Genomic DNA, 230,686 nt, shown 5'->3' with positions numbered 1-230,686 from the left:
TCCTCAGTGCCGCTCCCACAGGCCGCGAGGCCGAGGACAAGCGCTGTACCGGCAGCGACGACGCCACCGAGGCGAGCGATCGTGGATCGCAAGGTTGCCTTCCTTTCGCTTGATCCCCCCATGGGGATCGGATACGCGTCCGCCCCAAGACAGCGGTCAGCCCAGGGGTCGTGAGCGGTAGTACAACCTCGCGAAGTCACAGGTCGGTACAGAGCCCATCACAGTTATGGCTTTGTTATGTAGATCGCTCCAGCCCAAAATCAATCTGGTAACAAACCTGGCAAAATACGTTAATTACGCTTTTTATCGGGGACGGGCGGTCGCCAAGATGGTGCTTTTGTCCATGTACGGCCCCGTCTGTAGTGCGGCGTACGACCCGGCGCCACACGAAGCACCGGGCGGAGCCGTCCCCGTCCTCAGCTACCGGCCGCGTCGTCGACGACGACCTGGGCCACCTGCCGCATGCTCATGCGGCGGTCCATCGACGCCTTCTGGATCCAGCGGAACGCCTGCGGCTCGGTCCAGCCGTGCTGCGCCATGAGCAGGCCCTTGGCCCGCTCGACCAGCTTGCGGGTCTCCAGCCGCTCGGAGAGTCCGGAGACCTCCTTCTCCAGCGCGGCGATCTCCTCGTGGCGGCTGACCGCCATCTCGATCGCGGGGATGAGGTCCCCCTTGGTGAACGGCTTGACCAGGTAGGCCATGGCTCCCGCGTCCCTGGCCCGCTCCACCAGGTCGCGCTGTGAGAACGCGGTCAGGATGAGGCAGGGCGCGATGCGCTCGGAGACGATCCGCTCGGCGGCCGAGATCCCGTCGAGCACGGGCATCTTCACGTCGAGGATCACCAGATCGGGGCGCAGCTCGATGGCTTTCTTGACGGCCGTCTCACCGTCTCCGGCCTCCCCCACGACGGCGTAGCCGTCCTCTTCGAGCATCTCCTTGAGATCGAGGCGGATCAGGGCCTCGTCTTCCGCGATCACCACTCGCCGCTGCGTAGTCACGCACAAGAGGTTACCGATGTCCACTACAGTAGGACCACGCACGGGGCTTGTGGTTGATCGTTCATCCGCTAGGCTCCGAGCGACGGGTTCGGACATGTCACACAGTGTCCGGATTGAAGCCCCGGTACCCCAATTGGCATGAGGGAGCGGATTCAAAACCCGTACAGTGTGGGTTCGAGTCCCACCCGGGGCACTTTTTCACCAGTCACCGAGCCGGGATCATCGGCTCCGTCCGCCTCCGGTTCTCCCGTACGGCCGCCCAGGCGCGGCGCGTACGGTCAGGCGAGGCTCTCGACCCAGGCGCGGTGCAGGCGGGCGAATCGGCCCGCTCCGGCGATCAGCCGCTGCGGCGGGCCGTCCTCGACCACGCGGCCGCCCTCCATGACGAGCACGCGGTCAGCGATCTCCACGGTGGACAGCCGATGCGCGATGATCACGGCGGTCCGGTCCGCGAGGATGGTGCGCAGCGCCCGCTGGACCAGCCGCTCGCTCGGCACATCGAGGCTGGAGGTCGCCTCGTCGAGGATGAGGACCGCCGGGTCGGCGAGGAACGCCCGCGCGAAGGCCACAAGCTGGCGCTGCCCGGCCGACATCCGGCCACCGCGCTTGCCGACCTGGGTGTCGTAGCCGTCCGGCAGCGCCGCGACGAACGCGTGCGCCCCGATCGCGCGGGCGGCGGCGACCACCTCCTCGTCGGTGGCGTCCGGACGTCCGAACCTGATGTTCTCGGCGATCGTGCCGGAGAACAGGAAGTTCTCCTGGGTGACCATGACCACCGAGCGGCGCAGCGCGGCCTCGTCGAGGTCGCGCAGGTCCACCCCGTCGAGCAGGACGCGGCCGTCCACCGGGTCGTAGAACCGGGAGATCAGCTTGGCCAGGGTGGTCTTGCCCGCGCCCGTGGTGCCGACCACCGCCATGGTCTGCCCGGCCGGGAGCTCCAGATCGAGCGCCGGGATGATCGGAGGCCCGTCCGGGTAGGCGAACTCGACCGCCTCGAACCGCACCGCCCCCTTCGCGTACGGCAGGGCCGCGGGGTGGCGGGGCTCGGCGACGGCGGGCTCCTCCTCCAGCACCCCGGACAGCTTCTCCAGCGCCGCGCTCGCCGACTGGAGCGTGTTGTAGAACTGGCTGATCTCCTGCATGGGCTCGTAGAACTGGCGCAGGTAGAGCAGGAACGCGGCCAGCACGCCGACGGTGACGGCGTCGTGCAGCGCGAGCCATCCGCCGTACAGCAGGACCGCGGCCACGGTCACGTTGCCGATCAGCTTGACGCCGGGCATGAAGACCGCGACGAGGCGCATGCCGCGCATGTTGGCGTCGCGGTAGTCCTGGTTGAGCCGCTCGAAGATCTCCTGGTTGCGCGGCTCCCTGCGGAACGCCTGGACCGCGCGGATGCCGGTCATCGACTCGACGAAGTGGACGATGACCAGGGCGACGGTCTCCCTGGTCCTGCGGTAGGTGACGCTGGACCCGCGCCGGAACCAGCGGGTGAACAGCAGCAGCAGGGGCAGCGGCAGCAGCGCGACCACGGCGAGGTGCGCGTCGAGCAGGAGCAGCATGGCCGCGGTGCCGACCAGCGTGAGCACCGCCGTGACCAGCCCGTCCAGGCCGGACGCCAGCAGCTCGGCGATCGCCTCGACGTCCGAGGTGAGCCGCGAGATCACCCGCCCGGAGGTGTACTTCTCGTGGAACGACAGGGACAGCCGCTGGAAGTGGTCGAAGACGCGGCGGCGGAGTTCGAGCAGGATGTCCTGGCCGATGCGGCCGGACAGCCGCAGGAACGCCTGCCGGGTGAGCGCCTGGGTCAGCGCGGCCGCGACGACCGCGGCGACGATGACGAACAGCGTCCCGGGCCCGCCGCCGCGCAGCATCGGCGGGATGCCGTCGTCGATGCCGACCGCGACGAGGTACGGGATGGCCAGCCCGGCGGCGCTGGACAGCACGATGATCGCGACCAGCAGCGCCATGCCGCGCCGGTGCGGGCGGAGCAGGTCGCCGAGCAGCCGGCGTGAGCGGGTACGCAGCAGGAGCGACACCCGGTCGGAGAGATGGTCCTGCTCCTCCGCGGCGACGCCGCGCCAGCCGTCCCCGGTCGCTTCCACGCTCACCGCAGTGCCTCCTCCTGGTCGAGATCGGCGTCCTGCGCGAGGAGCGCCCGGTATTCGGGGACCTCGGCCAGCAGGTCCGCGTGGCGGCCGACGTGGGTGATGGTGCCGTCCTGCAGGAGCGCGACCCGGTCGGCGAGCAGCACGGTCGAGGCCCGGTGCGCGACGACGAGGCCGGTGGCGTCGGCGAGGACGGCGCGCAACGCCTCCTCGACCAGGGCCTCGGTCTCCACGTCGAGCGCCGAGAGGGTGTCGTCCAGGACGAGGATCCGGGGCCGGCCGAGCACCGCGCGGGCCAGGGCGAGCCGCTGCCGCTGGCCGCCGGACAGGGACATGCCCTGCTCGCCGATGCGGGTGTCCAGCCCCCAGGGCAGGTCGTACGCGAAGGTGGCCTGGGCGATCTCCAGCGCGGCGCGGATCTCCTCGTCGGTGGCGTCCCCGCGGCCGAGGGTGAGGTTCTCCCGGACGCTCATCGAGAACAGCGTGGCCTCCTCGAAGGCGGTGGCGACCACCGAACGCAGCGAGGGCAGGGACAGGTCGCGCACGTCGTGCCCGTCGACGGTGACGCGCCCGGCCGTGACGTCGACCAGCCGCGGCACCAGCGCGGTGAGCGTGGTCTTGCCCGAGCCGGTCGCGCCGACGATGGCTATGGTCTCTCCCGGCTCCACCTCAAGCCAGACGTCGCGCAGCACGGGCCGCTCGGCGCCGGGGAACCGGAAGCCGACGCCCTCGAAACGCAGGTGGCCGCGCGGCTCGGCGACGACCTGCGCCCCGCCGTCGATCTCGGGCACGGTGTCGAGCACCTCGACGACCCGGTCCGCCGACGTCATGGCCTCCTGGCCCATCGCCAGGATGTACCCGAGCGAGGTGACCGGCCAGACGAGCTGGAGCACCAGCGTGGTGAAGGCCACCAGCGTGCCCAGGGTCAGCCAGCCGCCGCCGACGGCGAGCGCGCCGAGGAGCAGCACCATGGCGAGGGTGACGTTCGGCACCACTTCCAGGAAGGTGAAGAACCGGGAGGACAGCCGCACCTTCTCCAGGGAGGTGCGGTACACCTTGCCCGCCAGGCCGTCGTACGTCGCGGCCACGTGGCGCCGCCGTCCGAACGCCTTGATCGTGCGGACGCCGAGGGCGCTCTCCTCGACGAAGGTGGCGAGGTCGCCCTGCTCGTCCTGCACCTGGCGGGAGATGCGGATGTACCGTTTCTCGAAGCGATTCGACAGGATGATGACGGGGATCGCCGAACCGGCGACGAGCAGGCCGAGCGGCCAGTACATCCGCAGCAGCACCACGGTCACGGTGGTGAGCTGGAGGACGTTCATGACGAGGAACAGCACGCCGAACCCGAGGAACCGCCGGATCGTGGACAGGTCCGTGGTCGCGCGGGAGAGGAGCTGCCCGGACTGCCATTCGTCGTGGAAGCGCATCGGCAGGCGCTGCAGGTGGCGGTACAGGTCGTCGCGGATCGCCGTCTCCAGGCCGAGCACGGGGGCGGCCTGGGACCAGCGGCGCAGGAAGGTGAGCAGGGCCTCGGCCACGCCGAGCGCGAGCGCGAGCAGCCCCAGCGGCAGCAGCGCGTCCTGGTCGCCGTGCGCCACCGGACCATCGATGATCTCCTTGCCGACGAGCGGGGTCAGGATGGCGGCCGCGATGCCGAGCACGGCCGCCGCCCACATGAGGACCACCGGCCGGGTGTAGGGGCGCAGATACGACTTGAGCCGCCACAGCGAGGACCAGGAGGGTTTTCGAGCGTCTGAGGTGGGTCCTGATCGTGACGGCATGACCGGGCGTGACACTCCTCACCTAAGGGGGACGGCTCGCTCCCGCCATGGTTCCTTACGGCTCACGTCCGATCAACCGGTTTTTCGCCACTTACCGCTATGACATCATAACGGGACGTAATGGAAATGTGGCGCGATCAGCCGCTTTCCACCGGAAAGCCGACTAGCTAGAGCGTCAAGACCTTGGCCAATGCGCCCGCATCCACCCACGGCATCGATTCTGGCAAGAAGATTGTCGGCCGCAAGCGCAGCATCGTCACCGACACCCTTGGGCTGCTGCTCGCGGTGCTGGTCACAGCCGCCAGCATGTCCGACGGCACCGCTGGCCGGCAACTGCTGACAATTGTCGCCGCCGCTACCCGACGATCACCAAGGCCTGGGCCGACAGCGCCCACAGAACCACCCTCATCGAACACGCTGCCGTGCTCGGCATCGATGTGGAAGTCGTTCGCCGCGACCCCGCGACCAGGGGATTTACTCCTTTCCACGCCGCTGGGCCGTGGAGCGCATCTTCGGTTGGCTGATGTTCCATCGCCGCCTGGCACGCAACTACGAAGTCCTGCCCGCCCGTTCCGAAGCCGTAATCCACCTGGCCATAATCGACCTCGACCTCATGGCCCGACACCTCACCGACGAATCCACCCCTACCTGGCGAGGCGTATAACTTCAATCAAACGGAACCTATGGAATCAAACACCCTCTGACCACGTATCAGTTGACCTCGCCATTCCTGCTGTGCTCATGGTAGCGGCGGAGGATCGTCACGAACGAGACAAAGATCTACCGGATTTGCCCAAGCTATATTGAAAGGGTACATAAACTACTCAGATTGGGTGCTCTTCATGGGTTATCTCGCCGCCGCCGTCGTCCTGGTCGGCCTGCTCTGCCTGCTCAACCTGCTGCTGACGTTCGCCGTGATCCGCCGGCTGCGGGTCCACACCGAGCGCCTCAACCACCTGCTGGAGCGGGGCGGCGGGTCAGGCATGGGCGACACCCACGTGCAAGCGGGGGAGCAGGCCGGGGAGTTCACGGTCGTGGATCACGAGGGCGCCGAACTGACCCGTGACGGGCTGGGCGACGGCACACTGCTCGGCTTCTTCTCCCCGGGTTGCAAGCCGTGCGAGGAGCTCCTACCAGTGTTCACCACGTACGCCTCGACCCTTGACCGCGAAAAGGTGGTCGCGGTCGTGGACGGCGCCGACGGGAAGGGCGCACTGGCGTACGCGGAGCGTCTCGCCCCAGTGGCAAGGGTAGTTGTGGAGACAATGCAGGGCCGCCCGCTGCAGGAGGCGTTCGCCGTGGACGGGTTCCCGCTGGTGTTCCTGGTGGACGCTGGCGGGGTCGTCCGCACGTCTGACCGTTCGATGCGCGGGATCGAGCGGGCTAGCGCCCATGGAGCCTGAGGCCGCAGAGAAGCTCTTCGGCTCGCCGCGGGCAGCAGCGCGTGATGAGGGTGCCGCAGCGCTGTACGAGGCGGGGCTGGGCGCCTCGCTGGCCGAAATCGTACGGATTTCGGCGCAATCTGCGCCGGGAGTGATGACCGCGTACGCGTTAGTGGTCGTGGTGCAGGGTCTGGCCCCGGTGGCGTCTGCGTGGGCGATGAAGCTATTGGTAGACGGGATCCCTGACCCGGCGGTCACCCCGGCCGCGCTGGCCTGGCGGGTGGGCCTGTTGGGGGTGCTCGCGGTGGCGACCGCCGGACTGCCGCATCTGTCGCAGTATCTGGGAGGCTGCCTCGGGCGGGCGTTCACGGTGCGGGCCGCAGCCGATCTGTTCTCGGCGACTGTGCGGTTCGCCGGGCTGGCACGGTTCGAAGATCCGGGCGTGCTGGACCGGCTCAGGCTGGGGCAGCAGGCGGCGGCGGCAGGTGAGGCGCTTATCACGGGTGGGTTTATGGCTGTGGAGTCGGTGATCAGCCTGATCGGGTTCGCAACTGCGTTATGGGTGGTGTCGCCGGTAATGACGCTGGTGGCCATGGTGGCCGCGGTGCCGGGCCTGATCGTGCAGGTGAAGCTGTCCAAGCAGCGCAACCTCATGATGATGGACATGTCGCCCCATGAACGGCGGCACTTCTTCTACGGGGGGCTACTCACCGATTACCGGGCGGCCAAGGAGATCCGGTTGTTCGGCACCGGCGGTTGGCTGCGCGACCGGCTGCTGGGCGAACTCACACTGATCAACAGTGAGCGGCGGCGGATGGACGGTCGGGAGCTGCGCGCCAAGGGGCTGCTCGGCACGCTGGGTGCGGTCATCTCCGCAGGCGGTCTGGTGTGGGCAACGTTCGCCGCCCGCGCCGGATCCCTGTCGGTGGGGGATGTGTCGATGTTCGCCATAGCCATAGGTTCTATGCTCGGCGGGGCCGCTGCGTTGATCTCCGAGGCGGGCAGGATGTACAGCGGGTTGCTCATGTTCAGCCACCACGTGGCGATCGTCCGTGCTGCCCCCGACCTGCCAGTGCCGGCCGTACCGACGCCGCTGCGGCCCCTCACCAGTGAGTTGGAGCTGCGCGATGTTTGGTTTCGGTACTCGCCGGACCACCCGTGGATCCTACGCGGAGTCTCGCTACGGATCCCTCATGGGGCCACGGTGGGCATCGTCGGAGTGAACGGGGCGGGCAAGTCCACGCTGGTCAAGCTGGTGCTGCGGTTCTACGATCCGCAGCAGGGTTCGATCACGTGGGACGGGGTGGATCTGCGGGACATGGATCCGGCCGCACTACGGGACCGGATCAGCGGCGTCTTCCAGGACCACATGACGTACGACCTGACCGCCCGAGAGAACGTCGGCCTCGGCTCCCTCGACGCCCTCCACGATCTCGATCGGATCCGCGTGGCCGCTCGGCGAGCCGGGATCGACGACGTCCTCGACGCCCTGCCTCGCGGCTATGAGACGCAGCTGTCGCGGATCTTTACCTCCGAGACCGACAAGGACGATCCGGAGACCGGCGTGGTGCTCTCCGGCGGCCAGTGGCAGCGCACCGCGCTCGCGCGGGCGTTCTTGCGCGCCGACCGCGACCTGATGATCCTTGACGAGCCGTCATCTGGGCTGGACCCAGAATCCGAGGCCGATGTCCACGCCCGCATGCGCGCTCACCGCGCCGGACGTACAAGCCTGCTCATCTCCCACCGGCTCAACACAGTCCGCGATGCCGATCTCATAGTCGTCCTGCGTGACGGGGTCGTCGCTGAGCAGGGCACCCACGACCAACTCATGGCGACCGGCGGCACGTACGCCCGCATGTTCCGCCTCCAGTCCGCTGGCTACACCGACGCCGCGGAGGTTGGCGCTAATGCTGTTGGTGTGCCTCCCACCGGGCACGGTGGGATCCCGGCGGGAGAGGGGAGCCGATGAAGCGCCTGCTCGGTTACTGGCTCACCGTGCTCACCGTCGAAGGCCTTAGCATGGAACCGACCCTGCGCGACGGCGACCGGTTGCTCGCCCGGCGAGTACGTCACCGGCGAGGCACGGCGCGCGTCGCCGGACGCGACCTCCGGGCGGGGGACATCGTCGCCGTGGTTAACCGGGGCAAGGAATTGCCGCCCGGCGCTGTCGCGCCACGGCACCGTGGGATCACGCGCTACTTGGTGAAGCGTGTGGCCGCCCTGCCCGGCCACACCTGGGAGGGCGAAACGGTACGCGCCGGTCAGGTGATCCTTCTCGGGGACAACACCACGCATAGCTTCGACTCGCGGATCCATGGTCCCTTCGCCCTAGCCGATGTGTACGCCTGCGCAGTCCGCCGCATGTTTTCGCGCCGCCCGCTCGACCCGCGTTCCCGGCCGGTTGGTTCTGGACCGTTCGGGAGATCGGACATCGGACCTCTTGGCGCTCGAGCGGATGACCGCGATCGGAGAGAACCACCTGGCTCTTAACTGAAGTTTCGCCATTTTCATGATCGGAAGCGGCGGGCGTTGATGACGCTCCGTAAAATTCCCTGAATGGGGAACGCGCCGCCCGAAGAGACGGAAGCGCCGGTGGTCCTGGTTCCTACACCTTGGGCAGTTCGGGTGCGCGTACGGTCACTGGGATGTGGAGCACTGCGGGGCTGGCGGGCCGCTGTTACTGGTCGCGGGCGCACCAGTTCTTCTCCCGCGCCATCTGGGAGATGGAGACGGTCGCACTCGGCTCTGCCCCGTGCCGTGGAATAGCTGCCCCATTTCCCAGCTCGATCAACTCGTCGAACAGCGTCGTGGCCCACAGCCGCGGATCCCCGACCTCGGCATCCAGCCGCAGCCGACAGCACTCGGCGAACGGCTCGAACGGATCGGCTGTGCTCCGCCGCCTTTGCCCCGGCACCCGCTCGCCGTTCAGATAGGCCCGGATCGTCGGTCAGATGCCACACGATCGGCGAAATCTGCTCTGACGCTTTCTCTGTGGAACAGCTACAGAGCGTGGCTTGGGCTTCGAGCGGGCAGCGTCCGCTGTGATTGCACTTTAGCGGCCTTCTGCATGTAAATGCGACTGCCCCGTGGTATTCCGGTTCTGCGACCTGCTCCAGATCCGATTCCTGAACACGATCTGATCACACACCGTAACGCCTCCACACAGAAAGCGTCGGAGTCGAAATCACAGGGCGTCATCAGATCGCGGCGACGAAGTACTCTTCGCGACATTTGACCTGCGAACTTCTCAAGCAGTTGGCATACCTGCGCCATCTCGTCGGGTGTCGCGAGATCATGATTCCGAAGCGACTTTTCAGAATGATCACGCTAAGTGATCGTTAAGTTAATGAAGTACTACTAACGCTCGTCGCTCAGCTTGAGACGGAAGTTCGCGAGGCGTTGGTCGAACTTCATTCCTACCTACGGAGTAGGCTCGACGCGAAGGAGTCCCGCGAGGTCGTCTGCCATTACTGCGAGGAGGCCGAGGACGAGACCTACGGCTATTGCGATGGTGAACGCCGCTGGTGGTGGCACGTCACCACCAGCGTGTGTTGCCGTGAGGCCGAGGACAGCGATGGATAGCAACCCGATGTTCCGCACAATGTGAATCCGCCCGAGGGGAGTTTGGGAGCGCCCGAAGCACGCACACGGCTCGCGATTGCCACGCCTGAGCGAGACGCCGATAGCAGCGGTGAAGGCGGTGAAGAGCGTCACCGCAAGTGTGAAACCAGCGGTGCCTGCGGCATCGACGGGAATCACTAAAAGTGTGGCAGTCACCACTTCGGCAGCGGCCGAAATCATGGCGGCTGAGTGGACAAGTCGACGGGGCAGAACCCCCATCTCGCCAAGTGATGTAGCGAAAGCGGCATAGCGCTCCCGGTCGGTTAGCTTAGCCCACGACGCGATGGCGAAGACGAGGACCAGTGCGGATCGGGCGGCGATCTCGATGATCGGCGTGATAATGAGCATAACATCGTGCATTGGACCCTCCGGGCGAGGTCGGTTGTGGAAACATCATCTTTCCGCAACCCGGGCTGGCCCCCGATTCGGCCCTTCATACCAGTACCGACGCGGGCGCTGAGACTCCCTCCATCCGCGCCCGGAACCGACCCTTAGCTTACGATTTAACGTCACTCTCGGTGTTCGTTGTTGGTCGTTACGGTCTTTCGGTAAGGCGGGCGGACGCTTGTCCTTCGGCCGTTCCTTGACCCCTTGGGACATCCGGGGCCGGGTCGGGTGAGTATCGGCGAGCTGGCAGGTGTCCCGAGCTTTGCGCGGAGACGGCGAAAGCCGAGGCGGACCCGGTAGGGGCTGAGCGGTCTTCCCGGTTGGGGACGTGGATGCCAGGGACGGCGCAGGTCGTCGACGTGCGGGCTGGCCAGCCGGAGGTGGGCGTAGCGGCCATGATCAGATGCATCCAGCGATCGGCGGCTCGCGCCGAGGCCAGATGGGCGCGGGCCATGCCCAGATAGACCCTGCCGAACCGGTGAAATGCTCTTGGTCGAAAGGCCGACGGGGTTCGGGGTCGGCGTAGAAGACGCGGGTGGCGCGCAGCCGGACCAGGACCTGAACGTACCGGTCGGCCAGCGCGTGGGAGATGTCGGTGGCGTAGTTCCCGGCGTCCAGCATGATCAGCGGCGGCGGATCGCCGCGGTGAGCCGACCGGCCACCTCCGGGTCGGCCAGCAAGCCGGTGATCTGCTCGATGGTGACATCGGTGCTCGTCACCCGGCCAGAGCCGGCGCGCCTCGATCGGGTCCACCCAGGAGGAGTCTCCCCACTGCACGCCTACCAGCAGGCTATAGGGCCAGCCGGGCAGGAACTTGTCGCCGCCCTTTGCACCATCACCCGCTCATCGGCGTATTCGGCGTCAGGCCGCGCGTCTGGCGGGAACCCGGGCACGGCCAGCGCCGTGGAGGCGTGGCCGCGCAGGCCGGATTTCTCGGCGAACAGCCGGAGCAGGGGGACACCGGCGGCGGGGACCAGTCCGGTGGCGCCGTCGGTCAGCTCCAGTCCTGTCGACCACGCTGACGTACGCTTTTCCAGTTCCCGGCGACGCCGCCGTTCTTTAGCACGCTTGATCTATCGCCGCAATCCGGCGGGTGTCGTAGGCTTCACTTTCGAGGTGCCGTTCTCCCGCAGGATCGAGATCTAGACAATCCAGATCATGCCAGGCCAGAGCGGCACCTCTCACCATATATGACACTAAATGACGATCACCCGATGGCCGATGAATTCACGAGGTCCGCGAAGACGCCTCAGCTGTCACTACCGGGTCTCGGCCCCGCCTTATTGCTGCGCTCCGTAACACCACCATCGGGCTCGTCCGTCAGCCCCGCCCGGAGAATCGCCGCGGCTATCCGCGAGATCAAACACCATCCTCACCGGCTTCTGGCCGTCACGGGCTTGAAACTACACCCTGAATGGATGCCTGACCAGCGGATGAAGACTTTGCGGGTCACCCCATTGGGATACATGGCTCGCATGTGTAACCCAGGCCACGGCCGCTAGTGCAGTCCTCCCAATCGGTACATTTCTTGACACCTGTACCCGGGCACCCGACGGTCGTCGACCAGGTCGACCTCACGCATTTTCCTGCGGCAGACGCACGCAACTCCGGCACGAACGACGCGAGGATACGGTCGGCAATGCGACCGATGGCAAACTTCATATCGTTCACTTTCCTTTCTGGACAATTATTGTCCGTGCGTTTACGACTTTCGAGAGTTTGACTAGTGGATTGCCCCGATTGCGATGATCGTACTTTATGCGAGAGAGTAAGAGGACGTCAAGACTGACTAGCAAGACTGGCTAGGGTGGGCGAAACGTTACTATTGGTGATCGGTGCCAGGGCGTCCCAAGGGTGACCCGCAAAGTCTTCATCGCAGGTCAGGTATCCATTCAAGGTGTAGTTTCAAGCCGGTGACGGCCCCAATGCCGTTTAGATAGGGGTTTGGGCTGATAGCTTCCGCTGGTGGCGGAGTGGATCAAGACCGGTGGGCCGTCCCGGTTGACGGATCTGGTGGCGCTGGGTGCGTTGACGTCGTTGCTGCCGCGGGAGGTCCTGGACGGGGCGATCGAGAAGTACGGGTGCCGTGAGCGGCGGGTGCGGAAGCTCCCTGCGCACGTGGTCGTCTATCTCCTGATCGCGCTGTGCCTGTTTCCTGACGATGACTACGAGGAGGTCGCCGAGAAGCTGACCGGGATGCTCGCCTGGATGCCGGGCTCGCGGTGGGAGCCGCCGACGCGAGGGGCGGTGACGCAGGCCCGGCAGCGGTTGGGTGCCGAGCCGGTCAAGGAGGTGTTCGAGCGGGTGGCCCGCCCAGCCGCCTCCCCGGCGACGGCGGGTGCCTGGCTGGGGAGGTGGCGGCTGATGGCGATCGACGGGTTCGTGCTCGACCTGCCCGACACTGAGGCGAACTTAGAGGAGTTCCCCAAGGACAGCGCGGGCGGCTACGAGACGGCATTTGCGCAGGCCCGGGTCGTGGCCATCAGCGAGTGCGCCAGTCACGCGATCGTCGCGGCAGACGTGTCGGGCTGCTGGGACGGTGAACAGACCCTGGCCTACTCCCTGTATGAGCGGCTGGAGCAGGACATGCTGCTGCTCGCCGATCGCGGCTTCTACAGCTTCTACGCCTGGGGTCAGGCCAGCCGTAGCGGCGCCCAGCTGCTGTGGCGGGTGCAGGCCGGGCTGCGCCCGTACTGGCTGCGGGACCTAGAGGATGGATCCTGGCTCGCGGTCATCACCAACCCCGTGATCGGCCTGCACAGGTCACAGAAGGACCGGCTGCGTGAAGACGCCCGCCAGGGCCAGCCCCTCGACCCCGACCGGGCGATGGTCGTCCGGGTGGTCGACTACACCGTGCCCGATCGCAAAGGCGACCACATCAGGCTGATCACCAGCATCCTCGACCCGGCCGAGGCCACCGCCGAGCACCTGGCCTCCTGCTACCACCAGCGGTGGGAAGCCGAAACCGGGTTCGACCAGCTGAAGACCCATCTGCGTGGGCCGGGCCGGATCCTGCGCTCCCGCACTCCCGACCTGGTGCGCCAGGAGATCTGGGCCTATCTCCTCACCCACTGGGCCCTGGCCACCCTGATCTGCGTCGCGGCCACCACCGCCGGGATCGACCCCGACCGGATCAAGTTCCTGGCCACCCTGCGCATCGTGCGCCGCTCGGTCACCGACCGGGCGGCCTTTTCCCCCTGAGCCCCACGACGACCTTTGGACCCGCACCGTCTACCAGGTCGGCCGGCCCCGCAACCGCAACCCCGCCCGCCGCCACCGCAGCTACCCCCGAGCCGTCAAACGCATCCGACGCAGCAGCTACAGAGAACGTCGCCCCTCTGACAAGGGCATCCGGCACGCAGGACCGCCCACCGTCGCGCTGCTGCCCCGACAACCCCGAGCCAGACAATGATCGTTAACTAAACGGCATTGGCGTGACGGCCAGACGGTGATGATGGTGTTTGATCTCGCGGATGGCCGCGGCGATTCTCCGGGTCCCGGAGCCATCGCCCATGCCGCGCGTACACGCCGACGACCCGGCGGCCGTGGGCCACCGGGTCGGGCCGGTACGGAGCCGCCGGTCAGCGGGGGTGCGCGACCGCCGAGCCGATCGTGTGCACACGCAGGAAGTTGGTCGAGCCCGGGATGCCGGTCGGGGACCCCGCCACGATGACGATCTTGTCGCCCTTCTCGAAGTTGCCGAGAGTGAGCAGCGAGGCCTCGACCTGGCGCACCATGTCGTCGGTGTGGTGGACGAACGGCACCTCGAAGGTCTCGACGCCCCAGGTCACCGCGAGCTGCCCGCGGACCTGCGGGTTGGAGGTGAAGGCGAGCAGCGGGATCGGCGAGCGGTAGCGCGCGAGCCGCCGCGCGGTCTCGCCCGACATAGTGAACGCCACCAGGGCCTTGGCGCCGACGATCGCGCCGACCTCGGCCGCGGCTCTGGCGATGGCGCCGCCGGTGGTCTCGGGCAGCCGCTCCAGGGTGTGCGTGGCGTGCAGCGTGGCGCTCTCGGCGGCCGTCGCGATGCGGGCCATGGTGGAGACCGACTCAACGGGATAGTTGCCGACGGAGGTCTCGCCGGACAGCATCACCGCGTCGGCGCCGTCCATGACCGCGTACGCGACGTCGGAGGCCTCGGCCCGGGTCGGCCGGGGGGCGCTCATCATGGAGTCGAGCATCTGGGTGGCGACGATGACCGGGTGCGCCTTGTCACGGCACAGCTCGATGATGCGGCGCTGGACGATCGGCACCTGCTCGAGCGGCAACTCGACGCCGAGGTCGCCGCGGGCGACCATGATGCCGTCGAAGGCGTCGACGATCTCCTCCAGGCAGGCGACGGCCTGCGGCTTCTCGATCTTGGCGAGCAGCGGGAGGTGGACGCCCTCCTCTTCCATGATCCCGTGCACGATCTCGGCGTCGCCGGGCGCGCGCACGAAGGACAGCGCGATCATGTCGAAGCCGGTGCGCAGCGCCCAGCGCAGGTCGATCTCGTCCTTCTCGGTGAGCGCGGGCGCGCTGACCGCGACGCCGGGCAGGTTGAGGCCCTTGTTGTCGGAGATCATGCCGCCGATGACGACGCGGGTGACCACGCGGGGGCCGTCCACGGCGGTCACCTCCAGGTGGAGGCGGCCGTCGTCCACGAGCACGGTGTCGCCCGGCCGCACGTCGCCGGGCAGCCCGGCGTACGTGGTGGAGACGATGTCACGGTCGCCGGGGACGTCCTCGGTGGTGATGGTGAAGACGTCTCCGAAGCCGAGCCGTACCGGACCGGACGCGAACCGGCCCACGCGGATCTTGGGCCCCTGGAGGTCGGCGAGCACGCCTACGGCACGCCCCACCTCGTCGGCGGCGGCCCTGACCCGGTCCAACACCTCCTTGTGCAGCTCGTGGCTGCCGTGCGAGAGGTTGAATCTGGCCACGTCCATGCCGGCGGCGATGAGCTCGCGCAGCCGCTCCGGCGAGGAGGTTGCGGGGCCAAGGGTACAGACGATCTTTGCTCGACGACTCACGGTCCTAGCCTAATTGGTACAGACCACTTGATTGTGACGGCGCATGGAGCTGTGGCCAAATTGTCGATGACGTATCGGGCTCATCCGGGTGTCCTTCGCACCCCGCCCTGCGGGGTGGCGCGGACCCGGCGCCCGCCGTCGCGGCTTCGCGCGCCCAATTCAGGCTACCGAATCCGCCGGACCGCCAGCAGGGCTTTCCCCCAGCGGAGACTCAGCGGGTGAACGTCGCGGCCCGGGCGGCGCTGACGATGCCGTGGCCGAAGAAGCCGTTGTGATCCCGGCCGCCCTCGCAGGTCTGCACGTCGTTCTGTGCGTACTTGTACGCCCGGGGCTCCGGGCAGGGCCGGGGCACCGCGGTCTCGTACAAAATGCGTTCGACCTCGGCGGGGTCCATCTTCAGGCCGTTCTTCCCGGGGGTGCCGAAGCGGCCGACGATGATCGCGGCGACGCCGGCGGCGTGCGGCGAGGCCATGGAGGTGCCCTCCAGGTACTGGTAGTAGGCGCAGGTCCCGCCGTGCGGGCACTCCCGGACCACGGACGGGTCCTGGGGCACCCCGCGGGCGTCGACGAGGCCCTTCTGGCGCAGCGCCCGGGCCGGGGCCGCGGCCAGGATCTCCCTGCCCACGCCGGTGAGCCGCCCGTCCTTGGCGAACAGGTCGCCGCCCGGGGCGGCGATGTCGGTCTGCTCGACGCCGTAGTCGGAGTAGGACGCCTTGCGCTCGGTGGGGCCGACGGCGGAGACCGAGATGACGTGCTCCAGCTCCGCCGGCACGTTGATGCAGGTGTTGTCGACCTTGCGCTCGTGTTCGGCGCCCAGCGGGTAGTCGGGGCTCGCGGTGTCCTTCGCCGGGTGGCCGAGGTCGGTGCCGCTGTTCCCGATGGCCGTGATCAGCGTGACGCCGTGGGCGTGCGCGTACGCCACGGCCCGGCGCATGCCCTCGATGATGCCGCGCTGTTCGAGCCGTTCGGCGGGCGTGTCCTTCGGGTTGTTCGGGCAGTTGAACGTCCAGGGGTCCACGTAGAAGCTCATGTTGACCACCGCGACGCCGATGTCGGCGGCGTACGTGAGGGCGTCCAGGGTGGGCTTGAGGAAGAAGTAGCCGGAGTCGGTGCCGGCGCGGATGTTCACCAGCGACACCTCGGGGGCGACCCCGGCGACCCCGATCCCGTTGAGCGGGGAGCCGATCGTGCTGGCGACGTGCGTGCCGTGTCCGTCGTCGTCCACGTCCACGGGGTCCTTGCAGTCCTTGGCCTCGCAGGGACCGTCGAACGTCTTGCCGTTGGCGTCCTTGGGCCGGTCGGTGACGAAGTTGCGGCTCAGCTCGCGGTTGAAGTTGGGCGCGATGTCGGGGTGCTTGCCGTCGATGCCGGTGTCGATGACGCCTACGAGCACCCGCCTGCCCCGCGCCGAGGGGTGGGCGTAGGAACCGGTGGCGGTGGCGCCGATCATCTTCATGTCCCACTGGCGGCCGGACAGCGGGTCGGCCAGCGCCGCGGGCCCCGACGTGGCCGCGGAGGGTGCGGGGGTGGGCGACGCCGGCGGCGAGGCGGGGGGCGGCGTTGGCACGCTCGCCGTCTCGCCGATCCTGCGGTCGGGGGTGACGCCGGCGATCGCCGGGGTCGTGCCGAGCTTCTCCGGCGCGGACAACTCGGCCACGAGGTAGCCGAGCCGCGGCTCGTCCCCGGTGACCACGCCGCCGCTGGCGGCGACCGCGCGGGCCGCCGCGTCCCGGCCACCTTGGGTGTAGAAGACGAGGAACTCCCCGCTCGCCCCTGTCGGCCGCGCCGTCCCGGGCGTCGCCGTCCGCGCCCCGTGGGCGTCCCGGCCCGCGCCGGGATCGCTCGGGCCGGCCGCGCAGGCCGTGCCCGACATCGCCACCGCGAGGACCGCGGCGGTGAGACGTCCCCGTACGTTCAACGACCCCTCCTCGTTCTGGCCCGCCCGTCCCGGGAGGAGCCTGACAGCGTGAGCTCGCCACCGACCATACGAGAGGTATTCCCGTTTTGTCGGATTTTCGCCTGGGGGACGTGCGCAGGCGGCTCCGGCCACAACAATAGACGTGACCACGCGGCCGGCGGCCGCGTGGTCACGTCTGTTCACGCAGGTGTCAGACCAGCGGGCGCGCCGTCGGCGGGACCGCGACCGGCAGGGCGGTACGGCCCGAGAGGTACTCGTCCACCGCCGCGGCGGCCGACCGGCCCTCCGCGATCGCCCACACGATCAGCGACTGGCCGCGCCCCATGTCACCGGCCGCGAAGACGCCCTCCACGGCGGTCTCGTACGACACGCTGCGGGCCACGTTGCCCCGGGCGTCGAAGAAGTCGCGCGAGGCGAGCGACGCGAGGCCGGTGAGCAGCGGGCCACGCTCCGGGCCGACGAAGCCCATCGCGAGGGTGACCAGCTCGGCGGGGATCTCCCGCTCGCTGCCCGGGATCGGCCGGAACCCGGCCGCCGGCCCCTCGACGTCGACCAGGCGCAGCGCCCGGACGTTGCCGTGCTCGTCCGCGAGGAACTCGGTGGTGGAGGCGGCGTAGACGCGGGCGCCGCCGCCCGCCTCCAGCTCCTCGTGCGCGCTCTCCATCTTGAACAGCATCGGGTACGTCGGCCACGGCTGGGATCCGGGCCGGTCCGCCGGCGGCCGCGGCATGATCTCCAGCTGGGTGACCGAGGCGGCCCCTTGGCGGATCGCCGTGCCGACGCAGTCGGCGCCGGTGTCACCGCCGCCGATCACGACCACGTGCTTGCCCTCCGCCGAGATCGGCGACGCGGCGAGGTCCCGGTTGGCGGGCGGGAGGTACTCCATCGCCTGGTAGACGCCCTTGAGCTCGCGCCCGGGCACCGGCAGGTCGCGCCAGGCGGTCGCCCCACCGGCGAGCACGATCGCGTCGAACTCCTCGCGCAGGCGGGCGGCCGGGACGTCCACGCCGACGTTGACGCCGGTGCGGAACTCGGTGCCCTCGGCCTCCATCTGCGCCAGGCGGCGGTCGAGGTGGCGCTTCTCCATCTTGAACTCGGGGATGCCGTACCGGAGCAGGCCGCCGATCCGGTCCGCGCGTTCGAACACGACGACGTCGTGCCCGGCGCGGGTGAGCTGCTGGGCGGCGGCCAGCCCCGCCGGGCCGGAGCCGACCACGGCGACGCGCTTGCCGGTCTTCCTCTCCGGCGGCCGCGGCGCGACCCAGCCCTCGGCGAAGGCGCGGTCGATGATCTCGACCTCGACCCGCTTGATCGAGACCGGGTCGGCGTTGATGCCGAGGACGCAGGCCGCCTCACAGGGAGCCGGGCACAGGCGTCCGGTGAACTCCGGGAAGTTGTTGGTCGCGTGCAGCCGCTCGGCCGCCTCGCGCCAGTCGTCCCGGTACACCAGGTCGTTCCACTCGGGGATGAGGTTCCCGAGCGGGCAGCCGTTGTGGCAGAACGGGATGCCGCAGTCCATGCAGCGGGCGGCCTGCTTGGTCAGCGCGGGCTTCGGGAAGTCCTCGTAGACCTCCCGCCAGTCGCGGATGCGCACGTCGACCGGGCGGCGCGCCGGCAGCTCGCGGTCGTGCGTGAGGAAACCCTTCGGGTCAGCCATCGGTGTACCCCCCTTATCGGTGTGCGTCGGTCGAACGGTGGACGGCGAAGCGGACGTCGGTCATCGGCCTCACCCCTGCGCCGCGGCCATGACGGCCTCGTCGATGTCGCGGCCTTCGAGCCGGGCGGCCTCCGCCGCCTGGAGCACCCGCTTGTAGTCGGTCGGCATGACCTTGCCGATCCGCGTGAGCGCGGCGTCCCAGTCGGCCAGCAGCCCCTTGGCCACGGCCGAGCCGGTCTCGGCCAGGTGCCGCTCCACGATCGCCCGCAGGAACGCGGCGTCCTCGTCCGTCAGCGACTCGATCTCCACCATCTCCCGGTTGACCCGGTCGGCGTTCAGATCCAGCACGTACGCGACGCCGCCGGACATGCCGGCCGCGAAGTTGCGCCCGGTCGGGCCGAGGACGACGGCCCGGCCACCGGTCATGTACTCGCAGCCGTGGTCGCCGACGCCTTCGACGACGGCGGTCGCGCCGGAGTTGCGCACGCAGAACCGCTCGCCCACGACGCCCCGGACGAACACCTCGCCGGAGGTGGCCCCGTACAGGCCGACGTTGCCGGCGACGACCTGGGTCTCGGCCGCGAACGGCACGTCCGCGGGCGGGCGGACGACCAGGCGGCCGCCGGACAGGCCCTTGCCGACGTAGTCGTTGGCGTCGCCGACGAGCCGCAGCGTGACGCCGCGCGGCACAAACGCGCCGAACGAGTTGCCCGCCGACCCGGTGAAGGTCACGTCGATGGTGTCGTCCGGCAGTCCGGCCCCGCCGTACCTGCGGGTCACCTCGTGGCCGAGCATCGTGCCGACCGTACGGTTGACGTTGCGGATGGGCAGTTCGAGCGTGACCCGGTCGCCGTACTTGAGCGCGCCCTCGGCGAGCTGGATGAGCGTGTTGTCCAGGGCACGGTCGAGGCCGTGGTCCTGCTCGACGAACCTGTGCAGCGGAGTGCCCGCGGGCAGCGCCGGCTGGTGCAGGATCGGCGACAGGTCCAGCCCCGCGGCCTTCCAGTGGTCGACGGCCGCGGTGAAGTCCAGCATCTCGGCGTGGCCGACGGCCTCGTCGAGCGAGCGGAAGCCGAGTTCGGCGAGGTACTCGCGGACCTCCTGCGCGATGAACTCGAAGAAGTTCACCACGAACTCGGGCTTGCCGCTGAACCGCTTGCGCAGCTCCGGGTTCTGCGTGGCCACGCCGACCGGGCAGGTGTCCAGGTGGCAGACCCGCATCATGACGCAGCCGGAGACGACCAGCGGCGCGGTGGCGAAGCCGAACTCCTCGGCCCCGAGCAGCGCCGCCACGATCACGTCGCGGCCGGTCTTGAGCTGGCCGTCCGCCTGGACGACGATCCGGTCGCGCAGGCCGTTGAGCAGCAGCGTCTGCTGGGTCTCGGCCAGGCCGAGCTCCCACGGCGTTCCGGCGTGCTTGAGCGAGGTCAGCGGCGAGGCGCCGGTGCCGCCGTCGTGGCCGGAGATCAGCACGACGTCGGCGTGCGCCTTGGACACGCCCGCGGCCACGGTGCCGACGCCGACCTCGGACACCAGCTTCACGTGCACGCGGGCCCGCGGGTTGGCGTTCTTGAGGTCGTGGATGAGCTGGGCCAGGTCCTCGATCGAGTAGATGTCGTGGTGCGGCGGCGGCGAGATGAGGCCGACGCCGGGCGTGGAGTGCCGGGTCTTGGCGATCCACGGGTACACCTTGTGCCCCGGGAGCTGGCCGCCCTCGCCGGGCTTGGCGCCCTGGGCCATCTTGATCTGCAGGTCGTCGGCGTTCACCAGGTACTCGCTGGTCACGCCGAAGCGGCCGGAGGCCACCTGCTTGATCGCGCTGCGCCGGTCCAGGTCGTACAGCCGCTCGGGGTCCTCGCCGCCCTCGCCGGTGTTGGACTTGCCGCCCAGCCGGTTCATGGCGATGGCGAGGGTCTCGTGCGCCTCCATCGAGATCGAGCCGTACGACATGGCGCCGGTGGAGAACCGCCGGACGATCGACTCGACCGGCTCCACCTCCTCGATCGGCACGGGCGTGCTCTTACGCAGCCGGAACAGGCCGCGCAGGGTCATCAGCCGCTCGGCCTGGCCGTCGACCAGGGAGGTGTACTCCTTGAAGATCTCGTACCGCCGGCCGCGGGTGGCGTGCTGCAGCTTGAAGACCGTCGTCGGGTTGAACAGGTGCGGCTCGCCCTCGCGGCGCCACTGGTACTCGCCGCCGACCTCCAGCCGCCGGTGCGCGTTCTCGGCCCGCGGGTAGGCCCGCTGGTGCCGCTCGGACGCCTCGCGGGCCAGGACGTCGAAGCCGACGCCGCCGAGCCGCGAGGTGGTCCCGGTGAAGCACTCGTCGATGACCTCGGCGCCCAGGCCGAGCGCCTCGAAGATCTGCGCGCCGGTGTACGAGGCGACCGTGGACACGCCCATCTTGGACATGATCTTCAGGACGCCCTTGCCGTACGCCTTGATCAGGTTGTGCACTGCCGCGCGCGGCTCGACGCCGGGCAGCCGCCCGGCCTCGACCATGTCCTCGACGGTCTCGATCGCGAGGTAGGGGTTGACCGCGCTCGCGCCGTACCCGATGAGCAGGGCCATGTGGTGGCACTCGCGGGCTTCACCGGTCTCGATGACCAGACCGACGCGGGTGCGCGTCTTCTCCCGGATGAGGTGGTGGTGCACCGCGCCGGTGAGCAGCAGCGCCGGGATCGGCGACTTCTCGCGGGAGGAGCCGCGGTCGGACAGGACGATGATCCGCGCGCCGTCCTCGATCGCTCGCGAGACCTCCTCGCGGATCTCCCGCAGCCGCCGCAGCAGCGCGTCACCGCCGCCGCCCACGTGGAACAGCCCGGAGACGACGTACGGCTGGAAGCCCGGCAGCGCGCCCTCGTCGTTGATGTGGACGATCTTGGCGAGCTCGTCGTTGTCGATCACGGGGTAGGGCAGCACAAGCCGGCGGCAGGAGGCCGGGCCCGGGTCGAGCAGGTTGCCCTCGGGGCCGATGGTCGACTGCAGCGAGGTGACGAGCTCCTCGCGGATCGCGTCCAGCGGCGGGTTGGTGACCTGGGCGAAGAGCTGGCTGAAGTAGTCGAAGAGCAGCCGCGGCTTCTCGCTCAGTACGGCGACGGGCGTGTCGCTGCCCATCGACCCGATCGGCTCGTAGCCGTGGCGCGCCATCGGCGTGAGGATGACCCGCAGCTCCTCCTCGGTGTAGCCGAAGGTCTGCTGCCGCTTGACGAGCGCCTCGTGCGTCGGGTGCTCGTGCTCGCGCGCGGGCAGCTCCTCGAAGCGGACCAGGCCCGCGTGCAGCCAGGCGCCGTACGGCTCGGCCGCCGCGAGCTCGGCCTTGATCTCGTCATCCTCGATGATCTTGCCGCGCGAGGTGTCGACCAGGAACATCCGGCCGGGCTGGAGGCGGCCCTTGCGGACGACCTTCTCCTGCGGGATGTCGGCCAGGACGCCGGCCTCGGAGGCCAGCACCACCAGCCCGTCGTCGGTGACCCAGAAGCGGCCGGGGCGCAGGCCGTTGCGGTCGAGCACCGCGCCGACGAGCGTGCCGTCGGAGAAGGTGATCGACGCCGGTCCGTCCCACGCCTCCATCAGGGTGGAGTGGAACTCGTAGAACGCCCGCCGGGCGGGGTCCATCTCCGTGTGGTTCTCCCACGCCTCCGGGATCATCATGAGCACGGCGTGCGGGAGCGACCGGCCGCCCAGGTGGAGCAGTTCGAGCGTCTCGTCGAAGGACGCGGTGTCGGAGCCGTCCGGGTCGCAGATCGGGAACAGCCGCTCCATGCCGCCCGGGATCACACCGCTGGCCAGCATCGCCTCGCGGGCGCGCATCCAGTTCCGGTTGCCCCGGACGGTGTTGATCTCGCCGTTGTGCGCGACGTACCGGTAGGGGTGGGCGAGCGGCCACGAGGGGAACGTGTTCGTGGAGAACCGCGAGTGGACCAGCGCGATCGCGGTCGCGTACCGCTGGTCGGACAGGTCGGGGAAGAACGGCTCGACCTGCAACGAGGTCAGCATCCCCTTGTAGACGACCGTGCGGCTGGACAGCGAGGCGAAGTAGACGTCGGCCTCGTGCTCGGCCCGCTTGCGGAAGGCGAAGGCCAGCCGGTCGAGGGCGATGCCGGTCGCGCCGTTCGGCGCGGTGATGAAGAGCTGCGAGAAGTGCGGCATGACCGCGCGGGCGCTGGCGCCGGGGAGCGCTGCGTCGACGGGGACGTCACGCCAGCCGAGGACGGTCACGCCCTCCTCCGCGGCGATCTCCTCGATCAGGCCGACGGCGACGCCGCGCGCCTGCTCGTCACGCGGAAGGAACGCGAGACCGGCGGCGTACGCGCCCTCGGGCGGCAGGGGGCTGCGCCATTCCAGGTCGGCCACGACCGCGCGGAAGAACGCGTCCGGGATCTGCGTGAGAATGCCGGCTCCGTCGCCGGTGTCCGGCTCGCTGCCACTGGCCCCTCGATGGTCCAGGTTGCGCAGCGCGGTCAGGGCCTTCGCGACGATGTCATAGCTGCGGCGGCCGGCGACGTCCGCCACCATGGCGACACCGCAGGCGTCGTGCTCGTTCGCGGGGTCGTACAGGCCCTGAGGCTCGGGGAAACCTCCGGCACGGCTGAGGCGGGCAGCAGGCATGAATCCCTCCCGTCGTCATCTTCTGCTCGAAAACAGAGGGACGACGTTGGCCCTGCTGCGGTGATAGGTACGTCAAACGTTACCGCATCCTGCCCGATTAGTCCCAACCCGGTGCGCTTCGCGAACCTTCGCTGGGCGAACCGTGGCGGAGAGAAGGGCAGGAGGCGGGACGTATCACCCACCGGGAAACCGCTTCGTCGCGGTGCGGCGAGCGCCCTTTCGCTGCGCTCTTCCTTGAGCGTCGCTCGCCCTGTATCCCGGCTGATCCCGGCATTTAACCTACAACATCATCATTCAAGCCGATATTTCGGTATCTGGTGGGAACGGCAAACCTTGCCCTGGTAGCGGGCGAGCGGGTTCCGGCCTACTGCCCCACGGGGGTCGGAGAGGGCGAGGCCGGGGATCCGGCCCCCTCCCCTGTCCCGGACTCGGTGGGGCCCGGCTCGGCCGGCTGGGCCGTCTCCTCCCCCGGCGACGGCTTGACGGTGATCGAGGGAACGCCCGCGACCGCGACGACGCGCTTGTAGAGCGCCCGTTCCACATCGCGTACGGCGAGGCCGAGCGTGACGAAGTCGTCCTGCGGGGTCGGGTCGGCGCCGTCGGCCCTGCCGATCCAGACCAGGCCGACGTAGTGGCCCATCGCGTGGCCGCTCGCCTCGGTGTACCCGGTGAACCCGGCCTTGGCCGGGTCGAGCGGCAGCATCCAGCCGCCCAGGTAGAGCGACTTCAGCCGCTCGACCAGGCCGTCGGCGGCCGTGACGTCGGCGAGGTTGAGCATGGCGTACTGGGCGATGTACGTGCCGTCGGCGCTGGTGTAGAAACCACGCGCGATCTGCGTGCACCCCGCCTCGGACAGCTCCTGGACCAGGTCGGCGCCCCAGACGGACTGGCGGCACCCGCTGTCGAGGTGGACGCCGACCCGCTTCAGGGTGATTTTTCCCGCCTGCACGGCGCGGCCCCCGAAGAGCTCCTTCAGGGTGAGAGGAGCGGCGTCGGCCTTGCGGTTCGCGATGGGGGCGAACTGCTTGAGCGAGGACCAGGCGCGGTAGTCGCCGGGCCGGGCCCCGCCGAGGGAGCTCGATCCCTGCGCCGGCGGGACGTCACCGCTCCCGATCATGTTGGCCACGAAGATCAGGGCCACCACGAAGGCGATGCCCGCCACCACCGATCCGATGCCGATGACGAGCCGCTGCTGCAGGACGCTCAGCCCGAACTCGGCCAGGGTGTCGCTGGTCCAGCGCTCCGAGGGCGGCTGCGACCTGCGCTTGCGCTTCGTCACAGACCGCTTGCTCCGACCGCCGTACCGAGCCCCCACGTGAGCGCCGCCGCCACCGCGCCCACCAGGAGTTGGCGCAGCCCGCTGAACCACCAGCTCCGCGCCGTCACCTGGGACACCACCGCGCCGGCGGCGAACAGCGCCACCGAGGACGCGATCACCGACACCCACAGCCCCTGCACACCCAGCAGGTACGGCAGGAGCGGGATCAGGGCCCCGATGGTGAACGACAGGAACGAGGAGACCGCGGCGAGCATCGGCGAGGGCAGGTCATGCGGATCGACGCCGAGCTCGGCCCGGGCGTGCACCTCCAGCGCCTTCTCCGGGTTCCTGGAGATCTGGCGGGCGACCTCCCTGGCCGTCTCCGGCTCAACCCCGCGCTGCACGTAGAGCTGGGCGAGCTCGGCCTCCTCGGCCTCCGGATTGCGTTCGAGCTCGCGACGCTCGACGTCGATCTCCGCCTGGGCCAGCTCGCGCTGGCTGGCCACCGAAACGTACTCGCCGCCGGCCATGGAGAAAGCCCCGGCGGCGAGGCCGGCCACGCCGGCGAGCGCGATGATCTTGGTGTCGGCTGTGCCGCCCGCCACGCCCGCGATGAGGGCGAAGTTGGAGACGAGGCCGTCCATCGCGCCGAACACCGCCGGGCGCAGCCAGCCGCCGTTCACGTCCCGGTGCTGGTGATGGATCTCGGCGCGAACCCCCGAAACTGCGCCGGTCATCGCCGGCTTCCTCCCTGTTCTGGTGAGGCGGCCGCCTCACCGGTGGTGTCGTCGGAGCCGGCCGAGCCGCCCTCGGGTGAATCGGCTGCGTCAGAGCCGCCGTCCGCCGCGCCGGACTCGCCCGGGTCGCCTGCCGGGCTCTCGGCGCCGAGCGGCTCCTCGCCGGTCTTGTTCCGCGCGAACCAGAAGTACGCGATCGCCAGCAGGAAGATCACCACTGCGGTCCACTGGTTCAGCCGGAGCCCGAGGATGTGGTGGGCGGGGTCGACCCGCAGGCCCTCGACCCAGAACCGGCCGAGGGTGTATCCCGCGCCGTACAGCGCGAACAGCCGGCCGTGCCGGAGGGCGAAGCGCCTGCCGACGAGCACCAGGATGCCCGCGAGGGCGAGGTTCCACAGCGACTCGTACAGGAAGGTCGGGTGGTAGGTGTCGGCGCCGGGCACCGTGCCGGGACGGCCCGGCTCGATCTCCAGGCCCCACGGCAGCGTGGTGGGCCCGCCGAACAGCTCCTGGTTGAAGTAGTTGCCCCAGCGGCCGATCGCCTGTGCCACGGCGATGGCCGGGGCGAGGGTGTCGGCGACCGCCGAGAACGAGATGCCCCGGCGACGACAGGCGATCCACACCCCGAGGGCGCCCAGCGCGATGGCCCCCCAGATGCCGAGGCCGCCCTTCCAGATGAACAGAGTGTCGATCGGCCGGTTGGGCGCTTCGGGGCCGAAGTAGAGCTGCCAATCGGTGATGACGTGGTACAGCCGCCCGCCAACGAGGCCGAACGGCACGGCCCAGACGGCGAGATCAGTGATCGCTCCCGGCGCGCCACCGCGGGCGCGCCAGCGCCGCTCCCCTATCCAGACGGCGACGATGACGCCGAGCACGATGCACAGCGCGTACGCCCGGATGGGGAGCGGACCGAGGTTCCAGACCCCTTGTGACGGGCTGGGAATCGAGGCGAGGGGCATGTCAATGGACGTTACCGTAGACGGACGCGACCTCGCGCACAGCTGGGGAGAACGGGCCGCGACGATCCGCGGCCCGTCCCGTCCTACTTGCCGGCATTGATGATTTCCTGGCGCAGCGCGCTCGGCACGAAGATCGTGTTGTTGTCGATGACGGTGCCGTTCAGCTTCAGCGTCGGCGTCCCCTGGAGCTTCTGGTCCTGCAGCGTCTTGGTGGAGGACTGCTCGTGCGCCGCCTGCTGAGTCTGGTCCTTGACACAGCTCTCGAAGCCGGGCGCGGTGACGCCGACGTCATTGCCCCACTTCACCAGGTCGTCGGTCTTGAAGCCCTCGACGGTCTCGCTCGGCTGCTCCTTGAAGAGCCGGTCGTGGAAGGCGATCCACTGACTGCCGTCGGACACGCAGCGCAGCGCGGACGCGGCGCGCAGCGAGTTCGACCGGGTCGGCTCCTGCGAGAAGATCGTGAGCGGGTGGTAGACGACCTTGACCTTGCCTTCGGCGGCGAGGTTCTTGATCGTGGGGCCGCTGATCTCCTCAAGCTGCTTGCAGACCGGGCACTGCGGGTCCTCGAAGATGTCCAGGACCGGCGTGGTGACCCCGGGCTTGGCCATCACGGCGGTGCCGTCGCTCTGCACGGTCACGGGGGCGAGCCCGCCGGCGACCGTCTCGGACTTGCTCTGCTGCGCGGCGTACCACCAGCCGCCGCCGATCACGGCCAGCGCGACGACCACCACGGTGATGATCGTGGTCAGGCGCTTGCGCTGCTCCTGCTTGCGCTCGGTTTCCCGTTGCGCCGCGATGCGTGCCCGGACCGAGGCGTCCCTCGCCGCCTTGCTCATGCATCTCTCCCTATGCGTCGGGCTCTTCGCCCTGGAAAATGTCGCCTTCAGGCTGGTGCGGCTCGCGCGGCCCGGTCAGGCCGAGTGCGGAGTCCATCGCGAAGCGGCCCGGCGGACGGATGAAGATCCACGCGGCCACGACCACCAGGCCGAAGTCACGGAGGATCTCCCAGAGATAGTTGGGGCTCTCACCCGCGCCCAGCTCGCCACCGCCGCCGAAGCAGCCGCAGTCGATGCGCAGACCCCGCGCCCAGGCGGAGGCGATGCCAATGACGAACGCCAGCATGAGCAACCCGGAGACCACGGCCGCGACCCTGGTCAGCAGACCGACCACCAGCAGGACGCCGATGACGATTTCGACGATAGGCAGACCGTACCCGATGGCCGTGGCCAGCGAGTCCGGCAGGAGTTGGTACGCCTGTACCGCCTGCACCGAGAGCGCCGGGGCGCCGATCTTGAGGCCGCCCGCCACGATGAGCACCGCCGCGAGGACCAGCCGGGCCGCGGTCGTCACCCAGGGTAACGCGGGGTGTTCCGTTCGCGGTCGACCAGGTGCGGCCTGCTGGTGAGTCAACACCATTCGTCTCCTCGCGGGGTTGGCCTCGTGCCGTCACGATGTCCGGCCGTCACCAGCGCGACGGCCGTGCTATCTGCACATTACTTGGAGCCCACCACATCATGGACGGCATAAGCGCCGGTTAAGCGATCGGCCCCCCTGTTTCTGGGTAGGGCCGGCCCCGGTCGGCTACCGGCGGACGCCCGCGGCGAGCTCGGCCGCGAGCTCGCGCACGGAGGCGAGCCCGGACGCCTCGTCGGGCGCGTCGAGGAGACGCCGGATGAACGCGGAGCCGACGATCACGCCGTCGGCGTAGGCGGCCACCTCGGCGGCCTGCGCCCCGGTGCCCACGCCGAGCCCGACGCACACGGGCAGGGAGGTGTGCTGCCGGGTGCGGGCGACCAAGCCCTCGGCGGCGGATCCGACCGACTCGCGCGCGCCCGTCACGCCCATCAGGGAGGCGGCGTAGACGAAGCCGGTGCAGATCTTGGCCACCTTGCCGATGCGGTCCTCGGTGGAGCTCGGCGCGACCAGGAACACGGTGTCGATGCCCGCGTCCTTGCTCTCCTGGAGCCAGACCCCGGACTCCTCGGGCGTGAGGTCGGGGGTGATCGTCCCGACGCCGCCGGCGTTCGCCAGGTCGCGCGCGAAGCGGGTCGCGCCGTACCGGTCGATCGGGTTCCAGTACGTCATGACGAGAGTCGCGGCGCCGGTCTTGGCGACGCCCTCGACCGTGCGCATCACGTCGGCGATGCGGGTGCCGTTCTCCAGTGAGCGGTGGACGGCGTCCTGGATGGTGGGGCCGTCCATGAGCGGGTCAGAGTACGGCAGGCCGATCTCGATCACGTCGCACCCGGCCTCCACCATGGCGGTGGCGGCGGCGACGGCCCCGTCCTTGGTGGGGAAACCGGCCGGCAGGTAGCCCACGAGGGCGGCCCGGTTCTCGGCGCGCGCCTTCGAGAAGACCGTCTGAAGTGTCGTCATCGGTGTTCCGTTCGTCTGGGTCGGATCCGCCTCACCTGGGTGGGGCCGCCGTTTCGCCGCTCCGCCGTCGCCGGCCCGGCTCCCCCGCTCAGTCGGAGGATCAGCGTAGAGGTGCTCAGAGGTTGAAGTACTTCATCGCGGTGCCCATGTCCTTGTCGCCGCGGCCGGAGAGGTTCACCAGGATGGTGGCCTCCGGGCCGAGCTCGCGCCCGAGCTTCAGCGCGCCGGCGAGGGCGTGCGAGGACTCGATCGCCGGGATGATGCCCTCGGTGCGGGCGAGCAGGGCGAACGCCTCCATCGCCTCGGCGTCGGTGATGCCTTCGTAGACGGCCCGGCCGGAGTCCTTCAGCCAGGCGTGCTCGGGGCCCACCCCGGGGTAGTCGAGGCCGGCCGAGATCGAGTGCGACTCGATCGTCTGGCCCTCCTCGTCCTGCAGGACGTACGTGCGGGCGCCGTGCAGCACGCCGACGCTGCCCGCGGTGAGGGTGAGGGCGTGCTCGCCGCTCTCCAGCCCGTGCCCGGCAGCCTCGTAGCCATACAGCCGGACTCCCTCGTCACCGATGAAGGCGTGGAAGATCCCGATGGCGTTGGAACCGCCGCCGACCGCGGCGCAGACCGCGTCGGGCAGCCGGCCGGTCAGCTCCAGGATCTGGCGGCGGGCCTCGACGCCGATGATCCGGGCGAAGTCGCGGACGATCTCGGGGAACGGGTGCGGCCCGGCGACCGTGCCGAAGAGGTAGTGGGTGCGGTCGACGTTGGTGACCCAGTCGCGGAACGCCTCGTTGATCGCGTCCTTGAGCGTCTGGCTGCCGTTGGTGACCGGCACGACGGTCGCGCCGAGCAGCTTCATCCGGGCGACGTTGAGCGCCTGGCGCTCGCAGTCCACGGCGCCCATGTAGATGACGCACTCCAGGCCGAGCAGGGCGGCGGCGGTGGCCGTGGCCACGCCGTGCTGGCCCGCGCCGGTCTCGGCGATCACCCGGGTCTTGCCCAGCCGCCGGGTCAGCAGCGCCTGCCCCAGCACGTTGTTGATCTTGTGCGCGCCGGTGTGGGTGAGGTCCTCGCGCTTGAGCACGATCCGGGCGCCGCCCGCGTGCTCGGCGAAGCGCGGCACCTCCGTGAGCGTGGTCGGCCGCCCCGCGTACGTGCGCAGCAGGTGGTCGAACTCGCGGAGGAACTCCTCGTCGGTCTTGGCCTTCTCGTACTCGGCGGCCACCTCGTCGAGCGCCGGGATCAGGGCCTCGGGCACGAACCGCCCGCCGAAGATGCCGAACTTGCCGTCGCCGTCAGGGTCGTCGCCGTAGACGCCGTTGCCGGCGAGGTCCGCCGCGGTGACGATGGGTCCTTCTGTCAGGCTCACGACTGCCTCTCCTGCCGAGACGATGGGTGGGCGCCGGCGGTGACCAGATCGTTCACGGCGGCCCTGGGATCCTTTCCGGTGACCAGGCTCTCGCCGACCAGCACCGCGTCGGCCCCGGCCCGCGCGTACGCGAGCAGGTCGTGCGGGCCGCGCACGCCCGACTCGGCGATCTTGATGACGCCGTCGGGGATCTTGGGCGCGATCTTGGCGAAGACGTCCCGGTCGACTTCCAGGGTCTTGAGGTTGCGCGCGTTGACGCCGATGATCCTGGCTCCGGCGGCGAGGGCGCGGTCGAGCTCTTCCTCGGTGTGCACCTCGACCAGCGGGGCCAGGCCGATCGACTCGGCCCGCTCGATGAGCGAGACCAGCGCGTTCTGCTCCAGGGCGGCCACGATGAGCAACGCGAGGTCCGCGCCGTACGCCCGGGCCTCCCAGAGCTGGTAGGAGGTGACGATGAAGTCCTTGCGCAGGATGGGGATGTCCACCGCGGCCCGGACCGAGGCCAGGTCCTCCAGGGTGCCGCCGAACCTGCGCCGCTCGGTCAGCACGCTGATCACGTGTGCCCCGCCGGCCTCGTAGTCCGCGGCGAGGGCCGCGGGGTCGGCGATCGCGGCGAGCGCGCCCTTGGACGGGCTCGACCGCTTCACCTCGGCGATCACCGAGACCTTGTCGCCGCCGAGTGCGGCGTAGGCGTCCTTGGCCGCCGGAGCGCGCCCGGCGCGCTCCTTCAGAAGCTCGATCGGCACGGCCTCCTGCCGGGCCTCCAGGTCCTCGCGGACGCCGGTGATGATGTCGTCGAGAACGCTCATGAGCCCTCCTCGCCATCGGCTCGGAGCCCGCATGAGTGAACACTGCCGCGCAAACCTGTTCGCTCGCTACGCTCGCTCACGAGAAGCGGTCCCTCCGGTCGCTGCCGTCGCTACCTTGCCCTGCCGATGCTATCGGCCTCGCCGAGGCTGCTCGGCCATCGGGTCTCGTCAGGGGGCTAGAAAGCGGCCGAATGGGAGGTTTCGCACCACCCAATAAACGATCACGAGGGCGAGGAAGGCCCACAGATATATGGGCCGCGCCAGGGTGGTGCGGGCGGGCCTCCCCTGCCACGAGCGCAGCGTCCAGCGCCCCCACCAGAACAGCAGGAACGGGATGGTGGCCATCGCGAGCGGGTTGAACCCGAGGGCCGTGAGCGGGTCGGCGTGGGCGAGCGCGTGCATCGCGCGCAGCGTGCCGCAGCCGGGGCAGTAGAGCCCGGTCAGGAAGAGGAAGGGGCACGTCGGGTAGTGCCCGGGCTGGTTGGGGTCCACGGAGCCCACGAACGCGAAGGCCGCGCCGGTGACCGCCGCGACGCCGAGCGGCGCGAGCACCGACCGAATCCGGTCCGCGCCGCGCCGCTCATGCGCTGTCTCCGTCATGGCCCTCAGTATGACGAGCTGCTCACGCTGGCGCTGAACACACCCAGCACGACGACGAGAACGATGTACAGCACGAAGAGGACAGCAGCCGTGATCAAGGATGCGATCCACCACTTCTTGGCCGACTCCGAAGCGGCCATCGCGCCCTGGAAGTCACCCATCGCCCACTTCGAGTTGACCTGGGTGGCGTAGACGATCGAGACGATGCCCAACGGGAGGCAGCACAGGACCGTGGTGACGATGGCCATCACAAGATGGTTGTTCGGCGGGGCCGGCGGCATGCCGTACCCGCCGGGCGGCGGATAGCCACCGGGCGGCGGGTAGCCACCATCACCGGGAGGCGGGCCGTAGCCGCCGCCGGGCGGCGGGTAGCCACCGTCACCCGGAGGCGGGCCGTAACCGCCGCCGGGCGGCTGCGCCCCGTAGCCCCCCGTGTCGCCCGGCTGGTTTCCGTAGCTCATTTAACGGCTCCTATATGGTCATGAGTTGCGGACCGGAAGCTTAGCGACACATCGGACTGGCGTTGCGAGAGTATCCACTTCGTCGGCAATTCGTGACGATGCCGCAAAGCGGGAAATGACCTCGTCGCGTGCGGTTTCCTTACTATTTTCTGTCATTTCCAGAATGATCATCTGAATCGACAGTGGGGTCCGTTCCTTCGTCGATCGCGTCCCACAACGCGCGGTCGCCGGTGACCCGTCGCACCGTCTTCCCCCCACCGCCGGAACGACGCTCATACTTGCCGGACATGCCCGGCCAGGCTCCGGCGAGCAACACCGCCGCCACGCCGCAGAAGGCGAGCAGCGCCCCTCCGGCGACCGCCGCCCACGGCCACGCCGTCACCGTCACGCGCGCCGCCTGGCCGGAGAGCGAGCGCGTGGTCTCGGCGACCTCCACGGCCCTTTCGGGCAGCCGGGACGGCCACGCCAGCGCCGCGACGGCGGCGCCACAGCACGTGAGCACCACGCCGACCAGCCGCCGCCACACGCCCCTGGTCGCGAAGACGGCGAGAACAGCGGCCAGGGCGGCCAGGACGAGAGGCGTGAGGCCGGTGACGGCGTCGCCGCCGTTCACGGGGACCGGCGCCCCGCCGTAGCCGACGGCGGCCCATTCTTTGCCGGCCGCGAACAGCGCCAGGCCCGCCCCGGCCGCGCAGCACACCAGCCAGGCCATCAGCGAGCGCCGCGCGCCACGGGGCCGGGCGTCGGCGCGGGACCCGCCGGTCCCGGCGGCCGGGCCTCCCGCGCCCGGAGACGACGTCATGACCGCTCGCCGCCCCGCGTCGCGACGTCGTCCCCCGCGTGGCCCTGGACGGCGTCGAGCACCCCGGCGTCGAAGCAGGTGCGGTCGCCGGTGTGGCAGGCGGCGCCCACCTGGTCGACCTTCAGCAGAATCGTGTCGCCGTCGCAGTCGAGGCTCACCGACCGCACCCACTGCACGCTGCCGGAGGTGTCACCCTTGATCCAGTACTCCCCCCGGCTGCGGGACCAGTACGTGGCCCGGCCCGTGGTGAGCGTGCGGTGCAGCGCCTCGTCGTCCATCCAGGCGAGCATCAGCACCTCGCCGGTGTCGTGCTGCTGGACGACGGCGGGCACCAGCCCGTCCTGGGTGCGCTTCAGCCGCGCGGCGATCTTCGGGTCGAGGGACATGCGCCAATTCTGCCGCAGGCCGGAGCCGGTCTACCGGCCGGTGCCCCGATCCCACCGGGTCCAACCGTGCGGTCGTCGTCTTACTCCCGCAGCCGCGGCCGAAGCGGCCGTCCGGACGGCGGAGCTGGGCGCTCGTCGCTTTACCGGAATCCTTTGAACCCATATGTTTCCGGCCATGCCACAGCAAGAAGTGACGTCCGTCACAACCACGGTCTCCGACCGCGACGGCCGCGCGGTCAGCCTGCGCGGACTCCGCAAGAGCTTCGGGAGCGTCGTCGCGGTCGCCGGCGTGGACCTCGACGTGGCCGACGGCGAGTTCTTCGCGATGCTCGGGCCGTCCGGCTCCGGGAAGACCACCGTCCTGCGCATGATCGCCGGGTTCGAGTCCCCCACCGCCGGAACCGTCGAGCTGGGCGGCCGGGACGTCACCCGGCTCGCGCCGTTCGAGCGGGACGTGAACACCGTCTTCCAGGACTACGCGCTGTTCCCGCACATGAGCGTGCTGGAGAACGTCGAGTACGGCCTGCGGGTGAAGCGGGTCCCCAAGGCGGAGCGGCGCGCCCGCGCGACGGAGGCACTGACGTCGGTCCGGCTCGACGGCTTCGAGAGGCGCCGCCCGGCGCAGCTCTCCGGAGGCCAGCGCCAGCGGGTCGCCCTCGCCCGCGCCCTGGTCAACCGGCCGCGCGTGCTGCTGCTCGACGAGCCGCTCGGCGCGCTCGACCTCAAGCTGCGCGAGGAGATGCAGGTCGAGCTGAAGGCCATCCAGCGCGAGGTCGGCATCACCTTCCTGTTCGTCACCCACGACCAGGAGGAGGCGCTCACCATGAGCGACCGGATCGCGGTGTTCAACGCGGGCGCCATCGAGCAGGTCGGCACCCCGGCGGAGATCTACGAGCGCCCCGCGACCGCGTTCGTCGCCGGCTTCGTCGGCACCTCCAACCTCATCTCGGGAGCGACGGCGCGCGCGGTGCTCGGCAAGGACGGCACGTTCAGCGTCCGCCCGGAGAAGCTGCGGGTCGTCCTCGGCGACGCCGACCCGCCGGGCCCCGACGAGCACAGCGCCGAGGGCACCGTGTCCGAGGTCGTCTACGCGGGCCCGGCCACCCGGTTCGTGGTGGACCTCGACACGGGCACCCGGCTCATCGCGCTGCAGCAGAACCAGGAGGTCTCGTCGATGGACGTGACGGGCCTGCGCGGCCGCCGGGTGCGGCTCGTCTGGCAACGCCGCCACGAGTTCGCCGTCACCTCCTGAATCCGCCGCACTGAATCCGCCGCACCCGGGGCCTCTGCGAATGCGTCGAGCCCACCGGCGACCCGTCCGTCACACATCGCTACGACCCGTCCACGAAACGCAAGGAGAGACACCATGCGGTCCACCTCCCCCCGGCCGGTGCTCCTGACCCACGGCCTCGCCGTCACGGCCGCGCTGGCCCTCGCCACCCTGACCGCCTGCGGCGGCGACGCGACCGGCAGCGGCGGCGGCACCGCGCCGGGGCAGAGCGGCTTCAACCCGCCCGCGATGAAGGCCGCCACGTCCGTGGACGCCGGAGAGGGCCAGGTCAACCTGGTCGCCTGGGCGGGGTACGCCGAGGACGGCTCCAACGATCCCAAGGTCGACTGGGTCCACCCGTTCGAGAAGGCGACCGGCTGCAAGGTCAACACGAAGGTCGCCGGGACCTCCGACGAGATGGTCAACCTCATGAAGACCGGCGAGTACGACGCGGTGTCCGCCTCGGGCGACGCCTCGCTGCGGCTGATCGCCTCCGGAACGGCCGCTCCGGTCAACACCGACCTCATCCCCAACTACACGGACGTCTTCGACGGCCTCAAGCTCAAGCCGTGGAATTCGGTCAAGGGGGTCGCCTACGGCGTCCCGCACGGCCGCGGGGCCAACCTCCTCATGTGGCGGACCGACGCGGTCACGCCCGCGCCCGACTCGTGGGGCGCGGTGTTCGACCCGGCCTCGCCGTACAAGGGGAAGGTGACGGCGTACGACTCGCCGATCTACATCGCGGACGCCGCCCTCTACCTGATGTCGGCCAAGCCGGAACTCGGCATCAAGGACCCGTACGCGCTGGACGACACGCAGTTCCAGGCCGCCGTGGACCTGCTCAAGCAGCAACGCCAGATCGTCGGCGAGTACTGGTCCGACTACACGAAGGAGATCCAGGCGTTCAAGGGCGGCGACACCGTCATCGGCACCACCTGGCAGGTGATCGCCAACCTCGCCAAGGCTGAGAAGGCCCCGGTCGAGGTGGCTCTGCCCAAGGAGGGCTCGACCGGCTGGTCGGACACCTGGATGATCGCGGCCCGGGCCAAGCACCCGGACTGCGCCTACAAGTGGCTCGACTGGATCATCTCCCCCACGGCGAACGCGCAGGTCGCGGAGTGGTTCGGCGAGGCCCCGGCCAACGCGAAGGCGTGCGCGAAGACCGCGGACGCCTCGTTCTGTGACACGTTCCACGCCACGGACGAGGAGTACTTCGCCAAGGTCCGCTTCTGGACCACGCCGATCGCCCAGTGCCTGGACGGGCGCACGGGCGTGAAGTGCAAGGACTACTCGGAGTGGACCCGCGCCTGGACCGAGATCAAGGGCTGACCGTTCCCGGCTTCCCGTCCCCGGCGCGGCAGTGTGCGCGGGGGACGGGGCGGAGGGTTTTGGGAGAAGATCACATGACTGATTCGGCCGTCGTCGGCCGTACCGGCCCACGCGCGCGGGCCGCCGCCTTCCTGCACCGCCACGCGCGGACGCGGCTGGCGCTGCTACTCTCGGCGCCGCTGGCGTGGCTGGGGCTCGCCTACCTGGGGGCGCTCGCCGCGCTCTTCGTGACCGCGTTCTGGTCGGCCGACACGTTCACCGGCGACCTGGTCAAGACGTTCACCTGGGCGAACTTCCACGACCTGGTGACCGGGGAGGTGTACCGGACGATCGCGCTGCGCTCCCTGGGTGTCGCGGTCGCGGTCACGCTCGTCGACCTGGTCGTCGCCTTCCCGATGGCGTTCGCCATGGCCAAGCTCGCCTCGCCGCGGGCCCAGCGCTGGCTGGTGATCCTGGTGCTCACCCCGCTGTGGGCGTCCTACCTCGTCAAGGCGTACGCGTGGCGGGTGATGCTCTCCTCCGGGGGCCTGCTCGGCTGGGGCTACGGGCTGGGCGCCACCGTCGCGACGCTCTCGTACCTGTGGCTGCCGTACATGATCCTGCCGATCTACGCCGGGCTGGAGCGCCTGCCGAACTCGCTGCTCGACGCCGCCGGCGACCTGGGTGCGCGCGGCTGGCGCACGTTCCGGACCGTGGTGTGGCCGCTCAGCTTCCCCGCCGTGGTCGCGGGGTCGATCTTCACCTTCTCGCTGTCGCTGGGCGACTACATCACCGTGAAGATCGTGGGCGGAAAGTCGCAGCTCATCGGCAACGTCGTCTACGACAACATCGGCGCGGCGAACAACCTGCCCTTCGCGGCGGCCGTCGCGACCGTGCCCGTCGTGATCATGCTGGTGTACCTGGCGGCGGTCCGCCGTACCGGAGCCCTGGAGAACCTGTGAGAGACCGAAGCGAACCCGTCGGGAGTCACGCGCTCCGCGCGCCGGCGAAGGAGGAGGCACGGTGAACCTGTCGCGTACGGCACGGGCGGCGCTGTGGACGGCGCTGGTCCTGGGGCTCGGCGTCGTCTACGTCCCGCTGGGCGTGGTGGTGCTGAACTCCTTCAACTCCGACCGGACGTTCGGGTGGCCGCCGCCGGGGTTCACGCTCCAGTGGTGGGGCGCGGCCTGGCGCTCCACCGGTGTGCGCGACGCGCTGTGGACGTCGGTCCAGGCGGGCCTGGGCGCCACGGCGATCGCGCTGGTGCTGGGGACCATGGCGGCGTTCGCGGTGCAGCGGTACCGGTTCTTCGGCCGCGACACCGTGTCGCTGCTGATCGTGCTGCCGATCGCGTTGCCCGGCATCGTGACGGGCATCGCGCTGAGCAACACGTTCCACTCGGTGCTCGGCGTCCCGCTCGGGCTCTTCACCGTGATCGTCGGCCACGCCACGTTCTGCGTCGTGACCGTCTACAACAACGTGCTGGCGCGGCTGCGGCGGACGGGCCTGAACATGGAGGAGGCGTCGGCCGACCTGGGCGCGGACACGTTCACCACGTTCCGCCTGGTCACGTTCCCGATGATGCGCTCGGCGCTGCTGGCGGGCGGCCTGCTGGCGTTCGCGCTGTCGTTCGACGAGATCATCGTGACCACGTTCACCGCGGGCGCCGGGGTCAGGACGCTGCCGATCTGGATCTTCGAGAACCTGTTCCGGCCCAACCAGGCCCCGGTGGTGAACGTGGTCGCCGCGGCGCTGGTGATCGTCTCGGTGGTGCCGATCTATCTCGCCCAGCGGCTGTCCGGCGGCGATCCCCAGACCCGTTGAGCCCGGCCGCCCCTCCTCAGGAGCGGGTGGCCGAGGTCCACGAGGCGTACAGGTCGGCGTAGACGCCGGGCTGGTCCACCAGCTCGGCGTGCGGGCCGCGCTGGATGATCCGGCCGTGCTGGAAGACGATCACCTCGTCGGCGACCTCGGCCGTCGAGAGGCGGTGCGCGATCGACACGGCCGTGCGACCCCGGGTGATCCCGTCCAGGGCCCGCGCCAGCCGTACCTCGGTGGCCGGGTCCACGGCGGAGGTGGCCTCGTCGAGGAGCAGCAGGTCGGGATCGGCGACGTAGGCGCGGGCGAGGGCGACGAGCTGCCGCTCCCCCGCCGACAGGGACTCGCCGCGCTGGCCGACCGGGGTGTCCAGTCCGGCGGGCAGCCCCTCCAGCCAGTCGGTGAGCCCGAGCTCGGTCAGCGCCAGCCGGATCTCCTCGGTGGTCGCGGCCGGCCGGCCGAAGCGGATGTTCTCCTCAAGGGTGGCGTCGAAGAGGAAGCCGTCCTGGGGCACCATGACGATCCGCTCGCGCAGCGAGGAGAACCGCACCTCCCGCAGGTCGACGCCGTCCACCAGGACCTGGCCGGACACCGGGTCCATGAGGCGGGTGAGCAGCTTGGCGAAGGTCGTCTTGCCCGAGCCGGTCTCGCCGACCACGGCGACGCGGGTGCGCGGCGGGATGTCCACCGTCACGTCGTGCAGGACGGGCGCGCCGCCCGGGTAGGAGAAGCCGACGTCCTCGAACGAGACAGAGATCGGCCCGCGCGGCAGCGTGACGCCGTTCTCCGGGTCGGCCACGTCGGCCGGGGAGTCGAGCACGCCGAGAACGCGCCGCCATCCGGCGATGGCGTTCTGCGCCTCGTTCAGGACCTCGGTGGCGGTCTGCAGCGGGCTGATGAACAGCGTGATCAGGAAGAGGAAGGCGACCAGCCGTCCGGCGCTGATCGTGCCGTCCAGGCCGAGCCGCACGCCGAGCAGGACCACCCCGGCCAGGGCGATCGAGGCCACCAGCTCGGTGATCGGGAAGGTGAGGCCGACCACCTTCTGCGCCCGGGTCTGCGCCTCGCGCTGGCCGTTCACCGCGGCGTCGATGCGCGCCGACGTGCGGTCCTCCGAGCCGTACGCCCTGATGACGGCGCTGCCGACGACCGACTCGCTGACGGCGGCCAGCACGTCGCCGGTGCGTTCACGGACGGCGGTGTAGCGCCGGGCCACCAGCCGCTGGAAGCGCGGCAGCAGGAAAACCAGCGGGAGGAAGCAGGCCCACACCAGGAGCGTGAGCTGCCAGGAGTAGACGGCCATGACGACCGTCGCGATCACGAGCTGCCCGCCCGCGACGACGATCATCAGCCCGCCCCACTGCATGAACGTGCTGATCTGGTCCACGTCGCCGGTCACCCGGGAGACCATCGAGCCACGCCGTTCGCTGTTCTGGGTGAGCACGGACAGGTCGTGCACGTGCCGGAACGCCTTGGTCCGCAGCGTGGCCAGGCCCGACTCGGTGGCCCGGTAGAGCCGGATGTTCATGAGGTAGCCGGCCAGGGCGGTCAGCACCACGGCGACCGCGCACAGCACGACGGCGTTCCTGATGAACGGCACGTCGGGCGCGCTGCCGCGCAGGCCGCGGTCGATGACCTGCTGCACCGCGATCGGCACGATGACCTTGCCGAGTGTGGCGAGCACGGCGAGGACCATGGTGCCGGCCAGGCCGCGGCGGAACTCCGGCGACAGCCGAATGCCGTGCCGCAGGGTCTCCAGGGCCGACCGCTCGGCCGCCCGTATGCCGCCGCCGGGCTCGTCGCCCTCCCGCTCGCCGGCCTCTCGCTCGCTTGTCACGGCGGTCACGCCACGACCTCCTCGTCGCTGTCGATCGCGGCCCGCTCGGCCTCTTCCCTCTCGTACGCGGTGACGAGGACGCGGTAGCCCTCGCAGCGGCCGAGCAGCTCATCGTGGGTGCCCTGGTCGATCACGGTCCCGTGTTCCAGGTAGACGACCTCGTCGGCCAGGGCGATGGTCGCCATCCGGTACGCCACGACGATCACCGTGGAGCGGGCCGAGCCCTCGCGCAGACCGTGCAGGATGCGCTTCTCGACCTGCGGGTCCACGCTGGAAGTGGCGTCGTCGAGGATGAGCAGGCGGGGCTCGCGGACCAGCGCGCGGGCGAGGGCGACCCGTTGCCGCTGCCCGCCGGACAGCGTGGCCCCGCGCTCGCCGACGTGCGTGTCGAGTCCCCCGGGAAGCGCGGCGATGAAGCCGTCCGCCTGGGCGAGCCGCAGCGCCGCCCAGACCCGCTCGTCGGGGACGTCGCGGCCGAGCGTGATGTTGCCGCGCACGCTGTCGTCGAAGAGGAACGTCTGCTGCGGGACGAACGCGACGGACGCGCTCACCTCTCCGCGCGCCACGTCACGCAGGTCGGTCCCGTCCACCCGTACCGCGCCCCGGTCGGGGTCGATCAGGCGGGCGAGGAGCTGGGTGAGCGTGGACTTGCCCGCCCCCGTCGGGCCGACGATCGCGACGGTCCTTCCGCGCGCGACGTCGAAGCCGACCTCGCGCAGCACCGGGGCCTGCGGGTCGTAGCCGTAGGTGACCCCGCTCACCTCGATCTCGGCCGGGTCGCCGTCGTCCAGCCTGGCGGCGCCGTACTCCATGGAGCCGGTGGCGTCGAGCACGTCCTGGACGCGCTGCCAGCCGACGACGCTGCGCGGCAGCTCGGCGAGCACCCAGCCGAGCGCCCGGATCGGGAAGGCGAGCAGCGTGAACAGGTAGGCGACCTGGATCAGCTCGCCCGCGACCATGCCGCCGCTGTCCAGCCGGATCGCGCCGACGAGGAGCACGGCGAGCACGCCGAGGGTGGGCAGGGCCTCCAGCATCGGGTCGAACAGGCCGCGCACCTTGCCGACGGCGATGTTCGCGTCGCGCAGTTCGTCGGCCTTGGCGCGGAACCTGGCGGTCTCGGCGCCCTCCCGGCCGAGGGTCTTGACGACGAGGGCGCCGTCGAAACTCTCGTGCGCGATCTCGCTGACCTCGGCGCGGAGCTGCTGCGCCTGGGTCGCCAGCGGGGACAGCTTGCGCTGGTAGACCAGGTTGAGCAACGCGATGGCTGGAAAAATCAGGAAACCGACGATGGCGAGGACCGGGTCCGTCATGAGGATCGCCACAGCGGCCGTCACCAGCATCACGACGACGCCGACGGCCATGGGCAGCGGCGCGAGCGGCGCCCAGGCGGCCTCGGCGTCGGAGCTGGCGTTGGAGAGGAGCTGGCCGGTCGGGTGCCGGTGGTGCCAGGCGAGCGGGAGCCGTAGGTACTGCCGGGTGACCGCGCGCCGCGACATCGCCTGCATGCGGTACTGCATGACGCCGGCCAGGATGCGCCGCCCCATGACGCCGAGCGCCTTGAGCATCGCGACCCCGACGATCAGCAGGGCGGCGATCGCCAGGGCGCCCGCGCTCGTCCGGCCCTCGCGGAAGGCGGGCAGCACGACCTGGTCGGTGGCCCGGCCGAGCGCCCAGGAGGAGGCGACGGTCATCACGCCGTACAGGCCGCTGGAGAGCACGGCGGCGATGAAGACGCGCGGCTCCGATTTGATGGCGACACCGATGACCTTGAGACCCTGACGCATGACGGCGGTTGACACCTGAGACGGCACGCGGTGGGTCCTCTCGATCGTGGCGGCGCGGTACGACCTGCGCGCCCTGTGGCTGATTCCATTCGGAATCTGGTCTTCCCGGACGGGCATCCGAGACGTTACCCGCCCGCGCGGCGCCCCGTATCCGTCCCCGGACCGACACCTTCCCCGGCATTTGGTCCTAGATACTCCTTATCATCCTGATCAACCGGAATATTCCGGGCGGCCCGATGATCCGTGTCATCCGACGGCATCAGGGGCGGGATGATCCGTGTCGCCCGGCGGCATTAGGCTCGGGGCCGTGACCCACTCCCGCTCCGAACGCGCCGCGCTCTGCGACCTGCTGGACGACCTCGGCCCCGACGCGCCGACGCTCTGCGCGGGCTGGACGACCGCCGACCTCGCCGCCCACCTCGTGGTGCGCGAGCGCCGCCCGGACGCGCTCCCCGGCATCGGGATCGGCGCGCTCGCGCCGTACACCGCGTCCGTGCAGGAGCGACTCAAGGCCCGCCACTCCTACCCCGAGCTGGTCGACCTCGTACGGCAGGGCCCCCCGAAGTGGACGCCGTACGGGCTGATCCCGGGGATCGACGAGCTGATCAACACGGTGGAGATGTTCGTCCACCACGAGGACGTCCGCAGGGCGCAACCGGACTGGGAGCCCAGGGAGCTGCCCGCCGGCCTGGACGACGTGCTGTGGCAGCGTCTGCGCGCGATGGCCCGGCTGTTCTTCCGCGGGTCGCCGGTGGGCGTGGTGCTGCGCCGTACGAACGGGGAGAAGGCCGCGGGCCGCATGGCCGAACCGGCCGTCGTGGCGATCGGCGACGCCCAGGAGCTGATGATGCTGGCCTTCGGCCGCCAGGCGCACGCCCGGGTGTCCTACGAGGGCGACCCCGCCGCCGTGACCCAGCTCCGCGAGGCGCGGCTCGGCATGTGACCTGAGACCCGGGCTTTCCGCTCCGCTCCTCCGATATCCGGCGACTCCTCGGGAAACACGCACATGTCACGACGTGATGCGGCAGCATGAGGGCCAGCGATCGGAGAAGAAAGGAGGGCGGCGCCTCCTCCCCCGCCCCGTCCGGGGTCGCGCCGTAACTCTGATGAACGTGAAGAAGCTCCTGACCTACGCCGCGATCGCTTTCGTGGCCTTCTACCTGTTCACCCAGCCCGCGGGGGCCGCCGCCGCGGTCCGGGGGGTGTTCGACAGCATCGGCACCGGAGCCGAGCGGCTGTCGGCGTTCTTCACGTCTCTGTTTTCTGGCTGAAGAGTTAGCCCCCCGGAAGAGCCTCCTGGCCTCCCAGCTAGTTATGATCATTCCCGTCGCTGGGTATGTTCCGCCGGGAAACTGACTGCAGGAGGCCCCCCTATGCAGGTCAAGAAGGTTCTTACGTACGCGGCCATCGCGTTCGTGGTCTTCTACCTCTACAGCCAGCCAGCCGCCGCCGCCGGCGCCGTGAAGGGCGTGTTCGACACGGTGAATACGGGAGCGAGTCGATTGGCGACGTTCTTCACGACAGTTCTGCGGTGAGGCAGGACCTCACGGTGACACCCGGCCCCTGACGACGCGGCCGGGACGGCGCGGCCGGACTTCTCCGGCGGCGCCTCCACCGGCGGTGATTCCGCGGCGACTGCTCGCGGGACCGCCCGTGCGCGACGGTGTTTCGTCGCGCCCTCTCTCGTCTTCGTCGTGCCCTCTCAGCGGTCGGCGGCGCCACGTCCGCCGACGCTCTCATCGGCATCGACGCTGTTTCCTTCGGCGACGGCGCCTCCGCCTCGGGCCGCCCAGCCCGCCGGCGGGCGCCGCGGTTCCCCCAGCAGATCAGGTTCCCGCCGGAGGCCGCGATCCGCGAGTCCGCCCGCCGGCCGTCCGGCGGGCGGTGTGACACTGGACGAATGACCTCTGATCTCATCGCTGTGACCGGGGCGACCGGTCAGCTCGGACGGCGCGTGGCGCACCGCCTCGCCGCCGCCGGCGTGGACCAACGCCTCGTCGTCCGCGACACGTCCCGAGCGCCGGACCTGCCCGGCGCCCACGCGGTCGCCGCGGCGTACGAGGACGCGGACGCGCTGCGGGCCGCGCTCGACGAGGTGCAGACGCTTTTGCTGGTCTCCGCGACCGAGACGGCCGGCCGGGTGGCGCTGCACACCTCGGCCGTCGACGCCGCGCTCGACGCGGGCGTGTCCAGGATCGTGTACGTGTCGTTCCTCGGCGCCGCCCCGGACGCGACCTTCACGTTCGCCCGCGACCACTGGCACACCGAGCAGCACATCCGGGAGAGCGGCGTCAGGTTCACGTTCCTGCGCAACAGCCTGTACATGGATCTGGTGCCGTACTTCGTGGGAGAGGACGGCGTCATCCGGGGTCCGGCCGGGCAGGGCCGGGCCGGCATGGTGGCACGCGACGACATCGCCGACGTGGCCGCCGTCGTCCTGCGCGAGCACGGCCACGACGGCGTGACGTACGACGTGACCGGGCCGCGGGCGCTGACGATGGCCGAGGCGGCGGAGACGATCACCAGGGTCACCGGGAAACCGACCCGCTACCACGCCGAGACGATCGAGGAGGCGTACGCCTCCCGGGCCCGCTACGGCGCGCCCGAGTGGGAGGTGGCGGGCTGGGTGACGTCGTACGCCGCGATCGCGGCCGGAGAGCTGGACGTGGTCACCGACACGGTGGAGAAGGTCGCCGGCCATCCGCCGATGAACTTCGCCGAATACCTGAGCACGACCTCGGCCGTCTGACCGGCCGAGGTCGCGGGAACAGGGGCGGGTCCCAGGTCAGCGCACGGGGTGGCCGGCCGCGCGGAGGGCGTCCTTCACTTCGGCGATCTTCAGCTCGCCGAAGTGGAAGACGCTCGCCGCGAGCACGGCGTCGGCGCCCGCGTCGATGGCGGGCGCGAAGTGCTCCAGCTTCCCCGCGCCGCCCGAGGCGATCACCGGGACGGTGACCGCGGCGCGTACGGCCCGGAGCATCTCCAGGTCGTAGCCGTCCTTGGTGCCGTCGCCGTCCATGGAGTTGAGCAGGATCTCCCCCACGCCGAGCTCCTGCCCACGGCGTGCCCACTCGACCGCGTCGATGCCGGTGCCGCGGCGGCCGCCGTGCGTGGTCACCTCGAAGCCGGAGGGGGTGGGCGGCCCGTCCACGACGCGGCGGGCGTCCACCGACAGCACGATGCACTGGGCGCCGAACCGCCGGGACGCCTCGGTCAGCAGCTCGGGCCGGGCGATGGCGGCGGTGTTGATCCCCACCTTGTCGGCGCCCGCACGCAGCAGCCGGTCCACGTCCTCGACCGTGCGGACGCCGCCGCCGACGGTCAGCGGGATGAAGACCTGCTCGGCGGTGCGGCGCACCACGTCGAGCATGGTCTCGCGACCGCCCGAGGAGGCGGTGATGTCGAGGAAGGTCAGCTCGTCAGCGCCCTCGGCGTCGTAGCGGCGGGCCAGCTCGACCGGGTCACCGGCGTCGCGCAGGTTCTCGAAGTTGACGCCCTTGACCACCCGCCCGGCGTCCACGTCCAGGCAGGGGATGACACGTACCGCCACCGTCACGGAGCCTCACCTCCCGGATCCTCGCGCGTCCCGTCGCACAGGTACGCCTCGACCTCGATCTCGACCAGCATCCGGGGGTCCACGAGCCCGGCCACCTGGATGCTCGTACAGGCGGGCCGGACCGCGCCGAAGACCTCACCGTGCGCCCGGCCGACGGCGTCGAAGTCGTCCGCCTTCACCAGGTATATCCGAGTACGGACGACGTCCTGCACGCTGCCGCCCGCCTTGCCGACGGCGTCGAGCGCGATGCCGATCGCGGTGAGCGTCTGCTGGTAGGCGTCGCCGACGTGCCGGACCTCGCCGTCCACGGTGGCGGTGCATCCGGACACCCACACGCGCGAGCCGGCGACGACCGCGCGGGCGTACCCGTACCGGTCCTCCCACGGGCCGCCGGAGAAGATCCTGGTGCTCATCGGGCACTCACCGCCGCCAACGCCTCTTCCAGGGTGAACGCCTGGGCGTACAACGCCTTGCCCACGATGGCGCCCTCGACGCCGTCCGGCACGAGGCCGGCCAGGACGCGCAGGTCGTCCAGCGACGACACGCCGCCGCTGGCGATCACCGGCCGCTCGGTGCGGCGGCAGACCTCGCGAAGCAGGTCGACGTTGGGGCCGCGCAGCGTGCCGTCCTTGGTCACGTCGGTGACGACGTAGCGCGGGCAGCCCTCCGACTCCAGCCGGTCGAGCACCTCCCACAGGTCGCCGCCCTCCTGCGTCCAGCCGCGCGCCGCCAGGGTGGTGCCGCGCACATCGAGCCCGACCGCGATCCGGTCGCCGTGCTCGGCGATGATCTTGGCGCACCAGGCGGGGTCCTCCAGAGCGGCGGTGCCGATGTTGACCCGGCGGCAGCCGGTGGCCAGGGCGGCCGCGAGGGAGGCGTCATCGCGGATTCCGCCGGACAGCTCGACGTTCACGTCCAGGGCGCCCACCACCGAGGCCAGCAGCTCGCGGTTGCTGCCGCGGCCGAAGGCGGCGTCCAGGTCCACCAGATGGATCCACTCCGCGCCGGCCTCCTGCCAGGCGAGCGCCGCGGCGAGCGGGTCGCCGTACGAGGTCTCCGTCCCCGCCTCTCCCTGCACCAGGCGAACCGCCTGGCCGTCGGCGACGTCAACGGCGGGAAGCAAAACGAGCGACATCAGTCAGGACCTCCGGTCAAATAGGACGGTGACGAGCACCGGGATCAGCAGAATCGACAGGACGAACACGCCGATCCGGGCCGCCCAGCCGTCGAGCAACAGCCAGGCGATGACCTGCGTGAGGAACCACAACACGACGAGCACGGCGTTCTGGTCGCGGCGCCTGCGGGCGAGGAGTCCACCCTGCCTGGCCACGCGTACGCGGCGCGGGAGCACGGCGACCACCCGGCCGCGCAGCTCCCGCCGCCTGGCCGCCCGTGCCTCGCGAGCCGCGTGTTCGGCCGCGCGGCGCTCCCGCTCGGCCTCGCGCTCCGCCCGGCGCCTGGCGCGTTCCTTGCTCACGCGGCCTCCCGACGCGGCGGTCCGGGGCGCGCGCCGGGGAGACCCCGCGGGTTCACAGCGTGCTCAGCCAGTTGGAGAGAAGGACGGCTCCGGCGTCGCCGGACTTCTCGGGGTGGAACTGGGTGGCCATGAGCGGCCCGTTCTCGACGGCGGCGACGAACGGCACACCGTGCTCGGCCCAGGTGACCAGCGGGGCGGGGAAGCCCGGCCCGGGGGTGAGCTGCCACTCGCGCACCCCGTAGGAGTGGACGAAGTAGAACCGGGTCTCGGGGTCGAGCCCGCGGAACAGGACGCTGCCCTCCGGGGCGGACACCGTGTTCCAGCCCATGTGCGGCAGCACCGGGGCGTCCAGGCGCTGGACGACGCCGGGCCACTCGCCGCAGCCCTGGGTGTGGACGCCGTGCTCGACGCCCTTCTCGAAGAGGATCTGCATGCCGACGCAGATGCCGAGGACGGGGCGGGCCGCGGCCAGCCGGCGGCCGACCACGCGGTCGCCCTGGACGCTCTTCAGCCCCGCCATGCAGGCGGCGAACGCGCCGACCCCCGGGACGACCAGGCCGTCCGCCTCGAGGGCCGCGTCGTGGTCGGAGGTCACCGTGACGTCGGCGCCCGCGCGGGCGAACGCCCGCTCGGCCGAACGCAGGTTGCCCGAGCCGTAGTCGAGGATGACGACCCGCTTCGCTACTGCCACCACAGAACTCCCGCGGTCAGCGCCAGCGCGGCGGCCGCGCCGGTGATTATGGCGAGGCCTTTCAGGCCCTGGCGTACGGCGGAGATGACCCCGCCGATCAGGAAGAGCCCCACGAAGATCATGCCGACGGACGCGAAGGTCATAGCACGCCCTTGGTGCTCGGCACGCCGGTCGCGCGCGGGTCCCGCTCCGACGCCTCGCGCAGCGCGCGGGCGAGAGCCTTGAACTGCGCCTCCACGATGTGGTGCGCGTTGCGCCCGTACGGCACGTGCACGTGCAGGCAGACCGCGGCCTGGGCGACGAACGACTCCAGGATGTGCCGGGTCATGGTCGTGTCGTAGTCGGGGCCGATCATCGGGGCCATGCCCTCGGGCTCGGTGTGCACGAGGTACGGCCGGCCGGACAGGTCCACCGTGACCTGGGCGAGCGACTCGTCGAGGGGGCAGGCCGCGGTGCCGAACCGCCGGATGCCCGACTTGTCGCCCAACGCCTCGCGGAACGCGGCGCCCAGCGCGAGCGAGGTGTCCTCGATCGTGTGGTGGGAGTCGATGTGCAGGTCGCCCTGTGTCTTGATGGTCAGGTCGAACAACCCGTGCTTGCCGAGCTGCGCCAGCATGTGGTCGAAGAACCCGACCCCGGTCGCCACGTCGATGACGCCGGTGCCGTCGAGGTTGACCTCGACCAGCACGGACGTCTCCTTGGTGGCGCGCTCGACCCGCCCGACACGGTTCGCGACGGCAACGCGCGCCTCACTCATCCGAGGACCCCTTCCAGCGCGGCCCGGAAGGCCGCCATCTCTTCACCGGTCCCGATCGACACCCGCAGCCAGCCGTCCGGACCGGTCTCCCTGATCAGCACGCCGCGTTCGAGCACGCCCTCCCAGATGGCGTGCCGATCCGGAAACTTACCGAATAGCACGAAATTGGCGTCGGAGTCTGCGACGGAGAGGCCACGTTGCCGTAGCCAGTCCACCGTCGCGTCCCGCTCGGCCCGCAGCGCGTCCACCGTGCCGAGCAGCTCCGTCCGGTGCGCGAGCGCGACCCGGGCCGCGGTCTGCGTCAGCGTGGACAGGTGGTACGGCAGGCGGACCAGCAGCAGCGCGTCGATCACGGCGGGGTCGGAGGCGAGGTAGCCGAGGCGGGTGCCCGCCATGGCGAACGCCTTGGACATGGTGCGCGTGACGATCAGCCGGGGGTTGCCCGGGAGCAGCGACAGCGCCGACGGCGTGCCGGTGCGGGCGAACTCGGCGTACGCCTCGTCCACCACGACCATGCCGGGCGCGGCGGCGAGGATGCGCTCGATCACCCGCAGCGGCAGCGCCGTGCCGGTGGGGTTGTTCGGCGAAGTGAGAAACACCACATCGGGGCGGTGCTCCTCGATCACGCGGACGGCCTGCTCCTCGTCGATCGCGAAGTCCTCTTCGCGCGCACCGTCGATCCACCGGGTGGCGGTGACGCCCGCGATGATCGGGTGCATGGAGTAGGACGGTTCGAAGCCCATCGCGACGCGGCCGGGGCCGCCGAACGCCTGCAGGATCTGCTGGATGACCTCGTTGGAGCCGTTGGCCGCCCACACCTGCCGGGCGGTCAGGCCGTGGCCGAGGTGGTCGGCGAGGTCCTTGCGCAGGTCGAGCGCGTCCCGGTCGGGGTAGCGGTTGAGCGTCGCCGCGCCCTGCCGTACGGCCCGGGCCAGGTCCTCGACCAGGGCCGGCGAGGGCGGGTAGGGGTTCTCGTTGGTGTTGAGCCGGACCGGCACGTCGAGCTGGGGGGCGCCGTAGGCGGTCTTGCCCCGCAGATCGTCCCGGATGGGCAGGTCGTCGAGTGTCGTCACCGCTGCCGTCATGTTCTCTCGCTGGTCGTCCCGGGCCGTCACGAGGGGATCCCCCAGTCGAACCGGGCGCGTACGGCGGCGCCGTGCGCGGGCAGGTCTTCGGCGTCGGCGAGCACGCACACGTGCGGCGCCGCGCCGGCCAGCGCCTCCCGGGTGTAATCGACGACGTGGATGCCGCGTAGGAACGTCTGCACGGACAGTCCGGAGGAGTGGCAGGCGCAGCCGCCGGTGGGCAGCACGTGGTTGGAGCCCGCCATGTAGTCACCGAGGGACACCGGGGAGTAGGGCCCGACGAAGATCGCTCCGGCGTTGCGCACCCGGGCGGCCACCGCCGCCGCGTCCGCTGTCTGGATCTCCAGGTGCTCGGCGGCGTACGCGTCGACGACGCGCAGCCCGTCGTCGAGTGAGGAGACGAGGACGATGCCGGACTGGCGGCCGGAGAGCGCCTCGGTGATGCGCTCGGAGTGGCGGGTGGCGGCGACCTGGCCGGGCAGCTCCTTCTCGACCGCGTCGGCGAGCTCGAGGCTGGTGGTGACGAGCACCGACGCGGCGATCACGTCGTGCTCGGCCTGGCTGATCAGGTCGGCGGCGACGTGGACCGGGTCGGCGGTCTCGTCGGCGAGGACGGCGATCTCGGTGGGGCCGGCCTCGGAGTCGATGCCGATGCGGCCCTTGAGCAGCCGCTTGGCCGCGGCGACCCAGATGTTGCCGGGGCCGGTGACCATGGTGGCCGGCGGGCACTCCTCGGTGCCGTAGGCGAACATCGCCACGGCCTGGGCGCCGCCGACGGCGTAGACCTCGTCGACGCCGAGCAGCGCGCAGGCGGCGAGGATCGTGGGGTGCGGGAGCCCGCCGAAGTCCTTCTGGGCGGGCGAGGTGACGGCGAGGGAGCCGACCCCGGCCTCCTGGGCGGGCACCACGTTCATGACGACGCTGGAGGGGTAGACGGCCCGGCCGCCCGGCACGTACAGGCCGACGCGGTCCACCGGGACCCACCGCTCGGTGACCGTGCCGCCCGGCACGACCTGGGTGGTGGTGTCGGTGCGGCGCTGGTCGCGGTGGACCGCGCGGGCCCGCCTGATCGACTCTTCCAGGGCGGCGCGCACCGCCGGGTCGAGGGTGGCCAGGGCGCGGCCGAGCTCCTCCACCGGGACGCGGGTGGACTCCAGCTCGACGCCGTCGAATCTCGCGGTCAGCTCCCGTACGGCTGCCGCGCCACGATGGCGCACGTCCTCACATATGGGCCGCACCTTCGCCAGGGCGGCCTCGACGTCGAGCTCGGCGCGGGGCAGCACATCGCGCAGGTCACCGGGCAGGGAACCGCGCAGATCGATACGGGAAATCACCCTCACAGTCTACGGACGGCGGCGGAGCGATCGCTTTCGGTCCAGCATGCGGACGGCGCGTCGTGTTGGTGACCGACTATTGACATCTTTCGGTCACTAATCCACACTTTCGGGCAATAGCAGTCAATTTCGGTCATGTGGATGGTGTTCATGCTTCCGGCCCAGCGCCACCAGCGCATCGTCGAGGCACTGTCGCAGGCCGGCACGCTGCGCACCGAGGACCTGGCCGAGCAGCTCGGCGTCTCGCACGAGACCGCCCGCCGCGACCTGGCGACCCTCGAGCGGCGCGGCCTGCTGGCCCGCGTGCACGGCGGCGCCACGGCGGTCACCTCCGGCACCGGCGAGGAGTCCTCCTACCTGGAACGCTCCACCGCGCAGGCCGAGGCCAAGGCGGTCATCGGCGCGCAGGCGGCCCAGGTGCTCCGGCCGGGCCAGACGGTGATCATCGACGTGGGCACCACGGCCGTGCAGGCGGCGCGGGCCATCCCGCCCGGCTTCCGCGGGGTGGTGGCGACGTGCTCGCTGCTGGTCGCCGCCGAGCTGGCCGGGCGGCCGGGCGTCGAGGTGCTCGTCGCCGGCGGCCGGGTCAGGCAGGGCGACCTCGCGGTCTCGAACGCGCAGACCGTGGCGTTCTTCCAGGACCTGCGGGCCGACGTGGCGCTCCTCGGCTCCGGTGGCCTGACCGCGCGCGCCGGGCTGACCGACTACTACCTCGACGAGGTCGCGACGAAGCGGGTCATCCTCGCCAACACGGCGCGCACCTACGTGCTGGCCGACAGCACGAAACACAGCAGGGTCGCCGCCTACCGGGTGTGCGGCCTGGACGGATTCTCCGGTCTCATCACGGACCGGGAACCACCCCCCGAACTCGCGTCCGCCCTGGTCAGGGCGGGTGTGGAGGTAATCAGGCCGTAAGCTCGGCCCGGCGGCGCGGCCACGCCGCCGGGCCCGGACCGCTCACTTTCTTCGCAGCAGGAGACGATCCATGTCCCATCGTTCCACGCCCGCACCCGGGGTCATGACCGGGAGTGACAGCGCCGCCGACGAGGCGATCTCGCACGCGGGGTACTCCCAGCAGTTCAAGCGCACCCTGAAGTCGTTCGAGTCCTTCGCGGTCGCCTTCTCGTTCATCTCGATCACCACCGGCCTGTTCTCGACGTACGGCACCGTGCTCGGCAAGGGCGGCCCGGCCGGCATCTGGACCTGGCCCATCGTGGGCGCGGGCACCGTGATGGTGGCCCTGGTCTACGGAATGCTCGCCAGCCGGATCCCGCTGTCCGGCTACAGCTACCAGTGGGCGAGCCGGCTGGCCTCGCCGGTGCTCGGCTGGTGGTTCGGCTGGGTGTCGTTCGCGTTCCTCGCGATCGTCGCCGTCGCGGTCGACTACGGACTCGCCCAGACGGCGCTGTTCCCGCTGTTCGGCTGGACCTACACCCCGCTCAGCGGCGCGCTGGTCACCGCTGTCGTGCTGCTCGTGCAGATGGTGCTCATCATCTGGTCCACGCCCATCACCACCAAGATCAACAACCTCGCGGTGAGCGCCGAGATCGTCGCGATGATCGGGCTCACCCTGCTCATCGCTGGATTCGCGATCTTCGGCGGGCACGCCGAGTGGTCCAACCTGACCTCGACCGGCGTCGCGTCGCAGGACGGCTACTTCGGCTGGCTCGGGCCGTTCATGCTCTCGGCCCTGCTCGGCGCGTTCACCCTGGTCGGCTGGGAGTCGGCGGCCAACCTCGCCGAGGAGACCATCAACCCCAAGAAGGTGGTCCCCCGGGCCATGGTCCGCGCGATCCTGCTCAGCGTCGCCATCGGCATGGTGTTCCTGATCGTGGTCACCGCCGCTCTCGGCACGGACGTCGCGGGCATCACCGCCTCCTCCGCCCCCGTCGCCCAGGTCATCGCGAACGTGGTCGGCGCCGGCGTGGCGCGGGCCTTCCTCGTCGTCGTGAGCGTGGCCATCTTCGCCTGCGGCCTGGTCATCATGGTCAGCTGCAGCCGACTCGTGCACGCCATGGCCCGCGACGGCCGGCTGCCGTTCTCCGGCGCGCTGAGCCGGGTGCCGCGCGCCACCGGCGGCCCCACCTGGGCCACCGTCGTCGCCGCCGGCGCCTCGATGCTGATCGTCCTCACCTTCTCCGGCAACGCCGACGCCCTGGGCGAGCTGCTCGGCGCGGGCACGCTGATGCCCGCCATCCTGTACGCCGGCACCGTCGCGCTGTACCTCGGCACCCGGCGCAAGTACCGCCCGCAGCCGGACGACTTCCGCCTCGGGAAGTGGGAGAAGCCCGTCGTCGCGGGCGCCGTCGTCTGGCTGGTCATCGAGCTGAGCATCTTCATGATCCCCTCCGACTTCCGCATGGCGCAGCTCTACGCCCTCGGCTCCCTGGTGCTCGGCGCCGCCGTGTTCGCCGTCGTCTGGGTCACCCGCAGGGACCGGCTGACCGCCGAGCCCGGCGTGGGGGTGGAGTCGCTGTGACCACCGTCTTGGCCATCGACCAGGGGACGTCCGGCACCAAGGCCGTCGTCGTCGGGCCGGACGGCGCCGTCCTGGCGCTCGCCGAAGTGCCCGTACGGCCGGCGTACCTGCCCGGGGGCCGGGTCGAGCAGAACCCGCAGGAGCTGCTCGACTCGGTGCTCGCTGCGGGCCGCCAGGCGGTCGCGCAGGCGGGCCGGCCGATCGACGCGGTGACCCTGGCCAACCAGGGCGAGACCGTGCTCGCCTGGGACCCGCTGACCGGGCGGCCGCTGACGACCGCGCTGGTCTGGCAGGACCGCCGCGCCGAGGACGTCTGCGCCGAGCTGGCCGGCCAGGCGGCCCGGATCGCGGAGCTGACCGGGCTCGTGCTCGACCCGTACTTCTCCGCGCCCAAGATGGCGTGGATCCGGCGCAACCTCACCTCCGAAGGAGTGGTGACGACCAGCGACACCTGGCTGGTGCACCACCTCACCGGCGAGTTCGTGACGGACGCCGCCACCGCCAGCCGGTCGCTCGTGCTCGACCTGGACGCCGTCGACTGGAGTCCCGAGCTGCTGCGCCTGTTCAAGCTGGACGGCGAGCGGTTGCCGCGGATCGTCGCCTGTGACGAGATCGTCGGCACCACCCGGGCCTTCGGCGGGGAGATCCCCGTCGGCGGCCTGATCGTGGACCAGCAGGCCGCCCTCCTCGCCGAGGGCTGCCTGCGGCCCGGCGAGGCCAAGTGCACCTTCGGCACCGGCGCGTTCCTGCTCGCCAACACCGGCGAGCGCGCCGTACGGTCCACCTCCGGCCTGACCACCTCCGTCGCGTGGCGGGCCAGAGGCGGCACGCCGTACTGCGTGGACGGGCAGGTCTACACGGCGGCGTCGGCGGTGCGCTGGCTCGGCGACCTCGGCTTCATCGGGGGCGCCACCGACCTGGACGCGACCGCCGCGCCCGACAGCCAGGGCGCGCTGTTCGTCCCGGCACTGGCCGGGCTCGCCGCACCCTGGTGGCGGCCGGACGCGACCGCCTCGTTCCTCGGGATGACGCTGTCCACCCGGCCCGGACACCTGGTGCGCGCCGTGCTGGAGGGCGTGGCCGCGCAGGTGGCCGACCTCGCCCAGGTGGTCGCCCGCGACCTCGGCGCGCCGCTGACCCGGCTGCGGGTGGACGGCGGCCTCACCCGGTCGGCCACGCTGATGCAGGCGCAGGCCGACCTCGCCCAGATGCCGGTGGACGTCTACCCGTCGCCGCACGCGACCGCGCTCGGCGCCGCCGCCATGGCCCGGCTCGCGGTCGACCCCGCGCTGAGCCTGGAGGACGCGGTGCCCGCGTGGACGCCGTCCACGACGTACGAGCCGCGCTGGACGGGCGAGCGGGCCGCCGAGTTCCTGGCCCGATGGCGCCGGGGCGTGGACGCGGCCATGGACAGGGCGGATCTGACGGGGAGCGAAGCATGAACACGCGGCAGATGAGGTACGGCCCGCTGCCGGTCGAGAGGGTCGACGTGGCGGTGATCGGCGGCGGGGTCGTCGGCGCCGCCGTGGCCCGGGCGCTGTCGGCGTACGAGCTGTCGGTCGCCCTGGTGGAGGCGCGCGCCGACGTCGGCGACGGCACGAGCAAGGCGAACACGGCGATTTTGCACACCGGGTTCGACGCCAAGCCCGGCACGCTGGAGTCCCGGCTGGTGCGGCGCGGCTACGAGCTGCTCGGCGACTACGCGACCACGACCGGCATCCCGGTCGAGCGCACCGGCGCGGTGCTGGTCGCCTGGACCGAGGAGGAGCTGGCCGCGCTGCCGGGGCTGGCCGCCAAGGCGGCCGAGAACGGCTACGAGCGGTGCGAGATCGTCGACGCCGAGGAGGTCTACCGGCAGGTCCCGGCGCTGGCGCCGGGCGCGCTCGGCGGGCTGACAGTGCCCGACGAGTCGATCATCTGCCCGTGGACCACCACGCTGGCGTTCGCCACGGAGGCGCTGTCCCGCGGGACGTACCTGCTGTTCAACACCCGGGTCGAGGGTGTCGAGCCGCCCTCCGGCACGGCAGGGGACGCGGCGGACACCGTGTTGCGGACCAGCCGGGGCACGCTGCGCGCGGGCTGGGTCGTCAACGCCGCCGGGCTCGGCTCGGACGTGATCGACGGCCTCTTCGGGCACACGCGGTTCACGGTCACCCCGCGCCGGGGCGAGCTGTTCGTGTTCGACAAGCTCGCCCGGCCGCTGGTGAACCGGATCGTGCTGCCGGTCCCCAGCTCGCGCGGCAAGGGCGTGCTGGTCAGCCCGACGATCTACGGCAACGTCATGCTCGGCCCGACCGCCGAGGACCGCGACGACCGGACCGACACCTCCACCTCCGAGCACGGCTTCGGGTTCCTGCTGGAGAAGGGCCGGAAGCTGATGCCCGCCCTGCTGGAGGAGGAGGTCACCGCCTCGTACGCGGGCCTGCGCGCGGCCACGGAGCACGGCGACTACCAGGTGTTCCTGGACGCCGGGCAGCGCTACCTCGTGCTCGGCGGCATCCGCTCGACCGGCCTCACGTCGGCCATGGCGGTGGCGGAGCACGCGCTCGGCCTGCTGGGCGAGGCCGGGCTGCGGCTCGACGCCAAGGCGACGCTGCCGGACCCGCCGCGGATGCCCAACATCGGCGAGGCGTTCCCGCGCCCCTACCAGCGCGCGGACCTCATCGCCGAGGACCCGGCGTACGGCACGGCCGTGTGCTTCTGCGAGCGGGTCACCGAGGGGGAGATCAGGGACGCGCTCGCCTCGCCCATCCCGCCCGCCGACATCGACGGGCTGCGCCGCCGTACGCGGGCGCTGATGGGCCGCTGCCAGGGCTTCTTCTGCGGAGCCGAGGTCGAGGGGCGCCTGCGCGCCGGGGTCGCGCGGGAGAACAGGGAGTACAGGGAGCACGGGGAGCACGGGGAAACCGAGCAGACGGGGGAAGCGCAGTGAGCGGCACGAACGGCGTCGCGCCGGACGTCACGACCGAGAGCCCGGACGTCGCCGTCGTCGGGGCCGGGCCGTCCGGACTGACCGCGGCACGGGAGCTCGCGGCCTCGGGTCTGGACGTGCTGGTGCTCGACCGGGAGTGGGAGGCCGGGGGCATCCCCCGGCACAGCGACCACACGGGGTACGGCCTGCGCGACCTGCACCGGGTGATGAACGGCCCGGCGTACGCGCGGCTGCTCGCCGAGCGGGCGGTCGAGGCGGGCGCCCGCGTGCGGACGTCGGCGATGGTCACCGGCTGGGCCGGGGAGCGCTCCCTCGACGTCACCACCCCCGAGGGCCGGATCCGGGTGGACGCCCGGGCGGTCGTGCTGGCCACCGGCGCCAGAGAGCGCCCCCGTACGGCGCGGCTGGTGCCGGGCGACCGGCCGCCCGGCGTGATGAACACGGGCCAGCTCCAGAACCTCGTCCACCTGCACCACCGCGAGGTCGGCACGCGGGCCGTGATCGTCGGCGCGGAGCTGGTGAGCTGGTCGGCGGCGCTGACGCTGCGCGAGGCCGGGTGCCGCACCGTGCTGATGACGACGGAGCACCCGCACGCGGAGTCCTACGCCGCGTTCAGCGTGCCCGGCCGGGCGGTGCTGCGGGTGCCGGTGGCGACGCGGACCCGGGTGACCCGGATCATCGGGCACTACGCGGTGGAGGCGGTCGAGGTCGAGGACCTCGCCACCGGGGCGCGGCGCACGGTGCCGTGCGACACGGTGATCTTCACCGGAGACTGGATCCCGGACCACGAGCTGGCCCGCGCCGCCGGCCTCGACATCGACCCCGGCAGCAAGGGGCCGCTGGTGGACAACGCCCTGCGCACCAGCCGTCCGGGCGTCTTCGCGGTGGGCAACCTGGTCCACCCCGTGGACACCGCCGACATCGCGGCGCTGGACGGCCACCACGTGGCCCGGCACGTACGCGACTACCTGGCGGGCGTCCTGCCGCAGGGGCCGGGCATCCCATTGCGGGTGGAGGCGCCGTTCACCTGGGTGTCCCCCGGCCTGGTACGTCCCGGGGCGGGGAAGCCCCCGCGCGAGCGGATCCTGCTGTGGTCGGCCGAGCAGCGGCTCGTCGCCCGGGTCGAGGTGACCCAGGACGGACGGCGCATCGCCCGCCGGACCCTCCCCTGGCCGGTCTCGCCGGGCCGGGTCTTCCGCGTGCCGTCGTCGCTGCTGTCCGGCGCCGACCCGCACGGCGGCCCCATCACCATCGCGCTGGCCTGAGCGGCCGGGCCGGGCTCGCCCCACCACCGGAGCGGGCCCGGCACGCGCGGCGCGGGCTCAGGCCAGGCTGTGCCGTACCCAGACGTTGGGCTCGACGTAGGTGGCGTAGTCGTGGTCCGGAACACAGCGGACCGGCGTGAGCGCCCTCGGCACCTCCACCCAGCCCTCGGCAAGGGAGACGATCTCGATATGCATCACGGCAGGCTATCCACGGCCCTTGGGAGGCCCAACGGGTTTTCCGGTCACGCCCGGGACCGGGCGGCGCGGGCCGTCAGGCAGCCGAGCACGGCGATCAGGGCGAAGCCGAACAGCAGGTAGTGCGCCGAACGGAGGGTGGACGGCTCGCCGAGGTTGACCAGCACCCCGGCGAGGGCGGAGCCGAAGGCGCTGGCGATGAGCTGCACGGTGCTGATCGCCGTGGTCGCCCGGCCCGCCTCCTCCTGGTCGTCCGTGCTGCCCATCACCGCGGTCGCCAGGTGCGGGAACGCCATACCGATCCCGGCCCCGGCGATCATGTACGTCGCGACCCAGAGGATCATGGTCAGCCCGCCGGCGTTCTCCGCCTGCAGGAGCCCGGTGAGCGCCAGGCCGGTGGCGAGCACGGCGGGGCCGGCGACGCGGATCCGCCGGATCGCCGCCGGGCGGACGGCGTTGGCGCTGAGGAACTGGGCCGCGGACCAGCCGAGCGACAGCGCGGCGCCGAGGAACCCGGCCGCCACCGGCGCCAGGCCGCCGAGCCGCTGCCCGAACAGGGGGACGAAGGTCTCGGCGGTGGAGCCGATCGCGAGGACGACGATCGTCAGGTAGATCCACTTCAGCGGCGAGCCGCCCGAGAACGTCAGGGCGGGCAGCACCCGGACCTCGGCGCGGCGCTCGTGGAGGACGAACAGCGCGACCAAGGCGAGCGCGCCCGCGACGGCGAGCGCGGTGAGCGCTCCGCGCGGCAGGACGCCGGCCAGGCTGATCAGCGCCGCCGCCCCGGTGAGCAGGGCGAGCGAGATTCCGGGAACCGGACCGGCGGCGACGCCGTGTTCGCCGCGTGGCAGCGCCCTGGGCACGATGAAGGCGATCGCCACGGCCAGTGCCGCGAGCGTCCCGAACGCCAGCCGCCACGCGCCGATCTGGGCGAAGAGCCCGCCGAGCGCGGGCCCGACGAAGGCCCCGATCCCCCACATCGCCGACACGAGGGCCGCGCCCCTGGTCCAAAGGTGCGGGGGCAGGGCGGAGCGCATGACGGCGAAGCCCAGCCCGGCGAGGAGCCCGCCACCGAGGCCCTGGATCGCGCGCCCCGCGAGCAGGAGCTCCATCACCGGGCTCGCGGCACAGATCACGGTGCCGAGCGTGAAAGCGCCGAAACCGGTCAAATACGCCCCGACAGCCCCGCGCGACGCCAGAATCCTGCTGACGAGCATCGAGGAGATGACCGAAGCGATCAGGAAGACCGTCGCGTTCCAGGCGTAGAAGCGTTCCCCGCCGATGTCGCGCACCGCGGTCGGCAGCAGGCTGGTGGTCACATAAACGTTGATCGCATAGAGGGCGACCCCGCCGGCGAGGACGACGGACGTCCCGATATGTCCGGGGCCGAGCAGCTCGCGCCAGGTCCCGACCCTGGTGCCGTCATCAAGCAAAGTCATGGCACGGACCTTAGAATCTCAAGCGCACTTGAGGTCAACTGGAGGTCCGGTGAACTGGAGATCCGATGACTTGCTCTCTGTCGGCGACGTCTCGCGCCGCACCGGTGTGGCGGTCTCCGCGCTCCACTACTACGAGCGGCTCGGGCTGATCTCCGCGCAGCGGACCGAGGGAAACCAGCGCCGTTATCCGCGGCATATGATCCGGCGCGTCTCCCTGATCGTGGTGTCGAGGCGGCTCGGCCTCTCGCTGGCCGACGTGTGCGACGCGTTCGCCGGCCTGCCACACGACCGGGCGCCGAGCCGGCACGACTGGGCGCGGATCTCCCGCCGCTGGGACGCCCGGCTGGCGGCCAAGAAGATGGAGATCGAGCAGCTCCGCCGCGAGCTTCTCGGGTGCATCGGGTGCGGCTGTCTGTCGATGACGTCGTGCACCCTCCTGAACGCGCAGGACGTCCTCGGCACGCGGGGCCGCGGGCCGCTCCGGCTGGGGGCCGAGCGCCTGGAGCTCGCCGCCGGGGCGCCCGACGGCCGTCCCGAGGCCGATCGGGCGGACGGCGACCTGACCGACGACGAGTGGGCGCGGCTGCGGCCGCTGCTGGCGGAGCCGGAGCCCGGCGGCCGGGGGCGCAGGCGGCGTGACCAGCGGCAGATCGTCGACGGGATCCTGTGGCGCACCCGCACCCTGGCGCCCTGGCGCGACCTGCCCGAGCGGTACGGCCCCTGGCAGACCTGCTACGAGCGGTACCGGCGGTGGGTCGAGGACGGCACCTGGCCCCGCCTGCTGGATCACCTTCACCGGCCCGTGACGCCCGGGGAGGTCGAGGCTGTTTCCAGACAGGACGTTTATTAATTGGAGCCGCCGGAACGGGATGCCCTACCCTTCGAGAGGTGAGCAAGACCAAGAGCAAGGGTGGGCAGGGAACGCCGGCGACCGTGGCGCTGGCGAAGGCCGCGGTGGAGTTCACCCTCCACCCGTACGAGCACGACGCCGGCGCGCAGGCGTACGGCGAGGAGGCGGCGGACGCGCTCGGCCTGCCGTACGAACGGATCTTCAAGACGCTGGTGGCCGAGACCGAGGCCGGGCTCGCCGTGGCGGTCGTCCCGGTCGCGGGCAAGCTCGACCTCAAGGCGTTCGCCGCCGCGCTCAAGGGCAAGCGGGCGGCGATGGCGGACGCGACCAAGGTCGAACGGGTCACCGGATACGTCGTCGGCGGCATCAGCCCGCTGGGGCAGCGCAAGCGGCTGCCCACGGTGGTGGACGAGTCGGCGCTCGGCTTCGAGACGATCTACTTCTCGGCCGGACGGCGCGGCCTGCAGATCGAGACCGCCCCGGCGAACCTGATCGCGCTGACCGGGGCCGTCACCGCCCCGATCGGCAAAATCGGCTGATCCGCCTCGGCGAACCTTGCCATCGCGGAGCGGGGAACGGTTCCGCGAGACTCGGAGGTCCGGCCGCACGACCGTCGATGGGGGCAGCACGATGACCGACCCGCACTACCTGACCGCCACCGAGATGTCGCGGCTCCTGCTGTCGAAGCAGGTCAGCGCGGTCGAGCTGGCCGAGGCGCACCTGCGCCGCGTCGAGGAGGTCAACGGCCGGGTCAACGCGATCGTCACCCTGACCCCTGAGCGGGCGCTCGACCAGGCGCGGCGGGCCGACGAGGCGCTGGCCCGGGGCGAGGTGCTCGGCCCGCTGCACGGGCTGCCGGTCGCGCACAAGGACCTGGTCGACACCGCCGGGGTGCGGACCACGTACGGCTCCCGCGTGTTCGCCGACCACGTTCCCACCGAGGACGACCTGCTGGTCCGGAGAGTCCGCGCCGCCGGCGGCGTCATGATCGGCAAGACGAACACGCCGGAGTTCGGCACCGGCTCACACACGGTCAACGACGTGTTCGGCGTCACCCGCAACCCCTACGCCCTGTCCAGGAGCGCGGGCGGCAGCAGCGGGGGCGCCACCGCGGCGCTGGCGTCCGGCATGGTGCCGCTCGCCGACGGCTCGGACATGGGCGGATCACTGCGCAACCCCGCCTCGTTCTGCAACGTCGCCGGGCTGCGCCCGACGCCGGGACGGGTGCCGTCCCTGTCACGGCAGGCGGCCTGGTTCACGCTGAGCGTTCCCGGGCCGATGGCCAGGACGGTCGCCGACCTGGCGCTGTTCATGCGGGCGATCTCCGGCTTCGACCCCTGCTCGCCGTACGCGGTGCGTGAGGACGGCGAGGTGTTCGGCGCGAGCCTGGAGATGGACGTCACCCGCGCCAGGATCGCCTACAGCCCCGACCTCGGCGGCCTGCCGGTGGACCCCGAGACCGCGCGGCTCACCGCCGAGGCGGCCGGGACGCTGTCGGAGATGGGGGCCCGGGTGAAACTGGTCGACCTCGACCTGTCCGACGCCGAGGACGCCTTCCGCGTCCAGCGAGCATGGTTCTACGCGCTCAATTACGGCGACCTGTCCGGCGTCGGCCCCAACGTGGCGTGGAACGTCGAGCGGGGCCGCGAGGTCACCGGTGCCGAGCTCGCCCACGCGGAGCGGCTCCGCACCTCTCTCTACCACCGGATGAACGCGCTCTTCGACGAGCATGACTTCCTGATCGCCCCGGTCAGCCAGGTGCCGCCGTTCCCCGCGGACGACCCGTACGTCACGGAGGTCGCCGGGCAGCCGATGCCGGACTACCTCGCGTGGATGCGGTCCTGCTACTGGATCAGCGTGCTGTCGGCCCCGGCGATGTCGGTGCCGTGCGGGTTCACCTCCGAGGGGCTGCCGGTCGGCCTGCAGATCGTCGGCCGGCCATGGGCCGACCTGGACGTGCTGCGCCTCGGCCTCGCGTTCGAGCGGGCCACCCGCTGTGGCGAACGGCGCCCGCCGCTCTAGCCGGCGTCGGCCGGGCCCGCGTCGGCCTGGGCCGGGTCCTCGGCGGCGCCCTCGCGATAGCTCAGCACGAATTCGAGCACCCAGAACACCCCGGCGGCGAGGAGCGCCCAGATCAGCAGCACCCCGTGCGCGGTGAGGCCGAGGGAGTCGCTGGTCCGCAGCCCGGCCGGCCCGGCGGCCTGGATCGTGGTGCCCACCGCCGTCGATCCGACCTGGGAGGCGACGCACGCGCCGAGCAGCCCGCCTCCGGCCAGGCCGAGCACGGCCCCGACCGGGGCCCGGCGGCGCGCCAGGAAGTACGCCACCGCCCCGGAGGCCAGGCCGAGCGCCCCGGTGACGACGGCGAACCAGCCGTCGGCGGCGATGAGCGTCTGCGACTCGGCGTCGGCGACGAGCGGGCCCGATTCGGTCAGGACGAACCTCGACGTGGGGGCGATCGCCGACCACGCGAACCCGGCCGCCACGCCGAACGCCGTCAGCGCCAGCAGCGTCACCACGAACGTGGTCAGTTCCACTCTCAGATGCCGCACCGTCCCGATGGTACCTACGCGGGACATGGGTGAAACGCGGTTAGTCTTGCCACGTGAGTGAAGAGGTGTGGCACATCGAACCGTCCGGACCGCTGCGCGGCGACGTCGAGGTACGGGGTTCCAAGAACGCGGTCTCCAAACACATGGTCGCGGCCATGCTCGGGACCGGTCCAAGCACGTTGCACAACGCGCCCGAGGTCGGCGAGGTCGGCCTGACCGCGGCCATGCTGGAGGCCCTGGGCATCCACGTGGAGATCTCGCCGGGCGAGATCAAGATCGAGCGGGGCGGCGAGATCCGGCCCCGGGTCCCGGAGGAGTACACCGGGCTCAACCGGATCCCGATCCTGATGCTCGGTCCGCTGCTGCACCTCGCGGGCGAGGCCTTCGTTCCGCTGGTCGGCGGCGACCCGATCGGGCGGCGGCCGGTCAACTTCCACGTGGAGGCGCTGCGCCTCATGGGGGCCGAGGTCGAGGTCGGCGAGACCGGCATCACGGCCAAGGCGACCCGGCTGCGCGGCAACCGGATCACGCTGCCGTACCCCAGCGTCGGCGCCACCGAGACGATCCTGATGAGCGCGGTGCTCGCCGAGGGCAAGACCGTCATCAAGGGCGCGGCGATGGAGCCCGAGGTGGTCGAGCTGGCCCTGTTCCTCCAGCGCATGGGCGCGATGATCGAGATGAGCCCCGACCGGCGCATCGTGATCGAGGGCGTCGAGCGGCTGCGCGGTGCCTCCACCTGGCTCGCCGGCGACCGCATCGAGGCGTTCTCCTACCTGGTGGCCGGGCTGGTCACCGGCGGCGAGGTCCGGGTGCACGGCTGCCCGCAGGACCGGCTGGTCACCGCCATCACCACGCTGGCGCGCATGGGCGCGCGGTTCGACATCACCGACGAGTGGCTGACCGCCTCGGCCCCCGCCGGCCTGCGCGCGGCGGCGGTGCAGACCGACACGCACCCGGGCTTCATGACCGACTGGCAGACCCCGCTCATGGTGCTGTTCACCCGTGCCGACGGCATGTCCGTGCTGCACGAGACCGTCTTCGAGAACCGGCTCGTGTACGTCCCGGCGCTGCAGAGGATGGGCTGCGAGATCGAGGTGTTCGCGCAGTGCCTGGGTGGCCCGGCCTGCCGCTACCACGACAGCAACGCCAAGCACTCGGCCGTCGTGCGGGGCGGCTCCAAGCTGCGCGGGGCCGACGTCACGCTGCCCGACATCCGCGCCGGGTTCTCGGCGGTGCTGGCGGCGGCGGTCGCCGAGGACACCTCGACACTGCGCGGCGTGAACCACATCGAGCGGGGGTACCACCGGCCGTTCGAGCAGTTCAACTCCCTCGGTCTGAAGATCCGCAGGGGGAACTGACCTTCTCCCCGAGCCGAGCCCACCCCGAGTTTTCGCCCGGAATTCGGTAAAAGCCCCGCGCGCCCTCGTTCGGCGCGCGGCGCGCGGTCGTAGTCATTACCGTGTGACGAATCGACTCGCGTACGCCGGCGCGCTCGGAACGGCCGGCGCGCTCGGCGGCGTCCTGATCGCCACCATAGCCCTCCCGCTGGTGGGCGGCGTCGGGCTTGGGGCCAAGGAGGCGGCGAGCAGCTTCACCGCGGAGCTGCCCATCCCACCGGAGGACCCGCTGCCGGAGATGACCCGGGTGCTGGACCGGCACGGCAAGCAGATCGCCCAGTTCTACACGCAGAACCGGGAGTCGGTGCCGATCAACCAGATCGCCCCGGTGATGCGGCACGCGATCATCGCGATCGAGGACGCCCGCTTCTACGAGCACGGCGCCCTCGACGTCCGGGGCACCTTCCGGGCGCTGGTGACGAACGCCCAGGCGGGCGGCGTCCGGCAGGGAGGCTCCTCCCTCACCCAGCAGTTGGTGAAGAACCTCCTGGTCAACCACGCCGAGACCGACCATGAGCGGCAGCTCGCCCGGGTGCAGAACATCGACCGCAAGATCACCGAGTTGCGGTACGCCCTGGCCCTGGAGCGCAAGTACACCAAGGACCAGATCCTCGAGCGCTATCTCAACATCGCGTACTTCGGGGCCGGCGCGTTCGGCGTCCAGGCGGCGGCGCAGCGGTTCTTCGGAGTGGACGCGTCCCGGTTGACGCTGCTCCAGGCGGCGACGCTGGCCGGGGCGGTGCGCGCGCCGTACACCACCGACCCCTCGCTGGGGGCTCCGCAACGGCAGGCGCTGCGCGAGCGGCGCGACCTGGTGCTGGAGCGGATGGAGCAGCTCGGCGTGATCCGCCCGGCCGCGGCGCGGGCGGCCAGGGCCAAGCCACTGCGCCTGAACATGCAGTCGGCCGGCGGCGGCTGCGGCCAGAGCCGTTACCCGTACTTCTGCCTGTACGTGCAGCACGAGATCCTGACGAACCCGGCGTTCGGCTCCACCGCGGCCGACCGGGAGCGGACGCTGCGGCGCGGGGGCCTCGTGCTGCGCACCACCCTCGACCCGGTGGCGCAGCGCTCCGCCGAGCGGGCCATCGCGGCGCGGGTCGCGCCCACCGACCACGAGGTGGCGGCCGAGGCGATGGTCGAGCCCGGCACCGGCCGGATCCGCGCCCTCGCCGCGAGCAAGCACTACGGCAACAACCCCGGCAACCGCAAGAACGGGCCCAGCACCACCTACAACCTGCCGGCCGACCAGGCCCACGGCGGCGGGCAGGGCTTCCAGGCGGGCTCCACGTTCAAGGCGTTCACCTTGGCGACCGCGCTGTCCCAGGGGTGGCGGTTCGGGGAGGGGTTCCGGACGCCGGGCCGGTTCGTCCCCCGCGAGGGGTACACCAACTGTTCCGGCAAGCCGGTGAACGACCCGCGCGCGCGGATCTTCAACGCGGGCGGCGAGGGCACCGGCGGGCCGTACAGCCTGGAGCTGGGCACGTGGAAGTCGGTGAACATCTTCTTCATGAAGCTGGAGCGCCGGGTCGGGTTGTGCAACGTCGTCAAGACCGCGCGCAGGCTCGGGATCGAGCGGGCCGACGGCGCTCCCCTGCGCGAGGTGCCCACCTTCACCCTCGGCGTGAACGAGATGGACCCGACGACCGTGGCCGGTGCCTTCGCCGCCTTCGGGGCCCGCGGGCGGTACTGCCGGCCGGTCGCCATCACGGAGATCGTGGAACGCGACGGCACCCGCGTCCCGGTCCCACCGAGCTGCTCACGGGCGCTGGAACCGCAGGTGGCCGACGCCGTCAACCACGTGCTGCAAGGCGTCTTCACCCGGGGCACGATGCAAGGTCAGTCGATCGGACGGCCGGCCGCGGGCAAGACCGGGACCAACAACGGCTACACCTCGGCGTGGTTCGCCGGGTACACGCCGGACCTGGCCGCCGCCGTCAGCGTCGGCGACATGCGCGGCTCCTATCGGTACCCCCTGACCGGGGTGACGATCGGTGGGGAGTACTACGGATCCGTCCAGGGAGCCTCGCTGCCCGGCCCCATCTGGGTGAAATCCATGATCGGGGCGCTCCGGAAGACCCCGCCGAGCGGGTTCGCCAGGCCGGACTTGGCGAGGTTCGGCGGCGGCTTCACGCCCGGCCTCAAGGAGATGCTGGAGGCCGCGCGCAAGAAGGCGCGGGAGGCCCGCCGCAGGGCGGAGCTCAAGGCGCACGGGCGCCGCGACCGGAACCGGGACCTGCCGGACCTCTTCCAGCTCCTCCGAGGAGCTCAGCAGGCGCTGAACGGCGAGCAGGCGCCGCCGGCCGACCAGCCGGTCCCGGCGCCGCCCGATCCCGCGATCGGAGCGCCCGGCCTGGCCGAGCCGCCACGCCTCATCCCGCGCGGTTAGGTCGTCGAGGGGGAGCTTGAGCACGGCGATCGGGTAGCTCGGCATCAGGTTCTTAAAGCCGGACATCCCGGACGGGTCGACCTTCTCGGCCACCAGCGGTGCGGGGTCCACTCAGGCCCGGGAGCGCTCCTCTTCGGCGAGGTGGAGACCGGCCTCGATCACGGCGTTCATGACCGGGGCGAGCCGCGATTCTCCCAGGCGGGGGGCGCGGTGCGCCATGGCCGCGACCAGGCGGCGCTCCCGCTCCATGTCCCGTCCGGCGAACCCGCCGACCGGCTTGAGCCGCTGCACCGTGCCGGCCAGTGTGGCGCGCCGCTCCAGGACGGTGGCGAGCGCCGCGTCCACCCGGTCGATGGCGGCCCGCGCCCCGGCGACGGTCCGCGGGACCTCCTGCCGTACGAGCGCGGCCAGTACGGTCGCGGCCTCCGTCGCGGCGGCGACGGCGCCCGGCGGCGCGTCCGGCGCGAGCAGCAGGCCGTCGGCCCCGGCCGCGACGACCGCCCCCGCGAGCGCGGCGTCGTGCCCGAGTGCGGCGAGGACCGGGCGGCCCGACCGCTCCCCCGCCGCGCGCATGAGCGCGAGGTCGAGCACCGCGGCCGAGCCGTGCGTACGGCTCCCGCTCTCGCACAGGACCACCTGGTCGTTGCCCTCGGCCACGCAGTAGTCGATGATCGCCAGCCACTCGTCCAGGGTGGCGGCGGGGCCGCGCTGCACGACCATGGGGAGGCCGAGCCCGGCCGCCGCGCGGACCAGCTGGAAGTCCTGCATCCAGGCCGCCCCCACCAGCACGCCGTCCGCACCGGCCGCGACCGCGTCGAGGTCGGCGGCCGAGAACGGCTCGACGAGCAGCGGTCCGCGCCAGCCCGCGCGCGCCTCGGCGATCGCCTCGCCCGCGGACCGGCGGCCGTGGCCCGCGCGCAGGCTGAGCCACCGGGCGTCGTCGCCGCCGATCACCGCGACCGGCAGCCCCTCCCCCACCGCCAGGGCGCCGATCCGTACGGCGGCGCGGTTCTCGGCGCGGGCGGGGGGCCGCGCGGGATGGGACGCGGCGGACTCGGGCGTTGCGGCGGCGGCCTGGGACATGTCGGCTCCTCGGATAGGCCGGCCCCTCGACCGGCTCGTTGACAACGAAAAAGGCAGAGACGCACGTCTCTGCCTTCAGCCGGCTCCGGATGGTCGCTAGATCACGCGCCTGCGACCGGCCCTCCCGGAACCGGCTGCGTAAACGTGAAATAGTGAGCCATGTATCGACCTTACCAGGCACACTCCGCAAGCCGGACCGATCCGTCTCAGATATCGGACGGCCCCTTATCCGGCCGGGTTGATCCCTTTGTCATCCATGGGACGATCTATGCGTCCAGGAGGGGATTTGATGGCGCATGCGGAAGGCCGGCTGGTCGGCGGCCGGTACCACCTGATCGAGCCCATTGGCCGAGGTGGCATGGGAATCGTCTGGCGGGCCCACGACGAGCTACTTGACCGGGTGGTCGCGGTCAAGGAGGTCCGTTACGACAGCGCGATGGGTGACCAGCTCGACGAGCTCAACCGCCGGACCATGCGCGAGGCGCGCGCGGCCGGGCGGCTCACCCATCCGAATGTCGTCGTCGTCCACGACGTCATCGAGGAGGACGACCGGCCCTGGATCATCATGCAGCTCGTCATTTCACGATCTCTCGGACAGGTCATCAGGGAGGATGGGCGGCTCTCCCCCGAGCGGACCACCGAGATCGGGCTGCAGGTCCTGGACGCCCTCAAGGCCGCCCACGCCCAGGGCGTACTCCACCGTGACGTCAAGCCGGAGAACGTGCTGATCACGGACGACGGGCGGGTGGTGCTGACCGACTTCGGCATCGCGCGCCTGGAGGCCGACAACACCATGACCAGGACCGGGCTCATCGGCACGCCCGCGTTCATCGCCCCGGAGCGGCTGCGCGGCGACCCGGCCCAGCGCGAGTCCGACCTGTGGTCGCTCGGCGCCACCCTGTACGCCGCCGTGGAGGGCAAGCCCCCGCACGATCGCGGCATGCCGATGGCGACCATGCACGCGGTGCTCAACGACGCCCCCGCCCCCGCCGTACACGCCGGGGAGTTGCGGGTCGTGCTGGAGCGGCTGCTGGAGAAGGAGCCGGTCGACCGGCCCAGCTACGACGAGACGGCCGAGCTCCTGCGGCGCGGCGCCGCCGGTGCGGCACGGCCGAAGGGCGGGTCCGCCGCGCCGTCGAAGGGGGCCGTCGCGGGCGAGCCCGGGGGCCGCGCCATCCCGGAGACGGGCCAGAGCGGCTGGGACGGCGCGGGGGCGGCCCAGGCCCGGCCGCGGCCGTACGAGCGGGCGGGTTCCGGGGCGGACGACGCGTTGTCGGACGGCGACACCGAGCCGGATCTCCCGCTGCCCCTGCTCGCGGAGGCGGAGCCGGAGAAGCCGGGCGGCAACGCGGCCCGGGGCTCCGGGGCCACGCCCGGCGTGAAGGGGTCTGGGAGCGCGCCGGAATCCACGGGCGCGTCCTCCGCCGGGTCCGGCGCGGCGAAGCCCGCGCAGGAGACCCGGAAGTTCGCCGGCCCCACGCCCGGAACCGCCAAGCCCGGGATCACCACCTCCGGAACGGGCACGCCGGGGACCGGCGCCTCCCGGACGGCGGCCTCGGCCGGAACGGCCGGGAGCGGTCTCAGCGCCGGCGGGGCGGGCTCGTCCGCGCCGGCCGCCGATCGCGGCTCGTTCGAGGCCGCCAAGCCGGCCCGCACGGCACGGTCGTTCCCCGAGACCTCGCCCACGTACTCCGCGCCCGGCGCTACGGAGGCCTCCGGCGCGGGCGGCTCGCTGTTCTCCGCGAGCCCGGGCGCGGCGGCAGGCGGCCAGGAGGCGACCCAGCTCAGCTCGTGGAGCGGCGGGCCGGCCGCCCCGGCCCGGCGTCCGCTGCCAATGCTCCGCGCGGCGCTGGTGATCGTCCCCGCCCTGCTGATCGTCGCGGGCGTGGCCGGCTACATCGGCCTGCGGCAGGCGGAGCAGCAGACCCCTCCGGTGGGCGGCGCGGACCGGAACACCGCCGCTCCCGGGAAGACCTCCACGGACCCCTCACGCCCGGCGACCTCCCCCTCGCCGTCGCAGACTCCCTCGCCCGTGCAGTCCACCGAGATCCCGAAGGGCTGGAAGCGGTACACGGACAAGACGGGCTTCTCGATCGCGCTGCCCAAGGGCTGGAAGGAGTACAACCGGGACAGCGGCAACGTCTACTTCCGGGGCTCCGACCGGAGCCAGTACCTGCAGATCGGCTACACCAGCACCCCCGGAAACGACGCGCTGAAGGACTGGAAGAACCAGGAGAAGACCGCTCGATACAAATTCGGCGGCTACAAGCTCCTCGGCATCAGGAAGGTGGACTACTTCCTGGACGCCGCCGACTGGGAGTTCACCTGGCGGCCCTGGAGCGGCGATGCGCGCGTGATCAACCGCGGTTTCGTCACCGACAAGCACCACGGCTATGCCATTTACTGGAAAACGAAGGTCAAGCGCTGGAAGAAGGACTACCACTACTTCGAGACGTTCACGCGCACGTTCACGCCCGCCAAGTGACGTACCGCACGCCTGCGCCGGCTGGCCCGGCCGGTGGCGCCTGAGGGAGGAGGGGGCGCCGCCGGCCGGGCCAGGTATCTCACCAGGAGGCGGGCTTGCCCTTCTGGAAGGCCCAGACGTCGAAGAAGGCGGTCAGGTCCATGCCCGACGCCTTCTCCGCGCTGCGGATGAACGCGGCCGTGTCCGTGTTGCCGTGCCGGTTCTCGGCGGCCCAGTCCTTGATCAGCTTGAAGAACGCCGTGTCACCGATCTTGCCACGCAGCGCGTGCAGCGTCATCGCACCTCGGTTGTACGGCACGCTGCCGAACATGTCCACCGAGCCGGGGTCGGCCAGCACCGTCTGCCAGAACGACGACGTCGCCGCCCGGCCGTAGTTGCTGGAGTTGTTGAACGTCTGCTGCGCCGTGGCGCCCCCGGTGTGCTCGGTCCAGAGCCAGGTGGCGTACGTCGCGAAGCCCTCGTTGAGCCAGATGTCGGACCACTTGGTCGGCGTCACGCTGTCGCCGTACCACTGGTGCGCCAGCTCGTGCGCCATCGTGCCGACGCTCGGGGCGCTGGAGAAGATCGGCTTCGTTTGGGTCTCCAGGGCGTACCCGACGTTCGGCGCCCGGTCGATGATCGCCCCGGTGGACGAGAACGGGTACGGCCCGAAGACCGAGGAGAAGTACTCGATGATGTCCGGGATCTTGGAGACGGCGCTCGCCGACTGGGTCACCAGGCGCGGGTCCACCGCGGTGTAGATCGGGACCCCGCTCGGGGTGGCCGACTCGGTGACGGTGAAGTTCCCGATCGTCACCGTGGCGAGGTACGTCGCCATCGGCTCCGCCGAGTCCCACACGAAGGTGGTTCTGCCGTTCTCCGTCGTCTGCGAGACCAGGCTGCCGTTGCCGACGGCGGTGATCCCCTCGGGGACGGTCGCGTGGAAGGTGAAGGTCGCCTTGTCCGTCGGGTGGTCGCTGCCGGGGAACCAGGCGGGGGCGCCCTGCGGCTCGCCGGCCACGAACGCGCCGTCGTCGGTGGGCACCCAGCCCTCGAGGGAGCCGTCCGGGTCGGTGATGACCGGCGGCGTCCCGGCGTACTTGACGGTGACCGAGAAGACCTGGCCGGACTTGAGCTTCGGGCGCGGCGTGACGATCAGCTCCTGACCGTCCCGGGTGAACGCGGCCGGGTGCTTGTCCACCTTGAGCTCGCTGATCTCCGGGCCCCGGAAGTCGAGGTTGAACCGGTCCAGGTCCTGGGTCGCGACCGCGGTGATCGTCGTGACGGCGTCCATGTGCCGGGTCGCCGGGTCGTACGCGAAGGCGATGTCGTAGTGCTGTACGTCGAAGCCGCCGTTGCCCTGGTCGGGGAAGTACGGGTCGCCGACGCCCGCCGCACCGGCCGAGTACCGGGGCGCTCCGGGGGCTCCGGGGGCGGCGAGCGCGGGCTGGGCCGCCGGGACGCCGATCAGGGCGCCGGCCGCGACGGCGAGGGCCGCGCCGCTGAGACGGGAGATTCGCATTGAGGGTCCTTCCAGGCGGTTCCGGCCGTTGGGGGGACCGGCCGGAACCGCGCGTACTCGGGGATGCGGGATCAGGACGGTCCTGATCCGGGAGAGGGTGATCGGTCCTCGGGCCGGGATCCCGGCCCGAGGACGGGGGTCAGCCGACGACCGAGCGCAGCGGGATGCCCGCCCCGTTCAGGTCGTGGACCATGTCGCGCAGGAAGGGGTGCTCGTCGGCCGCGAGCCCCTCCGGGTTCGGGATCGTGATGTACGACGACCCGTCCGCGGAGGCCGTCCGCGCGGTGTCGGTGTACGTCCGGACCACGGCCTCGGCCCGGCCCGCGTCGGCGTCGGCGACCTGGATGACGATGGGCCGCCATTCCCCGGCGAGGTCGTCCGCCGGGGCCGCCTTGGCCGCGTCCGCGCGCAGCGCCTCCACCTTGCCGGCCGGCGTCGCCGCGAGCGTCCGCGCGGCCTCGGTGTCAGAGGAGGTCTTCGAGGAGGGAAGGAGCAGCGCGTTGGCGACCAGGTGGATGCCGTTCTCGTTGTACGCGCGGAACAGCGGGTTGTAGGCGAACAGCACGGCGTGCCCGGCGCCGGTGGGCTCGTCCACCAGCGCGACCGAGCCCTTCAGCGCGTCGGCGTTGGTCGTGTAGCCGTTGGACCAGAACGCGCCGTCGGACGGGTAGGTGAGGACGTTCGCGCCGGTGACGCTCGGGTTCAGGATCGGATCACCGTTGTTGAACTGGAAGTCCTCCGCCGGGCGGCCGAGGGCGACCTGGCTCGCGGTGTCCACGTTCACCCGGAAGTGCGAGCCGATGACCTGATATCCCGTCGGCTTGGTCTTCTCGGTGGTGGAGGTCAGCCCCGCCGTCCTGGCGACCCGGGTGCCCTCGTTGCGCAGCCCGACGTACGTGCCGCCCGCGGCCACCCACGCCTTGAGGTTCGCCAGGCCCTGGGCGGTCAGGCCGCCGTTCGCGCTGCTGCCGTCCGGCACCAGCAGGACGCTGCGCTCGGTGAACGCCGGGGTGTTGCCGTTGACGTCCGCGGTCGTGACCGCCTTGACGTCGAGGCCCCAGCGCTCGCCGAGGACGTAGCGCGCCTCGCCGTACGAGCCGGAGGTGGTGGAGACGCCCGTGCCGGCGAACAGGCCGGTGTCGGGCACGCGCAGCGGCGTCCCGGACGCGTCCCCCGCCCGGCCCTCGACCGCCACGCCGTACGAGCGGGCGAGCTTGTCGAGGTCGCCCCGGTTCACCGCGCGGGCGGGCAGGCTGACCACGCCGGTGGCGAGGTCGCGCGAGAGCGCCACGCCCTGGCCGAGGAGGCGGAACGTGAGCTCGGAGGCGGCGGCCGAGTCCATCGGGTAGGAGTAGGAGCCGTTCGCCGGGGCGGCCGAGACGACGCCGCCGTCCATGCCCTTCACCGCGTCGGCCTTCGGCGACAGCGCGTCGCCGGTGGAGACGGTCGCGACGCCCATCAGCAGCGGGTTGCTCCAGGACGACACGTCATAGAAGTAGGGGAACGGCACGTAGGGGTCCTGCGCGATCAGCGCCTGGATCCAGTGCTTCTGCGGCTGGTCCATCGGGATCCAGTACGCCCCGGCCGGTACGGACAGGTTCTTGACCGTGCGGCCGCCGAAGACGTCGGCGTTCGGCACGGTGACCGACTGCTTGAGGCGGTAGACCTCGACGTCCATCGCGCGCAGCCGCTCGACCAGCCGCCGCACGTCGCCGATCTGGCGGTCCGGCAGCAGGAAGTACGACCGTACCTTGACGTCCGGGACCGGGAACTGGACGGTGTTGGTCGGCTGGACGACCTCGTTGGGCTCCAGCGTGCCCGCCTTGCCCTGCTCGATCGCGGTCTGCCAGATCTTGTAGTAGCCGTCCAGGATCTCGCGCCGGTTGGCGGCGGCCCAGCCGGTCGTGGCCCACTGCGTGTTGAACTGCTGCTGCACGCGGTCCTCGACGGCCGAGGCGCTGCCCTTCTCGAACGTCATGCCCGCCGCGCCGAAGCCGGTGGCCGGCACGGTGTCGCCGTACCCCATGTAGAACATGTCGTACGTGGCGTAGTTGAAGTAGCACTCGGTCGTGACCGCGCCGCCACAGGCGCCGTTGTAGCCGAAACCGGCCGCGTTGGCGGCGCCGATGCGGTTGATCCAGTCCACCGGCTGCGCGGCGATCTCGTGGTGGATCGGGTCGGCGTTCGGCGGGAAGAAGTACTGCCGCCCGCCCATCTCGTGCGCGTCCACGAAGACCTGCGCCGGGTACTCCCGGAGCATTTCGATCTTGCCGCCGGTCTCCGGCTGGGTGCGGGCGAACCAGTCCCGGTTGAGGTCGAAGCCGTACTCGTTCTGGCGGCGGTCGGCGTTCCGGCCGTCGGGGTTCTGGGTCGGCATGATGACGGTGACGAGGTTCTCGTTGCGCGTGGCGACGTCGCAGGAGAGGCCGCCGGCCAGCTCGTACAGCGTGCGCAGCGCGGCGTCGGCCCCGCTCTTCTCGCCGCCGTGGACGTTGCCCGCGATCCACACGATGGCCGGGCCGTCCTCGGCGATCCTGGCCGCCTTGTCCGGCCGCAGCGACCTGGGGTCGCGCAGCGAGCGGATCTGCGCGGCGATCTTCTTGAGCTGTCCCGGCACCATGTGGTGGCGGCTGGACACGATGGCGTAGGGCAGTTCCTGGCCGGTGACGCTGTGCGCGACCGTGCCGGTGACCACCCGGTCGGAGGCCCGTCCCACGGCCTCGACGTACGTCTTGATCTCGTCGGTGGTGACCGTGCGGGGCTGGCCCTTGCCGAGCGGGAAGCCGAAGAACTTCTCGGGACTCGGCACCGAGGTGACATGGGCGTTCGGGTCGGAGACGCACTGGTCGCCGCCCGGGTCCGCGTACGCGGCCGGGCTCACCGGAGCGACGAGGGCGGTCAGCGCGAGGGCCGCCACTCCGGCGATCTTTGCATAGGTGGATCTTCCGCACATCGTTGTGCGTAACCGCATGATCTTTTCCTCCGGGGGGTAGAGGGGCTGCTTCTGCGGGTGATGACGCGAAGGAGGGGGTAGTTGCGACGAAAGTGAAAGAGTGAACGAATCGTATAAGTTTGGAATAAAGCGGGCAAGAGATAACAAAGTTGCGATTCGGGACGCCCGAATGGGTGTAAGGGCCGCCTCCCGCCACCGCGCCCCAGCCCTCGTCCGTGACGCCATCCGTCCTGATCATGATCCAGGCGGCGGCCACATCGACCGGCGTTCACTTCGACTGCTGACACGCTCCCGAGCTATGGGACGATTCAGAGGTTTCGAGGAGGGAGCCTGGTGGAGGCGGGGCGTCGTGTGGCGGGCAGGTACCAACTGCTCGAACCCATCGGCCGAGGAGGCATGGGCGTCGTCTGGCACGCTCACGACGAGCTGCTCGCTCGCGCGGTCGCCGTCAAGGAGGTCCTCTACCAGCCGATGAGCGAGGAGGACCGGGCCGCCTTCAACCGCCGGACCGTCCGCGAGGCCCGCGCCGCCGGCCGCATCTCCCACCCCAACGTGATCGTCGTCCACGACGTGATCGAGGAGGACGGCCGTCCCTGGATCATCATGCAGCTGGTCCGCTCCCGCTCCCTCGGCCAGGTGATCCGCGAGCACGGCCCGCTCGGCCCCGAGCGCGTCGCCCACATCGCCCTCCAGGTGCTCGACGCGCTGTGCACCGCGCACGCCGCCGGAGTGCTGCACCGCGACGTCAAGCCGGAAAACGTGCTGATCACGGATGACGGCCGGGTGGTCCTCACCGACTTCGGCATCGCGACCATGCCGGAGGAGGCCGGGCTCACCATGACCGGCGTCGTCACCGGCACCCCCGCGTACCTTCCTCCGGAGCGGCTCAACGGCGATCCCGCCACCCCCGAGTCCGACCTGTGGTCGCTCGGCGCGACGATCTACGCCGCGGTCGAGGGCCGGGCGCCGTTCGACCGGACCTCGTCGATCGCCACCATGGCGGCCGTCCTGCACAACGAGCCCGACCCGGCCCTGCGGGCCGGGCCGCTCGCCCCCGTCATCGAGGGCCTCCTCATCAAGGACCCGGCGCGGCGCATCGACGCCGTCGAGACCGCCGAGCTGCTGCGGGCGGCGGCGTCCGGCACACCGTTACCGGGCGGCGACCGCCACCCGCACCGGGCCGAGCCCTACCCTCCGGCCGGAGGGTCCTCCGCGTCCGGGCCGGCCGCCGTGACCGGGGCGCACGCCCCCTCCCCCGCGGGCGGGGTCCGCCCGTACGCTCCGGGCAACACGCCCGCGCCCTTCGGCGCCGCGACCGGCGTACCGGCCGCCCCGCCAGTCGGCGGGCCCCCGGTGACGGGCGACCATGTCTCCGGCCCCGGCGCCGCGCACGACCCGAACGGCCCCGGCGGCGCGCACACCGCGGCCGCCGTCCAGGAAGGCGCTTCCAGGGCGGGGACGCTTCCGCCGTGGGGCGAGGCGACGACCGGCCATCCGCCGGCTCAGCCGGCCCCGGCACCGGCGTCTCCCCCCGCCCCGCGGCGCTCGACCAGACGGGTGGCCCTGCTCGCCCTCCTGCCCGTGCTGCTGGCCGGCGTCGGCGTCGGCGGCTGGTACGGCTACCGCGCCCTCACCGGCTCCCCCGTCGTGCCGTCACCGTCCCCGACCACACCGACCGAAGCGCCGACCGAAGCGCCGACCGAAACGCCCACCCCGACGTCGTCACCGGCGGCCAGGCTGCCGCGCGGCTGGGCGACGCGCCATGACCCGCTGGGCTTCTCGATCGCGGTCCCCCAGAGCTGGACCGAGGAGCGCACGGCGGCCTCGGTGACCTTCCGTCCCTCCGGGTCCAAGGGCAGCTACCTCAAGGTCGACTTCACGAAGTGGATCGACACCGACGAGGATCCGATGCTCCACCTGCAGCAGCTGGCGGACAATCCGAAGACCACGGCCTCCTTCCCCGGCTACGAGCGCCTCGGCCTGCGTTCCGTGGTCTTCCAGCGGCTCCCCGCCGCCGACTGGGAGTTCACCTGGCAGTCGCAGCAGGGGGCGCTGCACGTGCTCGACCGTTCCTTCGTCACCGCCGACGGGCGCGACGTGGCGATCTACTGGCAGACCTCCGACAGCCGCTGGGAGCAGGAGGGCCAGTCCTACTTCGCCTGGTTCACCAAGACGTTCCGCCCGACGGGCTGACTTTCTCCCCCGTCCTCCCCCGGCGTGCGGCCGCAACGCCCGCCTGACGCAGGTGCCGGGCCGGCGCGGCTCCGTAGGAACCGGTGCACTCCGCATCCGCGTCGACAGCGTGACGCCACCAGCGGAAGACGCAGGACGTCCGAGCGGCGGTCCATCGTTAGATGTACGGTCAAGCTCCTCATTGGGAGCGATCTTCTGGTGGAAGTTGCTCCCTAGCATCGGTCCAGTGAAACGACATGCCATAGCAGGGTTGATCGCGCTCGGCGCGCTCCTCGTGGTGGCCCTTGCCGATGTGACGCCTCCCGCGCCGCGTGCTGACGGGGGCTTCAGTGCCGAGCGCGCGGTGCACCACGTCGAGGACCTGCTGAAGGCGCCGCGTCCCTCCGGAACGGCCGAGCACAACCGGGTGGGGAAGGAATTGGAGCGCCGGTTCCGCGGGCTAGGGCTGAAGACCCGGATGCAGGACGGCATCGGGGTTTTCCCTGCGGACATCGAGGTGCCCACGGTGCCGCTCGGCGCGATGCGGAACATCGTGGCGGTCCTGCCGGGCACCGCGCCCACCGGGCGGGTGGTGCTGGCCGCGCACTACGACTCGGTGCCCGCCGGGCCCGGCGCGTCCGACGACGGGGCGGGCGTGGCCACGCTGCTGGAAATCGCACGACTACTGCCCAGGACGCTGAAGAACGACGTGGTGTTCTTGCTCACCGACGGGGAGGAGCAGGGGCTGCTCGGCGCCGAGGCGTTCGTCCGGTCCGATCCGATGGCCAAGGGCGACGTGGTGGTGCTCAACCACGAGGCGCGCGGGGTGCGCGGTCCCGCGGTGGCGTTCCGCACGTCGGCGGGCAGCGCCCCGCTCATGCGCCTGTACGGCGAGGCCGTACCGCACCCCACGGCCGACTCAGGAACGGCCTCGATCATGAGCGTGCTGCCGAACGACACCGACTTCACCGTGTTCTCCGAGGCCGGATGGCTGGGTCTGGACACCGCGTTCACAGCCGGTGGCGCCTACTACCACTCGCCGCTCGACGACGCCGCGCACCTCTCCCGCGCGAGCCTCCAGCAGATGGGCGACAACTCCTTCGCTCTGACGACGGCACTGGCCCAGACCGACCTCGCGGCGCTTCGGTCGGAAGAGAGCCGGGTCTACTTCAACGTCATGTCGCTGTTCGTCCACTACCCGGGGTTGCTAGAGCCGCTGATCGCCCTGGTCGCGCTCGGCGCGGCGGGACTGCTGGTGGTCGCGCTGCGGCGGCGTGGGCTGGTCACGCTCCCGCAGACGTTCGCAAGGTTCGGGCTCGCGACGGTGCCGGTCGCCGCGGCGGGGGCGGCCGGGCTCGCGTTCTGGCCGTTGCTGGGGGCGCTGCGGCCCGAGTACACGGCCATGTTCACGGGCGATCCCTACTGGCCATGGCTCTACCAGGCGGCGTTGCTGGTCTTCACCAGCGCGATCGTCCTGCTCTGGCACGGCGTGCTCCGTCGTGCCCGCACCCAGCCCCCAACGGCCGACGCCCCTGGCCCATCCGTCCGAGGCGGCGAGCCGGCGGCGGCGGGCGCGCTGCTCTTCGTTGCGCTGCTCGGGGTGGTCTTCGCTCTGCTCGCCCCGGGCAGCTCTCACATCCTGTCGTTCCCGGCGCTCGGGGCCGCTGCGGGCTGGATGGTCTCCCTGCGGACGCGGTGGCGGGTCCTCGCGCTGACTGCCGGCCTGGTCCCCGCTGTGGTCCTTCTCGGCGTGTCCGCGATCGGCATGTTCGACCTCGGACTGAAGATCGGCGGCATCGCGGCGGCGCCCTGTCTCGCACTCTTCCTGCTGCTCGTGCTGCCGTTGGCGGACGTGGTGCTCGCGCGGCGATTCCTGATCCCGTCGGTCGCGGTCGCGGTGTCGGTGGCGTTGGTCGCTGCGGGCCTGGTCGCCGATCCCTTCGACCGGAGCCATCCGCGGCAGGCCAGGCTGGCCTACGCGCTCGACGCTGACCACCGCGCCGCGGCGTGGGGCATGGCCGGGACTGCGGGTACGGCCGTGCCGTGGCTGCGGCGCTACGCCGACGGACAAAGGGCCGACCCACGGACCTTCTTCACCGACGAGGTCGCATACGCCACCGTGGCCCCGGTCGCGTCACTGCGCCCACCGGAGCTGGCCGTGCTCGACGACCGGACCGCGGGGGGACGGCGGACGCTCACCCTGCGCCTCACCCCGACCGGCGCAGCGCCCATCACCGGGCTGCGCACGAGCGGGGAGGTGCTCTCCCTCGCCGTGCAGGGCCGTGATCTGGGCCGCCGTACCGCCTTCGCCTTCCACAACCCGCCGACGTCCGGCCTCGCCGTCACGCTCGTGCTCCGGCCGGGCCCGGTCGAGCTCCGCGCGTTCGAGCAGGACCATGACCTCTCGGTGGTGCCCGGCTACGTGCCGCCGCCCAGCGACACGGTGAACATGCTCCCGGAGACCACCGTCTTCACAACCCGTTCGCTCCTGACGAGCTGACGTGCCCGCGCGGTGCCTCGGGCATCGCCGCGCCCCGGGGCGCACCCGCTCGATCGGCTCCGCCTGCCGCACCCGGCACAAGGCGGCCAACCGAGGAGATCGGGGCGCCAGGCCGAGAGGAACCGGGCCGGACGGCGCGGGTGGGTCAGCTCTCGAAGCCGACGATGTCCAGGCCGCGGGCCAGGTCCTCGGGGTACGGGCTGGTGAACGAGACCCACTCCCCCGTGGACGGGTGCTCGAAGGCCAGCGAGACCGCGTGCAGCCACTGCCGGGTCACGCCGAGCCGCGCGGCCAGCTTGGGGTCGGCGCCGTACATGAGATCGCCCACACAGGGGTGCCGCAGCGCCGACATGTGGACCCTGATCTGGTGCGTACGGCCGGTCTCCAGCTTGATGTCGAGCAGCGACGCAGCGCGGAACGCCTCGACGGTGTCGTAGTGGGTGACCGACTCCTTGCCGCCCGCGACGACGGCGAACCGGCCGTCACCGGAGGGGTGGCGGTCGATGGGCGCGTCCACGGTGCCGCGCAGCGGGTCCATGTGGCCCTGCACGAGGGCGTGGTAGCGCTTCTCGACGGTGCGCTCCTTGAACGCCCGCTTGAGATGGGAGTACGCGAACTCGCTCTTGGCGACCACCATCGCGCCCGTGGTGTTCGCGTCGAGGCGGTGGACGATGCCCTGCCGCTCCGCGGCCCCGCTGGTCGCGACGGTGTGGCCCGCTCCCAGCAGCCCGCCGATCACCGTGGGACCGGTCCAGCCGACCGTCGGGTGCGCGGCCACCCCGATGGGCTTGTCCACGACCACGATGTCGTCGTCCTCGTACAGGATGCCCATGCCGGGCACCGGCTCCGCGACGGGCATCGGCGCGGACGGCGGCGGGGGGATCGTCACGTCGAGCCACGCCCCGGCGTGTACGCGGTCCGACTTGGCGGCGATCGAACCGTCCACGAGCACGTCGCCGGTGGCGATCAGCTCGGCGGCGCGGGTGCGCGAGAAACCGAACAACCGGGCCAGGGCGGCGTCGAGGCGCTCGCCCTCAAGGCCCTCCGGAACCGGAAGGCTGCGCTGTTCACCCATTGGACTTCTCCTCACCGGTCTGCTCGTCGCCCGTCTGCCGCGTGCCGTCCACCTGGTAGCCGCGCCAGGCGAGGAGGACGGCGAGGATGCCGCCGCACACGATCGCCGAGTCAGCGAGGTTGAACACGGGGAAGCGGGTGGCGGGGAAGACCTGGAGGAAGTCGACCACGTGTCCCTGCAGCGGGGCGGGCGCCCGGAAGATCCGGTCGGTCAGGTTGCCGAGCGCGCCGCCGAGCAGCAGGCCCAGCGTGATCGCCCAAGGCAGGCTGCGGAGTTGCCGGGCCGTACGGAGGATGGCGCCGACCACCCCGAGCGCGATCACGGTGAAGACGATCGTCATCCCGGTGCCGATGCTGAACGCGGCACCCGAGTTGCGGATGACGTTCAACAGCAGCACGTCGGGAATGACCTCCACCGGCTCCTCGCCCTCGAGGAAGGCCACGACCAGGGTCTTGGTCACCAGGTCGAGGGCGTACACGAGGACCGCGACCACGCCGAGAAGAGCGATCCTCCGCGCGCGGACGGCGCCGCCGGCGGTCCTCGCGTCGGTCTGGTCGCTCAGCGGCGCTCCTCCCGCTGCTTGCACGCTACGCACAGCGTCGCCCTCGGGAACGCTCGAAGGCGTTCCTTGCCGATCGGCTTGTGGCACGATTCGCACACTCCGTAAGTCCCTGCGGCGATGCGGGCGATCGCCCGCTCGTTCTGCGCGAGCAGGTCGCGCGCATTCAGGGTAAGGGCGATCTCGCGCTCCCGCTCATACGTCTTCGCGCCCGCGTCCGCCGGATCGTCCCCGGCGCCCTCGCTGGCGTCCCCCGACGCGAGCTGCTCCTCGGCGCGGGAGATGTCCGCGATGAGTTCCTCGGTCTCGTGCCTGAGCCGCTCCCGGACCTCGGCGAGCTCTTCTTCGGACCAGGTCGATTCGCTGGTGGCGGGTCTCGCACGCGTCGTCATGAGGGCCTCCCGTTGTAAGGCGCAGTGATCAAACACATGAGCAGTCCGGGCAGCTTAGGTCGCGCAAAACCGCTCGGCAATCGACGCGCCGGGCGTTTTACCTGCCCCATAAGCGAACGTTGCACCCGTTCCTCCGGTGAACGACGTACCCGTCCGGCGAGCGGGCTCCTCCCGCGCGCGGTCCGCGCGCCCGGCCCGCAGGCGTGCGCCGCGCTCCGCGAACCCGTCATCGTTCCCCTCGATCTCCTCAGCCCTGCCCCGGTCTTTCCCCGCGTACGTTTCACTTGCGTCCCATGCGTACGCGAGGCCGGCCGGATGCCCCGCGGCGACAGCCCCGGGAAGCGAAGGCGACGGCCGCGAGGGCCGTCTCCGTCGTCCTTTTCACCCTGTCGTCCTGAGGGCACACCGTGACAACATCGCGGTGTCTCGGTATGTTCCGCCCGAACGGCACGGCCGTACGAAGATCCCCGGGGAAATTGGGGAAGCTGTCATCGGGTCTCTGCGTTATCGTTTTAGTTCGCAAGGCGTTGATGGGGACGAGTACCTCCGTAACCACTCGCAGGAGCGACCCGGGGACGGTGCGAGCCCGGGGCGAGTCACGGAGCGAAAATCACCCCGGAGCCGCCGGAAGAAAGGCGCGAAGCCGAGTAGACCTGGCAGCGACACGAATGAGAGGGCCCGCCCGAGGGGTGGGCCAAGAAGGGTGGTACCGCGGAGCCGGGTCCGGCTTCGTCCCTTCACGCCATGTCAGCCACTGCGTGGAGGTCCCGCCCGACGATGTCTTCCCACTATTTCCGCTCTCTTCCCGCGCAGGTCGACCTGCCGGCCCTCGAACGCGAGGTCCTTGAACGCTGGCGGGACGGGAAGGTCTTCGAACGCTCCCTGGAGCAGAACGCCGGCGGCCCGTCCTGGGTCTTCTTCGAGGGCCCGCCGACGGCGAACGGCATGCCCGGCGTCCACCACATCGAGGCGCGCGTCTTCAAGGACGTCTTCCCTCGCTACAAGTCGATGCGCGGCTACCACGTCCCGCGCAAGGCCGGCTGGGACTGCCACGGCCTGCCCGTCGAGGTCGCCGTCGAGAAGGAGCTCGGCCTCTCCGGCAAGCCCCAGATCGAGGCGTACGGCATCGCCGAGTTCAACGCGAAGTGCCGCGAGTCCGTACTGCGGCACGTGGACGCGTTCGAGGAGATGACCGAGCGGATGGGCTACTGGGTCGACATGTCCCAGGCCTACCGCACCATGGACTCCCAGTACGTCCAGGCCGTCTGGTGGTCGCTCAAGACCATCTGGGACAAGGGCCTGCTGTTCCGCGACTTCCGGATCACGCCGTACTGCCCGCGCTGCGGCACCGGGCTGTCGGACCACGAGCTCGGCCAGCCGGGCGGGTACGAGACCGTCTCCAGCCCCTCGGTGTACGTCCGGATGCCCGCCACCTCCGGCCCGCTGGCCGAGATGGGCGCGTCGCTGCTGATCTGGACCACGACGCCGTGGACGCTCGTGTCCAACACGGCCGTGGCCGTGCACCCCGACGTGACCTACGTCGCGGCGCGCACCGGCGGTGAGATCCTCGTCGTCGCCGAGCCGCTGCTCACGCGGGTCCTCGGCGAGGACGCCGAGGTGGTCGCGACTTTCAGCGGCAAGGACCTGGAGCGCACCGCCTACCGCCGCCCGTTCGACCTGGTCACCTTCCCCGAGGACGGCGCCGACGGGCAGGGTCCCGTCGCCCACTACGTCGTGCTCGGCGACTACGTCACCGTCGAGGACGGCACCGGCCTGGTCCACCAGGCGCCCGCCTTCGGCGCCGACGACATGGCGGTCTGCAAGCGGTACGGCATGCCGGTCGTCAACCCGATCGGCCCGGACGGGCGTTTCCTCCCGGACGTGCCGCTGGTCCGCGGGATGTTCTTCAAGGACGCCGACGAGCCGCTGACCGACAGCCTGCGCGAGCGCGGCCTGCTGTTCCGGGGCGGCCACTTCGAGCACAGCTACCCGCACTGCTGGCGCTGCCACACGCCGCTGCTGTACTACGCGCTCCCCTCCTGGTACATCAGGACCACCTCGATCAAGGACGAGCTGCTCGCCGAGAACGAGCGGACCAACTGGTTCCCCGGCACGATCAAGAACGGCCGGTACGGCGAGTGGCTGCGGGGCAACGTGGACTGGGCGCTGTCGCGGTCCCGTTACTGGGGCACCCCGCTGCCGCTTTGGGTCTGCTCCGAGGACGACTCGCACGTCACCTGCGTCGGCTCCCTGGAGGAGCTCGGCGAGCTGGCCGGGCAGGACCTGTCCGCGCTCGACCCGCACCGCCCCTACGTGGACGACGTCGCCTTCCCCTGTGGGCAGTGCGGCGCCGAGGCCAAGCGGGTCCCCGACGTCATCGACGTCTGGTACGACTCGGGCGCCATGCCGTTCGCCCAGTGGGGCGCGCCGCACGTCGACAAGGAGATCTTCGAGCGCTCCTACCCGGGGCAGTTCATCTGCGAGGCCATCGACCAGACCCGTGGCTGGTTCTACTCGATGATGGCCGTGGGCACGCTCGTCTTCGGCCGCTCCTCCTACGAGAACGTGCTCTGCCTCGGCCTGATCCTCGCCGAGGACGGCCGCAAGATGAGCAAGCACCTCGGCAACGTGTTGCAGCCCATGCCGCTCATGGAGCGGCACGGCGCCGACTCCCTGCGCTGGTACATGGCGACCTCCGGCTCACCGTGGGCGCCCCGCCGGATCGGCCACGCCTCGCTCGAGGAGATCATCCGGAAGGTCCTGCTCACCTACTGGAACACGACGTCGTTCTTCGCCCTGTACGCCAACGCCGAGTCGTGGTCGCCGTCCATGATGGGCGAGGCCCCGCCGCACGCGGAGCGTCCGCTGATCGACCGGTGGGCGCTGGCCGAGCTGCACCGGACCGTCGCCGAGGTGACGGCGTCCCTCGACGAGTTCGACACCGCCCGGGCCGGCCGCCGGCTGACGGAGTTCCTGGACGACCTGTCCAACTGGTACGTCCGGCGCTCCCGCCGCCGGTTCTGGTCCGGCGAGGCCGCCGCGTTCGCCACGCTGTACGAGTGCCTGGAGACCGTGACGCGGCTGATGGCCCCGATGGTCCCGTTCCTCACCGACTACGTGTGGGACGTGCTGCGCGGGGTGGACGCGCCGCAGTCGGTCCACCTGGCCACGTGGCCGGAAGTGGACGAGGCGGCGGTCAACCCGGCCCTCTCGGAGCAGATGGCGCTGGTCCGCCGCCTGGTGGAGCTCGGCCGCTCGGCCCGCGCCTCCTCTTCGGTCAAGACCCGCCAGCCGCTGGGCCGCGCGCTCATCGGCGCGCCGGGCTGGGCCGCCCTGCCCGGTGAGCTGCGGGAGCTGATCGCCGACGAGCTGAACGTGCAGACGCTTCAGGACATGTCCGGATTCTCGGCCGATCTGGTGACGTTCACCGTCAAGCCGAACTTCCGCTCGCTCGGCAAGCGGTTCGGCTCGCAGACCAAGCTGGTCGCGGCCGCGGTCGGAGCCGCCGACCCCGCCGCGCTCGCCCAGGCCCTCAGGTCCGGCACGGCCGCCACGGTCGAGGCCGGCGAGCTGGGCACGGTCGAGCTCGGGCCGGACGACGTGATCGTCACCGAGCAGCCGCGCTCGGGCTGGGCCGTGGAGACCGGGGCGGTGGACACCGGCACCGGCGAGACCGTCGCGCTCGACCTGGAGATCACCGACGAGCTGCGCCGGGCGGGCCTGGTCCGCGAGGTCATCCGCCTCGTCCAGGACGCCAGGAAGTCGACCGGGCTGGCGATCACCGACCGGATCGAGCTGTGGTGGTCCGCGCGCGGCGACGACCTGGCCGAGGCCCTCCGTGAGGGAGGCCGGGCCATCGCCGACGAGGTCCTCGCCACCGCGTTCACCGAGGGTTCCCAGGACGGCCTGCCCCGGCACGAGGACGCCGACCTCGGGCTGGTCTTCCAGCTCCGCCGCGCCTGACGGCGCCCCTGTGGGTCCCCGCTCCGGCGGGGACCCACAGCCCGGGCATCTCACCCGCCCATCCTGACAACGGGAAAAACCCGGCGGCGGGGACCCCTGTTCGGGTCCCCGCCGCCGGGTTTCAGATCAGGAACGCCTACGTGGCGCAGATGGAGCAGGGGGTGAGCCCCGCGTCCTCCGCCTCCCTCGTGGCCATCGTCTCCAGTCCCCCCTCGGGGGCGGCCTTGATCAACGGGCAGCTCGCGCGGTGATACCTACGGGTGCCCGTCATGACCATCACGACGTCCGACGAAGCCGCGCCGGCCGCCTCGCCCGGCCGTACGGCCGGGTCGAAGAAGGAGCGTGGCATCGTCGCCGTGGTGGAGCCGGCCGGCTCGGCGGACCCGGCGCGCCCGGGATCCGTCGTCTCGGCCGGGTTCACCGGCTCGTCGTCTTTGGTCGTGCTCTCGGCCGCCGGGACGATGTCCTCGGCGCCGTCCGTGGCCGCGGGGTTGCCCGCCGTGCCTCCGCCGGACGTGCTCCGTCCGGCGGCGTCGCCGGGCCGCGTGAGGCCGGGCAACGTGTCGTCCGCCACGGCCGTTTCGGGCGCGTCGCCTCCGCCCGCGTTCTCCTCGGTGTCGGTGGCGACCCGTGCCGCCGCCTCCGGGACGCAGGCGGTGCAGGGCGTGAAGCCCTCCTCGCGCGCCTCCTCGTGCGTGAGCTCCTCGGCCTCGCGGCCCTGGAGCTGACGGCAGTCCGCCAGGTGGAACCGCTTCCGCCCCGGGATGACCAGCACGATCACGTCCGGGCCGAGCTCTCGTCCCGCCATCGCGGGCCGCGCGGGCGGCCGCTGCTGCTGCGGGAAGGCATGCGGCACCGGCGCCCCCGAGGGGGGAACGACCGGGACACCCATCATGGGGTGCGCCACCGGATGAGCCGGGGCCCCGCCGAAAGCGGGGTGCCCGACGGGCCCGGGAAGGCCGACCTGCCCCGGCATACCCGGATGCCCGGGGACGCCGGCGTGCGCCATCTGGGGTACGGCCGCGGCTGTGCCCTGGGGAGCCGGAACCGGTTCCTCGGCGGCACGCCCGCCGGCCGGGAACAGTTCATGGCGCCTCAGCAGCGCCCCGATCAGCAAACAGACCGCGGACAGCACGCTGACCACGATCGACCACATCACGAGGAACGGCTTCGCCAGGACCACGCCTGCGATGAGCAGGCCGATCGCGACGAGCACCAGAGCGGCACTGATAAGGATCACGGGGGGAACTCCGAGAAGCGGGTCGCGCGGATGACGCGGCCCTTCGCCTTACCGGCGGTCGTTGTGGGGGCCGTCGGGGGTCGGGAAAGCGCCCGAGTGAGGCGAAGGCTCCTGGCCGAAGGGGTTCGGGGAGACCGGCATCGGCTGGGCGCCCGGGGTCACGGCGTGCGCCATGGCCGGGGGTGCACCCACGATCGGGAAGCCGCCGCTGTTCTCGCCCGACACGGTCAGGTCCGCGAGCTGCTGCTCCAGGTAGAGCTTGAGGCGGCTGCGGTACTCCCGCTCGAAGCTGCGCAGCTCCTCCACCTTGCGGTCGAGCTCGTCGCGGTTCTGCACCAGGGTGCCCATGGCCTGGCGGTGGCGCTCCTGCGCGTCACGCTCGAGCGTCTCGGCGCGGGCGCGGGCGTCACCGATGATCTGCTCGGCCTGGCGACGGGCCTTGCCGAGGATGTCGTCGGCCTCGCGCCGGGCGCGGGTCACGGTCTCGTCCGCCTCCCGGCGGGCGTCGGCGATCGCCTGGTCGGCGGTCTGCTGGGCGAGGGCGAGCACCCGGGCCGCGGTGTCCATGTTGTCCTCGGCGGGCGGCATGCCCATGCCGACGGGGACGGGCTCGGGGCGGACGGGCTCCGGAGGCTTGATGGGCTCGGGCTGCGGCACCATCATCTCGGGCTTCGGCTCGATGACCGGGGCGGGGGCCATCTGCATGCCTCCGGCCATGTTCATGCCGCCCGGCACCTTGCCGCGCATGCACTCGGCCAGCTTCGCGCGAAGCTCCTCGTTCTCCTGGATGAGGCGGTCGAGTTCCGCCTCGACCTCGTCCAGGAAGGCGTCGACCTCCTCCTCGTCGTACCCAGGCCTCAGCCTGGTGGTACTGAATTGCTTGTTCCGCACATCGGCGGGCGTCAGCGGCATGTGAGTCTCCTTGGCGCGCTTGGAGTCTGTCCGGAGGGACGGTTCCCGATCAACGAAGCGCGGACACGACTTGGATCAAGACCAAGACCACAATGAACAGCACTGTGAAGCTTAGGTCAAAGGCCACCGTACCCAACCTGAGGGGCGGAATGAAACGGCGGAGAAATTTGAGAGGCGGGTCGGTCAGTGTGTAAGTGACCTCCGCCACTACCAGGACGACCCCGGAAGGCCGCCAGGAGCGGGCAAAGAGCTGCACCGTATCAAAGATCATTCTGCCGATCAGCAGAACGAGGTAAAGAGAGAGTACAGCGACCAAGATCTCACTGACGATCCCCACGGTCGAGCCTCACCTCCATCCTGTTCCGCAGTCTCCGGTCCCCATGGGTACCGCTGAGCCGGTCACTGTCCATACATGGAACTCTAGCTCTGGTTGAAGAAGCCGCGTTCCGCGATTCGGGCCTTGTCCTCGGCGGTCACCTCGACATTGGCAGGGGACAACAGGAACACCTTGTTCGTAACACGTTCGATGCTTCCGTGTAGGCCAAAGACGAGACCTGCCGCGAAATCGACAAGACGCTTGGCGTCGCTGTCGACCATCTCAGTAAGGTTCATGATGACCGGAGTGCCCTCCCGGTAATGCTCCCCGATCGTGCGCGCCTCGTTGTACGTGCGGGGATGGAGGGTCGTGATCCGCGCCAGATCGGTCGTACGCCGTTCGAGCACCGCGGTCGAGGGGCGGGGCGCCGGGATCGACGTGTCACCGTCCTCGTCGTGCTCCTGAGACACCGCTTGCCCGCTCTGCCCCCCGGCGGAGAATCCGCGGCGCGCCGACTCGTAATCGTCGTCGGCGTAGTCCTCGTCATTCGCGTACTCGGTCACATACCTGTCGTCGTAGCGGTCGTCCTCCACGAGACCGAGGTAGACCGCCATCTTGCGCATCGCGCCGGCCATCTCTCGTCGTCCTCCGTGTCACCGGGGCGGGAGCCGTACCACGCCGGTCGGTCCTGCCTGGCAGTCCCGGCCGGTCCGGCCCGGCTTCCTCCCCCTCATGCCTTCTAGGTCCCTTTTGGAAGGCCAGGGCGGTAGCCGTACCCCCGTGGAGCTGACCGCTTATCGACCTCTACCTGGATGCGGACACCAAGGTCCACTTGGGGGACATTACCTGACGAAGGGCTTTCTGCGGCCGAGCAACGCCGTACCGACACGCACGTGTGTCGCACCATTCGCGATCGCCTCGTCAAGGTCACCACTCATCCCCGCCGATACAACGTCCGCCCCCGGGTGATCGTTCCGGAGCGCCCGGGCGATTTCCGCGAGGCGGGCGAAGGCGGGCCCCGGGTCCTGCCCGAGCGGGGCGACCGCCATGACGCCGCGCAGCCGCAGGTTCTCGGCCCGGGCGACGGCCTCGGCCAGCTCGGGGACGGCGGTGGGGGCCACCCCTCCGCGCTCCGCAACGCCTCCCGAGGTGGGCGCGGCGGGGTCGAGCGACACCTGGATGAGGCAGCCGATCTCCCGGTCCGCCCGCACCGCCTCGCGGCTCAACGCGTCCACCAGCCGGACCCGGTCCACCGAGTGGACCAGGTCGGCGTAGGCGACCACCGAGCGGACCTTGTTGGTCTGCAACTGGCCGATGAAATGCCAGGTGAGGCCCAGGTCCGCGCATTCGGACGCCTTGGAGGCGGCCTCCTGGTCACGGTTCTCGCCGACGTCCTGCACACCGAGCCCGGCGAGCAGGCGTACGTCGGAGGCGGGGTAGGTCTTGGTCACCGCGATGAGCGTGATCTCGGACGGGTCCCGGCCGGCCGCACGGCAGGCGTCGCGGATGCGCGCCTCCGTCGCGGCCAGGCCCGCCGAGAGCTCCTCGCGTCGTGCGTCGTTCACTTTTACTCGCGTGTGGGGAAGGTCACTTAAGGAAGTCGGGCACGTCGAGCTCCTCTTCCTGCTCCTCGAACACCACCGGCCGGCGGCTGGCCGGCTGGCTGACGCGCGAGGTGATCGGAGTCGGCGGCTCGGGCGTGGGACGCGGGATGGAGAACGGGCCGGTGCCCGACACGCTCTGCTCCGCGCGCGTGCCTTCGGACACGCTCTCCCGGGGGAAGGACACCGGGGGCTCGGGGTCCTCCGGCACGGGCACCGGCGTCACCGCCGGCTTGGGCGCCTGCATGCCCTCGGGCTCCGGGGCCTGGGGCGCGACCGGGGTGACCGGCACAGAAGGCGCGGAGGCCGGCCGGACCGGGGCGGGCTGCTCCGGCTTGGCCGGGGCCGGCGCGGAAGCGGGCCGGGCGGGCGCCGAGGCCGCCGGACGGGCGGGCTCCGGCCGGGCGGGCTGCGCGCGGGTCGCGGCCTGGGGCGGCGCGGCGGGCTTGGCCGGGGTCGGCTCGTCGAAGCCCGCCGCGATGACCGTCACCCGCACCTCGTCGCCGAGGGCGTCGTCGATCACCGTGCCGAAGATGATGTTGGCGTCAATGGCCGCCGCGTTGGACACGAGCTGGGCCGCCTCGTTGATCTCGAACAGGCCCAGGTCGGAGCCGCCCGCGATCGACAGCAGCACGCCGTGCGCTCCGTCGATGCTGGCCTCCAGCAGGGGGCTGGACACCGCCATCTCGGCGGCGGCGACCGAGCGGTCGTCGCCGCGGGCGTGCCCGATGCCCATCAGGGCGGAGCCCGCACCCGACATGACGGACTTCACGTCGGCGAAGTCCAGGTTGATCAGACCGGGCGTGGTGATCAGGTCGGTGATGCCCTGCACACCGGACAGGAGCACCTGGTCGGCGGCCTTGAACGCGTCCAGCACGCTGACCTGCCGGTCGGAGATGGACAGCAGCCGGTCGTTCGGGATGACGATCAGCGTGTCCACCTCCTCGCGAAGAGTCTCTATTCCGGCCTCGGCCTGCATCGCCCGGCGCTTGCCCTCGAAGCTGAAGGGCCGGGTCACCACGCCGATGGTCAGGGCGCCGAGCGAGCGCGCGATGTTCGCCACGACCGGCGCGCCACCTGTGCCGGTGCCGCCGCCCTCGCCCGCGGTCACGAAGACCATGTCCGCGCCCTTGATGACCTCCTCGATCTCCTCGCGGTGGTCTTCCGCGGCCTTGCGGCCGACCTCCGGGTTGGCTCCGGCGCCGAGGCCGCGGGTGAGTTCGCGGCCGACGTCAAGCTTCACGTCGGCGTCACTCATCAGCAGCGCCTGGGCGTCGGTGTTGATGGCGATGAACTCGACGCCCTTGAGTCCCTCCTCGATCATCCGGTTGACGGCGTTGACTCCGCCGCCGCCGATGCCGACGACCTTGATGACCGCGAGGTAGTTCTGCGGTGCTGCCACGACGAGGGGCCTTTCCGATCGTTTGCGTTGGATGCGGGGGGTACCCGCGCTGGCTAAAAACTCTCACCCTCAAGTTGAGATTTAGAGTTATGTCAACCTGAAGATTGATACGGACAGTAGGGTTGCCCATCCCCCAGGGTCAACTAACCGCGCCGCAAGCACCGTCCGGCGTGTCGCGGCGTGTCCGATTCGCACGCGATTTTGATCACGACTGTCCCGCATGATCGCGTGGGTGGTGAGAAATCTCACTTCACCGTCACCACGTCGGGGGAGCTGACGTCGTAGGAACGTGCAGGCCTCCGGAGCAGGGACTCCAGGATCCGCGCCTTCTCCGCGGAGCGCTCCTCGTCGCCCCATGTGGCCGTACGGCCGTCCGTCAGGCGCAGCGTGACCGACGCGGGCGAGGGCGCGACGACCTCGTCCATCCGCCCCCTCAGCCCGTCGGGAAGAGCCGCGAGGACGGCCAGCGCCGACCTGGTGGCGGGGTCGTCGGCGGCGGGCCGCTGGACGCGCAGCAGGGGAAGCCGGACGGCCGGGCCCGCGTCCCCCAGGACGACGCCGTAGCGGTCCATCGTCACGGTCCTGCCGTCCACCCGCGCCAGGGCCAGGGGCGTGCGCTCGACGACGGAGACCTGGAGGGTCCCCGGCCAGGCCCGGTCCACCCGCGCCGACTCCACCCGGGTCAGCGCGGCGACCCGCACGCGCACCTTCTCAAGGTCGACCCGGGCCAGCGGGGTGCCCGGCGCGACCCCGGCGGCGCGCCGCACCTCGTCGGCGGGCACGCCCACGGCGCCGCTGATCTGTACGTCGCGCACCCCGAGCACCGGGGAGAAGAGGACCAGCCACGTCGCCGCGCCGACCACGCCACCCGTCAGCAGGGTCGCCAGGCCCACTCGCCAGATGGTCGTCCTCACGTCTCACTCCGATCGGCGGGAGGCCGCGCCGAGACGGCGCGCTCGCGTGTCCGGCTCCCCACCATGGCAGCCCGGAGGCCGTCGCGCCCGGCGACTCGCCGGGACTCGCCGGCCGTCGGGCCCGCGACCCCCGGCACCGCTCACCCCGCGGACAGCTCCTCGACGATCAGCGGGCCGAGTTCGGTCACGTCGCCCGCGCCCATCGTGAGGACGATGTCCCCCTGCCGGGCCCGTCCGGCCACCAGCGACGGCACCGCGGACCGATCCGGCGCGTACGCGACGCGATCGGCGGGCAACGGCACCTTCCCGGCCACCAGCGCGCCGGAGACGCCCGGCTCGGGGTCCTCGCGGGCGCCGTACACGTCCAGGACGATCGCCTCGTCCGCCAGGCCCAGAGCCGCGCCGAAGTCGTCGGCGAAAAAGCGGGTGCGGGAGTAGAGGTGCGGCTGGAAGACCGCGATCACCCGGCCGCCCTCCTCCACGACGTCGCGCGCCGCGCGCAGGTCGGCGGCCAGCTCCGTCGGATGGTGGGCGTAGCTGTCGAACACGGAGACGCCGCGGGCCTCGCCCTTGGCCTCGAACCGCCGCTTGGCCCCGGTGAACGCCGCCAGGCCGTCCCTGATCTCGTCGAACGGCAGGCCGAGCTCCAGGGCCACCGCGAGGACGGCCGCCGCGTTCAGCGCGTTGTGCCGGCCGGGGACGGTGAGCCGGACGATTCCGTGGCCCTCCACTGTGAACTCCAGGCCGAGCCCCCTCGGGGCGATCCCGGAGACGCGCAGGTCGGCGTCGGCGGCCTCGCCGTACGTGACGACCTTGAGGCCGCGCTCTCTGGCGGCCGGTGCGAGGGCGGCCGCGCCGGGGTCGTCGGCGCAGAGCACGAGCACCGACTCCACCCGCTCGGCGAAGCGCGCGAAGGTGTCGTAGACGGCCTGCGGCTCGCCGTAGTTGTCCAGGTGGTCGGGCTCGACGTTGGTCACCACGGCGATGCGCGGCGCGAGCATGAGGAAGGATCCGTCGCTCTCGTCGGCCTCGGCCACGAAGACCTCGCCGTTGCCCTCGTCGGCGCCGAGGCCGGTGGTGACGAGCTGTCCCCCCACGCAGTACGACGGGTCGGCGCCGCACTTCTGCAGGGCCACGGTCAGCATGGAGGTCGTCGTCGTCTTGCCGTGGGTGCCGGCGATCGCGATGCCGGTCCGGCCGACCATCACCGCGGCCAGCGCCGCGGCCCTCGGGATGACGCGCAGGTTCTGCCGCAGCGCCTCACCCAGCTCCGGGTTGGAGTCGCGGATCGCGGTGGAGACGACGACGGTGTCCACGTTCTTGATGTGCGAGGCGGCGTGGCCCACGTGGACGACGGCGCCGAGCTCGCGCAGCTCGCCCAGCATCACGGAGGTGCGGGCGTCGCTGCCGGACACCGGCACGCCGCGCTTGAGCAGGATGCGCGCGATGCCCGACATGCCGGCGCCGCCGATGCCGATGAAATGCACCCGCCCCAGCTCCTTCGCCGGGACGGGCCGTACGAGCTTGACAAGACTCACTGGTGGTTCCCCACTCCTCGCACCGTCTTCTTTCTCATCGGTAGGCGATCTCCAGGACCTTGCGGGCCAGGATGTCGTCGGCGTCCTTGCGGCCCATCCGGAACGCGGCCTCGGACATCATCGCGACACGCTCCGGGTCCTGCAGGATCGGCAGCAGCATCCGGACGATCCACTCCGCCGACAGGTCCGCGTCGTCGACCATGATGCCGCCGCCCGCCTGGACGATGGGCTGCGCGTTGAGCCGCTGCTCGCCGTTGCCGTGCGGCAGCGGGACGTACGCCGCGGGCAGCCCGACCGCGGTCAGCTCGGCGCAGGTCATCGCGCCGCTGCGGCACAGCACGAGGTCGGCCGCGGCGTAGGCGAGGTCCATCCGGTCCACGTACGGGAGGATCACGTACTGCGGGTCGCCGGGCGGCGGCTCCATCTCGACCGTGTTCTTGGGGCCGATCACGTGGAGCACCTGGATGCCCGCCGCCCGCAGCACGGGGGACGCCTCCAACGCCGCCTGGTTGACCGAGCGGGCTCCCTGGGAGCCGCCGAAGACCAGCAGGGTGGTGCGGTCGGACTCCAGGCCGAAGTAGGACCTGGCCTTGTCCCCGAGGGAGAAGCGGTCCACCGTCACGACCTCGCGCCGCAGCGGGATGCCGACGCACTGGGCGCCCGGCAGCGCGGTCTCGGGGTGGCCGGTGAACACGTGGTCGGTCATCCGGGCGCCGAGGCGGTTGGCGAGCCCCGGCCGCGGGTTGGCCTCGTGGATGACGATCGGGACACTGCGCCGGCGCGCCGCGAGGTAGCCCGGCGTGGCCACGTACCCGCCGAAGCCCACCAGGACGTCCGCCTGGACGCGGTCCAGGACGCCGGCCGCCGCGTTGATCGCCCCGGCGAGCCGGCCGGGCACGGTCAGCAGCTGCGGCGTGAGCGCGCGCGGCAGCGGGACTGCGGGGATCAGCGCGAGCTCGTACCCTCGGGCGGGCACCAGGCGGGTCTCCAGGCCCTTCTCCGTGCCGAGGCAGGTGATTCCGATCGCCGGGTCCAGTCGGCGAAGCGCGTCGGCCAGCGCGAGCGCCGGCTCGATATGGCCGGCCGTGCCTCCGCCGGCGAGGACCACCCTCATGTCACTCCCTGCCCTCGGGTCGGATCGAGCGCCGGGTCATCGGCCCGCGCGGCGAGATCTCGCTCTCGCCGCCGGACGACCCAGGCCAAGCCAGCTTAAAGCCCGAGCGGCCGGTCCCGGTCCACGGGCGGCGAGGGCTTCGGCGGCTCCCGGCTCCTGCTTGGCGAACGACAACAACATGCCGAGCGCGGCGAGGGTCGGCAACAGGGCCGATCCGCCGTAGGACACGAGCGGCAGCGGGATGCCGGTGACGGGCAGCACGCCGATCACCGCGCCGATGTTGACGATCGCCTGGCCGGCGATCCACGCGACCGCCGCGGCGGCGGCCAGCCGGATGAACGGGTCGCTGACCCGGGAGGCGATCCGCAGCCCGGCGTAGCCGAGCAGGCCGAACAGCGCGACCACCACGAGGGTGCCCATCAGGCCGAGCTCCTCGCCCAGGATGGAGAAGATGAAGTCGCTCTCCGCGTGCGGCACCCAGTCCCACTTCGCCCGGCTGCTGCCCAGGCCGAGGCCGAACCAGCCGCCGGTGCCCATCGCGATCTGTCCTTGGACCGCCTGGAAGCCCGAGGTCTGCGGGTTGTCCCACGCATGCAGGAACCCGGTGAGCCGGGCCATCCGGTACGGCTCCACCATGATCATGAAAGCCGTGGCGAGCGCGAGCAGCGCGAGGACCCCGCCGAACAGCTTCACCGGAGCTCCGACCACCCACAGCAGGGTCAGGAAGATCAGCATGAGCACGATCGTCGTGCCGAGGTCGCGGCCCAGCAGGACCAGGACGGCCAGGATGGCGACGCCCGGCATGAGCGGGACCAGCAGGTGCCGCCACTCGATCAGGCCGCCCCGCGCCTTGCGCGCCAGCATGTCGGCGCCCCAGAGGACGAGCGCGAGCTTGGCCGGCTCCGAGGGCTGGAGGGTGAAGCCGCCGATGTAGATCCACCGCTGCGCGCCCAGCTCGCTGGCGCCGATGAAGATCACCATGACCAGGCCGATGATCGAGATCGCCAGCAGCGGATAGCCCGCGAGCTGGAAGAAGCGGCGGGGCAGCCGCGAGCAGGCGTACATGATCGGCAGGCCGATGGCGGCCGCGCCGATCTGCCGCAGGAACAGGGAGAACGGCGAACGCCCCCCACTGATCTGCATCGACTCGATGCTGGACGCCGACAGGACCATCATCAGCCCGAGCGCGAGCAGCAGCGCGCTGCAGCCGAGGACCAGGTAGTACGAGACGAGCGGCCGCCCGAGGAGCTCCCGAAGCCTGGCCCGCCATCGGAGCATGTCGTGCGCGTTCGCGGGCTTCTCCGCCGCCGCCTCACTCGTCATATGTGCTTTCGTCCTCGAATCCCCCGGCGTGACTGCCTAGCCGGAAAGCCGGTGGACCGCCCGCGCGAAGGCGTCCCCGCGCGCGCCGTACCCCGGCCACATGTCCAGCGACGCCCCGGCGGGCGCGAGCAGCACGGTGTCCCCGGGTGAGGCGAGCCGCCGGGCCTCCCCGACGACGCGGTCCATGACTCCAGTGTCTTGCCCCGGAACGTCAACGACCGGAACATTCGCGGCGTGTCGCGCCAGAGCCTCCCGGATCCGCGCGCGGTCCTGGCCGAGCAGGACCGCTCCCCTGAGCCGGGGCGCCGCCCCGCGGACCAGGTCGTCGACGTCCGCGCCTTTCAACTGGCCGCCGGCGATCCATACCACCGACCGGTAGGCGGCGAGCGACGCCGCCGCGGCGTGCGGGTTCGTGGCCTTGGAATCGTCCACGTAGTCGACGCCGTCCACTGTGGCGACGTGCTGGATCCGGTGCGGGTCCGGGGCGAAGGCGCGCAGGCCCCGCCGTACGGCGTCGGCGGGCACGCCGTACGCGCGGGCGAGCGCGGCGGCGGCGAGCGCGTTGGCGACGTTGTGCGGGGCGAACGGCGTGATGTCGCCGAGGTCGGCGAGCTCCTCCGCCTCGCGCACGGGGTCGGTCACGAAAGCCCGGTCGACCAGCAGCTCCTCGACGAGGCCGAGCTGCCCGGGGCGCGGCGTGCCGAGCGTGAACCCGACGGTCCGGACGTCCCCGGCGCCCGCCTCACCGGGAAGGTACGGCCCGGCCAGCCGCGCGCACCAGTCGTCGTCGGCGTTGTAGACGACCACGTCCGCCTTCTCGAAGATCCGCGCCTTGGCGGCGGCGTACTCCTCCAGGGAGCCGTGCCAGTCGATGTGGTCGGGGGCGACGTTGAGCAGCGCGGCGGCCCGCGGCGCCAGGCTCGACGACCAGTGGAGCTGGAAGCTGGACAGCTCGACCGCCAGCACGTCGTACGGCTCGCGCACGGCCGCCGCGATCGGGACGCCGACGTTGCCGACGGCGACGGCGCGGTGCCCGGCCTCAACCAGGATCGAGGTCAGCATCCGCACGGCCGTGGTCTTGCCGTTGGTGCCGGTCAGGGCGAGCCACGGGGCGGCGGAGCCGTCCGCGGCCCGCAGCCGCCACGCCAGCTCGACCTCGCCGATCACCTCGACGCCGGACCGTACGGCGGCGGCCAGCAGCGGGTGGCTGGGGCGCCACCCCGGCGAGGTGACCAGGAGCGAGGCCTCGTCGGGGAGGATCGGCTCGCCGAACCGCACCTCGACGCCGAGGGGGGCCAGCTCGGCCGCCGCGGCCCGCTGGCGCTCACCCGGGTTCGCCTCCAGGACGACGACCCGCTCCCCCGCGGCGGCCAGGCCGCGGGCGGCGGCGGCGCCGGAGACACCCAGCCCGGCGACCACGACCACGCTCACTGCTTGGGCATCCATTCGAGGTAGAAGAGGCCGAGCGCGGAGGCGGCGCAGAGCGCGGCGATCAGCCAGAACCGCACCACGATGGTGGTCTCAGCCCAGCCCTTCAGCTCGAAGTGGTGCTGGAGCGGGGCCATCCGGAACACCCGTTTCCCGGTCATCTTGAAGAAGCCGACCTGGATCATGACCGACGCGGTGATGACCACCGGCAGGCCGGCGAGGATGACCAGCAGGAGCTGGGTGCGGGTGGTGAACGCCAGGCCGGCGATGACGCCGCCCAGCGCGAGCGACCCCGTGTCACCCATGAAGATCTTGGCGGGCGGCGCGTTCCACCACAGGAAGCCGACCAGCGCGCCGAGCACGGCGGCGGCGACCACCGCGAGGTCGAGCGGGTCGCGGACGACGTAGCAGTTGGGCCCCAGCGCCGCGGTGCAGCTGTTGCGGAGCTGCCAGTTGCCGATCAGCACGTACGACGCGAGCACGACGCCGGTCGCGCCGCTGGCCAGCCCGTCCAGGCCGTCGGTCAGGTTCACCGCGTTCGAGAAGCCCACGATGATGAACAGCACCCAGATCGTGAACCCCACCAGCCCGATGGAGGGCCCGAAGTCCCGCAGGAACGACAGCCGCGTCTCCGCCGGGGTGATGTCGTACGCGTTGGGGAACTGCACGCAGAGCACTGCGAAGACCGCGCCGACGACGAGCTGGCCGAGCGCCTTGGCGCCGCTGCGCAGGCCCAGGCTGCGCTGCTTGTAGATCTTGATGAAGTCGTCCAGGAACCCGACGAGGCCGAGGCCGGTCATCAGGAACAGCACCAGCAGGGCCGACACCGTCGGCGGTTCCGTCGTCGCGGAGAAGAACGTCATCAGGTGCGCGCTGAAGTACCCGATCAGCGCGGCGATCACGATCACGGTGCCACCCATGGTGGGGGTGCCCCGCTTGTCGTAGTGCCCCGACGGGCCTTCCTCGCGGATGTTCTGGCCGATGCCGCGCCGGGAGAAGAGCCGGATGGCCAGCGGGGTGCCGGCCATGGACAGCAGCAGCGACACCACGGCGGCGATGAGGATGTTCCTCATCGGTCGTCACCTCCGAGCAGGGCCTCGGCGACCCGTTCCAGCGCCTCCGCCCGTGGCCCCTTCACCAGCACCACGTCTCCGGGGGCGAGCCGCGCCGACAGCTCGGCGGCGGCCGTCTCCACGTCGGGCACGTACAGCGCGCCCGGCGCTCCCGCCAGGACCGGCCCGGCGTCCTCCCCGACGACGATCAACCCCTCCAGCCCGGCGCCCGCGGCGAGCCGCCCGAGCTGCTCGTTCAGCGCCACGCTTTCCTCGCCCAGCTCGCGCAGCGCGGCGATCACCGCGAACTTGCGCCGCCCCTCGCCGATCACGGCGAGGCTGCCGAACGCCGCCCGCATCGAGTCGGGGTTGGCGTTGTAGGCGTCGTTGACGACGGTGACGCCGTCGGCCCGCTCGGTGACCTCCATGCGCCAGCGACTGCGCGGCTCGGCCTCCGACAGCTCCTCGGCGATCGTGCCGACAGGGAGCCCCAGCTCGTACGCCGCCGCTGCCGCGGCCAGCGCGTTCTCCACCGCGTGCGCGCCGTACAGGCGCAGCGATACGGGGGCGGCGCCGGAGGGCGTGCGCAGCGTGAAGGACGCGCGGCCCCGGGCGTCGAGCGTCACGTCCTCGGCCCGCACCTGGGCGTCGACGGAACGCCCGAAGAAGGTCACCCGAGCGCGGGTGCGGGAGGCCATGGCGGCGACCAGGGGGTCGTCGGCGTTGAGCACGGCCACGCCGTCCTCCGGCAGCGCCTCCGGCAGCTCGCCCTTGGCCCGCGCGATCGCCTCCTTGCCGCCGAACACGCCGAGGTGGGCGGTGCCGACGTTCAGCACGACGCCGATCCGCGGCGGCGCGATCCGGGCCAGGTCGGCGATGTGGCCGATGTTGCGCGCGCTCAGCTCCAGGATCAGGAAGCGCGTCGCCTCGTCCGCCCGCAGCACGGTCAGCGGGTGGCCGATCTCATTGTTGTACGAGCCGACGGGAGCCACGGTGGGGCCCATCCGGGCGGCGAGCCTGGCCAGCAGGTCCTTGGTCGTGGTCTTGCCGGACGAACCGGTCACCCCGACGACGGTCGTGTCGGGAAGCTCGGACGCCACGGCGTTCGCCAGCGCGGCCAGGGCGGCCTGAACGTCCTCCACGATCACGGCCGGCGCCTCGACGGGCCGGGACGCGAGGACGGCGACCGCCCCGTCCGCGCACGCGCGGGCGGCGAAATCGTGGCCGTCCGCGCGCTCTCCCTTGATCGCGACGAACAGCGATCCCGGCTCGACGGCCCGCGAGTCGATCACGACGGGGCCGCGGATCACGGCGCGAGCGTCGGCCATGCCGGTGAGCGCACCCGAGGTGACCTCGGCGACCCGGGCCAACGGCAACGGGATCATGCGTCTTTCCTGCTCTCTATCACGTTGATCGGTCGGTTCGGCCGCGCCTCACGCACGGTGCGGCGGAGCGTCCCGCCCCGCCTCGTGCCCGGCTCGGCCTCCTCTTCTGGAGATGGCCTGGGCGACCACCTCGCGATCGTCGAAGGGGATGACCCGTCCCTCGACGTACTGCCCCTGCTCGTGGCCCTTGCCGGCCACGACCACGACGTCTCCCGGCGCAGCGCCCGCGATCGCGAGTTCGATCGCGGCGGCCCGGTCGGGCTCCACGATCACGTGCGCTCGTTCGCCCTTGGGCACCCTGAGCGCTCCCTCCATCATCGCGGCCAGGATCGCGAGCGGATCCTCGCTCCTGGGGTTGTCGCTGGTGAGAATCGCGACGTCGGCCAGCCGCGCGGCCGCCTCTCCCATGATCGGGCGCTTGCCGCGGTCGCGGTCGCCGCCGCAGCCCAGCACGACGACGAGGCGACCCTGGGTCACCTCGCGCAGCGAGCCGAAGACCGACTCTACGGCACCGGGCTTGTGAGCGTAGTCCACGATCGCCTGGAAGCCGACCGCACCCGGCACCCGCTCCATCCGACCGGGAACCCCGGCGAACGCGGAGATCCCGTCGACCGCCGCCTGGAGGCCGACGCCGGCCTCGACGAGCGCGACGATCACGCCGAGGGAGTTGTCCACGTTGAACGGGCCGGGCAGGGCCACCGAGACGTCGGCCTCGACTCCCCCGGGACCGACCACGCGGAAGGCGCTGCCGTCGGCGCCCAGGCGCACGTCCTCGGCCCGCCAGTCGGCCTCCGGGGCGCCCTTGGCGGAGAACGTCGTCGTCGGCACTTTGGCCCGGCCCAGGAGCTCGCGGCCGTACGGGTCGTCGATGTTGACCACGCCGACGCGGGACAGCTCGGGGGTGAACAGCTTCACCTTGGCGGAGAAGTAGTCCTCCAGGTCGCTGTGGAAGTCCAGGTGGTCCTGGGACAGGTTCGTGAAGATCGCGACGTCGTAGAAGACCCCGTCGACACGGCCGAGGGCGAGGGCGTGGCTGGAGACCTCCATCGCGGCGGCGGTCACGCCCTGCTCGCGCATCAGCCCGAACAGCCCGTGCAGGTCGCTGGCCTCGGGGGTGGTGAGCTCCGGGGTGAACCGCAGGTCGCCCGCGCGGATCTCCACGCCGCCGACCAGGCCGGTGCGGTGCCCGGCGGCCCGCAGGCCCGCCTCCAACAGGAAGGTCGAGGTCGACTTGCCGCTGGTGCCCGTCACGCCGATGACCGTGAGATCGCGGACGGGCCGGCCGTACACCCAGGAGGAGACCTGGCCGAGCACCGCGCGCGGGTTGGGCACGACGAGCACCGGCAGTCCGGTCTCCGCGGCCGCGGCACGCCCCTCCTCGTCGGTGAGGATCGCCACCGCGCCCGCCGCCATGGCCTGGCGGGAGAAGGTGGCGCCGTGGGCGTTGTTGCCCGGCAGGGCCACGTACAGATCGCCACGGCGGATGCGGCGGGAGTCGATGCCGATGCCGGTGACGGCGCCGCGCGGCGCCTTGGCGCCCGGCGCGGGCACCACTGAGGGCGTGCCGAGGAGGGCCGTCAGACCGGACAACGGACGGGCCGGGACGGCCTCAGGACGCATGGAGAACGGGGGACGCACGGCGAGAGCGTACCTCCCTCCGTCACTCTCCGGCGCGAAGGACGGCCTTGGGCGCCTTCGTTCCGGTCGGTGGGATCTTCCTGGTCTTCAAGGCGAAACTCATGACCTCCCTGAACACCGGCGCGGCCACCGCCCCGCCGTAATGACCCTTCTTCGGATCCTGGATGACGGCCAGCGCCATGAGGCGCGGCGCGTCCGCCGGGGTGAAGCCGACGAACGTGGCCGTATAACCGCAGTACCCGCCGCACTTCTGGTCGTACCGCATGGCGGTTCCGGTCTTTCCCGCCACACGATATCCGGGGATCGCCGCCTCCGTTCCCGTGCCGTCGTTGCCGACGGCGGCTTCGAGCATTCCGGAGATCTGCTTGGCGGTCGTCTCGCTGATCACGCGCGTCTGCTTCGGGGTGGGAGCCGGGGCCAGCCGTCCGTGGCCGTCGGTGGTGCCCGCCACCAGCGACGGCGTCACGCGTACGCCGCCGTTGGCGATCGTCTGGTAGACGCTCGCCATCTGCAGCGCGGTGACCGAGACGCCCTGGCCGTACGCGACCGTGCAGCGCTGGCTGCCGGACCAGGTGCGCCAGTCGGGCAGCAGGCCGGCTTCCTCGCCGGGAAGGCCCGAGCCGCTGACGGAGCCGAACCCGAACGCCCGGATGGTGTCGTAGAGCCGCTGGTTGCTGAGCTTGCGCGCGGCCATGATCGTGCCGACGTTGCTGGACTCGGCGATGACCCCGGTGAAGGTGAGCTTCTCCGGCGGATGCGTGTGGGCGTCCTTGAGCACGCGGTCCGCGCACTGGATCTGATCGGGCACCCGGAAGACCGTGTTCGGCGTCACCCCGGCGTGCTCGATCGCCGCGGCGGCGGTGATCACCTTGTTGGTGCTGCCGGGTTCGAAGACCTCGGAGGCGGCGCGGTTGCCCCGGTCCTCGGCGGCGACGGTGCTCCAGTGGTTCAGGTCCACGCCCGGCGAGTTCGCCATGGCGAGGATCTGGCCGGTCTTGATGTCCATCACGATCACGCTGCCGCTGGCCGCCTTGCTGGCCTGGACCTGGCGGTCGATCGCCTGCTCGGCCGCCCACTGGATGTCCCGCTCGATGGTCAGCCGCACGTCCTGGCCCGCCACCGGCTCCTTGCGCGTGCTGCGCGTCATCGGGATGCGCTCGCCACCGCGGCCGATCTCGATGCTCTGCTGGCCGTCCTGCCCCGCGAGGAGCTTGTCGTACGTGCGCTCCAGGCCCTCGAGTCCGTGCCCGTCGTAGCCGACGAAGCCGAGCAGCCCTCCGGCGAGCCTGCCGCCGGGGTACATGCGGCGGTAGGTCGGCTTGGAGCCGACGCCCTTGAACCTCATCTCCATGATCTTCTTGGCGCGCAGCGGGTCGACGTCCCGGTTGAGGGGGATGTACCGCTGCTGCGTCTTCGCGAGCGCGGCGTCCACCTTCTCCTTGGGCAGGTTCAGCTCGCTCGCGAGCGTGCTGCTCACCTGTTCCCGCTTCTTGGGGTCCACCTCGTAGGGGTCGACGTAGATCTCTGCCGCGTCCTTCGTGAGGGCCAGCTCGTGGCCGTTCACGTCCGTGATGGAGCCGCGTCTGGCGGGGAGGGTCTCCGGCTGGACCCGCTGCCGTTCCGCCTTGGCCTGGAGCACCTTCGAGTCGAGCCCCTGGAGCTGGACGAGGCGCCCCGCGAACAGCGACAGCACGAACGCCATCGCGATCAGCCCGGCGTGCAGCCGCCGCCCGGGGTTGCCCAGGCGCAGCACGGCGGGCGGCCGCGGCGGCGGGTTCCCGGGCGGCTGGCCGGAGCCGCGCAGGCCGCGCGATCGTACGGTCTCGTCCCGGTCGTCCCCCCTCGGGGCACGCGGCCCTCCGGGGCGCGACTCACCGGGCCGCCGCGCCCTGGCCGGGTCCTCGCCCGTGCGGCGCGGCCCGCCCGGACGGGGGGCCTTCGGGGAGCCGCCGGTGCGGCCGTCGCCGGAACCGGAACGGACTCCGGCGCCGGACGCGGGCCGCCCGGAGCCCGACGGCGGACGGCCGGAGCCGGTCGCCGGTTTCCCCGGGACGGCGGCGGGCCGTCCTGAGCCGGACGCGGGCTTGCCGCCCGAACCGGGGGCCGGCCGTCCGGAGCCTGACGACGATCTGCCGGAAGAACCGGAGGAGCCGGACGCGGGCTTCCCCGCGCCGGGAACCGGCCTCCCCGAGCCGGAGGCGGGCCGTCCCGAGCCCGATGATGATCTTCCCGAGCCGGAGGCGGGCCTGCCGCCCCCGGGGTTCTGCGGACCGCGCCGGCCCGAGCCGCCGCCCGGTCCCTGGGCGCGTCCGCCCGAACTGCTCCCGGGGCCCTGGCCTCCACGCCCGCCGGAACCGCCGCCCGGTCCCTGACCGCCGCGTCCGCCCGGGCCGCCGCGGCCGGGCCCCGGGTTCCGGCCGCCGCCCTCCCTCACCGGCCCGCGCCCTCCGTCTCACCGCCGGTACGCGCGCCGGACTCGTGCTCGGCGGAGATGAAGCGCGGAGGGGCCGTCTGGTCGGTGTCCAGCTTGGAGCCGCCGCGGGCCTGCTCGTCGAGCGCGCCCGGCTGGGTCAGCGTGCGGACCTGGTTGTCGAGCTCGTCCGCCTGCTGGCGCAGCCGCTCGGTGCCCGAACGCAGGTCGCTCAGCTCGAACGAGTCCTGCGCGAGCACGGTGTTCAGCAGCAGCAGGCTGACCAGGCCGCCGCAGAGCAACCCGACGACGAGCAGCACGAACGGCGCGCGCGGCGGCCGCCTGCCGCTCCTCGCGGCCGCGGCGCCGGTCGCCGACGCGGCGGACCGCGCCACACGCCGGGGCCGCCTGAGGGCGACGGGCTCGGCCGTGGTGGTCGCGCCCGCCTCGGGCGCCTCGCGCACGGGGGCCGGACGGGCCGGAGTGGGGCGGGCCGGGGCCGGTCGGGCGGGGGCCTGGCGGGCGGTGGTCGCGCCCGACCGCACCGCCGTCGCCTTCGCCGCCGTGCCTTTCACCGCCGTGCCCTTGACCGCCGTGCCCTTGACCGCCGTGCTCTTCGCCGCGGTTCCCTTCGCCGCCGTGCCCTTCGCGGCGGCGCCCGTCGTCGGCGCGTTCTTCGCCACCGGGCGGCCGCTCGCGCCGCTCCTGCCCTTCGGCGTGCTCACGCTCCGCGAGGCGGCGGCCGACGTCGTTGAGGCAACGGAGGTCGCGGTCCGGCTCTTCGGCACCGTCGCGCTCCTGGACCCGCCGGGGTTCTTCGCGGGATCGGCGGTCGCGCCCCGGACGCCGCGCCGCACCGGCGGCTCGGCCGGGGGGACGCGCCGCTCGGAGGGGACGCGAGCGCCGCGCGCGGGCGGGTCCGCGTCCTCACCCCCGCGGACCTGCCGTCCGTCGCGTCCGTTCTGGGCGCGGCCGGCGGTGGGCACCGCCGCGCGCCCCCTCGCGGGAACGCGTCGCGCCGCCTGCCGGCTCTCCTGCTCAGTCCTCATCCCTCGCGGATCCTCTCTGCCGCCCGCAACCGGGCCGACGCCGCCCGCGGATTGCGGGCCACCTCGTCTTCGTCCGGGAGCTCCGCTCCCCTCGTCAGAAGGCGGAACCGGGGCTGGTGAGCCTCGAGCGGGACCGGGAGCCCGGGGGGGCTGGTATCCCTGGTTCGCGCCACGAGGACCTGCTTGGTGAGCCGGTCCTCCAAGGAGTGATAGGCGAGCACGACCACGCGCCCGCCGAGCGCGAGCGCGTCGAGGGCGGCGGGCAGCGCCCGCTCCAGAGCGGTGAGCTCCTCGTTCACCTCGATGCGCAAGGCCTGGAAAGTCCTCTTCGCGGGGTTGCCCCCCGTCCGCCGGGTCGCGGCGGGGATCGCCGACCTGACCAGGTCGGCGAGCTGCTTGGTGGAGGCGATGGGCTGCTTGGACCGTTCCTTGACGATCAGGCTGGCCACGCGCGCGGCGAAGCGTTCCTCGCCGTAGTCGCGCAGGATGCGGGTCAGCTCCGCGGCGGAGTACGTGTTGACGACCAGTTCCGCGGTGAGCTCCTGGTCCGGGTCCATCCTCATGTCGAGGGGCGCGTCGTAGGAGTACGCGAAGCCGCGCTCCGCCTCATCGAGCTGGGGCGAGGAGACGCCGAGGTCGAACAGCACGCCGTTGACCCTTGGCCGCCCGATGTGGTCCAGGACGTCGGTCAGCTCGTCGGAGACCGCGCGCACGATCGTGGTGCGCCCGGCGTACGGCGCCAGGCGCGCGGTGGACCGCTCGATGGCGGTCGGGTCGCGGTCGATGCCGACGAGATGGAGGGAGGGGTGGGCGGCGAGCAGCGCCTGAGCGTGCCCGCCCAGGCCGAGGTTGGCGTCGACGACCACCGGATCCGGCCCGGACAACGCCGGGGCGAGAAGATCCAGTACGCGATCGAGCATGACCGGAACGTGACCGGACGACGGCTCGGAGAACTCCGACAACGCTGTAAACCCCCAAAATGCTGCCGCTGCAAAGCTCGCGGATATGCGGCTGCCGCCGGTGATCTTCTTATGGATCCCCCACCCAAAGGACCGCTCCCGTGCGGGGAGGCGACCCGCCCGGCCAGGTCCCCATCCGCGTCGCCGGCCGCGGAACCTGACACCGGGGAAGGTGCATCAGGTGCCGCTGGGAGCGGGTGGAGACCTCGCCGAACGTCACCGACGGGTCTTTCCTGATCTCGCCGACGCGAGATCCGATGTCACGAATTACAGAACTCCGGGCAACACCTCCTCGGAAAGGTCGGAGAACGCCTGTTCCTGATCCGCCAGATAGGCCTCCCAGGCCGCGGCGCCCCAGATTTCCAGGCGGGTGTTGGCTCCAATGACGGCGCAGTCACGTTCCAGACCCGCGTATTGCCGCAGGCTCGGGGGAATCGTGATCCGTCCTTGCTTGTCCGGCGTCTCATCGGACGCGCTCGCGAAGAAGACCCGGCTGTAGTCCCGGACCGCCTTGGCGGTCACCGGCGCGGTGCGCAGAGCCTCGGTGATGCGCTGGAACTCCTCTACGGGGAAGACGTAGAGGCAGCGCTCCTGGCCCTTGGTGATCACAAGACCCTCCGCCAGCTCCTCGCGATACTTCGCCGGCAGGAACAGCCGTCCTTTGTCGTCCAGACGCGGCTGGTGGGTGCCGAGGAACATCGGCTCCACCTCCCGTGCCTTGCGGAGCGCTCAGCGCTTTCGCCCCTGCCCTCCACTGCGCACCACCATACTCCACTTCTCCCCACCGTCAACCGATTCCGGCCCTCGTCGCGGGCTATTTCGTTCGCATTTCCGCAGGTCAATTGAGGTGGTGCGGAGTGGGGCGCCCCGGAGCCCCGCAACCCCGGTGCGGGCGTGTCGGAACCCGCCTCCACGGGGTGGCAGCCCCGGCCCCGCCGGGGTTTCCGGCGCCCCTCGGAGCCGGGATGGAGGAAAGTGGAGCGAGTTATGTCACGGGATTCGGACGACCGCGCGACGTCAACGAGAAACGAGCTCATAACACTATGGGCAGTTCACCCGGATTTCCGGACAAAGTCGCCCAGGAACCTGAGGCGTCATAAGGTCGGTGCACAGAATGGATAAGGAACGTCAAACGCCCCATTCATGCGGGCGCATCCTCATGGAGGCCAGGTGGCACTAACGAGCGACGTCGCCCCCGACGCCGGAAACCGGCTGGAAGACCTGGTCGACACCGCGCATCGGATCCGCCGGTCGATCGAATCGGTGATCGAGGGCAAGGCGGACGCGGTCCGCCTCACCCTCACCGTTCTTCTGGCGGAGGGCCACCTCCTCATCGAGGACGTGCCGGGTGTCGGGAAGACGATGTTGGCCAAGGCATTGGCCCGGTCCATCGACTGCCCCGTCCGGCGTGTCCAGTTCACCCCGGACCTGCTGCCGAGCGACATCACCGGTGTCAGCGCCTACAACCAGCAGACCCGGGAGTTCGAGTTCAAGCCGGGCCCCGTCTTCGCCAACATCGTCGTCGGCGACGAGATCAACCGCGCCTCCCCCAAGACGCAGTCCGCGCTCCTGGAGTGCATGGAGGAGCACCAGGTCACCGTCGACGGTGTCACGTACGAGCTCGAGTCGCCCTTCATGGTGATCGCGACCCAGAACCCGATCGAGATGGAGGGCACCTATCCGCTTCCGGAGGCGCAGCGGGACCGCTTCACCGCGAAGATCGCGATGGGCTACCCCGAGCCGACGGCCGAGCTGGAGATGCTCGACGTGCACGGGGCGTCCCAGCCCCTCGGCAAGCTGGAGCCCGTGGCGACGACCGCCGAGGTGCGCGCGCTCATCCAGGCGGTCCGCGCGGTCTACGTCTCCCAGGCGGTGAAGAGGTACGCCGTGGACATGGTGACCGCGACCAGGCGGTCGCCGGACCTGCGCCTGGGCGCCTCGCCGCGCGCGACGCTCCAGCTGCTGCGTGGGGCCAGGGCGCACGCCGCGCTGGCCGGCCGCGACTACGTGATCCCGGACGACCTGCAGGAGCTGGCGGTGCCGGTGCTCGCGCACCGGCTGCTGCCCAGCCTGGAGGCGCAGGGGCAGCGCCGCCAGCCGGAGCAGGTGGTGGCCGATCTGGTGCGCCGCGTCCCCGTTCCGGACACGAACTGACGTCCTCCCCGCGCCGCGGCCAGGGCCGCGGCGCCCCAGGAGAGTGCAAGGAGATTCGATGACGGGGCTCAAGGCGCTGACCTCGCGCGGCAGGTCGTTTCTCGCGTCGGGCGCGGCGGCGCTGCTGTGCGCCCTCATCCTCGGCGAGCAGGACCTGCTGCGGATCGCGGTGCTGGTCGTCGCGATGCCGTTGATTTCCGCGATGGTGGTGGCGCGGACCCGCTACCGGCTGACCTGTGCCCGGCGCCTGGACCCCGCCCGCGTCGAGGCGGGCGCCGGCAGCACGGTCACCCTGAGGCTGGAGAACGTGACCCGCCTCCCCACCGGCCTGCTGCTCGTCGAGGACAACCTGCAGTACGCCCTGGGAACGCGGCCCCGGTTCGTCCTGGACCGGGTGGAGGCGCGCGGCATCCGCGAGGTGGACTACAAGGTCCACTCCGACCTGCGCGGCCGCTATCCCATCGGCCCGCTGTCGGTCCGGATCGCCGACCCGTTCGGGATGGTCGAGCTCAACCGGTCGTTCACCATCACGGACACCCTGGTGGTGGTGCCCCAGGTGGTGGCCCTCCCCCACGTGCGCCTTTCCGGCGAGTGGAGCGGCGGGGGCGACAGCCGTTCACGGTCGGTGGCGGCGGCGGGCGACGACGACGTGGCCCCGCGCGAGTACCGCCTGGGGGACGACCTGCGGCGGGTGCACTGGAGGTCCACCGCCCGCCGGGGCGAGCTGATGGTGCGGCGCGAGGAGCAGCAGTGGCAGAGCAGGGGCGCGCTCCTGCTGGACACCCGCAGGCACGCCCACCGGGGCGACGGCCCGCGCTCGTCGTTCGAGGTGGCGGTCTCGGCCGCGGCGTCGATCGGCGTACACCTGGCGCACGAGGGTCTCGGCCTGCGCCTGGTCACCGACCAGGGCCCGGAGCGCCTCGCCGACGGCGGCCTGGCGTGGTCACTGCTCGACACCCTCTCCGTCGTACGGCAGAGCTCGGCCCGCTCGCTGGAGCACGGGGTCGGGGCGCTGCGCCAGGGCAGCGGGGAGGGGCTGATCGTGGCGGTCCTCGGGGCGCTCGACGCCGGGGAGGCCCAGGCGCTGGCCCGGCTGCGGCACAGCGGCGTGACGGGGGTCGCGGTCATGCTCGACGTCACGACCTGGGATTCGGCGCCGGACGAGTCGTTCGAGGTGGCGCAGTCCGTGCTCTTGCGGGCCGGATGGCGGGTGCTGCGGCTTCCCTCCGGGACGTCCCTCGCCGACATCTGGCCGGAGGCGGCGTACAAGAGGAGCGCGGCGTGACGACGGGACGGGTTCACGGTGATCGGAGAGGGCCGGTGAGCGGGCGATGAGGCTGTCGGTCGTCGCGGGGCTGGCCGTCGGCGCGGTAACGCTGACGCTCTACTCGCTGTTCGAGGGCGGGGCCTGGTTCTGGGCCTGTGTGGGCACCCTCCTGGTCACGACCGGCGGAGCGACCCTCGCGTCGCGGTTCGACGCGCCGAAGTGGGCGGTGCCGCCCCTGCTGCTGCTCGCGACGGCGGTGTTCCTGTCGGCCACGTTCGCCAAAGAGCACACGTGGGCGTGGGTGGTCCCGACGAAGGCGTCGGCACTGCGGCTGGGCGAGCTGCTCGCCGAGGGGTTCACCGACATCCAGCGATACGCCGTGCCAGTGCCGGCCGAGCCCGGCGTGAGCATGCTGACCGCGAGCGGCGTCGGCCTGATCGCCATCCTGGTGGACCTGTTCGCGGTACGGCTGCGCCGGGCCGCGCTGGCGGGGCTGCCCCTGCTCGGCCTGTTCACGGTGCCCGCCGCGGTGCTGACCGAGCCGGTCGCCTGGCCGGCCTTCGTGATCGCGGCGATCGGCTACGTCGGACTGCTGGTGGCGGACGGCCGGGAGCGGCTCACCCAGTGGGGCCGTGCCGTACTGGTGCGGCGGGCTCGTTCGGTCGGGACTGACAAGGCGGACTCAGGGCGGCTCGCGCTCTCCGGCAAGCGGATCGGCGCGACCGCGATCGCCCTCGCGGTCGTCCTGCCCGCGTTGCTCCCGGCACTGAGCCCCGACCCGCTGTTCGGCTTCGGCGTGGGCAACGGGTCGGGGAAGGGCGGCAACAGCATCGGCATCCCCGACGCGATCGCCAAGCTCAGTGGCCAGTTGTCGCAGCAACGGAACCTGACGGTGCTGACCTACACCAGCGCCGACGACCGGCCGCGCTACCTGCGCATCTACGCGCTCGACGTCTTCGACGGGAAGAAGTGGACGGTGAGCCCGCTGCGCGGCCGCCCGGAGGACCGGGTGTCGGAGGGACCGCTGCCGCCGCCGCCCGGCCTCGGGCCCGGCATCGCGACGAACCGGGTGGAGAGCCGCATCAGCGTGAGCGAGGACATCGGCCCGCTGCTCTTCCTGCCCCTGCCCTATCCGGCGGTCGAGGTCGACGTCGACGGCGACTGGCGGGCCGACCAGGCGTCGCGGATGGTGTTCTCCACCCGTGACGAGGCCGCCGGGCTGAACTACCGGGTGGTGGTGAACGAGCCGCGGCCCACCCGTGACCAGCTGGACACCATGGACACGCCGACGCCGGACTCGCGCTTCCTCGCGCTGCCGGACCTGGACCCCAAGATCGTCGCCATGGCCGGGCGGGTGACGGCGAAGGGCGCCACGCCGTACCAGAAGGCCGTCCTGCTGCAGGAGTGGTTCACCCGTACCGGCGGCTTCAGCTACAGCCTGGAGACGAAGGGGTCGGGTGGCAGCGCGCTGTCGCGGTTCATCCTCACCGCGCGCACGGGGTACTGCGAGCAGTTCGCCAGCGCGATGGCGGTGATGGCCCGGGTGATCGGCATCCCGGCGCGGGTGTCGATCGGCTACACGGGCGGCACGAAGATCGAGAAGTCGTGGGCGGTGCGCACCCAGGACGCGCACGCCTGGCCGGAGCTGTACTTCGAGGGCGTGGGCTGGCTGCCCTTCGAGCCGACACCGGCCGGTGGCGCGGGCCAGGGCACGGCCCGCGTGCCCGACTACTCGCTGCCGCGCCCGTCCGAGGTCACGCCGTCGGCCGACCCGTCCGCCGGGCCTGCCTCCGACGAGGAGGACACCTCCTCCCAGGGCCCGACCCGCCGCAATCCGAGGGACTTCGAACGCGATCTCGGGGCCGTCCCGGTCGCGGTGGACCCGGGTATGCCGGTGGCCGCGAAGATCGCGTTGGGCGCGGCGGGCGTCCTGCTGCTCGCGCTGGTCCCGGCGGCGGCCCGGACGCTGGTCCGCCGGCGCCGGCACGCGCAGATCCGGCGCGGCGGGGCCGCGCCCGCGATCAGGGCCGCGTGGGCCGAGCTGTGCGACACCCTGACCGATCTCGGCGAGGCGCGGGAGCCGAGCGAGAGCCCGCGCGCGCTCGCCCGGAGACTGACGGAGATGTACGAGTTCGACGCGGAGGCCGCGGCGGCGGTCACGGCCGTCGCGACGGCTGAAGAGCGGATGCGTTACGCCGCGTCCCCGCCGTCGGCGGGACCCGCGGCGGCCGAGCTGTCATGCGTACGGCGGGCCCTGATGGGAGCGGTGCCGGGGAAGCGGCGGATGGGGGCGCTGCTCGCGCCTCGGTCGATCCTGCTGCGGGTGCGGGCGGCGGGGACGAGGGTGCTGGACGGGTTCGACCGGCTGGAGGGCATCCGGTGGCTGCCCCTGTCCAAGGGCGAGGCGGGCACCAGGTAGGGGGCCTGGGAACGTCGGTGGCGGCTCACTCGCGGCGAGCCGCCACGACCGCTCTCCCCGTGTCGGTCGCCGAAGGCGGAGGTTCAGCGCTCGTCGGTGCGACGGCGCCAGCGCTCCTCCATGCGGTCCATGAAGCCCAGACGCTGCGGGCGGCGGCCGCGTGCCCGGGGGGCCGGGCTCTCGACGCCGAAGCCGTTCATGCGCTTCCAGCTGGACAGGCCCCAGAGGCAGGTCGCCAGCATCACCACGAACCCGGCGACGCCGAGCCAGATCTCGTTTGCCACGACGCCGACCATCAGCAGGACGACGCCGAGCGCGAAGCCGAGGGACGCCTTCAGCAGGCGCCGCTTGTAGTGGCTGCGCGGATCGCTGATCCGAACGGCGTTGGCCCACTTCGGGTCCTCGGCGTAGAGACCCTGCTCGATCTGGTCGAGCAAGCGCTGCTCGTGCTCAGAGAGCGGCACGGCGCCTCCCAAGGACGGCCCCATTTCGGGGAAAACGGCAACGGACGACACGGGGTGTCCGGACCTCGCGGTCGGTTATCCCCAGAATACGAGGCTGTAGACGTAGACGAAAGAAAACGTCCAACGTGGTCCAAACCGGTGGGGACGTCATAGATCCATTGGACCAGACGGAGGGCGGACGAGCGAAGCCGGGCGGACCGCATCGGGACCGAAGCGCCGGATCGCCTTGTCCATCGCCTGTTCCGCCTCTCGCCAGCCGGTCTCTCTCTCGCCGAGGCTGAGCTGGCGGGTGACCGTGCCGGCCGGGCGGAGGTTTTCCATGCGCACCCCGACCAGCCGCAGCCGGACCCGATCCAGCCCGGCGGCGGCGAAAAGTTCACAGGATGTGGCGAATATCTCCTTGGCGACGTCGGTGGCCTCGCGCAGCGTACGCGATCTGGTGATCGTGGTGAAGTCGGCGCGGCGCAGCTTGACGCTGACGGTCCGGCCGACCTGGCCGCTCGCTCTGAGCCGGGCCGCGACCCGCTCGGACAGCCGCAGCAGCTCGCGCCTGATCGTCTCCGGGTCGTCGACGTCGAACGGGAACGTCTCCTCGTTGCCGATGCTCTTGTCCGGGGTGTGCGCCACCACCGGGCGCTCGTCCCGGCCCCAGGCCAGGGCGGCGAGGTGGGCGCCGACGGCCCCGAGCTCGCGCTGGAGCGTGGACACGGGCACCTGGGCCAGATCGCCGACGGTGCGGATGCCCAGCCGGACCAGGACCTGCTCGGTGCGCTCGCCGACGCCCCACAGGGCGGCGACGGGCAGCGGATGGAGGAACTCGACCACGCCGTCCGCCGGGACGACGAGCAGCCCGTCGGGCTTGCACTGGCGGGAGGCGAGCTTGGCCACGAACTTGTTGCTCGCGACGCCGACCGAGCAGGTGATGCCGTACTGCTCGGCGACCTGCTCGCGGATCATGGCGGCGATGGCGGAGGGACTGCCGAGCCGGCGCCGGGCGCCACCGACGTCGAGGAACGCCTCGTCGGAGGAGATCGGCTCCACCTCGGGGGTGATCGACCGGAAGATCTCCATGACGCCCCGGGAGACCGCGGTGTACTTGCGGTGATCCGGCGGGATGATCGTGGCGCGCGGGCAGACGCGCATCGCCCGGGTCATCGGCATCGCCGAGTGCACGCCGAACCGGCGGGCCTCATAGGTGGCGCTGAGGACCACCCCGCGGGCCCCGGCGGCGCCGACGATGACGGGCAGGCCGCGCAGCTCGGGCCGGTCGAGCAGCTCGACGCTGGCGAAGAAGGCGTCCATGTCCACGTGCAGGATCGGGCAGCCGCTGTCATCGGCCAGCCCGCCGCCGCCTTGGGGGAGCATCTGCTTCCGGGACACGCCTTCGATCCTATCCGAACAGGAGTTCTATCGGTAGGCGATGACGTGCACCTGGGTGGCGATGTCGCGCAGCACGGGATGGGCGGCGGCGGCCCGCTCCAGCTCGACCAGGGCCGCCGGGTCCGCCTCCGCCAGCCGGCTCGGCACGAGGTCGGCGAAGACCCGGACGCCGTGCACGTCCGCGACGGTGAACCCGGCCTTGGCCAGGAGGCCGGTCACGTCCTCCTTGGTGAACCTGCGCGGGGTGGGGTCGCGGTCGCCCCAGCGCCCGGCGGAGTCGGCGAGCACCTGCCGCGCCTCACCGAAATTGCCGGACAGGGCGCGGTGGATGGCGGTGGCCACCGGGTTCGCGGCCAGCACGCTGACCACGCCGCCCCGGCGCAGGATGCCCGCGGCGGCGGCCAGCGCCGCGGCGGGGTCCTCGACGTATTCGAGGACGCTGTGGCAGAGCACCAGATCGGCGCCGCCGGACTCCAGGAGGTCGCCGAGGTCCCCGGCGTCGCCCTGCACTGCGCGCACGGGAACACCGGTCTCGGCGGCCCGGCGCTCCAGCGCGGCCAGCGAGTCCGGTGACGGATCGACCACGGTGACGGCGTGACCCAGCCCGGCCAGCGGCACCGCGAACCCGCCGGTGCCCCCTCCCGCGTCCACGATGTCCAGCCTGTCGCGTCCTGTCGCGGCGGTCAGGTCCGCCAGGACCGCGCGGAGCGCCTCCCAGACGACGGTCTGCCGCGTGGCGTCACGCACTTTCGCCCCTCCCTCGTACGGCTCCCGCCAGCCTAACGGCACGGCCGGACACCCCCGCGCGAGGCGGGAGCGGACCGGTCGATCAGAGGGACAGCGACGGCTTGAGCTGCTTGAACCGAGCGAGCAGGCCGTTGACGAAGTGCGGCGACTCGTCGGTGGACAGCTCGGCGGCGAGATGCACCCACTCGCTGATGACGACGCCCTCGGGCACCTCGTCCGACCAGAGCATCTCGTACGTGCCGCCGCGCAGGATGTTGCGGTCGACAGCGGGCATGCGCTCCAGCGTCCAGCCTTCGGCGTACGTGGCGAGAAGATCGTCGATGCGGCCGAGGTTCTTGGCCACGCCCTCCACCAGAGCGGAGGTGTACTCGTTGACGGGCGGCTCGGCGCGCTGGACGCGCTCGGCCAGGACAGTCAGCGGGCTCTCGTCGCGCGCCTCGGCCTCGAACAGGATGTCGAGCGCGCGTCGTCGGGCCTTGCCCCGAGCTGACACGTCAGGCCCGACCGAGGTATTCGCCGCTGCGGGTGTCGACCTTGACCTTCTCGCCGGTCGTGATGAACAGCGGAACCTTGATCTCGGCGCCGGTCTCCAGCTTGGCCGGCTTGGTGCCGCCGGTGGAGCGGTCGCCCTGCAGGCCGGGCTCGGTCTCGGCGATGGTCAGCTCGACGGCGGCGGGAAGCTCGACGTAGAGCACGTTGCCCTCGTTGATCGCCACCGTGGCGAGCATGTTCTCGAGCAGGTAGTTGGCGGTGTCGCCGGCGGCGGCGCGCGAGACGTGCAGCATGTCGTACGTCTCGGTGTCCATGAAGACGAAGTCCTCGCCGTCCAAGTACGAGTACTGCATCTCGCGCTTGTCGACGTTGGCCACTTCAACCTTGACGCCCGCGTTGAAGGTCTTGTCCAGGACCTTGCCGGACATGACGTTCTTCAGCTTGGTGCGGACGAACGCGCCGCCCTTGCCGGGCTTGACGTGCTGAAACTCCACGACGGTCCAGAGTTCCCCGCCGTCGAGCTTGAGCACCAGTCCGTTCTTGAGGTCGTTCGTCGTCGCCACGTGGTTCTCCTGAGTGCGGCTGCCCTAGATGACGAGCAGCTCCTTGGTGGTCAGTGTGAGGAGCTCCGGACCGTCGGCTCGAGCCACCAGCGTGTCCTCGATGCGCACCCCGCCCCTGCCGGGCAGGTAAACCCCCGGCTCAACGGTGAGCGGAACCCGATCGTCTATTCTACCGGTCTTGCCGGGGCCGAGGAACGGCTGCTCGTGGATCTCCAGGCCGACCCCGTGGCCCAGCCCGTGGCCGAAGTGTTCGGCGTGCCCGGCCTCCTCGATCACCGTCCGCGCGGCCGCGTCCACGTCGTGCGCCGACGCCCCCGGCCGTACGGCGTGGCGGCCGGCACGCTGGGCCCGCCGTACGAGCTCGTAGAGGTCGCGGAGCCAGTCGGCGGGGCGGCCGACGGCGACGGTGCGGGTCATGTCGGCGTGGTAGCCGTCGACGCGGGCGCCGAAGTCCATGGTCACCAGGTCTCCGGACTCGATCGCGCGCCCGGACGGCGAGTGGTGCGGCACCGCGCCGTTCGGGCCGCTCGCCACGATGGAGTCGAAGGCCGGCTTCTCCGCGCCGAGCTCCACCATGGCCGACTCCAGCCACCGGGCGACCTCGATCTCGGTGACGCCGGGCGCGATCCGTTCGGCCACCCGCGAGAACGCCGCGTCGGTGATCGCGCAGGCGCGGCGGAGCGCCTCGATCTCGGTCTCGTCCTTGACGGTCCTGACCTCCTCGACCACCCCGGAGACCGCGCCGAGGTCCGGGTGGTCCGCCAGCAGCTTGTGGTAGCCGGCGACCGACATGTCGTGCGCCTCGACGGCGAGCCGTCCCGCGCCCTCCGGGCGTCCGGCCAGCGCGCCGGTGACGTCGCGCGTCTCCACCGTCTCGACGTCGGCGCACTCGCGCCGGGCCGTCCCGATGTAGCGGGAGTCGGTGGCGAGCACGGCCTCCCCGGCCGCGGTGACGAGCACCGCGGCGTTGGAGCTGGACAGGCCGGTGAGATAGCGCACGTTGACCGGCCGCGTGACGAGCAGCGCGGTGAGGTCGTGCCCGGACAGTGCCGCGGCGACCTTGGCGCGGCGTGCGGCGAATGGCATGGGGGGTCCTCCGATCCGATGGGGGGACTCTACGCCGCGCCGCGGCGCCTCCCGGCCTCAGGCGCTCTCGGCGGGGGCGGGCCTGCGGGCCTGGGCGGCGCGGGAAGAGCGCAGCGGCGCCTCGCGCAGGAGCAGCACCGCGACGAACCCGAGGAACGCGGCGGGCACGCCGACGAGGAACACCGTCTGCATGCCCCGCGCGTACGCCTCCAGCACCATCGTGTGGATCGGGGCGGGCAGCTTCGCGATGGCCTCGGGGGTGCCGAGGCTGAGGGTGGACCCGCCACCCGACGGGGTGATGTGCGCGGCCGCCATCATCGACGTCAGCTCGCTCTTGACCTTGTTCGTGAGGATCGCGCCGTACGCGGCCACGCCGATGGCGCCGCCGAGGCTGCGGAAGAACGCGACGCCGGAGGTGGTGGCGGCCATGTCGCGCACCTCGGCGGCGTTCTGGGCGGCGAGGATCAGCATCTGCATGGTGAGGCCGAGGCCGAGGCCGAAGACCGCCATGTCGAGGCCGATCACGAGGTCGCTGGAGTCGACGTGCAGCCGGGAGAGCAGGCCGAGGCCGCCGGCGACGAGCAGCATCCCGGCCACGGGATAGGCCTTCCAGCGGCCGGTCCTGGTGACGATGCGGCCGGAGACGATGGAGCCGAGGAAGAGGCTCACGACCATGGGCAGCGTCATCAGGCCGGAGGCCGTCGGGCTCATGCCCTTGACGATCTGCAGGTACTGCGGCAGGTAGATCATCGCGCCGTACATGGCGATGCCGACGAGGAGGGAGGCCAGGCTGGCCAGCAGGAAGGTCCGGTCGCGGAACAGCCGGGGCGGGAGGATCGGGCCGGCCGCCCGCCGCTCGGCGACCACCGCGAGCAGGATGAGCGCCACGCCGAGCGCGCACAGGCCGTACGTCCAGCCGGAGTTCCACTCGAACTCGTGGCCGCCCAGGGAGAGCACGAGCATGAAGGAGGTGGCGGCGCCGGTGATCGTGAAGGCGCCCCACCAGTCGAGGCGGGCGTCGCGGTGCTCGTGGTCGCGGGGCAGCACCTTCTGGATCACGGCGAACGCGACGACGGCGAGCGGGACGCAGACGTAGAAGCACCACCGCCAGCCGAGCCAGGACGCGTCGACGATGAACCCGCCGAGCAGCGGGCCGGCGACGGTGGAGACGCCGAAGACCGCGCCGACGTAGCCGGAGTAGCGTCCCCGCTCCCTCGGCTCGACCACGTCGCCGAGGATGACCTGGGTCAGCGCGGAGAGCCCGCCCGTGCCGAGACCCTGCACCGCCCTGGCCGCGATCAGCATCCCGATGTTCTGCGACAGCCCCGCGACCACCGAGGCGGCCACGAACAGCATGAGGGACGTCTGGAACATGAGCTTGCGCCCGAAGATGTCGGACAGCTTGCCCCACAGGGGGGTCGAGACGGTCATCGTGAGCAGCGTCGCGCTGGCGACCCAGGAGAGCTGATCCTGCCCGCCGAGGTCGCCGACGATGGTGGGAAGCGCGGTGCCGACCACGGACGTCGAGATCATCGAGGTCAGGAGCGCGAGGAGCAGCCCCGAGAGGATTTCCATGACCTCCCGGTGTGTATGCGTCCGGCGGGTTCCCGCCTGATTCACGACGTCAGTCACGGATCCCCCAGATTAGTTAGTTTCTCTAAGGATTAGTAGACGCTTGTTTACATGTCAAACGCGTTAAGGTTGCGCCCCATGAGAGATCGTGCGGCGACCAGCCGGCGGATCCTGGAGGCGGCCAGGGAACTGTTCGCCGAGCACGGCTACGAGCAGGTCACGATGCGCATGATCGCCGCCGCCGCCGAAGCCAACGTCTCCCTGATCAACCGCTACTTCGGCACGAAGGCGGGACTCTTCGCCCAGGTCGTCGCGACGGGCTCGACTCTGGAGGCGGTCATCGAGGGGGACCCCGAGGGACTGCCCGCGCGGCTCGCCGCGCGCATGGCGCTGCGGCTGCACACCGGGACGGTGGAGCAGCTCACCCGCACGATCGACCGTGCGGGGACCAGCCCGGAGATCAGGGCGGTGCTCCGGGCCCGGGTCGAGGACGCCATGATCGGCGCGATCGCCGCACGGCTGAGCGGCCCGCGTCCGAGGGAGCGGGCCGCGCTCGCGGTGACGTTCATCCTCGGCGTCAGCTCGCTGCGCCGCCTGCTCGGGCCGGAGCCGCTCCGCGACTCCGATCCGGCGGCGGTGGAGGCCCGGCTGATCGCCGTCTTCACCGCCTGTCTCCGCCCTTGAGTGGGGATTTGTTCCGTATACACGGATAAGTCATGCCCCCTGCTTCCGCAGTCTCACCGGCACCGCCCGCATCGGCGGGGAAAAGGCCGTGCGAGCGGGAGCGCTATGAGGGGGCGGGCCGGGTCAGCCGGCGATGTCCCTGATCTTCTCGATCAGCGCGAGACGCTCCTCGTGGGTGCGGCCGATCGGCGCGACGTTGATCGTGGTCACCCCGGCCTCCCGCATCGCCGCCACCCGGTCGCGGACGAAGCCCTCCGAGCCGATCAGCGACATCCGCTCGAGCAGTTCGGCCGGGACGAGCGCGGCGGCCTCGTCCTTCTTCCCCTCCAGGTAGAGGTCCTGGATCCGCTCGGCCTCCTTCTCGTAGCCGTAGCGCCGGGCGAGGTCGTTGTAGAAGTTCTTGCCCTTGGCGCCCATGCCGCCGATGTACAGCGCGGCCATGGGACGGCCCAGCTCGCGCAGCCCGTCCACGTCGTCGCCGATCGCGAGGAACGCCTGGGCGATGACGTCGAGCTCGCCGAGCGAGGGGTCACGCTTCGCCTTGCCCGCCGCCAGAGAGTCGCCCCAGACGTCGGCGGCCTTCTCCGGCATGAAGAAGATCGGCTCCCAGCCCTCGGCCAGCTCGGCGGCCAGCGCCACGTTCTTCGGTCCGATCGCGGCGAGGACGATCGGGATGCGGTCGCGCACCGGGTGGTTGATCAGCTTCAGCGGCTTGCCCAGGCCCGTGCCGCCCTCATAGGGCAGGGTGTAGTGCTTTCCGGCGTATTCGAGGCGTTCGCGCCGCCAGACCTTGCGGCAGATCTCGATGACCTCGCGGGTCCGGCCCAGCGGCGCGGTGTACGGCACGCCGTGGAAGCCCTCGATGACCTGCGGGCCGGAGGCGCCCAGCCCGAGCGTGAACCGCCCGTCGGAGACGTAGTCCATCCCGGCGGCCGTCATCGCCAGCAGCGCCGGAGTGCGGGAGTAGATCGGCAGGATGCCCGAGGCGATCTGCAACCGCTCGGTCCTGGCGGCGATGTAGCCCATCTGGCTGACCGCGTCGAAGCTGTACGCCTCGGCGACGAAGACGATGTCCAGCCCGGCCTTCTCGTAGTCGGCCAGCTCGGCCACGGTCTCCTTGAACCCGCCCGCGTAGTTCAGGGCCATCCCGATCCGCATCCTGTACGTCCTTCCGCGCGCAGCACCGGAACCGAATGATGTTCCGTTTCTTTGGGGTCCCAGGCTAACGACCGGACCGGCGGCGGCCAACCCGGAGGGTCAGCGGGATCCGAGCGTGCGCAGGTCGTCCGGCGTGTCTAGGTCGGCCGGGTCGCCCACCCCGTCGCACTCCACCCGGGTGACCAGCTCGGGACGCGCCCGCAGGAAGGGCCGCGCTCCCACGTCGCCCTGGGCCAGCGCGGCCACCTCCGCGAAGTGCTCGCGGGTGATGAGCACGGGGTTGCGCGGCGCGCCGCCGTAGCAGGCCACCGCGACCGCGGCGCCCGCGCGGTACGCCGCGATCAGGCGGCGCACGGCCTCCGGCCGGACCAGCGGCTGGTCGACGAGGGCGATCACCGCGGCGCGGGCGGAGGCGGGCAGCGCGGCGAGGCCCGCGCGCAGCGACGAGCCCATGCCGGTCGCCCACTCGGGGTTGTGCACCGCGACCGCGCCCGGGACCCGCACCTCCGCGGCGCCGAGCACGATCAGCACCGGGTCGCAGCCCCCGTCGGCGAGCAGCCGCACGCCGCGATCGGCGAGCCGCTCCCCCTCGAACTCCACCAGCGCCTTCGGTGTGCCCATCCTGCGGCCCGAACCGGCCGCGAGCAGGACACCCACGACCTCGTTGGGATCAGCCGTCGCCATCCGCACGCTCCCCACCCTGACTCGCCGCGACGGACGCGCCCGAAAGCCCGGCGTCGCCGTGGATCCGGCCCGTCGTCTCGGTCAGGGCGCGGCCGGTTCCGCCCCACCGGAGCTGGATCAGCTCGGCCGCGATCGACACCGCCGTCTCCTCGGGTGTGCGCGCGCCGAGGTCCAGCCCGATCGGCGAGCGCAGCCGGGACAGCTCCGTGTCCGTGAGCCCCGCCTCGCGCAACCGCCGCAGCCGGTCCTCGTGGGTGCGCCGCGACCCCATCGCCCCAACGTACGTCGCCGGGGTGCGCAGCGCGACCTCCAGCAGCGGGACGTCGAACTTGGGGTCGTGGGTGAGAACGCAGATCACGGTGCGCTCGTCCACCTCGGCCGTCGCCAGGTAGTCGTGCGGCCACTTCACCACGACCTCGTCGGCCTCGGGAAACCGGCGGGAGGTGGCGAACACCGGACGCGCGTCGCAGACCACCACGTGGTAGCCGAGGAACTTGCCGATCCGCGCCACGGCCGCGGCGAAGTCGATGGCGCCGAACACCAGCATCCGCGGCGACGGCGCGAACGACTGCACGAAGACCTGTAGGTCGTCCAGCCGCCGCTCCCCCTCGGAGCCGTACCGGCGGACGCCGGTGAGCCCCTGGGCGAGCATCCCGTGCGCGTCGTCGTCCACCGCGTCGTCGAGCCGGGACGAGCCGAGCGTGCCGGAGGCGCGACCGGGCCGTACGACGCGGCGCGCCCCGATCGGCCCCGGCCCGGCGACGATCGTCGCCACCGCCACCGGCTCGCTCCGCTCGATGGAGGCGGCGACCTCCCCCAGCTCGGGGTAGGTCGCGCGCGAGACGGGCTCGACGAACACGTCGATGACGCCACCGCAGGTCAGGCCGACGGAGAAGGCGTCATCGTCGCTGACGCCGTACCGCTGGAGCACGGGCGTGCCGTCCGCGACCACCCGCTGGGCCAGGTCGTAGACCGCGCCCTCGACGCAGCCGCCGGAGACGCTGCCGGTCGCCTCGTCCCGGAGCACCGCCATGGACGCCCCGGGCGGCCGGGGCGCGCTGCGGAACGTGCCGACCACGGTGGCCAGGCCGAACCGCTCCCCCGCCTCCCACCAGCGCACGATCTGGGCCAGCACGTCACGCATCCGGCCTGCCTCTCCCCCGATGAACCGCACCGGGGACCGTGCCGCCGGCCAGGCGGAGCGCGAGCTCCTCGTACGCGGCCAGGCTGTGCCCGGCGACGAACTCGGTGACGTACGGCAGGGCCGCCCGCATCCCGGCGGTCAGCGGCCGATAGGCCGGGTCCCCCTTGTGCGGATTGACCCAGATCACCCGGTGGGCGAGCCGCGACAGGCGTTCCATCTGGCGGCCGAGCAGGCTCGCGTCGCCCCGCTCCCAGCCGTCCGAGGCGATCACCACGATCGCGCCCCGGGGGTCGGACAGCCGGAGCAACTCCTTCAGCTCCTCCCCCAGCCGGGTGCCGCCGCTCCAGTCGGGGATCGCGGCCGAGACGGCGTCCATGGCGACGGCGGGGTCGCGGTGGCGCAGCTCCGCGGTCACCCTGGTGAGCCGGGTGCCCACGCTGAACACCTCGGTGGCGCGCGGCTCGGCGCGGACCAGGGCGTGCGCGAAGCGCAGCAGGGTGTCGGCGTAGGGGGCCATCGAGCCGCTCACGTCCACGAGCATGACGACCCGGCGCGGCTTCTCGGTGCGGTCGCGGAACCGCGGCCGGGCCGGCTCACCGCCGCGGCGGACCGCCTCGCGCACGGTGCGGCGGCCGTCGAGCGCGCCGCGGTGCGACGGCGCGCGGCGACGCGACGTGCGCCGCTCGCGGGCGCTCCTGAGCATCCCGAGCAGCCGGGCCACCTCCTGCCGCTCGACGGCGGTCATCCGGGCGACGTCCCGGTGGCGCAGCACCTCGATCTCGCTCGCCGTGGCCGCCGCGCTCGCCTCGCCTCCCTCGCCCGGCTCTCCGGCTCCCTCGTCGGGGCGCAGGACGAACCGGGTCACGGTCGCCGCGGGCGGCACGCGGCGGGCGGCGGGCCGCGCGCCGCCGAAGTAGGCCGCGAAGCACCGGTCGTACCGGTCGAGGTCGTCGGGGCAGGAGCAGAGCGTCAGCCGGCCGGCCCAGTAGACGTCGCACGGCTCGCGCGCGCCCAGCTCGCGCAGCGCGGCGAGGAAGCCCTGGGTCCGCTGGTGGTCGGCGGCGACCCCGGCCGCGCGCAGCGTGCGGGCGAAGCCCGTCATCGCCCGGACGAGGGCGGCGCGGTCGTCGCCCGCCGCCCCGTGTCCCTCACGTGCCTCGCGGCGCGGCTCAGGCACGGCCGCCTCCGCCTCCCGCGCGCGCCGCGAGCCCGTCGCCCAGCAGGCCGCCGCGCCGTACGGTCTCCTGGTCCTCGCGGTATTTGAGCAGCGCGCCCAGGGTGACCGCGGCCAAACCGGGGTCGAGGCGGGCGGCGCCGAGGGTGAGCAGCGCCTCGGCCCAGTCGAGCGTCTCGGCCACGCCGGGCGGCTTGACCAGGTCGGCCTCGCGCAGCCGTCCGGCCGCGCCGGCCACCTCGGCCGCGAGCTCCTCCGTGCAGGCGGGCAGCCGCCGCAGCAGGATCGCGACCTCGCGCTCGAAGGAGGGATGCTCGATCCAGTGGTACAGGCAGCGCCGTTTGAGCGCCTCGTGCACCTCGCGGGTGCGGTTGGAGGTCAGGACGACGACCGGCGGCGTCTGCGCCCTGATCGTGCCGAGCTCGGGCACGGAGATCGTGAAGTCGGAAAGGACCTCGAGGAGGAACGCCTCGAACTCGTCGTCGGCCCGGTCGATCTCGTCCACGAGCAGCACGCAGGGCCGGGTCTCCAGGGCGCGCAGCAGCGGCCGGGCGACCAGGAACCTGCGGTCGTAGATCTCGCCTTCCAACGCCTTGACGTCGGTGGCCCCGGCCGCCTCGGCGGCCTTGATGTGCAGCAGCTGGCGGGCGAAGTCCCAGTCGTAGAGCGCCTGGGCGGCGTCGAGCCCCTCGTAGCACTGCAGCCGGATGAGCGGGGCGTCGAGGATCGCCGCGAGCGTCTTGGCCAGCTCGGTCTTGCCGACGCCCGCCTCGCCCTCAAGGAAGAGCGGGCGCCCCATCCGCAACGCCAGGAACGCGGCCGTGGCCAGGCCCTCGTCGGCCAGGTAGTCGTGTTCTTCCAGCAGCGCGGCCAGCTTGGCGGGCGAGTCGATCCCCGCCGCCGGGTCCGGGTTCGTCCTCTGGGACACACAGTCAGGCTACGTCCACCGTCCCTCGCCTGACTGTGGTCAATTTCGCCAAACAGCGGATGGATTCGTATAAATTGCTCGGCGTTCGCGGCGATATGGTCGCGGGCATGGAGCAGCCCGCCCTCCGTCCTCCGGCATCCCTGGACCTCGCCGCCTCCCCGTGCGCGGACGCGCTGCGCGCCGAGCTGATCGCGCGCTGGGCGGAGCCGCACCGGCGCTACCACACCGCCGCGCACCTCGCCGCCGTCCTCGCCGCGATCGAGCCGCTCGCCGGGCACGCCGCCGACCCGCGGGCCGTACGGCTCGCCGCCTGGTTCCACGACGCGGTGTACGAGGGACGCGCGGGGTGGGACGAGGAGCGCAGCGCCCAGCTCGCGCAGGCCCGCCTGGCCGCGTGCGGGGCGCCGGACGGCCTGGTCCGTGAGGTGGCCCGGCTGGTCCGGGTGACCGCGTCACACACGTACGAGCCCGGCGACGCGGACGCGGCGGTGCTGTGCGACGCCGACCTGTCCGTTCTGGGCGGGGAGCGGGCGGCCTACGCGACGTACGCGCGGGCGGTCCGACAGGAGTACCGGCATGTGCCGGATGAGCTGTTCCGGGCGGGACGCGCGCAGGTCCTGCGGCGGCTCCTGGCCCGGCCCCACCTGTACGGCACGGCCGCCGGCCGGGCGCTGTGGGAGGCGCGGGCCAGGGAGAACCTCACCGGGGAGCTCGCCTCACTCGGCTGAGGGGCTGCCGGCCAGGGGGCGCCACTTGGGGTTGCGCAGCCCGGCGGCCCGCAGGCGCGACACGAGCTCCCGGCTCGACACCGGCTCGGCGCCGAGCAGGACGGCGTGGTCGTAGATCGTCTCCGGAACGTCGTAGTGATCGCGGTCGAAGGCGCGCGGCGGCACGCCGAGGAGCTGGGCGAAGCCGTGCAGCTCGTCGTACGAATGATCGCTGACGAGGTGCGACCAGAGCAGCCTGCGGGGCCCGGGCCAGTTGGGCCAGTCGATCAGCACGCTCACTCTGGACCTCACCGGGCTCGACGATCGTTCCAGAGGAACTTTACGGCGAAACCCGGCACCTCCCTTGGGCGGGCGCGAACGGCGGGCCCGCTCCCCCGCCTCAGTCGCGGTCGGGGGCCTCACCGCGGGCGCGGATGAGGGCGCGCAGCTCGGAGACCGCCTTACGGGAGCGCTCCTTCTCGGAGCCCTGGATGCCCATGGCGCCGACGATGTTACCGTCGGCCAGGTCGAGCTTGGGCCAGGGTTCGCCCTCGACCAGGTTCACGTCGAGTACCTGGGCCCATTCGAAGTGGTGGGTCCGCAGCGCGTTGACGACCTTGATGCCCCGCTCGTCCGCCTCCACGCGGAGCCGCCCGAGCAGGTGCAGCACGGCCGCCACCGCGCCGCCGAAGGCGATCATGCCGAGCCGGTCCGGCAGCTTGAACTGCTCGGGCAGGATCACCGCGAGGACCACCGAACCCACCACCATGATCGCCGCCATGGAGTACGCGATGATCCGCGCCTGGCGCGGACGCCAGGTCACCGGCAGCGGGGGCGGCGCGGCAGTCGTCATCGCGCACCTCCGCGCTCGTCGACGACGTGGCGGCCGGCCGGAGGGATACCTGTGAGCGTCTGCATGATCACCGAGATGCGTTGGACGTACGGGTCGCGTGCACGCTACCGCGCGGGCACGAGCGCCGGGTCGCGGAGCAGGAGCGCGGTCTCCAGCGCGGCGACCGTCGCCTCGTACCCCTTGTCCTCATGGCCGCCCGGCACACCGGAACGGTCGAGCGCCTGATCGAGGGTCTCACAGGTGAGCACCCCATTCCCGACCGGGGTGGACTCGTCCAGCGCCACCCTGGTCAGCCCGGCCGTCACCGAGTCGCAGACGTAGTCGAAGTGGGCCGTATCGCCGCGGATCACCGCGCCGAGCGCCACCACCGCGTCGCACCGGCGCGCGAGGGCCTGCGCCACGACCGGGATCTCCAGCGACCCGGCCACCCGCAGCACGGTCGGCTCGGCGCCGCAGTCGCGCGCCGCCCGCACCGCCCGCTCCACCAGCCGGTCGGTGATCTCGGCGTGCCAGCGGGCCGCCACGATGCCGACGGTCAGCCCGGCCGCCTCGACCGGGGCCGCCTGGGGACGTCCGACGCCGCTCATGCCGTCTCCCGGGTCCCGTGTCCGGACGGGCCGCGCCCGTCGATCCGCTCGCTCATGCCGTCTCCTCCTCCTTGGGAATGTCGTGGCCGAGCCGGTCGCGCTTGGCCGTGAGGTACTTCTCGTTGTACGGGTTGACCGCCATCGGCATGGGCTCGCGGCCGAGCACCTTGATGCCGTAGCCGTCCATGCCGCGCACCTTCGCGGGGTTGTTGGTCAGCAGCCGCACGGACTTCACACCGAGGTCGGCGAGCATCTGGGCGGCGTTGGAGAACTCCCGCGCGTCCACCGGCAGCCCGAGCTCCACGTTGGCGTCCACGGTGTCGCTGCCGTTGTCCTGCAGCCCGTACGCCTGAAGCTTGGCGAGCAGGCCGATGCCCCGGCCCTCGTGGCCGCGCAGATAGACCACGACGCCTCGGCCCTCCTCGGCGATGGCCCGCATGGCGTGGTCGAGCTGCACGCCGCAGTCGCAGCGCAGCGAGCCGAGGACATCGCCGGTGAGGCACTCGGAATGGGCGCGCACCAGCACGTTCTCGCCGTCGGCCAGATCGCCGTAGACGAGCGCCAGGTGTTCGCCGCCGTCCAGGGCGCTGGAGTAGCCGTAGGCCCGCCAGACGCCGTACCGGTTGGGGATGCGGGTCTCGGCGACCCTGGTCACCATGCGCTCGGTGCGCTTGCGGTGGTCGATGAGCTGCTCGATCGTCACGAGCGCGAGGTCGTGCTCGTCGGCGAACTCGCGCAGGGCGGGCAGCCGCTTCATGGTGCCGTCGTCGTTGACGACCTCGGCGAGCGCGCCGGATGGGGCGAGCCCGGCCAGCCGGGCCAGGTCCACCGCCGCCTCGGTGTGGCCGGGACGGACCAGCACGCCGCCCTCCCGGTACCGCAGCGGGAAGATGTGCCCCGGCCGGACCAGCTCGTACGGCTCGGTGGCCGAGTCGCAGAGCGTACGGATCGTCAGCGCCCGGTCGGCGGCCGAGATCCCGGTGCTCACCCCGTCCCTGGCGTCCACGCTGATCGTGTACGCGGTGCGCATGCGCTCCTTGTTCTCGTGGACCATCAGCGGCAGGCCGAGCCGGTCCAGCTCGCCCCCCTCCATGGCCACGCAGATCACGCCACTGGTGTGCCGGATCATGAATGCGACGAGCTCGGGCGTGGCCTTGGCCGCCGCGAAGATGATGTCGCCCTCGTTCTCGCGGTGCTCGTTGTCGACCACGACGACCGGCCGGCCCTCGCGGATGTCGGCGACGGCCCGTTCGATCGGGTCCAGACGGATGCTCATATGGTTGCTGCCTCCAGTGCGCGGGATTCGCGCCGCCAGTCGCGGAACCCGATCAGGACCAGGACGAAGAAGACGGCGTAGACCGCGCCGGAGACGACCAGCCCCGAACGGAACGCCAGCGGGACGCCGACCAGGTCGACGGCGACCCACAGCAGCCAGAAGTCGACCAGCGCCCGCCCCTGCGCCCAGGTCGCCACCGCGCTGCCGACGAAGATGTACGCGTCGGGCCACGGCGCCCACGACACGTTCAGGCCGCGGGAGTTGAGGAACCCGAAGAGCAGAGCGACCGCGACGGTGCCGGCGGCCAGTACGGCGACCAGCGCGACGCGCTCGCGCCCGGTGGCCGAGCGGACGGCCAGCGGCGCGCCACCGCGGCTGCCGCGCGACCAGCGGACCCAGCCGTAGATCGCGAGCGCGCCGAACAGCACCTGCTTGAGCGCGTTTCCGGTGATATGCGCGCTGATCGACGCGGCGAACAGCAGCACCGAGCCGGCGAACTGGACCGGCCAGGTCCAGATCGTCCGCTTCATCGCGAACCACAGCGTGGCCAGCGCGCACACGTTGCCCACCAGGTCGGCCCAGGCGACGTGCCGGCCGAGGACCTCGAACCCCGCCTCCGCCCAGTTCACGGCCGGACCCCGAGGCCGTGCGCGCCGAGAAGCTTCTCGACGTGCTTGGCGAGGATGTCGACTTCCAGGTTGACCGGGTCGCCCGGCTGCTTGCGGCCGAGGGTGGTCATCTCCAGCGTGGTCGGGATCAGGCTGACGGCGAAGCCGCCCGTGTCCACGCCGGCCACGGTCAGGCTGACGCCGTCCACCGCGATCGAGCCCTTCTCGACGACGTAGCGGTCCAGTTCGGCCGGCAGGGAGATCCGCACGACGTCCCAGTGCTGGGCGGGCTCGCGGGAGAGCACCACGCCGGTGCCGTCCACGTGCCCCTGCACGATGTGGCCGCCGAGCCGCTGGTCGACGCGTACGGCCCGCTCCAGATTGACCCGTGAGCCCGGCACCAGCACGCCGAGGCAGGAGCGGTCCAGGGTCTCCTTCATCACGTCGGCGGTGAACACGCCGTCCGCGACGCCGACGACGGTCAGGCAGACCCCGTTGACCGCGATCGACGCGCCGTGGACGGCGTCGGCGGTGACGATCTCGCCGCGCACCGACAGGCGGGCCGAGTCGGCGAGCGGCTCGATCGCGACGACCTCGCCCAGTTCCTCGACGATTCCGGTGAACATCTCAGTTCTCCTTCGATGGTGCCGACCGGTGGGACGCGGCGGCGTCCCCGGAGCCCGGGGAGGCTCCGGGGCGGAGCACGACCCGCAGGTCCGGCCCGATGGGGGTGACATCTTCGATTTCGAAGCGGTGGATGTCGGCGATCGTGGCGACACCGGCCGGGCCGAGCGCCGCCGCCCCCGCCCCCAGCAGCGCCGGGGCGAGATAGCCGACGACCCGGTCCACCAGGCCCTCCCTGACGAAGGACCCGGCCAGCCGCGGCCCGCCCTCCACCAGCACGCTCACGATCTGCCGCCGGCGCAGCTCCTCCAGGAGCACGCGCAGGTCCAGCCCGTACGGCGTGCGCGGCAGCCGTACGACGTCGGCGAGGTGCTCCGGAACGGCGGTGTCGGCGGCCACCGCGACCAGGGTGGGCGCCGGCCCCGACAGGACGCGGGCCGCCCGCGGCGTGCGCGCGGCCGAGTCGACGACGACGCGCAGCGGCGCCCGCTCGGGGCCGGCTCCCTCGGACGTCCGGACGGTGAGCAGGGGGTCGTCGGCGAGGACCGTGCCGATCCCCGCCACGATCGCGTCGCACTCGCCGCGCAGCCGGTGGACGTCGGCGCGGGCCTCGGCGGAGGTGATCCACTTGCTGGTGCCGTCCCGCGCCGCCGACCTGCCGTCGAGCGTGGCCGCGAACTTCCAGGTCACGTACGGCCGGCGGGCCCGGACGGAGGTGAGCCAGGCGGTGTTGCCCCGCTCGGCCTCCTCGGCCAGCACGCCGACGTCGACCCGGACACCGCGCTCCCTGAGCCTTTCGACGCCTCCGGCGGCCACGGGGTTGGGGTCCGCGACGGCGACCACGACCCGGGCGACGCCCGCGTCGAGTAGCGCCTGCACGCAGGGGCCGGTCCGGCCGGTGTGGTTGCACGGCTCCAGGGTCACGTAGGCGGTGCCGCCCCGGGCCCGCTCGCCCGCCTCGCGCAGCGCGACGACCTCGGCGTGGGGCCCTCCGGCGTAGGCGTGGAAGCCCTCGCCCACGACGGCGGAGGCGGCGTCGAGCACGACGCAGCCGACCACGGGGTTGGGGCTGGTGGTGCCGAGGCCGCGGGCCGCGAGCTCGACGGCCCGCCGCATGTGCGGCACGTCCCCGGGGGCCGCGCCGTCGGGGGCCGTGGGAAGCGCCGCATCGGCACGCGCGGGGATTTGCTCGCTCACCCCGGTCAGTCCTCCTCGCCTGTGTCGCCAGGCGGGCCCCGGGGTGTGGAAAGGACGCGGCCACGTGGGCCACGTCGCACGGGTGGCGTACGCCGCCGACCAGCCCGGCTGTGCCGGACCGCCGAAAAACGGCTGTCACCCGTTCGCGCGCTTCCTCCCATCCGGACTATGACCGTCGGTCCTGGAATCACACCAGGTCCACCGGCCGATGGCTTCGGCCGGGTCGCGGACTTCACCGCGTCCCCGAGAGGGGACGGATGTCACCGCCGGTTCGGAATTTCACCGACCCCGGAGCACGCTTGCTCTTTGTCTTATGTACGGTCGCGGACCCGAGTTCCGGGTTCGCTCCCGCTTATCAGTCTGCCATGGCCCGGCAAACCGCGCCCAACCCGCCCCCCAAGGGGGTTCGAGTCAGGCGCGGAGCGCGTCGTACGCGGCGACGGCCTCCCTGGCCCTGAGCGCGGCGGGCGAGTAGCGCATCTGTGCGGGCACCAGGCCGAGGCCCCGGTGCAGCGTCCTGAGCGTGGCGCTCGCCCACAGGTCACCGATCGGCGTGGCGGGCAGGCCGTACAGGCGGCGCGCCCATCGGGGCAGCGACGCGAACGCGAGCGTAATGATCATCGGAACCAGGGCCCTGAGCGGGGCCAGGCGCAGCGGCAGCGGCGCGTTGAGCGCCAGCAGCAGCGGATGTGACGCCTCGGGGACGAAGTAGAGGTCCGGCCGCCGCTCCTCCATGTAGTCGCGCAGCTCGGCGAACGTTCCGGGCACGTCGTCCGGCCGCAGTCCGACGACCTCGGCGGCGCGCCGCCACTCGGCCACGAACCGGTCGGCGTCGGCGTCGCTCAGCGAGACTCCCGCGCGGCGGGCGACCGACAGATAGGAGTCGACCTCGCCGACGTGGACCCAGCGCAGCGCGTCGGGGTCGTCGAGCCGGAACCGCTCGTCCCGGTCCGGGTCGAACGCCGTCAACGCGGCGTGGATGCGGCGCACCCGGGCTCCGGCGGCGGCCACCTCGGCCGTGGTCCCGAAGGTCCGCACGCGGACGAAGTCGGTCGTGCGCTGGAACCGGGCCCAGGCCTCGGCGGGGTCGAGGAGCGCGGAGTTCTGCAGGACGCCGCGCATGGCGCGCGGGTGCAGGCCCTGCATGAGCAGCGCCCGGAAGCCGCCGACCATGAGGATCGGCTCGCCCATCACCCGCCAGGTCACCGACCCGGGACCGAAGATGCCGTGATCGGCGTGCCGCCCGGCCGAGCTCCGCCTGCCCTTGCCCGTGCCGACTTTGCCCGTGCCGGCCTTGCCCGTGCCGGCCTTGCTCTCGCCGCCCGCCCGGACGCCCGTGCCGCCGCTGCCGCCCATGCCGGCCTCCTGCCGCCGTGCCGAGAACGCCGAGAACACCGAGGACGCCGAAGACGGGGCCGCGCCCCCGGGCGGCCGCCGCGATCGGCCTCCGGTAGGTACCCCGTGTTGACCACAACACCACACTAAATCCGAAAATCTAACACCATAAGTCAAAATGTCTTGGTTCTGTCATGATCACGTCACGATCCCGTGAGCTGCGACGATCGAGTCGTGATAGATCATGACAAACCCAACAGAGCGGTGTAAGTCAGGCATCAGATCCGCAACGTTCTGTTACCTCCCTCTTCCGTCAAGAAACGAAAAGGTGCTAGTTATCCGGGAGAGTTGTGACAGCTCATGCCTTTGAGGAGAAAATTCGTGTCATACGCACGGAGGACCGGAAGGTTCCTCGCAGTCGCCACCGGAGCGGCGATCCTGCTGACCGCCTGCGCCAGCGGTGAGGACAAGCCCGCCGCCAACGAGTCCGGGTCTGCGAGCAGCGCCCCCGCCGCCGCCGACACCACCGTCACCCACGCCTTCGAGCAGGAGCTGAACTCCTACAACGGTTACACCTCCGAGGAGTACTCCTCGCAGAACCACATCGTGGTCAACAACCGGGTCCTGCAGGACGTGTGGGGCTACAGCACCGAGGGTGGCGTGAAGCGCAACCCCGAGGTCGCCACCTACGAGAAGGTCTCCGACGACCCGCTGACGGTCAAGTACACCTTCAACCCGAAGGCCGTCTGGTCCGACGGTGCCGACATCGGCTGCGCCGACGTGATGCTCACGTGGGCGACCGGCTCGGGCAAGTTCACGGACTTCTCCTACATCAGCACCGAGCAGTGGGGCCGGGTCGAGCTGCCCGACTGCAAGGTCGGCGACAAGGAGATCACGCTCAAGTACAAGCAGCCCTTCGTCGACTGGGAAGCCCTCGATGTCCTGACCATGCCGGCGCACATCGTCGCCGAGCAGGGCGGGCTCACCGTCGAGGAGTTCGTCGACGCCGTCAAGAACGGCGACAAGGGCAAGCTGAAGAAGGCCGCCGAGTTCTACAACAAGGGCTGGCTGTTCAACGGCAAGATGCCGGACAAGAAGCTCATGCCCGCGAGCGGTCCGTTCGTGATCGACTCCTACTCCCCCGGCCAGTCCATCACCCTGGCCCGGAATGAGAAGTACTGGGGCGAGCCGGCCAAGGCGGCCAAGGTCGTCATCCGCTTCATCCCGCAGGACGAGCAGGTCCAGGCGCTGCAGAACGGTGAGACCAACATCATCGAGCCGCAGTCGAACCCGGACGTCGTCGCCCAGCTCGGGGGCCTGAACGGCGTCACGGTCAAGACGGGTGACCAGTTCCTGTTCGACCACCTGACCTTCAACTTCAACAAGGGCCCGTTCAAGGACCCGAACCTGCGCAAGGCGTTCGCGCTCTGCGTGCCACGTCAGCAGATCGTCGACAACCTGATCAAGCCGCAGAACCCTGAGGCCCAGACGCTGGACGTGCGCAACGTCGTCGGGTTCCAGCCGCAGTACGCCGACACGGTCGCCTTCGCGGGCGGCGACAAGTGGAGCACCGTCGACATCGAGGCCTCCAAGAAGCTGCTCTCCGAGTCCGGCAAGGGCAAGCTGAAGGTCCGGATCGGCTACAACCAGCCGAACCCGCGCCGCACCCAGGTCGTCGAGCTGATCAAGGCCTCGTGTGACCAGGCCGGCTTCGACATCGTCGACACCGGCAGCGAGAAGTTCTTCGCCGACGGCGGCGACCTCGCCAACACCAACTTCGACGTGGCGCTCTTCGGCTGGTCGGGCTCGGCCCTCAACAGCGGCTGGACCTCCACCTACCACACCGTCGAGAAGTGCACCCCGTCCGGCAAGGGCAACAACAAGGGCTGCTACTCCAACAAGGAGCTCGACAAGGTCCTCGACGAGATCCTCAGCGAGACCGACCCCACCAAGACGGTCGACCTCGTCAAGCAGGTCGAGAAGACCCTCTGGGACGACCTGATGAGCATCCCGCTCTACTCGCAGCCGGCGCTGACGGCCTGGAGCGAGAACGTCCAGAACGTCGTGCCGAACGCCTCCCAGGCCTCCGTCACCTGGAACATGCACGAGTGGGCCATCCAGTAGTAGGCCCGCGGACCGTCTGACGCCCTCGGGGCCGGGTATGCGCCCGGCCCCGAGCGGTGCCTGGCGGCACTCTCACATCTGATCTACACGGGGCCGCCGCTCTGCCTCACCCCGGGCGGGCGCGGCGGCGCCCGACCTACCCGGGTCGCGCCCCGACACCCCTCCATGGCCGGCCCGTCACCGCAGGAGGTCGGGGGAATGCTCGCATTCATCGCGCGGCGGCTGGCCATATCAAGCCTCGTTCTGCTCGCCGCGACTTTCATCATGTTCGTCCTGGTCGCCCTGTCGGGGGACCCGCTCGCCGACCTGCGTGAGCAGTCGACTCCGCAGGCGCAGGCGCAGATGGCGGCCCGTATCAAAGCCCTGAGACTCGACGTGCCGATCCCGGTCCGCTATTTCGGCTGGCTGACCGACCTCTTCCGAGGCGACCTCGGCGTCGACAAGAGCGGGCACGCCGTGAGCTCCCAGCTCGCCCTGGCGACCACCGCCACGCTCCAGCTCGTCGTGATCGCGACCCTGCTCGGCGCCTTCATCGGCATCATGATCGGTGTCGTCTCCGCGCTGCGTCAGTACAGCAGCTTCGACCACGGGATCACTTTCGCAGCGTTCGTCTGCTTCTCGCTACCGGTTTTCTGGGTGGCGACGATGCTCAAGCAGTACATGGCGATCGAGTTCAACGACTGGCTGCGCGACCCCGTGATCCCGCTCTGGGTCATCGGGCTCGTCGCCGTGTTCGCCGGGCTGGTCTGGGCCTCGATCTACAAGGGCCGGTGGAAGGGGAAGCTCACCACCTTCGCCATCGGCTTCGCCGTCACCGCCGTCGTCCTGTACGCCCTGTCCGCGAGCCACTGGTTCGCCGACCCCGGCCTCGGTTTCCCCTTCATCCTCGTGGTGTCGCTGGCCGCCGCGGCGGGCGCGAGCACGCTGGTCGCCGGCTGGGAGAACCTCCAGCCGATGTACGCGGCGCTGGCCAGCGCCGGAGTGGGCGCCCTGTTGTACCAGCCGCTCCAGCCGGTGCTCTCCGACGCGAACCTGCTCTCCATCTTGGGGCTCGCCCTCCTCACAATCGTCGTGAGCTGGGTGCTCGGCCACACGCTGGGCGGGCTGCTGCGCCGCCAGGCCATCCCGCTGGCCGTCTTCAGCGGGCTGCTCACCGGCGGACTGATCTTCGTGGACCGGATCCTGCAGGCGTGGCACAGCTACACCGTCTCGGTGCGCAACCGCCCCGTCGCCACGATCGGGTCGGAGACCCCCAACTACTCGGGCGATTTCTGGCACGTCTCGCTGGACTCGGCGATGCACCTGCTGCTGCCCACGCTGGCGCTCATCCTGATCGGCCTGGCCGGCCACTCCCGGTACAGCAGGGCCAGCATGCTCGAGGTGATGAACCAGGACTACGTCCGCACCGCGCGCGCGAAGGGCCTGCCGGAGCGCACGGTGATCATCAAGCACGCGTTCCGCAACGGGATGATCCCGATCACCACGATCCTCGCGCTCGACTTCGCCGGGGTGTTCAGCGGTGCGGTCGTCACCGAGCATGTCTTCGGCTGGCGCGGACTGGGCGCGATGTTCACCAAGTCACTCAAAGAGGTCGACCCCACCCCGGTCATGGGCTGCTTCCTGGTCGCGGGCGCCGCCATCGTGATCTGGAACATGGTCGCGGACATCGCCTATGCCTACCTCGACCCGCGCATCCGGCTGTCGTGACGGAGCGGAGACACTTTCGATGACACTGAACACAGAGCACGCCGAGCCCACCGCCGCCCCGCAGGGCATGGCGGTCACCGCCCGCACCCAGCGCCAGCTCGTCACCCGCAGGTTCTTCCGGCACAAGGGCGCGCTGTTCGGCCTGGCCCTTTTCCTCTTCGTCTTCGTCCTGGCCTTCACCTCGATCGGCTTCGGGCCGCTCCCGGGCTGGTGGGACAAGCCGTGGACCGGCAGCGGCACCATCCTGGACCGCGGACGCCCCACGCTCAGCGTGATCCCCGAGTTCCTCGGCGGCTCCGGCATCCACCTCGGCGAGCACCCGTTCGGCCAGGACAACCTGGGCAAGGACTACTTCGCCCTCACCATGCGCGGCGCGCAGATCTCGATCATCGTCGCGCTGGCCATCGGCCTCGTCTCCACCTTCGTGGGCACCGTCATCGGCGCGCTGGCCGGATATTTCCGCGGCTGGATCGAGTCGGCGCTGATGCGGCTCACCGACGTGATGATCACCATCCCGGTCCTGATCATCGGCGCCGTCGTCGGCCAGATCGCCGGCAACCTGGGCCCGTACTTCCTGGCCCTGATGCTCGGCGTCATCACCTGGACCAGCGTCGCCCGGCTGGTGCGCGGCCAGTTCCTGTCGCTGCGTGAGAAGGAGTTCGTGGAGGCGGCGCAGGCCGTCGGCACCTCCTCACGCCGGATCATCTTCAAGCACATCATGCCCAACACGCTCGGCGTGATCATCGTGAGCGCCACGCTCGCGGTCTCCTCCGGCATCCTGCTGGAGACGGCGCTGTCGTTCATCGGGTTCGGCGTCAGGCCCCCGGACACCTCGCTCGGACAGCTCATCCAGACCTACCGCAGCGCCATGGTGACCCGGCCGTGGCTCTTCTGGTGGCCGGGCATCTTCATCATCGCGATCGCGCTGTCGGTCAACTTCATCGGCGACGGCCTGCGCGACGCCTTCGATCCTCGACAGAACCGGGTGCGCAACTGATGACGACCAGCAAACAGGGTGTCCACATCGGTCGGCGCCTGTCGGATTCCAAGCGCCCCGGCGAGACCGAGATCCTGAAGGTCGAGAACCTCCAGGTCAGCTTCCCCACCGAGGACGGCCTCGTGCAGGCCGTACGTGGGGTGTCCTACACGGTGCGCGAGCGCGAGGTGCTCGGCATTGTCGGCGAGTCCGGCTCCGGCAAGTCGGTCTCGTCGATGGCGGTCATGGGCCTGCTGCCCAAGAGCGCCAGGATCAGCGGCAGCATCCGCTACCGGGGCGAGGACGTCCTGACCATGAGCGAGCGCAAGCGCCGCGGGCTGCGCGGCCGCAAGATCGCCATGGTCTTCCAGGACCCGATGACCGCGCTCAACCCGGTGCACACCATCGGCGACCAGCTCGCCGAGGCGGTGCTGGCCCACGACCTGATCCCGCGCAAGGACGCGCTGGCCCGCGCCAAGGAGATGCTCGACCTGGTGGGGATCCCCCAGGCCGAGGCCCGGCTGCGCAGCTATCCGCACGAGTTCTCCGGCGGCATGCGGCAGCGCGCGATGATCGCCATGGCGATCATCAACAACCCGGACGTGATCATCGCCGACGAGCCGACCACGGCGCTCGACGTGACCGTCCAGGCGCAGATCCTGGAGAAGCTGCTGGAGGTCAAGGACGCGGTGGACGCCGCGATCGTGCTCATCACGCACGACCTCGGCGTCATCGCCGGCATGGCCCACCGCATCCTGGTCATGTACGCCGGCAAGCCGGTGGAGATCGGCGAGGTCGACCAGGTCTTCGCCCGGCCCCGCATGCCGTACACGGTGGGTCTGCTCGGGTCGATCCCGTCGGCCACCGTCTCCGGCGAGCGGCTGCAGCCGATCAAGGGCACGCCGCCCTCGCTGATCAATCTGCCGCCGGGCTGCCCGTTCTCCCCCCGCTGCCCGCTCGCCGACGACCAGTGCCGTACGGCGGAGCCGCCCATGGCGGAGACCGAAAGCGGCACGCAGCTGGCCGCCTGCCACCACTGGTCCAAGCTGGCCGAGGCCACGGACCCGACCGCGTTCTTCCGCACGAACAGCGAGACCTCATGACCGAGAACACGCCTCTGTTGCAGGTCGAGGACCTGGTGATGCGCTTCCCCGTCAGGGGGACCGGCCTCATCCGCCGGGTCGTCGGCCACGTCCAGGCCGTCAGCGGCGTCTCCCTGCAGGTGGACAAGGGCGAGACGCTCGGAGTCGTCGGCGAGTCCGGCTGCGGCAAGTCCACGACAGGCCGCGCCATCCTGCAGCTCCACCGGCCCACCTCCGGCTCCGTCCGGTTCGAGGGCAAGGAGCTGACCACGATGACGGCCAAGCAGATGCAGGCCGTACGGCGGGACGTCCAGATCGTCTTCCAGGACCCCTACGCGTCGCTCAACCCGACGATGCCGGTCAACGACATCATCGCCGAGCCGCTCAAGGTCCACGGCCTGTGGAAGTCCACGGGGCCGGAGAAGGTCGCCGAGCTGCTCAGCATGGTCGGGCTCAGCCCCGAGCACGGCAACCGCTACCCGCACGAGTTCTCGGGCGGGCAGCGCCAGCGCGTCGGCATCGCCCGGGCGCTGGCGCTGGAGCCGAAGCTCCTGATCCTCGACGAGCCCGTCTCCGCGCTGGACGTGTCGGTCCAGGCCGGCGTGGTGAACCTGCTGGAGGACCTGCAGGACCGCCTCGGCCTCGCGTACGTGTTCATCGCGCACGACCTGTCGGTGGTCCGGCATATCTCGGACCGGGTCGCGGTGATGTACCTGGGCAAGATCGTGGAAATGGCCGACCGCGACGATCTCTACGAGCGGCCGATGCATCCGTACGCCCAGGCCCTCCTCTCGGCGGCCCCGACGGCCGATCCGGCGGTGGAGCGGCGCAGGGAGCGGATCATCCTCACCGGTGACGTGCCGAGCCCGATCGACCCGCCGAGCGGCTGCCGGTTCCGCACCCGCTGCTGGAAGGCGCAGAGCATCTGCATCAGCGAGGAGCCCCCGCTGACCGACCGCGGCGACGGCCACCACGTGGCCTGCCACTTCGCCGAGATCAACACGGCCGTCGGCTAGGCAGTTTCCGGACACGACCCAGACACGGGCCCCCGGCCGCCCCACGCGGCCGGGGGCCCGTCCTGTCTCCGCCCGGCGCGTCAGGGCTCACACACCCGGCGCGGCAGGGGGTCGATGCCGTCGGCCAGGCCGCGCATGCCCACGGCCAGCCGGTGGCGCACACGCCCGAGGAGGCTCGCCGCCATCCGATCGTCGTCGTCGCCCGCGCGGACGCTCTGTGCCGCGCGGAGGCGGCGGCGCAGGTCGGTCTCCGCGACGAGTTCGGCGTGGGCCCGGTTGATGTCGGCCAGCCCCATCTCGGCGGCCTTCCGCATGTCGTCCATCGTGCTCATCTGCTCTCGTTCAGGGGGTGGATGAGGGCGGCCGCGACGCGTCTCGCCTCGCCCGCGGGGCTGCGCCGGCCGGTCACTCCGTCCCGGCGTCCTCTTCGGGGCCGTCCTTTTCGGTGCCGCGCGCAGCTCGCCGCCGTGGCGGGTCCGACCGGGCCAGCAAGTCGAGCAGATCCAGTCTCAGCGGGTTCGCCATCGCCCGCATAGCGCGAGGGTCGGTGTCTCGCATATGTCAAAGCTATCTTTGACGTTTTAAAGTGTCAAACACTTCTTTCACATCTATGCTCCCGCCCCCTCGCGGGACGTCCACGGACCTCGGCCGGGTCGGTCGCTTCGCCTGAGGGAACCCGCGACCCTCTCTCATGGAGCCTTCGCTCCGCCCCGGCTCCGCTCCCCCGACCCCGTGAACGGTTGCGGTCAGCACACTCGCGAGCCCGGGCCACCCGGCGGCCACACGACGCCAAGCGCCAAAAGGGCCGCCCGAAATTGAGGTTAAATCGCCCCAATTCGACCGCGACAATTCCCGAAAGTCGCGTTTCCTGGCATATTGCGCCGCGATATTGTCCGGATTGTGTCACAGAATCGTGACACGGGCGCATACGTATAGTCGACATGGTCGCTCTCTCATCCGTCCAGGTCAACGCTTTGCCTCAACACAAGGTGATTTACTTTGAGGCACGAACCAAGCAAGAAATAAATGGCGCCCGTCGTCTCATTGACCTACGGAAAATAACTTGCCAAAGTTCCCTCAAGTCGGGATTTCTGCCGACCTTTGATGTCCCTCTCGGGAGCTCCTGCGCGATGACGATCCCTTCAGAGACCACCGCAGAACCGACAACGGCGATCACACCCGCCGCAACCGGCGGAAGCCTGGTCGGCCGGTCCCCCGGCCAGCTCATGTGGCGGCGCTTCCGCCGGGACCCGACAGGCATGATCTCGGCGGTCATCGTCCTGTTCTTCATCCTGGTCGCCGTCGGCGCCCCGCTGATCTCCCTGCTGTACGGCAAGGACCCGTACACGACCTACGGCCAGGACCGGCCCGGCCTGCTGAACGACTTCGGCTTCCCGCTCCTGCCCAACGGCGGCATCAGCTCGGAGTTCTGGTTCGGCATCGAGCCCGGCCTCGGCCGCGACGTCTTCATGCAGCTCGTGTACGGCATCCGGACCTCGCTGCTGATCGCCCTGACGGCCACGATCGCCACCACGCTGATCGGCATCGTGGTCGGCATCGTCGCCGGCTACGTGGGCGGCAGGACCGACTACTTCATCGGCCGCGTGATCGACGTCCTGCTGTCGTTCCCCTCGACGCTCTTCATCATCGCGTTCATGCCGGTGCTGGAGAACCTCATGGTCAAGCCCGAGGAGGAGACGCCGGTCTGGCTGCGCGCGGCCACGCTGATCATCTTCCTGACGATCTTCGGCTGGGCCGGGCTGGCGCGTCTGCTGCGCGGCAACGTCCTGTCCCTGCGCGAACGGGAGTTCGTCGAGGCGGCCAAGGTCACCGGCGCCTCACCGGCCCGGATCGTCTTCAAGGAACTGCTGCCCAACCTGTGGACCCCGATCCTGATCCAGTCCACGCTGCTGCTGCCCGCCCTCGTCACCTCCGAGGCCGCGCTGTCCTTCCTGGGCGTCGGCATGATCGAGCCCACCCCGGACTGGGGCCGCATGTTCCTGCGCGGCACCGAGGTCTACACCGACGACATCACCTACCTGATGTTCCCGGGCATCGCCCTGCTCATCTTCGTCATCGCGTTCAACCTGCTCGGAGACTCCGTACGGGACGCCTTCGACCCCAAGATCAGACGCTGACCACGTCTCCCGCAGATCCCCCAGATAAGGAGCGACATGTCCATCCGAAAGCGGTCGACGGTGGCCGTTCTCGCCGTCGGTGTCCTGGCTCTCGCCGGCGCCTGTGCCAAGGGCGGCGGAGGCGGGACGCCCGCCGCCGCCGGCAACCCGTCCAGCGCCGCGTCGGACCGGGGGCCCTCCGCCGACACCGCGCCGAAGATCGCCATCGGCACGGCCGACGACTCCAACGGACCCGCGATCGCGCCGGAGGGCGTCGTCAAGGGCGGCGCGATCAACATGATCGACCGCGACGACTACGCCCACCTCGACCCGGGCCGCATCTACACCAACGTCGAGAGCGCCTTCGCCCTGATGTACGCCCGCCAGCTCACCGGCTACAAGCGGATCGCGAAGAACGACTACAAGCTGGTCGGCGACCTCGCCACCGACACCGGCCAGGCCTCCGACGGCGGCAAGACCTGGACGTTCACGCTGAAGGACGGCGTGAAGTGGCAGGACGGCACCCCGATCACCTCCGGCGACGTGAAGTGGACCATCGAGCGCCTCTTCGCCTCCTACAGCACCGAGGGCGCCCCCTACGTGCAGCAGTGGCTGACGCAGGAGAACTACAAGAAGTCCTACAAGGGCCCCTACGACGGCAAGCACCTCGACAACATCGAGACGCCCGACGACAAGACCGTCGTATTCAAGTTCAAGGAGCCGCACGCCGACGCGAACTTCGCGCTGGCGATGACGACGTACGGCATCGTCCCGCAGGCGAAGGACACCAAGGAGAGGTACGACAAGGAGCCCTTCTCCAACGGTCCGTACATCATCGTCAACCACGTCACGGACAAGTCGATGGATCTGGAGCGGAACCCGAACTGGGACCCGGCCACCGACCCGATCCGCGGCGCGTACCCGGACAAGTGGCACATGGAGTTCGGCTACCAGAACCTCCAGGCCACCGACCGGTTCATCGCCGACGCGGGTGACGACAAGAAGACGTTCAGCTTCTACCGGCAGGTCGCGCCGGAGCGGCTCCAGCAGGTGCTGTCCGACCCCGCCTTCAAGTCGCGCCTGATGAGCCAGCCGTCGCCGTACGCGGACTACTACTACTTCAACCTCGACCGGGTGAAGGACATCAAGATCCGTCAGGCGATCAACTACGCGTGGCCGGCCAAGCAGCTCCAGCAGATCGGAGGCGGCCCGGTCTCCTCGGTGATCTCCACCACGATCCTCAACCCCACTCTGGCGGGCTACCAGGAGTACGACCTCTTCAACAAGAAGGCCAAGCCCGAGGGCGACGTCGAGAAGGCGAAGGAGCTGCTCGCGCAGTCGAGCAACCCGCACCCGACCATCGTGTACGCCTACAACCAGACTCCGGTCCAGGAGCGCATCACCGTCGCAATCAAGGCCGGGCTGGAGAAGGCCGGCATCAAGGTCGTCGCCAAGCCGCTCAACCCGAAGACCTGGTACGACTCGATCACCAAGATCGATAACGGGTTCGACATGTACTGGGGCGGCTGGGGCGCCGACTGGCCCAACGCGGCCACGGTCTTCCCGGTGATCTTCGGCCCGATCGTCGAGGGCGGGCAGAACGTCTCCCACTTCAAGGACCCGGAGATCCAGGCGGAGATCAAGCGCATCCAGGGCATGAGCGACGCCGACGAGGCGAACAAGGCCTGGGGCGCCCTCGACAAGACCATCATGGAGAAGGTGACGCCGCTGGTCCCCGACGTGAACAGCATCGCCAACTCCCTGCACGGCTCGCTGATCGGCGGCGCCGAGATCGACCCGATCAACTGGGTCGTCTCCCCGAACACCATCTTCGTGAAGCAGCAGTAGGCCACGTCTCCGGGGCGCCCCACGAGGCGCCCCGGAGCCCCGCACAGGAGCTCCGGTGCTTCGTTTCCTGACTCGCAGAGGTCTCAGCGCGGCGTTCATCTTGTTGATCGTCTCCGCCGTGACGTTCTTCCTCTTCTTCGCCGTGCCGGGCGACCCCGCCCGGCTCGCCTGCGGCAAGGTCTGCCCGCCCGAGACCCTCGTCCAGGCGAGGCACAACCTCGGCCTGGACCAGCCGATCTTCGTCCAGTTCGTCGAGTGGGTCTCCGGGATCTTCGTCGGCCGCGAATACGAAGGGCTGGGGCACTGCCCGGCCCCCTGCCTGGGTTATTCGTTCGTGAACCAGGAGCCGGTCTTCGGCACGATCGTCGACCGGCTGCCGGTGACGCTCTCGCTGACCGTCGGCGCGGCGGTCGTCTTCCTGCTCTTCGGCGTCGGCACCGGCATCATCGCCGCGCTGAACCAGGGCAAGCCGCTCGACAAGATCGCCAGCGTGTCGTCCCTGATCGGCGCGTCGGTGCAGATCTACTTCATCGGCACCCTCGCCATGTACTTCCTCGTCTTCCAGTGGCAGGTCATCGAACGGCCCCGCTACGTGCCGCTCACCGAGGACCCCATCGGCTGGGCGTACGGCCTGCTGCTGCCGTGGATCGTCCTGGCGATCATCTTCACCGCCAACTACACCCGCATGACCCGCTCGACCATGGTGGAGCAGCTCAGCGAGGACTACGTCCGCACAGCGCGCGCGAAGGGCATGTCCGCGCGGACGGTCGTGCTGAGGTTCGCGCTGCGGGGCACGCTCACTCCCATCGCGACGATCTTCGGCATCGACCTCGCCAGCCTCATCGGCGGCGCGATCATCACCGAGACGACCTTCAGCCTCCAGGGCATCGGCCGCCTGTCGATCCAGTCGGTCAACAACGACGACCTGCCGATGCTGATGGCCACCGTCCTGCTCGCCGCCGCCGCGATCGTCGTCTTCAACGTCATCGTCGACGCGCTCTACGCCGTCATCGACCCGCGCGTCCGCCTCAGCTAGGAGCCATCGCTTGACCGCCGTCACGATCACCGAGACCGGCCGGGGCCGCCGGAGCGACTCGTTCCTGTCCGTCCAGGATCTACACGTCTCCTTCCAGACAGAGGACGGGGTCGTCAAAGCGGTGGACGGGCTCTCCTTCGAGGTCGAGAAGGGCACCACCCTCGGCATCGTCGGCGAGTCCGGCTCCGGCAAATCCGTGACCAACCTGACGATCCTCGGGCTGCACAGCAGCGAGCAGGCCGAGATCCGCGGCGAGATCTGGTTCGAGGACCAGGAGTTGGTCGGTGCGAGCCGCGGCACCCTGGAGCGGCTGCGCGGCAACCGCATCGCCATGATCTTCCAGGACCCGCTGACCGCGCTGTCGCCGTTCCACACCGTCGGCCGGCAGATCGGCGAGGTCTACCGCAAACACAAGGGCGCGAGCAAGCGCGAGGCGCGCGACCGGGCGGTCGAGATGCTCGAACGCGTCGGCATCCCCAACGCCCGGGTCCGGGTGGACGACTACCCCCACCACTTCTCCGGTGGCATGCGGCAACGCGTGATGATCGCGATGGCGCTGGTCTGCGACCCCGCGCTGGTCATCGCCGACGAGCCGACCACCGCGCTCGACGTGACCGTCCAGGCGCAGATCCTCGACCTGCTCAAGGACCTCCAGGACCAGATGGGCACCTCCATCATCCTGATCACGCACGACCTCGGCGTGGTCGCCCAGGCGGCGCACAACGTGCTGGTGATGTACGCCGGCCGGGCCGCCGAGCGCGGCACGGTGCGCGAGGTCCTCGGCACGCCCCGGCACCCGTACACCTGGGGGCTGCTGTCCTCGGCCCCGCGGCTCGGCTCGTCCGTGGACGTGCCGCTCAAGCCGGTGCGCGGGACGCCGCCGAGCCTGCTCACCCCGCCCCCCGGCTGCCGCTTCCACCCCCGCTGCGACTATCGCAACCAGGTCGGCCCCGACCTGTGCTCCACGGAGCTTCCGGAGCTGTCGCCGGAGCGCGGGCACGGCGACGCGTGCTATCTCACGCTGACGCAGAAGCAGGAGATCTTCACCCAGCTCATGGAAGGCCGCTGATGCAACCGCTGCTGGAGCTCAAGGGGCTCACCAAGTACTTCCCGGTGATGGGCGGCTTCATCGTGAAACGCCAGGTGGGCAACGTCCACGCGGTGGACGGCGTCGACCTCAAGATCGGCGAGGGCGAGGCGGTCGGCCTGGTCGGCGAGTCGGGCTGCGGCAAGTCCACCCTCGGCCGGCTGGCCGCCCGGCTGTACGAGCCGACCTTCGGCAAGGTGCTCTACCGGGGCGAGGACATCAGCCACGCCTCCCGGCGGGCGCTTAAGCCGGTCCGGCCCGAGATCCAGATGATCTTCCAGGACCCGTACAGCTCGCTGAACCCGCGCCAGACGGTGGGCACGATCATCAGCGGCCCGATGCGGATCAACGGCATCGACCCGCCCGGCGGCCACGAGAATCGGGTCAGGGAGCTGCTGGAGACCGTCGGGCTCAACCCCGAGCACTACAACCGGTTCCCGCACGAGTTCTCCGGCGGCCAGCGGCAGCGCATCGGCATCGCCCGGGCGCTCTCGCTGAACCCCAAGCTGATCATCGCGGACGAGCCGGTCTCCGCGCTGGACGTCTCCATCCAGGCCCAGGTCATCAACCTGCTCCAGGAGCTCCAGCGCGACCTCGGGATCGCGTTCCTGTTCATCGCGCACGACCTGGCCGTGGTCCGGCACTTCTCCCAGCGCGTGGCGGTCATGTACCTGGGCAAGGTCGTGGAGGTCGGTGACCGCGCGTCGATCTACACGCGGCCCCGGCACCCGTACACGCACGCGCTGCTGTCGGCCGTCCCCGAGGCCACGGTGGACGAGACGCCGCGCCAGCGCATCCGGCTCGCGGGCGACGTGCCGTCCCCGATCAACCCGCCCACCGGCTGCCGGTTCCGCACCCGCTGCTGGAAGGCCCAGGAACGGTGCGCCACGGAGGCACCGCCGCTGCTCCAGCTCGCCGGGAACCGCGAGGGCCACCTCACCGCCTGCCACTTCCCCGAGGCGCCCACGACACACGGCGAGGACGTGGTGCTCGACCCCGCCCTCGCCTGACCGACCATTTCTTGAGTACGGCCGGGCCGCGGACTGTCCGCGGCCCGGCCGTGCTCTCACCACTCGTCACCGCAGCGGCGGCAACTCCGGCGGAGTCGCCGGATCCCTCTCCTCCAGCGCCGCCAAGGCGAGCTCCACCGCCCGCGTCAGCTGCGGATCCCGCCCGGCGACCAGGTCCTGCGGCGTCACGATGACCTCGACGTCCGGGTCGACGCCGTGGTTCTCCACGCCCCACCCCTCGCCTTCCAGCCAGAAGGAGTACCGCGGCTGAGTGACGATGGTCCCGTCCACAAGCGAGTACCGCGAGTCGATGCCGATCACACCGCCCCAGGTCCGCGTGCCCACGAGCGGCCCGATGCCGCGATTCTTGATCCCGGCGCTGACGATGTCCCCGTCCGACCCGGCGAACTCGTCGGTGACGGCCACGATGGGCCCGCGAGGCGAGTCGTCCGGGTACCGCATCGGCTCGTACCCCCGGGCCCGCATCCACCCGGTCACCCGGCGCTGCAGCTTCTCCAGCACCAGCTCGGAGAGATGACCGCCGCCGTTGTCGCGGACGTCCACGATGAGCCCGTCGAAGCCCATCTCGGCATGCAGGTCCCGGTGGAACTGCGCCCAACCGGTGGCCACCATGTCCGGCACGTGCAGGTAGCCGAGCCGCCCACCCGACGCCGCACGCACGAACGCCCGCCGTCCGGCCACCCAGTCGTGGTACCGCAGCGGCGTCTCGTCGGCGACGGGCGTGACGACGACCCGGCGGGTCTCGCCGCCGGAGCCGGGCTGGACAGTCAGCTCCACGGGCCGCTCCGCCGCGCCGGACAGCAGGGCCAGCGGCCCGCGGACCGGATCGACCCGGCGCCCGCCCACGGCGACGATCGCGTCGCCCTCCCGGACGGCGACGCCGGGCGCGAGCAGCGGCGAGCGGGCCTCGTGGTCGGAGGACTCCCCGGGCAGGATGCGGCTGATCCGCCACACTCCGTCCTCGTCCCGGGCGAGGTCGGCGCCGAGCTGGCCCTGGCGGCGCTTGGGATCGCGGGCGACGCCATTGGGCCGCGCGTAGGCGTGGGAGGTGGCCAGCTCACCCTGGACCTCCCAGAGCAGGTCGATCAGCTCGGAGTAGGTGCCGATCCGCTCCACGAGCGGGGCGTAGCGGTCGAGCGTGTCCTGCCAGTCGACGCCGTTCATGTCCGCGCGCCAGAAGTGGTCGCGCATGAGCCGCCCGGCCTCGTTGTAGGCCTGCCGCCACTCGGCGACCGGGTCGATGGTCACGGACACCCGGTCCAGGTCGATGGTGACGACCTCGCCGTCCTCTCCGGTGGCGCGGGTCTGCAGGCCGTTCTTGCCGGTGGCCACCAGGCGCGTGCTGTCGCCGCTGACCTCGAAGGCCCGGAACTCCCTGCCCAGCTCGCCGACCTTGCGCTTGGTCAGGTCATAGCGTTCCAGGATCGGCGTGCCGGGCTCGGTGCCGTCGCCGAGCTGGCCGTTGAGCGGATGGCTCAGCCACAGCAGGCCGTCCTTGGCGGCACGCAGGTTGGAGTAGGTGCCGGCGGGTACCGGCACGGGCACGATCCGTGCCGCCAGCCCGTCGGCGTCCACCTCGGTCACGGGCGGCGTGTCGGACGCGCCGTCGTTCCCGGCGTCCGAACCGGCGTCGGCCTCCCCGTTGAAGCCGCGGCCCGCCAGCGAGGGGTCGAACGGCGAGGGCGTGGTCGCCTTGAGCGGCACCAGGTACGGCCGGCAGCTGCTGGGGAAGGCCAGGTCGAAGACGTGGGCGTCGTAGACCGGGTTGAACGTACGGTCGGACAGGAAGGCCAGGCACTTACCGTCCATGGTGAAGGACGGGCTGTAGTCGTTGAAGCGCGGCGGGGTCACCTCGATCGCGGTGCCGCCGTCCACGCGGGCCAGCTTGAGGTGGCGGCGCTCGGCCTGGTAGGGATGCGCCCAGGCGAGCCAGGCCGAGTCCGGCGAGAACGTCAGCTGCTGCACGTCGCCGTGAGTGGTGCGGTCCAGCTCGCGGACATCCCCGAGGTCGAGATCCACCACCAGGAGCCGCCCGTCGTGAGTGGCGACCGCGGCATGCTTGCCGTCCGGCGCTGCGGCCAGGTCGAGCACCCGGCCGAGCTGACCGGCGGCCAGCGTGCGAATCTCACCGCCGGGTACGCCGATCTCCAGCGCGTCCTCGCCTGATGTGTCCGACACCCAGACAGCCCGGCCGGCGTCGTCGAGAGGCCGCGGCAACCGTACCCGGACGCCGGACTCGGCGCGCAGCACGCCCGCGGGGCCGTCGCGGTGGGTCAGCCAGTGGGCGGTGCCGCGGATCTCGACCACGCTGGCCCGCCCGGTACGGTCCGGCGCGAAGCTGCCGACCTTGCTCGGCGCCGGCCGCTTGGCCCGGGCCGGGCGCGGCCCGCTCAGGGTGATGTCCAGCTTGTACGGCTCCGCTGCCAGGCTCTCCAGCAGCCACAGCTCACCGCCGACGCTGTAGACGACACGGGCGCCGTCGGATGCGGCATGGCGCGCGTAGAAGCCGCGGTGCGTGGTGTGCTGCCGCAGGTCCGAGCCGTCGGGCAGGCAGGAGTACAGGTTGCCGTCGCCGTCGGTGTCGGCGAGGAAGGCCAGGCGCTCCCCCACCCACATGGCCGACCAATGCTGCGCGGGGTTGTCGGCGAACAGGCGGGTGAACTCGCCGTCGCCCGTGGCGTCCACCCAGATCTTGGCCGCGGTGCCTCCGCGGTAGCGCTTCCACTGCGACGGTTCGCGCCACATCGCCGAGACGGTCGCCACCTTGGGGCCGCTGACCGCGGCCTCGCTGACCCGGCCGTACGGCAGGGCCTTCGCCTGGCCGCCGTCCAGCGGAACCGCGTAGGCCCACAGCCGGGTGCGTGAGCCGTGGCCCGCGGCGGTGACGGCCAGTACGCTCCCGTCCTCGGTCCAGCCTCGCACGCCCGTCATGGCGTTGCCCCAGTGCGTGAGCCGCTCGCTCTCGGCGCCCTCCAGATCGGCGGCGAACACCTCGGGCTCGCCCTCGCGGGCGCTGGTCCACGCGATGTGCGTGCCGTCGGAAGAGAACCGGGGGTGGGAGACCGCGGCCTGGTCGGCCGTGAACCGCCAGGCCCTGCCGCCGCCCACGGGCGCCAGCCAGACGTCGTCGTCCGCTACGAAGGTGAGGAGGTCGTCATGCAAGTGGGGGTATCTCAGATATGCACCATTTGCCACATCTGCACCCTACGTTGACCAAGTCCCTCCCGCTTGGGGATTTCCAGACCGAGGCTCCGGACCTGGTGGGGTGGATCCGGGCCTGGTCAGGCCTGCTGGGCGGCCGCGGCGAGCGCCCGCAGGTCGTGTACGGCCTTGGCCGCGTCCTCCGCGCCGTAGACCGCGCTGCCGGCCACGAAGACGTCGGCCCCGGCCTCCGCGCAGCGCTCGATCGTCTCGGCGGAGACGCCGCCGTCCACCTGCAGCCACACCTCGCCGCCGTGCTTCTCGATGAGCGCGCGGGCACGCGACAGCTTGGGCAGCATCACGTCGAGGAACTTCTGGCCGCCGAAGCCCGGCTCGACCGTCATCACCAGAAGCATGTCGATCTCGGGCAGCAGGTCCTCGTAGTAGTCCACCGGGGTCGCCGGGTTGAGCGCGAACCCGGAGCGCGCGCCCGCGGAGCGGATGGCGCGCAGCGTCCGCACCGGCGCCTTGGCCGCCTCGGCGTGGATCGTCACGCTGCCCGCGCCCGCCTCCGCGTACGACGGCGCCCACCGGTCCGGGCTCTCGATCATGAGGTGGCAGTCGATCGGGAGCGACGTCGCCTTGAGCAGCGACTCGACGATGGGCAGGCCGAGCGTGAGGTTGGGCACGAAGTGGTTGTCCATGACGTCCACGTGCAACCAGTCGGCGATGCCCTCCACCCGGGTCGCCTCGTCGGCGAGCCTGGAGAAGTCTGCGGACAGGATGCTGGGCGAGATCTGTACGGCCATGATGCCCGAGTTTAGCCGGGTCGTGTCCCGGGCCCGCCGCGGGTTCCCCCGGCGGCGAGCCCTGTCCCGGCCGCGTCCGCGGCCCGTCTCACCTGCGGCGCAGCAGCGCCAGGAACATCGCGTCGGTGCCGTGGCGGTGCGGCCAGAACTGCGCGTACGGGCCGTCGCCGAGACCGGGGACCTCCGGCAGGTACTCCCTGGCGTCCAGGATCTCGGCCCGCCCGTCCCCGGCGAGGTCACCGACCACCGCCCGGGTCTCGGCCAGGTGCGGCGAGCAGGTCACGTACGCCACCACCCCGCCGGGCCGTACGGCGTCGAGCGCGACGCCGAGGAGCCGCCGCTGCAGGGCGGTCAGCTCGGGGATGCTGCGCGGGTCGCGCCGCCAGCGTGCCTCCGGACGGCGGCGCAGCGCGCCCAGCCCGGTGCACGGAGCGTCCAGCATCACCCGGTCGAACGCCCCCGGCCGCCACGCCGGCTCGGTGCCGTCCGACACGACGATCTTGGCCTCCGCGGTGGCCTGCCATGCCAGCCGGGCGCGGTGATACTGCACGTCCGCGCCGAGCAGGCGAGCGCCCCGCTGGGTGGCCACCGCGTCGAGCAGCCCGGCCTTGCCGCCCGGCCCGGCGCACATGTCGAGCCAGCGCGCGTCCTCCTCCAGGGGAACCCGGGTGAGGGCGAGCGCGACGAGCTGGCTGGCCTCGTCCTGCACGGCCGCCCGCGCCTCGCCGATCGCCCGGATGGCGCCCGGGTCGCCCTCACGCAGATAGGCCCCGTACGGCGAGTACGCGGCGGGTTCGGCCCCGGCGGCGACGAGCTCGTCCAGCGAGCACCGGCCGGGCCGCGCCACCAAAGCCACCTTGGGCCGGTCGTTGTCGGCGGCGAGCAGGGCGGCGGTCTCCTCGACGTCGCCGCCGAGCGCGTCCCGCAGAGCGGCGACGATCCAGGCGGGGTGGCTGTAGCTGACCGCGAGGTTCCCCACCGGGTCGTCCTCGCGCGGCGGGGCGACGATGGGCAGCCATTCCTCCATCGTCCGGGTGGCGACCTTGCGCAGCACGGCGTTGGCGTACCGGGCGGGGCCGCTGCCCACGCGGAGCCGTACCAGGTCGATGGTCGCGCTCACCGCCGCGTGCGCGGGGATGCGGGTCCGCAGCAGCTGGTGGACGCCGAGCCGGATCGCGTCCAGCAGCGGCGGGTCCACCTCCTCCGGCGGGCGGTCACTGCACATCGCGATGACCTCGTCGTACGTGCCGAGCCCGCGCAGCGTGCCGTACGCCAGCTCGGTGGCGAGCGCCGCGTCCCTGCCGCCGATCTTCCGCTGCCGCAGCAGCGTCGGCATCAGCAGGTTGGCGTACGCGTCACGCTCGTCGACGGCGCGCATCAGGTCGTAGGCGGCGTTGCGCGCCTCGTCCCTGACCGGTTTGCCCGGGCCGCGCCGGCCGCCCTGGCCTGCGCCGCCGCGCCGCTGCGGGCCGCCTCGTCCCTGCCCGGCCCTGTCCTGCCCGGCTCTGTCCTGCCCGTCGCGGCGCTGCCCGGCGGGGCCGCCTCCGGCGCGGTTCTGCTCGGAGCGGTTCCGGCCGCCGCGGTTGTCGCTGTTCATGATCGCTCAGCCCAGCCGATCCTCGCCGGAGACGCGCACGCCGCGCGCCCACTCCGCCGCCGTCATCAGGCGCTTGCCCTGCGGTTGCACCTCGCTCAGCTCGACCGGGTGGGACGCGGTGCCGACCAGAACGCTGTTCTTGGCCGCCCTGATCTCCCCGGGACCGAGCCGGTCCGCGTCGGGCGCGAGCTTCACCGGGCCGACCTTGACCCGCTGGCCGCGGAACTCGGTCCACGCGCCGGGGGTGGGCGTGCAGGCGCGGATCAGCCGGTCCACCCGCAGGGCGGGAGCCGTCCAGTCCACCCGGGCGTCGTCCACGTCGATCTTGGGGGCGAGGCTGACGCCGTCGTACGGCTGCTCACGGGCCTCCAGCGTGCCGTCCTCGATGCCGTCCAGGGTGGCGAGGAGCAGCTCGGCGCCCGACTCGGCGAGGCGGCCGAGCAGGTCGCCGCTGGTGTCGTCGGGGCGTACCGGCTCGGTCACGACACCGAAGACGGGGCCCGCGTCGAGCTCCTTGACGATGCGGAAGGTCGCGGCGCCGGTGATCTCGTCGCCGTGCAGCACGGCGTGCTGGACCGGCGCCGCGCCGCGCCAGGCCGGCAGCAGCGAGAAGTGCAGGTTGACCCACCCGTGCCGGGGGATGTCCAGCGCGGCCTGCGGCAGCAGCGCGCCGTACGCGACGACGGGGCAGCAGTCCGGGTCGATCTCGCGCAGCCGGTCGAGGAAGCCGGGGTCCCCGGCCTTCGCCGGCCTGAGCACCTCGATGCCGGCCTCGTCGGCGAGCTGGGCCACGGGGCTGGGGTGAACCTTGCGCCCGCGGCCCGACTGCGCGTCCGGACGGGTGACGACGGCGACGACCTCGTGCCGGGGCGAGTCCAGCAGCGCGCGCAGCGAGGGCAGCGCGGTGTCCGGCGTGCCGGCGAAGACCAGGCGCACTACAGGGCCCTCCCCCGCGTCGCGTGCGGAGAGAACTTGACGGCCGGGGCGGACAGCCCGCTCCACTCGGCCTCGCGGATGGCCCGCATCGCCTGCTTGCGCTGCTTGGAGTCCATGCGGTCGATGAAGAGCACGCCGTCGAGATGGTCGGTCTCGTGCTGGAAGCAACGCGCCATCAGGTCGGTGCCCTCGAGCACGACGGGCTCGCCGTGCATGTTGACGCCCTTGGCCACGGCCCTGATCGAGCGGGGCGTCGGGAAGGACAGGCCGGGGAAGGACAGGCAGCCCTCCTCGCCCTCCTCGTCGAGCTCGGAGGACAGGTCGAGGTCGGGGTTGATCAGGTGACCGAGCTGATCGTCCACGTAGTAGGTGAACACGCGCAGCCCGACACCGATCTGCGGAGCGGCCAGCCCGGCGCCCGGCGCGTCCATCATCGTGTCGGTCAGGTCCTTGACGAGCCGGCGCAGCTCCTTGTCGAAGTCCACCACCGGCTCCGCCGGGGTGCGCAGCACCGGGTCGCCGAACAGGCGGATCGGCTGAATGGACAACAGAGGGCTCCGTTCACATCAGGTGACGTCAAGTTCCAGGGATCAGCCCAGTTTACGGCCCTTCGGCACCGAGCCCGAATGCCGAACGCGGGCGCCCGCCCCGAACGCCCTGATCGCACGCGTGCCCCGGACGACGGTGGGCGCGACCCGGGCGGCGGCAGGCGGGCAGGCGGGAACGCGGATCAGGCGATCTTGGAGCGCACCTTCATCGCGGTCTTACGCGCCGATTTGGCGATGACCACGTCGGGGTGGTGGCGGCCCAGCATCTCCAGGACGGCCAGGGCGTCGGGGTGCTCGGTGCGGCCCATCTCGGGGACCAGCGTGCGCAGGTCCTCTCCCAGCATGTCGATCTGGCCGACCGACTCGCTCCCGGAGCCGATGTACAGCAGGGCGGCGAGGGTGTCCACCGCCACCCAGGCGCCGTCGCTCTCGCTCAGCGCGGGCGCCTCCAGGTCACGGACGCCCAGCCAGGCCGCGGCGTACCGCCACATCATCGGCTCGGAGAGCGCCTCACGGACGGCCGGCTCGGCCTCGGGGCCCAGCTCTTCCAGGATCGTGCCCGCCGTGCCCCGCTGCGCGGCGTTCCCGGACGCCGCGATCTTGATCAGCTCGCGCGCGGCGTCCTCGGGGTTCCGCCGCTCCAGCCACAGCGTGGCGACGCTCGACGACGCCTTCCCCTCCAGCATCGCCTCGATCAGCTCCGCCGCGCCCAGCTCGGCGAACCCCGCCACCTCGTGCAGCGAGGGCGCGTCGTGCCCCTCCCTGAGCAGGTCGCGGCGCACCGCCCACACGCCGAGCGGCGTCAGCGGGACGACCTCGGCGACGGGCTCGATCAGCCCGCAGTACTCCAGTAAGCCGACCGCGTCGGCCAGTTCGCCGGCGAGCGTCATCCGCAGCCGCCGCAGCTCCGCCGGCCGGGCCTCGCAACCGACCTCGTGCGCCTGCAGGATGCCCGAGGCCAGGGCGGCGACGGGCATGCCCGTCCGGACCGAGTAGATGGTCGCGAGGATCTCGGTCAGGTGCTCGTCGATCACGCTGGAGCCGGTCAGGCCCTCCTCGGTGCGGTCGAGAACGTCCATGACCACGCCGTCCCAGAACTCCAGCAGGTTGTGGACCGGCGGGCCGGGCCGGGCGCCGGCCTTGGTGATCTCGATGAGGCGGCCGTTCACCGCGACGATCCAGATGAGACGGAGCCGGCGGGCCTCCAGGCCGAGCTCGCGGACCGCGGCCGCCGCGTCCTCCTCGGTCAGCAGCCCGCCCTCGGTGACCTCGCGCACCCCGGTCCACCGCGCGAGCCGTACGGCGTCGCGCACGAGCGGCACCAGGGGCACGGCACGCACCAGTTCCTCGTCGAAGGCGAGGTCGACCGGCGGGAAAGTGAGGGCGTCGCTGTCGGCCATTACAGCAACTTACTCCACATACGACGCCAGCTGTGCCGTTCGCCGCTTCCTCCTCGCCGGTCTCAGGAGAGCGCGCGGGCGGGCGCCGGTGCGCACCCGTGAACGGCTCGCCGATCTCCCCGGAGGAGCCGCCCCGCTGACCCGCCCCGCGGGCGGGTCAGCGGATGCCGCGCGAGCGCGCCTTGAACGCGGCCTTGCGGGCCGCCTTGGCGGTGATCTTGTCCGGGAGCGTGTTGCCGAGCAGTTCGAGCACCTCGACCACGTCCGGGTGCTCGACCCGCCACATGTCCTCGATCAGGTGCGGCGGAGGTCCGGAGACCGCCATGTTCTCGGCGAATCCGTCCGGGTCGATCTGGGCGGCGGGCAGCGCGAGCGCGAGCATGTCCACGCTGACCCAGAGCAGCTCGTCCTGGGTGAGCGCGGGCGCGGGCAGGCCCCGGGACGCCAGCCAGTGGATGGCGTGCGGCCGCAGCTCCGGGTCGTCGAGGCAGTGGGTCACCGCGGACTCCGCCTCGGCCGGGAGGCGGTCCACGATCGTGACGGCGATGCCGCGCATCTCCGCCGGCGCCCCCACCACCGCTCCGAGCAGCTCGGCCGCGGCCTGCTCGGGCGTGCGCTGGGCCAGCCACCGGTCGATGTCGCCCTCGGCCACCTCGGCGGGCAGCCCGCTGGTGATGAGCCCCGAGACGAGGCCGCTCGCGTCGCCCTCGGCCAGGTCGGCCGCGATGGGCGGCTCCAGCCCGATCTCCAGGTAGAGCTCCCGCAGGCCCCACAACCCGTGTGGGGTCAGCGCGACGCCACCGTCCACGTGGTGGACCGTGCCTGTGTAGACGAGCCGCTCCAGCGCCTCGTCGACGCCCTCCACCCGCTCGCCCACGGCCAGCTCACGGAGGTACTCTCCGACGCTGTCCGGCGGCACCGGCACCTGCAGCCGGTACAGCAGGTCGTGGACCGCGTAGACGGACTCGTCCACGGCCTCGTTGCCGGTGATCTCGACGGGGGCCTCGATGAGGAACTCCACCGTCGCCGCCCACAGGTCGAGCAGGTCCTCCTCTTCGCGGGACTCCAGCGGGACGAATCCCTCCTCCAGGAGCACCGCCGTGCCCTCCAGCCGGACCAGGCCGAGGTCGAGGGCCAGCCGCCAGGCCAGCCCGGGGCGGCCCACGCCGAGCTCCCGCTCGACCTCGCGCGCGTCCTTGACCCGCAGCGCCTTCTTGACCGTGGCGGTCCTGCCGCCCTCGGTCATCCACATCACGAGCTGGTGCGCGTCCCGCAGCAGCGGCACCTCGCGTACGGCATGGGCGATCTCGGACGGCGAGGCGAGCCGCACCGCCGGGAGCGGCGCGCAGCCCGGACAGTCGCAGGCGTCCTCGTCGAGGCCGTCGAGCTCGTCAACCGCCCGCTGTACGGCGAGGGGGTCGGCCAGGTCGAGCGAGTCGGCGTCGATGGCGCTGAAGATGCTCTTGGCCATGCCGAACTTGCTCGTGTCGGCGAGGGCGGCGGGCATCTCGGGCTCGATCTCGTCGAGCGCGACCCGGATGCGGTCCGCCGTCTTCGCGCCGATCTCACCCGTGTCGACGAGAAACTCGACGAGGGTGCGCGCGGCGGCGACGGTCTCGCCCGCGCTTTCGGGCGGCGCGATGACCTTACGCGGATAGATCTCCAGCAGCAGCTCTTCGAACGTTCCCGGCCGGAAATCGCCGAGCTCGTTCACCTCCAGGTAGTCACTGGCGTAGTCGCACAGCAGCCGCACCTCGTCGACGTCGACCTCGACGTCCTTCTCTTGCCCCCAGGCGCGCAGGTCGTCGACAGCGCGGTTCACCCATTCGATCGACACAGGGAGACGCTAACGGGTTACTGACAGCATCGCGAATCGGCGGCGAACACGCAGGAAACCGCAGCTCCCGGACGTGCGCCGCACCGCCGCCGGCCGAGGCGCGTCGCCGTCACACCGGGTCGAGCGGATCGACGCGCACCCGCACGAGGTCGGCCGCCTTGCGCGCCGAGCGCACCCCGCTCGCTCCCTTGAGGGCCCGCGCCAGCGCCGCCCCTTGGGCGCGCGGCACCCGGATCATCGCCCGTTCCAGCTCGCCCTCCCGCTCGCCGCCGGGGCGCGACCCCTCGACCGGTACGGGACCGAGGACCTGGGCCCCGGCCGGAAGCTCCACCGAGGCGAGCATCTCCCGGACCGCCGACGGCGGCCCGGTCAGCGTGGCGACGCGGGTGACCGGAGGGAAGCCGAGCTCCGCGCGCTCCCCCAGCTCGCGCTCGGCGTGGGTGACCGGGTCCCATCGCACCAGCGCCTGCACGGCGGGCACCGACGCGTCGGCCAGCACCACCGCCTCGGCCCCCGGCCGCAGCAGCGCCGCCGCGTTCATCCAGCGGCGCAGCGCCTCCTCGGCGGCGCGCAGCTCGGGGCGGCCGAGCAGCGCCCAGCCGTCCAGGAGGACGGCGGCGGCGTATCCCCCGTCCGGTACGGGCTCGGCTCCGGGGGTGGCGACGACCAGGGCGGGCGCCGCGCCGATCGTGGCGATGACCTCGTCCCGCCCGGACGTACGCACCGTGACGGAGGGGAACGCGCGGCCGAGCTCCTCGGCGGTGCGCCGGGAACCGGTGACGACGGCGCGCACCCGGCGCCCGCCGCAGGCACCGCAACGCCACTCGCCCGCGATCCGCCCGCACCAGCGGCAGTACGGCGCGGCGTGACCGGAGCGCAACGCCAGCGGCCCCGAGCACCCGGCGTGGCCGCACCTGGCCAGGGCGCGGCAGTTCTGGCAGGCGAGCACCGGCAGATATCCCCTGCGCGGCACCTGGACCAGCACGGGACCGTGCTCCAGCCCCCGCCTGAGCGCCCGCCAGGCGAGGCTCGGCAGCCGGGCCGCGCGGGCCGCCTCGTCCCTGGCCATCTCGGCGTCGTCGCCCGCCGGACGCACCCGGGGAGCCCGCGTCCTGACCTCCTCGCGCCGGGCCACCAGTGGCCTGGCCCATCCCGAGGCGATCAACCGGGTGGCCTCCACCGTCCGCGCGTACCCGCCGATCAGCATGGCCGCGCCGGCGCGGTGGGCGCGCAGCGCGAGCACCTCGCGGGCGTGGGGGTAGGGCGCGTGCTGTTCGTCGTGCAGATCGTCCCCGTCGTCCCAGATGACCGCGAGGCCGAGGTCGGCCACAGGAGCGAAGGCCGCGGCCTTGGTGCCGACGGCGACCGGCACCTCCCGCCGCAACACCCTGAGCCAGCGGCGGTATCGCTCCGCCGGGCCGAGATCGGCGGTGATCGCGACATGCGGGGTGTCCCCGAGCGCGCGGTCGGCCAGCGCCACGTCCTTGCCGTCGGGAAGCACGACGACCGCGCCGCGCCCGCTCGCCAGGGTCGCCCGTACGGCCGCCGCGACGGCGTACGGCCAGGAGAGCCCCTCCTGGCCGGTGCCCGGCAGGGCGGACCAGACGGCCCGTGGTGAGCGCCCGTCGGCGAGGGCGGCGAGGAAGGACTCCCCGGTGGGATAGGCACGCCAGTGGCCCGCGTCCACGTCCACGGCACCCGTCTCGGCGCCCTCTGTCTCCGGCCGGTCCGTGCCGCCACCGTCGGCGCCGCCCGGCCCGCTGCCCTGGGCGCCGGGCCCATCGGTCGGCGGCTCCTGGGACGGCCGGGGCTCGGCCTCGACCTTCGCGTGCCGGGGCGGCACGGCCAGGCGCAGGATGTCGGACATCGTCCCGGCGTAGCGGTCGGCGACGGCCCGGGTGAGACCGGCGATCTCGGCCGTCAGCACGGGCTCGGGTGAGATCACCCGCTCAAGGAAGGCTAGCTTGCCCTCGTGGTCGGTGTGCTCGGCCCGTTCAAGCAGGAAGCCGTCGGTGAGCTTCCCGGCGAAGCGCACCCGCACCCGGCAGCCCGGCACGGCGTCCGTGTCCATGGACGCCGGAACGAGGTAGTCGAACGGCCGGTCCAGGTGGGGCAGCGGTGTGTCGACCACGACCCGGGCCACCGGAGCCTGCCCGGCCGGATCGGGAGCGCCCTTGGCCGGGCCCGGCTTCCTCCCGGCCGGCCCTGCCGCCCCGGCGGTCCGCCGCGGCCCGCGCTCCGGCATCGCGAGCAGCGCCTCCTGGCCCTCGGGCGATGTCGGAACGGTCACTTTCCTGTCCTACCAGATGCCGTCGGCCCCGCCGCCGGGCCGTACGGAGGGGGGTGGGCCGCCGGGGCGGGAGCGGCGCCGGAGGAACGCGAAGCGGCACCCGCCGGAGACGACGGGTGCCGCTTGCCGGACGTGTCAGAGGCCGACGGCCTCGCGCAGGGCGTCGGCGCGGTCCGTGGACTCCCACGAGAAGCCCTCGCGGCCGAAGTGGCCGTACGCGGCGGTCTCGGAGTAGACCGGGCGCAGCAGGTCGAGGTCGCGGATGATGGCGGCCGGGCGCAGGTCGAAGACCTTGAGCACCGCTTCCTGGATCTGGGCGACCGGGACCTTCTCGGTGCCGAAGGTCTCGATGAACACGCCCACCGGCTGGGCCTTGCCGATCGCGTACGCCACCTGGACCTCGGCGCGGTCGGCGAGGCCGGCCGCGACGACGTTCTTGGCGACCCAGCGCATGGCGTAGGCGGCCGAGCGGTCGACCTTCGACGGGTCCTTGCCGGAGAAGGCGCCGCCGCCGTGGCGGGCCATGCCGCCGTAGGTGTCGACGATGATCTTGCGACCGGTCAGGCCGGCGTCGCCCATCGGGCCGCCGATCTCGAAGCGGCCGGTCGGGTTGACGAGCAGCCGGTAGCCCTCGACCTCGATGTCGAGGTCGGCGAGCACCGGCTCCACGACGTGCTCGCGGATGTCGGGCGTGAGCATCTCGCGCAGGTCGATCTCGGGCGCGTGCTGGGTCGAGACGACGACCGTGTCGAGCCGCACCGGACGGTCGCCGTCGTACTCGATGGTGACCTGGGTCTTGCCGTCCGGACGCAGGTAGGGGATGGTGCCGTTCTTGCGGACCTCGGACAGACGGCGGGCCATCCGGTGCGCCAGCGTGATCGGCAGCGGCATCAGCTCGGGGGTCTCGCGGCAGGCGTAGCCGAACATGAGGCCCTGGTCGCCGGCACCCTGGCGGTCGAGGTCGTCCACGCCCTCGCCCTCGCGGTGCTCGTAAGCGTCGTCAACGCCCTGCGCGATGTCGGGCGACTGCGCGCCGATGGACACCGAGACGCCACAGGAGGCGCCGTCGAAGCCCTTGTGGGAGGCGTCGTAGCCGATCTCGAGGATCTTGTCCCGGATCAGGGCCGGGATGTCGACGTAGGTCTCCGTCGTCACCTCTCCGGCGACGTGGACCTGGCCAGTGGTGATCAGCGTCTCGACGGCGACACGGCTCTTGGGGTCGTCCTTGAGCATGGCGTCGAGAATCGCGTCACTGATCTGGTCAGCGATCTTGTCCGGGTGGCCTTCGGTAACCGACTCGGAGGTGAACAGGCGACGGGACAACTCGTGGCTCCTCATGCAGCGGCTGCTGACGTCAACAATGCTCCGCTGAGTGTAGCCCCACCAGGTACGGCCCCGCGAAGCCCTGCCACCCGCGAAAGATCCAGAAAGTCCGTCTTATCCGGTCTGAATAGGGGAAAAACGCCGGTCACGCGAGGCGCGCGGCCACCAGATCCCACACCACGTCCGCGAGATCCTCCTTGGGCCCTCGCGGGATCTCGACGGGGTCGCCGCCCGCCACGAGCACGACGGCGGCGTTGTCGGGGGTGCCGAACGCGAGGTTCCCCCCCACCTGGTTGACCACGAGCAGGTCGCAGCCCTTGCGCTCGAGCTTGGCCCGGCCGTTGGCGAGCACGTCGTCGGTCTCGGCCGCGAAGCCGACGATGACGCGGGAGGACGGCGCGCGCCCCTCGCGGCGGATCTCGCCGAGCTCGGCCAGCACGTCCGGGTTCTTCACCAGGTGGATGGGGTCCGGCTCGGCCGCCGACTTCTTGATCTTCGTGTCGCTGTGCGTCGCGGGGCGGAAGTCCGCCACCGCGGCGGCCATGACCACGGCGTCGGCGTGCCCGGCGGCGGAGACGACGGCCTCGCGCAGCTCGGTGGCCGTCTCGACCCGCACCACCTTGGCTCCGGCCGGGTCGGGCAGCGCGACGTTGGCCGACACCAGCGTCACCTCCGCGCCGCGGGCCACGGCCGTACGGGCGAGGGCGTAGCCCTGCAGGCCCGACGAACGGTTGCCGATGAACCGGACCGGGTCGATGGCCTCGCGGGTGCCCCCGGCGGAGATCACGACGTGCCGGCCGGCGAGGTCGGCGGGGCGTCCGGCGAGGACGCGGCGGCAGACCTCGAAGATCTCGGCGGGGTCGGGCAGCCGCCCGGGGCCGCTGTCCGCCCCGGTGAGCCGTCCGACCGCCGGATCGATGACGATCGCGCCGCGCTCGCGCAGCGTCGCCACGTTGGCCCGGGTGGCGGGGTGCTCCCACATCTCGGTGTGCATCGCGGGCGCGAACACCACCGGACAGCGGGCGGTCAGCAGGGTGTTGGTGAGCAGGTCGTTCGCCAGGCCGTGGGCGGCCCGGGCGAGCACGTCCGCGGTGGCGGGCGCGACGACGACGAGGTCGGCGTGCTGCCCGATGCGCACGTGCGGCACCTCGTGGACCGAATCCCACACCTCGGTGGTCACCGGGTTGCCCGACAGCGCGGCCCAGGTCGGCTCGCCGACGAACCGCAGCGCGTCCCGGGTCGGGACGACCCGCACGTCGTGGCCGGACTCGGTGAACAGGCGAAGCAACTCGCACGCCTTGTAGACCGCGATGCCGGCGCTGACCCCAAGGACCACCGATCTCACGTGTGAAACCTCCCGCGCGCCTCCCGCGCGAGCGGGGCGGGCGCCTTGAGCGCCGTCAGCCCTCGATGGGCTCGGAGGTGAGCAGGCCGTCGCTGACCTCGCGCAGCGCGATGGACAGCGGCTTCTCCTGGGCGTGGGTCTCCACGAGAGGCCCGACGTACTCCAGCAGGCCCTCGCCGAGCTGGGAGTAGTAGGCGTTGATCTGGCGCGCCCGCTTCGCGCCCATGATGACCAGGCTGTACTTGCTGTCGACGATGTCGAGCAGCGAGTCGATCGACGGGTTGGTGATGCCTTCCGCGTAGGTGCTGCTGGTTGCCACGTTGATGCTTCCCCTAGCTAGGTGGACGTCCGTTCGTCTCGGAGTCCTAAGCCTCCGTAGTACCGGCCAACAAGGCTATCAGGCGACCGCATACGTCCTGGACGGACGTGTTGACAAGAGTGAGATCGAATTCCTTCTCGGCGGCCATCTCCACGCGACCGGCGTCGAGACGGCGCTCGATGACGTCGGGGGGTTCCGTGCCGCGCCCGCGCAGCCGCCGCTCCAGTTCCTCCCAGCTCGGCGGGGCCAGGAAGACGAGCAGCGCCTCGGGCATGCTCTCACGCACCTGCCGCGCGCCCTGGAGGTCGATCTCCAGCAGCGTCGGCACTCCCGCGGCCAGCCGTTCGAGCACGGGCGTGCGGGGCGTCCCGTACCGGTTGCCGGCGAACTCGGCCCACTCCAGGAGCTCTCCCGAGGCGATCATGCGATCGAACTCGGCGTCGTCGGCGAAGTAGTACTCCACGCCATGGGTTTCGCCAGGGCGGGGTTTCCTGGTTGTCACCGAGACCGACAGCCACACCGCGGGGTGCGACCGCCGGAGCTCGGCGACGACCGTGGACTTCCCGACGCCCGACGGACCGGAGAGGACCGTCAGGCGGCGGTGTGGAGGCATGGAGTCACCGGCACATGTCCCGGACCCGCCGGAAGCGGCTGCCTGGCGGGCCCGATCCTCGCCGGGCCAGGACGTATCGGTCACTCAATATCCCCCGTAAATCTTGCTAGCGAAGCCGAGATCAGCTCTCGGCGCCGCCGAACTCCCGCTCCAAGGAGGCGCGCTGGTTGGCACCGAGACCCCGCACACGGCGGGACTCGGCGATACCAAGGCGCTCCATGAGCTGCTTGGCGCGGACCTTGCCCACGCCAGGGAGCGACTCCAGCAGAGCCGAGACCTTCATCTTGCCGATGACGTCATCGGTCTGCCCATCCTTCAACACCTCAGCCAGAGAAACCGCGCCGTGCTTGAGCCGGTTCTTGACCTCGGCACGCTCCTTGCGAGCCTTGGCAGCCTTCTCAAGTGCTGCCGCGCGCTGCTCGGGAGTCAGGGGAGGAAGAGCCACGCCGGGTCACCTCGAATTTCTGTCGATGTACTCGGACGGGAGGGGAAACTAGCTGGTCCATGCCCCCTCCGGCAACGTCAAGCCACGTTTCTCTCACCACAAAATTGAATCTATTACTTTGAGTACCTGGAAAATCACACTCTGTCGATGAAAACCGCCTCATCAGCCACGGAGGAGAGCCCTCCCCCGGACCGCCCGTGACGGGCCTCGTACGGGCCTCGTACGGGCCTCCCGGACCGGCCGGCGGCCGTACGCCGACGGGCCGCGGAAGGCCGGAAAAAGGCTCCGGGAGGGCGTGCCCGAGAGGCCGGCGAGCGGACCTCCACGACCGGGGAGCGGCCCCGGCGCGCCCGCGCGCGGACCCCGGACGGGCCCGCGGAACGGCATCGGCGGGGGGTGTGGCGCGAGCACGGGAAAGATCTGGGATGATCTTTGCCACAGGGTCCGGCGACGGCCCTCCGGACCCCGCCGGGCGCCTTTCAGCGTGCGTGCGAGGCCGCGCCCGCCGAACGGGACACGTCCACCTTGCGGAGCGCCGCGGCGATCGTCGCGGCGGCGGCACCCGGGTCCGACGAGCCCGTGATGGGCCGGCCGATCACCAGAAGATCGGCCCCGTCGACGAGCGCGTCCTCCGGGGTCGCTACTCTTGCCTGATCCTGGGTGTCGGCGCCGGCGGGCCGAACACCGGGGGTGATCAACGTGATCCCGAGCCCGACCTCGGCGCGCACCGCGGCGACCTCACGGGGCGAGCAGACCAGGGCCTGGGCTCCCGCGCCCACGGCGAGAGCCGCCAGGCGGCGCACGGAGTCGTCGGGACGTCCCTCGAGGCCGATCGCGGCGAGATCGGCCTCTGAGAGCGACGTGAGGACCGTCACGGCGGCAATCTGGGTCTGCGGGCCCGCCGCATCGACGGCGGCCCTGATCATCGCGGGCCCGCCCGACGCGTGCACGGTGAGGATGGACGGCTTGAGCCGCGCCACGGCGCGGGTCGCCCCGGCGACCGTGTTCGGGATGTCGTGCAGCTTGAGGTCGAGGAAGATCTGAACGCCGCTCGCCCCGCGCACGGAGTCGATCACATCCGGTCCGTAACGGAGGTAGAGTTCCAGCCCGACCTTCACCGTCGAGACGTGGGGCGTCACCAGACTCGCCCACCGGGCCGCGGTCTCCAGGTCGGGCGCGTCAAGGGCGACGGCGATGGGTGCGGGGGTCACAGGGAGCTCTCCTCCAGTTCGATGCGGTTCCGGGGACCTGCCCCGGCGGGTCTGTGCGCCAGCCCGACGGCGTCGGCCAGGCGGTCGAAGCCACGCGCCTGCAGGAGCTCCTCAAGCTCCCTCAGGATGCGCTGGCAGGCGTAGGGGTCGTGGAACAGGGCGGTGCCCACGGCGACGGCGCACGCGCCGGCCAGGACCAGCTCCAGGGCGTCCCTGCCCGTCATCACGCCGCCCATGCCGACGATGGGCACGCCCGGAAGGGCCGCGTGGACCTGCCAGACGCAGCGGACCGCGAGCGGCTTGATCGCGGGCCCGGACAGGCCGCCGGTACCGGCGGCGAGCGACGGGCGCATGGTGTCGACGTCCACGCTCATGCCCAGCGGCGCGTTGATCATGGAAAGCCCGTCGGCCCCGCCGTCCACGCACAGGCGGGCCAGCGAGACGACGTCGGCCACGTCCGGCGCGAGCTTCGCGATCACCGGGACGTCGTAGCGCGTCGCGGCCCGTACGGACGCGACGACCTCCGCCGCGGCCGAGCCGTCCCGGGCGAAGACCCGGCCCCGATCCTCGACGTTCGGGCAGGACAGGTTCACCTCGACGGCCGTGATCCCCGGGGCGTCGGCGAGCCGCCGGGCCAGGGCGGTGTACTCCGCCACACTGCCGCCTCCTATGGAGACGATCGTGCGCACTCCCCGCTGGGCCAGCCAGGACAGCTCCCGCTCCGCGAACACCTCCACGCCGGGCCCCTGGAGGCCCACGGCGCTCAGCATGCCCGACGGCGTCTCCGCCATCCTCGGCGTCGGACGCCCGGCTCTGGGAGACATCGTGATCGACCGGGTCACGAACGCGCCGATCCGCGTCACGTCGAAGAACTGCGCCAGCTCCCGGCCGGTGCCGCCGCAGCCGGAGGCCGTCAGGACGGGGTTGGGCAGCTCCACATGGCCCAGGTAGCTCCTCAGGTCAACGGCCATGCCGCTCCCCGCCCCTCACGCCTATCCATGCCGCCCTCCAGGAGCGCCCAGAGCGTCGAACGGGATCGTCCCGACATCGTCGAAGCGGACCCGCTCGCCCAGGAACACCGGGCCGTCCGTGCAGGCCCGGACCATCCGCGTCACGCCGTCCTCGTCGATGACCGGGACGACGCACGTCATGCAGATGCCGACACCGCACGCCATGGACTGTTCCACCGACACCTGCGCCGGAATGCCGAACTCGACGCACACCGCCGTCACCCCGCGCAGCATCGCCATCGGCCCGCACGCGTAGACCACGTCCGCCCGCGCGTCCGCGATCACGCCCGCGAGCACGTCGGTCACCTCCCCGCGCATACCCAGCGAGCCGTCCACGGTCGTCAGCGTCGTCGTCTCGCCCATCCGGCGGGCGCGCAACGCACCGAACACCCGGTCGGCGCTGGAAGCGCCCAGCACGAAATCGACCCGGCACCCCCGCCGCTGCAGGACGTCCGCCAGCACGAAGAGGGACGCGGAGCCGTACTCGCCGCCGACCAGCACGCACGTGCACGGATCGCGCGGCAGCGGGAACGGACGCCCGAGCGGCCCGACCAGGTCCAGCGTGTCCCGCGCCCTGCGGTCCGCCAGCCACGCCGTACCCGGCCCGCGCACACTGAACACGAACTCCACCGTGCCGCCGTAGTCCGGCTTCACGTCATGGATCGCGAACGCCCGCCGCGTCAACATCGACGTGTACGGCCCGCCCACACCGACGGTGACGAAGTGGCCCGGCCGGAACCGGTCAGCGACGGCCGGCGCCACGACGGTCAGCGCGTGGTAGGCCTCCACCCGCCGAGTCGTCAGCACCGTTCCCGTCACCTGCACCGGGGAACCGGCCACTCCCTCACCTCCGCCGTGGCACGGGCCCGCCGTCCCGCGACACTCAGTCCCACAGCCGCATGCCGACGGCCGGCCCCGCTCCACACCGCGCCGGGAGCGCCTCCCCGGCACCGTACCGGCGGACCGCTCCGCTCGCTCAGTCCCTCAGCCTCGCACTCACGGTCGGCCTCGCTCCCTCGGTCACTTCACGGACCCTGCGTCGTGCCGGAGGCGCGCCTTCAGCACCGTACTCGCGGGCCGCTCCGCTCGCTCAGTCCCTCAGCCTCGCACTCACGGTCGGCCTCGCTCCCTCGCTCGCTTCGCGGACCGCTCGTGCCTCGCGGGCCGCTCCGCTCGCTCAGTCCCTCAGCCTCCGGGCATGCTCCTGGAGCGACCGTACGCCCACGTCGCCGCGGACGATGTGCTGGATGCCCTGAACGGCGGCGGCGAGTCCCTGAACGGTGGTGATGCAGGCGACGCCGCGCAGGACGGCGGCGGTGCGGATCTCATACCCGTCCAGCCGCGGCCCGGACTGCCCCGGGCTCCCATACGGCGTGTTCACGATCAGATCCACCTCCCCGTCCAGAATCCGCCGCACGATCGTCGGCTCACCCTCCGGACCGGCCCCGTCACTGTGCTTGCGCACGATCTTGGCACGGACACCGTTACGGCGCAGCACCTCCGCCGTACCCTCGGTCGCCAGGATCTCGAACCCCAGATCCGCCAGCGCCTTCACCGGGAAGATCACCGAACGCTTGTCCTTGTTCGCCACCGACACGAACGCCCGGCCCTTGGTCGGCAGGTCCCCGTACGCGGCGGCCTGGGACTTGGCGTACGCGGTGCCGAAGAACTCGTCGATGCCCATGACCTCACCGGTCGAGCGCATCTCCGGCCCCAGGACCGTGTCCACCCCGCGGAAGCGGTTGAACGGCAGCACCGCCTCCTTCACCGCGATCGGCGCGTCCAGCGGCAGCGTCCCCCCATCACCTGAAGCGGGCAGCATCCCCTCGGCGCGCAGCTCGGCGATGGAGGCGCCCAGCATGACCCGGGCGGCGGCCTTGGCCAGCGGCACCGCGGTGGCCTTGGACACGAACGGCACCGTGCGGCTGGCGCGCGGGTTGGCCTCCAGCACGTACAGGACCCCGGCGGCCATCGCGTACTGCACGTTCAGCAGCCCACGCACGCCCACACCGCGGGCGATCCCCTCGGTGGCGGCGCGGATCCGCTTGATGTCGAACCCGCCCAGCGTGATCGGCGGGAGCGCGCAGGCCGAGTCGCCGGAGTGGATGCCGGCCTCCTCGATGTGCTCCATCACGCCGCCCAGGTACAGCTCCTCGCCGTCGAACAGGGCGTCCACGTCGATCTCGATCGCGTCGTCGAGGAACTTGTCGATCAGCACCGGGTTGTCCGACGCCTGCACCGCGCTGGCCATGTAGGACGCCAGGGTGTCGTCGTCGTAGACGATCGCCATCCCGGCCCCGCCGAGCACGTACGACGGGCGGACCAGGACCGGGTAGCCGATCTCGGCGGCGATCGACTGGGCCTCCGCGACGCTCAGCGCGGTGCCGTGCTTGGGAGCGGGCAGGTTCGCCTCGGCGAGCACCCGGCCGAACGCGCCGCGCTCCTCCGCGAGGTGGATCGACTCGGGCGACGTGCCGACCACCGGCACCCCGGCGTCCTTGAGCGCCTGGGCGAGGCCGAGCGGCGTCTGACCGCCGAGCTGCACGATCACCCCGGCGACCGGGCCGGTCGCCTGCTCGGCGTGCACGACCTCCAGCACGTCCTCAAGCGTCAGCGGCTCGAAGTACAGCCGGTCGGAGGTGTCGTAGTCGGTGGAGACGGTCTCGGGGTTGCAGTTGACCATCACCGTCTCGAACCCCGCCTTGGCCAGCTCGAAGCTGGCGTGCACACAGGCGTAGTCGAACTCGATGCCCTGCCCGATCCGGTTCGGCCCGCTGCCCAGGATGATCACCTTGGGCCGGTCCCCGGCCGGGACCTCGGTCTCCTCGTCGTACGTGGAGTAGAGGTAGGGCGTCTTGGCGGCGAACTCGGCGGCGCAGGTGTCCACGGTGTTGTAGACGGGACGCACGCCGGACTCGTACCGCGCCTCGCGTACGCGCGACTCGGCGACCCCGAGGATCTCGGCGATCTGCGCGTCGCTGAAGCCGTACCGCTTGGCGGTCAGCAGGGCCGGCCGGTCCAGCGTGGTGATCGAGCGGGCCACCTCGTCGATGGCGTACAGCTGGTCGAGGAACCACGGGTCGACCTTGGTCGCCTCGAACAGGTCCTCGGGCGTGGCCCCCGCCCTGATGGCCTGCTGCATCGTGCGCAGCCTGCCGTCATGCGGCGTCCGGCAGGCCTCCAGCAGCCCCCGCAGGTCGCCGGGCTCGCCCGTCCAGGAGAACGACGAGCCCTTCTTCTCCAGCGACCGCAGCGCCTTCTGCAGCGCCTCCGGGAAGGAGCGGCCGATGGCCATGGCCTCGCCGACCGACTTCATGTGCGTGGTCAGCGTCTGGTCCGCGCCCGCGAACTTCTCGAACGCGAACCGCGGCACCTTCACCACGACGTAGTCGAGCGACGGCTCGAACGACGCCGGGGTCTCGCGGGTGATGTCGTTCGGGATCTCGTCCAGCGTGTAGCCGATCGCGAGCTTGGCCGCGATCTTCGCGATCGGGAACCCGGTCGCCTTGGACGCCAGCGCCGAGGAGCGCGACACCCGCGGGTTCATCTCGATCACGATCATCCGGCCGGTGTCCGGGTTGACCGCGAACTGGATGTTGCAGCCGCCGGTGTCCACCCCGACCTCACGGATCACCGCGATCGCCACGTCCCGCATGTTCTGGTATTCGCGGTCGGTCAGCGTCATCGCCGGCGCCACGGTCACGCTGTCACCGGTGTGCACGCCCATCGGGTCGATGTTCTCGATCGAGCACACGATCACCACGTTGTCCGCGCGGTCGCGCATGACCTCGAGCTCGTACTCCTTCCAGCCGAGGATCGACTCCTCCAGGAGCACCTCGGTGGTCGGAGACGCGTCCAGACCGGCGCCGGCGATCCGCCGCAGGTCGGCCTCATCGTAGGCGAACCCCGAACCCACGCCGCCCATCGTGAACGAGGGCCGCACCACCAGCGGATAGCCCAGCTCGTCGACGGCAGCCAGGCAGTCCTCGATCGAGTGGCAGATCACGCTGCGGGCGGACTCGGCGTTCAGGCCGTGCTCGGCGGCGACCTTGGCGACGATCCCCTTGAACCGCTCCCGGTTCTCCCCGGCCTGGATCGCGTCGAAGTTCGCGCCGATCAGCTCCACCCCGTACCGGTCCAGAACGCCGGCCTCGTGCAGGGCGACCGCGGTGTTGAGCGCGGTCTGCCCGCCCAGGGTGGGCAGCAGCGCGTCCGGCCGCTCCTTGGCGATGATCTTCTCGACGATGTCCGGAGTGATCGGCTCGACGTAGGTGGCGTCGGCGAACTCGGGGTCGGTCATGATCGTGGCGGGGTTGCTGTTGACCAGGATGACCCGGAACCCCTCGGCGCGCAGCACGCGGCAGGCCTGGGTGCCGGAGTAGTCGAACTCGCACGCCTGCCCGATCACGATCGGCCCGGAGCCGATCACCATGATCGACCTGATGTCCGTGCGCTTAGGCACCCTTCTCCCCCGTTTCGCTCGTCGTCTCCGGCCGGCCGCCATTCGCCCGCTCCATCAGCTCGCAGAACTCGTCGAAGAGATATGCGGCGTCGTGCGGCCCGGCCGCGGCCTCCGGGTGGTACTGCACGCTGAAGCCCGGATAGTCGAGCAGCCGCAGCCCCTCCACGCAGCCGTCGTTCAAGTTCACGTGGCTCACCTCGGCCCGCCCGTACGGCGTGTCGAAAGGCCCGTCGAGCGGGGCCTGGACGGCGAAGCCGTGGTTGTGCGCCGAGATCTCCACCTTGCCGGTCCTACGGTCCTGGACCGGCTGGTTGACGCCCCGGTGGCCGTACCGGAGCTTGTAGGTGCCCAGCCCCAGCGCGCGGCCGAGGATCTGGTTGCCGAAGCAGATGCCGAAGAACGGCCGGCCCGCGTCCAGCACGCCGCGCAGCGCCTCGACGGCGAAGTCGGCGGTGGCGGGGTCGCCGGGGCCGTTGGAGAAGAACACGCCGTCCGGCTCGATCGCGAGGATGTCCGCCGCGGACGCGGTCGCGGGCAGCACGTGCACCTCACAGCCCCGCTCGGCCATCCGCTCCGGCGTCATCGCCTTGATCCCCAGGTCGACCGCCGCGACCGTGAACCGCTTCTCGCCCACGGCCTTCACCACGTACGGCTCGGCCGTGGAGACCTCGCCGGCCAGGTCGGCGCCCTCCATACCGGGCGACCGCCGTACCCGCTCCACCAGCTCGTCCGCGTCGGCCAGCGCCGCGCCGGAGAACACCCCGGCCCGCATCGCGCCACGCTCACGCAGGTGACGGGTCAGCGCCCGCGTCCCCGCCATCGCGATCCCCACCACGCCCTGCTCACGCAGGTACTCGTCCAGGCTCTTGGTGGACCGCCAGTTCGACCGGACCCGCGCGGGCTCGCGCACTACGTAGCCCGCCACCCAGATTCGGCCCGACTCCGGGTCCTCCTCGTTCACGCCGGTGTTGCCGATGTGCGGCGCGGTCATCGCCACGATCTGCCGGTGGTACGACGGGTCGGTCAGCGTCTCCTGGTATCCGGTCATCCCGGTGTTGAAGACCATCTCGCCGAACGTCTCGCCGACGGCCCCGAAGGCCGTCCCCTCGAAGACCCTGCCGTCCTCCAGCACGAGCAGCGCCGTGTTCACGGTCTCGCTCTCCTCACTCATCGTCACACCAGCTTCCCTTCGAGAACGGTCGGGCGGCCGCGCAGCAACGTGGCCACGACCCGGCCAGGAAGCGTCATCCCTTCGTACGGCGTGTTGCGGCTCTTGGACGCCATCGCCGCCGGATCCACCGCCGTGCGGACCGAGGGGTCGTAAAGCGTGATGTTGGCGGCCGCGCCCGCCTCCAGCGGGCTGCCGTGGCCGCTCAGCCTGCCGATCCTGGCCGGGCGGTACGACATGCGGTCGGCGACGCCGGCCCAGTCGAGCAGGCCGGTCTCGACCATGGCCTCCTGGACCACGGACAGAGCCGTCTCCAGTCCGATCATGCCCATGGCGGCCGCGGCCCACTCGGTCTCCTTGTCCTCGACCGGGTGCGGGGCGTGGTCGGTGGCAACACAGTCGATCGTCCCGTCCGCGAGCGCCTCGCGCAGCGCGAGGACGTCCTCGTTCGTGCGCAGCGGCGGATTCACCTTGTAGATCGGGTTGTACGGCCCCACCGGGGAACGCTCCACACAACTGTCGGTGAGCAGCAGGTGGTGCGGGGTCACCTCGGCGGTGACGTCCCAGCCCTTCGACTTGGCCCAGCGGATGATCTCGACCGATCCCGCGGTGGAGACGTGGCACACGTGCAGCCGGGAGCCGACGTGCGCGGCCAGCAGGCAGTCGCGGGCGATGATCGCCTCTTCGGCGACCGCCGGCCACCCGGTCAGGCCGAGCCTGCCGGAGATCTCGCCCTCGTTGACCTGGGCGCCCTCGGTCAGCCGCGGCTCCTGGGCGTGCTGGGCGACGACACCGTCGAACGCCTTGACGTATTCGAGCGCCCGGCGCATCAGGACGGCGTCGGAGACGCACTTGCCGTCGTCGGAGAAGACCCGGACCCGGGCGGCGGAGTCGGCCATGGCGCCCAGCTCGGCGAGCTGCCTGCCCTCCAGGCCCGACGTCACGGCGCCGACCGGCTGGACGTCGCAGTGGCCGTACTCCTGGCCGAGCCGCCAGACCTGCTCGACGACGCCCGCGGTGTCCGCGACCGGCGAGGTGTTGGCCATGGCGTGGACGGCGGTGAACCCGCCGCGCGCGGCGGCCTGGGTGCCCGTCTGGACGGTCTCGGCGTCCTCGCGGCCGGGCTCGCGCAGGTGCGTGTGCAGGTCGACCAGGCCGGGCAGCGCGATCAGGCCGGTCGCGTCGATCGTCTCGGCCGGGCCCGCCTTGCCGGCGGCCGCGCCGACCTCGGCGATGACGCCGTCCCTGACGAGGATGTCGCACGGCTCCCCGCCGAGGATGCGGGCGTTCTTGATCAGAATGGTGCTCACAGGTCTCCCCCGATCGCGGGCTCGGACCCGCTCAGCAGCAGATAGAGAACGGCCATGCGGACGGTCACCCCGTTCGCCACCTGCTCCACGATCGTCGAGCGGGGCGAGTCGGCGACCTCGGCGGAGATCTCCATGCCTCGGTTCATCGGGCCGGGGTGCATGACGATGGCGTCGTCGTGCAGGCGGGCGAAGCGTTCGCGGTCCAGCCCGTAGCGGCGGCTGTACTCCCGGGCGGACGGGAAGTAGGCGGCGTTCATCCGCTCGAGCTGCACGCGGAGCATCATGACGACGTCGGACTTCGGCAGCACCGCGTCCAGGTCGTAGGAGACCTGGCAGGGCCAGGTGTCGACGGCCACGGGCAGCAGGGTCGGCGGGGCGACCAGGGTCACCTCGGCGCCGAGCGCCTGCAGCAGCAGGACGTTCGACCGGGCGACCCGGCTGTGCAGGACGTCGCCCACGATGGCGACCTTGAGCCCTTCGATCCGGCCCATCCTGCGCCGCATGCTGAACGCGTCGAGCAGCGCCTGCGTGGGGTGCTCGTGGGTGCCGTCGCCGGCGTTGACCACGCTGCCGCGCACCCAGTTGGCCAGGCGGTGCGGGGCGCCGGAGGCGGCGTGCCTGATGACGACCGCGTCCGCGCCCATGGCCTCGAGGGTCAGCGCGGTGTCCTTGAGCGACTCGCCCTTCGACACGCTCGACCCCTTGGCCGAGAAGTTGATGACGTCGGCGGACAGCCGCTTGGCCGCGGCCTCGAACGAGATGCGGGTCCGGGTGGAGTCCTCGTAGAAGAGGTTGACCACCGTGCGGCCCCGCAGCGTCGGCAGCTTCTTGATGGAGCGCTCGGAGACCCGGGCCAGCTCCTCGGCCGTGTCGAGGACGAGCAGGGCGTCGTCGCGGGTCAGGTCCCCCGCCGAGATCAGATGCCGCTTCATCGTGCTCACCGCTCCCCGTTCGTCTCGCCGGCGCCGGGCCGGTCGTCTCCCTTGATGAGCAGAACGGCGTCGCGCCCGTCGATCTCCTGGAGGTAGACCTTCACCTTCTCGCTCTTGGAGGTCGGCAGGTTCTTACCGACGTAGTCGGCTCGGATGGGCAGTTCGCGGTGGCCGCGGTCGACCAGGGTGGCGAGCTGGACGGCCCGCGGGCGGCCCACGTCGTTGAGCGCGTCGAGCGCCGCGCGGACGGTCCGGCCGGAGAAGAGCACGTCGTCGACGAGGACGACCGTCCTGCCGTCCACGCCCTCGGCGGGAAGGTCCGTACGACCGAGGGGACGCGCGGGACGCAGCCGGAGGTCGTCGCGGTACATCGTGATGTCGATGGTGCCGACGGGCACCTTCACGCCCTCGAACTGGGAGATGCGCTCCGCGATCCGGAAGGCGAGCGTCGCGCCGCGCGTCGGGATGCCGAGCAGCACGACTTTCTCCGCACCCTTGGTGCGTTCGAGGATCTCGTGCGCGATGCGGGTCAGCGCCCGGTGGATGTCGGGACCCTCAAGGACCGCTCGGGCCTGATTTCGGGCATCGGACATGGAGATATCACCACCTTTCCCGCCTCACAGGACGGGGCTTAAAGGGTGTCTGGCGGCCCCAGGTTACCAGTCCGGTTTCGGCGCGCCCGACCGGGTCACCCCCTCCTGCCAGCGGCGATGGCCGCGAAAGGGCCCGCGTTCGCTCTGGGCGTCACGCGCCGGAAACGCCGAGGCAGTCTCGGATGGGGGGATTGAGGGGAGAACACTGTTTGGCGCTCTTTTTTCCAATCAGCTTGACCTTTGCGAGTGGCGGCTTTACCGTCACTGTCCGTAACCACAACACGCGACCTTCCTGGGTAAAACCCGACGCAGCGGTCACCGAAGGTGCCTGCCTCAGGCGCCCGCCCCGGTGTTCTGTGCATACGGGACAAGGAAGGAGAATCAAGTTGAGAACAGACATAGAGAGCCGGGGGCCCACGATGCCGTCTGACTACGCCAAGTCGCTCGGCGCGCGACTGCGCGCGATCCGCACCCAGCAGGGGCTCTCCCTGCACGGGGTAGAAGAGAAGTCACGTGGCCGGTGGAAGGCCGTCGTGGTCGGCTCCTATGAGCGCGGCGACCGCGCGGTGACCGTGCAGAAGCTGGCCGAGCTTGCCGAATTCTACGGTGTTCCGGTGTCTGAGCTGCTCCCCGGGGGCGCCGCTCCCAGCCCGCTGGCGCCCGCGCCGAAGCTTGTCATCGACCTGGAGCGGCTCTCGCAGCTTCCGAAGGACAAGGCGGGCCCGCTCGCCAGGTACGCCGCGACCATCCAGAGCCAGCGTGGCGACTACAACGGCAAGGTGCTGTCGATCCGCCAGGAGGACCTGCGCTCGCTTGCGGTCATCTATGACAAGTCGCCGGTGGAGCTGACCGAGGAGTTCATCAGCTGGGGCGTGCTGGACGCGGAGGCCCGCCGGGCCGTGGAGTCCTTCTGACCGGCGACACCGCCGTTCCTTACTGAACACGCGCAATCGTCATGGGCCCCGAGCCGGCCGGTCCGGCCGCTCGGGGCCCTGACCATGAGAACCGGCGTCGTCGTAAGAACTGACGCCGTCATAAGAGGCACGCCGAAGAGGCGCGCGGAAGAGGCAGGCGGACCGCGCCGACCGCTCTGGGCTCAGGCGCGACAGCCGCCGCTCATCCCGCCATGGGCAGGGCCGACTGGCCCGGCACCCCGAGAAGAGCCTCGACCTCGCCGACGAACCTGTCCGCCTCGGCGATGAGCTCCTCGGCGTCGCGCTGACTGACCACGCGGGTCATCCCCGCCTCCGCCGCCGCGCGCTTGGTGGCGCTCACCGCGAAGAACGCGGCCCAATCCGCCAGCTTGGGCTCGGCCTCGGGCAGCAGCTCCCAGGCGCTGCGCAGCCGACGCCGCCGACCGTCCATGGGCCGGGGACGAGCGGCCAGCACGGCCGCCGCCGCCTTGAGCGCCGCGAGATGGGCCGACACGTACCTGTCCGCCGGCGCGGAGCCGCCGATGGCGTCCGCAAGGCAGGCACGGGCGTCCGCGAGATGCGCCAGAACAGCCTGTGGGACTTTGGGCCCGCTCCTGCGGTCATCGACCTGTCCAGTCACGCCCGCCTCCTTGAGTCGTGGCTTCCGGCGCTGCTCGCCGGTGAGATCACCTTTGCAGACGGCACCGACAATCTGTCACGGCGGCCGGACGAGGAGCTTCCCCTCTCCCCGTCCGGCCCACGCCGTGGACCGCACCGCGCTCGTCTCCGCCGACGACGAAGGCACGGCATCCAACGGGGTGAGTGCGAGCCGCGAGTCCCGCACTCACCGCCTCGAACATAAATTCGACCAGGTTCGCTGTCAAGCATCGTGGCGAACAAGGGTTCGACTGAGTCATGCGGCCGCGGCACGATCGCTGACCACCGGAAACGCGGAAAGGCCTACCGGCAAGGGCTTTGGAGAGCGGACGGTCGTCGTCAGGGCGAGCGGAAATCCCTCCGAAGGGTGACGCCCCGGCGCGGCTTCCCGGGCGGCGCGCGATCCGGAGCACGACGCGGGCCCGGGGCGAGACGCCCCGGGCCCGGTGATCGACCTGGACAAGCAGGACTCGCGCGTCAGCGGACGAACTTCCCCCGCACGTGGACGGGAACGCCGGTGCCGAGCATTCCGGGCAGGATCTCGGCCACCTTCATCGGCAACCGCACGCACCCGTGGGACGCGGGATAGAGCGGCACGGACAGCGCGCCGTGGAGGGCGATGCCGCCGTTGAAGAAGATCGGGTTGTAGAGCTGCCCCAGGTAGGACCGGTGCCAGCCGCTCCGGCGCCAGGTCGTCTTGTAGTCGCCCGTCGGCGTCCTGGCGCTACCGGTGAACTTCGTCCGCTTGCCGTTCCACATGGCGTACTCCGTGTACGGGATCCCGCTTCCGGAGGAGACGTGCGAGATGAGCTTCACCTCACCGCCGGAGTACAGCACCATGATCTGCTTGGCGAGGTTGACCTCGACCCGGTCCGGCTTGCCGCGTGGCACCAGGACCTTGGGCGCCTTGGGGTTCTCCAGCGCACGCCAGGTGCGGCTCGCCACCGTGCTCGTCGGCGTGATGCCCTGGACCTTCTGGAACGCCCACACCGCCATCTGGGTGGTCCCGCCGTACTGGCCGTCGAGCGGGCCGGGCACGTAGCCGAGCTCCTTCAGCCGCGCCTGCAGCGCCTTGACCTCGGTTCCTCTGGAGCCGGGCTTGAGCGTCCGGCCGGGCGCGGTGAACGGCGCGAACCCCGCGGCGGCCGTGCGTACTCCGGTGCCGGTCGTCGCCGCCACCGGTATCACGCGCGTGGGCTCCATGCGGACCGGCGCCGATACCGGCACCGAGACCGGCGCGGTGACGGCCACCGGCCGCGTGGCGTCCGTTTCCGTCTGTCCTGTTCCAGCCGTGCCGCAGCCCGCGACCGTCACGGCCCCCACCGTGACGAGCGTCGCGGCGGCAGCCCACCGTCGAGCCCCCATTCGGACCAACCCTTTCAGTTGTCTCCCAGTGTTCGATCAATGGACATTAACCCACGGAAGCGATAATCCCGGGTACTCACCATTGGGTGGTAATGCGTGGCCCATGGCGTGTCCACCTGATTAGAGTTGCCTGATGCTCGAAAAGTTGCATCCGAACGTCGCCCGTGTGACAGAGGTCCTGCGCTCCCATGACGTCGAGGGTGATGTCGTGGTTTTTCCCGAATCCGTGCCGACCGCCGCAGCCGCCGCAGAGCAGCTCGGCTGTGAGGTGGGGGCGATCGCCAACAGCCTGATCTTCGATGCGGACGGCGCGCCGCTCCTGGTCCTCACCAGCGGCGCGCACCGGGTGAACACGGAGCTGATCGCGGGACTCGTGGGCGCCGCCAAGGTACGGCGTGCCACGCCGGAGTTCGTCCGCCTTCACACCGGGCAGGCGATCGGGGGCGTGGCGCCGGTGGGCCATCCGGCCCCCGTACGCACGCTGGTGGACACCTGGCTGGCCAAGCACGAGGTCGTCTGGGCCGCCGCCGGCCACTCGCACACGGTCTTCCCCACGTCGTTCGACGAGCTGATCAGGATCACCGGCGGCACCGCGGCCGAGGTGGAGTGACGCGCTCCCCGGCCTGAACGCCGGAGCACCGCGGACGACGCCGATGGCGGCGGCGCTCCTGGATCGTCGCCGGCGCCGCCGCCACGCGGGCCGTCGGCGGAGTTCTCTCCGGGCGGCGGCACGGGAAACGGCTTTGCTAATGTGCGGAAATCGGTGTCCTTCCGCGGCTGAAAGCCGGGGAACAGCGCCCGGCCCTCCTGCCGAGGCCGTCGCGCGCGGTTCACAGAAAGGCGGTCGGAATCGCGGCGGCCCCGATTCCTTCCGCCACGGACACGGTGCTCCCGCCGGGCTCCCGACCAGAAAGCAGACGTGCGTTGGCCATCGCGGAATCCCCTGAGCCCACGGGACCGGACGGGTACGACGAGGGCGCTCCCCTCGCCCGGAGGGGCGGGGCCTGCGCCCCGGATGCGCGATGATCGAGCTGCGGCGGATCGGCCCTGACGAGTTCGTCGAGGTGCTCGACACGGTCCTCACCATCTATACGGCCGCCATGCGACCGCCTCCCGACCAGCTCTCCGGCCGCCTCGGCATTATGCGCAACCACGCGACATATCCAGATTTCATCTGCGTTCTCGCGGAAGATCCGGAAATCATTGGCTTTGCTTATGGGTTCCACGGGATGCCGGGGCAATGGTGGCACGACATCGTGGCGCGATCCCTGGCCGACCAGTCCGGCGGCGCGGCCACCGAGGAGTGGTTCGGCGACGCGCTGGAGATCGCGGAGATCCACGTCCTCCCCGGCCACCAGGGCAAGGGCGTCGGCCGCCGGCTGATCCACACCATCTGCGAGGGCCGGCCGGAGCGTACGGCCGTGCTCTCGACGCACGACGCCCCGACGGTGGCGCGGCGGCTCTACCGGAACATCGGCTTCGTCGACCTCATGACGAAGTTCGCCTTTCCCGGCAGCCACGAGAGCTACGCGATCGCCGGGACCAGGCTCCCTCTCCCACCGAGGGGCCGGGCCTGACCGCGATCGCCCAACCCTGCGTACCGGCCGCACACCACGAGAACGCGCGGGGCGGCCGCCGCGTGATCGGCCGCCGGGAGCGGGCCCGGCCTGGGCCGGGAAAGCCGGGAGAGACTTAGGCGGTGAGCGCGGTGGGGCTCGCGGCGAGCGCCTGGAAGACCTCGCGGGTCGCGCTCGACCTGTTGAAGGTGATGAAGTGGATGCCCGGCGCGCCCTCGTCGAGCAGCGTCTGGCACATCTCCGCCGCGTGCTCGACGCCGAGGCGGCGCACCGCCGCCGGGTCGTGCGCGACCTTCTCGAACCGGGCCGCCACCTCCGGCGGGAACGGGGCGCCCGACAACTGCTCGGAACGGGCGATCGTGCTGATCTGGGTCACCGGCATGACGCCCGGGATGATCGGCGTGGCGCAGCCCTTGGCGGCCACCCGGTCCCGCAGGCGCAGGTAGTCCTCCGCGCGGAAGAACATCTGCGTGATCGCGTAGTCGGCGCCGGCCTGGCACTTGCGCACGAAGTAGTCGGTGTCCGACTCGATCGTGCCCGACCGGGGGTGCTTGTACGGGAAGGCCGCCACGCCCACGCAGAAGTCGCCGGACTGGCGGATCAGCCGGACCAGTTCCTCGGCGTACGCCACGCCCTCGGGGTGCTTGACCCACTCGTCCAGCGGGTTGCCGCCGGGCGGGTCGCCGCGTACGGCCAGGATGTTGCGCACGCCCGCGTCGGCGAACCTGCCGATCAGGTGGCGCAGCTCCTTGATGGAGTGGTCGACCGCGGTGAAGTGCGCGACCGGGGTCAGCGTCGTCTCGTGGGCGAGGCGCTCGACGATCTCGACCGTGCGGTCGCGCGTGCTGCCGCCGGCGCCGTACGTCACGGACACGAAGGTGGGCCGCAGCGCCTCCAGCTCGCGGATCGCGCGCCACAGCTGCCGCTCCCCCTCGTCGTTCTTCGGCGGGAAGAACTCGAACGAGAACGACCGCTCCCCCTTCGCGAGCAGCTCGCGGATCGTGGGGACGCGGTCCGGAAGTCGTGACGGGAGACCCAAAGCCATGGTGACCAGGCTACCGTCCTGGTCTCCGACTGCCGCGTGGCCTCTCACGATGCGGACGAAACGCGGTCGCTTTGTTACCTTTCTCCACTTATGCCTCCCAGGCCTCCACTGTTCGATCTATGCCGGTTACGCTCAAGGGCATGACCACGTCCGCCGCCCCGCTCGACCTCGTACGTTCCGAAGTGGATCGATCTCTACGAAGGTTCCTCGACGAGCAGCGACCGTTCTTCGACGACCCCCAGTTCGCCGTACTGCTGTCCACCGTGGACGACTTCATCGCAGGCGGCAAGAGACTGCGCCCGGCCTTCTGCCATTGGGGGTGGCGGGCGGCCGGCGGCGGTGACGACCCGGCGGTCTACCGCGCCGCCGCCTCCCTCGAACTCCTGCAGGCCAGCGCGCTCATCCACGACGACGTGATGGACGCGAGCGACCTGCGGCGCGGCATGCCCGCGGCGCACCGCCGCTTCGAGCGGCTGCACGCCGAGTCGGGGTGGCACGGGTCGGCGGAGCAGTTCGGCGAGGGCGCGGCGGTGCTGCTCGGCAACCTCCTCCTCATCTGGTCGGGGCAGATGTGGCGGACCAGCGGCGTGCCCGACGAGGCCCTGGCCGCCGCGCAGCCGGTCTACGACCACATGCGCACCGAGCTGATGTTCGGGCAGTACCTCGATCTGCTTGAGCAGGCCAAGGGCGAGAGCACCTTCGAGAGCGCCCTGCGCGTGGCCCTGTACAAGAGCGGCAAGTATTCGGTGGAGCAGCCGCTGCGGCTCGGCCTCGTCCTCGCCACGCGCGGTGTGACCCCGTGGATCGACCGGCTCTGCGTCGAATACGGCCAGAAGGTCGGCATCGCGTTCCAGCTCCGCGACGACGTCCTCGGGGTCTTCGGCGACCCCGCCGAGACGGGCAAGCCCGCGGGCGACGACCTGCGTGAGGGCAAGCGCACCATGCTGATCGCGCGGACGCTCGCCGCCGCCACCGACTCCCAGGCCGAGGTCGTACGCACGTTGCTCGGCGACCCGAAGCTGGACGGGGAGGGCGTGGCGCAGCTCCGCTTCGTCATCGAGGAGACCGGCGCGCTGGCCCAGTGCGAGGACATGATCAAGCGCTATCTCGACGACGCGCTCCGATCCCTCGAACACGCGCCGATCGAGGCCGAGGCGCGCGACGCGCTCGGCGCGCTGGCCGTCGCCGCCACCACGCGCCGCACCTGATTCATCGAACCTGCCTGGGCGGTACGGCTAGGAGATGTCGGGCGCGCTGAACGCCCGCCTGCTGTGTACGAGCAGCTCACGCAGCGCGGGGCTGTGCGAGCCCCTCCAGACGAGGGCGAGCAGGGCGGGCGTTTCGAGGTCGTCGATGGTGCGGGTGACGAGCCGGTCGCGGTAGCGCTCGGCCATCGAACGGCTGAGCACGGCGACGGCGAGCCCTCGGGCGGCGAGGTCGGCGATGGCGTCCACGGCGCTGGCCTGCAGCGCGATCACCGGGCGGAGATCCCGGGCCGCGCATGCCTGGTCGAAGACCGTACGCAGGCCGGTGCCCGGCGGCATGCAGACGACCGGATGGGCGCACACGTCACGCAGTACGACCTTCCCGCGCTCCGTCAGAGGGTGGCCGTCCGGCACCGCGACGACGAGCCGCTCGCTGATGATGGTCAACGCGTCCAGCCCCTCGGGGGCGGCGGTCGCGGCCCCGACGAGGGCCAGGTCGACGGTGCCGGCGCGCACTCCCTCGACGAGCCGGTCGGAGTTGTCCTCCAGTAGCGAGATCTCCACGCCTGGATGCGCCCGGTGGAACGCGGCGAGGGCGTCGAACAGGGGTGTGACGGTGCATCCCGTGATCATCCCGACCGTGAGCCGTCCTCGGATCAGGCCGGTCACCTCGCCCACCGCCTGGCCGATCGCCGAAGCGGCGGCGAGCGCGGCGCGGGCGTGTTCGAGCGCGGCCTTGCCCGCGACGGTGAGGGTGGTGGTCCGCGCCGACCGGTCGAAGAGCTCGGCGCCGAGTTCACGCTCAAGCCGGCGGATCTGGGCACTGACGCCGGACTGGCTGATGTGGACCCGCTCGGCCGCCCGGGTGAAGTTCTCCTCCTCGGCGACCGCGACGAAGTATTCCAGCTGCCTCAGTTCCATAACTAGAGATTCTAGTTAGCAGTAGAACAAGCTGTTGGACTTCTGGTCAGCGGACGGCCACGCTAGGACGCGTTGAATCCGACGTCAGGAGGAATCCATGCCGGAGTACGAGAAGGCCATGCGGCCCGAGGACATCACCCGCCTGTTCGTCGAGCGGTCCAACGCGGGCGACGCGGCCGGAGTCGCCGCGCTCTACGAGGAGGACGCGGTGATCGCCTACCCGCCCGGCGGTCAGACGGTCGGCCGGGAGGCGATCCGCGCGCTGTGGGAGAAGGTGCTGGCCGGCCGTCCCCACTTCGAGCCGGAGGAGCCGCTGCCGACGCTGATCGGCGGCGACATCGCTCTCACCTCCACCCCGCCGAAAGACGGGTCCGGCGCCCGCGCGCAGGTCGTCCGGCGCCAGCCTGACGGGAGCTGGCTGCGCCTGCTCGACCAGCCCGAGTTCGTCACTCCCACCCGCTGACGGTCACGCCGGCCGCGTCGGTGCTGGATTGCGCCTTCCGAGGCGGCAGAGGTGATCAGAAAGGGACGGCGTCGAGGCGGGCGCGCAGCTCGGCCGTCGCCGCCGCAGGGTCCTCCGCCTCGGTGATCGCCCGTACGACGACGACCCGGCGCACGCCGTGGGAGAGGACCTCGCCGAGGTTGCCGAGGTCGATGCCGCCGATGCCGAACCACGGCCGGTCCGTGTCCAGCCGGGAGGCGTGATCCAGCAACGCCACACCGGGAGCGGGACGGCCGGGCTTGGTCGGCGTCGGCCAGATCGGGCCGCAGCAGAAGTAGTCCACGCCGGGCTCGGCCGCGGCCGCGGTCGCCTCGTCAGCCGAGTGGGTGGACCTGCCGATCAGGATGTCCGGCCCGAGGATCTCCCGGGCGACGGGGACCGGCAGGTCGTCCTGGCCGAGGTGCAGGATGTCGGGGCGCGCGGCGCGGGCGACGTCGGCGCGGTCGTTCACCGCGAGCAACGCGCCGTGCCGATCACAGGCCTCGCGGAAGACCTCCAGGAGCGCGAGCTCCTCGCGCGCCTCCAGCCCCTTCTCCCGGAGCTGGACGATGTCCACACCGGCGGCCAGCACGGCGTCGAGGAACTCGGGCAGATCGCCACGGCCACGCCGGCCGTCGGTGCAAAGGTAGAGCCGGGCGTCGGCCAGCCGCTTTCGGAGATTCACCCCACCACCATGCCACGCCCGGCGAATCGGTCAGAATCCGAGAGCCTGCGCCCTGCGCTTGACCTCGGTGTGCCGTCCGACGCTGATCGCGTCGATCGGCGCTCCCGGCAGCGACTCGTCGGGCGTGAAGAGCCAGCGGATCGACTCGACCTCGTCGAATCCGGCGTCGGCGAGCACGGTGAGCGTGCCGGGCAGGCCCTTGAGCACGTCGTCCTCGCCGATGAACTTCGCCGGGATCTGTGGCCCTCCGCCGCCCCTGCGGGCGCCGACGAGCTTCTTGTCCTTCAGGAGTTGTTTGGCTCTGCCGATGGTAAGTCCGAGCGTCTTCGCGACCTCAGAGAGGGGGAGCCACTCCCCTACGAGCTGGTCGGTCTCTCTGTCGATCTGCGCAACAGTAAGCGTCACAAATCCACGATTACCACAGGTGGCCGCCGCAAAACACCTCGATTGCGGAGCGCCCGGTAAAGCCTGACGCGCCTCATGGCCCGACGCGACGGCCATTTGGCGTTCTCTTCCCGTCCGCCGACCGTACTCCTTCGGCCCGGCGCGGATCAGCCGCCGGGCCGCCGGAAAGCCTCCGCGGCTAGGGCAGGACGCAGTCACGGAGGGGGGCGGCGGGGTCGGAGATCCGGGCCACGTCCATCCGTCGCGCGGCCTCGATCAGCCGCCGTCCCTGCACGAGGTCGCGGGGCCGGTCGACGGTCAGCACGGCGGCGAGCCTATCGTCATCGGTGAGCCAGCAGGCCGCCCACTTCCGATCCGATTCGGGCTTTCCTCTCAGGATCAGGCGGCCGCCATCGCGGCATCCGGCGAACTGCACCATCCGGCCGAACTGCTCCGACCAGAAATACGGGACGGGGTCGTACACCGCGTCCTCGCCGAGCAGGCTGGCGGCGGCGGTGTCCGGGGCGCCGAGCGCGTTGTCCCAGTGTTCGACCCGCATCCGCCTGCCGGACCTGCGCGACCACCAGTTGGCACAGTCGCCCACGGCGACGACGCCGGGCACGGACGTGCGCAGGTGCTCGTCCACGACGACGCCGTTGTCGAGCTCCACGGCCGAGCCCTTCAGCCAGTCGACGGCGGGACGTACGCCGACCCCGGTCACGACGACGTCCGCCGGGATGCGTGTGCCCGACATGAGCGTCAGGCCGTCGGGATCGACGGAGCCGACCACGGCGCCGAGCCGGAGCTCGATGCCCGCCTCGGCGTACCAGCCGGTGGTGTACGCGCCGGCGGTGGCGCCGAGGGCCGCGGCGAGCGGGGCCTCGCCGCCCTCGACGACCGTGACGGCGCACCCGGCCTTCGCCGCCGCGGTGGCCACCTCGGCGCCGATCCAGCCGGCGCCGATGACGGCGACGCGGGCGCCGGGCACGAGCCGGGAGCGCAGCTCGATGGCGTCGTCGATGGTGCGCAGGACGTGTTGCCTGCCCTCGCCGCGCAGCCGGATGGGCGTGGCGCCTGTGGCGATGACGAGCCCGTCGAACGCGAGCTCCCCTTCCGTGGTCTCCAGCACGCCGGCGCCGAGCCCCTTGGCGGCGGTCCCGAGGAACAGCCGCACGTCGAGGGCGTCCAGGTCGGAGTCGACCACGGTGGAGTCGGTCTCTCCGAGCAGCACCGCCTTGGAAAGGGGCGGCCTGTCATAGGGGCGATGACGTTCCTCGCCGATCAGCGTGATCCGGCCGGCGAACCCATGGGCTCGCAGGGCCTCGATGCTCCGTATCCCGGCCAGGCCGGCACCTACCACCACGACGTGATCCACGCCCTGACCCTAGATCGGCCACCGGGGCACCCGCCAATGGAGATTTGGTAACGAGTTGAGCAAGTAGCCCGCACGAGCGGCATCGACCGTGTTGTGCGTGACACTCCCGATCAAGACTAGTCTTGAGGCGTAAGACGCGCGGGAGCCCGGTGAGCCGGGCTGAGAGGAGAGCGTACGGAGCGGCGAGGACCGCAGTGAGCGGAGTGGCAGGCGAGGAACGAGCCTCCCGCGAAGCGAACGAGGACCCCGAGCGCGACCGGAGACGGGAGCGGCGAGGACCGCAGTGAGCGAAGTGGCAGGCGAGGAACGAGCCTCCCGCGAAGCGAACGAGGACCCCGAGCGCGACCGTGTGACAGCTCTCGACCGCCAGAACACCTGATCCGGGTAATGCCGGCGAAGGGAGCGCAAGGTGCGTGGCTACGACGTGGTCGTCGTGGGCGGTGGCGTGGTGGGTCTGTCGGCGGCCTGGCGTGCCGTCCGGGGCGGCCTTTCCGTCGCTGTTGTGGATCCGGATCCGGGGGCGGGGGCGTCGCACGCGGCGGCCGGGATGCTCGCCCCGGTCAGCGAGGTGACGTACACCGAGGAGCCGTTGCTGCGGCTGGGGCTGGCGTCGCTGGAGAGGTGGCCGTCCTTCCGGGACGAGCTGCAGGAGGAGAGCGGTGTCGATATCGACTACCGCGCCGAGGGCACGCTCGAGGTCGCGTACGGCCCGGACGACATGGCCTACCTGGAGGATCTCGCGGCGTTCGAGGAGACGCTCGGTCTGCCGGTGGAACGGTTGACGGGCCGCGAGTGCCGGAAGTTCGAGCCGATGCTGTCGCCGTCGGTGCGCGGCGGGCTGCTGGCCGCGAGCGACGCGTGGGTGAATCCGCGTCTGGTGATGCGGGCGCTGCGGGCGGCGTTCGAGCGGGCGGGCGGCACGCTGGTGCGTGACCGGGTGACCGAGCTGGTCGTGGACGGGGACGAGGCCCGCGGCGTACGGCTGGCGTCGGGTGAGGAGCGGACCGCGGACCGTGTGGTGATCGCGGCGGGGTCCTGGTCGGCGTCGCTCGCGCCCGGTCTGCCGGTGCGGCCGGTCAAGGGCCAGATCCTGCGGCTGCGCGGCCCCAAGGGCTTCCTGAGCCGGTGCGTACGAGGGAAGGTCCACGGGTCGCCCGCGTACCTGGTGCCCAGGGGCGACGGCGAGATCACACTCGGCGCCACCGTCGAGGAGCTGGGGTTCGACGATCGGGTGACCGCGGGCGGCGTCTACGAGCTGCTGCGCGACGCGCGCGAGCTGGTCCCGGGCATCACGGAGCTGGAGCTGGCGGAGACGACCGTCGGTTTCCGGCCCGGCACGCCCGACAACCTGCCGTTGATCGGCCCGGCGGTCGCGCGGGGTGTGATCGCGGCGACCGGTCACCACCGCGGAGGCGTGCTGCTCGCGCCGGTCACCGCGGAGGCGGTCACGGCGTTCCTGACCGGCGGCGACGTGCCCGACGCCGTCCGGTCCTGCGATCCGGAAAGGGGCCTGCGATGAAGGTGACGATCAATGGAGACGCCGGTGAACTGCCCGACGGCACGACCGTGGCACAGGCCGTGCGTACGCTCACGGCGATGACCAGCGGCGTCGCCGTGGCGGTGAACGACGTGGTGGTGAGCAGGGGCGCCTGGGAGTCGACCTCGCTGACCGAGAACGACCGGGTCGAGGTGCTGACGGCGGTGCAGGGAGGATGACGGTGAGCGACGAGGACGACGTGCTGGTCATCGGCGGGGAGAAGTTCTCCTCCCGGTTGATCATGGGCACCGGCGGCGCCCCTTCCCTGGAGGTGCTCGACCGGGCGCTCGAGGCGTCCGGCACCGAGCTGACCACGGTCGCCATGCGGCGGCTGGACCCGGCGGTCCAGGGGTCGGTGCTCGACGTGCTGCGGCGGCGCGGCATCAAGGTCCTGCCGAACACGGCGGGCTGCTTCACCGCGGGCGAGGCCGTGCTGACCGCGCGTCTGGCCCGGGAGGCCCTGGAGACGAACTGGGTGAAGCTGGAGGTCATCTCCGACGAGCGGACCCTGCTGCCCGACCCGATCGAGACGTTCGACGCCGCCGAGCGGCTGGTGGCGGACGGCTTCGTCGTGCTGCCGTACATCGGGGATGATCCGGCGCTCGCCCGCAGGCTGGAGCAGGCGGGGTGCGCGGCGGTGATGCCGCTGGGCGCGCCGATCGGGTCCGGTCTGGGCATCCGCAACCCGCACAGCATCGAGCTGATCGTCGAGGCAGCGTCGGTCCCGGTGATCCTCGACGCGGGTCTGGGCACCGCGAGCGACGCCGCGCTGGCGATGGAGCTGGGCTGCGACGCCGTGTTGCTGGCGACGGCGGTGACGCGCGCCCAGCGGCCGGAGCTCATGGCCTCCGCGATGCGCTCGGCGGTCGAGGCGGGACGGATGGCGCGGCTGGCGGGCCGGATCCCCCGGCGGCGGTATGCGGAGGCGTCCTCCCCCTCGCTGCCGGGGTTCGCATAACGTTCCGCCCCAAGGTCCCCATTACGGTCCAATTCGGTCACAGTCTCGTAGCTGAAAGGGCCTACCCGTGACAAAGGACCCGTAAACTCAGGCGGGTGGACACGTCGTTAACCGACCCGTTGGTGGGGCAGCTGCTCGACGGACGTTACCGCGTCGAGTCGAGGATCGCCCGGGGCGGCATGGCCTCCGTTTACCTGGCGCAGGACACCCGGCTCGACCGGATGCTCGCCCTCAAGGTGATGCACCGCTCGCTGGCCGAGGACCCGAAGTTCGTCCAGAGGTTCATCGGCGAGGCCAAGTCAGTCGCGAGCCTGTCCCACCCCAACGTGGTCCAGGTCTTCGACCAGGGCATGGACGGATCCACCGTCTATCTGACGATGGAGTACGTGCCGGGCAAGACCCTGCGTGACGTGCTGCGCTCGCGCGGTCCGCTGGCCCCCCGGGAGGCGCTCGAACTCCTGATCCCCGTGCTGGCCGCCCTCGGCGCGGCCCATCAGGCGGGGCTCATCCACCGGGACGTCAAGCCGGAGAACGTGCTGCTCTCCGATGACGGCCGGGTCAAGGTCGTGGACTTCGGCCTGGCCCGGGCCGTCGAGGCGAGCAACCAGACCAAGACCGGCATGATGATCGGCACGATCGGTTACATGTCGCCCGAGCAGGTGACCTCGGGGGTCGCGGACGCCCGCAGTGACGTCTACGCGGCCGGGGTCATGCTGTTCGAGCTGATCACCGGGCGTCAGCCGTACGAGGGCGAGACCCCGATGTCCATCGCCTACCGGCACGTGCACGACAGCGTGCCCCCGCCGTCCTCGATCGTCGCCGGCATCCCTCCGCAGGTCGACGCCCTGGTGGCCGCGGCCACCGCCAGGGATCCCGCACGCCGCCCCGCCGACGCGACCGCCATGCTGGTGGCCGCCGTCGAGACGCATCGCACGATGCCGCGTGGGCCGGCCGGACCGGCCGGGCGGGGCGCGGCGCCGGGCGCTCCGGGAAGGGCGGCCGGCGGCGCGCACAGCATGCCGGGGACGCACAGCCATCCCGGGGTGTCCAGGACGTCCGGCGTGCACAGCGCACCCGGAACGCAGAGCATGCCGGGCACGCACAGCATGCCCGGAACGCACCCCTCGTCGCCCGGAAGGCACAGTACGCCTGGGATGCCGGCATCCGGGATCCAGGCGTCCGGGAGCCAGGCACCCGGAATGCACGGTTCGCCCGGAAGGCAAGCACCTGGGATGCCCGGTTCGCCGGGGATGCCCGGTTCGCCCGGGAGGCAAGCGCCCGGAATGCCCGGCTCGCCAGGCATGCACGGCTCGCCGGGCGCCGCCACGACGTCGTACGCCACCCGCGGATCGGACCTCGCCGCGCACACCATGATCCAGCCGAAGCACGAGATCGCGACGACGGAGACGCGCAAGCCCCGACTGCAACGGCGATCGACCTGGTTGCTCGTCGGCCTCGTCGTGGTGATGCTCGGCGGCATCGCGTTCAGCGGCTGGTGGTTCTCCCGGGTGGAGACCAAACGGGTTCCCAACCTGCTGAACCAGCAGATCGTGGCGGCCCGCCAGCAGGCGGAGAACGCGGGCTTCGTGGTCAAGCTCGGGGAGCCCAGGTTCGACGAGAAGGTGGGCAAGGACCTGGTCCTGGAGATCTCGCCCGCCCCCGGCAGCGAGGTCGAGGAGGGGTCGCAGCTGACCTTCGTGGCGTCCATGGGCCCGGAGACCGTCCCGGTGCCGAACGTGGAGAAGCTCAGCGTGGGCGACGCCAAGGTCAAGATCGCCGAGGCCGGCCTGGAGGTCGGCCAGGTGAGCACCGTCTCCAACAACGCCGTCGAACGCGACGCCGTCATCGGCACCAAGCCGCCGGTCGGCAGCCGGGTCAGGAAGGGCGAGACGATCAACCTGGTGGTCAGCGCCGGCCTGCTGATGCCCGACGTCTCGAAGATGATGAAGGACCAGGCGGTGCAGTTCCTCCAGGAGCGGGGCTTCCAGGTCCAGGTCGACGAGGCGGCCGACGCCAACCCGCCGGGTACGGTCATCGCGCAGGATCCGGCCGCGGGCGCCCCGGTGGCCGGAGGCGCCGCCGTACGGCTGACCGTCTCCAGAGGGCCGGACAACGGCTGGCACTGGCCGTGGGAGACCGACCCGTCGATCTCCGCCCCCGACTTCGTGACCGTCCCCAACGTGCTCTTCAAGGACGTGGGCGAGGCCAAGGGCGAGCTGGAGGCCGCGGGGTTCGCGGTGGAGACCCGCGCCCTGGCCGGCGGACAGCGCGTCCTCGGGCAGAACCCGACCGGTGACCAGCCTCGGGGAACGACCGTCATCCTCTGGCACTGACCTCCCCCGTCGAGGAGCCCGTCCATCCCGCGAAGCCGGGGTGGGCGGGCTCTTCCGCTCAGGAGAGCAGGGAGCCGAGCAGCCGCAGCCGGGCCAGCCCGCCGTCGGGGAAGATGTCGATCCGGGCGTGGGTCAGCGGCCTGTCGTCGTCGAGGCGGAACCGGTGCCGGGTGTCGGGCTGGAGCCGCGTCTCCGGCAGCAGGGTGAACCAGGCGTGCTCGTCGTCGAGCGCGGCCGACCGGCCGTCGATCCCGCGCAGCGCGGCCGCGCCCGGGGCGTTGTACAGGAGGTTCGTGGTGTCCAGCTCGGCCACGGCGACGGTGCCCGGCCCGGCGAGGGCGACGACCAGCCAGTCGTTGCCTCCGTCGCGCCGGCGGGCGGTCTCCCAGCCCTCGGCCTGGTTCCTGGCGAGCCCCGGCGCGAGCACGTTCTCGGGCGAGGAGTAGAACTCGTCCGAGCAGGCGACGACGCGCGCCCCGTTCTCCAGCGCGGCCAGATCGACGGTCAGGCCGGACAGGAGCCGCGGATCCGGCACCACCTCCCCGTGCACGCGCAGCCGGGCCACGCCGCCGTCGGGGAAGACGTTCACCCGCACGTGCGTGAACCGCCGCGGGTCGGTCACCTCGAACTCGTGCGCGGCGTCGCCCGTGAGAGCGGCGCGCGGCACGATCTCCACCCACCCGGTCAGCTCGTCCGGCGCCGGGTAGCCGTCCGCCGTACACGCCTCGACGGACGCGAACGGCGGATAGTTGCCGGTGAACCAGGCGGTGTCGATCACGACCGACCTGATCACGCCGGGCAGGCCGAGCCGTACCACGGCCCATTCGTGGCCGGGCTCGCGCCGCCTGCGGGTCTCCCACCCGTCGTAGACCTGGCCCTTGGCGCCGAACGTGCGGGGACGGAACTCGGGCCGCCCCGGCCTGATCAGCGCCTCCTTGGCGGCGAACGACTCGTCGCTCGCCGCGACCACCGAGCCTCCGTACGTGCGGAGCGCGAGGTCGGGGAGCCTGCCGTGCCCTCTCATCCGATCCCCTCCCGGGCGAGGAGCCGGCCGCGCGGGGCGCCGCCGCCGGCCGGTCGGCCGCGCAGCCACGTGCGGACGACGACCCCCGTCAGCGTCCTGCCGTCGTAGGGCGTCACCGGGTGCCGGTGGTGCAGCGCGGCGGCGTCCACGGTGAACCGCCCCTCCGGGTCGAAGGCGACCAGGTCCGCGTCCGCTCCCGGCCTGATCGCCCCCTTGTACGGCAGGCCCACCAGCGCCGCCGGCCCCTCCGCCATCCACCGTGCCACCTCGCTCAGGCCGTGGCCGCGTTCTCTCGCGGACGTCCAGACGACGGGGAGACCGAGTTGCAGCGAGGAGATCCCGCCCCAGGCGGCGGCGAAGCCGGGCGCCTTGAGGTCGGGCGGGGACGGCGAGTGGTCGGAGACGACGCCCATCAACAGCCCGTCGGCGAGTCCCCGCCAGAGGCCGTCGCGGTTGGCGGCCTCCCTGATCGGAGGGCAGCACTTGTAGGCGGGCCCGCTGACCTCCTCGGCGGTCAGGGTGAGGTAGTGCGGGCAGGTCTCCGCGCTGATCCGCACGCCGTCCCGGCGCGCCGCCCGCAGCACGTCGAGGCAGGACGCGGACGACACGTGGACGATGTGGGCGCGGGCGCCGGTCTCGGCGGCCAGCTCGACGACCTGCGCGACGGCCCTGCGCTCGGCTTCCGCCGTACGGGATGCCAGGAAGTCCCGGTACGCCGGGCCGGGCGGCTCGGTGAGGAGGGCCGGATCCTCGGCGTGGACGATCATCAGCCCGTCGAACGAGGCGAGCGTCCGCAGGGCCTCCCGCAGCCCGGCGCGGTCCAGAGCGGGGAACTCGTCCAGGCCGGACGGCGAGAGGAAGCACTTGACGCCGAAGACCCCGGCCCGGTGCAGCGGCTCCAGCTCACCCTCGTTGCCGGGGACCGCCCCGCCCCAGAAGCCGACGTCGACGTGGCACCGGCCCGCGGCGGCCTGCCGCTTGATCTCCAGGGCGGCCACGCTCACCGTGGGCGGCAGCGCGTTGAGCGGCATGTCGACCACGGTCGTGACTCCCCCGGCGGCCGCCGCCCTGGTGGCCGAGGCGAACCCCTCCCAGTGCGTACGGCCCGGTTCGTTGACGTGGACGTGGGTGTCGACCAGGCCGGGAAGCAGCGCCACCTCCCCCAGGTCCACCGTCTCCCGCGCCGCCCCTTCCCGCCGGTGTTCGAGCGAGTCGTGCGGGAGCAGCGCCGCGATCTTCCCGTCCCGTACGGCCACCGCGAGCGGCCGCACGCCCTCCGGGGTGACCACCCGCCGGGACCGCACGACCAGGTCGAACTCGGGTTCGCCGGGCAGTGGGCCCCCGGGCGTTCCCGGCGCGGGAACTTCCGCCGTCCCGGGGGCGAGGGGCTCAGTCATCGCGGTACGGACCGGGTCGGATCATGCGGAACCTCCGTGGGCTTCGTCGTGACCGCCGCGGCCGGCGGACGGTGGCAGGTGGTCGGACGCGATGAGCGCGGCCAGGCGCTCCAGCAGCGGCCCCGGCTCGGCCATGCATCTCTCGACGTCGGGTTCGAGGTCGGTCAGCGCGTACGCCCCGGAGATACCCGCCGAGCGCAGTTCCTCGTCCGAGATGGACCGGCGGCCGCAGACCGCGACGACCGGGACGCCGTGCTTTGCCGCCGCCGCGGCCACCCCGAGCGGGGCCTTGCCACGCAGGGACTGCGCGTCGAGCGCCCCCTCTCCGGTGATGACCAGCCGGGCGCCCTCGACGTGCCGGTCGAACTCCAGCAGGCCGAGGAGGTACTCGATGCCGGGGCTGATCTCGGCGTGGAGGAAGGCCAGCGCGGCGAAACCGACGCCTCCGGCCGCCCCGGCCCCGGGCCGTCCGGCGACGCCCATCGCGCGGACGACCCCGTCGTGCTCGCTCGCCCCCACCACTCCGTGGGTGTGCGCGGCGACGGCGGCGAGCCGGGCCAGTCCGGCCTCCAGCACCGCCACGTCCTCGGGCCCGGCTCCCTTCTGCGGGCCGTACACCGCCGCGGCTCCGTGCGGGCCGAGGAGGGGGTTGTCCACGTCCCTCGCGACCACGAACTCGACGTCCGCGAGCCCCCGCCCGGAATGCCCGTGACCGTGCCCGCCCGCCTGCCCCTCGGCCCGGCCGTGCCCGTGCTCATGCCCGTGCTCATGCTCGTGCTCATGCTCGTGGCCATGCTCGTGTTCATGCCCGTGAGCGTGGCCGGAGCCGAAGGCCGAGATGTCGATGGTGGCGAGCCTCCGGAGGGCGGCTCCGCCGGGCGGCAGCTCCTCACCGTTCTCGTCCAGCAGCCGGGCGCCGAGCGCCTGGAGCATGCCCGCGCCGCCGTCCGTGCAGGCGCTGCCGCCGAGGCCGAGCACGACCTCGCGGGCGCCGTGCCGTACGGCGTGGGCGATCAGCTCGCCGGTTCCGTAGCTCGTGGCGGTCAGGGGCGCGGGCCCGCCGGGCAGCCGCCGCAGGCCGGACGCCTCGGCCAGCTCGATCACGGCGACGCCGTCCCGGACGGCGTAGGAGGCGTGGACGGGATCGCCGACGGGGCCGGTCACCTCGACCTCGACCCGGGTGAACCCGCAGGCGACGACCGCGTCCACGGTGCCGTCACCGCCGTCGGCCACCGGGATCCGCAGGGCCGGCACGTCGCCCAGCCCCGCGGCCACCCGCGCGGCGACCTCGGCGGCGGTCAGCGACCCCCTGAACTTGTCCGGCGCGATGACGACGTGGTCCTTCATTACTGCTCTCCAAAGTCCGGCGAAAGATGGCAAACGTTGACGATCCATCATCGTCGAACGGCGGCGCCCGGCGATGACCGGCGGGTGCCCGTCACGGGATCACGGCCGTCACGGGATCGCGGCCGTCAGGCGCCGATGCGCCGCCGCCCCCGCCCTGGCGGCCTCCGCCGCGGGCACGGTGCGGAGTTCGCCGTCCTCGACCAGCGTCCGGCCGCCGGCCAGCAGCAGGGCCAGGGGCGGCGAGCCGCCGTACGCGAGGGCGACCACCGGGTCGTCGATCGCGGCGAGGAAACCGTCCACCCGCCACAGGGCGACGTCGGCCAGCTTGCCCGGCTCCAGCGTCCCGATCTCCGCCGCGCGGCCGAGGCAGCGCGCCCCGCCCAGCGTGGCGAGTTCCAGCGCCTGGCGGGCGGTCAGGGCGTGCGGGCCGTGGCGGGCGCGCTGCGTCAGCATCGCCGTCCGCATCTCACCCGCCATCGTGGTCATCTCGCTGGACGCGGCGCCGTCCACGCCGAGGCCGACCGGAACTCCGGCGCGCAGCAGGTCGGGTACGCGCGCGACGCCCGAGCCGAGACGGCCGTTCGACGACGGGCAGTGCGCGGCGCCGGTGCCGGTTTCGGCGAACCGCCGGACGTCCTTGTCGGTCAGGTGGACGCAGTGCGCCAGCCAGACGTCGGGCCCGAGCCAGCCGAGCTGGTCGAGGTACTCCACCGGCAGGACCCCGAACCGCTCCTTGCAGTGGTCGTCCTCATCCAGGCTCTCGGCGATGTGCGTGTGCAGCCGTACGCCGTGGGAGCGGGCGAGCTCGGCGGAGCGGACCATCAGCTCGCCGCTCACCGAGAAGGGCGAACAGGGCGCGACCGCGACCCGGAGCATCGCCCCGAAGGACGGATCGTGATATTTCCTGATCGCGTCCTCGGTGGCGGTGAGGATCTCGTCGATGTCCTCCACGATCTCGTCCGGCGGCAGGCCGCCCTGTGACCGGCCGAGATCCATCGACCCCCGGCACGGATGGAACCGCAGGCCGACGGCGCGGGCCGCCTCGACCTCCGCGTCGAACAGGTCGCCGCGCCCCTTCGGGAAGATGTAGTGGTGGTCGGTCGTCGTGGTGCACCCCGACGCCGCCAGCCAGGCGAGCCCCGCCGTGGCCGCGCCGTGCACCGTCTCGGCGTCCATCCGGGCCCACACCGGATAGCTGGCGACCAGCCACTCGAACAGCGTCCCGTCGGGGGCGATCCCCTGCGCGGCCCACTGGTAGAGGTGATGGTGGGTGTTGACCAGACCGGGTGTGGCCAGGCAGCCGCTCCCGTCCACGCGTACGGCGCCCGCCGGTACGGCGTCCGCCCGGCCCGGCCCGACGGCGACGATGCGATCCCCTTCGATCACGATATGGCCGCCGGGGATCTCCGCACCGGCCACCGGAGCGATGTACGCGTTCTCGATGACCACGCTCGGCCGTTCCCGGTCAGTCATCGGCCCCTCCCGGCACGGTTCGCGCGTCCTCCGCGGCGGCGCGGGCGTGCACGCGCGCCGCGGCCAGCCGTACGGCGTCGAGGATCTTCTCGTATCCGGTGCACCGGCACAGGTTGCCGGCCAGCGCCTCGCGGATCTCGGCGTCCTCGGGCACCCGCGAGGCGCTCGCGATCAGCGAGTGAGCCTGCACGACCAGCCCGGGCGTGCAGAACCCGCACTGCACGGCTCCGGCCTCGACGAAACAGCGCTGCACCTCGTCCAGCCTGTCGAGCCGCGGCCCGGCGACGCCATCGGCGTCCGGGTCCGGCCGCGGGTTCCGGTCGTGAGCGCCGCCGCGCCGTCGGGCGCGTCCCTCGGAGAGCCCCTCGACGGTCACCACCTCGCGCCCCTCCGCCTGGCCCGCCGCCACGAGGCACGCGCAGACCGTGATCCCGTCGAGGTAGACGGTGCACGACCCGCACTCGCCCTGCTCACAGGCGTTCTTCGCACCGGGCAGGCCGAGCCGCTCGCGCAGCACGTACAGCAGGCTCTCCCCCTCCCAGACATCGTCGGCGACCATCGGTTCACCGTTGACGTGGACGTTCACCCGCATCAGACCTCCCGCTCCGCCCACGCCCAGCCGAGCGCCCGGCGCGCCATCACGGCCAGGGCGTGCCTCCGATAGTCCGCCCGGCCGCGCACGTCGTCGATGGGCGCGGCCGCCTCCGCGACCAGTTCGCCGAACCTGCGGGCCAGCGCGGGATCGACCGGTCCCGCGCCGTCCCAGTCGAGCTCTCCGGCGAGGAACTCCTCGGCCGCGTGCGCCCGGCGCGGGGTGGGGGCGGCCGAGCCGATCCCGGTGCCCGCGCGCCGCGCCCGCAGGTCGAGAGCGACGGCGAAGGAGCAGACCGCGATCACCATCGCGTTCCTCGTACCGACCTTGGCGAAGCACTGCGGACCGGCTGCCGGGGGGACGTGGACCGCGCGGATCAGCTCGTCGCCCTCCAGCGCGTTGCGCTTCACGCCCATGTAGAACTCGCCGATCGGGATGAGCCGGGTCCCGCGCACCGACTCGGCCTCGACCAGCGCGCCGGACGCCAGCAGCGGCGGATGGCCGTCTCCGGCGGGCGAGGCCGCCCCCAGATTGCCCACGAGTGTGCCCCTGTTCCTGATCTGCGGCGAGCCGACGGTACGGGACGCCTGGGCGAGTCCCGGCAGCCACCCGCCCAGCTCCGCGATCAACCGCGTGTACGTGACACCGGCGCCCACGCGGAGCATCGGGGCGGGACCGGCCGTCCAGGACCATCGGGACAGCTCGGCGACGGGGTTCAGGTCGAGGAGCGCCGTCGGGCGCCCCTTGTCGAGGTTGATCTCGACCATGACGTCCGTGCCGCCCTGGATCGGCGTCGCGTCCGGCCTGGCGGCCTTCATCGCCAGGGCGTCCTCCCAAGTGGCGGGGCGCAGGAAGTCCATGGCGGTCACTCCCAGGCCGGGCCGGCCGGGGGCGCGTCGTCACGCAGGACCGTCCCCTCGATCAGCCCGTACGGCCGGTCGGCCGCGAGGTAGACCTCGTCGGGGTTGTCCAGCCCGAACGGCGCGAGATCGACCAGGAAGTGGTGCCTGTTCGGCAGCGAGAGCCGTACCTCGCAGATCTCGGGGCAGTCGGCGAGAACGCGGGCTCCCATGGCGTACAGCGTCTGCTGCAGGGAGCGGCTGTAGGTCCCGGCGAAGGCGGCGAGCAGCGCCTGGCGAGCGCTCTCATACGACTTGTCCCAGTCGGTCGGGGCCTCTTCGCCTGCCGCGCCGGTCCCGTCGGGCGGCGTCGCCGTGTGCCGCCAGGACGCGTCGACCGCCGTCGCGAGGATCCGGTCGCCGGTCTCCGGAAGCGTCGTGTACGCGTCCTTGACGAACCCCCGGAACTCGGAGTTCGTCGTGTTGAGCACGACGAGGTCGCGCAGCCCGCACACCATCCAGGCGGCCGATCCGTCGTAGTGGGCGACGCAGGTGCGCACCTCGCCGCCCGAGCGGAGGAACGAGTGCCCGGAGCCGGCGTTCCGCTCCCAGGCGTACTCGTCGATCGCGACCCGCGCCCGGTGAACGGACGGCTGGGAGTCCACGAAGTGCCCGGCCAGCAGCAGGGCGAAGTCCTCGATCGCGCCGATGCCGTGCTTTCTGGCGAAGGCGTACACCGTGTTCTTCTGCGCGTCGGTGGTGAGCACGGCCGAGTTGTCGCCGGTCAGGTGGACGTCGTCCATCGCGCCGGACAGCGACGTGCTCACGTTGAGATCTTTCAGGCGGTGGGCGTCCCCGTTCCGGGTGACCCTGACCACCCTGGTCTCGGCCTTGCCGTACCGGTTGGGACCCAGGACGATCACGTTAGCTCCCGCGATAGGTCGAGTAGGCGTACGGACTGAGCAGCAGCGGCACGTGGCAGTGGCCGTCGTGCTCGCGAATCGTGAAGACCACGCTGACCTCGGGGAAGAACGCGTCCTCCCCCAGGTACTCCCGTGTGTGGAAGACCAGGCGGTAGGTGCCGGGGCGCGGGTCCGTCCCCTCGACCCACTCCGCGCTCACCGGCGACCACTCCCGGATCCGGCCGTCGTCGTCCGTACGGCCCTCGGCCGCGGCGAGGAAACCGTGCACGGTCATGCGCGAGAGCCGCACGAGCACGCCGGTGGCCGGGACGCCCTTGGCCAGATCGAGCACATGAGTGGAGAGGCTCACCCGCCGGTCACCGCCTTCTCCAGCCGGAGCCGGACGATCTCGCCCAGCTCGGCGCGGACGATCTCCCGCTCGGTCTCGTCGTCGTTCCCGAGCCGGGCGAGCAGCAGGCCGAGCATCTCCTCGGCGCTCCTGCCTGTGGCGCGTACCAGGTAGACGTGCCCGAATCGTTCCTCGTAGACGACGTTTCCCCTGGTGATGGCGTCGAGCACGGCCGGGGACGCGCCGGCCGCACCGGACTGCTCGGCCCGGGACCACGCCTCCGCGCGCCCGCCGTCCGCCGTCCGCTCGGCCAGGGCGCGCTCGCCGATGCGGGGATGCGCCCCGAGCGCCTCCACGATGTCGGCCCAGTCCAGCGCCGCGACCGCGGCCTCGCCGGCCTCCACCAGCGCGGCGAGGTCGGCGTACGGCTGCCGCGCCGCGACGGCGTCCATCCAGGTCGTGGACGCGCAGCAGGAGCGCAGCTCCTCCTGGCTGAGTTCTCGCATGCATGCAGTCAACATCGCCGCGGGGGGCGGGTCTAGCAGCGCGGACGGACAACCGCTCAGTCGTGTCCCGGCCGGGGTTCGCCCATTGCCGCAAATGCTCGCAAACCGGCGGCAGGGCGTCGCGCGACGGGGGCAAACCTTGCCGGCCAGGACACTAGGCTGGAGCCATCATGACCTCGAGAAATGCGATTGGCGCGCACGTTTCCGTCTCGGGCGGTCTCGCCACCGGCGGGTTGCGCTACGCGGCCGACGTCGGCGCCGAGATGGCCCAGGTCTTCGTCACCAACCCGCGGACCTGGGCGCTGAACGACGGTGACCCGGCCGAGGACGCGAAGCTCGCGGCGTCCGAACTGCCGGTCTTCGCGCACGCCCCCTACCTGGTGAACTTCGGCTCGCCCACCCCGGCGACCCTGGACAACTCCGTGGCGGTGATCAGGCACACGCTCCGGCGTGGCGCCCAGATCGGCGCCCTCGGAGTGGTGGTGCACACCGGTTCCGCGGTCAGCCAGTCGCGGGACGACGCCATGCGCCAGATCCACGAGCATCTCCTCCCGCTGCTGGAGGAGATCCCCGAGGGCGGCCCCGACCTGCTGCTCGAACCCATGGCCGGGCAGGGGCAGATGCTCTGCGCGACCGTGCAGGATCTTGGGCCCTACCTGGAGGCGCTGGAGCACCACCCCAAGGTGGGCGTCTGCCTGGACACCTGCCACGCCTACGCCGCCGGGCACGACCTGGCCGCGCCCGGCGGGGTGGCGGCGACGCTCGACGCGCTGCACGCGACCGCCCCCGGACGGCTCAAGCTGATCCACGCGAACGACTCGAAGGACGTGTGCGGCTCGAAGAAGGACCGCCACGAGAACATCGGCGCCGGGCACATCGGCGCGGAGCCCTTCGCCGAGATCATGCGCCACCCGGTGACCGCGGGGGTGCCGCTCTGCATCGAGACGCCCGGCAAGGCGGACAAGGACCGGGAGAACATCGCGCTGCTGAAGAAGCTCCGGGAGTCGGCGACCAGCGGCTGACACGGGCCCGGCGGTCCCCTGTATACGGACCGCACGGGAGCCCGCTCGCGGTCCGGCGCCCCCGATGGCCGGACCGCTTTCGCGGATCCCACGACAAGCCATATCCGACGAGTGCCGACTTATACGGCATTTTCGGATATTTCCCAGTGCCCTCATCCCCAATGAGGACTCGCCCGGCATCCGCGCGGCATGGTCACGAACTTCGGTCAGCTACGCGGCGTGGCCTTGCAATGACGGAGAGATTACGGCGGCGCGCCGTGCTCGCGACCGGAGTTCGGACGAGCGGTCCTTGTTTCGCGACGCGCGGCAATCCCCGTCGGGACCGGCGGCACACCTGGCGCGACGAACGGTCGCCCTCCCTCGCCGCCGAAGAGCTCCCGGCGGTCACATCGAGCCGAGCGTCGAGGTGGGCACCCGGAAACGCCGGACGAGCTGGTCGCGCACCTGGCGGGTGTGCCGCCTGCTCACGGGAAGGACCGCACCGCCCACCTGGAGCACCATCCGGCCGCCGTCGTAGCGCAGCTCGCTGACATGCCGCGCGTTCACCAGCGTGCTGCGATGGGCGCGAACGAAGCCCGAGCCGCCCCAGCGACGTTCGAGCGCCGCCAGCGGCATCCGTACGAGGTAGGTGCCGTCCACGGTGTGCAGCCGCACGTAATCGCCGTGCGCCTCGGCGTACCAGACGGCCTGGCGCTGCACGAACTTGGTGCGGCCGCCCAGCTCGACGGGGATGACGTCGATACCCTCCTCCTCGCCGCCCACCGCCTCGGCCGCCGAAGAGAGCCGCCGCACGGCCTGCGCCAGCCGTTCGGGGCGTACCGGCTTGAGCACGTAGTCGACGGCCTCCAGCTCGAACGCGCGGACCGCGCAGTCATGGGCGGTGACGAAGACCAGCCGGGCCCGCCCGGGGAAGCCGGCGATCATCTTCGCCAGCTCGAACCCGTCCAGCCCGGGCAGCCGGACGTCGAGGAAGACTCCGTCGAGGCGCTCACCGGCGCCCAGCATCGTCACGATCATGTGGAGCGCGGCAAGCCCGTCCTGTGCGGTGGTGACGTGCTCGATCCGCTCGTTCCGGCGCAGGAGGTAGACGAGCTCCGACAAGGCGGACGTCTCGCCGTCGACGGCCATAACACGCAGCATGACCACCACCGTGCCGCCTCGCCCGCCGGGCCCGCAAGGGATTCGACGACGAACAGTGGTCATGCGAACACGAAGCGGATCACCACCTCGCCCGTCAGGGAGGACCCTCGCCCGGCTCCTCCTGGTAGGAGTACCGCTGCTCGCGCCAGGGGTCGGCGACGTTGTGGTAGCCGCGCTCCTCCCAGAAGCCGCGCCGGTCCTCCGTCAGATACTCGATCCCGCGCACCCACTTCACGCTCTTCCAGGCGTACAGGTGCGGGACCACGATGCGTACGGGGAAGCCGCGCTCAGGGGTGAGCGGCTTGTCGTCCAGCGCGGTGGCGAACAGCGTGGTGTCGCGGTCGAAGTCGCTCATCCGCATGTTCGCGCTGTAGCCGTACTCGGCCCAGATCATGATGTGCCGTACGCCGGGGCCCGGGGGGACGTGCTCCATCAGCGTCCGCGCCGCGATGCCCGACCACTCGTTGCCCATGATCGAGAACTTGGTGACGCAGTGGAAGTCCGCGATGACCGCGGTCCTGGGCAGCGCGGCGAACTCCTCCCACCCGAGCATGTGCGTGTCACCCGACGCCGTCGCGCCGAAGACCTGGAACCGCCAGCTCTCGGGACGGAACGCCGGGACCCGGCCGTAGTGGATGACGGGCCGGCCGCGTGGGATGTACTGCCCCGGGGGCAGACGGTTCTCCTCTTCGGGCATCTCCGGCACGTCGCCATCCTGCCACCAGCCGTTCACCTCACCGGCACCGGGACCCCGCCAGCGACCGGAAGGCCATTCGCGATCATGAACGGTCTCACCCGCCTCCGGGCATGCGCTATATTGCGTGACATGCGTACCGCTGAGTTTTGGTATGGCGACGGACCCGCAGGGACCGCTCGCCCCTTAGCGCTGCGCTGACAGCCAAGGCGAACGAAAGGCCCCGGGTCCACACGGACCCGGGGCCTTTCGCGTTTCGCGAGGAAAACGACAGCACCCACTAGGAGTGACCATGGTCATCGTCATGGGATCCGAGGCGACCCAGGACGACATCGAGTCGATCGTCCGGCTCGTCGCCACGGCCGGCGGCGAGGCGTTCGTCAGCAGCGGCGTGAGCCGGACGATCATCGGGCTGGTCGGCGACGTCGAGCGGTTCGCGGCGCTGAACCTGCGCGGCATGTCCGGCGTCGCGGACGTCATGCGCGTGTCCGTGCCGTACAAGCTGGTCAGCCGGGAGAACCACCCGGAACGGTCGACCGTCAGGGTGGGCGGGGTGCCGATCGGCCCGGACACCGTGACGCTGATCGCGGGCCCGTGCGCCGTCGAGACCCCGCAGCAGACCCTGGAGGCGGCCGAGATGGCCAAGGCCGCGGGCGCGACCCTGCTGCGCGGCGGCGCCTTCAAGCCGCGCACCTCGCCGTACGCCTTCCAGGGGCTGGGCGAGGAGGGCCTGCGGATCCTCGCCGACGTACGCGAGAAGATCGGCCTGCCGATCGTCACCGAGGTGGTGGACGCCCACGACGTCGAGCTGGTCGCGTCCTACGCGGACATGCTGCAGATCGGCACCCGCAACACACAGAACTTCGCGCTGCTCCAGGCGGTCGGCGCGGCGGGCAAGCCGGTCATGCTCAAGCGCGGCATGAGCGGCACGATCGAAGAGTGGCTGATGTCGGCCGAGTACATCGCCCAGCGCGGCAACCTCGACATCGTGCTGTGCGAGCGCGGCATCCGCACGTTCGAGACCGCCACCCGCAACACCCTGGACGTCTCCGCGGTCCCCGTCGCGCAGCGGCTCTCGCACCTCCCCGTGATCATCGACCCGTCCCACTCGGGCGGCCGCCGTGACCTCGTCCTGCCGCTCACCCGCGCGGCCATCGCGGTCGGCGCCGACGGCGTGATCATCGACGTCCACCCCCACCCCGAGCAGGCGCTCTGCGACGGCCCCCAGGCCCTGGTCAACGGCGACCTGCGCGAGCTCGCGCGGGTGATGCGCCAGTTCCCCCCGCTGCTGGGCCGTACGCTCACCGACGCCACGCACGCGGTCCCGGTGCCCGCGTGATCTCCGGCTCGCCTCGGGGCGCGGCCCGCCACCGCGTGGTCTCGCGCCCCTGACCTTCCGAATGTGCGGCCGTCCGGCCGCGGACGAGCGGGTACGGCTTGCGCCACAAGCGGCGAGCCGTACCGACCGGTGGGGCACATTCGTCGCGAAATCCGCATATAACCGCAGGCCGGAAGGGTTTCCTGGAACTCCAGCGGACGGCCGAGCCGGGAAAATACGCTGCCCCGCATGTTGCCCAAACCTGACGACATCGTTGGCCGCGACGAGGACTGGACGATCCTGGAGCGGTTCGCGCGGCCTTCTCCCATCGGAACCCCGGGCTCGGGAGTGGCCGCCCTGGCCGGCCGCCGCCGTACCGGGAAGTCCTTTCTTCTCCAGCGGTTCGCCGACGCGACCGGCGGGTTCTACTTCGAGGCGCGCCTTGAGGAGACACTCGTCAAAGTCCAGCAGCGGTTCCGTAAGGAGCTGAGCACCTATGACCCGTCCCGGACCGCCGAACTGTCGGCCCTGGCTCTCGACGCGCCCGACACGTGGGACCGGCTGCTCCAGATCGCGATGGACGCGACGTTCAGCAGGAGCGAGGGAAACCGGATACCCCCCGTCGTGATCGACGAGTTCCCCTATCTGCTGCGGGACACCCCGGACCTGCGGTCGATCGTGAAGTCGATCTACGACACCAGCTCGTTCCGGCGCGGCGAGCCCGGCAAGCCCGGCCTCTGGATCGGCTACTACGACCGGCTCATCGAGGGGCGCATGTTGCTCTGCGGCTCGGCGATATCGGTGATCCACGAGCTCGGTCACGGCTCCCGGCCACTCTTCGGCCGCCTCACCTTCAAGCTGACCATGGACCCTTTCGACCATGTCGACATGGCGCGGTTCTGGGGGATCGAGGACCGCCGGGTGGCGTTCACCCTCTTCGCGGCGCTCGGTGGCGCTCCGGGTTACCGGAATCCGCTCCTGCAACTGACGGGGCTCCCGATTCCGCAGACGATGGAGGAACTGGACGCCTGGCTCGCCGACGCACTGCTCCGACCTCGGCCGGACTTCTTCACCGAGGACGAGATCGATCGCCTGCTCCGCGAGGACCCGCGCATCACCGACAAGGACATCTACCGGCAGGCGATGAAGGCGATCTCCGAGGGCAACGCCACCCTGACGAAGATCGGCGCGGCCATCGGCCGTTCCAAGGACGAGACCGACGGGATCGTCGCCCGGCTGGTGGCCATGCGGTACGTCGAGGAGTGGCGCGACCTGCTACGGCCCCGCGACTACCTGTTCCGGCTGAACGACCCGATCGTCCGCCTCCATCACGCCGTGGTCGAGTCGCGCATGCGCGATCTGGTGCGCGGGGCGACGACCCCGGAGGCCGCCTGGCGGGACGCGCGGCAGAGCTTCCGCTCCCAGGTGATCGGCCCGGCGTTCGAGAAGATCGCCACGTGGAGCGCGTTCCGGCTGCTGTACAACCGGACCGACCTCGGCTCGGACGGCTGGGCCCTGGTGCCCGACCCGGCCAACCGGACCACCCACGAGGTGGACTACATCGGTCTCGCCCACAACACCAGCGGCCGCCCCAAGGGTTCGACGATCACCGCCATCGGCGAGACCAAGGCGACCGAGCGGCCGCGCGGCCTGAAGGACCTGGAGCGCCTTCGCCACATCCAGGCGCTGCTGGCCAAGGACCACAAGGCGGAGAACGCCGTACTGGCGATCTTCTCCATGCACGGCTTCTCGGAGCACCTGCGCCAGGCGGCGAAGGAGGCCCCCGACGAGATCGCGCTGTACGACCTCGACGACGTCTACAGCTATCGGGAGCCGTCCTTCTGACCGGACGACCGGGCCACCGCACCGGCCCGGTCAGACGCCTTCGAGCTTGTACTCCTGCAGGGAGTCGGCGAGCTGGACGGCCAGCTCTTCGGCGTCGAGCCGCTTCTCGATCTGCTTGAGGTCTTCGATCTTGGCCCGGGTCTCGGCAGTACGCGGAGCGAGGAGCGTGCAGCAGTCCTCATCCGGCAGCTCGGAGATCTCCAGCGTGCCGATCCGGCGCGCCTCGGCCATGATCTCGGTCTTGTCCAGCCCGATCAACGGCCGCAGGATGGGCATCGCGACCGCGTGGTCCTGGGCGGTGATGTTGGTCAGCGTCTGGGACGAGACCTGCCCGAGCGAGTCTCCGGTGACCAGCGCCTCCGCGTGGATGCGGTGGGCGACCTCTTCCGCCGTCTTCAGCATCAGGCGCCGCTGCGCGATCACGGCGAGCCGGTCCTGGCCGGACGCCTTGATCGACTGCTGGGCCTTGCCGAACGGCACCACCCACAGGCGCGACTTCCCCTGGAACCGGTCGAGCCGGCGGACCAGCGCGTACGCCTTGTAGATGGACTCGGACGTGGTGAACGGGATGCCGGAGAAGTGCAGGAAGTCCACCCGGAGGCCGCGCCGCATCATGCGGTAGGCGGCGACCGGCGAGTCGATGCCGCCGGACATCAGGACCAGCGCCCGCCCACTGGAGCCGACCGGCAGCCCTCCCTGGCCCGGCAGGCCGTCGGTGAAGACGAAGATCTCGTCCCGGTCCACCTCGATGAAGACGGTCAGCTCGGGCTTGCTCAGATCGACCGGCAGGCCGTACGTGTCGTTGATGTTGCCGCCGACCAGGCGGTCCAGCTCGTTGGAGCGCAGCGGGAAGCGCTTGTCCCTGCGCCGCGAGCGCACGGCGAAGGACGCCTTACGCGCGACCTCGTCCCTGTCCCTGATCAGCTCGATGGCCGCCTCGGTCACGGCCTCGGGGGTCTTGGCGACGCGCCAGGCGAGGTTGACCCGCACCAGGCCGGGCACCTCGGACACGCGCTGCGCGACCGCCTCGGCGACGTCCACCGACGTGCCCTTCGGCAGGAACAGCGCGATCACGCCGTGCCGCTGCCGGATGTCGACCGTGAACTCCTTGAGCGCGGCCTTGATGTTGGAGCGCAGCCGGCTCTCGAAGAGCTCGCGGTTCCTGCCCTTGAGGACGACCTCGCCCAGCTTGAGCAGCACGCAGGGCTCACCCAGGGCCGACATGGCCGTCACGGACATTGTGTTACCTCCGGCGAAGCGGTTCGAGACAGTACGACTAGCGCAAGTGTGGCGGGTACGGGCGGCTGCGGCGAACCGGAATCCGGCCCGGCAAGGGACAACGCCGCGATCCCGCTACTTTAGTCCGCGCGCGCCCCTCGTCCGCCCTCGGCGAGGCGACCGCCCCACGAGCACGGTCCCCGGCGGCCCGCGTCTCCGCCCTGCCCCGGCACGTACATGACGGCGCGCGTTCGTCACGGCGCCCCTCTGCGGAGCACGAGTGCGCGGGGCCAGGCCGAGGTCCGTAGGCGCTCCGGCGGGGGCTGCTCCGGCCTCCGCGACCCCCGCCTCCGTGCCACACTCTCCTGCCACCCCAGGCCCCGAGGTGATTTCCGGGCAGCCGGATCAGGCCGGCGGCGCCCGGTCGCGCATTTGGCCGGGGTAGGCGCGGATCGTCCGATCAAACGCGCATTCGCGTACCAGAGGCCGCAGCTCGCGACTCATCGGTCGGCGTCCTGCTATCGGAACCGAACCCGGAATTCGGTGCGGCGAGAGCGGGTTTCCCGTCGGCATTCGAGGACCGGATCCGCCGAATCGTCGCCCCTGCCGGCCATCGCCGCACGTTCGTCGCCGACCGGTCGACGCGACCGGGAACCATCGAATGTGAGAGAAATTCGGGCTTCCCCTACCGGCCGGAGCCGGACTTCGCGATCGCCGCACGAGAAATGTGAACCGAACCTCACTCGGAGTGCACATTTATCCACACGCGCGAAACTCCTTCTCCCTCAGAACAAAAGTTCTCCCTCTCCATCCCCCTAAATATCCCCCTATAGATTCGCAAATGCCGCCCCGTTGCCATACTCCCGGTGTCCCGAATTACCGAAAGGTGAATTCATGGCACACATAAACCACTTCGCGTACGGGCTGCTCACGCCGGTGCTCGCGTACGTCATGTCCAGCATCGGATCGATGCTCGGGCTGATGCTGACCGCGCGTGCCCGTTTCGCGATCGGCGGCGCCCGGGTGCGTTGGCTGGCCGGGGGCGCCGTGTCGATCGGCGGCACCGGGATCTGGGTCATGCACTTCATCGCGATGATGGGGTTCAACATCGGGAACGTCCCGATCCGTTATGACATCCCACTCACCGTCGCCTCGGCCCTCCTCGCGGTGGCCGTGGTGGGCGCCGGCCTGTTCCTCGTCGCGTACGGCGGCGCACGGCTCGGACCGCTGCTCGCGGGCGGGCTGCTCACCGGAGGCGGCGTCGCCTGCATGCACTACGTCGGCATGGCCGCGATGAACATGCCGGGGCACGTCCGCTACGACTTCGGCGTCGTCGCAGGCTCGGTGCTGATCGCCGTCGCGGCGGCGACGGCCGCGCTGTGGTTCACGACGCGGGTACGGGGCGCGCTCCCGACCGCCGGGGCCGCGCTGATCATGGGGGTGGCTGTCAGCGGGATGCACTACACCGGCATGTTCGCGATGAGCGTGCGGCTCGACCCCGATCCGGGGATGGTCCCCGGCGCCCCGGCCATCGATTTCCTGGTGCCACTGCTGGTCCTCATCAGCATGTTCACCCTGGTGATGCTGCTGTCGGCCATCCTCGCCCCCTCCGAACGCGAGCTGCGCGCGGAGGCGAAGCTGCTGGAATGGCTGGCCGAGCGGCGGGCCGGATCGACCGCGCCCCTCCCCCGCGAGCCGCAATACCACCAACACCGCCTACCCGACTGACGGCGGCCGCTCGCCCAAGAGCGTCGCGGTCGGAGGCCTACCCCGGAAGACGCGGGCTTGCGGACGCGAGCCTGGAGAGGCGTGCGTTCCGGCGCCCGGACAGGCGAAGGGCCGCCCCAGAACCCCGGGGCGGCCCCTCTTGCCAGACCGGTCACCTCTCACCAGGACCGGCCCGCTCGTGAGACCGGCGACGCGCGACTGCTCACCCGGGCCGTCGGCCCGGTCAGCCGAAGAAGACCTCGGCCTCCTCGTAGCGCGAGGCCGGAACGGTCTTGAGCTCGGCGGTCGCCGCGTCGAGACCGACCCGCACGATGTCGGTGCCGCTCAGGGCGATCATCTTGCCGTAGTCGCCCTCGTGGACGGCGTCGATGGCGCCGAGCCCGAAGCGGGTGGCCAGGACCCGGTCGTACGCGGTCGGCGTGCCGCCGCGCTGGATGTGGCCGAGGACCGTGGTGCGGGCCTCCTTGCCGGTACGCTTCTCGATCTCCTGGGCGAGGACCTCGCCGATGCCGCCGAGGCGTACGTGCCCGAACGCGTCGAGCTCGCCGGCCTGCAGCGCCATCTGGCCCTCGATCGGGTGGGCGCCCTCGGCTACGACGATGATCGGCGAGTAGCGGGTCTTGAAGCGGGACTCCACGTAGGCGCAGACGCGGTCGATGTCGAACGGCTTCTCCGGGATCAGGATGACGTTGGCGCCCGCGGCCATGCCGGCGTGCAGGGCGATCCAGCCCGCGTGACGGCCCATCACCTCGCAGATGAGGGCGCGGTGGTGGGACTCGGCCGTGGTGTGGAGGCGGTCGATGGCCTCCATCGCGATGTTCACCGCGGTGTCGAAGCCGAACGTGTAGTCGGTCGCGTTGAGGTCGTTGTCGATCGTCTTGGGCACGCCGACGACCCGAACGCCCCGGTCGTAGAGCTGCTTGGCGACCCCGAGGGTGTCCTCGCCGCCGATGGCGATCAGGGCGTCGACGCCCGCCGCGGCCAGGTTGTCCTTGATCCGCTCGACGCCGCCCTCGATCTTGATGGGGTTCGTGCGGGAGGAGCCGAGGATCGTGCCGCCGCGCGGCAGGATGCCGCGCACCGCCGGGATGCCCAGCTCCATGGTTTCGCCCTCCAGCGGGCCGCGCCAGCCGTCACGGAAGCCGACGAACTCGTATCCGTAGACTCCGATGCCCTTGCGGACGACCGCGCGGATCACGGCGTTCAGGCCGGGGCAGTCGCCGCCTCCGGTCAGCACTCCGATACGCATGACGGGTTCCTCCAGATGGATTCACGGCCAGACCGATGCCGGCTCTCCAGCACGTCAATGCACGGCATTCTGCCCGAGGCGGCAGGAATGGTCTAGACCAAACGTGCGGTTCGATGATCAAGCGTAACGATTGGATCCGCGCCGCGCCGGGATTCCGGCGACCGGCCGCGCGCCGTTCCTCTGTCAACCTCCCCGGCGCCTCCGGTTCGCGTCGGATCGGCGTCACGCCGCCGCCCGCACCGGGCCCCACGCGGGCGTCCGCGTATGCGCGCGCTGCCCGGGCGGCGGACCCGCGGGTTACTATCCGCCCAACATCCACAGTAGCCAACGTGCCGGTGAAGGAGGCGCGGTGAGCGTCCTGGCGATCGACGCGGGAACGACCGGGGTCACCGCCCTGGTGGTGTCCGAGGACGGCCGGATCGAGTCACGGGGATATGAGGAGTTCGCGCAGCACTTCCCCCGGCCCGGCTGGGTCGAGCACGTCCCCGAGGAGATCTGGCAGGCGACGCTGGCCGCCTGCCGTACGGCGCTGGACGGGGCCGCGTCGCCGCCACGGTGCGTCGGCATCACCAACCAGCGGGAGACCGCGGTGCTGTGGGACCGGACCACCCTGGCCGCGCCGCGCCGGGCGATCGTGTGGCAGGACCGCCGCTCGACGGACGTCTGCGAGCGGCTCCGCGAGCACGAGCCGCGGGTGGCGGAGCTGACCGGCCTGCGGCTCGACCCCTATTTCACCGGCACCAAGCTGGCCTGGCTCGCCGAGAACGACCCGAGGGCGTGGAACGCGGGCAACCTCGCGATCGGGACGGTGGACTCGTACCTGATCGCGAGGCTCACGAACGGCGAGCGGCACGTCACCGATCCGTCCAACGCGTCCAGGACCCTGCTGTACGACATCACGCGCGGCGCCTGGTCGCCGGAGCTGTGCGACCTGTTCGGCGTGCCGGAGAAGGCGCTGCCGGAGCTCGTTCCCAATTACGGGGAGATCGGCCGCACGTCCCCGGAGGCGTTCCTCGGGCTGGACCTGCCGATCAGCGGCGTCGCGGGCGACCAGCAGGCCGCGCTGTTCGGCCAGACCTGCTTCTCGCCCGGCGACGTGAAATGCACGTACGGCACCGGCTCCTTCATCCTGGTCAACACCGGGGACGAGATCGTCCGCTCGGCGGCCGGGCTGCTCACCACGGTGGCCTGGCAGGCGCCCTCCGGCGCCATGACGTACGCGCTCGAAGGGGCGGTTTTCGTCACCGGCGCCGCCGTCCAGTGGCTGCGCGACGGCCTGGGCGTGATCCAGAGCGCCGCGGAGACCGAGGCCGTCGCCCGGACGGTTCCCGACTCGGGCGGCGTGGTCTTCGTCCCCGCACTGACCGGCCTCGGCGCGCCGTACTGGGATCCGGACGCGCGGGGCACGATTCTCGGCATCACGCGCGGCACCATGCGGGCGCACCTCGTGCGCGCGACCTTGGAGGCGATCGCCTTCGAGGTGCGCGACATCGTGGAGACCATGGACCTCCCCGTGCCCGTGTTGAAGGCCGACGGCGGGGCCAGCGCGAACGACCTGCTGATGCAGCTGCAGGCGGACCAGATCGGCACCCCGGTCGAGCGCCCGATCGTGCGGGAGACGACGGCCCTGGGCGCGGCGTTCCTCGCCGGACTCGGCGCGGGCGTCTGGTCCTCACAGGAGGAGTTGCGCGCGACCTGGCGGCTCGACCGCCGCTTCGAGCCCGGCCCGGACGACGGCGCGGCCTACGCGCTCTGGAAGAAGGCCGTCGACCGCGCGCGTGACTGGGCGTCCTGACGCCCGCCTTTGCCCGGTCGGCGGGCGCGGCGACGCGATCAGCGGCGGAAGCGGCCGGTGATCTCGTAGGTGACATCCGCCGCGGACGAGCCGCCGCCGTGCCGTGCCGAGAAGTACAGCCGGGCGCCGTCGGGTGAGAAGGCCGGGCCGGTGACCTCCGGCCCGCCGCGCCCCAGGATCCGCAGGAACGGCGTGCGGGCGCCGTCCTCCCCGAGGATCGCCATCTCCGTGCCGTCGCCGTGCTCGGCGATGACGAGAGCCCGGACGTGCCCCGCCGCCACCCCGTCCATGTCACTCCGCGGGTCCGCGTTGTGGAGGACGGTGATCTGCTCGTTCTCCGCGTCGTACGCCCAGACGCGGCCGTCGCCCGCCGTGGCGAAACGGCAGAGGCCGCCGGAGTAGTGGCAGTCGCCGCTCCCGGCGAACCGCTTGGCCCCCTCGACCTGCTCGCGGGTCGGCTCGAACAGGGCGGCCGGGTTGGGGACCCGCCGCCAGGTGACCGGGCCGGGCCCCGGCCCGCCCACCATCACCTCCAGGACGCCGGTCGTCAGGTCGCCCCAATCCTCCGGGCGGAAGCGGTAGAAGCAGCCGTCCCGCTCGCCCTCGGTCAGGTATACGGCCGTCCTGGACGGATCGAACGCCGCTCCCGCGTGCCGGAACAGGCCCATCGCGAGGCGGGGCATGGCCGCGTGCTCACCGTACGGATCGCACTCGAAGATCCGGCCGCGGCTGGTCTCCTCGCAGGACAGCCAGGTGTCCCAGGGGGTGGCTTCGCCGGTGCGGTTCCGGTCGGTCCCGGAGAGGATGCGATACGCGCTCCTGACGGCGCCGTCCGGGCCGAACCGGATCGCCGACACGCCGCCGAGCAACGGGATGTCCGAGTTGGAGGCGTAGATCCATCCGTCGCCGTCGGGGAAGCAGGCTCCCGCGCCGGGTTCGGCGTGCCAGGTCAGCCCGCCCACACGTTGACCGGAACGGCCGACGACCCTGCCGGTGAATCCGCGCGCGAGCGTGATCGCGTCGCCGTCCGGCGGCTCCAGGTCCCCGCACCGGCTGAGGGACCCGGGCAGCGCGGGGCCGCCGCCGCCCGTCCGGAAGGTCGCCTCCGCGGAGGCGGACGACCACAAGGGGCCGGTCAGCACGGGGATCGCCTCCGGCCGTACGGACGTATGACGCGACATGATCGTCTCCTTGGCCTGCTCGTGGCACGCGGCCCGGTCAGGTTCCGGACCCGTTGCCGCCGCCCGCCTCCGGGCCGTGTCCGCTGCGTCTCGTTGGCGCGCTACGCACGGTCGGTCCGGACAGCCGATCAAAACGTTATGAACGCCCGGGGAATCCCTACGCTTCGTCCGCGCAAACTTTGCGCGAGAAGTGCGTAATCGGCACCGCCCGTCGCGATCATCTCCGACACGCCCGGGTCTACATTGAGGCCCCCACCAGCCCTCCAGCTGACCACGGTGATCGATCCATGAGGCACGGCACGGTAGACGCCCCGGCTCCAGGCGCCCGCCCGGCGCCCGAGCGGGCGACCGGGCCGCTCCACGCGCGCAAGGCGCTGGTGTTCCTCGATCCCGAAGATCCGGACGTCGGCGGAGCCGCGGTCCGGGACGCCGCCTCCGCCCTGCCCGCCCGGAGGCTCGTCCACGCCCTGGCGACCAACGGGTACGTAGTGGAGTCCGTGCCCGGCGAAGCGTCCGGGGACCATCACCACCTGGGCCGGTTCCTCGACGCGGCGGAGCCGGGCGACCTGCTCGTCGTCCGGTGGCCGACGGGACGGGGCTGGACCTCGCGCGACTTCGCCGCCCTGATCAGCGGCTTCGCGCGCCGTGCGGGCGACTGCCCGGCGGAGGCCATCGTGATGATCGTGGACTTCGGCTGGGTGGTGGACAGCGACCCCGGTGACACTGCCGGTTCGCGGCCCGATGTCAGTGTTCTCCCCGTACGCGGTGATCCGCCCATCGTGGCGGCGGCGCTGACGACCGGCCTCGCGATGGGCGAGCGTCCGCCGCGCCGCGGCTTCTCGCTCACCGGCGTGATCGCCGACGGGCTGCTCACCGGAGCGGCCGACGCCGACGGAGACGGCGTGGTCACCGTCGCCGACCTGCACCGATACGCCGTCACCGCCTCTGCGGGCAGCTCGCTGCGCCCCCTGCTGAGCGTGTACGGCGACGCCCCCGCCGTCCCGCTCGCGCGTACCGGCCGGGCCGGGAGCGCGGCGGCCGGAGGAGCCGTGCCCGACGAGCTGAGCGCGGCGGCCGGCGAGCTCCGCAGGCGCGGGGAGAGCTCCGTCCCCTCGGCCGCCGGGGAGATCGTCGCCCGGGTCTACGACGTGTACCTCGGCCCGGTCGCCCAGGACCTGCTGCGGCTTGCCGCGCTGCTCGAGGACGGCGAACCGCTGACCTCCGACCTCGCGGCCCTGCTGCTCGCGGACCGCGACCACGGCGATCCGGCCGGCACGGGACCGGCCGAGAGCGCGCGCGGCTCCGGCGACACGGGCGGCACGGCGGGCCGGGTCGCGACGCCGGCGCTCGCGGAGCTCGGCACGCCCTGGGAGCTCGTGGACGCCTCGGGGCTGCTGGTCCACCCCGCCGTACGAGAGGTCGGGCGGGCGCGGCTGACCCGGGACGAGCACGCCCGCGCCTCCGCCGTGCTGCGTCGATGGCGGGCCGCCCGCCGCGCCGTACGGCCCCGGGCGAGGCTCACGCCGGACCGCTGGACGACGGACGACCAGCTCGGGCACCGGACCTACGCGGAGGCGGTCGCGGCGTTCGTCCGCCATCCCGAGACGCTGCCGCCGCTGACGATCGGCGTCAAAGGCCCGTGGGGCACCGGCAAGACGTCGCTGATGCGGATGATCCAGGACCTGCTCGACCCGGGCACGGCGGACGGAGATCCGGCCGAGATCCACCTGGCCCGTCCCGGCTCGTCGCCACGGCGGGCGGGGCGGAGGCGCCGTGCCGTCCTGCGCCGGAAGGCGCGGGGGTCGTCCCGGGTGACCATCGCCGAAGTGCTCTCGTGCGCTCGGAGGCGCGGCGGCGACCGGTCCCGCGAGGATCCCCGCCTCTCCGCACCGGAACGGCCGGCCCTGCGCGCCTCCGACTGGCGCCCGACGGTGTGGTTCAACCCGTGGATGTACCAGAACGGCGAGCAGGTCTGGGCGGGCCTCGCACACGAGATCATCACGCAGGTCACCGGCCGGTTGCCCCGCGGCGAGCGCGAACGCTTCTGGCTGAAGCTCAACCTCGCCAGGATCGACCGCGAGGCCGTGCGGCGGCGGGCCTACCGGATGGCGATCACCCGGCTCACGCCCGTCGCGCTCGGGCTGGCCGCCACGATCGTGCTCACCTGCGCCTCGCTCGCCGCCGCGGCCCTGGTTCCGGCGCTCGGCCCCGCCCTGCACACCGCCGCGGCGGCCCTCGGCACGTGCGGCTCGGTGGCCGCGCTCGCCGGCGGCGCCGTACGGCTCGCCCGGTTCCTGACCGAGTCGGCGGACACGGCGTTCGGCAGGCTGATCCGGCCGCCGGACCTGCTCGGCCCGGCTCCCGGACTGGCGGGCGACCTCGTCGGGGACCCCGGGTACGGCGCGAAAACGGGGTTCCTGCACCTCGTCCAGACCGACATGCGCCGGGTGCTGCGGCTGGTGGCCACTGAGGAGCGTCCGCTCGTGGTCTTCGTCGACGATTTGGACCGATGCGGCTCCGGGACCGTCGCCCAGGTGATCGAGGCGATCAACCTCTTCCTCGCCGGGGAGTTCCCGAACTGCGTCTTCGTCCTGGCCATGGAGCCGGATGTGGTGGCGGCCCATGTGGAGGTCGCCTACCAGGATCTCGCGGAAGCCATGCCGGCGGACCTGCGTTCGGGGCTCGGGTGGCGTTTCCTGGAGAAGATCGTCCAGCTTCCGCTCAGCCTTCCGGCGCTGGAGGACGCCCATCGCCTGCCCGGATACATCGGCGCGCTGCTCGGAGTCGACCGTCGCCGCGAGCGCCCGCGTCCGCCTTCGGACGGCACGGACAGGGGGCCGGGGGCGGAGGACGGCGACGCGCCCGGGGCGGGGGCCGCGAAGGAGCCGGGCGACGACGACGTGCGCGGGAGCCGCCACCGGCGGCATGCCGGACGGGGCCGCGACCAGGCACGGGCCGCTTGGGGAGCCGGCGAACATGCGGCCCCCCGCTGGGGAACGGATGAGCGTACGGCGTCGCGCTGGGAGGCGGATGCCCACTGGGGAGCGGATGCGCGTTGGGAGGCGGATGCGCGTCCGGTTCCGGCCGGGCGGTCCGGCGATCATGGGGGCCGGTCCCTCGGGTCCGATGTCCACGCCGCTTCCGGGACGACCGGGAGCGCCTCCGGTGGCGGGCTCTCCCCCGGAAGGCGTCCCCTGGACCCGCGGCTTGCCGAGATCCTCGAAGCGACGATCCGGGCCGCCGCGCCGACCGCCGACACGCTGGACGCCGCGGCGCGCGAGGCGCAGGAGGCCGTGGCCGCGGCGCCGGACACGGCCGCTCTCCTGGAGGCGCCGGGCGCGGCCGGTCTTCTGGAAGCGCGAGACGCGGCGGCCGCCGCCGAGCCGCCGGCCGGTGAACCGGGAAGTCCGTCGGGCGGCGCTGTACCGGACCTGTGGCCGGAGACGCGGCTCGCCGCCGACCGGGTGTACGACGATCTCTACACGGACGAGAACGCCTACCGGGCGATCGAGGCGGCGCTTCCCGTCCTCTCCTCCGCCAATCCGCGCCAGCTCAAGCGCTATGTGAACGTCTTCAGGTTCTACTCGTTCGTGACGTACCGGCAGAGCCTGGCCGGCGCGGACCGCGCCGACGACGCCGCGGTGGCGAAGGTCGCGGCCCTGGCCGTCCGCTGGCCGCATCTGCTGTCCGCGCTGGCGAAGGAGTGCGGCTCCGGCGAGACGGTCCTGGAAGTGCTGGAGAAGGCGGCGTCCGCGGGGAGCGTCGACGCGTGGGCGGAGGCCCTCGCCCGACTCGGGCTGGCGCCCGCCGCTCCGCTGTCTGACATGCGCGGCCAGAGCACGCCGGAGCACGAGGGCGCCCCGAAATGGGACGCCCTCCGCGAGTTGCTGGCGAGCCGGCCGTCTGTCGCCGGTCTCGCCCGCAGGCTCCTTTGACGCGCGGCTCCGCGCCTCTCAGCGGTGTCGAGGGTCGGCCACGGCTTTCACCCGCACCCCCGATCCGCCTGACCTTCCCCCTGCGATTGCTCCGGGGCACCGGCACAGCAGCGGACGATCAGCGCTGAGCCTGCATCATCCAGTGGTGCTTCTCGAGGTCGCGGGTGATCCCGATGAAAAGGTCCTGCGTGACGGGGTCGGCCGTCTCGGTCGCGTCGATGCGCTCCCGCATGCGGCGGATGATCGACTCGAGAACGTCGGTGAAGATCGCGACAACCTTGCCGTCCTCGATGTAGCCGCTGTCGACCCTTGTCACGTGGCTGTCACGCGCAACGGTGCCGGGACGGCCGTCAGGGTTCGCTCCCAGCGCCACCGCGCGCTCGGCGACGAGGTCCGAGCTCTCGCGAGCGAAGTCCACGATGTCGTCGAGCTGCAGATGGAGCGGACGGAAGTGGCGGCCGATGACGTTCCAGTGGGCCTGCTTGCCCTCCAGGGACAGGTCGATCAGATCGATCAGCGCGCCCTGCAGGCAATCCGTGGCGATCTTCTTGTTGTCGGGCGAGAGCGGACTGCTTATCGAGGTCATGAAGGTACCTCCCCCTCGATCAGAGTCGTTCGTCATTGCCAACGGACTAGCTGGCATACCCCTCCCACACGGACTAAACGTTGACAGTGTCACGATGACAGTGTCATCATGGCGGCATGGAAGGCACGTGGACCATCGGAGAGCTGGCCGAGCGCGCGGCGGCGCTGCTCGGCGCCGGGCCACGCCCCAACGGGCGGGTCCGCGACGTTCCGAACGCGCGGCTCATCCGGTGGTACGCGACGATCGGCCTGCTCGATCCCCCACTGGCCCGGCGCGGCCGGGTCGCCCTCTACGGCCGACGTCATCTGCTCCAACTTGTCGCGATCAAGCGCCGCCAGGCCGAGGGCCGGTCGATCGCGGAGATCCAGACCGAGCTCGCCGGCGCGACCGACGAGATGCTGGAACGCGCCTCCGGTTTGGCCGGCCTCCCGGTCGACCCGCCCGTGACTGACGCCTCGGCGGCCCCGCCGGGCGGCGTCGCCCCCGCTCAGCCGGGTGACGCTCCGGACGTCCGCACACCGCCGCCGGCCGACGCGGGCCGACCGGGACGAGCCGAGCGCTTCTGGACGCGCTCCTCCCCCGGACACGACATGACAGCCATCACCGCCGGAGCACCGGGCGCGTCCCCCTCCGTGGCCGCCTCGTCGAAACCGCTCGACGCGATGGACGCCCGGTGGGCCGCCGGCCTCACTCGCGCCTCCGCGGCCGACCTGGAGAACGGCCATGCCCGCGACGCCCTCCCACCCCGCCCCGCCGACCTCGTCCACGGCGTACGGCTGGCTCCCGGCGTGACGATCATGCTGGACCAGGCGACGCGCCCGCCCACCGAACACGACCTGGCGGCACTCCGCGAGGCCGCCGCACCCCTCATCGCCGAACTTGTCGCCAGAGGACTGGCCGCCCGGCCTGAGTCCGCCATGGAAGGGAGCTGACCGATGTCTGTCCCGATCATCACCCCCCTGCCGCCCGAGCGGTGTCATCCCGTACCGGACGCCGGGCTGGGCGCCTTGGAGACCTCCAGAGGCAACCTTCCGCTGGAGAGCGTCGACATCGCCGCCCGGCTCGCGGGGCTCCTGGCCGGTGTCGAGATGACGCAGGGGTTCCGCAACCCCTTCGACGTCACCTTGGAGGCGACGTACGTCTTTCCGCTGCCGCCCCGCGCCGCGGTGACGGCCTTCCGGATGACCGCCGACGATCGGGTGATCGACGGCGTGCTGAAGGAGCGCGGACAGGCCAGAGCCGACTACGACCGCGCGCTCGCCGAAGGCCGCCGCGCGGCGATTGCCGAGGAGGACCGTCCCGACGTCTTCACCATCCGGGTCGGCAACATCCTGGCCGGCGAGCGGGTGCGGATACACCTCACGCTCAGCCAGCCCCTTCCCTTCGAAGACGGCGCGGCCGAGTTCCGTTTCCCGCTCGTGGTGGCGCCGCGCTACATCCCCGGCACGCCGCTGGACGGCGGCCAGGTCGGCGACGGCACCGCGCCGGACACGGACGCGGTGCCCGACGCCTCGCGGATCACACCGCCGGTGCTCCTGCCCGGCTTCCCCAATCCGGTCCGGCTTTCGCTGGTGACGACGATCGATCCCGCCGGTCTGGGGCTCAAGGAGATCCGGTCCAGCCTCCACGAGATCATCCAGGAGGGTGACACTGTTCGGCTGACGCCGGGTGAGCGCCTGGACCGCGACTTCATCCTGCGTCTGGGCTTCGCGCCGTCCACCTCGCTGGCGCTTGTCCCCGACCCTCCGGCCTCATCCCCCGGGGCCCGTACGCCGGCCGAGGCCGGGTCACGCGGATCCGGACCCGTCGGCGAGCCCGGTGGAACGGGCGACGCCGGTCCCGGGCAGGGGTCTGCCATGTCCCATCAGGGGCGGGCCACCTCTGAGGGCACCCCGCCTTCCGCCGAGGGCACGTTCACGCTGACCGTCGTTCCACCGGCGGAGAAGCCGGGCGAGGCCGTTCCCCGGGACGTCGTCCTTCTGCTCGACCGATCGGGCAGCATGGCCGGGTGGAAGATGGTCGCCGCCCGGCGGGCCGCGGCGCGCATCGTCGACACACTCACCTCCCGGGACAGGTTCGCCGTGCTCGCGTTCGACACGGTCATCGAGCGCGCTTTCCCCGATGGGCTCACCCCGGCCACGGATCGCAACCGCTACCACGCGATCGAGCACCTGTCCCGGTTGGAAGCGCGGGGCGGCACCGAGATCCTCGCCCCGATGGAGGAGGCGCTGCGTCTGCTCGCCCCGTCCACTCCCCCGCCGTCGGCAGAGCTGCCGCCGCCTCCTCATCCGTTGTCCGGCGACCAGGCGTCCGGCCGTTCCCCTGACCGCTTCCCCGGCCAGGGGCCGGCCCGCCCGGTCCCGTCCGAACCGGAATCCTCGTCGCCTCTCGGCTCGACACCCGCCACCGGGCCCGATCGCGTGCTTGTGCTGGTCACCGATGGGCAGGTCGGCAACGAGGACCAGATCCTGGAGCGCACCGGGGCGCGACTGAGCGGCGTCCGGGTGCACGCCGTCGGGATCGACCGGGCCGTCAACGTCGGATTCCTCGGCAGGCTGGCCGTGCTCGGCTCCGGGCGGTGCGAACTGGTCGAGTCGGAAGACCGCCTCGACGAGGCGATGGAGCACATCCATCGCCGCATCGGCTCTCCCCTGGTCACCGGCATCTCGCTCCGGACGGACGGGTTCGACATCGTCCCCGGCACCGTCACGCACGCCGGCTCGCTCTACCCCGGCGTTCCACTGACGGTCTCCGGCCGCTATCGCGTCGGCACGGCCACCGACGACCCGGCGCGGCTCTCCCCATCTGACATGGGGCGTGTGACAGAGCCGGACACCTCCCCAGACACGGTCGGCACCGGTGACGAGAGGGCGCTGACCGTCCACGGGCTGACCTCGGACGGCCGGCCGTGGGATACCCGCGTGCCGGCGGTGATCGTGAGCGGCGACGCCGCGGGTGGCGCCGCCCGGGCCGTGTGGGCGCGGGCCCACGTCCGCGACCTCGAAGATCGGTACGCGATCGGCGACCGGTCGCTGGAACACGAGATCGTCGCGACGTCGCTGCGTTTCGGTGTGCTCTGCCGATTCACCGCGTTCGTCGCGGTGGACACCCACGTGGCCGCCGACGGCAGGCCGGAGCACCACGTGATCCAGCCGGTCGAGCTGCCCAGCGGCTGGGAGCCGCCTCAGCCGGTCATGGCGGCCGCCATGACCACGATGGCCTTCTCCGCCAAGAGCGCTCCCGCGCCGGGCCGCCCCGCCGACACGCCCATCACCTGGATGGACGCCGGCGTCGGCCCGCCCGCGGCCCCGGGGAGCGCGGCATCGCGACCGCCTCGGCTCGGCAGCGGGTTCACCGGCGGGCAGGGCTGGTCTCCGGGCGGGGGGACCGCTCCGACGACGAGTCTCGACGGCATCCGGCCGCACCTGGCCGAGGAACTGCGGCGGCTCCGCGCGGTGGAGTCCTCCCCCGAGCCGGTCCGCCGTCGCTACCTCGCGGATCTTGCCAGCCGCCTGCGGGTGTTCGATCACCTGGTCGGCGGCCATGCGGAGCTGTCCGCGCTGGGAGAGGCGCTCGATCAGGCCGAACGCGCCGACGTCGACCTGGCCGATCTGTGGCGGCGAGCGGTCGAGGTCCTCAGCCAGCTTTCCACTGGCTCCCCTGAGGAGACCTCCGCCGCGCCGTCGCTCCCGCCGGAGCAATCATCCACGGCAGCGGATGCCGGAGAGGCGCGCGCCGCAGCGGAACCGCCCACCGAAGAGCCGCCCCGCTCCGAACGCCGCCCCTTCTGGAAGCGCCAGTGAGCCTCGGTCGGGGTCGCCGGCCGTGACTCACGGCGCTCGTGGGGGGATCAGTGAGGTTCGTTCAGACGGATGACGTCGGACGGTGGGCGAGGCGCGGGACGCCTGGGTTCCCGCACTCCGCCCGTGTCGGGCCGGTCGTCGCGTCCCCCTGCGGGGACGGGGGACCGGCGGCGCAGCACACGGAGAATGAGCCGTTTAAGCCCCATATGCCACGAACGCATAGGGTTGCCCGGTGAGTTCCACACTGATCCTCGATGGCGGCCTCGCCACCCACCTTGAGGCCCTGGGCTGCGACCTTTCCGACGACCTCTGGTCGGCCAAGCTGCTGATCGAAGATCCCGGCGTGATCCGGCAGGTTCATCTCGACTACTTCGCGGCCGGTGCGGACGTCGCGACGACGGCGAGCTACCAGGCCAGCATCCCCGGCTTCGTGCGGCGCGGCCTGACCTCGGGGGAGGCGGCGGATCTCATCCGCCTGTCGGTCAAGCTGGCCGTACAGGCCCGGGACGCCGCCGGGCATGGGCTGGTGGCCGCGAGCGTCGGGCCGTACGGCGCCTATCTGGCCGACGGCTCCGAGTACACCGGCGACTACGACCTCGACGAGGCGGGGCTGACCGCATGGCACCGGGACCGTCTGGAGATCCTGGCGAACGCCGGAGCGGACCTGCTGGCGTGCGAGACCATCCCGTCGCTGGCGGAGGCGCGAGCATTGGCCACGCTGCTGGGTGAGCTGCCGTCGGTGCGGGCCTGGGTCAGCTTCTCGTGCCGCGACGACGAGCACATCAGCGACGGCACCCCGCTGCGCGAGTGCGCCGCGCTGTTCGCCGAGTTGCCCCAGGTCATCGCGGTCGGTGTGAACTGCACGGCCCCGCGCCACATCCCGGGCCTGATCGGCCGAATCGAGGGCAAGCCCGTCGTGGTCTATCCCAACTCCGGCGAGAAATGGGACGCGGCCGGTCACCGCTGGCTCGGCCTCACCGATCCAGTGGAGTACGGCGAGGCCGCCGCCCGGTGGCACGCCCTGGGCGCGGTGTATGTCGGCGGCTGCTGCCGCACCACGCCGGAGCACATCCGCCAGATCCGCGCCCGGGTCTGAGCCCACGGAGGGCCGAACCCGGGCTCAGCCGGCGATCAGGAGTCGGGCGCCCCGGGACGAGATCCTCGATCCGGGGCCGCTCGTCTCGAGGAATGGGCGGTCAGGACTGCGACGCGGCCGCCCGAGCGGCGCGGACCATCTCGACCTTGGCGCTGGCGGCGTACTTGTCCACGTATTCCTGGCCGGACAGCTCCATCAGCGCGTACATGATCTCGTCGGTGACGGCGCGGAGCACAAGGCGGTCGCCTTCCATCCCGTAGTAGCGGGAGAAGTCGAGCGGCTTGCCGTACCTGACACCGGGACGGATGCCGAACTTGGGGATGGGGTGCCCGGGGGGCATCATCTCGAACGTGTTGACCATCGCCCAGGGGATGACCGGGGCGCGGGCCTCCAGGGCGAGCCGGGCGACGCCGGTCTTGCCCTTGTACAGCCGGCCGTCCGGAGAGCGCGTCCCCTCCGGATAGATGCCGAGGACCTGGTTGTCCTTGAGGACGCGCAAGCCGGTGCGGAGCGCCGCCTCGCTGGCCTTGCCCCCGGAACGGTCGATCGGCACGGTCCCGACACCGGAGAAGAAGGCCCGGCTGACCAAGCCCTTGATCCCGCGGCCGGTGAAGTACTCGGCCTTGCCGAGGGAGATGACCTTGCGCGGTAGAAACCCCGCGCCGAAGAAATGGTCGGCGAACGACAGGTGGTTGCCCGCCAGGATCACCGGACCTTCGGCCGGCACGTTCTCCATCCCCTTAGCCCAGGGGCGGTAGATGAGCCGGAGCAATGGCCAGATGGTGTACTTCACCACCCAATACAACACCGTGGGCGCTCCTTCGATCGGATGTGCAAGTCATCTTCCCATGTCTTAAGGTGCTCGCACTAACCATGGCCAACGTGCGACTATCGGGCGAATCTGGAGGAGCACCCGACACGGAGGTTCTCTCATGCCGCTGCTTTCCGGCGCCGAGCCGTACCAGCATGACGGGGGCGAGATCGGCGTCCTGCTGTGCCACGGGTTCACCGGATCACCTCAGGCGTTGCGGCCGTGGGGCGAATACCTCGCGGAGGCCGGGCTGACCGTCGCCCTTCCCCGGCTTCCCGGCCACGGCACGACCTGGCAGGAGATGAGCCGGACCCGCTGGGAGGACTGGTACGCCGAGTTGGACAAGTCGTTCGCCGATTTGCGCGGCGCCTGCGCCGAGGTGTTCGTGATGGGCCTGTCGATGGGCGGGTGCATGGCGCTCCGGCTCGCGGAGGTGCACGGCGAGTTGGTGCGCGGTGTGGTCGTGGTCAATCCGTCCGTGGTGAACGACGTGCCGATCCTGCGGCTGGCTCCGGTGCTGAAATGGTTCCTGCGGTCGGTTCCGGGCGTGGCGGGCGACATCAAGAAAGAGGGCGCGACCGAGCTCGGCTACGCGCGGACGCCGGTCCGGGCCGCCGCCACGCTGCCACGTTTCTGGAGGCTCGTTCAGCAGGACCTGAACCGGATCACTCAGCCGGTGCTGGTGTACCGGAGCCCTCAGGACCACGTGGTGAAACCGGCGAGCGTGGAGTTCCTCCGGGAGCGAATGGGGAACAATCTGGAAATCAGAGAACTACCCGACAGCTACCACGTCGCCACGTTGGACAACGATGCCCCCACGATCTTCGCGGGGAGCCTCGACTTCATTCGCACGCATGCGTCGGTACCCTTGACGAAGGACTCCTGACCCGGGATCGAAGTGACGCCACAGAGTGACGAGGACGAGGTCTGGCGTCAGATCGTCGCCTCCTTCAATGAGAAGGCCGAGGACACCTCGGCCGGTCAACCATGGCCCGACCGGGAGAACGTCCCGGACGAGCCCCCCGCGGAGAAGAAAGAGGAGGAGGACACCGAGCCGGTCCAGGCGGCCGTCCGAGAGCCTGTCGACGACGAGGACCACTACATCCCACCGCCTCCTCCCCCGTTGCCCAAGGCGGACGGCGTCGCCAAGCTGGCGTGGGCGGCCCTCTTCGGCGGCCCCGCGTACCTGCTGCTCGCGGCCCTGCTGAGCTGGCCGATGGACGGCTGGATCGTCTTCGCCGCCGTGGCGGCGTTCATCGGCGGGTTCGTGGCCCTCGTGGTGCGGATGGGCGACGGACCGCCCGCCGACTCCGGCTGGGACGACGGCGCCGTCATCTGACCTCCGGCCTGTTCTCCGCCGCCCGGCCGCGGCCGTGCCCTGCGCCTGACCCGACCTCCGGGCGGCTTCGGGACGACCGCCAGGGGACCTCCGTTCCCGGCGAGATCAGTACGCACCGGACCGCACCGGAGGTGCGCCCCGCCCGGCTCGATTTCGGGGACGGGCGGCCGGGATGCCCCGCGACCGGCGCGGAGCCGGAAGCGACGGGAGACCGACCGCCACGACGAGCGGCCCCGTGGTCAGACGCGGCGCACCGGTCAGAGGCGGCGCACGCGCTATTTGGCCAAGGTGCCGAACGTCTCGATCACGTCGTGGTAGCGGTCGTTCGCGTCGAGCGTGTGCCCGACCGCCATGGTGGTCGCACCGACCCGGGTCACCGCCTGCAGGCGGACCGTGCGGTCGGGCACCGAGTCACCGTGCACGACCTTCCACTTCGAGCCGGTGTAGGTGAGCAGGAAGGCCGTCCCGGGCCGCCCGGGATCGTAGCCCGACACCCAGAACGCGCCGTCGCCGTCGCCGGCCACGCCGTACAGCTCGGCCTGGGCGACGGGCAGCTTCTCCCTGGTCCAGCTCTCGCCGTCCCAGGACAGCACGAGCGGCGTGATCTTTCCGGAGCGCTGGTAGACCCCGCCGACCGCGACCGCGCGCTTGCGGCTCTGGACGTAGATGTCGCGCAGGAAGCCGCCCTTCACCACGGGGACGTGGGCCACCTTCCAGCCGGTCGTGGTGAGCCGGAGGATCACCGGCCGGGAGCCGGAGTCGCCGACCGCCCAGCCCTCCGACTTGCCGGTGAGGCCGACGCCGTACAGGGCGCCGGCCGGCCCCTGCACGGTCTCCCAGCCGGTCCAGGAGGGAGCGGTCGCCTCGGCGACGAACGTCCGGCCGTCCCGGCTGCCGACCAGCACCACCCTGCCGGTCGTCGCGGCGACCGCGCCGATCCAGTCGCCGCCGCGCAGCTGTGGCACGGTGAGCCGGTCGAACCCGTCGCGGTTTCCCCTGGCGACGTACGGCAGGCCGTCGTGGCCGTCACCGACCGCCCACACATCGTTCTTGGAGGCGGCGGCCACGGACCGCAGGTGCCCGGCGCCCGTGGTGTCGTTGCGGACGCCCACCTCCGTCCAGGAGGTGCCGTTCCAGTGCGTGATGACGCCCTGGTTCTGCCAGAAGTCCCAGACGTCCTGCTGGCCGACCGCCCACACGTCCTTCTCCGAGAGTCCGGCGACGTCGGAGAGGGAGCCGTCCGCCTGGAGTTTGGCGGAGGACGTCCGGCTGCGTGTGGCCTGCTTGCCCGACTCCGGGCTCCCGGGTTCGGCATAGGCGGGCGCCACCGATGTGGCGCACAGAAGGAAGCCGGCCACGAGACCGGCGAGGAGCACACCAAGCGGTGCCGCGCGCCGTCTGTGGCGGCGGGTCATGAACAAATCGTACGGTGACGGGAGTGACCCGTGTGCGCGAGGTCACCATTCCGGTCCCGAATGTGACCTATTAGCCCGATTTCCCGGCAGGTCCGATCGCCGCGCCGCCGAGCGTGTCTCCGTACAGGTCCGCGACCACAGGGCGGTGGTCGCTGGCGATCATGAGGTCGGCGGGGTCGGCGTCCGCGGCTCCGCAGCACGCCACGGCGAGGCCGGGGGCGGCGAAGATCCCGTCGATCCGCTTCGCCGGCCGCCTGGCACTGAAGGTCCCGCCCTCCCCCTTCGGCGACTCCCCGTAGCAGTCCGTGAAGCGCCGGTCGAAGTAGTCCCAGGTGGGCCCGCCGGGCTCCTCGTTGACGTCCCCGCACAGGACGGCGCGCGCCTCGAAGACCCGGGCGAGGCGCTCCACGATCGGCACGATCTCGGCGGCGTGCCGGAGCCGCGCCCCGGGGTGCAGGTCGAGGTGGAAGCAGCACACCGCGAGCCGCAGGCCGTCCTTCTCGACGACCGCGAACACGACGACGCGCGGCTCCAGTGCGGGGAACCAGCGCAGCCGGTGCTCCGCGGCGTGCAACACCCGTACGGCGGGGCCGGTGAGCACCGCCGTACCCGCCAGGCGCGCCCCGGAGGCGCGGCCGCCCGCCGCGATCGTCAGGCCGGTCTCCCGGGCGAGGCGGCGCCTCCTGCCGGGGAGCCGTGGGGCCTCCTGGACGCACAGCACGTCGGGCCGCATGGCGTTGACGACCCGCACGAGCGCCCGGCGGTCGTCACGCCCCGCCCGCACGTTGTAGGTGGCGATCCTGATGGCTGCCAGCGCTCGCTCCCGACTCCCGTCCGTACGTCACATGCCCGGCGCGGTCCCGCACCGGCGGCGTCAGCGGAGCCGGGCGAGGTCGGCGGCGCCCACCATGCCGGCGGCCGGTCCCAGCTCGGCGGCGCGGATGCCGGCGAGCGGGCGGTGCCCGCGCCCGGTGAGGCGGGCCGCGTAGTCGGCGCGGACCCGGTCGAGGAACAGGTCCGCGGCGCCGGAGACTCCGCCGCCGATGATGAAGCAGCCGGGGTCGAGGACCGCCGCCAGGTCGGCCAGGCCCTGGGCCAGCCAGTCGGCGAGGAACTCGAACGCGGCGAGCGCGACGGCGTCTCCGTCCCTGGCGGCGTCGGTGACGTGCTGCCCGACGACGGCGTCCGCGGAGCCGGCCAGCTCAAGCAGGCGGGCCGCGGAGGACGGGTCGGCGGCGGCGTTGATCCGCGCCTGCCGCACGAGCGCGTTCCCGCTGGCGTACTGCTCCCAGCAGCCGTGGTTGCCGCACCCGCAGGGCAGGCCCTCCGGCACCATCTGCATGTGGCCGAGCTCGCCCCCCATGCCCCAGCGGCCCCGGTAGAGCGCGCCGCCGAGGACGACGCCGCCGCCGATGCCGGTGCCGAGGGCGACGCACACGACGTGGCTCTCGCCCCGGCCCGCGCCGAAGCGGTACTCGCCCCAAGCGGTGGCGTTGGCGTCGTTCTCCACCACGACGGGGAGGCCGACCAGCTCGGCGACCTTCTTGCGCAGCGGCTCCTCACGCCAGACCAGGTTGGGGGCGAACCGGACGATCGACCGGGTCTCGTCCACGAACCCGGCGGCCCCCAGCCCGACGGCCTCGACGGCGTGCCGCCGGGCCAGCTCGGTCACCGCGTCGGCGATGGCGTCGGCCACCAGCTCGGGACCGCCGGTCGGCGTCGGCCGCAGGGCGCGGTCGAGGATCCGTCCGTCCTCCGTGACGACACCCGAAGCGATCTTCGTGCCGCCGATGTCCACGCCGATGGTCAAGGCCATTGCTCGAAACCTCTGTCAGCCCAGGTCGATGTGCTCTACACGCGGCTCGTCCGGCCGCTTGGGCGGGGTCGCCCGCTGCTGCAGGGCGTCCACCGCCTGGCGCAGCGCCGTGACCAGCTCGCCGCCCGCCGCGATCAGGTGGTCGGTGACGTCGCCGCCGGACTCCTTGCCCGCGGCGATCACCCGGCAGACCGGGCAGGCCCGGCAGATGTACTCGTCGTGCTCGTCGGCGGCGACCGCCTCTCCCCACACGTCGTCGGTACGGCCGCTGCCGAACGCGCCGCCGAGACCACCGCCCAGCGCGTCACCGAGCCCGCTCACGCCGCCCTTCACGAAACCCTTGCCCAGCTCGCGGCCGACCCGCCGCTGCAGGGTGTCAAAGAGCTTCATGGCCTCCTCCGCGATCGACCCGAGCGGGTCCTGCCGCGGGGAGCCGTTGGTGCCCTGGGTGTCGTTGGACCCGTTGTTGGCATTGTTTTCTGTCATTTCGCCCCTCCTGTCTCGAACCGTACCCGGAGGTGCCCGTCGCGGAGCACGGCACCGGCGATCCCCCTGCGGGCCAGGGCCGCGGGAAGGGCGATCACCCGCCGGTAGGAGCCCGCCGTGACGATCAGGTCCTCTCCCTTGCGGGCCAGATCCACGGCCTCCTTGTCGGCCAGCGGGAGGGCGAGGACCAGTTCGTCGGCCTCGACGCGCATCGGCGGCTCGGCGCTCGGTGGGGCGAACGGGTCGGCCGTGCCGTACAGCGCGGCGGCGACCTCCGCCAGAGCGCGCGGGCCCACCGGCTCGGCCGGGAGGTAGGGGACGGTGTGAATCGGCAGGGGCGCGAACGAGTGGTGGATCTCCGCGAGCTGCCTGGCCTGCGCCTCCACCCAGCCGCGCCGCCAGTCGTCGGCGTCGTCGGCCGGGAAGACGCGGTTGGCGACGACCCCGTCCACGCGGTAGCCGTACAGGCTGAGCGAGGTCAGCGTGCGCCGGGCCTCGGCGACGACCACGGCCTCGGGGGTGAGCACGAGGCGGACCGAGGCGTTGTCGCCGGTCAGCAGCTCGCGGACCTCCATCAGGCCACGGTGCAGCCGCTCTCCGGCGGAGATGACGGCGCCCTCGGGGGCGCTCACCTTGGCGATGTGCCTGACCACCGGCGAGACCGCGCGCAGCACCCGCCGCAGGCCCGGGAGCAGCCGGTTGACGTGCCAGTCGAGGGCCTCGGGGAGAGCGAGCAGCCGCAGCGTCTCGGCGGTGGGCGCGCAGTCGACCACGACGACGTCCCAGCGGCCGTCGCGGGTCTGCTCGCGCAGTTCGAGCAGCGCGATGATCTCCTCGGCGCCGGGCAGGACCGTGATCTCCTCGGAGGTGACCTCGTCCAGGCCCAGCTCCTGGAGCACGTTCCTGGCGTACGCCCGCAGCTCGCCCCAGTGGCGTTCGAGCGCCTTCTGCGTGTCCACCTGCTGGAGGTAGAGTCCCGGCGCCGCCTGGACCGGCTCTCCGGAGGCGGGCACGGCGAGCGCGTCGGCGAGGGAGTGGGCGGTGTCCGTGGAGACGACCAGCGTCTTCAGTCCGCGCTCCGCCGCGAGGGTCGCGGTCGCCGCCGCCGCGGTGGTCTTGCCGACGCCGCCCTTCCCCGTGAAGAGGAGGACCCTCATCGGCCTTCGACGCGCTTCTTGAGCCCCTTGAGGGCCGTGTCGACGATGACCTTCTCGGCCTTGCGCTTGATCATGCCGATCATCGGCACCTTGAGGTCCACGGCCAGCTCGTACGTCACCTCGGTGCCGCCGGAGGTCTCGGTGAGGCGGTAGCTGCCGTCCAGACCGGAGACCATCTTGCCGGGCTCGACGATGTGCCAGCTCACGGCGGTGTCATCGATCCACTCGTAGCCGAGGACGTAGTCGTCGCTGATCACCCCGGCGTCGAGGGCGAACCGGACGCGTGCCGCCCGGCCCTGCTCGGCGGTCTCCAGGACGCTCGCGGACTTCACCTGGCCGGCCCACTCGGGGTAGGCGGGGAAGTCGGCGATCACGGTCATGACGGACGCCGGGTCGGCGTCGATCGTGATGCTCGACGTGGTTCGATCAGCCATGGGCTAACCGTACTTCACCATTCCAGGGCGAAAGGCGTGCCGCGCCCGCGGAAATGACCAACGTTGACGCACTCGGTGCGACCCACCCGGGTCCTGCTCACCAGGGGCTGGTGGACGTGCCCGAACAGCGCGTATCTGGGCTGCGTCCTCCTGATGGCCTCCAGGGTGGCCTCGCTGCCGCGTTCCAGCCGGCGGGCGACGACGTCGTAGAGCAGCTCGGGGATCGCGGGCGGGATGTGGCAGCACAGCACGTCCACCTCGCCCAGCGCCTCGACCTTGCGGGCGTACTCCTCGTCGTCGATCTCGTACGGCGTGCGGTAGGGGGTGTGCAGCCCGCCGCCGACGAAGCCGAACCTGAGCCCGCCGATCTCGGCGGTGGCGCCGTCGAGGACGACGTGGCCGGGGCGGACGAACTCCGGCCACAGCCGCGGGACGTCCACGTTCCCGTACGTCATATAGGCGGGCGTCGGCATCGCCTGGAAGATCTCGGCGTACTGGCGGCGGACCGCGGCCTCGATGTGGTCGCGGGGGTCTCCGTCGAGCGCGGCCCACAGCCCGGCCGACATGGCCCGCGCCTCGTCGAACCGGCCCGCGGTGCGCAGCCCGATGAACTCGGAGGCCTTCTCCCGTCCGAACAGGTCGGCGAAGATCCCGCGCGAGTGGTCGGCGTAGTCGACGAAGAGGATGAGGTCGCCCAGGCATACGAGGGCGTCGGCGCCGTCGCCCGCCCGAGCCAGGGCGTCGGCCCGGCCGTGGACGTCGCTGACGACATGCACCCTCATGCCGGACATCGTAGTACCGGCGCCCGAGCCGGTCCGGCGCCCGCCCCGATCGCGTGTTCGAACCTTCGGAGCGTGCCGGCAAGTAAGGAGCGAGTCCGGTCTCCTCCACGGAACGCCCGGTCCCACGAGCCCCGACGACCGCCCTGATAGCGTGCGAATGCGCAGATAACGCCTCTGTGACGGATCTACCCACGCGTAACTTCGCACGGTAGCGTCCGGTGAAGCCGATGCCCGCTCCAGCCTCGGCCAAGAAGATGTCAGGAGCGCGCCCGAAGGAGTGACCGTGCGCGAGTACAGCGTTCCCGTGCTGGTGGACGTCCCGTTGTCCGCGAATTGCACAGATACGGTGTTCCAGCGCGGCGTCGACGAACCGGACGCCGTGGTGATCCGCCGCAAGGAGGGCGACGCCTGGGTCGCGGTGACCGCGCGCGAGTTCCGTGACACGGTCGCGGGCGTCGCCAAGGGGCTGATCGCCGCCGGCGTCGAGCCCGGCGACCGGGTGGCGCTCATGTCCCGTACGCGGTACGAGTGGACGGTCGTCGACTACGCCATCTGGGCCGCGGGCGGGGTCGGGGTGCCGATCTACGAGACCTCCTCGGCCGAGCAGGTGAAGTGGATCATCTCCGACAGCGGGGCCGAATGCGCCGTCATCGAGATGGAGTCGCACGAGCAGACGGTCAAGGAAGCCGCGCCCGACCTGACCGCGCTCTGGCGCATCGAGGGCGGCGGGCTGGAGGAGCTGACCCGGCTCGGCGCCGACGTCTCCAATGACACGCTGGCCGAACGGCGGGCCGCGCGGGGCGGACACGACCTCGCCACGATCATCTACACCTCCGGCACCACCGGCCGGCCCAAGGGCTGCACGCTCAGCCACGACAACCTGCTGTTCACCGCGCGGAACGTGGCACAGGGCCCGCTGGAGCTGCTGTTCGACGTGCACGACCGGGCCGCGCTGCTGTTCCTGCCGCTCGCGCACAGCTTCGCGAGGATCATCCAGATCGTCCTCATCGAGACGGCCACCGTGATCGGGCACACGCCCAACATGAAGAACGTCGCACCGGACCTGCAGACGTTCAAGCCGACCTTCCTGCTCGGGGTGCCCCGCGTCTTCGAGAAGGTCTACAACGCCGCGGAGCTCAAGGCCACCTCCGAGGGCAAGGGCAAGATCTTCCACACCGCCGTGAACGTCGGGATCGAGTGGAGCAAGGCGGAGAGCTCCGGCGGCGCCTCCCTCGGCCTCCGCCTCAAGCACGCCCTCTTCGACAAGCTCGTGTACGGCAAGCTGCGGGCGGCGACCGGCGGCGCGCTGAGCGCGGCCGTCTCCGGCGGCTCCGCCCTCGGCGAGCGACTGGGTCACTTCTTCCGCGGCGTCGGCATCGAGGTGTTCGAGGGCTGGGGCCTCACCGAGACGAGCGCGCCCTCGTCGGTGAACATCCCGGGCGCCAACAAGGTCGGCACGGTCGGCAAGCCGTTCCCCGGCGTCACCATCGGCATCGCCGACGACGGCGAGATCCTGGTCAAGGGGCGCCACGTCTTCGGCGGCTACTGGAACAACGAGCGGGCCACCAAGGAGGCCATCGACCCGCAGGGCTGGTTCCACACCGGCGACGTCGGCGAGCTCGACAAGGACGGCTACCTGCGGATCACCGGCAGGAAGAAGGAGATCCTCGTCACCGCGGCCGGGAAGAACGTCGCCCCCGGCCCGCTGGAGGACAGCATCCGGGCGCACCGGCTCGTCAGCCAGGTGATGGTGGTCGGCGACGATCGGCCGTTCGTCGCCGCGCTCGTCACGCTCGACCCGGAGGCCATGGAGCAGTGGAAGTCGGCCAACGGGCGCACCGGCGCCTCCATGGCCGAGCTCTGCTCCGACCCGGCCGTCGTGGCCGAGGTGCAACAGGCCGTGGACAACGCCAACCTCTCCGTCTCCAGGGCCGAGCAGATCAAGAAGTTCGCCATCCTCGACATCGAGCTGAGCGAGGACTCCGGTCACGTCACGCCGAAACAGTCGATCAAGCGTCACGTCGTGGCACGCGACTTCGCCAAGCAGATCGACGACCTGTACGCGTAACTCCACCTGGCGGGACGCCACCCCGCCAGGTCGGTCCGGGGCTTCCGGCGGCCGCTAGGACTGCCCTTCCCCGGCTTCCGGGAGCGCCCGGCCCCGCGGGGCCTCCTCCACCCGGCCGGGCGCGAGCAGGCCGGCGAACCGGGCGGCCACGAGGTCCCAGCGCCACTCCTCCTCGACCCACGCCCGGCCGCGCTCCCCCATGGCGCGGGCACGCGCGGGATCGCTCAGCAGCTCGACGAGCGCGGCCGCCACCTCCTCGTGCGACGTCCCGTCGACCACCAGTCCGGTCTCGCCGTGCCGTACGGCGTCGGGGGCGCCGCCGGACGCGCCCGCGACGACCGGCAGGCCGGTCGCCGACGCCTCCAGGTAGACGATGCCGAGCCCCTCGACGTCCAGCCCGCCCAGGCGGGTACGGCACGGCATGGCGAAGACGTCGCCGGCGTCGTAGTACGACGGCAGGTCGGCCCAGGGCACGGAGCCGGTGAGCACGACGGAGTCCGCGAGCCCGCTCCCCTCCGCCATCCGCCGCAGTGCGCCGCGCGAGGGGCCGCCCCCGACCAGCAACAGCATCGCGTCCGGGATCCGGGCGCGGACCAACGGCCAGGCGCGGACCAGCCTGTCCTGGCCCTTGCGCGGCACCAGCCGCGAGACGCACACGACCACGGGCCGCTCACCGAGCCCCAGCGACATCCTCACCCGCGCTCCCCCGGCGCCCGGGTGGAAGGTCGCGGTGTCCACGCCCGGCGCGAGCCGTACGAGCTTGGCGTCGGGGAAGTGCGGCGCGAGGTGGCCGCGCGTGTACTCACCCAGGTAAGTGACCAGGTCCGCGCCCTCGCCGATGCGGCGCAGGAGGTCGCGGGCGATCGGCAGCCGGGCCCAGGACGCCTCGTGGCCGTGCGTCAGCATGACCACGCGCCGGGCCCCGGCCTCACGCAGGGCGGGGGCGAGCAGGCCGAGCGGGGCCGCGGCGCCGAAGACGACGGTGCGGCAGTCCCGCGCCAGCTCGGCGGCCCGGCGCGCCACCGACGGCCCCGGCAGCATGAGCGAGGTCGGGTGCCGCACCACCTCGTACGGCTGCCGCGCGTCGAACGCCTCGCACCCCTTCCAGCGTGGGGCGTAGACCACGACCGACGCCGGGTCGAGGCGGGAGGCCAGCCCGTGGACGAACGCCTGGATGCCCCCGGGCCTCGGCGGGAAGTCGTTGGTGACGAACAGGGTCCTGTCCACGGCCCCTCCTCCGGGTCCGCCGCTCTGCACGGTCGTCGCGTCACGGCCGGGGCACGCCATTGAGGCGCGCCCAGGACCGTGACATCGCGATGCGCTCGGCGGTCGAGGGGTGTGAGGCGTAGAGCATGTAGTCCAGGGCGCTCGGCGACAGGTCCGAGATGTTGCGCAGCGCCAGACTCTTCTGCATGGCGATGAACGTGGCCGGGTCGCGGGTGAGGTCGAGCGCGTGCGCATCCGCGCGGGCCTCGATCTGCCGACTCACCACGTTCTGCGCCGGCCCGGACAGCACGGTGCCGAGGGAGATGAGCCCGACGAGCAGCGCGACGGCCCGGGGGTCGCCCGCCGAGGAGACTCCCGCGCGGCGGCGCAGCGCCTGGAACACGAGGAAGAGCAGGCAGGTGCCCGCCGCCGCGCCGAGGGCGCCCACCAGCGTGCCGTACAGGACATCGTCGTTCTTGGCGTGGCCCAGCTCGTGCGCGACGACCAGCTCGACCTCCTGCTCCGGCTGACTGACCAGCGTGTCGTAGACGACGATGCGGCGGGTGGCCCCGAACCCGGAGACGTACGCGTTGAGCGCGGTGGTGCGGCGGGAGGCGTCGGCGACCAGCACGTCCTTGACCGGGACGCCGTCCCTCCGGGCCATGGCGAGCAGGTCGGTGCGCAGCTGTCCGGCGGGCAGCGGCGTGAAGTTGTTGAACATCGGCTCTACCACGACCGGGTACGCGAAGGACACCACGACGGTCAGCGCGAACGCGCCCACGGAGGCGGGGATCCACCAGGCGCGCGGCCACTTGCGGGCGAGTGCGACGATCACCAGCACGGCGATGCCGGAGAGCACGATCTGGAGGGCGAAGTTCTTCAGCCGGTCGGCGGACCAGGAACCCCAGGTCTGCGTGGACAGGCCGTAGTCCCGCAGCACGCCCTCCATCCACATGCCGAGCGGCCACCTGAGCATCAGCGAGACAACGTAGACACCGAGCAGGCCGATGATCGCCTTGATCCACCAGGGTCCCCTGAGCCGCCCGATCAGCCGGGCGCCGACCGGGGTGAGGACGAGTACTCCCCCGATGATCAGGGTCAGCGCGAGCGACAGGTAGCCGGGAAGCGACGTCGCCGCGTCGAAGGCGTCGGCGCGGTCGAGCTGGGCGCGGGTGAAGTCCAGCGCGGGCTCGGCGCGCACGTCCGGAGCCTCGGGGCCGAGGGGCCGCCACGGGGTCGTGACCGCGACGACCGCCAGCAGGGCCGCGCCCAGAGCGAGCAGCGCGATCGCCGCCGCTCGGGTCCCGGAATAGCGTCCGGCTCCGGAGCGGCCGACATGTCCGGCGACGTCGCTCTGTGACATCCCCATCACCCCTTCGCAGTCCGCGGCGGTTCTCATGCGGGCGGGCCCGATCAGGCGAGCTCGCGTCGCAGGTATCCTCGCCAGGCCGCGGTCAGCTCCGCCAGATCGGTGCCTAACGTTTCTACCAGCGCTGTGGTGATGCCGTGGCGGCGCGCCTCCCGATAGAGAGCCACCAGGGCGTGCTCCCCGTACCGATCGGCAATGTACCGGCAGGCCAGCCATGCCTCTTCGTACGCCTGCGGGAGCCGCGGCCCGCCGGGCCGGAACGCCTCGCGGCCGGGCAGTGCCACGGGCAGCGTTCCGGAACGGACCTCGGCGGCG

The 230,686-nt window shown here is 71.5% G+C and carries 198 protein-coding genes, 1 tRNA gene, 4 pseudogenes and 1 riboswitch (2 of these 204 only partly in view); of the genes and pseudogenes, 66 read left to right on the top strand and 137 right to left on the bottom strand.

The features are described 5' to 3' along the window. Both AWQ71_RS07445 and AWQ71_RS07440 read right to left on the bottom strand, forming a co-directional pair. Positions 1 to 122 carry the beginning of a branched-chain amino acid ABC transporter substrate-binding protein gene (locus AWQ71_RS07445; RefSeq protein ID WP_281195630.1) on the bottom strand. Its footprint begins 1,102 nt before the window's first position, so the window shows 122 of its 1,224 coding nt (coding positions 1–122); the start codon lies at positions 120 to 122; its stop codon lies off the left edge, out of view. Between the two features lie 294 nt (positions 123 to 416). Then, on the bottom strand, positions 417 to 998 hold the full coding sequence (locus tag AWQ71_RS07440; protein WP_281195629.1) for an ANTAR domain-containing response regulator: 582 nt from the start codon (positions 996 to 998) through the stop codon (positions 417 to 419). A 118-nt stretch (positions 999 to 1,116) separates the two neighbouring features. On the opposite strand from AWQ71_RS07440, the gene AWQ71_RS07435 reads away from it, so the two are divergent. After that, positions 1,117 to 1,191: transfer RNA gene (locus AWQ71_RS07435), tRNA-Leu, on the top strand. Positions 1,192 to 1,276: 85 nt separating this feature from the next. Here AWQ71_RS07435 and AWQ71_RS07430 read toward each other — a convergent pair. Both AWQ71_RS07430 and AWQ71_RS07425 read right to left on the bottom strand, forming a co-directional pair. Beyond that, on the bottom strand, positions 1,277 to 3,106 hold the full coding sequence (locus AWQ71_RS07430) for an ABC transporter ATP-binding protein (protein ID WP_067128622.1): 1,830 nt from the start codon (positions 3,104 to 3,106) through the stop codon (positions 1,277 to 1,279). Further along, the gene (locus AWQ71_RS07425) at positions 3,103 to 4,884 is read right to left on the bottom strand and encodes an ABC transporter ATP-binding protein (RefSeq protein WP_067128619.1); all 1,782 of its coding nucleotides are present in this window, start codon (positions 4,882 to 4,884) and stop codon (positions 3,103 to 3,105) included. Before AWQ71_RS07425 ends, AWQ71_RS07430 begins: the two co-directional genes overlap by 4 nt. Before the next feature lie 183 nt (positions 4,885 to 5,067). Here AWQ71_RS07425 and AWQ71_RS43675 point away from each other — a divergent pair. The 5 genes and pseudogenes from AWQ71_RS43675 to AWQ71_RS44595 form a co-directional block, all read left to right on the top strand. Then, positions 5,068 to 5,220 (top strand): annotated as a pseudogene (locus AWQ71_RS43675) (transposase); the annotation flags it as partial. A 7-nt stretch (positions 5,221 to 5,227) separates the two neighbouring features. After that, on the top strand, positions 5,228 to 5,548 hold the full coding sequence (locus tag AWQ71_RS39950) for a transposase (protein WP_084258665.1): 321 nt from the start codon (positions 5,228 to 5,230) through the stop codon (positions 5,546 to 5,548). Positions 5,549 to 5,726: 178 nt separating this feature from the next. After that, entirely contained in the window at positions 5,727 to 6,287 is a 561-nt protein-coding gene (locus AWQ71_RS07420; protein ID WP_067129039.1) for a TlpA family protein disulfide reductase, read from the top strand. After that, a complete protein-coding gene (locus AWQ71_RS07415; RefSeq protein WP_067128616.1) occupies positions 6,277 to 8,235 on the top strand; it encodes an ABC transporter ATP-binding protein in 1,959 nt (652 codons plus the stop codon). The genes AWQ71_RS07420 and AWQ71_RS07415 overlap by 11 nt, the downstream gene beginning before the upstream one ends. Continuing rightward, positions 8,232 to 8,756 carry a S24/S26 family peptidase gene (locus AWQ71_RS44595; protein ID WP_084258663.1) on the top strand — a complete coding sequence of 175 codons (525 nt, stop codon included), beginning with the start codon at positions 8,232 to 8,234 and terminating at the stop codon, positions 8,754 to 8,756. Before AWQ71_RS07415 ends, AWQ71_RS44595 begins: the two co-directional genes overlap by 4 nt. Positions 8,757 to 8,943: 187 nt before the next feature. Here the strand turns inward: AWQ71_RS44595 and AWQ71_RS43200 are convergent, their stop codons facing one another. The 3 genes from AWQ71_RS43200 to AWQ71_RS39940 form a co-directional block, all read right to left on the bottom strand. Further along, positions 8,944 to 9,180 (bottom strand): hypothetical protein, encoded by a 237-nt coding sequence (locus AWQ71_RS43200; protein WP_067128613.1) that lies wholly within the window; start codon positions 9,178 to 9,180, stop codon positions 8,944 to 8,946. 506 nt (positions 9,181 to 9,686) lie between these two features. Further along, on the bottom strand, positions 9,687 to 10,247 hold the full coding sequence (locus tag AWQ71_RS07405; protein WP_084258662.1) for a MauE/DoxX family redox-associated membrane protein: 561 nt from the start codon (positions 10,245 to 10,247) through the stop codon (positions 9,687 to 9,689). A gap of 426 nt (positions 10,248 to 10,673) precedes the next feature. Beyond that, positions 10,674 to 11,027, bottom strand: coding sequence for a transposase (locus AWQ71_RS39940; protein ID WP_245658170.1), 354 nt, complete (start codon positions 11,025 to 11,027; stop codon positions 10,674 to 10,676). 1,212 nt (positions 11,028 to 12,239) lie between these two features. On the opposite strand from AWQ71_RS39940, the gene AWQ71_RS07395 reads away from it, so the two are divergent. Next, on the top strand, positions 12,240 to 13,475 hold the full coding sequence (locus tag AWQ71_RS07395; protein WP_218001691.1) for an IS4 family transposase: 1,236 nt from the start codon (positions 12,240 to 12,242) through the stop codon (positions 13,473 to 13,475). 380 nt (positions 13,476 to 13,855) lie between these two features. Here the strand turns inward: AWQ71_RS07395 and pyk are convergent, their stop codons facing one another. The 16 genes from pyk to hisI form a co-directional block, all read right to left on the bottom strand. Further along, the gene (gene pyk / locus AWQ71_RS07390) at positions 13,856 to 15,286 is read right to left on the bottom strand and encodes a pyruvate kinase (protein ID WP_067128604.1); all 1,431 of its coding nucleotides are present in this window, start codon (positions 15,284 to 15,286) and stop codon (positions 13,856 to 13,858) included. A gap of 211 nt (positions 15,287 to 15,497) precedes the next feature. Then, the gene (locus AWQ71_RS07385; RefSeq protein WP_245658152.1) at positions 15,498 to 17,204 is read right to left on the bottom strand and encodes a S8 family peptidase; all 1,707 of its coding nucleotides are present in this window, start codon (positions 17,202 to 17,204) and stop codon (positions 15,498 to 15,500) included. A gap of 190 nt (positions 17,205 to 17,394) precedes the next feature. Continuing rightward, the gene (locus AWQ71_RS07380) at positions 17,395 to 18,861 is read right to left on the bottom strand and encodes a glutamate synthase subunit beta (protein ID WP_067128601.1); all 1,467 of its coding nucleotides are present in this window, start codon (positions 18,859 to 18,861) and stop codon (positions 17,395 to 17,397) included. A gap of 69 nt (positions 18,862 to 18,930) precedes the next feature. Continuing rightward, the gene (gltB, locus tag AWQ71_RS07375) at positions 18,931 to 23,472 is read right to left on the bottom strand and encodes a glutamate synthase large subunit (protein ID WP_084258660.1); all 4,542 of its coding nucleotides are present in this window, start codon (positions 23,470 to 23,472) and stop codon (positions 18,931 to 18,933) included. A gap of 364 nt (positions 23,473 to 23,836) precedes the next feature. After that, complete coding sequence (locus tag AWQ71_RS07370; protein WP_067128595.1) at positions 23,837 to 24,751, bottom strand: hypothetical protein; 915 nt, start codon at positions 24,749 to 24,751, stop codon at positions 23,837 to 23,839. Next, complete coding sequence (locus tag AWQ71_RS07365; protein ID WP_067128591.1) at positions 24,748 to 25,467, bottom strand: VIT1/CCC1 transporter family protein; 720 nt, start codon at positions 25,465 to 25,467, stop codon at positions 24,748 to 24,750. The genes AWQ71_RS07370 and AWQ71_RS07365 overlap by 4 nt, the downstream gene beginning before the upstream one ends. Further along, positions 25,464 to 26,426, bottom strand: coding sequence for a prolipoprotein diacylglyceryl transferase (gene lgt, locus AWQ71_RS07360; protein WP_067128589.1), 963 nt, complete (start codon positions 26,424 to 26,426; stop codon positions 25,464 to 25,466). Before lgt ends, AWQ71_RS07365 begins: the two co-directional genes overlap by 4 nt. Positions 26,427 to 26,509: 83 nt before the next feature. Then, the gene (locus AWQ71_RS07355) at positions 26,510 to 27,262 is read right to left on the bottom strand and encodes a DsbA family protein (RefSeq protein WP_067128586.1); all 753 of its coding nucleotides are present in this window, start codon (positions 27,260 to 27,262) and stop codon (positions 26,510 to 26,512) included. Between the two features lie 10 nt (positions 27,263 to 27,272). Beyond that, positions 27,273 to 27,776 (bottom strand): DoxX family protein, encoded by a 504-nt coding sequence (locus AWQ71_RS07350; protein WP_245658151.1) that lies wholly within the window; start codon positions 27,774 to 27,776, stop codon positions 27,273 to 27,275. A gap of 231 nt (positions 27,777 to 28,007) precedes the next feature. Further along, complete coding sequence (trpA, locus tag AWQ71_RS07345; protein ID WP_067128584.1) at positions 28,008 to 28,802, bottom strand: tryptophan synthase subunit alpha; 795 nt, start codon at positions 28,800 to 28,802, stop codon at positions 28,008 to 28,010. 115 nt (positions 28,803 to 28,917) lie between these two features. Continuing rightward, positions 28,918 to 30,141, bottom strand: a complete 1,224-nt coding sequence (trpB, locus tag AWQ71_RS07340; protein WP_067129027.1) for a tryptophan synthase subunit beta — start codon at positions 30,139 to 30,141, stop codon at positions 28,918 to 28,920. A gap of 17 nt (positions 30,142 to 30,158) precedes the next feature. After that, positions 30,159 to 30,971 carry an indole-3-glycerol phosphate synthase TrpC gene (gene trpC, locus AWQ71_RS07335; RefSeq protein WP_067128582.1) on the bottom strand — a complete coding sequence of 271 codons (813 nt, stop codon included), beginning with the start codon at positions 30,969 to 30,971 and terminating at the stop codon, positions 30,159 to 30,161. Positions 30,972 to 31,139: 168 nt separating this feature from the next. Then, on the bottom strand, positions 31,140 to 31,571 hold the full coding sequence (locus tag AWQ71_RS07330; RefSeq protein ID WP_084258658.1) for a DUF2752 domain-containing protein: 432 nt from the start codon (positions 31,569 to 31,571) through the stop codon (positions 31,140 to 31,142). A 5-nt stretch (positions 31,572 to 31,576) separates the two neighbouring features. Further along, positions 31,577 to 32,032, bottom strand: coding sequence for a CD225/dispanin family protein (locus AWQ71_RS39935; RefSeq protein WP_084258657.1), 456 nt, complete (start codon positions 32,030 to 32,032; stop codon positions 31,577 to 31,579). 142 nt (positions 32,033 to 32,174) lie between these two features. Beyond that, a complete protein-coding gene (locus tag AWQ71_RS07320) occupies positions 32,175 to 32,834 on the bottom strand; it encodes a Trp biosynthesis-associated membrane protein (RefSeq protein WP_067128580.1) in 660 nt (219 codons plus the stop codon). Then, positions 32,831 to 33,220 (bottom strand): phosphoribosyl-AMP cyclohydrolase, encoded by a 390-nt coding sequence (gene hisI / locus AWQ71_RS07315; protein WP_067128577.1) that lies wholly within the window; start codon positions 33,218 to 33,220, stop codon positions 32,831 to 32,833. The genes AWQ71_RS07320 and hisI overlap by 4 nt, the downstream gene beginning before the upstream one ends. Positions 33,221 to 33,395: 175 nt before the next feature. On the opposite strand from hisI, the gene AWQ71_RS07310 reads away from it, so the two are divergent. From AWQ71_RS07310 to AWQ71_RS07295, 4 genes are all read left to right on the top strand, one after another. Then, the gene (locus tag AWQ71_RS07310; RefSeq protein WP_067129019.1) at positions 33,396 to 34,472 is read left to right on the top strand and encodes an ABC transporter ATP-binding protein; all 1,077 of its coding nucleotides are present in this window, start codon (positions 33,396 to 33,398) and stop codon (positions 34,470 to 34,472) included. A 114-nt stretch (positions 34,473 to 34,586) separates the two neighbouring features. After that, entirely contained in the window at positions 34,587 to 35,819 is a 1,233-nt protein-coding gene (locus AWQ71_RS07305) for an ABC transporter substrate-binding protein (protein ID WP_084258656.1), read from the top strand. Positions 35,820 to 35,893: 74 nt separating this feature from the next. After that, positions 35,894 to 36,760, top strand: a complete 867-nt coding sequence (locus tag AWQ71_RS07300; protein WP_067128574.1) for an ABC transporter permease — start codon at positions 35,894 to 35,896, stop codon at positions 36,758 to 36,760. A 61-nt stretch (positions 36,761 to 36,821) separates the two neighbouring features. Beyond that, entirely contained in the window at positions 36,822 to 37,622 is an 801-nt protein-coding gene (locus tag AWQ71_RS07295; protein ID WP_067128571.1) for an ABC transporter permease, read from the top strand. A 16-nt stretch (positions 37,623 to 37,638) separates the two neighbouring features. Here the strand turns inward: AWQ71_RS07295 and AWQ71_RS07290 are convergent, their stop codons facing one another. Together AWQ71_RS07290 and AWQ71_RS07285 are read right to left on the bottom strand one after the other, a co-directional pair. After that, positions 37,639 to 39,462 (bottom strand): ABC transporter ATP-binding protein, encoded by a 1,824-nt coding sequence (locus tag AWQ71_RS07290; protein ID WP_439650361.1) that lies wholly within the window; start codon positions 39,460 to 39,462, stop codon positions 37,639 to 37,641. Then, the gene (locus AWQ71_RS07285) at positions 39,459 to 41,237 is read right to left on the bottom strand and encodes an ABC transporter ATP-binding protein (RefSeq protein ID WP_067129014.1); all 1,779 of its coding nucleotides are present in this window, start codon (positions 41,235 to 41,237) and stop codon (positions 39,459 to 39,461) included. The genes AWQ71_RS07290 and AWQ71_RS07285 overlap by 4 nt, the downstream gene beginning before the upstream one ends. Before the next feature lie 307 nt (positions 41,238 to 41,544). On the opposite strand from AWQ71_RS07285, the gene AWQ71_RS07280 reads away from it, so the two are divergent. The 4 genes from AWQ71_RS07280 (at position 41,545) to AWQ71_RS07275 (ending at position 43,986) form a co-directional block, all read left to right on the top strand. Then, positions 41,545 to 42,180, top strand: coding sequence for a TIGR03085 family metal-binding protein (locus AWQ71_RS07280; protein ID WP_084258654.1), 636 nt, complete (start codon positions 41,545 to 41,547; stop codon positions 42,178 to 42,180). A 169-nt stretch (positions 42,181 to 42,349) separates the two neighbouring features. Further along, a complete protein-coding gene (locus AWQ71_RS42565; protein WP_169806513.1) occupies positions 42,350 to 42,508 on the top strand; it encodes a hypothetical protein in 159 nt (52 codons plus the stop codon). Positions 42,509 to 42,610: 102 nt separating this feature from the next. Beyond that, complete coding sequence (locus AWQ71_RS42560) at positions 42,611 to 42,772, top strand: hypothetical protein (protein ID WP_169806521.1); 162 nt, start codon at positions 42,611 to 42,613, stop codon at positions 42,770 to 42,772. 365 nt (positions 42,773 to 43,137) lie between these two features. After that, entirely contained in the window at positions 43,138 to 43,986 is an 849-nt protein-coding gene (locus AWQ71_RS07275; protein WP_067128564.1) for an SDR family oxidoreductase, read from the top strand. Positions 43,987 to 44,022: 36 nt separating this feature from the next. On the opposite strand, the gene hisF is transcribed toward AWQ71_RS07275, so the two are convergent. Genes hisF through hisD form a run of 9 tightly spaced genes read right to left on the bottom strand, consistent with a single transcriptional unit; the run spans position 44,023 to position 50,137 of the window. Then, positions 44,023 to 44,793, bottom strand: coding sequence for an imidazole glycerol phosphate synthase subunit HisF (gene hisF / locus AWQ71_RS07270; protein ID WP_067128561.1), 771 nt, complete (start codon positions 44,791 to 44,793; stop codon positions 44,023 to 44,025). Continuing rightward, positions 44,790 to 45,206 carry a RidA family protein gene (locus AWQ71_RS07265; RefSeq protein WP_067128559.1) on the bottom strand — a complete coding sequence of 139 codons (417 nt, stop codon included), beginning with the start codon at positions 45,204 to 45,206 and terminating at the stop codon, positions 44,790 to 44,792. The genes hisF and AWQ71_RS07265 overlap by 4 nt, the downstream gene beginning before the upstream one ends. Continuing rightward, the gene (gene priA, locus AWQ71_RS07260) at positions 45,203 to 45,928 is read right to left on the bottom strand and encodes a bifunctional 1-(5-phosphoribosyl)-5-((5-phosphoribosylamino)methylideneamino)imidazole-4-carboxamide isomerase/phosphoribosylanthranilate isomerase PriA (RefSeq protein WP_067128556.1); all 726 of its coding nucleotides are present in this window, start codon (positions 45,926 to 45,928) and stop codon (positions 45,203 to 45,205) included. The genes AWQ71_RS07265 and priA overlap by 4 nt, the downstream gene beginning before the upstream one ends. Before the next feature lie 3 nt (positions 45,929 to 45,931). Beyond that, positions 45,932 to 46,270, bottom strand: a complete 339-nt coding sequence (locus tag AWQ71_RS07255) for a hypothetical protein (protein WP_067128553.1) — start codon at positions 46,268 to 46,270, stop codon at positions 45,932 to 45,934. A 52-nt stretch (positions 46,271 to 46,322) separates the two neighbouring features. Next, positions 46,323 to 46,961: an imidazole glycerol phosphate synthase subunit HisH gene (gene hisH / locus AWQ71_RS07250; RefSeq protein WP_067128550.1), complete on the bottom strand. Its 639-nt coding sequence runs from the start codon at positions 46,959 to 46,961 to the stop codon at positions 46,323 to 46,325. Next, the gene (locus tag AWQ71_RS42555; RefSeq protein ID WP_169806520.1) at positions 46,952 to 47,104 is read right to left on the bottom strand and encodes a CG2302 family histidine operon protein; all 153 of its coding nucleotides are present in this window, start codon (positions 47,102 to 47,104) and stop codon (positions 46,952 to 46,954) included. The genes hisH and AWQ71_RS42555 overlap by 10 nt, the downstream gene beginning before the upstream one ends. Then, on the bottom strand, positions 47,101 to 47,718 hold the full coding sequence (hisB, locus tag AWQ71_RS07245; protein ID WP_067128546.1) for an imidazoleglycerol-phosphate dehydratase HisB: 618 nt from the start codon (positions 47,716 to 47,718) through the stop codon (positions 47,101 to 47,103). Before hisB ends, AWQ71_RS42555 begins: the two co-directional genes overlap by 4 nt. Beyond that, on the bottom strand, positions 47,715 to 48,803 hold the full coding sequence (locus AWQ71_RS07240) for a histidinol-phosphate transaminase (protein ID WP_067129008.1): 1,089 nt from the start codon (positions 48,801 to 48,803) through the stop codon (positions 47,715 to 47,717). Before AWQ71_RS07240 ends, hisB begins: the two co-directional genes overlap by 4 nt. A gap of 26 nt (positions 48,804 to 48,829) precedes the next feature. Beyond that, on the bottom strand, positions 48,830 to 50,137 hold the full coding sequence (hisD, locus tag AWQ71_RS07235; RefSeq protein WP_067128543.1) for a histidinol dehydrogenase: 1,308 nt from the start codon (positions 50,135 to 50,137) through the stop codon (positions 48,830 to 48,832). A 135-nt stretch (positions 50,138 to 50,272) separates the two neighbouring features. On the opposite strand from hisD, the gene AWQ71_RS07230 reads away from it, so the two are divergent. The 5 genes from AWQ71_RS07230 to AWQ71_RS07210 all read left to right on the top strand — a co-directional run bounded on the left by AWQ71_RS07230 (position 50,273) and on the right by AWQ71_RS07210 (position 56,813). Continuing rightward, positions 50,273 to 51,052 (top strand): DeoR/GlpR family DNA-binding transcription regulator, encoded by a 780-nt coding sequence (locus AWQ71_RS07230; protein ID WP_245658150.1) that lies wholly within the window; start codon positions 50,273 to 50,275, stop codon positions 51,050 to 51,052. Positions 51,053 to 51,122: 70 nt separating this feature from the next. Beyond that, positions 51,123 to 52,616 (top strand): amino acid permease, encoded by a 1,494-nt coding sequence (locus AWQ71_RS07225; protein WP_067128540.1) that lies wholly within the window; start codon positions 51,123 to 51,125, stop codon positions 52,614 to 52,616. Next, positions 52,613 to 54,058 carry an FGGY family carbohydrate kinase gene (locus tag AWQ71_RS07220; protein ID WP_067128537.1) on the top strand — a complete coding sequence of 482 codons (1,446 nt, stop codon included), beginning with the start codon at positions 52,613 to 52,615 and terminating at the stop codon, positions 54,056 to 54,058. The genes AWQ71_RS07225 and AWQ71_RS07220 overlap by 4 nt, the downstream gene beginning before the upstream one ends. After that, the gene (locus tag AWQ71_RS07215; RefSeq protein WP_084258653.1) at positions 54,055 to 55,548 is read left to right on the top strand and encodes an NAD(P)/FAD-dependent oxidoreductase; all 1,494 of its coding nucleotides are present in this window, start codon (positions 54,055 to 54,057) and stop codon (positions 55,546 to 55,548) included. Before AWQ71_RS07220 ends, AWQ71_RS07215 begins: the two co-directional genes overlap by 4 nt. Beyond that, positions 55,545 to 56,813, top strand: coding sequence for an NAD(P)/FAD-dependent oxidoreductase (locus AWQ71_RS07210; RefSeq protein WP_067128534.1), 1,269 nt, complete (start codon positions 55,545 to 55,547; stop codon positions 56,811 to 56,813). Before AWQ71_RS07215 ends, AWQ71_RS07210 begins: the two co-directional genes overlap by 4 nt. Before the next feature lie 57 nt (positions 56,814 to 56,870). On the opposite strand, the gene AWQ71_RS41430 is transcribed toward AWQ71_RS07210, so the two are convergent. Continuing rightward, positions 56,871 to 57,008, bottom strand: coding sequence for a hypothetical protein (locus AWQ71_RS41430; protein WP_218001690.1), 138 nt, complete (start codon positions 57,006 to 57,008; stop codon positions 56,871 to 56,873). 47 nt (positions 57,009 to 57,055) lie between these two features. Beyond that, the gene (locus AWQ71_RS07205) at positions 57,056 to 58,447 is read right to left on the bottom strand and encodes an MFS transporter (protein WP_067128531.1); all 1,392 of its coding nucleotides are present in this window, start codon (positions 58,445 to 58,447) and stop codon (positions 57,056 to 57,058) included. On the opposite strand from AWQ71_RS07205, the pseudogene soxR reads away from it, so the two are divergent. From soxR to AWQ71_RS07190, 4 genes and pseudogenes are all read left to right on the top strand, one after another. Then, positions 58,446 to 58,922 (top strand): annotated as a pseudogene (gene soxR / locus AWQ71_RS43670) (redox-sensitive transcriptional activator SoxR); the annotation flags it as partial. The gene AWQ71_RS07205 and the pseudogene soxR overlap by 2 nt on opposite strands. 24 nt (positions 58,923 to 58,946) lie before the next feature. After that, a pseudogene (locus AWQ71_RS43665) lies at positions 58,947 to 59,231 on the top strand (transposase); the annotation flags it as partial. Positions 59,232 to 59,335: 104 nt separating this feature from the next. After that, entirely contained in the window at positions 59,336 to 59,836 is a 501-nt protein-coding gene (gene ybaK / locus AWQ71_RS07195; protein ID WP_067128525.1) for a Cys-tRNA(Pro) deacylase, read from the top strand. A gap of 91 nt (positions 59,837 to 59,927) precedes the next feature. After that, on the top strand, positions 59,928 to 61,319 hold the full coding sequence (locus AWQ71_RS07190) for an amidase (RefSeq protein WP_067128522.1): 1,392 nt from the start codon (positions 59,928 to 59,930) through the stop codon (positions 61,317 to 61,319). On the opposite strand, the gene AWQ71_RS07185 is transcribed toward AWQ71_RS07190, so the two are convergent. Continuing rightward, on the bottom strand, positions 61,316 to 61,849 hold the full coding sequence (locus AWQ71_RS07185) for a hypothetical protein (protein ID WP_157570224.1): 534 nt from the start codon (positions 61,847 to 61,849) through the stop codon (positions 61,316 to 61,318). The two genes, AWQ71_RS07190 and AWQ71_RS07185, sit on opposite strands and share 4 nt — an antisense overlap. A gap of 53 nt (positions 61,850 to 61,902) precedes the next feature. On the opposite strand from AWQ71_RS07185, the gene murA reads away from it, so the two are divergent. Both murA and AWQ71_RS07175 read left to right on the top strand, forming a co-directional pair. Further along, complete coding sequence (gene murA, locus AWQ71_RS07180) at positions 61,903 to 63,207, top strand: UDP-N-acetylglucosamine 1-carboxyvinyltransferase (protein WP_067128517.1); 1,305 nt, start codon at positions 61,903 to 61,905, stop codon at positions 63,205 to 63,207. Between the two features lie 103 nt (positions 63,208 to 63,310). Next, complete coding sequence (locus AWQ71_RS07175; protein ID WP_084258651.1) at positions 63,311 to 65,632, top strand: transglycosylase domain-containing protein; 2,322 nt, start codon at positions 63,311 to 63,313, stop codon at positions 65,630 to 65,632. A gap of 111 nt (positions 65,633 to 65,743) precedes the next feature. Here the strand turns inward: AWQ71_RS07175 and AWQ71_RS43660 are convergent, their stop codons facing one another. Both AWQ71_RS43660 and AWQ71_RS43655 read right to left on the bottom strand, forming a co-directional pair. Then, positions 65,744 to 66,043 (bottom strand): chorismate mutase, encoded by a 300-nt coding sequence (locus AWQ71_RS43660; RefSeq protein ID WP_067128999.1) that lies wholly within the window; start codon positions 66,041 to 66,043, stop codon positions 65,744 to 65,746. 165 nt (positions 66,044 to 66,208) lie between these two features. Next, positions 66,209 to 66,715: pseudogene (locus tag AWQ71_RS43655) on the bottom strand (hypothetical protein); the annotation flags it as partial. 289 nt (positions 66,716 to 67,004) lie between these two features. Between AWQ71_RS43655 and AWQ71_RS07165 the strand changes: the two are divergent. Then, positions 67,005 to 69,200: a serine/threonine-protein kinase gene (locus AWQ71_RS07165; protein ID WP_067128515.1), complete on the top strand. Its 2,196-nt coding sequence runs from the start codon at positions 67,005 to 67,007 to the stop codon at positions 69,198 to 69,200. A gap of 79 nt (positions 69,201 to 69,279) precedes the next feature. On the opposite strand, the gene AWQ71_RS07160 is transcribed toward AWQ71_RS07165, so the two are convergent. Next, a complete protein-coding gene (locus AWQ71_RS07160) occupies positions 69,280 to 70,701 on the bottom strand; it encodes a M1 family metallopeptidase (RefSeq protein WP_067128512.1) in 1,422 nt (473 codons plus the stop codon). 139 nt (positions 70,702 to 70,840) lie between these two features. Continuing rightward, entirely contained in the window at positions 70,841 to 73,672 is a 2,832-nt protein-coding gene (locus tag AWQ71_RS07155) for a M14 family zinc carboxypeptidase (RefSeq protein ID WP_218001689.1), read from the bottom strand. 315 nt (positions 73,673 to 73,987) lie between these two features. On the opposite strand from AWQ71_RS07155, the gene AWQ71_RS07150 reads away from it, so the two are divergent. After that, positions 73,988 to 75,847 carry a serine/threonine-protein kinase gene (locus tag AWQ71_RS07150; RefSeq protein ID WP_157570223.1) on the top strand — a complete coding sequence of 620 codons (1,860 nt, stop codon included), beginning with the start codon at positions 73,988 to 73,990 and terminating at the stop codon, positions 75,845 to 75,847. 226 nt (positions 75,848 to 76,073) lie between these two features. Further along, complete coding sequence (locus AWQ71_RS07145; RefSeq protein ID WP_157570222.1) at positions 76,074 to 78,326, top strand: M20/M25/M40 family metallo-hydrolase; 2,253 nt, start codon at positions 76,074 to 76,076, stop codon at positions 78,324 to 78,326. A 145-nt stretch (positions 78,327 to 78,471) separates the two neighbouring features. Here AWQ71_RS07145 and AWQ71_RS07140 read toward each other — a convergent pair whose 3' ends face one another. The 3 genes from AWQ71_RS07140 to AWQ71_RS07130 are packed head-to-tail and all read right to left on the bottom strand — an operon-like array spanning position 78,472 to position 80,352. Then, complete coding sequence (locus tag AWQ71_RS07140) at positions 78,472 to 79,401, bottom strand: RluA family pseudouridine synthase (protein ID WP_067128500.1); 930 nt, start codon at positions 79,399 to 79,401, stop codon at positions 78,472 to 78,474. Next, positions 79,394 to 79,996 carry a signal peptidase II gene (gene lspA, locus AWQ71_RS07135; RefSeq protein ID WP_245658149.1) on the bottom strand — a complete coding sequence of 201 codons (603 nt, stop codon included), beginning with the start codon at positions 79,994 to 79,996 and terminating at the stop codon, positions 79,394 to 79,396. Before lspA ends, AWQ71_RS07140 begins: the two co-directional genes overlap by 8 nt. Further along, positions 79,960 to 80,352, bottom strand: coding sequence for a TraR/DksA family transcriptional regulator (locus AWQ71_RS07130; protein ID WP_067128497.1), 393 nt, complete (start codon positions 80,350 to 80,352; stop codon positions 79,960 to 79,962). The genes lspA and AWQ71_RS07130 overlap by 37 nt, the downstream gene beginning before the upstream one ends. Before the next feature lie 777 nt (positions 80,353 to 81,129). On the opposite strand from AWQ71_RS07130, the gene ileS reads away from it, so the two are divergent. After that, complete coding sequence (gene ileS, locus AWQ71_RS07125; RefSeq protein ID WP_067128494.1) at positions 81,130 to 84,315, top strand: isoleucine--tRNA ligase; 3,186 nt, start codon at positions 81,130 to 81,132, stop codon at positions 84,313 to 84,315. Between the two features lie 136 nt (positions 84,316 to 84,451). Here ileS and AWQ71_RS07120 read toward each other — a convergent pair whose 3' ends face one another. From AWQ71_RS07120 to mraZ, 18 genes are all read right to left on the bottom strand, one after another. Then, entirely contained in the window at positions 84,452 to 85,555 is a 1,104-nt protein-coding gene (locus tag AWQ71_RS07120; RefSeq protein WP_157570221.1) for a hypothetical protein, read from the bottom strand. Between the two features lie 48 nt (positions 85,556 to 85,603). Further along, positions 85,604 to 86,467 (bottom strand): DivIVA domain-containing protein, encoded by an 864-nt coding sequence (locus AWQ71_RS07115; protein WP_067128490.1) that lies wholly within the window; start codon positions 86,465 to 86,467, stop codon positions 85,604 to 85,606. Positions 86,468 to 86,516: 49 nt separating this feature from the next. Continuing rightward, positions 86,517 to 86,804, bottom strand: coding sequence for a YggT family protein (locus AWQ71_RS07110; protein WP_061252351.1), 288 nt, complete (start codon positions 86,802 to 86,804; stop codon positions 86,517 to 86,519). Positions 86,805 to 86,887: 83 nt separating this feature from the next. Then, a complete protein-coding gene (locus AWQ71_RS07105; RefSeq protein WP_067128487.1) occupies positions 86,888 to 87,418 on the bottom strand; it encodes a cell division protein SepF in 531 nt (176 codons plus the stop codon). Positions 87,419 to 87,625: 207 nt separating this feature from the next. Then, on the bottom strand, positions 87,626 to 88,348 hold the full coding sequence (locus tag AWQ71_RS07100) for a YggS family pyridoxal phosphate-dependent enzyme (protein ID WP_067128485.1): 723 nt from the start codon (positions 88,346 to 88,348) through the stop codon (positions 87,626 to 87,628). A 22-nt stretch (positions 88,349 to 88,370) separates the two neighbouring features. Further along, positions 88,371 to 89,786 (bottom strand): cell division protein FtsZ, encoded by a 1,416-nt coding sequence (gene ftsZ, locus AWQ71_RS07095; protein ID WP_067128482.1) that lies wholly within the window; start codon positions 89,784 to 89,786, stop codon positions 88,371 to 88,373. A gap of 245 nt (positions 89,787 to 90,031) precedes the next feature. Continuing rightward, positions 90,032 to 90,700 carry a cell division protein FtsQ/DivIB gene (locus tag AWQ71_RS07090; RefSeq protein ID WP_245658148.1) on the bottom strand — a complete coding sequence of 223 codons (669 nt, stop codon included), beginning with the start codon at positions 90,698 to 90,700 and terminating at the stop codon, positions 90,032 to 90,034. A gap of 140 nt (positions 90,701 to 90,840) precedes the next feature. Next, entirely contained in the window at positions 90,841 to 92,238 is a 1,398-nt protein-coding gene (murC, locus tag AWQ71_RS07085; protein WP_067128478.1) for a UDP-N-acetylmuramate--L-alanine ligase, read from the bottom strand. Between the two features lie 34 nt (positions 92,239 to 92,272). Further along, positions 92,273 to 93,352, bottom strand: coding sequence for an undecaprenyldiphospho-muramoylpentapeptide beta-N-acetylglucosaminyltransferase (murG, locus tag AWQ71_RS07080; protein ID WP_067128470.1), 1,080 nt, complete (start codon positions 93,350 to 93,352; stop codon positions 92,273 to 92,275). Between the two features lie 36 nt (positions 93,353 to 93,388). Beyond that, a complete protein-coding gene (gene ftsW, locus AWQ71_RS07075; protein WP_245658168.1) occupies positions 93,389 to 94,630 on the bottom strand; it encodes a putative lipid II flippase FtsW in 1,242 nt (413 codons plus the stop codon). 81 nt (positions 94,631 to 94,711) lie between these two features. Next, positions 94,712 to 96,121, bottom strand: a complete 1,410-nt coding sequence (murD, locus tag AWQ71_RS07070) for a UDP-N-acetylmuramoyl-L-alanine--D-glutamate ligase (RefSeq protein WP_067128465.1) — start codon at positions 96,119 to 96,121, stop codon at positions 94,712 to 94,714. After that, entirely contained in the window at positions 96,103 to 97,176 is a 1,074-nt protein-coding gene (gene mraY / locus AWQ71_RS07065) for a phospho-N-acetylmuramoyl-pentapeptide-transferase (RefSeq protein WP_067128464.1), read from the bottom strand. The genes murD and mraY overlap by 19 nt, the downstream gene beginning before the upstream one ends. Then, complete coding sequence (locus AWQ71_RS07060) at positions 97,173 to 98,540, bottom strand: UDP-N-acetylmuramoyl-tripeptide--D-alanyl-D-alanine ligase (RefSeq protein WP_067128463.1); 1,368 nt, start codon at positions 98,538 to 98,540, stop codon at positions 97,173 to 97,175. Before AWQ71_RS07060 ends, mraY begins: the two co-directional genes overlap by 4 nt. Before the next feature lie 48 nt (positions 98,541 to 98,588). Continuing rightward, positions 98,589 to 100,160, bottom strand: a complete 1,572-nt coding sequence (locus AWQ71_RS07055; RefSeq protein WP_067128460.1) for a UDP-N-acetylmuramoyl-L-alanyl-D-glutamate--2,6-diaminopimelate ligase — start codon at positions 100,158 to 100,160, stop codon at positions 98,589 to 98,591. 40 nt (positions 100,161 to 100,200) lie between these two features. Further along, positions 100,201 to 101,931 carry a peptidoglycan D,D-transpeptidase FtsI family protein gene (locus AWQ71_RS07050; protein ID WP_245658147.1) on the bottom strand — a complete coding sequence of 577 codons (1,731 nt, stop codon included), beginning with the start codon at positions 101,929 to 101,931 and terminating at the stop codon, positions 100,201 to 100,203. A gap of 677 nt (positions 101,932 to 102,608) precedes the next feature. Further along, positions 102,609 to 103,637: a cell division protein FtsL gene (gene ftsL, locus AWQ71_RS07045; protein WP_157570220.1), complete on the bottom strand. Its 1,029-nt coding sequence runs from the start codon at positions 103,635 to 103,637 to the stop codon at positions 102,609 to 102,611. Next, positions 103,634 to 104,599: a 16S rRNA (cytosine(1402)-N(4))-methyltransferase RsmH gene (gene rsmH / locus AWQ71_RS07040; protein ID WP_067128456.1), complete on the bottom strand. Its 966-nt coding sequence runs from the start codon at positions 104,597 to 104,599 to the stop codon at positions 103,634 to 103,636. Before rsmH ends, ftsL begins: the two co-directional genes overlap by 4 nt. A gap of 264 nt (positions 104,600 to 104,863) precedes the next feature. Then, the gene (gene mraZ, locus AWQ71_RS07035; RefSeq protein ID WP_067128454.1) at positions 104,864 to 105,295 is read right to left on the bottom strand and encodes a division/cell wall cluster transcriptional repressor MraZ; all 432 of its coding nucleotides are present in this window, start codon (positions 105,293 to 105,295) and stop codon (positions 104,864 to 104,866) included. Between the two features lie 444 nt (positions 105,296 to 105,739). On the opposite strand from mraZ, the gene AWQ71_RS07030 reads away from it, so the two are divergent. The 3 genes from AWQ71_RS07030 to AWQ71_RS07020 are packed head-to-tail and all read left to right on the top strand — an operon-like array spanning position 105,740 to position 110,436. Further along, positions 105,740 to 106,750, top strand: coding sequence for an AAA family ATPase (locus AWQ71_RS07030; protein ID WP_387408815.1), 1,011 nt, complete (start codon positions 105,740 to 105,742; stop codon positions 106,748 to 106,750). A gap of 58 nt (positions 106,751 to 106,808) precedes the next feature. Beyond that, positions 106,809 to 108,035, top strand: coding sequence for a DUF58 domain-containing protein (locus AWQ71_RS07025; RefSeq protein ID WP_067128451.1), 1,227 nt, complete (start codon positions 106,809 to 106,811; stop codon positions 108,033 to 108,035). Between the two features lie 46 nt (positions 108,036 to 108,081). Next, positions 108,082 to 110,436 carry a transglutaminase TgpA family protein gene (locus tag AWQ71_RS07020; protein WP_067128448.1) on the top strand — a complete coding sequence of 785 codons (2,355 nt, stop codon included), beginning with the start codon at positions 108,082 to 108,084 and terminating at the stop codon, positions 110,434 to 110,436. Positions 110,437 to 110,519: 83 nt separating this feature from the next. Here the strand turns inward: AWQ71_RS07020 and AWQ71_RS07015 are convergent, their stop codons facing one another. The 7 genes from AWQ71_RS07015 to AWQ71_RS06985 all read right to left on the bottom strand — a co-directional run bounded on the left by AWQ71_RS07015 (position 110,520) and on the right by AWQ71_RS06985 (position 116,743). Next, complete coding sequence (locus AWQ71_RS07015; RefSeq protein ID WP_067128444.1) at positions 110,520 to 110,900, bottom strand: SCO2097 family morphological protein; 381 nt, start codon at positions 110,898 to 110,900, stop codon at positions 110,520 to 110,522. A 147-nt stretch (positions 110,901 to 111,047) separates the two neighbouring features. Continuing rightward, positions 111,048 to 112,265: a DNA polymerase IV gene (locus tag AWQ71_RS07010; RefSeq protein WP_067128984.1), complete on the bottom strand. Its 1,218-nt coding sequence runs from the start codon at positions 112,263 to 112,265 to the stop codon at positions 111,048 to 111,050. Positions 112,266 to 112,307: 42 nt separating this feature from the next. Further along, complete coding sequence (locus AWQ71_RS07005; RefSeq protein WP_084258645.1) at positions 112,308 to 113,027, bottom strand: methyltransferase domain-containing protein; 720 nt, start codon at positions 113,025 to 113,027, stop codon at positions 112,308 to 112,310. Between the two features lie 82 nt (positions 113,028 to 113,109). Continuing rightward, positions 113,110 to 113,520 carry a transcription antitermination factor NusB gene (nusB, locus tag AWQ71_RS07000; RefSeq protein ID WP_067128438.1) on the bottom strand — a complete coding sequence of 137 codons (411 nt, stop codon included), beginning with the start codon at positions 113,518 to 113,520 and terminating at the stop codon, positions 113,110 to 113,112. A gap of 1 nt (position 113,521) precedes the next feature. Beyond that, a complete protein-coding gene (gene efp / locus AWQ71_RS06995; RefSeq protein ID WP_067128435.1) occupies positions 113,522 to 114,082 on the bottom strand; it encodes an elongation factor P in 561 nt (186 codons plus the stop codon). A 24-nt stretch (positions 114,083 to 114,106) separates the two neighbouring features. Further along, positions 114,107 to 115,168 carry an aminopeptidase P family protein gene (locus AWQ71_RS06990; protein WP_067128433.1) on the bottom strand — a complete coding sequence of 354 codons (1,062 nt, stop codon included), beginning with the start codon at positions 115,166 to 115,168 and terminating at the stop codon, positions 114,107 to 114,109. A gap of 57 nt (positions 115,169 to 115,225) precedes the next feature. After that, complete coding sequence (locus AWQ71_RS06985) at positions 115,226 to 116,743, bottom strand: MDR family MFS transporter (RefSeq protein WP_067128430.1); 1,518 nt, start codon at positions 116,741 to 116,743, stop codon at positions 115,226 to 115,228. 135 nt (positions 116,744 to 116,878) lie between these two features. On the opposite strand from AWQ71_RS06985, the gene AWQ71_RS06980 reads away from it, so the two are divergent. After that, positions 116,879 to 117,424 (top strand): TetR/AcrR family transcriptional regulator, encoded by a 546-nt coding sequence (locus tag AWQ71_RS06980; protein WP_245658146.1) that lies wholly within the window; start codon positions 116,879 to 116,881, stop codon positions 117,422 to 117,424. A 123-nt stretch (positions 117,425 to 117,547) separates the two neighbouring features. Here the strand turns inward: AWQ71_RS06980 and AWQ71_RS06975 are convergent, their stop codons facing one another. From AWQ71_RS06975 to AWQ71_RS06955, 5 genes are all read right to left on the bottom strand, one after another. Next, positions 117,548 to 118,582: an LLM class F420-dependent oxidoreductase gene (locus AWQ71_RS06975; protein WP_067128424.1), complete on the bottom strand. Its 1,035-nt coding sequence runs from the start codon at positions 118,580 to 118,582 to the stop codon at positions 117,548 to 117,550. 99 nt (positions 118,583 to 118,681) lie between these two features. Further along, positions 118,682 to 119,266 carry a nucleotidyltransferase family protein gene (locus AWQ71_RS06970; RefSeq protein ID WP_067128421.1) on the bottom strand — a complete coding sequence of 195 codons (585 nt, stop codon included), beginning with the start codon at positions 119,264 to 119,266 and terminating at the stop codon, positions 118,682 to 118,684. Then, positions 119,253 to 120,410: an XdhC family protein gene (locus AWQ71_RS06965; protein ID WP_067128981.1), complete on the bottom strand. Its 1,158-nt coding sequence runs from the start codon at positions 120,408 to 120,410 to the stop codon at positions 119,253 to 119,255. The genes AWQ71_RS06970 and AWQ71_RS06965 overlap by 14 nt, the downstream gene beginning before the upstream one ends. Next, a complete protein-coding gene (locus AWQ71_RS06960) occupies positions 120,403 to 121,587 on the bottom strand; it encodes a vWA domain-containing protein (protein ID WP_245658145.1) in 1,185 nt (394 codons plus the stop codon). Before AWQ71_RS06960 ends, AWQ71_RS06965 begins: the two co-directional genes overlap by 8 nt. Beyond that, positions 121,580 to 122,512, bottom strand: a complete 933-nt coding sequence (locus tag AWQ71_RS06955) for an AAA family ATPase (protein WP_067128418.1) — start codon at positions 122,510 to 122,512, stop codon at positions 121,580 to 121,582. The genes AWQ71_RS06960 and AWQ71_RS06955 overlap by 8 nt, the downstream gene beginning before the upstream one ends. 107 nt (positions 122,513 to 122,619) lie before the next feature. Here AWQ71_RS06955 and AWQ71_RS06950 point away from each other — a divergent pair, with 107 nt between their 5' ends. Continuing rightward, positions 122,620 to 123,240 carry an HD domain-containing protein gene (locus tag AWQ71_RS06950; protein WP_067128975.1) on the top strand — a complete coding sequence of 207 codons (621 nt, stop codon included), beginning with the start codon at positions 122,620 to 122,622 and terminating at the stop codon, positions 123,238 to 123,240. On the opposite strand, the gene AWQ71_RS06945 is transcribed toward AWQ71_RS06950, so the two are convergent. From AWQ71_RS06945 to AWQ71_RS06910, 8 genes are all read right to left on the bottom strand, one after another. Beyond that, on the bottom strand, positions 123,229 to 123,519 hold the full coding sequence (locus tag AWQ71_RS06945; RefSeq protein ID WP_067128415.1) for a DUF4031 domain-containing protein: 291 nt from the start codon (positions 123,517 to 123,519) through the stop codon (positions 123,229 to 123,231). The two genes, AWQ71_RS06950 and AWQ71_RS06945, sit on opposite strands and share 12 nt — an antisense overlap. Positions 123,520 to 123,619: 100 nt before the next feature. After that, positions 123,620 to 124,072, bottom strand: a complete 453-nt coding sequence (locus AWQ71_RS06940; RefSeq protein ID WP_067128411.1) for a PH domain-containing protein — start codon at positions 124,070 to 124,072, stop codon at positions 123,620 to 123,622. Positions 124,073 to 124,176: 104 nt separating this feature from the next. Next, positions 124,177 to 124,659, bottom strand: coding sequence for a 6,7-dimethyl-8-ribityllumazine synthase (ribH, locus tag AWQ71_RS06935; RefSeq protein ID WP_067128408.1), 483 nt, complete (start codon positions 124,657 to 124,659; stop codon positions 124,177 to 124,179). Between the two features lie 52 nt (positions 124,660 to 124,711). After that, on the bottom strand, positions 124,712 to 125,935 hold the full coding sequence (locus tag AWQ71_RS06930) for a bifunctional 3,4-dihydroxy-2-butanone-4-phosphate synthase/GTP cyclohydrolase II (protein WP_067128404.1): 1,224 nt from the start codon (positions 125,933 to 125,935) through the stop codon (positions 124,712 to 124,714). Further along, positions 125,932 to 126,564 carry a nicotinamide riboside transporter PnuC gene (gene pnuC, locus AWQ71_RS06925; RefSeq protein ID WP_067128401.1) on the bottom strand — a complete coding sequence of 211 codons (633 nt, stop codon included), beginning with the start codon at positions 126,562 to 126,564 and terminating at the stop codon, positions 125,932 to 125,934. Before pnuC ends, AWQ71_RS06930 begins: the two co-directional genes overlap by 4 nt. Next, a complete protein-coding gene (locus tag AWQ71_RS06920) occupies positions 126,561 to 127,169 on the bottom strand; it encodes a riboflavin synthase (protein ID WP_067128398.1) in 609 nt (202 codons plus the stop codon). Before AWQ71_RS06920 ends, pnuC begins: the two co-directional genes overlap by 4 nt. A 1-nt stretch (position 127,170) precedes the next feature. Beyond that, positions 127,171 to 128,364, bottom strand: a complete 1,194-nt coding sequence (gene ribD / locus AWQ71_RS06915; RefSeq protein ID WP_245658144.1) for a bifunctional diaminohydroxyphosphoribosylaminopyrimidine deaminase/5-amino-6-(5-phosphoribosylamino)uracil reductase RibD — start codon at positions 128,362 to 128,364, stop codon at positions 127,171 to 127,173. A gap of 143 nt (positions 128,365 to 128,507) precedes the next feature. Then, a riboswitch (FMN riboswitch) is annotated at positions 128,508 to 128,665 on the bottom strand. 110 nt (positions 128,666 to 128,775) lie between these two features. Next, a complete protein-coding gene (locus tag AWQ71_RS06910) occupies positions 128,776 to 129,720 on the bottom strand; it encodes an oxygenase MpaB family protein (protein ID WP_084258644.1) in 945 nt (314 codons plus the stop codon). A gap of 360 nt (positions 129,721 to 130,080) precedes the next feature. Between AWQ71_RS06910 and AWQ71_RS06905 the strand changes: the two genes are divergently transcribed. The 5 genes from AWQ71_RS06905 (at position 130,081) to AWQ71_RS44560 (ending at position 136,604) form a co-directional block, all read left to right on the top strand. After that, entirely contained in the window at positions 130,081 to 131,823 is a 1,743-nt protein-coding gene (locus AWQ71_RS06905) for an ABC transporter family substrate-binding protein (protein WP_157570219.1), read from the top strand. 198 nt (positions 131,824 to 132,021) lie between these two features. Continuing rightward, entirely contained in the window at positions 132,022 to 133,530 is a 1,509-nt protein-coding gene (locus tag AWQ71_RS06900; RefSeq protein WP_067128395.1) for an ABC transporter permease, read from the top strand. 19 nt (positions 133,531 to 133,549) lie between these two features. Next, a complete protein-coding gene (locus AWQ71_RS06895) occupies positions 133,550 to 134,527 on the top strand; it encodes an ABC transporter permease (protein ID WP_067128392.1) in 978 nt (325 codons plus the stop codon). Next, the gene (locus AWQ71_RS44565) at positions 134,527 to 135,609 is read left to right on the top strand and encodes an ABC transporter ATP-binding protein (protein ID WP_067128389.1); all 1,083 of its coding nucleotides are present in this window, start codon (positions 134,527 to 134,529) and stop codon (positions 135,607 to 135,609) included. Before AWQ71_RS06895 ends, AWQ71_RS44565 begins: the two co-directional genes overlap by 1 nt. After that, positions 135,606 to 136,604, top strand: a complete 999-nt coding sequence (locus AWQ71_RS44560; RefSeq protein ID WP_067128387.1) for an ABC transporter ATP-binding protein — start codon at positions 135,606 to 135,608, stop codon at positions 136,602 to 136,604. Before AWQ71_RS44565 ends, AWQ71_RS44560 begins: the two co-directional genes overlap by 4 nt. Before the next feature lie 80 nt (positions 136,605 to 136,684). Here the strand turns inward: AWQ71_RS44560 and AWQ71_RS06880 are convergent, their stop codons facing one another. Further along, on the bottom strand, positions 136,685 to 136,936 hold the full coding sequence (locus AWQ71_RS06880) for a hypothetical protein (RefSeq protein WP_067128385.1): 252 nt from the start codon (positions 136,934 to 136,936) through the stop codon (positions 136,685 to 136,687). 798 nt (positions 136,937 to 137,734) lie between these two features. Here AWQ71_RS06880 and AWQ71_RS06875 point away from each other — a divergent pair. The 5 genes from AWQ71_RS06875 to AWQ71_RS06855 are packed head-to-tail and all read left to right on the top strand — an operon-like array spanning position 137,735 to position 143,702. Beyond that, complete coding sequence (locus tag AWQ71_RS06875) at positions 137,735 to 138,742, top strand: ABC transporter permease (RefSeq protein ID WP_067128382.1); 1,008 nt, start codon at positions 137,735 to 137,737, stop codon at positions 138,740 to 138,742. Positions 138,743 to 138,778: 36 nt separating this feature from the next. Then, on the top strand, positions 138,779 to 140,569 hold the full coding sequence (locus AWQ71_RS06870) for an ABC transporter substrate-binding protein (protein WP_067128379.1): 1,791 nt from the start codon (positions 138,779 to 138,781) through the stop codon (positions 140,567 to 140,569). 55 nt (positions 140,570 to 140,624) lie between these two features. Next, complete coding sequence (locus AWQ71_RS06865) at positions 140,625 to 141,605, top strand: ABC transporter permease (protein WP_067128376.1); 981 nt, start codon at positions 140,625 to 140,627, stop codon at positions 141,603 to 141,605. A 10-nt stretch (positions 141,606 to 141,615) separates the two neighbouring features. Continuing rightward, a complete protein-coding gene (locus AWQ71_RS06860) occupies positions 141,616 to 142,674 on the top strand; it encodes an ABC transporter ATP-binding protein (RefSeq protein WP_067128373.1) in 1,059 nt (352 codons plus the stop codon). Next, a complete protein-coding gene (locus AWQ71_RS06855) occupies positions 142,674 to 143,702 on the top strand; it encodes an ABC transporter ATP-binding protein (RefSeq protein ID WP_067128370.1) in 1,029 nt (342 codons plus the stop codon). Before AWQ71_RS06860 ends, AWQ71_RS06855 begins: the two co-directional genes overlap by 1 nt. Positions 143,703 to 143,768: 66 nt before the next feature. On the opposite strand, the gene AWQ71_RS06850 is transcribed toward AWQ71_RS06855, so the two are convergent. From AWQ71_RS06850 to pyrR, 21 genes are all read right to left on the bottom strand, one after another. Beyond that, positions 143,769 to 146,918 (bottom strand): S41 family peptidase, encoded by a 3,150-nt coding sequence (locus tag AWQ71_RS06850; protein WP_067128367.1) that lies wholly within the window; start codon positions 146,916 to 146,918, stop codon positions 143,769 to 143,771. An 86-nt stretch (positions 146,919 to 147,004) separates the two neighbouring features. Next, positions 147,005 to 147,673 (bottom strand): ribulose-phosphate 3-epimerase, encoded by a 669-nt coding sequence (gene rpe / locus AWQ71_RS06845; RefSeq protein WP_067128364.1) that lies wholly within the window; start codon positions 147,671 to 147,673, stop codon positions 147,005 to 147,007. A gap of 88 nt (positions 147,674 to 147,761) precedes the next feature. Next, the gene (locus AWQ71_RS06840) at positions 147,762 to 149,270 is read right to left on the bottom strand and encodes an RsmB/NOP family class I SAM-dependent RNA methyltransferase (protein ID WP_067128361.1); all 1,509 of its coding nucleotides are present in this window, start codon (positions 149,268 to 149,270) and stop codon (positions 147,762 to 147,764) included. Between the two features lie 6 nt (positions 149,271 to 149,276). After that, on the bottom strand, positions 149,277 to 150,206 hold the full coding sequence (gene fmt / locus AWQ71_RS06835; RefSeq protein ID WP_067128358.1) for a methionyl-tRNA formyltransferase: 930 nt from the start codon (positions 150,204 to 150,206) through the stop codon (positions 149,277 to 149,279). After that, positions 150,206 to 150,754, bottom strand: coding sequence for a peptide deformylase (gene def, locus AWQ71_RS06830; RefSeq protein WP_067128355.1), 549 nt, complete (start codon positions 150,752 to 150,754; stop codon positions 150,206 to 150,208). The genes fmt and def overlap by 1 nt, the downstream gene beginning before the upstream one ends. 182 nt (positions 150,755 to 150,936) lie before the next feature. Continuing rightward, a complete protein-coding gene (locus AWQ71_RS06825) occupies positions 150,937 to 152,154 on the bottom strand; it encodes a hypothetical protein (RefSeq protein WP_067128352.1) in 1,218 nt (405 codons plus the stop codon). Between the two features lie 157 nt (positions 152,155 to 152,311). Then, positions 152,312 to 153,991, bottom strand: a complete 1,680-nt coding sequence (locus AWQ71_RS06820) for a hypothetical protein (protein WP_067128350.1) — start codon at positions 153,989 to 153,991, stop codon at positions 152,312 to 152,314. A gap of 109 nt (positions 153,992 to 154,100) precedes the next feature. Continuing rightward, on the bottom strand, positions 154,101 to 156,236 hold the full coding sequence (locus AWQ71_RS06815; RefSeq protein WP_067128962.1) for a primosomal protein N': 2,136 nt from the start codon (positions 156,234 to 156,236) through the stop codon (positions 154,101 to 154,103). 180 nt (positions 156,237 to 156,416) lie between these two features. Next, a complete protein-coding gene (metK, locus tag AWQ71_RS06810; protein ID WP_067128347.1) occupies positions 156,417 to 157,604 on the bottom strand; it encodes a methionine adenosyltransferase in 1,188 nt (395 codons plus the stop codon). A gap of 145 nt (positions 157,605 to 157,749) precedes the next feature. Next, positions 157,750 to 158,949, bottom strand: coding sequence for a bifunctional phosphopantothenoylcysteine decarboxylase/phosphopantothenate--cysteine ligase CoaBC (gene coaBC / locus AWQ71_RS06805; RefSeq protein ID WP_067128344.1), 1,200 nt, complete (start codon positions 158,947 to 158,949; stop codon positions 157,750 to 157,752). 55 nt (positions 158,950 to 159,004) lie between these two features. Next, positions 159,005 to 159,268: a DNA-directed RNA polymerase subunit omega gene (rpoZ, locus tag AWQ71_RS06800; RefSeq protein ID WP_067128342.1), complete on the bottom strand. Its 264-nt coding sequence runs from the start codon at positions 159,266 to 159,268 to the stop codon at positions 159,005 to 159,007. Between the two features lie 46 nt (positions 159,269 to 159,314). Next, the gene (gmk, locus tag AWQ71_RS06795) at positions 159,315 to 159,881 is read right to left on the bottom strand and encodes a guanylate kinase (RefSeq protein WP_067128339.1); all 567 of its coding nucleotides are present in this window, start codon (positions 159,879 to 159,881) and stop codon (positions 159,315 to 159,317) included. Positions 159,882 to 160,002: 121 nt separating this feature from the next. Beyond that, the gene (gene mihF, locus AWQ71_RS06790) at positions 160,003 to 160,326 is read right to left on the bottom strand and encodes an integration host factor, actinobacterial type (RefSeq protein WP_030450375.1); all 324 of its coding nucleotides are present in this window, start codon (positions 160,324 to 160,326) and stop codon (positions 160,003 to 160,005) included. Positions 160,327 to 160,805: 479 nt separating this feature from the next. Beyond that, on the bottom strand, positions 160,806 to 161,537 hold the full coding sequence (gene pyrF, locus AWQ71_RS06785; RefSeq protein ID WP_067128336.1) for an orotidine-5'-phosphate decarboxylase: 732 nt from the start codon (positions 161,535 to 161,537) through the stop codon (positions 160,806 to 160,808). Beyond that, on the bottom strand, positions 161,534 to 162,508 hold the full coding sequence (locus AWQ71_RS06780) for a dihydroorotate dehydrogenase (protein ID WP_067128333.1): 975 nt from the start codon (positions 162,506 to 162,508) through the stop codon (positions 161,534 to 161,536). Before AWQ71_RS06780 ends, pyrF begins: the two co-directional genes overlap by 4 nt. Before the next feature lie 21 nt (positions 162,509 to 162,529). Then, complete coding sequence (locus tag AWQ71_RS06775; RefSeq protein ID WP_067128330.1) at positions 162,530 to 163,387, bottom strand: dihydroorotate dehydrogenase electron transfer subunit; 858 nt, start codon at positions 163,385 to 163,387, stop codon at positions 162,530 to 162,532. A 337-nt stretch (positions 163,388 to 163,724) separates the two neighbouring features. Further along, positions 163,725 to 167,009: a carbamoyl-phosphate synthase large subunit gene (gene carB, locus AWQ71_RS06770; RefSeq protein ID WP_067128328.1), complete on the bottom strand. Its 3,285-nt coding sequence runs from the start codon at positions 167,007 to 167,009 to the stop codon at positions 163,725 to 163,727. Continuing rightward, on the bottom strand, positions 167,002 to 168,180 hold the full coding sequence (gene carA, locus AWQ71_RS06765; RefSeq protein ID WP_067128325.1) for a glutamine-hydrolyzing carbamoyl-phosphate synthase small subunit: 1,179 nt from the start codon (positions 168,178 to 168,180) through the stop codon (positions 167,002 to 167,004). Before carA ends, carB begins: the two co-directional genes overlap by 8 nt. A gap of 2 nt (positions 168,181 to 168,182) precedes the next feature. Next, the gene (locus AWQ71_RS06760) at positions 168,183 to 169,487 is read right to left on the bottom strand and encodes a dihydroorotase (RefSeq protein ID WP_067128322.1); all 1,305 of its coding nucleotides are present in this window, start codon (positions 169,485 to 169,487) and stop codon (positions 168,183 to 168,185) included. Next, on the bottom strand, positions 169,484 to 170,419 hold the full coding sequence (locus AWQ71_RS06755; protein ID WP_067128959.1) for an aspartate carbamoyltransferase catalytic subunit: 936 nt from the start codon (positions 170,417 to 170,419) through the stop codon (positions 169,484 to 169,486). Before AWQ71_RS06755 ends, AWQ71_RS06760 begins: the two co-directional genes overlap by 4 nt. 5 nt (positions 170,420 to 170,424) lie before the next feature. Beyond that, positions 170,425 to 171,012, bottom strand: a complete 588-nt coding sequence (gene pyrR, locus AWQ71_RS06750) for a bifunctional pyr operon transcriptional regulator/uracil phosphoribosyltransferase PyrR (RefSeq protein WP_067128319.1) — start codon at positions 171,010 to 171,012, stop codon at positions 170,425 to 170,427. 419 nt (positions 171,013 to 171,431) lie between these two features. Here pyrR and bldD point away from each other — a divergent pair, with 419 nt between their 5' ends. Then, a complete protein-coding gene (bldD, locus tag AWQ71_RS06745; protein WP_061256674.1) occupies positions 171,432 to 171,926 on the top strand; it encodes a transcriptional regulator BldD in 495 nt (164 codons plus the stop codon). 202 nt (positions 171,927 to 172,128) lie between these two features. On the opposite strand, the gene AWQ71_RS06740 is transcribed toward bldD, so the two are convergent. Then, on the bottom strand, positions 172,129 to 172,566 hold the full coding sequence (locus tag AWQ71_RS06740; protein ID WP_067128316.1) for an SAV_6107 family HEPN domain-containing protein: 438 nt from the start codon (positions 172,564 to 172,566) through the stop codon (positions 172,129 to 172,131). A gap of 494 nt (positions 172,567 to 173,060) precedes the next feature. Further along, positions 173,061 to 173,948 (bottom strand): L,D-transpeptidase family protein, encoded by an 888-nt coding sequence (locus tag AWQ71_RS06735; RefSeq protein ID WP_084258642.1) that lies wholly within the window; start codon positions 173,946 to 173,948, stop codon positions 173,061 to 173,063. Between the two features lie 133 nt (positions 173,949 to 174,081). Here AWQ71_RS06735 and AWQ71_RS06730 point away from each other — a divergent pair, with 133 nt between their 5' ends. Continuing rightward, positions 174,082 to 174,558: a YbaK/EbsC family protein gene (locus AWQ71_RS06730; protein WP_067128313.1), complete on the top strand. Its 477-nt coding sequence runs from the start codon at positions 174,082 to 174,084 to the stop codon at positions 174,556 to 174,558. 412 nt (positions 174,559 to 174,970) lie between these two features. After that, entirely contained in the window at positions 174,971 to 175,525 is a 555-nt protein-coding gene (locus AWQ71_RS06725) for a GNAT family N-acetyltransferase (RefSeq protein WP_067128310.1), read from the top strand. A 115-nt stretch (positions 175,526 to 175,640) separates the two neighbouring features. On the opposite strand, the gene metF is transcribed toward AWQ71_RS06725, so the two are convergent. Continuing rightward, the gene (metF, locus tag AWQ71_RS06720; RefSeq protein ID WP_067128307.1) at positions 175,641 to 176,570 is read right to left on the bottom strand and encodes a methylenetetrahydrofolate reductase [NAD(P)H]; all 930 of its coding nucleotides are present in this window, start codon (positions 176,568 to 176,570) and stop codon (positions 175,641 to 175,643) included. Between the two features lie 140 nt (positions 176,571 to 176,710). Between metF and AWQ71_RS06715 the strand changes: the two genes are divergently transcribed. Beyond that, positions 176,711 to 177,778: a polyprenyl synthetase family protein gene (locus AWQ71_RS06715; RefSeq protein WP_067128953.1), complete on the top strand. Its 1,068-nt coding sequence runs from the start codon at positions 176,711 to 176,713 to the stop codon at positions 177,776 to 177,778. Between the two features lie 27 nt (positions 177,779 to 177,805). Here the strand turns inward: AWQ71_RS06715 and AWQ71_RS06710 are convergent, their stop codons facing one another. Continuing rightward, positions 177,806 to 178,696 carry a LysR family transcriptional regulator gene (locus AWQ71_RS06710; RefSeq protein ID WP_067128304.1) on the bottom strand — a complete coding sequence of 297 codons (891 nt, stop codon included), beginning with the start codon at positions 178,694 to 178,696 and terminating at the stop codon, positions 177,806 to 177,808. A 97-nt stretch (positions 178,697 to 178,793) separates the two neighbouring features. On the opposite strand from AWQ71_RS06710, the gene AWQ71_RS06705 reads away from it, so the two are divergent. Beyond that, positions 178,794 to 179,159: a YybH family protein gene (locus tag AWQ71_RS06705; RefSeq protein WP_067128301.1), complete on the top strand. Its 366-nt coding sequence runs from the start codon at positions 178,794 to 178,796 to the stop codon at positions 179,157 to 179,159. Positions 179,160 to 179,214: 55 nt separating this feature from the next. Here AWQ71_RS06705 and thiE read toward each other — a convergent pair whose 3' ends face one another. The 3 genes from thiE to AWQ71_RS06690 form a co-directional block, all read right to left on the bottom strand. Beyond that, positions 179,215 to 179,862: a thiamine phosphate synthase gene (gene thiE / locus AWQ71_RS06700; protein ID WP_067128298.1), complete on the bottom strand. Its 648-nt coding sequence runs from the start codon at positions 179,860 to 179,862 to the stop codon at positions 179,215 to 179,217. 30 nt (positions 179,863 to 179,892) lie between these two features. After that, complete coding sequence (locus AWQ71_RS06695; RefSeq protein ID WP_067128294.1) at positions 179,893 to 180,267, bottom strand: Rv2175c family DNA-binding protein; 375 nt, start codon at positions 180,265 to 180,267, stop codon at positions 179,893 to 179,895. Between the two features lie 178 nt (positions 180,268 to 180,445). Then, a complete protein-coding gene (locus AWQ71_RS06690; protein ID WP_067128290.1) occupies positions 180,446 to 181,621 on the bottom strand; it encodes an NAD(P)/FAD-dependent oxidoreductase in 1,176 nt (391 codons plus the stop codon). Positions 181,622 to 182,030: 409 nt separating this feature from the next. On the opposite strand from AWQ71_RS06690, the gene thiO reads away from it, so the two are divergent. The 4 genes from thiO (at position 182,031) to AWQ71_RS06670 (ending at position 186,449) form a co-directional block, all read left to right on the top strand. Further along, positions 182,031 to 183,140: a glycine oxidase ThiO gene (gene thiO, locus AWQ71_RS06685; protein ID WP_067128285.1), complete on the top strand. Its 1,110-nt coding sequence runs from the start codon at positions 182,031 to 182,033 to the stop codon at positions 183,138 to 183,140. Next, positions 183,137 to 183,337, top strand: a complete 201-nt coding sequence (thiS, locus tag AWQ71_RS06680; RefSeq protein ID WP_067128282.1) for a sulfur carrier protein ThiS — start codon at positions 183,137 to 183,139, stop codon at positions 183,335 to 183,337. The genes thiO and thiS overlap by 4 nt, the downstream gene beginning before the upstream one ends. Positions 183,338 to 183,339: 2 nt before the next feature. Continuing rightward, entirely contained in the window at positions 183,340 to 184,116 is a 777-nt protein-coding gene (locus AWQ71_RS06675) for a thiazole synthase (RefSeq protein WP_439650360.1), read from the top strand. Positions 184,117 to 184,211: 95 nt separating this feature from the next. Beyond that, complete coding sequence (locus tag AWQ71_RS06670) at positions 184,212 to 186,449, top strand: Stk1 family PASTA domain-containing Ser/Thr kinase (protein ID WP_157570218.1); 2,238 nt, start codon at positions 184,212 to 184,214, stop codon at positions 186,447 to 186,449. 58 nt (positions 186,450 to 186,507) lie between these two features. Here the strand turns inward: AWQ71_RS06670 and alc are convergent, their stop codons facing one another. From alc to uraD, 9 genes are all read right to left on the bottom strand, one after another. Further along, positions 186,508 to 187,473, bottom strand: coding sequence for an allantoicase (alc, locus tag AWQ71_RS06665; RefSeq protein WP_067128276.1), 966 nt, complete (start codon positions 187,471 to 187,473; stop codon positions 186,508 to 186,510). Next, positions 187,470 to 188,870, bottom strand: coding sequence for an allantoinase AllB (allB, locus tag AWQ71_RS06660; protein WP_084258641.1), 1,401 nt, complete (start codon positions 188,868 to 188,870; stop codon positions 187,470 to 187,472). Before allB ends, alc begins: the two co-directional genes overlap by 4 nt. A 21-nt stretch (positions 188,871 to 188,891) precedes the next feature. Then, complete coding sequence (locus tag AWQ71_RS39925; protein WP_084258640.1) at positions 188,892 to 190,217, bottom strand: glycerate kinase; 1,326 nt, start codon at positions 190,215 to 190,217, stop codon at positions 188,892 to 188,894. 108 nt (positions 190,218 to 190,325) lie between these two features. Continuing rightward, entirely contained in the window at positions 190,326 to 191,690 is a 1,365-nt protein-coding gene (locus AWQ71_RS06645; protein WP_067128273.1) for an 8-oxoguanine deaminase, read from the bottom strand. Beyond that, positions 191,683 to 192,282 carry a (2Fe-2S)-binding protein gene (locus tag AWQ71_RS06640; protein WP_067128270.1) on the bottom strand — a complete coding sequence of 200 codons (600 nt, stop codon included), beginning with the start codon at positions 192,280 to 192,282 and terminating at the stop codon, positions 191,683 to 191,685. Before AWQ71_RS06640 ends, AWQ71_RS06645 begins: the two co-directional genes overlap by 8 nt. Then, positions 192,282 to 193,142, bottom strand: coding sequence for an FAD binding domain-containing protein (locus AWQ71_RS06635; protein ID WP_067128944.1), 861 nt, complete (start codon positions 193,140 to 193,142; stop codon positions 192,282 to 192,284). The genes AWQ71_RS06640 and AWQ71_RS06635 overlap by 1 nt, the downstream gene beginning before the upstream one ends. Positions 193,143 to 193,147: 5 nt before the next feature. Next, positions 193,148 to 194,044, bottom strand: coding sequence for a factor-independent urate hydroxylase (pucL, locus tag AWQ71_RS06630; protein WP_067128268.1), 897 nt, complete (start codon positions 194,042 to 194,044; stop codon positions 193,148 to 193,150). Position 194,045: 1 nt separating this feature from the next. Continuing rightward, positions 194,046 to 194,393, bottom strand: a complete 348-nt coding sequence (gene uraH / locus AWQ71_RS06625; protein WP_067128265.1) for a hydroxyisourate hydrolase — start codon at positions 194,391 to 194,393, stop codon at positions 194,046 to 194,048. Next, positions 194,390 to 194,878: a 2-oxo-4-hydroxy-4-carboxy-5-ureidoimidazoline decarboxylase gene (uraD, locus tag AWQ71_RS06620; RefSeq protein WP_245658142.1), complete on the bottom strand. Its 489-nt coding sequence runs from the start codon at positions 194,876 to 194,878 to the stop codon at positions 194,390 to 194,392. Before uraD ends, uraH begins: the two co-directional genes overlap by 4 nt. A gap of 170 nt (positions 194,879 to 195,048) precedes the next feature. On the opposite strand from uraD, the gene AWQ71_RS06615 reads away from it, so the two are divergent. Then, entirely contained in the window at positions 195,049 to 195,900 is an 852-nt protein-coding gene (locus tag AWQ71_RS06615; protein ID WP_067128259.1) for a deoxyribonuclease IV, read from the top strand. A gap of 384 nt (positions 195,901 to 196,284) precedes the next feature. Here AWQ71_RS06615 and AWQ71_RS06610 read toward each other — a convergent pair whose 3' ends face one another. After that, entirely contained in the window at positions 196,285 to 197,040 is a 756-nt protein-coding gene (locus AWQ71_RS06610) for a LytR/AlgR family response regulator transcription factor (protein ID WP_067128941.1), read from the bottom strand. Between the two features lie 94 nt (positions 197,041 to 197,134). Next, positions 197,135 to 197,737 carry a sulfite oxidase-like oxidoreductase gene (locus AWQ71_RS06605; RefSeq protein WP_067128937.1) on the bottom strand — a complete coding sequence of 201 codons (603 nt, stop codon included), beginning with the start codon at positions 197,735 to 197,737 and terminating at the stop codon, positions 197,135 to 197,137. A 289-nt stretch (positions 197,738 to 198,026) separates the two neighbouring features. On the opposite strand from AWQ71_RS06605, the gene aroF reads away from it, so the two are divergent. Continuing rightward, complete coding sequence (gene aroF, locus AWQ71_RS06600; protein WP_067128256.1) at positions 198,027 to 199,073, top strand: 3-deoxy-7-phosphoheptulonate synthase; 1,047 nt, start codon at positions 198,027 to 198,029, stop codon at positions 199,071 to 199,073. Between the two features lie 228 nt (positions 199,074 to 199,301). Next, entirely contained in the window at positions 199,302 to 200,897 is a 1,596-nt protein-coding gene (locus AWQ71_RS06595; RefSeq protein ID WP_067128254.1) for an AAA family ATPase, read from the top strand. A gap of 30 nt (positions 200,898 to 200,927) precedes the next feature. Here the strand turns inward: AWQ71_RS06595 and thiI are convergent, their stop codons facing one another. Continuing rightward, positions 200,928 to 202,136: a tRNA uracil 4-sulfurtransferase ThiI gene (gene thiI, locus AWQ71_RS06590; protein WP_067128252.1), complete on the bottom strand. Its 1,209-nt coding sequence runs from the start codon at positions 202,134 to 202,136 to the stop codon at positions 200,928 to 200,930. 873 nt (positions 202,137 to 203,009) lie between these two features. On the opposite strand from thiI, the gene AWQ71_RS06585 reads away from it, so the two are divergent. Beyond that, on the top strand, positions 203,010 to 203,843 hold the full coding sequence (locus AWQ71_RS06585; RefSeq protein WP_067128249.1) for an MHYT domain-containing protein: 834 nt from the start codon (positions 203,010 to 203,012) through the stop codon (positions 203,841 to 203,843). A gap of 223 nt (positions 203,844 to 204,066) precedes the next feature. On the opposite strand, the gene AWQ71_RS06580 is transcribed toward AWQ71_RS06585, so the two are convergent. Continuing rightward, positions 204,067 to 205,092, bottom strand: a complete 1,026-nt coding sequence (locus AWQ71_RS06580; RefSeq protein WP_066936651.1) for a 6-phosphofructokinase — start codon at positions 205,090 to 205,092, stop codon at positions 204,067 to 204,069. A gap of 349 nt (positions 205,093 to 205,441) precedes the next feature. Here AWQ71_RS06580 and AWQ71_RS06575 point away from each other — a divergent pair, with 349 nt between their 5' ends. Further along, entirely contained in the window at positions 205,442 to 206,887 is a 1,446-nt protein-coding gene (locus AWQ71_RS06575; RefSeq protein ID WP_067128246.1) for an FGGY family carbohydrate kinase, read from the top strand. Between the two features lie 38 nt (positions 206,888 to 206,925). Here AWQ71_RS06575 and AWQ71_RS06570 read toward each other — a convergent pair whose 3' ends face one another. Continuing rightward, positions 206,926 to 208,068, bottom strand: a complete 1,143-nt coding sequence (locus tag AWQ71_RS06570; protein ID WP_067128243.1) for an alkaline phosphatase PhoX — start codon at positions 208,066 to 208,068, stop codon at positions 206,926 to 206,928. A gap of 287 nt (positions 208,069 to 208,355) precedes the next feature. Between AWQ71_RS06570 and AWQ71_RS06565 the strand changes: the two genes are divergently transcribed. Next, entirely contained in the window at positions 208,356 to 212,003 is a 3,648-nt protein-coding gene (locus AWQ71_RS06565) for a P-loop NTPase fold protein (protein WP_067128240.1), read from the top strand. 118 nt (positions 212,004 to 212,121) lie between these two features. On the opposite strand, the gene AWQ71_RS06560 is transcribed toward AWQ71_RS06565, so the two are convergent. Then, a complete protein-coding gene (locus AWQ71_RS06560) occupies positions 212,122 to 212,589 on the bottom strand; it encodes a Dps family protein (RefSeq protein ID WP_067128237.1) in 468 nt (155 codons plus the stop codon). Between the two features lie 116 nt (positions 212,590 to 212,705). On the opposite strand from AWQ71_RS06560, the gene AWQ71_RS43650 reads away from it, so the two are divergent. The 3 genes from AWQ71_RS43650 (at position 212,706) to mmuM (ending at position 217,488) form a co-directional block, all read left to right on the top strand. Beyond that, entirely contained in the window at positions 212,706 to 213,521 is an 816-nt protein-coding gene (locus AWQ71_RS43650; protein ID WP_084258639.1) for a helix-turn-helix domain-containing protein, read from the top strand. A gap of 3 nt (positions 213,522 to 213,524) precedes the next feature. After that, on the top strand, positions 213,525 to 216,392 hold the full coding sequence (locus AWQ71_RS43645) for a VIT domain-containing protein (protein ID WP_084258638.1): 2,868 nt from the start codon (positions 213,525 to 213,527) through the stop codon (positions 216,390 to 216,392). A 232-nt stretch (positions 216,393 to 216,624) separates the two neighbouring features. Beyond that, complete coding sequence (gene mmuM / locus AWQ71_RS06545; protein ID WP_067128234.1) at positions 216,625 to 217,488, top strand: homocysteine S-methyltransferase; 864 nt, start codon at positions 216,625 to 216,627, stop codon at positions 217,486 to 217,488. A gap of 100 nt (positions 217,489 to 217,588) precedes the next feature. Here mmuM and AWQ71_RS06540 read toward each other — a convergent pair whose 3' ends face one another. After that, the gene (locus AWQ71_RS06540) at positions 217,589 to 218,296 is read right to left on the bottom strand and encodes a lysophospholipid acyltransferase family protein (protein WP_067128231.1); all 708 of its coding nucleotides are present in this window, start codon (positions 218,294 to 218,296) and stop codon (positions 217,589 to 217,591) included. 124 nt (positions 218,297 to 218,420) lie between these two features. Here AWQ71_RS06540 and AWQ71_RS06535 point away from each other — a divergent pair, with 124 nt between their 5' ends. Next, positions 218,421 to 219,185: an alpha/beta hydrolase gene (locus AWQ71_RS06535; protein WP_067128228.1), complete on the top strand. Its 765-nt coding sequence runs from the start codon at positions 218,421 to 218,423 to the stop codon at positions 219,183 to 219,185. Positions 219,186 to 219,197: 12 nt separating this feature from the next. Next, entirely contained in the window at positions 219,198 to 219,638 is a 441-nt protein-coding gene (locus AWQ71_RS06530) for a hypothetical protein (RefSeq protein WP_067128225.1), read from the top strand. A gap of 275 nt (positions 219,639 to 219,913) precedes the next feature. Here AWQ71_RS06530 and AWQ71_RS06525 read toward each other — a convergent pair whose 3' ends face one another. The 7 genes from AWQ71_RS06525 to AWQ71_RS06495 all read right to left on the bottom strand — a co-directional run bounded on the left by AWQ71_RS06525 (position 219,914) and on the right by AWQ71_RS06495 (position 225,728). Next, positions 219,914 to 221,053 carry a hypothetical protein gene (locus AWQ71_RS06525; protein WP_067128222.1) on the bottom strand — a complete coding sequence of 380 codons (1,140 nt, stop codon included), beginning with the start codon at positions 221,051 to 221,053 and terminating at the stop codon, positions 219,914 to 219,916. A 70-nt stretch (positions 221,054 to 221,123) separates the two neighbouring features. Continuing rightward, positions 221,124 to 221,837, bottom strand: a complete 714-nt coding sequence (locus AWQ71_RS06520; RefSeq protein WP_245658141.1) for an endonuclease/exonuclease/phosphatase family protein — start codon at positions 221,835 to 221,837, stop codon at positions 221,124 to 221,126. A 90-nt stretch (positions 221,838 to 221,927) separates the two neighbouring features. After that, positions 221,928 to 222,869 carry an ROK family glucokinase gene (locus AWQ71_RS06515; RefSeq protein WP_067128216.1) on the bottom strand — a complete coding sequence of 314 codons (942 nt, stop codon included), beginning with the start codon at positions 222,867 to 222,869 and terminating at the stop codon, positions 221,928 to 221,930. Between the two features lie 15 nt (positions 222,870 to 222,884). Beyond that, positions 222,885 to 223,355 (bottom strand): hypothetical protein, encoded by a 471-nt coding sequence (locus AWQ71_RS06510; protein ID WP_067128213.1) that lies wholly within the window; start codon positions 223,353 to 223,355, stop codon positions 222,885 to 222,887. After that, complete coding sequence (locus AWQ71_RS06505; RefSeq protein ID WP_067128210.1) at positions 223,352 to 224,512, bottom strand: ArsA family ATPase; 1,161 nt, start codon at positions 224,510 to 224,512, stop codon at positions 223,352 to 223,354. The genes AWQ71_RS06510 and AWQ71_RS06505 overlap by 4 nt, the downstream gene beginning before the upstream one ends. Further along, a complete protein-coding gene (locus tag AWQ71_RS06500; protein WP_067128207.1) occupies positions 224,509 to 224,946 on the bottom strand; it encodes an SRPBCC family protein in 438 nt (145 codons plus the stop codon). Before AWQ71_RS06500 ends, AWQ71_RS06505 begins: the two co-directional genes overlap by 4 nt. A gap of 14 nt (positions 224,947 to 224,960) precedes the next feature. Then, positions 224,961 to 225,728, bottom strand: coding sequence for a metallophosphoesterase family protein (locus AWQ71_RS06495; RefSeq protein ID WP_067128204.1), 768 nt, complete (start codon positions 225,726 to 225,728; stop codon positions 224,961 to 224,963). Positions 225,729 to 226,011: 283 nt separating this feature from the next. Between AWQ71_RS06495 and AWQ71_RS06490 the strand changes: the two genes are divergently transcribed. Continuing rightward, the gene (locus tag AWQ71_RS06490) at positions 226,012 to 227,796 is read left to right on the top strand and encodes an AMP-dependent synthetase/ligase (protein WP_067128934.1); all 1,785 of its coding nucleotides are present in this window, start codon (positions 226,012 to 226,014) and stop codon (positions 227,794 to 227,796) included. 54 nt (positions 227,797 to 227,850) lie between these two features. Here the strand turns inward: AWQ71_RS06490 and AWQ71_RS06485 are convergent, their stop codons facing one another. The 3 genes in view from AWQ71_RS06485 to AWQ71_RS06475 are tightly spaced (at most 50 nt apart) and all read right to left on the bottom strand, a layout consistent with a single transcriptional unit that may run on beyond the window. Further along, positions 227,851 to 229,023: a glycosyltransferase family 4 protein gene (locus AWQ71_RS06485; RefSeq protein ID WP_067128201.1), complete on the bottom strand. Its 1,173-nt coding sequence runs from the start codon at positions 229,021 to 229,023 to the stop codon at positions 227,851 to 227,853. Between the two features lie 40 nt (positions 229,024 to 229,063). Further along, positions 229,064 to 230,365, bottom strand: coding sequence for a M48 family metallopeptidase (locus tag AWQ71_RS06480; RefSeq protein WP_157570217.1), 1,302 nt, complete (start codon positions 230,363 to 230,365; stop codon positions 229,064 to 229,066). 50 nt (positions 230,366 to 230,415) lie between these two features. Beyond that, positions 230,416 to 230,686 carry the end of a peptidase MA family metallohydrolase gene (locus tag AWQ71_RS06475; RefSeq protein WP_067128198.1) on the bottom strand. It continues 587 nt past the right edge of the window, so 271 of the gene's 858 nt are visible here — the last part of the coding sequence; its start codon lies off the right edge, out of view; its stop codon occupies positions 230,416 to 230,418.

Source organism: Microtetraspora malaysiensis (genome assembly GCF_001528665.1).
Classification (GTDB): domain Bacteria; phylum Actinomycetota; class Actinomycetes; order Streptosporangiales; family Streptosporangiaceae; genus Microtetraspora_A; species Microtetraspora_A malaysiensis.
Note: the sequence above shows the minus strand (reverse complement) of the source record. Positions and strands in the feature narration are given on the sequence as shown.

Bases quoted from the DNA above. Each gene is read 5' to 3' on its own strand.
- AWQ71_RS07425 (WP_067128619.1), bottom strand. From the start codon at position 4,884: ATGCCGTCACGATCAGGACCCACCTCAGACGCTCGAAAACCCTCCTGG.
- AWQ71_RS07420 (WP_067129039.1), top strand. From the start codon at position 5,727: ATGGGTTATCTCGCCGCCGCCGTCGTCCTGGTCGGCCTGCTCTGCCTG.
- AWQ71_RS07415 (WP_067128616.1), top strand. From the start codon at position 6,277: ATGGAGCCTGAGGCCGCAGAGAAGCTCTTCGGCTCGCCGCGGGCAGCA.
- AWQ71_RS44595 (WP_084258663.1), top strand. From the start codon at position 8,232: ATGAAGCGCCTGCTCGGTTACTGGCTCACCGTGCTCACCGTCGAAGGC.
- AWQ71_RS07405 (WP_084258662.1), bottom strand. From the start codon at position 10,247: ATGCACGATGTTATGCTCATTATCACGCCGATCATCGAGATCGCCGCC.
- AWQ71_RS07380 (WP_067128601.1), bottom strand. From the start codon at position 18,861: ATGGCTGACCCGAAGGGTTTCCTCACGCACGACCGCGAGCTGCCGGCG.
- gltB (WP_084258660.1), bottom strand. From the start codon at position 23,472: ATGCCTGCTGCCCGCCTCAGCCGTGCCGGAGGTTTCCCCGAGCCTCAG.
- AWQ71_RS07365 (WP_067128591.1), bottom strand. From the start codon at position 25,467: ATGACCGGCGCAGTTTCGGGGGTTCGCGCCGAGATCCATCACCAGCAC.
- lgt (WP_067128589.1), bottom strand. From the start codon at position 26,426: ATGCCCCTCGCCTCGATTCCCAGCCCGTCACAAGGGGTCTGGAACCTC.
- AWQ71_RS07355 (WP_067128586.1), bottom strand. From the start codon at position 27,262: ATGAGCAAGGCGGCGAGGGACGCCTCGGTCCGGGCACGCATCGCGGCG.
- trpA (WP_067128584.1), bottom strand. From the start codon at position 28,802: ATGACGACACTTCAGACGGTCTTCTCGAAGGCGCGCGCCGAGAACCGG.
- trpC (WP_067128582.1), bottom strand. From the start codon at position 30,971: ATGAGCGTTCTCGACGACATCATCACCGGCGTCCGCGAGGACCTGGAG.
- AWQ71_RS07330 (WP_084258658.1), bottom strand. From the start codon at position 31,571: ATGACGGAGACAGCGCATGAGCGGCGCGGCGCGGACCGGATTCGGTCG.
- AWQ71_RS39935 (WP_084258657.1), bottom strand. From the start codon at position 32,032: ATGAGCTACGGAAACCAGCCGGGCGACACGGGGGGCTACGGGGCGCAG.
- AWQ71_RS07320 (WP_067128580.1), bottom strand. From the start codon at position 32,834: ATGACGTCGTCTCCGGGCGCGGGAGGCCCGGCCGCCGGGACCGGCGGG.
- hisI (WP_067128577.1), bottom strand. From the start codon at position 33,220: ATGTCCCTCGACCCGAAGATCGCCGCGCGGCTGAAGCGCACCCAGGAC.
- AWQ71_RS07310 (WP_067129019.1), top strand. From the start codon at position 33,396: ATGCCACAGCAAGAAGTGACGTCCGTCACAACCACGGTCTCCGACCGC.
- AWQ71_RS07305 (WP_084258656.1), top strand. From the start codon at position 34,587: ATGCGGTCCACCTCCCCCCGGCCGGTGCTCCTGACCCACGGCCTCGCC.
- AWQ71_RS07300 (WP_067128574.1), top strand. From the start codon at position 35,894: ATGACTGATTCGGCCGTCGTCGGCCGTACCGGCCCACGCGCGCGGGCC.
- AWQ71_RS07285 (WP_067129014.1), bottom strand. From the start codon at position 41,237: ATGCGTCAGGGTCTCAAGGTCATCGGTGTCGCCATCAAATCGGAGCCG.
- AWQ71_RS42560 (WP_169806521.1), top strand. From the start codon at position 42,611: ATGCAGGTCAAGAAGGTTCTTACGTACGCGGCCATCGCGTTCGTGGTC.
- AWQ71_RS07275 (WP_067128564.1), top strand. From the start codon at position 43,138: ATGACCTCTGATCTCATCGCTGTGACCGGGGCGACCGGTCAGCTCGGA.
- AWQ71_RS07265 (WP_067128559.1), bottom strand. From the start codon at position 45,206: ATGAGCACCAGGATCTTCTCCGGCGGCCCGTGGGAGGACCGGTACGGG.
- priA (WP_067128556.1), bottom strand. From the start codon at position 45,928: ATGTCGCTCGTTTTGCTTCCCGCCGTTGACGTCGCCGACGGCCAGGCG.
- AWQ71_RS42555 (WP_169806520.1), bottom strand. From the start codon at position 47,104: ATGACCTTCGCGTCCGTCGGCATGATCTTCGTGGGGCTCTTCCTGATC.
- hisB (WP_067128546.1), bottom strand. From the start codon at position 47,718: ATGAGTGAGGCGCGCGTTGCCGTCGCGAACCGTGTCGGGCGGGTCGAG.
- AWQ71_RS07240 (WP_067129008.1), bottom strand. From the start codon at position 48,803: ATGACGGCAGCGGTGACGACACTCGACGACCTGCCCATCCGGGACGAT.
- AWQ71_RS07230 (WP_245658150.1), top strand. From the start codon at position 50,273: ATGTGGATGGTGTTCATGCTTCCGGCCCAGCGCCACCAGCGCATCGTC.
- AWQ71_RS07225 (WP_067128540.1), top strand. From the start codon at position 51,123: ATGTCCCATCGTTCCACGCCCGCACCCGGGGTCATGACCGGGAGTGAC.
- AWQ71_RS07215 (WP_084258653.1), top strand. From the start codon at position 54,055: ATGAACACGCGGCAGATGAGGTACGGCCCGCTGCCGGTCGAGAGGGTC.
- AWQ71_RS41430 (WP_218001690.1), bottom strand. From the start codon at position 57,008: ATGCATATCGAGATCGTCTCCCTTGCCGAGGGCTGGGTGGAGGTGCCG.
- AWQ71_RS07205 (WP_067128531.1), bottom strand. From the start codon at position 58,447: ATGACTTTGCTTGATGACGGCACCAGGGTCGGGACCTGGCGCGAGCTG.
- AWQ71_RS07190 (WP_067128522.1), top strand. From the start codon at position 59,928: ATGACCGACCCGCACTACCTGACCGCCACCGAGATGTCGCGGCTCCTG.
- AWQ71_RS07165 (WP_067128515.1), top strand. From the start codon at position 67,005: ATGGCGCATGCGGAAGGCCGGCTGGTCGGCGGCCGGTACCACCTGATC.
- AWQ71_RS07160 (WP_067128512.1), bottom strand. From the start codon at position 70,701: ATGCGAATCTCCCGTCTCAGCGGCGCGGCCCTCGCCGTCGCGGCCGGC.
- AWQ71_RS07155 (WP_218001689.1), bottom strand. From the start codon at position 73,672: ATGCGGTTACGCACAACGATGTGCGGAAGATCCACCTATGCAAAGATC.
- AWQ71_RS07140 (WP_067128500.1), bottom strand. From the start codon at position 79,401: ATGGGTGAACAGCGCAGCCTTCCGGTTCCGGAGGGCCTTGAGGGCGAG.
- AWQ71_RS07130 (WP_067128497.1), bottom strand. From the start codon at position 80,352: ATGACGACGCGTGCGAGACCCGCCACCAGCGAATCGACCTGGTCCGAA.
- ileS (WP_067128494.1), top strand. From the start codon at position 81,130: ATGTCTTCCCACTATTTCCGCTCTCTTCCCGCGCAGGTCGACCTGCCG.
- AWQ71_RS07115 (WP_067128490.1), bottom strand. From the start codon at position 86,467: ATGCCGCTGACGCCCGCCGATGTGCGGAACAAGCAATTCAGTACCACC.
- AWQ71_RS07105 (WP_067128487.1), bottom strand. From the start codon at position 87,418: ATGGCCGGCGCGATGCGCAAGATGGCGGTCTACCTCGGTCTCGTGGAG.
- murG (WP_067128470.1), bottom strand. From the start codon at position 93,352: ATGAGGGTGGTCCTCGCCGGCGGAGGCACGGCCGGCCATATCGAGCCG.
- ftsW (WP_245658168.1), bottom strand. From the start codon at position 94,630: ATGCTCCGATGGCGGGCCAGGCTTCGGGAGCTCCTCGGGCGGCCGCTC.
- murD (WP_067128465.1), bottom strand. From the start codon at position 96,121: ATGGATGCCCAAGCAGTGAGCGTGGTCGTGGTCGCCGGGCTGGGTGTC.
- mraY (WP_067128464.1), bottom strand. From the start codon at position 97,176: ATGAGGAACATCCTCATCGCCGCCGTGGTGTCGCTGCTGCTGTCCATG.
- AWQ71_RS07060 (WP_067128463.1), bottom strand. From the start codon at position 98,540: ATGATCCCGTTGCCGTTGGCCCGGGTCGCCGAGGTCACCTCGGGTGCG.
- AWQ71_RS07055 (WP_067128460.1), bottom strand. From the start codon at position 100,160: ATGCGTCCTGAGGCCGTCCCGGCCCGTCCGTTGTCCGGTCTGACGGCC.
- ftsL (WP_157570220.1), bottom strand. From the start codon at position 103,637: ATGAGGACTGAGCAGGAGAGCCGGCAGGCGGCGCGACGCGTTCCCGCG.
- mraZ (WP_067128454.1), bottom strand. From the start codon at position 105,295: ATGTTCCTCGGCACCCACCAGCCGCGTCTGGACGACAAAGGACGGCTG.
- AWQ71_RS07030 (WP_387408815.1), top strand. From the start codon at position 105,740: ATGCGGGCGCATCCTCATGGAGGCCAGGTGGCACTAACGAGCGACGTC.
- AWQ71_RS07025 (WP_067128451.1), top strand. From the start codon at position 106,809: ATGACGGGGCTCAAGGCGCTGACCTCGCGCGGCAGGTCGTTTCTCGCG.
- AWQ71_RS07020 (WP_067128448.1), top strand. From the start codon at position 108,082: ATGAGGCTGTCGGTCGTCGCGGGGCTGGCCGTCGGCGCGGTAACGCTG.
- AWQ71_RS07010 (WP_067128984.1), bottom strand. From the start codon at position 112,265: ATGCTCCCCCAAGGCGGCGGCGGGCTGGCCGATGACAGCGGCTGCCCG.
- AWQ71_RS06990 (WP_067128433.1), bottom strand. From the start codon at position 115,168: ATGCCATTCGCCGCACGCCGCGCCAAGGTCGCCGCGGCACTGTCCGGG.
- AWQ71_RS06985 (WP_067128430.1), bottom strand. From the start codon at position 116,743: ATGGAAATCCTCTCGGGGCTGCTCCTCGCGCTCCTGACCTCGATGATC.
- AWQ71_RS06980 (WP_245658146.1), top strand. From the start codon at position 116,879: ATGAGAGATCGTGCGGCGACCAGCCGGCGGATCCTGGAGGCGGCCAGG.
- AWQ71_RS06975 (WP_067128424.1), bottom strand. From the start codon at position 118,582: ATGCGGATCGGGATGGCCCTGAACTACGCGGGCGGGTTCAAGGAGACC.
- AWQ71_RS06970 (WP_067128421.1), bottom strand. From the start codon at position 119,266: ATGGCGACGGCTGATCCCAACGAGGTCGTGGGTGTCCTGCTCGCGGCC.
- AWQ71_RS06965 (WP_067128981.1), bottom strand. From the start codon at position 120,410: ATGCGTGACGTGCTGGCCCAGATCGTGCGCTGGTGGGAGGCGGGGGAG.
- AWQ71_RS06950 (WP_067128975.1), top strand. From the start codon at position 122,620: ATGGAGCAGCCCGCCCTCCGTCCTCCGGCATCCCTGGACCTCGCCGCC.
- AWQ71_RS06940 (WP_067128411.1), bottom strand. From the start codon at position 124,072: ATGACGACTGCCGCGCCGCCCCCGCTGCCGGTGACCTGGCGTCCGCGC.
- ribH (WP_067128408.1), bottom strand. From the start codon at position 124,659: ATGAGCGGCGTCGGACGTCCCCAGGCGGCCCCGGTCGAGGCGGCCGGG.
- AWQ71_RS06930 (WP_067128404.1), bottom strand. From the start codon at position 125,935: ATGAGCATCCGTCTGGACCCGATCGAACGGGCCGTCGCCGACATCCGC.
- AWQ71_RS06920 (WP_067128398.1), bottom strand. From the start codon at position 127,169: ATGTTCACCGGAATCGTCGAGGAACTGGGCGAGGTCGTCGCGATCGAG.
- AWQ71_RS06910 (WP_084258644.1), bottom strand. From the start codon at position 129,720: ATGGGCGGCAGCGGCGGCACGGGCGTCCGGGCGGGCGGCGAGAGCAAG.
- AWQ71_RS06900 (WP_067128395.1), top strand. From the start codon at position 132,022: ATGCTCGCATTCATCGCGCGGCGGCTGGCCATATCAAGCCTCGTTCTG.
- AWQ71_RS06895 (WP_067128392.1), top strand. From the start codon at position 133,550: ATGACACTGAACACAGAGCACGCCGAGCCCACCGCCGCCCCGCAGGGC.
- AWQ71_RS44565 (WP_067128389.1), top strand. From the start codon at position 134,527: ATGACGACCAGCAAACAGGGTGTCCACATCGGTCGGCGCCTGTCGGAT.
- AWQ71_RS44560 (WP_067128387.1), top strand. From the start codon at position 135,606: ATGACCGAGAACACGCCTCTGTTGCAGGTCGAGGACCTGGTGATGCGC.
- AWQ71_RS06880 (WP_067128385.1), bottom strand. From the start codon at position 136,936: ATGAGCACGATGGACGACATGCGGAAGGCCGCCGAGATGGGGCTGGCC.
- AWQ71_RS06875 (WP_067128382.1), top strand. From the start codon at position 137,735: ATGACGATCCCTTCAGAGACCACCGCAGAACCGACAACGGCGATCACA.
- AWQ71_RS06870 (WP_067128379.1), top strand. From the start codon at position 138,779: ATGTCCATCCGAAAGCGGTCGACGGTGGCCGTTCTCGCCGTCGGTGTC.
- AWQ71_RS06855 (WP_067128370.1), top strand. From the start codon at position 142,674: ATGCAACCGCTGCTGGAGCTCAAGGGGCTCACCAAGTACTTCCCGGTG.
- rpe (WP_067128364.1), bottom strand. From the start codon at position 147,673: ATGGCCGTACAGATCTCGCCCAGCATCCTGTCCGCAGACTTCTCCAGG.
- AWQ71_RS06840 (WP_067128361.1), bottom strand. From the start codon at position 149,270: ATGAACAGCGACAACCGCGGCGGCCGGAACCGCTCCGAGCAGAACCGC.
- AWQ71_RS06825 (WP_067128352.1), bottom strand. From the start codon at position 152,154: ATGGCCGACAGCGACGCCCTCACTTTCCCGCCGGTCGACCTCGCCTTC.
- AWQ71_RS06815 (WP_067128962.1), bottom strand. From the start codon at position 156,236: ATGCCGGAGCGCGGGCCGCGGCGGACCGCCGGGGCGGCAGGGCCGGCC.
- gmk (WP_067128339.1), bottom strand. From the start codon at position 159,881: ATGCCTCCACACCGCCGCCTGACGGTCCTCTCCGGTCCGTCGGGCGTC.
- AWQ71_RS06780 (WP_067128333.1), bottom strand. From the start codon at position 162,508: ATGGCCGTTGACCTGAGGAGCTACCTGGGCCATGTGGAGCTGCCCAAC.
- carA (WP_067128325.1), bottom strand. From the start codon at position 168,180: ATGAGTGAGGAGAGCGAGACCGTGAACACGGCGCTGCTCGTGCTGGAG.
- AWQ71_RS06755 (WP_067128959.1), bottom strand. From the start codon at position 170,419: ATGAAGCGGCATCTGATCTCGGCGGGGGACCTGACCCGCGACGACGCC.
- pyrR (WP_067128319.1), bottom strand. From the start codon at position 171,012: ATGTCCGATGCCCGAAATCAGGCCCGAGCGGTCCTTGAGGGTCCCGAC.
- bldD (WP_061256674.1), top strand. From the start codon at position 171,432: ATGCCGTCTGACTACGCCAAGTCGCTCGGCGCGCGACTGCGCGCGATC.
- AWQ71_RS06735 (WP_084258642.1), bottom strand. From the start codon at position 173,948: ATGGGGGCTCGACGGTGGGCTGCCGCCGCGACGCTCGTCACGGTGGGG.
- AWQ71_RS06730 (WP_067128313.1), top strand. From the start codon at position 174,082: ATGCTCGAAAAGTTGCATCCGAACGTCGCCCGTGTGACAGAGGTCCTG.
- AWQ71_RS06725 (WP_067128310.1), top strand. From the start codon at position 174,971: ATGATCGAGCTGCGGCGGATCGGCCCTGACGAGTTCGTCGAGGTGCTC.
- metF (WP_067128307.1), bottom strand. From the start codon at position 176,570: ATGGCTTTGGGTCTCCCGTCACGACTTCCGGACCGCGTCCCCACGATC.
- AWQ71_RS06715 (WP_067128953.1), top strand. From the start codon at position 176,711: ATGACCACGTCCGCCGCCCCGCTCGACCTCGTACGTTCCGAAGTGGAT.
- AWQ71_RS06710 (WP_067128304.1), bottom strand. From the start codon at position 178,696: ATGGAACTGAGGCAGCTGGAATACTTCGTCGCGGTCGCCGAGGAGGAG.
- AWQ71_RS06705 (WP_067128301.1), top strand. From the start codon at position 178,794: ATGCCGGAGTACGAGAAGGCCATGCGGCCCGAGGACATCACCCGCCTG.
- thiS (WP_067128282.1), top strand. From the start codon at position 183,137: ATGAAGGTGACGATCAATGGAGACGCCGGTGAACTGCCCGACGGCACG.
- alc (WP_067128276.1), bottom strand. From the start codon at position 187,473: ATGAGAGGGCACGGCAGGCTCCCCGACCTCGCGCTCCGCACGTACGGA.
- allB (WP_084258641.1), bottom strand. From the start codon at position 188,870: ATGACTGAGCCCCTCGCCCCCGGGACGGCGGAAGTTCCCGCGCCGGGA.
- AWQ71_RS39925 (WP_084258640.1), bottom strand. From the start codon at position 190,217: ATGAAGGACCACGTCGTCATCGCGCCGGACAAGTTCAGGGGGTCGCTG.
- AWQ71_RS06645 (WP_067128273.1), bottom strand. From the start codon at position 191,690: ATGACTGACCGGGAACGGCCGAGCGTGGTCATCGAGAACGCGTACATC.
- AWQ71_RS06640 (WP_067128270.1), bottom strand. From the start codon at position 192,282: ATGCGGGTGAACGTCCACGTCAACGGTGAACCGATGGTCGCCGACGAT.
- AWQ71_RS06635 (WP_067128944.1), bottom strand. From the start codon at position 193,142: ATGGACTTCCTGCGCCCCGCCACTTGGGAGGACGCCCTGGCGATGAAG.
- uraD (WP_245658142.1), bottom strand. From the start codon at position 194,878: ATGCGAGAACTCAGCCAGGAGGAGCTGCGCTCCTGCTGCGCGTCCACG.
- AWQ71_RS06615 (WP_067128259.1), top strand. From the start codon at position 195,049: ATGACCTCGAGAAATGCGATTGGCGCGCACGTTTCCGTCTCGGGCGGT.
- AWQ71_RS06610 (WP_067128941.1), bottom strand. From the start codon at position 197,040: ATGCTGCGTGTTATGGCCGTCGACGGCGAGACGTCCGCCTTGTCGGAG.
- AWQ71_RS06605 (WP_067128937.1), bottom strand. From the start codon at position 197,737: ATGCCCGAAGAGGAGAACCGTCTGCCCCCGGGGCAGTACATCCCACGC.
- aroF (WP_067128256.1), top strand. From the start codon at position 198,027: ATGGTCATCGTCATGGGATCCGAGGCGACCCAGGACGACATCGAGTCG.
- AWQ71_RS06595 (WP_067128254.1), top strand. From the start codon at position 199,302: ATGTTGCCCAAACCTGACGACATCGTTGGCCGCGACGAGGACTGGACG.
- thiI (WP_067128252.1), bottom strand. From the start codon at position 202,136: ATGTCCGTGACGGCCATGTCGGCCCTGGGTGAGCCCTGCGTGCTGCTC.
- AWQ71_RS06585 (WP_067128249.1), top strand. From the start codon at position 203,010: ATGGCACACATAAACCACTTCGCGTACGGGCTGCTCACGCCGGTGCTC.
- AWQ71_RS06580 (WP_066936651.1), bottom strand. From the start codon at position 205,092: ATGCGTATCGGAGTGCTGACCGGAGGCGGCGACTGCCCCGGCCTGAAC.
- AWQ71_RS06570 (WP_067128243.1), bottom strand. From the start codon at position 208,068: ATGTCGCGTCATACGTCCGTACGGCCGGAGGCGATCCCCGTGCTGACC.
- AWQ71_RS06565 (WP_067128240.1), top strand. From the start codon at position 208,356: ATGAGGCACGGCACGGTAGACGCCCCGGCTCCAGGCGCCCGCCCGGCG.
- AWQ71_RS06560 (WP_067128237.1), bottom strand. From the start codon at position 212,589: ATGACCTCGATAAGCAGTCCGCTCTCGCCCGACAACAAGAAGATCGCC.
- AWQ71_RS43650 (WP_084258639.1), top strand. From the start codon at position 212,706: ATGGAAGGCACGTGGACCATCGGAGAGCTGGCCGAGCGCGCGGCGGCG.
- AWQ71_RS43645 (WP_084258638.1), top strand. From the start codon at position 213,525: ATGTCTGTCCCGATCATCACCCCCCTGCCGCCCGAGCGGTGTCATCCC.
- AWQ71_RS06535 (WP_067128228.1), top strand. From the start codon at position 218,421: ATGCCGCTGCTTTCCGGCGCCGAGCCGTACCAGCATGACGGGGGCGAG.
- AWQ71_RS06525 (WP_067128222.1), bottom strand. From the start codon at position 221,053: ATGACCCGCCGCCACAGACGGCGCGCGGCACCGCTTGGTGTGCTCCTC.
- AWQ71_RS06515 (WP_067128216.1), bottom strand. From the start codon at position 222,869: ATGGCCTTGACCATCGGCGTGGACATCGGCGGCACGAAGATCGCTTCG.
- AWQ71_RS06510 (WP_067128213.1), bottom strand. From the start codon at position 223,355: ATGACAGAAAACAATGCCAACAACGGGTCCAACGACACCCAGGGCACC.
- AWQ71_RS06505 (WP_067128210.1), bottom strand. From the start codon at position 224,512: ATGAGGGTCCTCCTCTTCACGGGGAAGGGCGGCGTCGGCAAGACCACC.
- AWQ71_RS06500 (WP_067128207.1), bottom strand. From the start codon at position 224,946: ATGGCTGATCGAACCACGTCGAGCATCACGATCGACGCCGACCCGGCG.
- AWQ71_RS06495 (WP_067128204.1), bottom strand. From the start codon at position 225,728: ATGAGGGTGCATGTCGTCAGCGACGTCCACGGCCGGGCCGACGCCCTG.
- AWQ71_RS06480 (WP_157570217.1), bottom strand. From the start codon at position 230,365: ATGTCACAGAGCGACGTCGCCGGACATGTCGGCCGCTCCGGAGCCGGA.